Source organism: Pseudomonas putida group bacterium ESBL64 (genome assembly GCF_045277175.1).
Classification (GTDB): domain Bacteria; phylum Pseudomonadota; class Gammaproteobacteria; order Pseudomonadales; family Pseudomonadaceae; genus Aquipseudomonas; species Aquipseudomonas alloputida.
In genome coordinates this window covers 2,938,584-3,168,687 of sequence record NZ_CP145799.1, presented here as the reverse complement: position 1 = coordinate 3,168,687, position 230,104 = coordinate 2,938,584, and the positions used below count along the sequence as shown (strand labels likewise).

Genomic DNA, 230,104 nt, shown 5'->3' with positions numbered 1-230,104 from the left:
GGTGACTTTTTGTATGGCGGGGTATCGGAGTGAACGAAGTTGAGCCTGGGCTAATTGCGATTCTGATTCTTGCACCCATGATGCTGGCGATGGTCGTACAGTGTTTCATCGCACATAAATACACTGAGTACTACGAGTCGTTGCTAACGCGCTGTAGCTTCGTGACCGGCAATAAAATCACGTTTCAACATGCAGGCCTTCTGGGCAAGGTTATGCGTACGGGTTTGATCTCCATGGTGCTGGCTATGCCGAGCCTCTTCGTGCGCAGGGGGTTGATTGACTTCGATGAAGTCAAACGTTTCCCCTCAAGCATGAGACGACTGCTGGTGAGTCTGTTGGTCATTCACATCCTGCTGGCCACCGCGCTGATTATTTTCACTTACGCGTAGCCTGGCCGCTCCTGCATGGGGCGCGGTCAGGCCTGTCGGTTTTGCACGAGCCGTGTAGCCCTCAGCGCTGATAAGCCTTGCCAAAATGCCGTTCCAGGCGCGCCTGCAGCAGCTCCAGCAGTATCGACAGCACCCAGTAGATCACGGCGGCGGTGGTCAGCATTTCCAGGTAGCGATAGCTCGAACGCCCATACGACTGCGCCAGAAACATCACCTCCCAAACCCCCATCACGGAAATCAGCGACGAGTCCTTGAGCATCGAAATGAACTGGTTGGCGGTGGGCGGAATGATCACCCGCATGGCTTGGGGCAGGATGATGTGGCAGAAGATCTGCGGCGTGCGCATGCCCAGCGCCAATGCTGCTTCACGTTGCCCACGGGCCACGCCGAGGATGCCGGCGCGGAAGATCTCGCTCAGGTAGGCCCCGTAATTCAGCGACAAGGCAATGATGCCGGCGCTGATGGCGCCGGGTACCAGGCCCACCTGCGGCAGCCCCAGGTAGATCAGCAGAATCTGGATCAGCAGCGGTGTGCCACGGAAGAACGAGGTGTAGAAGCTGGCCACACCCACCAGCACCGCGCTGTTGGATAACCGCGCCAGCGCGGCGGCAAAGCCGAGCAGCACGGATACCACCATCGAGCACAGGCACAGGAACAGGGTCAGTGCGGCGCCTTGCAGAAAACCATTGGGCCCCAGCTTGAAACCGGCCAGGTTGGGAAACTTCTCCAGAATGATGGCGAACTTCAGGTCAAAGCTGAGGAAGAAGGCGACAAACAGCCCGAACAGCGCCAGCCAGGTCAGCAGTAACCGGGTGCGAAAGCCGAACAGGCCGGCGCCCGCAGGCTTTGCCACGGGCTTGGGGGAGGGGGGGAAGGTGCTCATTTGCTGATGTCGGCGCCAATCCATTTCTGCGACAGCTTGGCCAGGGTGCCATCAGCCTTCAGCTCGGCGAACACCTGGCGTACCTTGGCGTCCCACTCAGGGTCGCCTTTTTCGATGGCCACCGCGTTGGGCTCTTCATACAGCGGCGCGCCGGCCAGCTTGAAGCGCTTGTCTTGCTGCAGGCGCGGCTGCGCGGTCACCAGGTTGGTAATGATGGCGTCCAGGCGCACGCCAGTGCCCAGGCCCAAGTCCTGGAAGGCGACGTTTTCAGTGTCGTAGGGCGCAGCCTGCACGAAGTCGAACGGGTAATCGATCTTCTGGTCTTCCTTGCCTTCAATGACCAGGTTCTTGTTCAGGTAGCTTTCGTAGCTCGATGCACTGATCGAACCCACCTTGCGGCCTTCCAGGTCTTTGGCGCCATGGATGCGCTCATCCGAGGCATTGACCACGATCACGGCGGGCGATGCGTAGTACTCCACGGGGAAGTCGAACACTTCGGCGCGCGCCTTGCTCGGGGTCATCGAGCAAATGCAGATGTCGTAGCGCCCGCTCCAGCGGCCAGCGGCAATCACGTCCCAGGACGGTGTTTCCAGGCGCAGTTTGACGCCGAGTTTGTCGGCCACTGCCTTGGCCACGTCCACATCGTAACCGTCGAGCTGGTTGTGGTCATTGAGGAAGGAAAACGGCGGGTAGCTTTCCATCAGCACGTTGACCATTTCCTTGCGCGATTCAACCCGCTCCAACGTGGCGCCAGCAAAGGCTTGGGTGGCAGTTGCGAGCAGTACAAGGCCCGCACCCAGCAGAGAAGAAAATCGCATGTACATACCTGATATGTTGGGCAAATGGGTGATAGGGTATTTAATAGTTATAACCCTAATCCCCATAATGAATTTTATTCATAAGAACCTTCAGAGAAGTTATATGGCAGAGCGAACGATGGTAATTCTGGACGGTGGCATGGGCCGAGAGCTGCAGCGCAGCGGTGCACCGTTTCGCCAGCCCGAGTGGTCGGCGCTGGCGCTGAGCGAGGCGCCGGAGGCGGTCGTGGGCGTGCATGCAGCCTTCATCGATGCGGGTGCGCAGGTCATCACCAGCAACAGCTATGCAGTAGTGCCGTTCCACATCGGTGAAGAACGCTTTGCCGCCGAAGGGCGACAGCTGGCCCATATCGCCGGCCAGCTTGCGCGGCACGCGGCAGATAGCGGCGCGCACCCGGTCAGGGTGGCCGGTTCGCTGCCGCCGCTGTTCGGGTCCTACCGCCCCGACCTGTTCCAGCCCGAGCGTGTGGCAGAGGTGCTGACCCCGTTGCTCCAGGGCCTGGCCCCGCATGTTGACCTGTGGTTGGCCGAAACCCAGAGTTCCGTGGCCGAAGTGCGGGCCATTCATAGCCATTTGCCGGCAGACGGCAGGCCGTTCTGGGTGTCCTTCACCCTGCAGGACGAGGACGTCGACGACGTTCCGCGCCTGCGTTCCGGTGAACCGGTGGCCGACGCCATCGAAGCCGCAGTCAGCCTGGGGGTGGCTGCGGTGTTGTTCAACTGCAGCCAGCCGGAAGTGATCGGCGCCGCCATTGATGTCGCGCGCTCCGTCATCGAGCGGCACAACGCCGAGATTGCCATTGGTGCCTATGCCAACGCCTTCCCGCCGCAGCCTAAAGAAGCCACTGCCAACGATGGCCTGGACGAACTGCGCGAAGACCTCGATCCGCCGGGTTACCTGGCATGGGCCAAGGACTGGCGTGCGCGCGGTGCCAGCATGGTCGGCGGTTGCTGTGGCATCGGCCCGGAGCATATCGCCGAGCTGAAGCGCAACCTGGCCTAAGCGCCCACGTGGCCGGGCGGCTTTTGCAGCGCCCGGCCCGCAGCCATTAAAAAAAACGCCAGTCAGACCCGGATTCCATCGTTTTTCAGGCCCCCGCCATCTCCCTATAGTCCGCTCAAGGCCGATGCTGCATCGGTGTACACAACTCAGCTGGGCGGGAAGCGGATATGAACAACAACGAAAAAATCGAGGGCAATGCTGCGGCCGGTGTGGGGACGCGGGTCGTGTGGAGCGGGGAGCAGGTACAGCACCCGTACAACGCCACGCAGACCCCGATCGTGGTCAGCGCCGCTTATGGCTATAACGATATCGATGCCTGGTACGACGTGGCGCAGGGCAAGCAGCCGGGCTTCATCTACAGCCGCATGAGCAACCCCACGGTCGCCACGCTGGAAGCAAAACTGGCCGAGCTGGAGCAAGCCGAGTCGGCAGTCGCGTTCAGCAGCGGCATGGCGGCCATCAGTGCCGTGCTGCACACCTTCCTGTCTAACGGCAAGCGCGTGGTGTCGACCCGCGACAGCTATGGCGGCACCAACAAGATCTTCGAAGAGTTCCTGCCGCGCATGGGCGTGCAAGTGTGCCTGTGCGATACCTTGGACACTGAAGCGCTGGAGCGCGAGATTGCCGCCGGTTGCGACCTGCTTTACCTGGAAACCCCCACCAACCCGACGCTGAAGGTGCTGGACATTCGTCGGCTGAGCGCCGCTGCGCACAAGGTGGGGGCGCTGGTGGTGGCCGACAACACCTTTGCCACGCCACTGAACCAGAACCCGCTGGCGCTGGGCGTGGATGTGGTGGTGCACAGCGCAACCAAGTTTCTGTCCGGGCATGGTGACGTGCTGGGTGGGGTGGTGTGCGGCGCGGAGGTGCTGATGGCCCAGGTGCGGCACTACCGGGAAATCAACGGTGCGGCGCTGGACCCGTTCTCGGCCTACCTGATCATCCGCGGTATCAAGACCCTGGCAGTGCGCCTGCGCCAGCAGCAAGCCAGTGCCATGGCGTTGGCCCTTTACCTGAGCACTGAGCCGTTGGTTGAAGCGGTGAACTACCCAGGTTTGCCGGCGCATGCCGGGCATGCCATTGCCAAGGCGCAAATGCGCGGGTTTGGCGCCATTGTCAGCTTCGTGCTGAAAGGCGGCATGCCGACCGTGGCCCGTTTGCTGCCGCGGCTGAAGTATGCCCACCGGGCCGGCAACCTTGGCGCGGTAGAAACCATCTATGGCCCGGCGCGCACCACCAGCCATGTCGAGAACACTTTGGAAGAGCGCCTGGCGCTGGGCATTTCCGAAGGGCTGGTGCGCATTTCAGTGGGCATTGAGGAAACCGATGACCTGCTGGCGGACCTGGCACAGGCCTGTGCATCGGTGCGTGAGGAACTGGCCGTCGCAAAGGAATTGCACGCTGACGCAGACGCCTGCCAGCGCCCGGTGCAGGCCTGAGGCTGGCGCGTAGCACTCACCCGTGCGGTGGGTGCCACTTCATGAAGTCGAACAAAAACAATATGCAAGGCAACTCGATTCGCTCTGCCAAGACGAGGTCGTTGCTACGTCCTTGCCCGCCAACTTTCATGAGTAACCCACAATGTCCGTGCAGACAACCACAACTAGAAATGCCTCGGCGCATACCTTCAAGCAGGATATGCAAACCCGCCACATCGTCATGCTGGCGCTGGGCGGAGTGATAGGCACCGGCCTGTTTCTCACGTCGGGCTACACCGTTAACCAGGCCGGCCCGTTGGGCGCGGTCATCGCCTACATACTTGGCGCAATCATGGTGTACCTGGTCATGATGTGCCTGGGCGAGCTGGCGGTACACATGCCGGAAGTCGGCTCGTTCAGCAGTTACGCCACGCGTTACCTCGGCCCGGGCACCGGTTACATGGTGGCCTGGATGTACTGGCTGACCTGGACGGTGGCCATCGGCTCCGAATTCACCGCCGCGGGCATCCTGATGGTGCGCTGGTTCCCCGACACGCCGGTATGGATGTGGAGTGCGCTGTTCGGCGCCGCGGTGTTCATCAGCAATATCATTTCGGTGCGATCGTTCGCCGAAACCGAATTCTGGTTGTCACTGGTCAAGGTGTTGGCCGTCATCGCCTTTCTGGTGGTGGGCGGCGGGGCCATTCTGGGTGGCTTCGAGATCCAGCAGGCGCACAGTGCAGGGCTGGGCAATTTCACCCGTGAAGGGTTGTTCCCCACCGGTTTCTGGTCAATTGCCATGACCCTGCTGGCAGTGGCCTTCGCGTTCTCGGGTACCGAGCTGATCGGCATCGCTGCCGGCGAAACCAAAGACCCGGAAAAGAACGTCCCCAAGGCCATTCGCACCACCGTCCTGCGCCTGGCGCTGTTCTTCATCGGCACCATCTTTGTACTGGCCACCTTGCTGCCGCGTGAACAGGCCGGGGTTATTGAAAGCCCGTTTGTGATGGTCTTTGCGATGATTGGTATCCCGTATGCGGCCGATATCATGAACTTCGTCATCATCACCGCGCTGCTGTCTGCCGCCAACTCCGGCCTCTACGCCGCTTCGCGCATGCTCTGGACCCTTAGCGACCAAGGCAACATGCCCCGCCGTTACGCCACGCTGTCGCGCCGCGGCACCCCCTTCAATGCAATCGTGCTGAGCATGGCTGGCGGCATGGCTTCGCTGTTGAGCAGTGTGTTCGCCCCCGACACCATCTACCTGGCGCTGGTGTCGATTTCAGGGTTGGCCGTGGTGGTGGTGTGGATCAGCATCGCGGCCAGCCAGATCGCATTCCGCCGTCATTACATCGCCAGCGGCGGCAAGCTCGAGGACCTCAAGTTCCGGGTGCGTGGCTACCCGTTCGTACCACTGGGGGCCATTTTCTGCTGCGTACTGGCCTGCGTCGGCATTGCCTTCGACCCTGCTCAGCGTGTTGCCTTGTACTTCGGCTTGCCCTTCATTGCCTGGTGCTACCTGGCCTATTGGCTGACGTGCAAGTACCGCAGCCGCCGTACGGCCCCGCTGGAAATCGTCGCCCCAGGTTCCGAGGCCGCCTGAGCAGGTGATACTAGGCCACCGGAACCTAGCCACGAGAAGCCGCCGATGACTCAGAAAACCTTGCCCCCCCTGAACTGGCTGAGAGCCTTCGAAGTGTCGGCGCGTTACTTGAACTTCACCCATGCGGCAGAAGAGCTGCACCTTACCCAAGGGGCCGTGAGCCAACAGATTCGTCACCTGGAAAGCCAATTGGGTGTGGCGCTGTTCAAGCGCCTGCCGCGCGGGCTGGGGCTGACCGAAGAAGGGCAGTCCTACCTGCCGGTGGTGCAGGACGCCATCAGCCGCCTTGCGGTCGGCACCAATGAAATCTTCGGGCAACGCCAACGTCGGCCCCTGAAAGTTCGGGGCAGCCTGTCGTTCCTGCACTTCTGGCTGGCCCCGCGGCTGGCCGACTTTCGGCGTTCGCACCCGCAGGTGGACATCCGCTACATCAGCAACCTGTGGGTCAAGGAGCTGGATGCCGAAGATGATCTGGAAATCCGCTGGGGCAGCGGGCAGTGGGCCGGGGTAGAGGCGCAGCGCCTGACCCGCGACATGCTGGTGCCGGTGTGCGCACCCGCGCTGCTGGCCGGTTGCCCGCTGCGCGACCCGCGCGACCTGGCCCGTGTGCCGTTGCTGCATGTGCTGGGTTACGAGGAGGGGTGGGGCTACTGGCTGGAGCGGGTCGGCGCCGATCAGGTCGACTCTTCCAGTGGCCTGCAGTTCGACACGCTGGTGTCGACCCTGCGCATGGCGGAGCTGGGGCTCGGGGTGGCGCTGGCACGCTCGTCGCTGGTCGAGGACCTGCTGCAGGAGGGGCGGCTGGTCGCTCCCTTTGCCCAGCGTATCGAGGCAAGCGAGTCGTTTTTCCTGGTACGCGGCCTGGGTGAAGCGTTGTCCCCCGATGCCCAGGCGTTCAGCCATTGGCTGGTGGCCATGGCGCATCGTTAATTTACGTAGCTATCTGGAGCACCGATGCAGTACACATCCACGCGCGGCAACGAGACACGGGTCGATTTCCGCACGGCATTGCTTTCCGGCCTGGCCGACGATGGCGGGCTTTATGTGCCCACCTCGGTGCCGGTGTTCAGCCCACAGGAAATTGCCAGCTGGTCGTGGTTGCCCTTCGACGAACTGGCCTGGCGGGTGATGGCACCGTTTGTCGGCGATACCCTCGACGAGCCTACCCTCAGGGCGCTGGTCAGCGACAGCTATCGCGGGTTCCGCCACCGCGGCATTGCGCCGTTGCAGCAGCTTGGCCATAACGAATGGATCCTGCAGCTTTTCCATGGGCCTACCCGGTCCTCCAAGGACTTTGCCGCGCAGTTGCAGGCGCGTTTTGTCCGGCACTTTCTGGGGGCGGAGTGCGAGCGGGTCATGCTGGTCGGTGCCAGCAACGGCGATACCGCAGTAGCGGCTATCGAAGCGTTGCGGCATTGCCCGGCAGCAGGCTTGCTGGCGCTATACCCCAGCGCAGGCACGCCCGCCGACCGCGCGGCAGTGATGCGCAGCGCCGCGTCCGACAGCGTAAGCTGTGTGGCCGTGGATGGCAGCTTTGACGATTGCCAGTCGCTGGTGTCGGCGCTGCTGCATGACTGGCCATGCCCTGGGCTGATTCCGGTCAGCTTCAACTCCACCAACTGGGTCGGTGTGCTGGCGCAGATCGTGTTCTATTTCCATGCGGCGCTGCAGCTCGGTGGCGGGATACGCCCGGTCGGGTTCAGCATCCCCACGGCCAGTTTTGCCGAGATCTACGCGGGGTTCATTGCCCAGAAAATGGGCCTGCCGATCAACCAGATCATCGTCTCCACCAACCGCAACGATGCCCTGCACCGGTTCATCCACTGCAACCGCTACAGCCGTGGCTCCACCAGCCAGACCTTGTCACCGGTCATGGACTTTTCGCTGTTCTCCAACCTGGAGCGCTTCGTCTGGGAACTGTATGACCGCGATGGCGGGGCAACCCGGGCACTGATGGAGCACTTCGAGGCGTGTGGCGAGCTGAGCATCGGCAACCGCCAGTGGTTGCATGCGCGCATGCTGTTCGACTCCTATGCCGTGGACGACGTGCTGATTCGCGAAGAAATTGTCACGCTGTTCCACGAAACGGGCAGCGCAGTAGACCCTCATGCCGCGACAGGGGTATTCGCCGGGCGCCTGCACCGGCGCAACATCGGTGCGCCCATCGTCACGCTGGGGCAATTTGCCCCCGAAAAGTCTGCCGGGCTGCTGGCGGAGCTGGGGGCCTGGCACGGAGAGGTGCCCGCCGGTGCGGTCGCCACAGCGGGCGATGGGCCGCTGTTGGCACCTGACGACCTGGCCGGTGTTCATGCCTTGTTGGCCCGGTTGCAGGCTGGGCGATGAAGCGCATCCTCGACCCCCTGGACGAGCGCATTCTCGCCGAGCTCACCGCCAATGCGCGTATTGCCCACGCCGAGTTGGGGTTGAAGGTGAACCTGTCGCGCAATGCGGTACGCCAGCGCATCGAGCGCCTGGAGCGCGACGGCGCCATTCAGGGTTATACCCTGCGCATCGGTGAGGGCAGACGGCCGGCGTCGTTGATCAACGCGGTGATCTTCGTCTACCGCTATGACCGCATGCGCGGTGAGGCGGTACTCGATGCGCTGCGGCAGATCCCCGAGGTGATCCAGTGTGAAGTGCTCAGCGGCGAGTTCGACCTGATGTTGCGCGTCGAGGCCTCCAGCCCGGAGCGGGTGCACCATGTGTGGAAGGAAATCGCTGCCATGCCCGGGGTGGAGAACACGGTGACTTCGTTCGTCCTGGCCGCGGTGGTCTGAACCGCGTCTTTGCATTGGCTAGCACAACGCCGCCTGGGTTCGCGCCCAGGCGGCGTTGTGCGTTTTGCCCTGGCGCAGGTGCGCGCTTTGCACTGGCCAGATTGGCCAATAAATACAGCGGATTGCCATATTCAACTGGCAGTGCACGGCTCTTACGCTAGTCCTCATCGACCCACTGCCTGGACAGGACAGCAAACCATGACCGAATACAAAATTGCACTCGTTGGCTTTGGTGGCGTTAACCGCGCGCTTGCCCAACTGATCGCCGAACGCAATGCGCGCTGGCAGCACGAGTTGGGCTTTGGCCTGAAAATCGTTGGTGTCACCGACTTGTTCCTGGGGTCGGTGATCGACCGCGACGGCCTGGATGCCGCCATGCTGGCCGCGCTGCCGGCCCAGAAGGGCGCGCTGGCGCAAATCCCTCAAGGTTCGGCCGAGGCGTTCAATGAGGCGGTGATCAAGCAATCAGGCGCCGACATCATCGCCGAGGCCACATTCACCAACCCCAAGGACGGTGAGCCGGCGGCAACCTTCTGCCGCTGGGCGCTGGAGGCGGGCAAGCACGTGGTCACCACCAACAAGGGGCCGATTGCCTTGCATGCCCAGGCGCTCAAGGCCTTGGCCAAGGCCAACAATGTGTCGTTCGAATACGAAGGCGCCGTCATGAGCGGCACACCGGTGCTGCGCATGGCGCGCCAGACCCTGGCGGGCGCGGGCCTGGTAGGTTTCGAGGGCATTCTCAACGGTACCTCTAACTATGTGCTCACGCGCATGGAGGAAGGGCTTGGCTTCGACGAGGCGGTGGCCCAGGCACAAGCGCTGGGCTTTGCCGAGGCTGACCCGACCGCCGATGTGGAAGGTCATGACGTACGCCTGAAGGTGGTGATCCTCGCCAATGAGTTGCTCGGCGCCTGTCTGCAGGTGGGTGATGTGGCCTGCAGCGGTATCAGTGCCATCGACAGCGCAGCTATCGAGCGGGCACAGGCGGCGGGCGAGCGCTGGAAGCTGATCGGCAGCGCCCGCCGTGAAGCTGATGGCTCGGTGCGTGCCAGCGTCGAAGCGAAGCTGTTGCCTGGCCATCACCCTTTGGCGGGTATTTCGGGCGCCACCAATGCGCTGGCGTTCGACACCGAGTTGCTGGGGGCTGTAACCGTGTCCGGCCCGGGGGCGGGGCGCATTGAAACGGCTTTTGCCCTGCTGTCGGACATTGTCGCCATTCACACCGCCGGCCATTCGGCCTGAGGAGCAACGTTCATGAGCCTGACTTCCGTATCGCGGGCGCTTGTTCAGCAACCCGCCTTGATCGATGTGTACAACCCCTTCGATGGCAGCCTGGTTGGCAGCGTCGACAACCTCGGCGCAGAAGCGGTGCCTGCCTTGCTCGCCCGTGCCCATCAGGGGGTGCGTGAAAGTGCGGCGCTGCCCCGGCACCGCCGGGCCGCTATTCTGGAACACGCCGCTCAGCTCATTGAACGGGATGCGGCAGACTTTGCCGGCCTGATCGTCGATGAAGCGGGCAAGACCCTGCGCCAGGCCGAAAAAGAGGTCAAACGCTGCATCAACACGCTCAAGCTGTCTGCCGAAGAGGCGCGGCGCAACGCCGGTGAGGTGGTGCCTTTCGATGCCTATGAAGGCTCCGAATCGCGTCAGGGCTGGTTCACCCGCGAGCCGTTGGGGTTGATCCTGGCCATTACCCCGTACAACGACCCGCTCAACCTGGTGGCGCACAAGCTGGGGCCAGCACTTGCAGGGGGCAATGCGGTCATTCTGAAACCCTCGGAACTGGCCCCTCTTTCTGCCCTGAAACTGGTGCAGTACCTGGTTGATGCGGGGTTGCCGGAAGCCGTCGTCACCGTAGCCACAGGGGGCGCCGAACTGGGCAAGGCGCTGGTGGCTGTGCGTGAGGTGCGCATGGTTTCCTTTACGGGCGGTTTCGCGACGGGCGAACAGATTGCGCACGGGGCTGGCTTGAAAAAACTTGCCATGGACCTTGGCGGCAACGCCCCGGTGCTGGTGCTCAAGGACTGCGACCTTGAAGCCACGGTCGAGTCGTGTGTGTCGGGCGCGTTCTGGGCCGCCGGGCAGAACTGCATCGGCACCCAGCGCATTCTCGTGGATGCCTCGATCTACGAGGCGTTTCGTGCACGCTTTGTGGCATTGACCCAGGCGATGGTCTGGGGCGATCCGGGCCGGCGCGAAACCGATATGGGGCCGATGATCACCGAAGCGGCTGCACGGCAGATCGAAGCACGCGTCAACCAGGCGCTTGAGGGCGGTGCCCGCCTGCTCTGCGGCCACCAGCGTCAGGGGGCGGTCTATGCGCCGACAGTGCTCGAAAGCGTTGACCCCGTCAGCCGGCTGTGGCTCGAGGAGGTTTTTGCACCGGTGGTGATGCTGGCGCCCTTCGAGACTGTCGAGCAGGCGATAGCGCTGGCCAATGCCCCGGAGTACAGCTTGCATGCCGGTGTGTTCACCCGTGACCTGTCGCTGGCGTTGAGCCTGGCCCGGCGTATCGAGGCCGGCGGTGTAATGATCAACGACTCTTCCGACTACCGCTTCGATGCCATGCCATTTGGTGGTGCCAAGTATGGGAGTCTTGGGCGTGAGGGGGTGCGGTTCGCCTACGAGGACATGACCCAACCCAAAGTCGTCTGCTTCAACCAGATGGGTTGAGGGGGAGGGCACCTCGATGATCACTCGCTACGGATCAAGCGCGCGGATGTCACTGGCGGTCAGTTACAGGGGCCTGTTTGAAACGGCAGGCATCGTGGCGGATGACCTGCAACAGGATGTGCAGGGGCAGTTGCGTCAGGCGCTGAGCGTGATCGACGGCCTGATGGTGCAAGCCAACGTCGGCAAGGCGCAGCTGACGCGGGTTCAGATGTGGCTGGCCGACTACCGCCACTTCGACCTGGTCAACGAAGTGTACGACGCCTGGTTGCAAGGCTGTGCAAAACCGGTGCGGGCCTGCGTGGGCGCCGCCCTGGGGAATGGCTACCTGGTAGAGGTGCAGGTGTTCGCTGTGTGCACTGGGTGCCCGGATTCACTGTGACCGCTAGGCTGAAAGCGCAGACCAGTTGCTTGATATGGGCAGGCCTCGGCCTGATCGCAAAAACATCCCAGCCATGACCAAACCGGGCAGCGTTGCTTATCGCAATTGCCCGGCGTCATTCATCCACGCTACCATTGTGAATAATTCCTATTAGCATAATGGCCTGCCCCATGAATGCCTCTCCCAGTGCTCCAGCCCCTGGTTTCGACCTGGAGGAACTCTACCGTTCCCACCATGGCTGGATTCGCCAGTGGCTCCAGCGCAAGCTCGGCAATGCCCATGATGCGGCGGAACTGGCCCAGGATGTATTTGTGCGGCTGTTGTCCAAACCCCGTGTGTTCAATGACCACGAGCATGCCCGTGCGTACCTGGGACGTATGTCGCGCAATGCGTGTGTGGACTTCTGGCGACGGCGGCGGGTGGAGCAGGCTTATCTGGAAGTGCTGGCCGCCCAGCCCGAGCAACTTGCGCCTTCGCTGGAACATCAGGCCGTTATCCTCGAAACCCTCGAGCAACTGCAGGCAATGTTCGAGCGTATGCCCCAGCGCGTGGCCGAGGCATTTTCCATGGCGCAGTTGCAGGGCATGAAGCAACGCGAGATCGCCGAGCAGTTGGGCGTGAGCGAGCGCAGTGTGAACAGTTACCTGGCTCAGGCTATGTACCAATGCCTGCTGCTGGAAGCCGAACTGGATGGCTCGCTGGCATGAGCAGGGCGCCACTCGACCATGGCGTACTGCAAGCGGCTGCCGGTTGGTTCGCGCGGCTGCACGCGGCGCAGAATGACGCTGCGATCCAGGCGCAGTGGCATGCCTGGCTGAACGAGGATGCGCGGCATCGCCTGGCCTGGTCGTACGTAGAGAACATCAATCAGCGCTTTGGCGGCCTCAGCGGCCAGGCAGAGCAGGCTCGGCAAGTGTTCGACAGCGTGCGCCGTGACCGGCATTCGCGCAGGGCCGTGCTCGGTAGCCTCTGTGTGGCGGGTGTGGCAGGTGTGTTGGGTTGGGGCGGATGGCAGCGCGGTTGGGTCGACTCGCCACGTGCCTGGTTCGCCACTTACCGCACCGGCCTGGGTGAGGTGCGGCCGGTCACCCTGGCCGATGGCAGCCAGCTGTGGCTGAACGGCGGGACGGCGCTGGATGTGCAGTTCGATGAGGGCTCAAGGCAATTGCGCCTGTATCGCGGAGAAATCCTGATCGAGTCCGGCAAGGACCCACGTCCACTTTCCGTGGTGACGAGGGCTGGGCGGGTGCAACCGCTCGGCACGCGCTTCAGTGTCCGGGACCAGGGGTTGCAGACCACCTTGAGCGTATTTGCCGGCGCCGTGCAGGCAACTTGCTCCGGCAGCGGCAGACAAACCACGTTGCAAGCCGGGCAAATGATGGTGTTCGACGCGCAGCAAGTCGGCGCCCCATCAACTGCACAACGCTTGCGCGAGGATTGGAGCCGCGGTGTGTTGGTGGCGGAGGACATGCCGCTGGTTCAGATGATCGACATTCTGCGCGATTACCGCCATGGCCACTTGGGCATCGACCCGGCGATTGGCAGCCTGCGTGCGGTCGGTACCTTCCCGTTGCTCGATACCGACCGTGCGTTGGCCATGCTCGAGCGTGCGTTGCCCATCCGGGTTGTGCGTACCTTGCCTTGGTGGGTCTCCATCGAGGCGGTCTGAAGTTTTTTCAAAATTCTTTTTCCGGTTTTGCGACGCTCATTCGCTTGGTGGGATGACGCTACTTCATCCTCTTTGCGAAAGGATTCTTCCATGCTGCTTCGCGACTCTGCTTCCGCGCACCGTCATCCGTTGGCCCTGGCCATTTTCCTAGCCCTTGGCGGCCACGTTGCCGTCGCCGAGGCCGACAGCAGTGCTGCAGCCCAACGCGTGGTATTCGACATTCCAGCCGGGCCATTGGCGCGCCAACTGAACCTGTTGGCCAGCCAGGCCGGGCTGTTGATCGGCGGTGATGCGGCGCTGACGGCCAACAAGCAGAGCCAGGCGGTGCACGCCTTGAGCGTAGAGGTGGCGCTTGCGCAGATGCTGGCCGGCACCGGTGTGGCGGCCGTGCGCACGGGTGAGCGGGAGTTCCAGCTGGTGAGCCAGGCCGAAGATGCGGCAGGCGCGGTGACCTTGGGCGCCACCACCATCTCGGGCCAGGGCCTGGGTGCTGTGACGGAGGCTACAGGGGCTTATGCGACGGGCCGTTCGTCCACTGCCACCAAGCTGCCGATGAGCCTGCGTGAAACGCCCCAGTCGGTCACGGTGGTCACCCGTCAGCGCATGGACGACCAGAATATGAAGAACCTTGACGACGTAATGCGTAACGCCACCGGCGTCACCATCATCAAGAACGGCAGCGAGCGCTCGCTGTACCAGGCTCGCGGGCAGACGGTCGACAACCTGCAGATTGATGGCGTGCCGACCAACATTGGCAACCCGTACTCGATGGATACCATTTCCAAGCCCAACACCGACATCTACGACCGCGTGGAAGTGGTGCGGGGCGCCACCGGCCTGATGGAAGGCGCGGGTAATCCGTCGGCCTCCATCAACCTGGTCCGCAAGCGGCCCACGGCCGAGCGCCAGGCGTTGATCGAAACATCGGTCGGCTCCTGGGACGACTACAAGACCATGGTCGACCTGTCTGCGCCGCTGAACGAAGCAGGCACCCTGCGCGGCCGCTCGGTCATTACGTACAACAATGCCAACAGCTACCTGGACACTGCCCAGAAAGAGAACCAACTGTTCTATGGCATCATCGAGGCCGACCTGGCTGAGTCAACCCTGGCCACCTTCGGGTTTACCTACCAGAAGGAGCGCAACTCCGGTTATGACTGGTCGGGCCTCCCCAGCAAGGAGAGCGGCGCGTTCTACCCGGTTTCGCGCTCTACCTCGCTGACCGGCGACTGGAACCACCTGGACAAGCGCAATACCACCGTGTTCGCCGACATCCAGCATACCTTTGCCAACGGCTGGAAGGGCGTGGTGGCCGTGAACCAGATGTGGGCCAAGTCGGACTTTCTCGGTAACTACACCTACCCGGGTGGCGGCCCCGACCTGTTCACCCTCAACCCGCGCCACTTTCACTTCGATGACACCCAGACCAGCATCGATGGCTATTTCACCGGCCCGTTCCAGCTGCTGGGCCGCCAGCATGAGCTGATCGTGGGTGGCAACTGGAACAAGGACGATTTCGACTATCACGGGGGGCGCGATGCCACCTACCGCTACATCGTCGACATGAACAACCTGGCAGCGTTCGATCCGCCCAAGCCGACAGCCCTCAACGTCAACCAGTGGCAATACAACCGCACTCAGGAGCAAAAGGGCGTGTACGTGGCCAGCCGGTTCAGCCTTACCGACAGCACCATGTTCATTCTGGGCAGTCGCCTGAGCTGGTACAGCCACGATTCGCTGGACGACACCAATGGCGTGCGTGAGCCCACAGACCATAAGCATTTTTCCAAGAGTGGCGAAGTCACACCTTATGCGGGCCTTGTGCAGGACCTGAACGAGAACTGGTCGGCATACGCCAGCTACACCGAAATCTTCAAGCCGCAGAGCGCGCAAGATGCGGAGGGCACCACGCTCCAGCCGATGACCGGCAGCAACTACGAAATCGGTTTGAAGGGTGAGTTTCTGGACAAGCGCTTGCAAACCGCCATCGCGCTGTTCCAGGCCGACCAGTCCGGCCGGGCCGAGCGGGTGACCTGTGCGCAGACTTGGGCTTGCTATCGTGCCTCCGACAAGGTGCGCAACAAAGGTATCGAGCTGGAGCTGACCGGTGAGGTGCTGGCGAACTGGAATGTATCGGCGGGGTACACCTACACCCAGTCCAAGTACATCGGTGGCGAGCAGAAAGGTGAAGACTTCAACGGCGCCTCGCCGCGCCACCTGTTCAAGGTTGCGACCGACTACCGCCTGCCAGGCGCGCTCAACCAGCTGCGTGTGGGTGGCAGCTTCTATGCGCAGAGCAAGATGACCCAGACCGAGGTTGGCGAAGACTACAAGATCCAGCAGGACGCATACCACCTGACGAACCTGCATGCGATCTACGAGATCAACAAGCGTCTTGAAGTGCAGTACAACCTGGACAACGTGTTTGACAAAAAGTACTACCAGACCTTGGGTAACCCCAATTACTGGAACTTCTATGGCGAGCCGCGCAACTTCAACGTGGCGTTGCGGGCCAGGTTCTAGGGGCTGTATTAAGCCTTGAGACGAAGGTCTGGCTGTTTTCAACGCAGCATCACCGAACCTCAAGGCTTTTCATACAGAGCCTGACCGGCTGTCGCGATACCGGGCCCCTACAACTTATGCATGTACTGATCGATCAGCGTACGAGGCGTGGAACTGCCCGTACATAGATCAGTTCACTCACCAGCTCTACCAAGGTTTGTGTGATCACCGCAGCTGCCGCCAACCCGCGCATCTCTTCTGGCAACGCCAGCGCCAGCGGCAGCACCACCAGCGAGTTGCGCGTGGCTGCGCTGAAGGTCACCGAGCGTGCCTCGCTGGCCGGCAGGCGCAGCAGGCGCGCACAGATGAAGCCGAGCACCGGCGCCAGCAGCATGAAGCCGATGTATACCGGAACCACCGGCAGCAAACGGTCGAAATCACGCAGTACCACGGCAATCTGCGAAGCGATCACCACCATCAGCACCAAGGCCATCGCCGGCACCGGCAACCACGCCCAGGCGTCGTTCCAGGTCGCGACTGCGCGCGAGCGCCGGGCACCGGCGCTGGTGAGCACCGCGAGGGCCATCGGCAACACGATCAACAGCGCGAAGGCTTCCACGAACGGGGTGATGGAAATTGCCACCTGGCTGCTGCCACCCAGCATCAGGGCCAGGTACACCGGCAGCAGCACCAGTTGCGCCAGCAATAACAGGGGGGTTGCGGCCAGTGTCAGGCGTGAGTCGCCTTTGCCAATGTGGGTGAACACCACCACGTAGTCGATGCAGGGCGTGAGCAGCACCAGCAAGGCCCCGACGAGGATCGCCGGGTGTTCCACCAGCCCGCGGGTGATGGCCCAGACAAGCAGCGGAACGAGCATGAAATTGGCCAGTAGCAGGGCCGTGATGAAGCGGCGGTTACCCAGGCCCTGGCGCAGGTCGAGGAAGGGTATTTGCAGGAACATCGCGTACATCAACACGGCGATGGCGGGGGTGATCAGGGCTTCCAGATGCCGTGCGCTGTGGCTGGCCATCAAGCCGAAGGCAACGGCTGCGAGCACGGCAGCGAAGTAGATCGGGATCTGGTGGGTCTCGAGTTGTTCTCTGGTCAACGTGTGGCCTGTGCGGTGGTGAACTGGGAACGCGGTCTTTGTGGGAGCGGCCTTGCGTCGCGATAGGGCCGCAAAGCGGCCCCTGCAATCTATGCATGATGCCGCGATCCTGGGGCCGCTGCGCGACCCTATCGCGACGCAAGGCCGCTCCCACAGGGATCGCGCCAGCTTTTACAAATTGAGCAAGACAGTTGCTCCTCCAAAGAGCAGCAGTGCGTGTGAAACAAACGAAATCAAACGAAAAAGCCCGGCACTGGGCCGGGCTTTTTCACTTCAGGCTAGCGCCAATCAGTTGCCGTAAACCGGCAGCTTCTTGCAGATGGCCTTGACCTTCTCACGGACAGCGTCGATCACCGCTTCGTTGTTCAGGTCGGCCAGGATGTCGCAGATCCAGCCGGCCAGTTCCTTGCACTCGGCTTCCTTGAAACCACGGGTGGTCACGGCTGGGGTGCCGAAACGCAGGCCCGAGGTGACGAACGGCGAACGCGGGTCGTTCGGTACCGAGTTCTTGTTGACGGTGATGAAAGCTTTGCCCAGTGCGGCGTCAGCATCCTTACCGGAGATTTCCTGCTTGATCAGCGACAGCAGGAACAGGTGGTTCTGGGTGCCACCGGAAACCACGTCGAAACCGCGCTCGATGAACACGCTGGCCATGGCCTGGGCGTTCTTCACGACCTGCTGCTGGTAAGCCTTGAACTCTGGCTGCAGGGCTTCCTTGAAGCAGATGGCCTTGGCCGCGATGACGTGCTCCAGCGGGCCGCCCTGGGCGCCCGGGAAGACGGCGGAGTTCAGCTTCTTCTCGATGTCGGCGTTGGCACGGGCCAGGATCAGGCCGCCGCGCGGGCCGCGCAGGGTCTTGTGGGTGGTGGTGGTGACCACGTCGGCGAACGGAACAGGGTTCGGGTACACACCAGCGGCAACCAGGCCGGCAACGTGGGCCATGTCGACGAACAGGTAGGCACCGACCTTGTCGGCGATGGCGCGGAAGCGGGCGAAGTCCAGAACCTGCGAGTAGGCCGAGAAGCCGGCAACGATCATCTTGGGCTTGTGCTCGACAGCCAGGCGCTCGACTTCGTCGTAGTCGATCAGGCCATTGCCGTCGATGCCGTACTGGATGGCGTTGTACAGCTTGCCCGAGGAGCTTACCGAAGCACCGTGGGTCAGGTGGCCACCGTGGGCCAGGCTCATGCCCAGGATGGTGTCACCGGCAGACAGCAGGGCCAGGTAGACGGCAGCGTTGGCCTGGGAGCCAGCGTGCGGCTGTACGTTGGCGTAGTCGGCGCCGAACAGCTCCTTGGCACGGTCGATGGCCAGTTGCTCGACGACGTCGACGTACTCGCAACCGCCGTAGTAGCGCTTGCCTGGGTAGCCTTCGGCGTACTTGTTGGTCAGGACCGAGCCCTGGGCTTCCATGACTGCCGGGCTGGTGTAGTTTTCCGAAGCGATCAGCTCGATATGCTCTTCCTGGCGCAGAGCTTCTTGCTGCATGGCTTCGAAGAGCTCGGCGTCGTACTTGGCAATGGTCAAATCACGGCTGAACATGGCGGTCCTCAAGGATCGGGGTAATTTGGGTGTGCATTCTAACCGATTGATTCGCGGCTGGCATATGAAGTGGCGTCAAGTCGCAGACCAATGGGCTTCATCTTGCATCCCGCGCCGTTTCTGGGCTGGGCGGGGGCAGGAGTTGACCTGGAAGTCCGCTTTTTATGCAGGATTGTGTCGCGACACCGTACGTGTAGGAGCGGGTTTACCCGCGAAGAAGCCGGCGCGGTACATGGCAGCGGCTTCGCCGGTGTTCGCGGGTAAACCCGGTCCTACCGGGACCTTGTGAACAGGCAGCGTGCGGGTCAATGGAACATGAACAAGGTCTCGTTGGAGAATTGCGCCTCGAACTGATGCGCCGGCATCGGCCGCCCGAACAGATAGCCCTGCACCTCGTCGCAACCATGCTCGCGCAGAAACTCCAGCTGTTCGTGGGTTTCCACGCCCTCGGCGATGACTGCCAGGTTGAGGCTGTGGGCCATGGCGATGATCGCCCGGGCAATCTGCGCGTCCTGCTCGCCTTCGGGCAGGCCGTCGACGAAGGTACGGTCGATCTTCAGGACGTCGATGGGGAACTGCTTGAGGTAGTTGAGCGACGAGTAGCCGGTGCCGAAGTCGTCTACCGCAATGCTCAGGCCGAGGTTCTTCAGGCTGGCAAGAATCTGCAGCGCCTCGTTCACCTCACGCATCAGGATACTTTCGGTCAACTCCAGTTCCAGGCACGCCGGCGGCAGGCCGCTTTCTTCCAGGATGTTGGCAATCCGCGTGCCCAGTTGGCCGTCTGAGAACTGCCGCGCCGAAATATTCACCGACACTTTCGGCACTCGCACCTTGGCCTTGTGCCAGGCCTTGAGCTGGCGGCTGGCCTCGCGCAGCACCCAGTCGCCCACGTCCACCACCAGGCCCAGTTCTTCGATCACCGGGATGAAGTCACCCGGCGGCACCAGGCCACGGGTTGGGTGACGCCAGCGCAGCAGCGCCTCGGCGCCGGTCAGGCGCTTGCCGTCGCCGCTGAACTGCGGCTGGTAATAGAGGATGAATTCGTTCTGCTCCATGGCATGGCGCAGGTCGCTTTCCAGCTCCAGGCGCTCCAGGGCGCTGGCGTTCATTTCGGCCTGGTAGAACTGGAAGTTGTTCTTGCCGCGCTCCTTGGCGTGGTACATGGCGGTGTCGGCGTTCTTCATCAACTGGCTCAGCTCACTGCCATCCTGCGGGCTGAGGGCGATGCCGATGCTGGCGGTGACGAAGAACTCGCGGTTTTCCAGCACGAACGGCCGCACCAGGCTGCCGAGGATGTTCTCGGCCACGTGGATGGCGCGGTTCAGGGCCATTTCGCGGGTGGGGCGCGGTTGCAGCAGCAGGGTGAACTCGTCGCCGCCCATGCGTGCCACCGTGTCGTCGTCATCCACGCAGGCCAGCAGGCGCAGGGCCATGTCCTTGAGCATGCGGTCGCCGGCCGCATGGCCGAGGGAGTCGTTGATCGGTTTGAAGCGGTCGAGGTCGAGGAACATCAGCACCACCCAGGCCTTCTGCCGCTCGGCCTGTTGCAGGGCATTGTACAAACGGTCCTGGAACAGTGTGCGGTTGGGCAGGTGGGTAAGGGCGTCGTAGTAGGCCAGGCGGTGGATGCGCTGTTCGCTGGCCTTGCGTTCGCTGATGTCGGTGAAGAAGCACACGTAGCTGGCCAGGTCGCCTTCGTCGTCCAGTACCGCGGTGATGCCGACCCAGGCCGGGTAATGGTCGCCGTCACGGCGCTTGAGCCACACTTCACCTTCCCAGCTGCCGCGCTGGTGCAGTTGCTTGACCACATAGCGCAGGTGGCCTTCCTGCTGTTCGTCGACAGTGAGCATGCCCGGCAATTGGTCGAGCACTTCACTGACGGCGTAACCGCTGACGCGGCTGAACGCCTCGTTGGCCTGAACGATATAGCCGGCCGGGTCGGTGATGAGGATCGCCGACGTGGAATGTTCGAATACGGTCGCGGCCATGCGCAGGTCTTTTTCGGCACGACGTTGCTGGCTGATGTCGCGGCCCACCCCGAGTACGCCTTCGAAGCGCTGGTCATCGTCCCACACCAGCACCAGGCGCAGCTCGATCGGGATCTTGCGGCCATCGGCACGCAGGCAGTCGAACAGGAACAGCTGGGTGGGTAACTGGCTGCACAGTTGCGCCATCTGCGCCGGATCGCCCATGGCCTTGCTGACACGCTCCATCAGGCTGTAGATGCCAGTGAGCTGGGCCGGGTTGGCGACGATCGACTGCCAGCCGTTGGCGAAGATCCAGTCGGCCTGGTAGCCCAGCACGCTCTGTACCGAGGGGCTGACATAATTGAGCTTGAGCTGGTTGTCGGTGGAAAAGATCACGTCGCTGATGCTTTCGGCGAGCATGCGGTAGCGTTGCTCGCTGTCACGTAGCGACTGGCTGGCCTCGATCTGAACGGTCACATCCTTGCCCACACCGATGATGCGCGTCACCAGGCCTTCGGCGTTGCGGGTCAGCACCTGCTCGCGGATGTCGTAGCAGCGCCAGCTTCCGTCGCGGTGGCGGAAGCGCAGCTGGCAGTGCAGCGGTTGGTCATGGCCGCTGTCGCGCTGCTGGCGACGCAGTGCCTGGTAGTGTGCGGCGTCCTCGGGGTGCAGCAGCAGCTCCCAGAAGCGGTCGCCCATCTGTGCCAGCTCGGTGCGGTCGTAGCCCAGGGTCTGGCCGAGGTGGCGGTTGCTGAAGATCATCCGCTGGCTCGGCACATCCTGCACATACAACTGGTCGGGTACGGTGCGTACCACGTCCGACCAGAAGCTTTCGCGTTCCAGTAGCGACAGCTCCACCTGTTTGCGGCTGGTGATATCGCTAATGCTGAGGATCACCGCCTGATAATCACGGCGCTGCAGCGGCAGGCGCGCCATCAGCCACAGGTGCAGCTCGGCGCCCTGCGGTGTCGGCAGACGCACTTCCAGCTCCAGCAACGGGCGTTGTTCGATCAGTGCGTCGATCAGTTGCATGCCGACGCTGTCTCGGCTGTCGCCAGTGCCATCGATCAGCCGCTGCCAGGCACCTTCGTGGCAGTCGATGTTCAGCAGCTGGCGCGCCACTTGGTTGACCTCGGTGATCTTCAGCTCCAGCAGCAGCGAGCGGCGCAGGTTCGGGTCCAGCGCCAGGCTGTGCTTGAGGGCGGCCCGGTTACGCAGGTGGTAGCGATCGAGCTGGCCGGGCAGGCTGGACAGGTCGAGCACGCACAGGGCAACGCCGGTGCCTTCAAAAATTTCCTGATAACGCCGGCGGTCTTCCTGCAGCGCCCGCTGGCGGCGACGCATGTTGATCAGCGCCAGCACCGGCAGCAGGGCGCAGAACAGCACCAGCAGGCACTTGCCTAACAGCGCCGGCAATAATTTTTGCTGGGCCAGTTTGGCGTCGAACAGACCGCGTAGCTGCCAGGTGCTGTTTTCGATAAAGGCCAGCATCACGCTTTGCAGCGGCTCGTCGCTGGTGTCGGCTGCGGCATGGCGCTGCAGCACCTCGCCGCTGCGGCTGTTTTCCAGCAGCCACTGCGGGTGGCCACTGCCCTCGAGGTGGAGGGTGAGCTCGCGGTAATAGTCCGGTGACAGGCGCAGTAGCCAGTAGCCGCTACCCTGTGAGGCATCCTGGCGCAGCAACAGGTACAGGATGTGGTTGTCGGCCGAATTGGTGAAGAAGTACGGGCGTCCCTGGCTCAGCACGAGCAACTCGTCAAGCGACTGGCGGTCGGGGCTGCCGGCCAGGCTGTCGGCGCGTAGCTGCCCGGTGTTGTTCAGCCAGGCCATGCTCTGCAGGGCGGGGAGGCGCTCGCGCAGGGTACCGAGCAGGCTGGGCAGGGCGGCAGGTGTTGGTGCATCAAGGTAGGGTTGCACCACGTTTACGGCCTGTTGCGCCTTGAGCGCCATGTTCAGGCTCAGGTGGTCGGCCAGTTCCGCGGAGGCGTCCAGGCTCTGTTTGCGCAATTCGGCCTGGGTATGATTGAACTGGGCGAACAGCTGCCACAGCAGCAGGCCCAGCAGGATCAGGGCCAGCAGCGCCAGCGCACCCTTGATCGACCCGCGCAGGATAGTTGCGGGTGCTTGTGGGGCGGAACGCAATGACGACGGATGAGTAAGGTTGGTCAAGCGTTGATCCTGCGATTGGGCTGGCGATGGCAGGGAATGATCGTGCACGGAGCGTGCCGGCGCCGGGCTTGCGCACCGCGGTGGCGCACTATAAAGCCGGACACCCGAAACCGGCTAGCATGCCTCGGATTATGGCGAAGTGCCAGCCATGTTGACCGGTGGTGGCTGCCCGGTGGTTCGGCAAGCCCCTGTAACCTGTGCGAGAATAGCGCCCGCTATACATGACAACGCATCGGAGATGTTCGCTTTTGGTTACTCACTTTTCCTCCAATGGCCTCGATTCCGCCTGCGGGCGCAGCAGTCAGACCCTTGTCAGTACTGCCGTGACCGAGGACGTATCCTGCAAGTCTTGCCAGCGTTCGCTGGGCAAACCCGAGGCGGCCGCTGCCGCCAAAAGCAAGGCCCCATCGCTGGCTGAACTGCGCAAGACCGCCAAGGTGGCAGCAGAGCCGGCTGTTGCCGTGGCGGCGGCCAAGCCGGCAGCCAAGGTGGTCAGCACTGCGCCTGCACCTGGCAAACCGGCCAAGGCGGCCGAGCAGCACCCTGCCCGCAGCGGCGGCTTCAGCGTGAAGTCCGCCTGGGCCGCACGCCTGGCCGAGCAGGGCGACCGTTGCCGCTTGCCGCGGGGCAAGGCCAAGCAGCGTCACGTCTGAGCCTCTTCGGCTGCTGTGCCGGCCCTTTCGCGGGCTCGCCCGCTCCCACAGGAATCGTGGATTCTTCAGACTCTGTGGTGACTCTGTGGGAGCGGGCATGCCCGCGAAGAGGCCGGCACAGGCAATGAATTCATCCCAGGGACCGCACTGATCACACCCCACCATCGGCCCCTCCTATGCAACGCCGCGCGTTGGCGTAGAATGGTCGACTTTGTTCAATGACACCCCCAATACACATCTCCCTGGCCATGCTGCCGGGGCGATCGGCGATGTCTTTACCTATCTGATTAGAGGGCTTGGTTTTGGCTCAATACGTCTACACCATGCATCGGCTGAGCAAGGTCGTGCCGCCGAAGCGGGAAATTCTCAAGAACATTTCCCTGTCGTTCTTCCCAGGCGCCAAGATTGGCGTACTTGGCCTGAACGGCGCCGGTAAATCGACCCTGCTGCGGATCATGGCGGGCGTCGACAAGGAATTCGACGGCGAAGCCCGTCCGATGCCCGACATCAACGTGGGTTACCTGCCACAGGAACCGCAACTGGACCCAACCAAGACCGTGCGTGAAGTGGTCGAGGAAGCGGTCAGCGTAATCAAGGACGCCCAGGCCCGCCTGGACGAGGTCTACGCGGCCTACGCCGAGCCGGATGCCGACTTCGACAAGCTGGCCGCCGAGCAGGCCAAGCTGGAAGCCATCCTGCAGGCCGCTGATGGCCACAACCTGGAGCGCCAGCTGGACGTCGCTGCCGACGCCCTGCGCCTGCCCGCCTGGGATGCGCGCATCGAACACCTGTCCGGTGGTGAGAAGCGCCGTGTGGCCCTGTGCCGCCTGCTGCTGTCGGCCCCCGACATGCTGCTGCTCGACGAACCCACCAACCACCTGGACGCCGACTCGGTGGCCTGGTTGGAGCGCTTCCTGCACGACTTCCCGGGCACCGTGGTAGCCATTACCCACGACCGTTACTTCCTCGACAACGTCGCCGGATGGATCCTGGAGCTGGACCGCGGCGCCGGCATCCCGTACGAAGGCAACTACTCGGGCTGGCTGGAAGCCAAGTCGGAGCGTCTGGCGCAGGAATCCAAGCAGCAGAGCGCCCACGAGAAGGCCATGAAAGAGGAACTGGAGTGGGTGCGCAAAGGCGCCAAAGCGCGCCAGTCCAAATCCAAGGCCCGTCTGCAGCGCTTTGAAGAAATGCAGTCGCAGGAATTCCAGAAGCGCAGCGAAACCAACGAAATCTACATCCCGGCCGGCCCGCGCCTGGGTGACAAGGTTATCGAGTTCAAGAACGTCACCAAGGGCTACGGTGACCGTGTGCTGATCGACAACCTGTCGTTCGCCATGCCCAAAGGCGCCATCGTTGGCGTGATCGGTGGTAACGGTGCCGGTAAGTCGACCCTGTTCCGCATGTTGATGGGCAAGGAGCAACCGGACTCGGGCAGCATCGAGATCGGTGAAACCGTGCAGTTGGCCTGTGTTGACCAGAGCCGCGAGGACCTGGACGGCGCCAAGACCGTGTTCCAGCAGATCTCCGACGGTTCCGACCAGATCCGCATCGGCAACTACGAGATCCCTTCGCGTACCTACGTTGGCCGCTTCAACTTCAAAGGTGGCGATCAGCAAAAGTTCGTCAAGGACCTGTCCGGTGGTGAGCGTGGCCGCCTGCACCTGGCCCTGACCCTGAAGGAAGGCGGTAACGTTCTGCTGCTCGACGAACCGTCCAACGACCTCGACGTCGAAACCTTGCGTTCGCTGGAAGAAGCCCTGCTGGACTTCCCGGGCGCCGCGATCGTGATTTCCCACGACCGTTGGTTCCTGGACCGTGTGGCTACTCACATCCTGGCGTACGAAGACGACTCGAATGTGGTGTTCTTCGAAGGTAACTACACCGAGTACGAAGCCGACCGCAAGAAGCGTCTGGGTGATGCTGCAGCCCAGCCGCACCGTGTACGGCACAAGAAACTGGCTCAGTAAGCCGGTTTTCTGATGCACAAGAATGGGGCCCCAAGTGGCCCCATTTTTGTGCCTGGCGGACCGCTATAAAGGGCGAGGCGAAGGTGTATTTTGTATACACTTACATAAAACGCACCAAATAATTTCAAAAAAACGACATTTCGCCCTATTCCGGTGCGATTGCTTCTTGGTACATTTCTGAAAAAAACCAATAAGTCCAATCCTCTTGGTGAGATGTCTACCATGATCGAATCTGTCGACAATTTCCTTGCACGCCTAAAGCAGCGTGACCCAGGCCAGCCGGAATTCCACCAGGCGGTGGAAGAGGTGCTGCGCACCCTGTGGCCATTCCTTGAAGCCAACCCCCACTACCTGCAGTCCGGCATCCTCGAGCGCATGGTCGAGCCCGAGCGCGCCGTACTGTTCCGCGTCTCCTGGGTCGACGACCAGGGCAAGGTGCAGGTCAACCGCGGTTACCGCATTCAGATGAGCAGTGCCATTGGCCCGTACAAGGGCGGGCTGCGCTTCCACCCGTCGGTGAACCTCAGCGTGCTGAAGTTCCTGGCGTTCGAACAGGTGTTCAAGAACTCGCTGACCTCGCTGCCCATGGGCGGCGGCAAGGGCGGCTCGGACTTTGACCCGAAAGGCAAGAGCGACGCCGAAGTGATGCGCTTCTGCCAGGCGTTCATGAGCGAGCTGTATCGCCACATCGGCGCTGACTGCGACGTACCGGCTGGTGACATCGGCGTGGGTGCCCGCGAAATCGGCTTCATGTTCGGCCAGTACAAGCGCCTGGCCAACCAGTTCACCTCGGTGTTGACCGGTAAGGGCATGACCTATGGCGGCAGCCTGATCCGCCCGGAAGCCACCGGCTATGGCTGCGTTTACTTCGCCGAAGAAATGCTCAAGCGTCAGGACAAGCGTATCGACGGCCGCCGCGTGGCGGTGTCTGGTTCGGGCAACGTCGCCCAGTATGCTGCGCGTAAGGTCATGGACCTGGGCGGCAAGGTGATCTCGCTGTCTGACTCTGAAGGTACCTTGTATGCAGAAGCCGGCCTGACCGACGCCCAGTGGGACGCCTTGATGGAGCTGAAAAACGTCAAGCGTGGACGTATCAGCGAGCTGGCCGGGCAATTCGGCCTGGAGTTCCGCAAGGGCCAGACCCCGTGGAGCCTGCCGTGCGACATCGCCCTGCCATGCGCCACGCAGAACGAGCTGGGCGCCGAAGATGCCCGCACCTTGCTGCGTAACGGCTGTATCTGTGTGGCCGAAGGCGCCAACATGCCGACTACCCTCGAGGCTGTGGATATCTTCCTGGACGCCGGCATTCTGTACGCCCCGGGCAAGGCCTCCAATGCGGGCGGCGTAGCCGTGTCGGGCCTGGAAATGTCGCAGAACGCCATGCGCCTGCTGTGGACGGCCGGTGAAGTGGACAGCAAGCTGCACAACATCATGCAGTCGATTCACCATGCATGCGTGCACTACGGTGAAGAGGCTGATGGCCGTATCAACTACGTCAAGGGGGCGAACATCGCGGGCTTCGTGAAAGTGGCCGATGCGATGCTGGCTCAGGGCGTGGTCTGATCTGAGACCGTAGGGGGCCGCTTTGCGGCCCATCGCGACGCAAGGCCGCTCCCACAAGCTGGTGGGCTGCCACCCAAGAAGTTGGAAACCAATCCACCCCTTGGGGGCAGTCAAGGCCCTGTGGGAGCGGCCTTGCGTCGCGATGGGCTGCAAAGCAGCCCCCAGGGCCCTCAACCCTCGCCCAGAATCTCAACCACCTCTATCACCTGTTCCCCCACCGGCCGCCGCCAGACCACCTCATCCCCCGGCCCAGCCCCGAGCAAAGCCCGCCCTAGTGGCGAACCCCAGTTGATCAACCCGTGCCCGGCATCCGCCTCATCCTCGCCTACCAGCCGCACCACCTGCTCCTGGTCATGCGCGTCGACAAACCGCACCCGGCTACCAATCTGGACCTTGCTATGCGAAGTCGCCGCGGGTACCACCTGGGCGCTTTGCACCCGCGCGCTGAAGTAGCGCAGATCCCGCTCGGTATCGGCCAGCCGTTGTTTGTCACCCCGTTCGCCCTGCGCCTGCAGTTCGCTGCGCAAGGCATTCAGCTCGGCCACCCGCGTTTGCAGCTGGCGCAGGCCGCTGGCCGTCACATAGTTGGGCTGTTCGCTGATGCGCCGCTCGACCGGCTGGTCGGCCTGGTCGGCGGCTTGGTCTTCGTTGACGAATGCTCGGCTCATGTAGGGCCTCCTTGTGCATGAGACCATCATGGCAGGCCGCCGGATTAAAGGAATGTCCGTTTGCGACTCAATTGTGGCGATAGGCCTTGGCAGCGCCGCGGTCCTTTTCCTGCTCCCACTCGCGGTCGCGCTGGTCCCAGAAGCGCTCGTGGTATTGGCGCTGTTCTTCGCTGTTCTGCATGGCGTGACACTGGCGGAAGCCATCGTCCCAGCCGGTTTCGTACTGACGCTCGTGCAGGTAGCGCGGTACGTTTTTGCGAAAGTTGCCCACCATCAGCCCGGCCGCCTGGCGGCCACTGCTGCAGCCGTCCTGGAAGCCATCCGCATAGGCGGGCGGGTAACCGTGGTTGACCATCTGCTCGTGGGTGGTTTCGCAACCTGACAGCAACACCGCAATGCACACGCCGAACCAGTACCGCGACATAGCCACAAAGCCCTCCAGTTGATGATGGGAAGTCTAGGTGGCGGTTTGTCGGGTAGGTGTCAAAACAGTGTCAAAGAGTCGGATGGCTCCCACAATTCACGTCAGTAGTGATACCACTTCAGCTCGAGCATCACCTCGTTCTGTGCCGTGGCCAGGTGGCTGAACTCACGCGAGGCGCTCAACCGAAGACCAAGGTTCTGGCTGATTTCCCACTGCTGGTTCAGGCTTACACTGCGTCGCACTTCGCCGTTGGTGAAGTAATCGCCCTTGGCCTCCAGCGTCATATTGCCCAGTCCGTTGCGCCACAGCAGCCCGCCATTGAAGCCAGCCGCCGGGGCAATGAACTGAGCGAAGTCGTTGTGATGCTCGACCCGCACCGTGCCCAAGGCAAACCCCAGCAAACCGTCGGCCAGCTGCCAGGTGCCGCCAGCACCACCATTCACATGGCTCACCAGCACTTCGTCATCATGCTTGCCCGGCACCCGCTCCAGCCCCCCAGCCACTTGCCATGACCAAGGCTTGAGCAGCTCGTTACGGGGTGTCAGTGAACGGATGGTGGCCAGGTCCAGGCGCTGCACCTGCCAATCGTTGCCTTCGTACTGGCGCAGCTTCAATTGCAGGATTTCGATCTGCGCGCCCAGCGGGAAGCCATAGGCGTTGTCATTCAGGTCGTGGTAGGCCATGCGCAAGCCATATTCGGCGTAGCCGCGGTCTTCACGGGTGCCCACGCCCAGTTGCCAGGTGCGCGAGTCATGGCCATCTTCGGGCAGGCCGGGGCGCTCGATCTGCAGGGGCGGCGGCGGGTTGCTGTTGATCGCCCGCAGCAACTCGAAGCTGCGTTTGGCCTGCCCTGGGTCGCGTTCCTGGCCATTGGCCCGATACCGCTCAAGGCGATACGCGGCATCTTGCACCAACGCTTGGCGTTCGCGAGGCAGGGCCTGGAATTCTGGGCTTTGCAATTGCGTAGTGTCGGCGCTTACAGCCAGCACCTGGCGCTTTTCGCCGTGGTCGAGTGGCTCGGCCCTGGCCAGCAATTCACGTTCGCGAGAGGGGCGGTAGGTTTCGCTGGCGACCAGGCCGGACTGCTTCACGGCTTTCACCGTGTCGGTGGGAATGGCGGTCAGCGGGAACTGAGACGTCAGGTCCAGGCTCGGCCGGGCCACTTGCAGCAGCTCCAGCAGGCGATACGAGCAGTTTTCGTCAAAGAAGAAGTAGTCGAACTGGATCTGCTTCAGCTCCCACACATGCTCGACCATACGTCCGGTTTCTTCGGGGGTCAGGTCCAGCTGGTATTCCCACAGGTCGCGGTTTTCCAGGCTGCGGTATTCGGACAGTTTTTCCTGGTAGGGCATCAGCGCGAACAGCCCCGGGTAGCCACCCATCAGGCCTTTCCAGGCGTACAGGATGCTGTTGTCGCTGCCTTCGATATAGGCACCGAAGTTGATGGCGTAGCTCAGCAGCGTGGTGTCGTCGCTGCGGGTGTTGGACTGGTCGATGCGCAGCAGGGTGTGCCCGAACATCGACGACGGGCTGTTCAGGTAGGCTGCCGGGAAGATCAACGCGGCGCTGTGCGGGTCGATCGACTGGTACCAGGTCTTGAATTCCTGGCAGTCCGGTTGTGGCAAGTCTTGCAGGTCGAGCTGTTCGCGCAGCCAGCGGGTGCGCGCGGGGAATACGCACTGGGCGTGCTTGTCACCGAGACTGGCCGGGGCATACAGCGCATCGACCGTAGCCTTGAGTTCCTGGTCCGGATGGTGCGCGCCATCTTCGGCGAGGAAGAACGCATCATCATCCACATAGCTGCGCCAGCCGCCGAGCTTGGCGGTTTCGTAATGTCCAATGGCGAGCCAGTAAGGGGTATTGGCCAATTGCTGGAGACGGCCTGGATCCAGCAGGGGGGCGGCATGAACAGGGGCGCAGGCACACAGCGCCAGGGCAGCGAGGCGTTTGAGCATATCGGGCAACTACTTCTTGACGATGCCGAAAAAGGCGAAACCCGCCCCGGTTGGGGCGGGAGCAGCTGTGCTTAGGCCTCGGTAGCGTATTTGGCCAGACGGGGGTCGCTCTTCAGAACGGCCAGGGTGTTGCTGTGGACAGTTTCGGCAGTGACGTCGGCGCTGCTGAAGATCTGGTTGAAGTGCTGGTGGGTGACCGAGTTGAAGTAGCTGCGGTCCTCCGGTGCTACGCCGAGAACGACGGCATAGGTGGTCAGTGCTTCGCCCTGGCCCATGGCCATGTCTTCGGAAAGCTCGTTCATCATGCCGTTCATGGCGAACCAGGACTTGCCGCCGTAGGTCAGCGAAGCCTTGGTCGAGCAGCCGTTGGTGCCGGAGGTCATGCCGAAGGTGGCGTTACCGGAGGTGCCGTTGGTGGTAGAAGCCAGGAAGTGTGCCGGCGTGCCGCGCTGGCCTTCGAACAGCATGTTGCCCCAGCCGCAGTTCGGGCCGCCAGGCGCTTCGGCCATGGCGTTCAGCGAGACCACGGTGAACAGAGTACCCAGAAGAATCCGTTTCATAGCATTTGTTCTCTTTGTCTTAACCAAGGGTCAGGGTTTCTGGCAACTCGGTTGCCAGGTCGGGAAAGCGTTTCACCCACCCGCGCAGCTTGGAGTTTAGGCACGATCTAAAGGTTGCGTTGTTGATTGCGAAAAATTTGCTGTCACAAGACTGCACCGGCTGCGACATAAAGTCCTGTGGAGCCTTGCAAGGCGCGCGCGGGCAGCGCCAGAATGCTGCGTATCTGCCCGCCGAAGTAAGGAAACCCAATGCCCGATCCTGTCGCTGCGCGCCTGCGTCTTGCGCCTGAAGCCCTGACCCGGCGTTTCTCCCCCGAGCAGTTTGCTTTTACCCATACCGACGATCTGGAGCCGTTTCGCGGAGTTCTGGGCCAGGAACGTGCTGTCGAGGCCCTGCAGTTTGGCGTGGCCATGCCGCGTCCTGGTTACAATGTGTATGTGATGGGCGAGCCCGGCACCGGGCGCTTCTCGTTCGTCAAGCGCTACCTCAAGGCCGAGGGCAAGCGCCAGCAGACCCCGGCCGACTGGGTCTACGTCAACCACTTCGACGACACCCGTGAACCACGCGCACTGGAGCTGCCGTCCGGAAGCGCCGCCGAGTTCATCAGCGACATGGGCGGATTGATCGACAACCTGCTGTCGACGTTCCCGGCGGTGTTCGAACACCCGTCCTACCAGCAGAAGAAGGGCGCCATCGACCGCGCTTTCAACCAGCGTTATGACCGCGCTCTGGATGTGATCGAGCGCGCGTCGCTGGAAAAGGACGTGGCCTTGTACCGCGATGCCAGCAACGTCGCCTTCACGCCGATGGCTGATGGCAAGGCGCTGGATGAAGCTGAATTTGCCCAATTGCCGGAGGAGGTGCGCGAGCAGTTCCACGAGGACATTGCCCTGCTTGAGGAGCGCCTCAACGAAGAGCTGGCCAGCCTGCCGCAATGGAAGCGCGAATCGAACAACCAGCTGCGCCAGCTCAACGAAGAAACCATCACCCTGGCGCTGCAGCCGTTGCTGGCGCCGCTGTCGGAAAAGTACGCCGAAAACGCGGCGGTTTGCGCCTACCTGCAATCGGTGCAGTTGAACCTGTTGCGTACGCTGGTCGAGCAACTGGTCGATGACAGCAAGTCCGACGCCGTGGCCCGCAAGCTGCTCGAAGAGCAGTACGCGCCCAGCCTGGTGGTGGGCCATCACGCTGACGGTGGTGCGCCGGTGGTGTTCGAGCCGCACCCGACCTACGACAATTTGTTTGGCCGTATCGAATACAGCACCGACCAAGGTGCGCTGTATACCTCCTATCGCCAACTGCGCCCAGGCGCGCTGCACCGGGCCAACGGCGGCTTCCTGATTCTGGAAGCCGAGAAAATGCTGGGCGAGCCGTTCGTATGGGACGCGCTCAAGCGTGCGCTGCAGTCGCGCAAACTGAAGATGGAGTCGCCGATCGGTGAGCTGGGCCGTGTTGCCACTGTCAGCCTGCAGCCGCAGGTGATTCCGCTGAACGTCAAGCTGGTGATCATCGGCTCGCGCCAGCTGTATTACGCGCTGCAGGACCACGACCCGGACTTCCAGGAGATGTTCCGCGTGCTGGTGGACTTCGATGAAGACATGCCGATGGTCGACGAAAACCTGGAGCAGTTCGCCCAGCTGTTGCGCACCCGCACCAACGAAGAGGGCATGGCGCCGCTGACCAGTGACGCGGTGGCGCGTCTGGCCACCTACAGTGCGCGTCTGGCTGAAAACCAGTCACGCCTGTCGGCGCGTATCGGCGACCTGTTCCAGCTGGTCAGCGAGGCTGATTTCATTCGCCAGCTGGCCAGTGACGAAATGACCGACGCAGGCCACATCGAGCGTGCGCTCAAGGCCAAGGCCACCCGTACCGGCCGTGTGTCGCAACGGGTGCTGGACGACATGCTCGCCGGCATCATCCTGATCGACACAGAAGGCGCGGCCATCGGCAAGTGCAACGGCCTGACCGTGCTGGAAGTGGGTGACTCGGCGTTCGGCATGCCCGCGCGTATTTCGGCCACCGTCTACCCCGGCGGCAGCGGTATTGTCGATATCGAGCGTGAGGTCAACCTTGGCCAGCCGATCCACTCCAAAGGGGTGATGATCCTCACCGGTTACCTGGGCAGCCGCTATGCCCAAGAGTTCCCGCTGGCGATCTCCGCGAGCATCGCCCTGGAGCAGTCCTACGGCTACGTGGACGGCGACAGCGCCTCGCTGGGCGAAGCCTGCACGCTGATCTCGGCCTTGTCGCGCACGCCGCTCAAGCAGTGCTTCGCCATCACAGGTTCCATCAACCAGTTCGGTGAAGTGCAGGCGGTGGGTGGGGTGAACGAGAAGATCGAGGGCTTTTTCCGCCTCTGCGAGGCGCGTGGCCTGACCGGCGAGCAGGGGGTGATCATTCCGCGTGCCAACGTCGCCACCCTGATGCTTGACGAGCGCGTGTTGCAGGCGGTGGAGAACGGCATGTTCCACGTCTACGCGGTCAGCCAGGCTGATGAGGCGCTGAGCCTGCTGGTGGGCGAGGAGGCCGGGGTACTCGACGACAAGGGGCTGTTCACCGAGGGCAGCGTCAACGCTCGGGTGGTGGAGCGCCTGCGTGAAATTGCCGAGATGATCAGCGAGGAAGACATCGAGAAGGCAGAAAAGGAACGCCTGGAAGAGGTGATTGCCCAGGCCAAACCGGCCTGAGTCAATAAACTGGCGCTGGCGGCGATGTGCTACCGTTCAGCGCCAGTTTTCCATCTTTCTGTACTGTTCCTCTATGCTGGAACTTAAGGACGGTACAGCGTTCAGGATGGAAACAGCCTGAGGGTTTCGGGCTGAACAAGGCTCATTGGAGGGGACGCGGCCATGCGCAACCTCAGCCTCACACGCCAGTGCCTGGGCCTGGTGACCCGTATCGAATGCAGCATCCGCCCGCTGGCCGGTGACAACGGCATGTGGACGTTGCTGTTCGCCGCCGGCATGGCCGGTGAACAACCCTCCGCGATCAAGGCGCAGGGCCCGTTTCATGGGCCACTGGTGGCCGAATCGGTGCTCAATGCCATTGTCGACAGCCTGACCCTGCATGGGTACCAGGTGGCCGAGGACCCGCAGATCTGGTGTTTGCATTTGCAGGCGCAGTTGCGGCGGATCAATGGTGAGCGGTGTCGCAACCTGGGGGATTACCAGTTTCATCCTGAGACCTGAAAAATGCCGGGGCCGCTTTGCGGCCCATCGCGACACAAGGCCGCTCCCACAGGTACAGCATCGCCTTGCTTTGGGAGTGTGGCCTTGTGTCGCGATCAGGCTGCGGAGCAGCCCCCGGGCTTTTGCTGTAACAGGTGGCTGGCTATACTCGCCGTCGTTTTTCAGTCACCTGACGAGTCTCAAAACCCTCCATGGAACGTATCCTCGAAAATGCGATGTACGCCTCGCGCTGGCTGCTCGCCCCGATCTACTTCGGCCTGTCCCTCGGCCTGCTGGCCCTGGCGCTGAAATTCTTCCAGGAAGTGGTCCACGTCCTGCCCAACGTCTTTGCCCTCAGCGAAGCCGACCTGATCCTGGTGATCCTGTCGCTGATCGACATGTCGCTGGTCGGTGGCCTGCTGGTGATGGTGATGATTTCCGGTTACGAAAACTTCGTCTCGCAGCTGGACATTGATGAAAGCAAGGAAAAGCTCAACTGGCTGGGCAAGATGGACTCCTCGTCGCTGAAGATGAAGGTTGCCGCGTCGATCGTGGCGATTTCGTCCATTCACCTGCTGCGGGTGTTCATGGATGCGCAGAACATCTCCACCGATTACCTGATGTGGTACGTGATCATCCACATGACCTTCGTGGTCTCGGCGTTCTGCATGGGCTACCTGGACAAGCTGACCAAGCACTGAGTCCGCTTGCTGCTTACACCGCTCGGCCGTTGCCAAACGGACGGGCGGTGTCGTTTCTGGCTTGTGCTTTTAGCCGGTCTGTACAAAAAATGAGCTCTCATGCGTGGTTCCTATTGCGAGGTGCTCTCATGAACCTGCATCAGCTCAATACCGAGGCCAGGGCTGGCCATGTCGAAGAACTGAACCTGATCGCCATCGAGGGCGGTGACTACCTGCTCGAGGCCCGGGTCAAAGGCCATGCTCACCCCCTGTCCGATACCCGCGGTGAACGCTTGCGCGTGCACTCGGTGGAGGATGCGCGCAAGTTGCTGCTAACCATCCCCATGGTCTCGATGAACCTGGTGCACTGGTCGGTGCAGGACGAAATGTGCGGCATGGGTACGCACCCGGAAGAAGACCTGAAGGTGCCGATTTCCCAGCGTTCGGCCTGGTAGCTGCTCGCAGCGCCCCAGTGTGCTAGGCTGCTCGCCCTTTTTATCAAGGGCGCGGCTGCATTGCGCCCTGCAGTGGAGCACGACAATGTCCGAACTCAACCTGTCTACCGACGAAACGCGCGTCAGCTACGGTATCGGCCGTCAGCTGGGCGGCCAGCTGCGCGACAACCCGCCACCAGGCGTTAGCCTGGAAGCCATCCTGGCCGGCCTGACCGACGCCTTCAACGGTGCCGACAGCCGCGTCAGCGAAGCCGACCTGTCGGCCAGCTTCAAGGTCATCCGTGAGGTGATGCAAGCCGAAGCTGCAGCCAAGGCCGAAGCCGCCGCTGCTGCTGGCAAGGAGTTCCTGGTCGAGAACGCCAAGCGTGAAGGCATTACCACGCTGGCTTCGGGCCTGCAGTTCGAAGTGCTGACCGCTGGCGAAGGCGCCAAGCCGACCCGCGAAGACAACGTGCGTACGCACTACCACGGCACCCTGATCGACGGCACCGTGTTCGACAGCTCCTACGAGCGTGGCCAGCCGGCTGAATTCCCGGTCGGCGGCGTGATCGCTGGCTGGACCGAAGCCCTGCAGCTGATGAACGCTGGCAGCAAATGGCGCCTGTACGTGCCAAGCGAGCTGGCTTACGGCGCCCAAGGCGTTGGCAGCATCCCGCCGCACAGCGTACTGGTGTTCGACGTCGAGCTGCTCGACGTTCTGTAATGCCCTAGAGGCCGGCCCTGCCGGCCTCAATTCCAGTCTGTCCCCTCAGGGCGCAATGCCCGCGCATAGCAAAACAGAAACAGATTCCGTACCAGTTCCTTGAGCACCCCCGGCTCACTCGAATTCAGCCCGCTCATGTCCAGGTCACCCTGGTCACGCAGTTCGTCGAGGGCTTCTTCTTCAAGCACCGCGCACACTTCGCCGGTTTCCCGATGAAGAATGCGCAGGTAGGGGTGAGGGCGTTCCAGCCAGGCGTCGATCAGATAAGTCATGGCAATTCTCCTTGGACAGCAATTCCAATGAGAATAATTCTTATTACGTAAATGGCAAGCGCCAATTGCCGGATTTTTGTGTAATCAGACTTTGCGGACGAACTCGGACTTCAGTTTCATGGCACCGATGCCGTCGATTTTGCAGTCGATGTCGTGGTCGCCGTCGCACAGGCGGATGTTCTTGACCTTGGTGCCAACCTTGACCACCAGGGACGAACCCTTGACCTTGAGGTCCTTGATCACGGTGACGGTGTCACCGTCTTGCAGGATGTTGCCGACCGAATCCTTTTTCACCACCTCGTCACTGGCCGCCTCGGCATCGCCGCCGGCCGACCACTCGTGGGCGCATTCAGGGCAGATCAGCTGAGTGCCATCCTCATAGGTGTATTCGGAGTTGCATTTTGGGCAGGGTGGCAGAGTGCTCACTTCGGTTCCTCAAACAAACAGACGGGCGGTTAAAAGCCCACATTGTAAAAGGTAATTTCCCGGAAGTGATTATGTCCGGACAAAAAGCATCGCGGGCAAGCCGGCTCCCACAAATGGTGTAGGAGCGGGCTTGCCCGCGAATGAAGGCGACTCGGTCTGTCAGTGCGTACGCGCGACCGCAAACTCGCTCAGTTCAACCAGCGCATCCCGGTATTCACTGGCAGGCAGCACTTCGAGGCAGGCGATGGCACGCTTCACGTAATCGCGCGCCAGCTCGGCGGTGTACTGCAGCGCGCCCGACTCTTCGACCGCGACGCGAATCTGTTCCAGATCTTCCAGGCCACCCTTCTGGATCGCCTGGCGTACCAGCGCCGCCTGCTCGGCAGTGCCTTCGCGCATGGTGTAGATCAGTGGCAGGGTCGGTTTGCCCTCGGCCAGGTCGTCACCGACGTTCTTGCCCAGGGTCTGCGAGTCACCCTTGTAGTCCAGCAGGTCGTCGACCAGTTGGAAGGCCACGCCCAGATGGTCGCCAAAGGTACGCAGGGCTTCGCGCTGCTCGTCGGTGGCCTGGGCCAGTGCCGCAGCACTGTGGGTAGACGCTTCGAACAGCATCGCCGTCTTGCCGCGAATGACCTCCATGTAGACGTCCTCGGTGGTGCTGGCGTCGCGTACGCGCGACAGTTGCAGCACTTCACCTTCGGCAATCACCCGGGTGGCCTTGGACAGAATCTGCATGACCGGCATCGAGCCCAGTTCGACCATCATTTCGAACGAGCGCGAATAAAGGAAGTCGCCCACCAGCACGCTCGGCGCGTTGCCCCACAGGGCATTGGCAGTAGAGCGGCCACGGCGCATGCCGGACATGTCGACCACGTCGTCGTGCAGCAGGGTGGCGGTGTGCAGGAACTCGATGGTGGCGGCCAGCAGGCGCAGGTCGTCGCCTTCGCGGCCCAGGGCCTTGCCACACAGCAGTACCAGCAGGGGACGCAGGCGCTTGCCACCGGCGGACGTGATATAGTCGCCGATCTTCGATACCAGCGGCACGCGCGAGGTCAGCTGCTTCTTGATGATCTCGTCGACGGCGCTGAAATCATCAGCCACCGCGCGGTAGAAGGTTTGGGGTTGCATCGGCTGCTCCAGTGAGGTTGCGCGGCATGCTAGGTCGCAGGTCCCGGTGTGTCAAGGCGCGGTGCCCGCAGGCCGGGGGCGGCACTTGCAAGCAAAACCGCGGTTGCGTACAATCGCGCACCCTAACTTCCTGGGCAGCACCTGCCTTACGCAATTGCGCCGGGCCGTTCCAGCCCTGTGCAGCCATGCCAGCCAATACTCATCATATAAAGCGCTGGGTGAGCAGGATTATCGGAGAAATACCATGTCTTACGCAGTAATCGTTACCGGCGGCAAGCAGTACAAAGTCGCTGAAGGTGAATTCCTCAAGATCGAAAAACTGGAAGTCGCCACTGGCGAATCCGTGACCTTCGATCGCGTTCTGCTGGTCGCCAACGGTGAAGAAGTCACCATCGGTGCTCCAGTTGTTGCTGGCGCTAAAGTAGTGGCCGAAGTCGTTTCGCAAGGCCGCCACGACAAGGTTCGCATCATCAAGTTCCGTCGTCGTAAGCACCACATGAAGCGTATGGGCCACCGCCAGTGGTTCACCGAGATCAAAATCACCGGCATCCAGGCTTAATCCCCTAGATCCCCTGAATTTATTTGGAGAATTGAACCATGGCTCACAAGAAGGCTGGTGGTAGTACTCGTAACGGTCGCGACTCAGAATCTAAACGCCTTGGCGTGAAGATGTATGGCGGCCAGGTTATCAAGCCAGGCAACATCATCGTCCGTCAGCGCGGTACCGAATTCCACGCTGGCTACGGCGTTGGCATGGGCAAGGACCACACCTTGTTCGCCAAGATCGAAGGCGTGATCAAGTTCGAGAAGAAAGGCGAGTTCATGCGCCGTTACGTGAGCATCGTCGCCGCTTAATCGCGACGTCGCTCCAGAAGCCCCGTCATGCGACGGGGCTTTTTCGTTTGTGGTGAGCCTCTTGCAAAGCTGTTTGTCTGGGTTGCCGGCGTTGGTTTCTACGGTCGTACGGGGCCGCCGCGCTCATTTTTGCAAGAGCCTCATGTTTTTGAGTCATTCAGCTCGTCTACCGACGAGAGGCGGTTTTAATGAAGTTTGTTGACGAAGTATCCATTCGGGTCAAGGCCGGTGACGGTGGCAACGGTTGCATGAGCTTCCGTCGCGAGAAGTTCATCGAGAACGGCGGCCCTAACGGCGGTGACGGCGGTGACGGTGGCTCGGTGTACATGATTGCCGACGAAAACCTGAACACCCTGGTCGACTACCGCTACACCCGTCACCATGAAGCCCAGCGTGGCTCCAACGGCGGTAGCACCGACTGCACCGGCAAGAAGGGTGAAGACCTGTTCCTGCGCGTGCCGGTCGGCACCACCGTGATCGATGCTTCCACACAGGAAGTGATCGGTGACCTGGTTACCCCCGGCCAGAAGCTGATGGTCGCGCAAGGTGGCTGGCACGGGCTGGGCAACACCCGTTTCAAGTCGAGCACCAACCGTGCACCGCGCCAGACCACCCCAGGCAAACCGGGTGAGCAGCGTGACCTGAAGATGGAAATGAAGGTGTTGGCCGACGTCGGCCTGCTGGGCTTGCCGAACGCTGGCAAGAGTACCTTCATCCGTTCGGTCTCGGCCGCCAAGCCGAAAGTCGCCGACTACCCGTTCACTACCCTGGTGCCAAACCTGGGCGTGGTCAGCGTCGACCGCTGGAAGAGCTTCGTCATCGCCGACATCCCCGGCCTGATCGAAGGCGCCTCTGAAGGTGCCGGTCTGGGTATCCGCTTCCTCAAGCATCTGGCGCGTACGCGCGTGCTGCTGCACCTGGTGGACATCGCGCCGCTGGACGAAAGCAGCCCGGCCGATGCCGCCGAAGTCATCGTCAACGAGCTGACCCGCTTCAGCCCGTCGCTGGCCGAGCGTGAGCGCTGGCTGGTGCTGAACAAGGCCGATATGGTCATGGACGACGAGCGCGACGAGCGTGTGCAGGAAGTGATCGATCGTCTGGAGTGGGAAGGCCCGGTCTACGTGATCTCGGCTATTTCCAAGCAGGGCACCGACAAGCTCAGCCACGACCTGATGCGCTACCTCGAAGACCGCGCCGACCGCCTGGCCAACGACCCGGCCTACGCCGAAGAGCTGGCCGACCTCGATCAGCGCATTGAAGACGAAGCCCGTGCCCAGCTGCAGGCCCTGGACGACGCCCGTACCCTGCGCCGTACCGGCGTCAAGAGCGTGCACGACATTGGCGACGATGACGGTTGGGACGATGATTTCGAGGACGACGAAGACGGTCCGGAAATCATTTACGTGCGCGACTGATCGGTTGCAGTACACTAAACGCCGCTCTCTGGAGCGGCGTTTTTGTATCCACGGTATCTACAGATTCGACATAGGTTGGAAGAAGATGCGAAGCAAGGTGACGGGCGCCAAGCGCTGGGTCGTTAAGATTGGCAGTGCTCTGCTGACCGCCGATGGCAAGGGCCTCGACCGCGGTGCAATGGCCGTTTGGGTCGAGCAGATGGTCGCGCTGCGTGAGGCAGGCGTGGAGTTGGTACTGGTCTCCTCCGGGGCCGTGGCTGCCGGCATGAGCCAGCTGGGCTGGACCAAGCGACCGAGTGCGATGAACGAGCTGCAGGCGGCTGCCTCGCTCGGCCAGATGCGCCTGGTGCAGGCCTGGGAGTCGAGCTTCGGGGAGCACGGGAAGCACACCGCGCAGATCCTGCTGACCCATGACGACCTGTCCGACCGCAAGCGTTACCTGAATGCCCGCAGCACCCTGCGCACCTTGGTCGATCTGGGCGTGGTGCCGGTGATCAACGAAAACGACACCGTGGTCACCGACGAGATCCGCTTCGGCGACAACGACACCCTGGCGGCGCTGGTGGCCAACCTGGTCGAGGCCGACCTGCTGGTGATCCTCACCGACCGCGATGGTATGTTCGATGCCGACCCGCGCAACAACCCCGAAGCGCAGTTGATCTACGAAGCCCGTGCCGACGACCCCTCGCTGGATGCCGTGGCCGGTGGTACCGGTGGTGCCCTGGGCCGTGGCGGCATGCAGACCAAGCTGCGTGCGGCGCGCCTGGCTGCCCGTTCCGGTGCCCACACCATCATTATCGGTGGCCGCATCGAGCGCGTGCTGGACCGCCTGAAGGCGGGTGAGCGCCTGGGCACCTTGCTGTCCCCTGAGCGCGGCATGCTCGCTGCGCGCAAGCAGTGGTTGGCCGGTCACCTGCAAACCCGTGGCACCCTGGTGCTGGATGCCGGTGCCGTGCAAGCGCTGCGTCAGGCCAACAAGAGCTTGCTGCCGGTTGGCGTGAAGACAGTGCAGGGTAGCTTCCGTCGTGGCGAGATGGTGGTGTGCGTCGGCCCGGACGGTGTTGAAGTGGCTCGCGGCCTGGCCAACTACAGCGCCCTGGAGGCGCAGAAGATCATTGGTCAGTCGTCCGAAGCCATCGAGTCGATCCTTGGCTACAGTGCCGAGCCGGAACTTGTACACCGCGACAACCTGGTGCTGGTATGAGCCTGCTGAAGAACGTAATCGCTGTGGCAGCGTGCGTGCTGCCGATGTTGGCTGGCGCCGAAGAGATCGGCCAGGTGTCCACCGTATTCAAGTTCGTCGGGCCGAACGACCGCATTGTGGTCGAGGCGTTCGATGACCCTAAGGTCGAGGGCGTGACGTGCTACCTGTCACGTGCCAAGACTGGCGGAGTGAAAGGGGGCTTGGGGCTGGCCGAGGACCGTGCGGAGGCATCGATTGCCTGTCGTCAGGTCGGGCCGATCAACTTCAAGGGTGAGCTCAAGGATGGCGAGGAAGTGTTCAAGGAACGCACCTCGCTGGTGTTCAAGACCATGCAGGTGGTGCGTTTTCTCGACAAGAAGCGCAACACGCTGGTGTACCTGGTGTACAGCGACCGCATGATCGAAGGCAGCCCGCAGAATGCGGTGACTGCCATTCCGATCCTGCCTTGGGCTCATTGATAGCCCGCTCCTACATACGCTCGGTGGTTGGACACAGGCCGTCGTACGCATCGGTGGTTGGGCGCAGGCCGGCGTAGGAGCGGGTTCACCCGCGAAAGGGCCGCAACGCGGCCCCGGCTATCTCAGGCCAGCTCCTCGGCCTGATCCTCACGCACAACCGCCTTCACTTCATCCAGCCGGCTGATGAACTTCCAGTCCGCCTCGTCGATGTAGATGCCGTTCGGCCCGCTGCCACCTTCCAGGTCGATCGCAACGTGCGCCGAGACCTGTGGTTTCACACTCGCCAGGATCGGTACGAAGCCCAGTTGCTGGCTGGTTTCCAGCAGTGCCGCCTGGTTGCGTTCGTCGATGTCTGCCGCTTCGTCCAGGTAGTACGGCAGGCGAATGCGCCCAGCCAGGTCACGGTCCATCAGGTGCAGCAACAGGTACATGTTGGTCAGCGCCTTGATGGTCATGGTGGTGCCGTTGGACGCCGCACCGTCGATGTCGGCGTGGATGATCGGCTGGCCATTGACCTTGGTGATCTCGAACGCCAGCTCGAACAGGTCCTTCAGGCCCAGTTGGTTGTGGTTGGCCGCCACCAGCCGTGCCAGGTACTCCTTGGCCTCTTCGTTCTTGTTGTCCTGGTCTGCGCTTTGGGTCAGGTCGAAGACCGACAGGGTTTCGCCTTCTTCGTACTGGCCGGCACTGTGGATAATCTGGTCGATGTGCTTGAGCGCTTCCTTGTTCGGCGCCAGTACCACGCGGAAGCTTTCCAGGTTGGACACCTGGCGCTTGTTGATCTCGCGGTTGAACAGGGCCAGCTGGTGCTCAAGGCTGTCGTAGTCGCTGCGGATGTTGCGCAGGGTTCGGGCGATGTCGGTGACCGCAGCGCGGCGTGCCTTGGCCAAGGTCAGGGCTTCGTCGGTACGGTGCGCGTAGGCGTTCACCAGCAGTTGCAGGCGGCGTTCCATGTCGTCTTCGCTGTCGAACTTGGCCACGCCTTTGAGGCGCACCTGGGCGTACAGCGCCTCGATCTGGTTGTCCACCCGCTGCAGGCCTTGCCAGCTGTCTTGGTAGTCATTGAGCAGCGGCAGCAGGTTGTCCATCGAGTCGTCGATGGCTTCCATGTATGGCGTGCCGTAGGGCAGGTCGGCCGGCAGCAGCTGGCGACGGCGCAGGGCGTCTTCCAGGGTGCGCTGCTTGGACTCGAGGTCGCCGAGCTGACGACCGACCAGTTGCAACTTGGCTGACAGCTGCTGGACGCGCTCGGTGAAGGCGTCGCTGGAGCGCTTGAGTTCGTCCTGGGCCGCTTCCAGCTGCGAGAGCTGTTCCAGCTTCTCGGGCTCTTCGGCGGTGAGGGTTTGGCTACGGCGGAAGTCTTCCAGCGCCTTCTGCGCGTCCAGCACTTCCTGGTACAGGGTTTCGGTCTGCGCTTTGGACGCGGAGCGGTCGGCGGCCACGGCCTGCTGGGTCTTGAGCTGCTTGAGTTCTTTTTCCAGGCGCTCTTTCTGGTCGCGCAGGGCGGCGCGGTCGGCCAGGGCCTGCAGGGCCGGTGGGTCGATGTGGGTCAGGTCGATGGCCAGGCCCGGGGCCTCGAAGCGCTCGCCCTTGAAGCCGTCCAGCACCGCTTCCAGCGATTTTACCCACAGGTCGCTGTCGTCCAGCTCGATGCCGCGGTCGCCCAGCGGCAGGCTGAACAGCGCACCGTTGAACAGGCGCATCAGGCGGTCGACGTCCTGCTGCGAGAACTCCTCGCGCAGGCGGGCATAGCTGTTGTTGTCAGCGTGATCCAGCTGCTGCTTGACCTGCTTCAGGCGTTTTTCCAGGTCGCGTACGCGCTCGTCGAGGTCTTCGGCACTGAACTGCCGTGACTGGGCCAGCGCGCCGGCCAGCTCGTCGTGGGCATCTTTGGCTGCCAGCAGTTGCTGCTCCAGTACCTTGACGTCATCGACCAGCGCAAAGCGGTGCTTGAGCACCGACAGCTCGCCTAGCCAGCGCTGGATACCGGTAATTTCACGCTCCAGGCGCATCAGCTCCTGGGTGCCGCCGCGCTGGTCGTTCTGCAGGCGGTCCTGCTCGCCACGGTAGTGCTCGGACTGGATGACCAGCTCTTCCTTGCGCGCCATGGCGTATTCCTGCCAGGTGCCCAGCAGGGTGTCGAGCACAGGCGAAATGCGGTGCAGCTTGCCACGCAGGATGTCGCGCTGGGCCACGCCACCGGCCAGGGCCTCGACCAACGGGCCGGCAGCCACCAGGGCGTTGTAGTCCTGCTCCATGCGGCGTACGTCGCGGAAGGCTTCCTCGCACGCAGCGATGTAGTCGACGCTGCCCGAGCGCAGGCTGTGCTCGAAGGCGTCGAGGAACAGCTGCTTGAGCTTGGCGGCGGTGATCTCACGCATGTGCAGCAGGTTGATGAACAGCGCGCGGAAGGTTTTCAGGCTTTGCTCGCTGGTGGAGCGCAGCGGGATCATGGTCAGGTCCAGCGGCACCGAAGTGTGTCCGCCCACCAGCAGCCGGCGCAGTTCGTCCGGCTTCAGTTCGTAAGCCTTGATCCCCAGGCGTTCAAGGTTGGTGAACAGCTCTTTCTGACGCAGGCAGGTGTCGTTCTTCTGATAGTGGGCCAGGTCCAGTTCGCCCTTGTAGGCGAAGAACTGGTGGCCGAAACCGCCACCCGGGCCGCGCCCGACCACACCGATCACGTGCGGGCCGTGGGGCAGGCTCAGTTCGCAAAGAATGTACGACGTGTCGCTGGCGAAGTAGAAGCGGCGCGATTGCTCAAGGCTGTACTTGCCGAAACTCATGTCCGACATACGTGCCAGGATCGGGAACTGCAGGGCATTGATCGAAGCCGATTTACCCAGGTTGTTGGCGCCGTATACCGACAGCGGGTGCTCCAGCGGGAACAGGCCAAGGCTGTAGCCGGCGGTGTTGAGCAATGCGAAGCGGCGGATGCCGTAGCGTTCCTGGCTCATGCGTCAATCTCCTGTTGCTCTTCGCGGATGGCCCGGGCCAGGGCGTCCTCTTCGCTTTCCTCGCCCTGGAAAGGCGTGAGGTCGAGCGGGTCGTCGGTACGGTTGAGTTCTTCGGCGCTTTCTTCCTCGACCAGTACCGGGGTCGGCAGCGGCAGGGCGCTGTGCAGGGTGGCGGCCAGGTCGCGGTCCTGCTGCACCGAAAGGCACACATCGAGGAAGCGATGCATGGGCGGCAGGAAGCGGTAGATGCCGCCTTCCTCATGGGCGAAGCCGAGTTGGGTCATGCGGCGCAGGATTTTTTCTTCCAGCTCGTCCACGGTCTGCACTTCGGCCTGCAGGAACAGGTCGCGGTACTTGTCCAGCAGCGAGGGCAGTTCGTCGCGACCGATGCTGCCGCCATCGAGCACGGCCATCGGGTCGCGGCCCTGGTCAGCAAGGTGCTCGACCAGGATGAAGGTGAACAGCGACAGGCGCTGCGCGGTCTTGTTGACCTGCGCGGCGGTCATGTCGGGCACGAAGTAATAGAAGCCACGGGTATCGCACACCAGCTCGAAGCCCAGGGCCTTGAACAGGGTGCGGTACTGGTCCTGGAAGTTCGACAGCTGGGCGTACAGCTCAGGGTCGCGCCGGCTGACGTGGAAGCCTTTGAACAGCTCGCGGAAGATCGGCGCGAGCTGGGACAGTTCGGAAAGATCAAGATGCATGGGCTGGGCTCGCGTTGGGTTCGGTAGGCGCGCTAGGGGCGTCTTCGCGGCTGGAGGTCAGGGCGAACGAATGCAGGCTGACCAAATGTTCCTGAGTGGTGTATTCGCGGCGGTCGAGGCGTTCGCGCTTGAAGCGCTTTTCCCGCGACAGGCGCGAGAACCAGTACAGCAGCTCGTCGGTGGCGCCTTCGGGCTCCTGCTCCAGCAGCCAGACCATCAAGTCGGGCAGTGGCAGGGCCTGTTCGCAGCGTTCGGCCATTTCCTTGACCGTGCGCGGGGCACGGGGCAGGGCGCCGGACTGGGTCTTGTGGGCTTTGGGGAAGCGCGCCGGTTTGGGCTCGAAGCGGGCCAGTGCGTAAACGTAGGCCTCGACCTGGCTGGCACTGCCAAGGAAGGTGCTTTGCGGGCGGGTGAACATCGGCATGGCCGCCTGCGGCACGGCATCGATGCCCTTGCGCCGGATCACCGACAGGGCCAGTGCAGCGCCGCGGGTCACGGCGTTGTGGCGGCGGGCTTCTTCGCGCAGCGGCAGCAGCAGTTCGCGGGCGTGGCGCAGGGTCAACTGGGCGCTGGTCTGCATTTCCAGAATGCGCGCGTGGGTGCGCAGCAGCATGTCGTCGTCGACCAGGTGGCCCAGGCGCGCCTGTTCGCCCAGCAGTTTCAGCAGCACGGTCTCGACCTTGCGTACACCCTGCTCGAAGGCGCCGTCGGCGTTGACCAGCTGGATCATCGGCTCGACGTATTCGTCCCAGGTGGCCAGCACTTCGGCATAACGCTGGCGCAGCGGAATCTGGCGGTTGCTGGTCTTGGCCCGTTCGGCCACGGCCACCAGTGCCTGTTCGTCGTTGTCGAGCTTTTTCAGCACATCGCGCACGCGCATGTCGAGCAGGCGGAGCTGGCGTGCCAGGTCGTCGCTGTCGCGGTTGTCGAAGGCATCCTGGATGTGCCCGGCCAGGCGCTCCAGGTGGCGCAAGTAGGCTTCGATCTCCAGGCACAGGCCCAGCCGGTGTTCGCGGCGCAGGTAGGCGAGGAAGTCGTGGATCTGCGCGTTGAGCTCGAAACGGTTCGGGCTCTTGGCCACCGGGACCAGGATATCCAGGCGGATCCACACGTCGAGTAGCTGGGTGATGTCCTGCGGGGTGCTTTCGAGCTGCTGGCGGGCCACATGCTGGCGCAGTTCGACCAGGCTCAGGGTGCCCTGGTCGAAACGCTCGCACAGCGGCTCGATCAGGGCCCAGTGTTCGGCTAGGGCGCGCAGGACGCGCTTGGGTTCGATCATTGGCTTCGACTCGTTGCCAAGAAAAAGGGGGCGATTGTACTGCATTCGCGGGGGTGGTTTTTACCCCTTGGTCTGTAATGAGAGATAACCTTTAGGTTTGTGGGTGTATGTCGTTGTTCTAGTGGTACTCGTGAGATCGAGCGCCGCCCGCGCGGCGCATCGCGACGCAAGGCCGCTCCCACATTTGTTTCGGGCCAATCAATCCTGATTCATTGGCGCACGGTCCCTTGCTTGTCCCCCTTCGATATCGCGTCGTGCACCCAGGGGTACGCGCGCCAATGGCACAGGCATGACTGGCCAGAAACAAATGTGGGAGCGGCCTTGCGTCGCGATGCACCGCACGGGCGGCGCTCGGTCTGATAGGCGCTGCAAAAACCACGGCGTACACGTTAGAATGCCCAATTGACTTCCCCCCCCTCGGATATCCGCCCCTTGCTGACCGAACCCCGTCGCCGCGCCTACCTTTCCGCCATGCAAGTGGTGCACTGGCTGCCGCGCGCCGAGCTGCCGTTCGCCGCACCGTCGCGGCCCGAGCTGCTGCTGCCGGTTGTGCCAGTCGAGGACATCGATTTCGAGGTCAGGCCGGCATCGGTAACCAACGAAGCGCCTGTCACCCCCCAGGCCCGCTCCGGCGAGCGGCCGAAAATCGAGATCCCACGCCCGGGCAGTGTGGCAAAACCCGCCGTCAAGCCTGCCGAGGCACAAGAGCAGCCCGCTGCTCCGCGCCCGGCACCGGTGCCGCCACCGCGCTTCTCGCTGCAGTTGTTGCGCGCCGGCAGTTGCCTGCTGCTGGTTGAACTGGCCACCGGTCAGCCCTTCCAGAGCCGCGATCCGTCCTATCTGCTGCTCAAGGACATGCTGCGCGCCGCCGGCCTGCCCGACGCCCCGCAGATCATCGGCGAGCCGGTACGCTGGCCACTGTTGGTGCGCGGCAACATGGACCAGGGGCCAGAGGCTGCGCGCGATTTCGTCCAGGGCTTCGTTCAGGCGCGCCTGGAAGACGCCCCGTGTACCTGTCTGTGGCTGGTCGGCCTGCCGGCACTGCGTTTTGCCGCCAATGTCGACGCCGACGCCTATTACCAAACCCTGACGCTCGACAGCCTGGGCGACGCCTGGGCATTGCCGGGCCTTGAACTGTTGATGGACGAGCCGCAGCGCAAGGCGGACGTCTGGAAAGCCATGCGCCAGCTGATGGCGCGCTGGAAGAGCGTTGAATGAGTGACTCGATCAGCTTCCGCCCGATGACCGAGGCGGATCTGGATGCCGTACTTAAGATCGAATATGCCGCATTCAGTCACCCCTGGACCCGTGGAATCTTTCAGGATGCGCTCAAGTCGTACGAAGTCTGGCTGATGTTCGATGGCCAGCAGCAAGTGGGCCATGGTGTGATCAATGTGATCATCGATGAAGCGCACCTGCTCAACATCACCGTAAAACCGGAAAACCAAGGCTGCGGCCTGGGCCTGCGCCTGCTCGAACACCTGATGGCCCGGGCCTATCAGCTCAATGGCCGCGAATGCTTCCTGGAGGTACGCGCCAGCAACCAGTCGGCCTATCGTTTATACGAACGTTACGGGTTCAACGAAATTGGCCGCCGCCGCGACTATTATCCGGTCGCCGGCGGCCGTGAAGACGCCCTGGTGATGGCCTGTACCCTGTTTGAAGACTGACTTTCCAGCGGCTTACCCCGTCACGCAGGCACCCCTCTGCTTCGGCCACCCGCTGACGCTGCAGTAACGGTTGCACGTTGAACTAGTATGAGTTCCGGTGGGAGTGCAGGCTTTGTTCTCAGCAGGGACGGATAAAGAATGAGAAAACTGCTTTTGGCAGCGGGCCTGTGTTTAGCGAGCGTTGCCCACGCTGACGAGCGCGACGTGTGGATGTTCGCCCAGTGGGCGGGTGATCATCAAACCCGCCCTTTCCGCGAAATGCTGGTAGATGCCCGGCTTTACGGTGTAGTGCCAATTCACCAGTTGCTGCGCTCGGCTTCGGACTGGAAACTGTGCCACGCATCGCCTTTCGCTGTACCGCCCCCCGGCAATTGGGCGGCTGTACGCTCGACCCTCGCGTTGATCAGGGCACTCGACGATCAAGGCATCCTGCGCCAGTTCGAGGTGGTTTCGGCTTACCGTGAGCCGCGCCTGAACGCCTGTGCGGGCGGGGCAGCCAACAGTGCGCATACCCGCGCGTTCGCCGTCGATATACTGCTGCCGGCCTGGGCCGACCCCAATCCGCTGTGCCGTTTCTGGCAGCAGCACGGCCAAGCCTGGAACATGGGCCTGGGCCGCTACCCATCAGGCCGCATTCATGTGGATACCGCCGGCTATCGCACCTGGGGCGGCGATGGCAGTGCGGGGTCGTCGTTCTGCGTCAAACCCAAATGAACCAGGCAACCCCGGCATTCGTCCATTAGCCACTCTGCGAAGCGCTGGCACTTGCTGCTGTCGGCCAGAGGCTGTGGGCTAAGCAGGTGGTAGGCCGAGCCATCGCGCACAAAACCGTACGGCGCCTGCAACTGCCCGCTGTCGAGTTCGTCGCACACCATCAGGGCTGAGGCCATGGCCAGGCCCAGGCCGGCGTTGGCGGCCTGGATCGACAGGTAGAAATGCTCGTAGTCGCTGCGTTCGCAGTGCCGCGCCTGTTGGCCGCTCAGGCGCAGCCAGGTGGGCCAGGCAGCAGGGCGTGTGGTGCTGTGCAGCAGCCGTTGGCCATCGAGTCTGGCGCTGGCGGCGGGGTGGCACACCGGGCCGATCCATTCATCGCAGACCTTCTGGTTGAACAGCTGGTTATTCCAGTGGAAGTCGTCACGGCGGATGGCCATGTCGACCCCACTGCGGGCGAAGTCCAGCGGCCCGCCGGCAGCCACCAGGTGTAACTGCAGGTCGGGATGGGTGGCATGGAAGCGCGGCAGGCGCGGGATCAGCCAGCGCATGGCGATGGTCGGTTCGCAGGACAGCACAAGCACATTGTCGCGGACCTGGTGCTGCAAACGCTGCACGGCGCCTTCCAGCTGCTCGAAGATCGCCTGGGTGGTGCCATGCAGGGCGCGCCCGGCAGAGGTGAGGAAAATGGCCCTGTTGCGCCGTTCGAACAGTTCCACGCCAAGGCTTTCTTCCAGCAGGCGTATTTGGCGGCTGACCGCGCCGTGAGTGACGTGCAAGTGCTCGGCGGCGCGCACGAAGCTCTCGGTCTGGGCGGCAATGTCGAAGTAGCGGAAGGCGTTGAGTGGCGGCAGTTTCATGATTTCCCTGTTCAGCTGTGCCGGCCTCTTTGCGGGTAAACCCGCTGCTACATGGCCACATAGTTCCCTGTAGGAGCGGGTTTAGCCGCGAAGAGGCCAAGGCGGGCTGTACGTATCTGTGAGCAAAACTATCAGATTCATCTCAGCATAAATCGATTTTTCCGCATCTGTAAGCGCTCGATAATCGGCGGTCTGTGCATTTCCATCGCCTATCGAGAGCCATCAGCATGACCGAACTCATCGCCGTCGCCCTGTTTACCCTGCTCGCCGTCATCAGCCCTGGCGCCGATTTCGCCATGGTCACCCGCAGCAGTTATGCGCAGGGCCGCAAGGCCGGGCTGGCGGCCGCCATAGGTATCGCACTGGGGGTGCAGGTGCATGTGTTGTACACAGTGTTGGGCATTGCCGTAATCATCAGCCAGAGCCCGGCGCTGTTCCTCGTCATGAAAGTGCTGGGTGCGGGCTACCTGATCTACCTCGGGTACAAGTCATTGACCAACACCCGACGCATCAGCCTGGACGGGGTTGGCCAGTCTGCTGCCAGCGTACTGCAAGCGCTGCGCACCGGCTTTTTGACCAACGCCCTCAACCCCAAGACCATGTTGTTTGTCATCAGTGCCTTCACCCAGGTGGTACAGCCTGGCAGCCCGCTGACGCTGAACTTCGCCTACGGTGCGTTCATGTCCGTTGCCCATTGGCTATGGTTCAGCCTGGTGGCGGTATTTTTTTCCAGCACGGCATTGCGCAAGGCGATGATCGAACGGCAAGTGCTGGTGGACCGGGCCATTGGTCTGGCATTGATCGGGCTTGGCCTGGCTGTGGCGGTGACCGGAATACGTTGAGGCGACGATAGCAGCGCCGAACTCTGTGATTCGGCGCCCGGCTGCTACTGGATGGGTTAGCGCGGGCACCAGCAACTTTTTCGCAGGCAAAGAAAAAGGGCTTACCTTGCGGTAAGCCCTTCGTCTTGTTTGGTGGCTACACAGGGACTTGAACCCCGGACCCCAGCATTATGAATGCTATGCTCTAACCAACTGAGCTATGTAGCCGATGGCGCGCATTATTCTCTTGAACGCCCCCTCTGTCAACACTCATTTCAAAAAAAATTTGCACGCTTTCAAAAACTTAGCGGCCAGCCCCGGTTTTAGCGCACCACAAGCCAGTGCCCGAGCACACCCAGCAACTGCAGCTGCTGGGCTGCAGCCAGGGATTGCAGGCTTTGGCCAGGCCGGTCGAGGTTGAAATCGCCGCTCACACGGCGATGAGCCACGTGTTCATCCATCATCCACAGACGCTGCCCTTGGTAACCGGCAAGGCGCTCCAGCACCTGCCGCAATGGCATGTCTGTGGCTTTAAGGCGGCCGTTGCGCCAACTGTCAGCGGTTTTCAGATCAGCCTTCCGCACCGGATCGATGCGTGTGTCATCGAAGGTTACCCGCTCACCTGCCGAGACCATTCGCTGCTCACCCCCCTGGGTGACCATGGCCTTGCCACTGAATACCACGAGTTCGTCACGCCCTGCATGGCGGGCTATCTGCAAGCGAGTGCCGTATACCTGGATGCGTGCGTTGCCCACTTCCACGTCCATGGCCCGCCCGTCGAGCACGACTTCCATATGCACCTGGCCCTGCACCAGGTGCAGTTGGCGGGTGCGGCCGCGCAGGTCGACGTTCATCGCGCTGGCGCTGTCCAGGTTCAATGTTGTGCCATCCGCCAAGCGTATGCTGCGGCGCTCTCCCACATCGGTGTGCAGCTCGCTGGCCAGACGCTGTATCAGCGGCCAGTACAGGTAAGCAGCAGCGCCTAACCCTAGCAAGAACACAAGCGCCAACCCTTTACCCAGGTGACTGCGACGGACAGTGACATGCCGTGGGCGAGGGCGGGCAGGTGCGGGTTGCAGCTGTTGCCAGAACGTCTCCAGCTCGGCGTAGGCGTGGGCGTTCTCTTGTACCTGGCACCAGGCTGCAAATGCCTGGCGCTGGGTTTCGTCGCAACCGGGCTGGCGCAGCAACGAAAACCACGCCAGCGCTTCCTGTTGTGGGTCGGGCTGCAGCTGCTTGGCGGACATCGGGCTCATGGGGGCGGTCTGCTCACGATAGGGGCCGTTTGGCCTAACGATGACAGGGGTCATTGGCAGAGGATGCTAATTATATTGAGAACCATTTTCAAGTGCGTGGCGACAGGGGGATAAAAAAGGTAGCTATGTATCTATTTGATTCCTGATAATCGGATCCCAAACCAGAGGACGGAGATTCAGGCAAATGGCCACCAGTAGTGCCTCCACCGCATCCACCCCGGCAGCGGCAAGCCAAGCCTCGCCGATGGTGATGCGCATCATCGGTTTCTGCGCCTTGGCGCATTTGATCAACGACCTGATCCAGTCGGTGCTGCCGGCGATCTACCCGATGCTCAAGGCCAACTACGACCTGAGCTTCGCCCAGATCGGCATGATCACGCTCACGTTCCAGATCACCGCCTCGCTGTTGCAGCCTTGGGTCGGCTTCTTCACCGACCGCCGGCCCACGCCAAATCTGTTGCCGCTAGGCACCCTGTGCACGTTGGTGGGGATCGTGATGCTGGCCTTCGTTGGCAGTTTCCCGATGATCCTGCTGGCGTCGGCGCTGGTGGGCATTGGCTCGTCGACCTTCCACCCGGAAACCTCGCGTATTGCACGGCTGGCCTCGGGCGGGCGCTTCGGCCTGGCCCAGTCGACCTTCCAGGTCGGTGGCAACACCGGCTCCGCTCTGGGCCCGCTGCTGGCAGCGGCCATCGTCATTCCGTTCGGCCAGACCCATGTGGCCTGGTTCGGCCTGGCCGGGCTGTTCTTCCTCGGCGTTACCCTGATGCTGCGCGGCTGGTACAAGGAGCACCTCAATCAGGCCAAGGCGCGCAAGACGGTTCAGGCCACCCACGGCATTTCGCGCAATCGGGTAATTGCGGCGCTGATCGTGCTGGGCTTGCTGGTGTTCTCCAAGTACTTCTACATGGCCAGCTTCACCAGCTACTTCACCTTTTACCTGATCGAGAAGTTCGGTGTGTCGGTGGCCAGCTCGCAGCTGCATCTGTTCCTGTTCCTCGGCGCGGTGGCGGCGGGCACCTTCTTCGGCGGGCCGATCGGTGACCGTATCGGGCGCAAGGCTGTGATCTGGTTTTCGATACTGGGCGTGGCGCCGTTCACGCTGGCGCTGCCGTATGCCGACTTGTTCTGGACCACGGTGCTGAGCGTGGTGATCGGCTTTATCCTGGCTTCGGCGTTTTCCGCGATCGTGGTGTATGCGCAGGAGCTGGTGCCGGGCAGCGTGGGCATGATTGCCGGGATCTTCTTTGGCCTGATGTTCGGTTTTGGCGGCATTGGTGCTGCGCTGTTGGGGCACGTAGCGGACCTGCGTGGTATCGAATACGTGTATGGGTTGTGCTCGTTCCTGCCATTGTTCGGGTTGTTGGCGGTGTTTCTGCCAAGTACAGGTAAACGCTGAACGCGCCGGGGGCCTGGCAGAGGCCCCTGGGCAATTGACGAGCCCCCCGGAGGTGGCTAGAGTGCCGCCTCTTTTTTCAATCACCTGCGTAGTAGCCAAAGCAATGCGCCGTACCCAGTCCCTCCCACACGCCCGCCAGCCTGCCTTCCAGGCACTGCGTCGTGCATGGCCGAGTGACACGGTGCTCAAGCGCCGCCGCAGCGTGCTGTTTGCCTTCACCTTCTCACCACACCTCGCCTGAACGGATCTGCGCTTTAGCGTCGCTCGCCGTCTCGGCGTGCGCGCCTGTTTCTGCACGTCTTTTCGGTTTGCCAGGAGTGGTACATGAACATGCGTTTATTGGCGGGCTTGTTGTTCGCCGTTTCTGTCGTGGGTTTCAGTTTGGGGGCCAGCTTGCCGCTGGTGTCGTTGCGCCTGCATGAAGCGGGGGCGAGCACACTGGAAATCGGCATCATCTCGGCCATCCCTGCCGCCGGCATGATGCTCTCGGCTTTTCTGGTCGACGTCTGCTGCCGCCATCTCACCCGGCGCACTATCTATCTGCTGTGTTTCAGCCTGTGCACGGTCAGCATCGCCTTGCTCGAGTCCGCGTTCGGCTCGTTGTGGCTGCTGGCGTTGCTGCGCCTGGGCCTGGGGCTTGGCATGGGGATCGCCATCATCCTCGGCGAGTCGTGGGTCAACGAACTGTGCCCCGAACATAACCGCGGCAAGATCATGGCCTTGTACGCTACCAGCTTTACGGGCTTTCAGGTGCTGGGCCCGGCCATGCTGGCAGTGTTGGGCGCCGATAGCCCGTGGATCACGGGTGTCGTCACGGCCTGTTATGGGCTGGCGTTGCTGTGCATTGTGCTGACGGTGCCCAACGACCATGTCGAGCACGAAGAGGGCGAAAAAAGCTTCGGCCTGGCCGGGTTCTTCCGGGTGGCACCGGCGTTGTGCATGGCGGTGCTGTTCTTCTCGTTCTTCGATGCCGTGGTGCTGTCGTTGCTGCCGGTGTACGCCACCAGCCATGGCTTTGCCGTTGGCGTGGCGGCGTTGATGGTGACGGTGGTGTTTGCCGGCGACATGCTGTTCCAGCTGCCGCTGGGCTGGCTGGCCGATCGGGTTGAGCGCACAGGGCTGCACCTGGCGTGCGGGCTGGTGGCGATGGTGATCGGCATCGGTTTGCCTTGGCTGCTGAATCTGACCTGGCTGCTGTGGCCGCTGCTGGTGGTGCTGGGCGCGGTGGCGGGGGGCATCTATACCTTGGCGCTGGTGCTGATCGGGCAGCGCTTCAAGGGCCAGGACCTGGTCACTGCCAACGCCAGTGTGGGCTTGCTCTGGGGCGTAGGCAGCCTGGTCGGGCCGCTGGTCAGTGGGGCGGCCATGAATGTCGCGCCCCACGGTTTGCCCATGGCGCTGGCCCTGATGGCCGGGCTGTTCGTGTGCTTTGCCAGGCAGTCATACCGGCGCCGTGGGCGGATGCGGGCTGTGGCGCAGTGATATCCCTTTACGCCGCGCCGATGTTGACCCAATAGCGCGTCCTGTACTCGACCCGCACGGGCAGGCTGCGGGTGAGCAGTTGCAGGATTTGCCCGGTGTCAGCCAACTGATAGGTGCCGGAAACCTTCAAGCCCGCCACTTCTGGAGCGCAGCGCAACAGGCCCGGTCGGTAGCGGCCGAGTTCGCTGACAAACTCGGCAAGCGGCATCTGCTGCACGCTGAGCACACCTTCGGTCCAACCCCAGGGATCGTTGTGCAGTGTTCTGGCCTGAATGCTGCCGTTGGCGCTGACTTGCAAAGTTTCACCGGGCAGCACCTGCCTCGCTGAGGCCGAGGCAGGGAACAGCGTGACTTCACCACGCCGCACCGACAGCAGCAGGCCCTGGCTGTTTTCGCGCAGCAACAGCTGGCCATCGAAAGTGGTCAGCGGGCCGACAGGGGTGGCGACGTGGAATGGGCGGTTGTCGTTGGGGTTGCTGTCCAGGCTGACCTCGCCATGGATCAGTTTCAGCTGGCGTTGTTCCGCACTGTAGTGCAAGTCGATGGCACTGGCAGTGTTGAGCTGGATGCGGCTGCCGTCACTGCCTTGCCATTGGCGCCGTTCACCGGTGGCGGTGCTGGTGTCGGCCAGCAGTTGTGGCAGGCCTAGCGGTTCGCGCGCGGCCCAGCCCAGGCTGCCGCCCACGGCCAACAGCCCCAGTAACTTCAGGTGGTCCCTGCGGCTGGCTTTGGGGTGCTGGCTAGCGTCCAGTGTGCGCCGGCTCAAGTCCTTGGGCAGCCCGGCCAGTTCATCGCCCAGATGACTGACCCGCTGCCAGGCCAGGCGGTTGTGTGGGTGGCTGGCCAGCCAGTGTTGAAACTGCTGCTCGGTGCGCGGGCTGGGGGTGTCGAAACGCAGCTTTACCAGCCAGTCGATGGCCTGATCGACCTGCGCCTGTGCGGGCGTACCATCAGGCATCGGCATAGCGCAACCGGTAGCAGACGCCCAGGGCCTTGGCCAGATCGCGCTCGACGGTGGCCCTGGACACCTCCAGACGTTGGGCAACCTGCACGATGCTCAAACCGTCTAGCTGGGCCAGCAGGAACGCTTGGCGGACGCGCGGTTTCAACTGGTGCAAGGCGCGGTCGAGGCGTTCCAGGCTATCGAGGATGACAAGCTTATCCTCTTCGCTGGGCACTTCTGCTTCGGGCAGGTGAGCCAGGCTCTCCTGGTAGGCCCGCTCCAGCGCGCGGCGGCGGAACTGGTCGATCATCAAGCCACGGGCGATGCTGCTGAGGTAGGCGCGCGGTTCTTTGAGCGGCGACACGTGGCGGGCGCGCAACAACCGCACGAAGGTATCCTGGGCCAGGTCTGCGGCATGTTCACTGCAACCGACCCGGCTGCGTAACCAGCCACGCAACCAGGCATGGTGAGACTGGTAGAGCAGAGCGACCTCGGTGGGCTTGAGCGTGTCGTTGATCTGCATCGTAGAGAAGGCCCAGTCCAGTGATGTGTGCGATTGTGAATAGTTCTCAATTCTATGCGGGGAAGATGGCGCGGAGCAATGGAATGCCAAAGATTAGCTGCGCAAGAACCGGCGTTTGCCCGATGAACGGCTGCGCTAAGCTGGACCTGCAATCGACTTGATGGAGGTGCCATGATGCTGGCCGACCTTTCGCCTGAGGCCTATCACGAGGCCACGCAACACCTGGCGGCACTTGACCCGGACTGGTCGCGGCATATCGCAGCGATCGGGCCCTGCCTGCACCAGGCTACGCCGGGACGTGAGCCTTACGAGGCATTGGTGCGGGCGATTGCCTACCAGCAACTGCACGCCCGCGCCGCCGAGGCGATCCTGGGGCGTTTGCTGGCGCTGTTCCCGGCAGATGATTTTCCGCAGCCAGAGCAGTTGTTGGCGGTAACCCCGGAAACCCTGCGTGCCTGCGGCTTTTCGGCGAGCAAGCTGGTGACGGTCCAGGGCATTGCTCAAGCCACCCTGGAGGGCTTGGTACCGACGCGGGAGCAGGCGTTAACCATGGCTGACGAGGCGTTGATCGAACGCCTGGTGGCGTTGCGTGGGGTAGGGCGGTGGACGGTGGAGATGCTGCTGATCTATAGCCTGGGGCGTTCTGACATTCTGCCGGTGGACGATTTTGGCGTGCGCGAGGGGTATCGGCGGCTCAAAGGGCTGGAGACGGCGCCGACACCGGCGCAAATGCGTTCGCTGGGCGGCGCTTGGCGGCCGTTTCGTACCGTGGCGGCCTGGTACCTGTGGCGGGCCTGAGGTTTTTGCATCGCCCGTACAGGCAACAACATATCCGGGAAACAAAGATGAACCTCTACACCACCCCTGATCAACGCTGGCAAGCCGTAGAGAGCCGCGACGCTGCCGCCACGGGCCACTTTGTCTACGCCGTACGTACCACTGGCGTCTACTGCCACCCCGGCTGCAAATCACGCCAGGCCAAGCGCATGAACGTCGAGTTCTACGACACTGCCGCGGCTGCCGAGGCTGCCGGCTACCGTGCTTGCAAACGCTGTATCAGCAAGGCCAGCGCCACCCGCCACAGCCAGCTGGTTACCCACGCCTGCCGCTTGATCGAAACCAGCGACCCCGCGCCAAGCCTCGACCAACTCAGTGCACAGCTGGCCGTCAGCCCCTTCCACCTGCATCGGCTGTTCAAGGCCGAAACTGGGGTCACCCCCAAGGCCTACGCCACAGCCTTCCGGGCCCGGCGCCTGCGTGCGCATCTGGAAGACGGCCAGCACTCTGTCACCGATGCTATTTACAACGCCGGCTACAACTCCAACAGCCGCTTCTACGAAAGCGCCGACCAGCGCCTGGGCATGCGCCCCCGGCAATACCGCGCCGGCGGTGCCGGGGCAAGCATTCACTTCGCCCTTGGGCAGTGCTCGCTGGGTGCAATATTGGTCGCCCAGAGCGACAAGGGTATCTGCGCGATTCTGCTGGGCGACGACCCCGAGGGCTTGTTGCACGAGCTGCAGGATCAGTTCCCCAAGGCCCACCTGATTGGCGGCGACAGCGCCTACGAACAGAGGGTGGCCGAAGTGATCGGTTTCGTCGAAGCGCCCGCCTTGGGCCTGGCCCTGCCGCTGGATGTACAAGGCACCGCGTTTCAGGAGCGGGTGTGGCAGGCGCTGCGTGAGGTGCCGGCCGGCAGCCGGGTCAGCTACACCGACATCGCCGAGCGCATTGGCGCCCCCAAGGCCGTGCGGGCGGTAGCCATGGCCTGCGCGGCCAACCGTATTGCCGTGGCCATCCCTTGCCACCGCGTAGTGCGCCGGGATGGCGACATCAGCGGTTACCGCTGGGGCGTGGAGCGCAAACAGCAATTGCTGAAGCGAGAAACGGCACTCTCCTGACGGCCCGAAGCCGCGTAGAATCCCCCGCCAAATCGAATTGCAAAGAGGAATATTCGATGAGGCGTGTCAGCCTTGCCCGTTATTGCCCAGGTCTGATTGCCCTGCTGGCCCTGATGCTGTTGCTTGTCAGCCCGGCCTGGTCGGCCCCGGCCACGCCATTGTCCAACTTGGCGGCTGCCGAAGCGCCCGCACTGGACGAAAACGCCAGCCTCGAACAGCTGAGTGATCGCTTGGACCTGATCCGCCAAGGCGTCACCAGCGAGGCCAACGACGACGTGCTGTCGCAACTGCGACTGGGCGCGATGCAGGTTCAGCGTCAAGCTGATGCACTGAGTACACAGCGCACTGCCGATGTGGGAAAACTCGACGACCAGCTGAAGGTCATCGGCCCGGCCCAGCCGGACGAGGCTGCTACCCTGACACAGCAGCGCAAAGCGCTGGAGGCCGAGAAAAAGGCGCTGGTAGCCCAGCAGGATCAGGCCACCAAGCTGACCCAGTCGGCCCGTGACCTGTCCACGCAAATCGTCAACCTGCGCCGCAGCCAGTTCAACTCGCAAATCACCAGCCGTGCAGCCTCGCCGCTGAGCCCAGCCTTCTGGCAGAGCATCATCCGCCCCACCCAGGACGACGTGGCGCGCCTGCGTGACCTGCGCAGCGAGGCGGCCGATGCCATCAGCAGCGCCTTCAGCGCCGAAAACCGCTGGCTGTTCGTTGCCAGCCTGGTGGCGGCGATTCTGGTGTGGACGTTGGTGCGGCGCGTGCTTGAACGCTTGCTGGCCAGTGCCATGGTTCACTGGCTGCCGGAGGGCCGCCTGCGCCGCAGCGCCTTGGCTCTGGGCGTTAGCCTGGCAACCCTGGGCACCATCGCCGGCTCGGTGTCGTTGCTGCGCTGGGGGCTGGAAAGCAATGCACGCTTGGGTTCGGATATCGCCAGCCTGACCAATCACATTCTCACCCTGGTGGTGTTCAGTGCCTTCATCACAGGCCTGGGCCGCGCCATGCTGATGCTGCAGCGTCCGTCCTGGCGGTTGCCGGCGATCCACGACGAAGTCGCCAGTGCGCTGGGCTGGTTCCCGAAGGTGCTGGCATTGGCACTGATGGTCATGATGACCATGGAGCGCATGAACAGCGTGATCGGCGCCAGCCTGGCCCTGACGGTGGCCGTCAACGGGCTGACCGCGCTGGTGGTGGCGCTCACCTTTGCAGGCGCGCTGCTGTGTTACCGCCGCACCCTGCGCAAGCATGGCCTGGAGCGCCCGACGGGCCTGGCCGGGCTGATCCCGTTCGTGATGGTCATCTGGCTGACGTTGATCCTGCTGGCACTGCTCACCGGCTACCTGACACTCGCCTATTTCCTCACCGCCAAGCTGTTGTGGGTCAGCCTGGTGATCACCTGTGCCTACTTGCTGACCACCTTCTTCGGCGACCTGTGCGAAACCCTGCTGTCACCCCGCCAGCCCGGTGGCCTGGCACTGGCGTCGACCCTGGGCCTGGCGCCTCGCCACCAGGCCCAGGCCAGTACCATACTGGCCGGCATTGGCCGCACGGTCGTGCTGTTCCTGGCACTGTTGCTGGTGTTGATGCCGTCGGGCACCAGCCCTAGCGAATTGCTGTTGAGTCTGGGCGACTGGGATGGGACCGGCGGCAAGCTGCTCGGTAACCTGAACATCGTGCCGCAGGACATCCTGCTGGCCTTGGCGATCTTCCTCGGCGGCCTGTTCGCCATCCGTGTGGTCAAGCGCTGGCTGAGCGACCGCCTGCTGCCGGAAACCGAGATGGACGCCGGCATGCGGGCCTCGCTGGTAACCCTGGTGGGTTACCTGGGTTTCCTGTTCCTGGCCATGCTGGTGATGTCGACCTTGCGTATCAACCTCACCAGCCTGACCTGGGTGGTCAGTGCCCTGTCGGTCGGTATCGGTTTCGGTTTGCAGCAGATCGTGCAGAACTTCATTTCCGGCCTGATCCTGCTGACCGAGCGCCCGGTGAAGGTCGGCGACTGGGTCAGCCTGGCGGGTGTCGAGGGGGATATCCGCCGCATCAATGTCCGCGCCACCGAGATCCAGATGTCTGACCGTTCCACGGTGATCGTGCCCAACTCGCAGTTCATCTCGCAGAACGTGCGCAACGTGACCATGGGCAACGCGCTGGGCGTGGTCAGCATTACCCTGACACTGCCGCTGGAGACCGATGCCAACCGTGTGCGTGAGCTGCTGCTGGCGGCTTACCATGAGCATGAGGCGATTCTGGATGCGCCAGCTACCTCGGTGTCGTTCAAGGACCTGACGGCCAGCGGTATGGTGATCGGTGTGAGTGGCTATGTGGCTGGGCCGCGGCAGGTATCGGGCACCCGCAGCGACCTGCTGTTCACCATTCTTGGCCGGTTGCGTGATGAAGGCATTCCACTGTCTTCGCCGCAGAGCATGGTGCTGGTGCAGGAAGGTACGCGGCCGGCTGACGAGTCGGTGTAGGCATCGGGGGGCAAGGCCCCCCAACTCAATGCTGTTTGGCCTGCCTGATACGCAGCAGTATCACCAGCAGCACCAGCAGGACTGGCGGCGCCATGGCCATCAAGCCATCGCGCGCCGTCAGTCCCAACCCCAGTACATTCAGCCCGCCATACAAAAGCTTGAACAGATTCAGCAGGTAATAGGTGATGGCGATGATCGACAGCCCCTCCACCGCTCGCTGGATTTTCACCTGGGCATCTGCCCGGGCATTGAGGCTGCGCAAGATCTCGGCGTTCTGCTCCTCCATCTCAACTTGCACCCGCGCCTGCAGCAAGTCGCCCAGGTTGGCCACGTTCTTCGCCAACTGCTCCAGCCGTTGCTCGGTGGCTGCGCAGTAGCGCACGGTCGGCTTGAACCGGCGCTCGATGAATACCCCAAGGCGCTGGCAGTCACCCACATGGCTTTCCCGCAACTCCCCCAGGCGTTCGAACACCAGCTGTGCGTAGGCCTGGGTGGCGCCAAAGCGGTGACGGGTTTTTACCGTGCGGCTTACAACCTGACGTGACAGGTGGGCAATGGCTTCCAAGAGCCCCTTGGAATCATGGCCATCCACCCCGGCACTGCGCTCGGAGAGGCAGACCAGGGTCTTGTCGAAGGCATCCAGTTCCTGGCTCAGTTGCTTGGCCGTGCTCAGGGTCAGCGAAGCCATCATGCGGTACGTCTCGATTTCCAGCAGGCGGCGGATCATGCGGCCCTGGCGGTAGGCATTGAGGCGCCTGTTGATGAACAGGAAGCGGTTGGTGCCATCCTCGGTCAGGCGGAAGTCGCTCCACACCACCGCATCGCCACCACCCACGCACGAGCCGCACGGGTCTTTGAAACCGTAATCGGCCAGGTTCAGGTCCTGTTCGTGACGTACCAGCACCTGCACTGCATTGATCACCTGCGCCACCTGCGGCGCAATCGCCTCGGCCAGCACCGGCGGCAAGGTTTGCCATGTGGTATCGGCTGTGGTGCATGGCACAACCAGCGTCAACGTGAAGAACTCGGTGTGCCGCTCCCATTTGAACGGGTGGCCATCCATGTCAGTGATGCCTTGTGCGGCACCGGTGTCCGAAACATCAGGGCAGCAGCGTTGTAGCAATGCTGTACAGGCAGCATCGCCGCCGAGCAAGGCCAGGTGGAAGACATGCGCCGGGCCGTCGAAATAGAGTGACGGACGGGCGTGCAGTTCATTGTGCAAGGCGGTGCGTTGAGGGTGCATGGGTGGTCCGGCCTGGTGTTGTGATTATGGGGGTACCAGGAAGTGGGACTTTGCGGGCACTGGAGAAAGTCACGCGGGGGGAATGTTTGTATGGCCTGTACCGGCCTCTTCGCGGGTGAACTGCTCGTGGGCGCTCAACAGTTGAAAAGCCTTCGCGGTCGCCTGTAGGCGCGGGTTCACCCGCGAAAGGGCCGGCCCTGCTGGCCAATTTCCACCCGCCGCTCACCGTCGCAGCCGCCACCGTATTCGCGGGTAAACCCGCTCCTACACACAGCACAGGCCGTTGTAGGAGCGGGTTCACCCGCGAACACCGGCAAAGCCGGTGCCATCCACCGCGTTGGTTTCTTCGCGGGCATGCCCGCTCCCACAAGATGACCACAGGCCTGAGGTGTTGTGGATTACCTGTGCGGGCTTACCCGCGAGGAGGCCGGAAAACCACAGATTTCGCCTTGCCCCACGGTTTGATGATTAATCACCTCGATTTCAAAGCCTTTCCAGGCATTGCCGCCGTTGAAGCTGCAGGTTGCTGCCTGTCGACTGACACCGGTGAGAAGCTTCAAGGCGGCCCCTTGCGATATCAGCCCAGACAGCGGGTTACATGCTTGACCGACTGATAGGCTGACAACCCCCAAGGCCCCAGCTCACGCCCGATCCCGCTGCCCTTGGTGCCCCCCCAGGACGTTTCGACGAACACCGCCTGCACCGAGTTGATCCACACATGGCCAACCTCCAGCGCATCGGCCACGCGCTCGGCGCGTTCCAGGTCGGCGGAGCACACCGTGGCGACCAGCCCGAAGCGGCTGTCATTGGCTTCGGCAATGGCCTGTTCCTCGGTGGCAAAGCGCCGTGCGCAGAGCACCGGGCCAAAGATTTCCTCGGTCCACAGGCGGCTGTCTTTCGGCACATCGGTATACAGCGTCGGGCTGACGAACCAGCCTTCACGGTCCAGTGCATGGCCGCCAGCCAGGCACTGCAAACCTTCTTCCCGCGCCGTGGCAAAGTAGCTGGCCACCTTCAGCCATTGCGCCTGGCTGGTCAGCGGGCCCATGTCGACCTCTTCGGTCAAAGGATTACCCACCCGCAGGTTTTCCAGTGCCGCCTGCAAGCGCGGCAGCAGTGCATCGGCAATGCCGTCCTGCACCAGCAGCCGCGATGTGGCCGAACACATCTGGCCGGCGTTCCAGCTGATGCCGGCAACAATCCATTCCACCGCCTGGTCGACATCGCAATCATCGAACACCACGATGGCCGACTTGCCGCCCAGTTCCAGCGTCACCGGCCGGCACTGCGCCGACGCGCTGCGCATCACCTGGCTGCCGACGCTGTTGCTACCCGTGAAGGACAACTTGTCCAGGCCGTTGTGGTTGCTCAGTGCGGCGCCGGTCTCGGCCTTGCCGTTGACGATGTTCAGCACCCCGGCGGGCAGGCCCAGAGCGTCGGCGATCTGGCCGTAGGCCTGCTCGATCAGCGGGGTGACCTCTGAAGGCTTGAGCACCACGGTGCAACCGGCGGCCAAGGCCGGAGCAAGTTTCCAGGCGCTGGTCACCAACGGGAAGTTCCACGGCACGATCAGGCCGACCACGCCCACCGGTTCAAGGCGGGTGCGGGCGGTGAAACCCGGCGCAGCCAGCGGCACAGCGCGGTTTTTCGATGGCAGTTGCTCGGCCAGCTCGGCGTAATAGCCAAAGGTGGCGATGGCGTCATCCAGGTCAATTTCCGCTTCGTGACGCGGTTTGCCGTTATTGCGCATCTGCAGGGTGACAAGCGCTTCACGGCGCTGCCCGAGCTGTTCGGCAAAACCACGCAGGAAGGCGGCACGTTCACTGGCGCAGGTGCTTTTCCAGGCGGGCAGGGCGCTGCGGGCAGCGGCGACGGCCTGGTCGACCTGGCTCACGCTGGCGGCCATCAGCTCGGCGAACGGTTGCCCCAGCGCAGGGTCGTTGACACTGATGCAGTCGCTGCCTTGGCCTTCGACCCAATGGCCGGCGATATAGTGGGAAGTGGTCATGGTCGGTTTCCAGTCAGGCCATTTCGGCAGTGGTCACAGGCGTATGCGCGGTGCTTTTGCAACGCACCCATCGCGGGCCCAGGGGGCCATACACGCCAGCAGGTTCAGGGAACAGGTTGAGCAACAGCAGGTACAGCACGCCAGCCAGCCCCAGCGTGACCGGCAGGCTCAGGTCGATACCGCCCGCCAGGTCACCCAGTGGGCCGACGAACTGCCCCGGCAGGTTGACGAAGCACAGGCCAACCGCCGCGCTGGGGATCCACGCCCCCATGCCGCGCCAGTTCCAACCGTGCAGGAACCAGTAGTGGCCACCACGCTGGCCGCGGGTGAATACCTGCAGGTCGTCGGCGTGGTAGAAGCCGCGGCGGGTAATCAGGCCAAGGATCATGATCACCATCCACGGGCTGGTGCAGGTAATGATCAGCACGGCAAAGGTCGATACGCTCTGCACGAGGTTGAAGGTGAAGCGGCCAATGAAGATGAAGCCGATCGCCAGCACGCCGATCAGCAGGGTGGCGCCGGCTCGGCTGAGCAAGCGTGGGAACACGCTGGACATGTCCAGGCCGGTGCCATACAGCGCGGTGGTGCCGGTGGACATGCCGCCGATCACCGCAATCAGGCACACCGGCAGGAAGAACCAGCTTGGCGCTACCGCCAGCAGGCCGCCCACATAATTGTTGGCGGCGATGTAGTCCGGCGCCTGGGTGGCGACCAGGGTGGCCGTACACAGGCCGAACAGGAACGGAATCAGCGTCGCCCCCTGTGCCGCGATCACTGCCAGCATGATGCGTGCCTTGGGGGTTTCGCGTGGAATGTAGCGCGACCAGTCACCCAGGAAGGCGCCAAACGACACCGGGTTGCTCATGGCCAGGATCGCCGCGCCGACGAACGCAGCCCAGAAGCCTGCCTGGCCAAGGTTGACGCTGCCTGCGTAGCCGGCATCGAAGGGCTCGGCAAAGGCGACGATGCCCAGCAGGAACAGCAGGCTCGAGGCCCAAACGGCAATCTTGTTGACCCACAGCATGAAGCGGAAGCCAAAGATGCAGACCACCAGGACCAGCACCGCGAACACACCGTAGGCCAGCCCCAGGGTCAGGTCGGTCTCTGGCAGACCGGCCAGGCGCTTGGCACCACCGACCAATGCATCGCCCGAGCTCCACACCGAGAGGGAGAAAAACGCCACCGCCGTGAGCAGCGACAGGAACGAGCCGACGATACGCCCGTGTACGCCAAAGTGCGCGCCCGATGAAACGGCGTTGTTGGTGCCGTTAAGCGCGCCGAACAGCCCCATCGGTGCAAGGATCAGCGCGCCGATGCCAACGCCAAGCAGAATCGCCCACACACCCGCCTGGAATGACAACCCGAAAAGCACCGGGAAGCTGCCCAATACGGCGGTAGCGAAGGTATTGGCACCGCCGAAGATCAGGCGGAACAGGTCCAGCGGGGAGGCGTCGCGTTGATCGGCGGGGATCTGTTCGACGCCGTTGGTCTCGATACCGGTCGAGTGGCTCATGGTGGTGCTCCAGCGCGGTTGTTGTAGCCAGCGCAGTGCGCGGGCCTTTTTGTGGGTGCGATGGCAGGGCGGCAGCGCCGCGTAAAGGGTGATCAGGCCGGTGTTACGACCGACAGGTGCTCGTGGCAGGCCAGCCACTGGTCACCATGGCGGCGGAAGACAATGGTCTCGCGCTCGCTCAACGGGTGCTCTTCACCGCCGATGCGGATACGCGTGGCCACATCGTGCATGAAAACAGCCACGTCGCCTTGCAGGCTTACATGGGCGTTGCCCGATTCGCAGGCAAGCACGGTAAAGCCCTCGGCCTGCCACTGGGCCCACAGCTCTTCATAGGCGCGACGCGACAGCAGCGGATACGGCAAGGTGTGAAACAGAAAGGTGGCGTCTTCGCTGAAGCAGGCGAAATAGCGGGCGGTGTCGTTGCTGGCGAACGCCGCGACGAGGTCGGCGGCAGCTTGCCGCACTTGGAGTGTCTGGTCCACGGGAGTGGCCTCACGGTTTTTTGTGATTGTGGTGAAGCGATTCTGGTGGCGGTGGGCGAGGGGAAAAATCGCTGGCGGCAAATAATCAGTTCAGGAATTTGTGAAGTGATGGGGCACATGGCAGTACAGGCAAGCCGACTGACGGTCTCTCCCACCCTCCATCCTTGCCTACGCTGATACTCCCAACCCGCTGAAGCAAGGAGATCCACTGTGACCTTCCAATACAAGCGTCTGGACAAGAACAACGCAGCCGTACTGCTGGTCGACCACCAGACCGGCTTGCTCTCGCTGGTAAGGGACATCGACCCCGACCGCTTCAAGAACAACGTCTTGGCCCTGTCTGACCTGGCCAAATACTTCAAGCTGCCGACCATCCTCACCACCAGCTTCGAGACGGGGCCCAACGGCCCGCTGGTGCCGGAGCTGAAAGAGCAGTTCCCTGATGCCCCCTACATTGCACGCCCGGGCAACATCAACGCCTGGGACAACGAAGATTTCGTCAAAGCGGTAAAAGCCACCGGCAAGAAACAGCTGCTGATTGCTGGCGTGGTCACTGAAGTATGCGTGGCTTTCCCGGCCCTGTCGGCGTTGGAGGAGGGCTTCGAGGTATTCGTCGTCACCGACGCCTCTGGCACGTTCAACGAACTGACCCGTGATTCGGCCTGGCGACGCATGGAGGCTGCCGGGGCGCAGCTGATGACCTGGTTCGGCGTGGCCTGCGAACTGCACCGTGACTGGCGCAACGACATCGAAGGGCTGGGTACCCTGTTCTCCAACCATATCCCGGACTACCGCAACCTGATGACCAGTTACAACAAGCTGGCCAAATAGTGCCTCCCGGGGGCTGCACGACAGCCCCCACATCAATCTGCAAGCGAAGCGGCAAACTGGCATTAATCGACCATACTCACTCTTCATTCGCCTTCAGGAGCGTGTCATGTCGAAGCCGTCCAGGAAGCCCCCCAAAAAACAGCCAGAAAAGCTGGGCGGCAAGGCCTACGAAAAAGCGCTCAAGAACCTGCATGTAGAGTTGGTGAAGCTACAGGAGTGGGTGGTCGCCAAGGGCCTGAAGGTATGCATTGTCTTCGAAGGCCGCGATGGCGCCGGCAAGGGCGGCACCATCAAGGCCATTACCGAGCGTGTCAGCCCGCGGGTGTTTCGTGTAGTGGCGCTGCCCGCACCGACCGAGCGGGAAAAGACCCAGATGTACGTGCAGCGTTACCTGGGCCATCTGCCTGCGGCGGGTGAAGTGGTGATCTTCGATCGCAGCTGGTACAACCGTGCGGGCGTTGAGCGGGTAATGGGCTTTTGCTCTGGCGAGCAAGTGGACAAGTTTCTGACCGGAGTACCCGGGTTCGAAAGGGTCATGGTCGATTCAGGGATCATCCTCATCAAGTACTGGCTTGAAGTCAGCGCCGATGAGCAGACCCGGCGCCTGCAGGATCGCATCAACGACGGCCGCAAGCTGTGGAAGTTGTCGCCGATGGACCTCAAGTCGTATAGCCGCTGGGATGAATACACCCAAGCGCGTGACGAAATGTTCCAGGCGTCGGATACCGCTTGGGCGCCGTGGTTCATGGCCAACTCCAACGACAAACGTCGCGCCCGGCTGAATATCATCAGCCATCTGCTCAGCCGTATTCCCTACAAGGATATAACCCGCGACCAGCACGTGAAGCTGCCCAAACGCGGCAAGATCGGCAAGTACAAGGCGGTCGCCTACCCGTTCAAGTTCGTCGAAGAACGTTTCTGAACCCCTCCCTGCAGGGAGCTGCGAAGGTACGAGCTCATGCCACATGACGGCAGCCTGTTGCAGGCGACGGTGGTATTCCTTTTGGCTGTGGTGCTTCTGGTACCGCTGGCGCAGCGTCTGAAAATGGGCGCAGTACCGGGATACCTCTTGGCGGGTATCTTGATTGGTCCGTCGGTGTTTGGCCTGCTCGGCAACCCGGACAACGTGGCGCGGCTGTCGGAAATGGGCGTGGTCATGCTGTTGTTCGTGATTGGCCTGGAGTTGTCCCCAAGGCGCCTGTGGACCATGCGCCGGGCGCTATTTGGCGTCGGCAGTTTGCAAGTGGGGCTGACCGCCGTGCTGCTTGGGCTACTGGCATTCTGGCTGTTCGACCAATCGAAACCCGCCGCCATCGTGCTGGGGCTGGGCCTGGCGCTGTCGTCCACCGCTTTTGGCTTGCAGGTACTGGCCGAGCGCAAGGACCTGGGCAAACCTCATGGCCGCCTGGCCGTGGCCATCCTGCTGTTCCAGGACATTGCCGCCATTCCCTTGATTGCCGTGGTGCCGCTGCTCGGTGGCGATGTCAGCACTGCTGACGAAGGTGCCTGGCCTTTGTTGGCTGTAGCTGTCGGCATTGGAGTGCTGATTGTTTTTGGCCGTTATCTGCTGACCCCGATATTCAAGTGGACGGTGGGTTCGGGCCTGCCTGAGCTGTCGACCGCCACGGCCTTGCTGGTCGTGCTGGGCACCGCTTGGTTGATGGAGCATGTGGGTGTGTCGATGGCGCTGGGGGCGTTTCTGGCCGGTGTGCTGATGGCCGAGTCGCCGTTCCGCCATGAACTGGAAACCCAGATCGAGCCGATCAAAGGCCTGCTGCTTGGATTGTTCTTCGTTGGCGTAGGTATGAGTGCCGACCTGCGCCTGCTGTTCGGCATGCCGCTGATGGTGCTGGGCCTCACCGTGCTGCTGGTGGTGATCAAGCTGCCCTTGCTGTATGGCCTGGGGCATACGGTCGGTGGGCTCAACCAGGCCCAGGCGTTATGCTTGGGCGTGGTGCTGGCTTCGGGCGGCGAGTTTGCCTTCGTGGTGTTCAAGCTGGCGCTGGAGCACCAGGTACTCACCCAGCAGGTACACGACCTGCTGGTGCTGGCCATCACCTTGTCGATGGCGGTGGTGCCCTTGGTCATGATGGCCCTGGCGCGGCAGCTGCGCGATGACAGCCCTGTACAGGCATCCCCTGAAACGGGCCAGTGAATTGCGCCTTGCTGGCGCATTGGGTATCGGGAGGTGAATCATGCAGTCGAGTTTCAAGCTGGACAGCGCCCTTTCGCGGGGCTTGCTCGATGTGCTCATCAAGGCCGGTCTGGTAGCAGCCTTGGTGATCTTCGCTTTCCAGGTGTTTCAGCCGTTCCTGGAGTTGATGATGTGGGCGGTGATCCTGGCGGTTACGTTGTACCCGTTGCATTGCCGTATCCAGCGCCGCACCGGGCTCAAGCAAGGCTATGTGGCGACGCTGGTGGTGCTACTGGTTCTGGTGCTGCTGCTGGTACCTATCTACCTGGTGATGATGTCCATTGGCGAATCGGTGGACAGCCTGGTGACGCTACTCAAGAGCGGCGCCTGGAGCGTGCCGGTCCCGCCTGATTCCGTGGCGACCTGGCCACTGATCGGGCCGAAGGTGCATGCGCTGTGGTTGGCGGCCTCCGAAAACATGGCCAGTGTGCTGAATCAGTGGATGCCCCAGATCAAGGGGGCCGGGCTAACGGTGCTGGGCGCTGCGGCCAGCGCCGGTGGGGCTTTCCTTCTGTTCATCGGTGCAATCATCATTTCCGGGGTCATCATGGCCTTCGGTGAACGCGGTGAAATCGCTGCCCAGCGCATCGCCATGCGGGTTTCAGGCGCAGAGCGCGGGAAACCCCTGGCCACGCTGTGTACGGCTACCATTCGCGCGGTGGCACAAGGGGTGATTGGCATTGCCTTCATCCAGATGCTGCTGATCGGTGTTGGTTTTATCGTCAAAGGGGTTCCCGGTGCCGGGATGCTGGCCATCGTCATCCTCATGCTGGGCATTGCACAGGCCCCGGCGACGCTGGTGACCTTGCCGGTGATCATTTATGTGTTCAACGCCGAAGGCTTCACGGTGGCGACCATCATTTTTGCCGTCTACACCTTTGTCGCCGGCCTTGCCGACAACGTGCTCAAGCCGCTGCTGCTGGGGCGCGGGGTCGATGTACCAATGCCGGTGGTACTGATCGGCGCATTGGGCGGGATGGTGGTCAAAGGCATCATCGGCTTGTTCATCGGCCCGGTAATCCTTGGCGTGGCCTACGTGTTGTTCTGGCAATGGGTTGCGCTGCAGGTGCCGGAGCAACCGGCGCCACCTGCCGCCTGAACCATGCCCAACCGCTGCTGTGGCCTGGGGCTGCTGATGGTGCTGGCCGGTTGCACCCAAGTCGGCCCGGATTATGAAAAGCCCCAAACGCCGTGGTTGGGCAGCTGGAGCACGCCAATGCTGGAGCAGGCCGGGCGCAGCGCGGCGGCGCCCGACCTGCGCCAGTGGTGGGCAGTGTTTGCCGACCCAACGCTGGACGCGCTGATAGCCGAGGCCGACGCCAACAACACCAACCTGCGCGTGGCTGGCCTGCGTATCGCTGAAGCCCGTGCCCAGTTGGCCATCGTGCAGACCGGGCGTTATCCGCAGCTGCAGCAACTGAGTGCGCAAAGCCTGTACCTGAAGCAGGATCAGTCTGGTACGCCTTCGGCCCGTGATTCGGTGTTCTGGCAATCCAGCGTGGGCTTCGACATCGGCTGGGAAATCGATTTCTGGGGCCGCTTCAGTCGCGCCATCGAAAGTGCCGACGCCGTCTACTTTGCCTCCCAGGCCAATTACGCCGACGCCATGGTGCTGCTGCGTGCGCAGGTGGCCGACACTTACTTTGCTCTGCGTACCGCCGAAGCTCGGCTGGCTATCGCCCAAGAGAACGCCAAGCGCCAGGCGCGTAGCCTGGAGATCACCGAGCGGCTGTTCCGCCACGGCGAAAATGACGAACTCGACTGGCAGCAGGCGCGCACTCAATACCTGGCGACCCAGGCCACCATCCCCGAGTTCGAGAACCAGCTCAACGCCCTGCGCAACGTGCTGTGTTCGCTGCTCGGCCGCCCGCCTGGGCCGCTGCCGCAGCTGGCGGCCGGCCATGGCCAACTGCCCTTGCCAGATCGGGCAGTGTTGCAGGATGTACCGGCCAGCCTGCTGCAGCGCCGCCCGGACATCCGTGCCGCCGAGCAGGCAGTGGCGGCGCAGTCGGCGCTGGTCGGGGTGGCCGAGGCCGATCTTTATCCACAGCTGAGCTTGCTTGGCAGTATCGGCTGGACCTTTCTATCGGCCAATCATCTGCCCAACACCTTCGACCTGGCGGCTGGCCCAAGCCTGATCTGGAACCCGTTCGACTATGGCCGGCGCAAGAACACCGTACGCGTGGAAGATGCCCACTTGCAGCAACTGATCGAGTTGTACCAGCAGGGCGTGCGCGAAGCCGCCCGTGAGGCCGACGATGCTGCCAGCGGGCTGGTGCGCTCGCTGCAGAGTGCAACCATTCGCGACCAGGCCTCTCAGGCTGCGCAGCGCTCGCTGAATCTGGCCAGCTCGCAATACCGCGAAGGCTTCGCTGATTTTCAACGGGTGCTCGATGCTCAGCAACTGCTGTTGCAGCAACAGGACGGTTACCTGGTCAGCCGTGGCAACGCGGTCAGCAGCCTGGTGACGTTGTACAAGGCCCTGGGTGGTGGTTGGGACGCCAGCCGCGCGCCGATCGACCCGGCGACCCGCCAGCAAATGCAGCAACGCACCGACTGGGGCGAGTTGCTCGACGAGCCAGCCCCCACCGCGCATGCACAAGGTGAAACCGAATGAGCGACGCCACGCCCACGCCGCCCCCGTCAGCCCCGGATCGCGGCATGCGCTGGGTGCTGCTGCTGATTGCCGTCAGCCTGCTCTGGTACTTGCTGGCTGACCGCTATACGCCGTACACCCAGCAAGCTCGCCTGCAGGCTTACGTGGTCCCGGTGGCCGCCGAAGTGGCCGGGCAGATCAAGCGTGTGGCCGTAGGCAACAACCAGGAGGTGCGCCAGGGCGATGTGCTGTTCGAACTCGATCAGGAGCAGTACCGCATTGCCTTGGCCCGTGCCGAAGCCGACCTCGATACCGTGCGCCGGCAGATCGGCGCCAGTACCGCCGGCATCGATTCGGCGCAGGCAGCGCTGGTGGCCGCCCAGGCCAACGAACGTAAGGCGCGGCAGGACGCCGAGCGCCTCAAACGGCTGATTGACGAGGACCCCGGTACGGTGTCGGTGCGCCGCCTGGAAGGCGCCCAGGCCACCCGCGACCAGGCCATCAGCCAAGTGGCGGCAGCCCGCGCAGAGGTAGAGCGCGCCCGTGAGCAGCAGGGCGGGGCACAGGAAGACAACGCCCAGCTGCGCAGTGCTGCGGCCAATGTGGAAAAGGCCCGCCTGGACCTTGCCCGTACCGTCGTGCGTGCCGACGCGAACGGGTTGATCACCGACCTGCGCACAGACGTTGGCCACTATGTCGGGGCAGGCAGCCCGATGATGACCCTGATCAGTATCCATGATGTGTGGATAAGTGCCGACATGACCGAGAACAACCTCGGTCGCTTGCGCCCTGAAACCCCGGTGCTGGTGGTGCTCGATGCGCTGCCGGGCACCGTGTTGAAAGGGCGTATACGCAGCATTGGCTATGGCGTGAGCGTGGGCCAGAGCACGCCGCCGGGTACGCTGCCGACCGTGCAGAATAGCCGCGAGTGGCTGCGTTCGGCGCAGCGCTTTCCGGTGATTGTCCAGCTGGAGCGCGACCAGCTTCAGGACAAGACTGTGCTGCGGGTCGGTGGTCAGGCCGAGGTCATGGCCCTGCCTAGCGAAGGCAACCCACTGAACCTGCTGGGCCGGCTGTTCATGTGGCTGATGAGCTGGCTGTCGTATGCCTATTGAATTGCGCCGCTTGCGGGCGCTGCGCCTGGCCTGGGGTGTGGCGCTGTGCCTGGCGGTGAGCTTTGGTATCGGCTTGCCGGTGCCGATCCTGGCGCCGGTGTTTGCGGTGCTGTTACTGGCCATGCGCAGTCAGCCATTGCCGCTGCGTGCGGCACCGGCCCTGGCGTTACTGGTGCTGCTCGCTTGCGGCAGCGGGTTGCTGCTGATTCCGCTGTTGCGCCATGCTCCGTTGGCCGGGGTGTTACTGGTCGGGGTGGGTGTTTTCCTGACCTTGCGCTATGCACTGAAGGGCGGCAACGGCCTGCTGGCCAACCTGCTGGTGGTCGGCCTGACCATGATCGCCGCTGCCGGCACCAGTGACTTCACCCTGGCATTGTCGGTGGTCGAAGCGCTGGCCAAAGGCATGCTGCTGGCAGTGCTGGGCACGTCAGTGGCGCACAGGTTGTTCCCCGAACCTGCCAATGCGCCAGCACCGCCGGTGCCGCCGCTGCTGGGCAGCGAGCATGTCAGCTGGGTGGCGCTGCGTGCCACGTTGATCGTGATGCCGGCCTTTCTGCTGGCATTGATCGCTCCTGACCAGTACATGCCGTTGATCATGAAGGCCGTGAGCGTGGGGCAACAAGCAGGCGAAACCCGCGCGCGGCACGCCAGCCGGGAGCTGATCGGTTCAACCTTGCTTGCCGGGGTGTTGGCGATAGCGCTGTGGGTAGCGCTGAGCCTGTTCGTTCACCTGTGGATGTTCTTTTTGTGGGTACTGCTGTTCGCCCTCTGGCAGGCTCGGCGCCTGTACCAGGCGGTGCCGAGCCGGCAGAGCCCGGCGTACTGGGTCAGTTGCCTGACGACCATGTTGATCTTGCTGGGGCAGTCGGTGCAGGACAGTGCAGGTGGGCAGGATGTGTACAAGGCATTTGCAGTGCGTATGGCGCTGTTTCTGGCGGTGTCGGTGTATGCCAGCGCCATGTTGATCTGGATTGACCGGCTTCGGAGTCGGCGCGGGCTTCTTCGCAGTTAAGCCCGCTCCCCCAGGCCATTCAGGGCTGCCAATCAACCCCACTCTCTTCCAGATAGGCATCCACCGCTGCGCCCACCGTCGGATGAAAAGCCTTCTCCCCCATATGCTCGAACAACTCGAATTGCCGCATCTTGTCCTTCACCGGGTCCTTCATTTCGGCGAACTGCAACTCCACCCCCCGCGCCTCCAATGCCCGGTCCAGCTCGGCCAGCATGTCCGCCGAAGTGATATCGATACTGGTCACAGGCTCAGCGGCAATTACCACCCGCTGCACCGGCGTTGGCGACGCGTCTACCGCCGCCATCACTGTGTTCTGGAACTGCTCGGCGTTGGCAAAGAACAACGGCGCGTCCCAGCGCAGCAGCACCAGCCCTGGAATACGCCGGGCCTGTGGATAACGCTGCATGTCATGGTAACCGCGCAGCCCATCCGCCCGGCCAAGCACCGCGTGGTGCGGCCGCCAGCCGTCCCACAGGAACTCGATCACCGACACCACCACGGCAATGCAGATACCGGGAATGGCGCCGAACACTGCCACGCCGACAAAGCAGGTGAACGACAGCCAGAACTCCCACTGCTGCATGCGGAAGATACGTTTGAGGTCGGCAAACTCGAACAGCCCCAGTGCAGCGGCAATCACCACCGCAGCCAAAGCGCTGTTGGGCAGGTGCTGCATCAGATTGGGCGCTACCAGCAGCAACAGGGTTACCGCCAGGGCGCCGATGATGCCGGTGAGCTGGGTCTGCGAGCCGGCAGCTTCGGCCACTGGTGTGCGCGATGAACTGCTGCTGATCGGGATGCCCTGGAACAGCCCCGAGGCCAGGTTGGCCACGCCCAGGCCGAACATTTCCTGGTTGGGGTTCACCCGCATCTTGAGGCGCGCGGCATAGGAGCGTGACAGCACACTGGTGTCGGCGAACGACACCAGCGCCACTGCAACCCCGCCCAGTAGCACCTCGACCAGGTCAATGTCGCTGACCCAGGGGAAGACGAAGCCGGGCAGGCCCTGGGGCAATTGCCCGAGTACCTTGACGCCCATCTGATCGAGGTTGAACACGCTCACTGCCAGCGTCGCCAGTACCACGGCGATCAGGATGCCCGGCAGGCGCTTGAACGGTTTGAGCAGCAGAATCAGCGCCAGGCTACCGGCACCCACGACAAAGCTTGGCCAGTGCCCTTGGCCGGCGTATAGCGCCTGGCCCAAGGACCAAAGGTCGCGCAAGGGCCCTTCGCTGTCGACTTTGATGCCGAACAGCTTGGGCAACTGGCTGATCAATACGGTCAGGGCGATGCCGTTCATGTACCCATAGCGGATGGGCTTGGACAGCAACTCGGTGATAAAGCCCAGGCGCAGCAGCCCGGCAATCACACAGAACGCCCCGGCGACCAAGGCCATCATGCTGGCGATGGCGATCGCCCGCTGCGGGTCGCTGGCCGCGTATTGCACCACCACCGCCAGGATAGGCGCGGCCAGCGCCGAGTCCGGGCCCAGCACCAGGATACGGCTGGGACCGAACAGGGCATAGGCCAGCAGAGGGATGATGGTGGCGTACAGGCCATAGATGCCGGGGACGCCGGAAGCCTCGGCGTAGGCGATGCCCACAGGCACCAGCATGGTGGTGAGTACCAGGCCGGCGGCGATGTCCTTGGGTAGCCAGGCTGCCTTGTAGTGGAGCAGGGTGACCAGGCCGGGTAACCAGCGTTGCCAGTCGAAACGAGTGGGGTGGGGCATGGTGTCGGCTCTGGGCGAGAAGGGCGCTGAACCTCAGCTTAGATGCTGGGATCGAGTGCCGCTTTGCGGCCCGTTGTCATCAAAGAATCGATCAATGCCCTGCTGGCCCCCGACAGCTGGCGATGTGGCGGATAGATGACCGAGAAGGGCCGTCGGGCCCCCTCGTAATCCTCCAGCAAGCGCACCAACCGGCCCCGCTGCAGGCGTTCTGCGACTATGAACTCGTAGGTCTGGCAGATCCCGACACCTTGCTCGGCCAGTGAGATGCACCCCAGCACATCGTCCGCCACCACCGGATTTCCCTGCGGAACGAAGAGCAGTTCCTCCTCTCCTTGACGGAACTGCCAAACGCCTGGCCTGCCATTGCTGGGCATGATGAAAGGCAGGCAGTTGTGTCCGGCCAGTTCCGCCAGTGATTGCGGCCTGCCGGCACGCGCGAGGTAAGCTGGCGCGGCCACCAGGCATAGTCGAGCCTCCTCTAGCCGACGCGCCACCAGGCTACTGTCCGGCAGGTCGCCAAGGCGAATAGCCAGGTCATACCCTTCGGCCACCAGGTCGACATTACGATTGGTGATGTTCAACTCGACCTGCACTTTCGGATAGCGCAGGGCGAAGGCTGCCAGCATGGCCGGCAACCGGTGATGCCCATAAGTGGTCGGTGCGCTCAGGCGCACACGGCCCTGTACTTCGCCATGGCCGCTCAGGGCTTGCTCTGCGCTGGCGATCTGCTGGAACGCAGCGCGCGCCTGCTCGACGTATTCCAGGCCACTGTCGGTGAGGCTCAAGCGACGCGTGGTGCGGCGTAGTAACTGCACCCCCAGGTGCAACTCAAGCCGCGAAATGGCCCGACTAACCACCGACGGGGTGGTCGCCAAGGCCACCGCTGCCGCACTGAGCGAGCCACGTTCGACCACTTCCAGCAGCGCCTCGACATCCCCCAGGTGACCAAACCGTCGCGCCATTTTGTTCTCCAAAGCAAAAATGCTTTTCTACAGGCCCAATTTATCGCTTGTCTGATCGCCAATAAAGTCTCGGTCAGTGCACGGCATCCCGCCTGTGCCTGAATGGAGGGAATGCTATGCGCACTTACCAACGACTGGCCCTGGCTGCTGTCATAGGCAGCGCGAGTCTGGGCGCTCATGCGGCGAACGTCCTTGTGGTACTGTCTGACGAGAGCCACCTGGAGCTTCGCGACGGCAAGGCATTTGCAACCGGTTTCTACCTCAACGAACTGCTGGAACCGACCAAAACGCTGCTGGACGCAGGCCATCAAGTTACCTTCGCTACTCCCCTCGGTCGCGCGCCGACGTTGGACCGCAGCTCGGCCGCGGCCCAGTACTTCGGCAACGATCCGAAGCAACTGGAGCAATATCAGGCGCTGCTGGATCAGCTGCAGCTTACTTCTGCGAAGCATTCGCCAGTGATCAGCCTGTCCCGCGTGGAGCAGATTGGTTATGGCAACTTCGATGCAGTCTATGTGCCTGGCGGCCACGCCCCGATGCAAGACCTGCTCGCCGACCCGGCGCTGGGGCGTCTGCTTCGCGCTTTCCACGCCGAGGGTAAAACCACCGCGCTGGTTTGCCACGGTCCCATTGCTCTGCTCTCGGCGCTGGAACGGCCGCAGAAGCTGATCCAGGCACTGGAGAGCGGGAACCGGACAGCAACGCCCGAAGACTGGATTTATGCCGGCTATCGCATGACAGTCATCAGCAATCAGGAAGAAGAACAGGCCAAGGGCCTGCTCGGCGGAGGGCAGATGAAGTTCTATCCGCAGACCGCCCTGGAGCGCGCCGGCGGGCAGTATCAGAGCAACCCATCGCCGTGGGCGCCTAATGTTGTCATCGACCGCGAATTGATCACTGGGCAGAACCCGGCGTCAGCGGCCCAGGTGGGCCAAGCCATATTGCATCGTCTGCAGAAACACTAACGGTAGAGACATACCATGACGCAACGTACTTTTCTTGTTACAGGAGCCAGCAAAGGCATCGGCCGGGCAATCTCCGAGCAACTGGTGGAGGAGGGCCATCAAGTCGTTGGTATCGCCCGCCAGGCTGCGGATGCCAGCTTCCCCGGCGAACTGATCGCCACCGACTTGAGCGACTCAGAGCGTTTGATTGCGACACTGGCCGACTTGACCAACCGCTATGCATTCGACGGCCTGGTAAACAATGTGGGCCTGGTCCGTCCCCAGCCACTGGGCGAAATTGACCTGGCAAGCTTCGATGAAGTAATGCGGGTTAACTTGCACCCCGCGCTGCAGGCGACCCAAGCGCTGCTGCCAGGGATGCGCGAGCGCTGCTGGGGCCGCGTGGTGAATATCTCCAGCCTGACCGTGCTCGGCATTCGCCAGCGCACTTCTTACGCCGCTGCAAAGGCAGCGCTGGTCAGTTTCACTCGCAGTTGGGCGCTGGAACTGGCCCAGACAGGAATCACGGTTAATGCAGTTGCTCCAGGGCCGATCGAGACCGAACTGTTCCGCAGTGGTAACCCGGTAGGCAGTGCTGGCGAAGCCGCCTATATCGACGGCGTGCCGATGGGGCGGCTCGGGCAGCCACACGAGGTCGCTTCGGCAGTCACCTTCCTGCTCGGGGATCGCAGTGCTTTCATTACCGGGCAGACAATCTACGTAGATGGTGGCGCCTCTATCGGTCGCAGCGGTCTTTGATGACTGGGGGCAGGCGGCTACCCATGGGAATACGGTAGAACGAATGTTCCCACCCTGCATCCCAGAAAAACAAAACCCCTGAGGTGCAGACCTCAAGGGTTTGTAGTTACAGCAGGCTAACGCTTAGACGTTGAAGCGGAAGTGCATCACGTCGCCGTCTTTGACGATGTAATCCTTGCCTTCCAGACGCCACTTACCGGCTTCCTTGGCACCCGCTTCACCCTTGAACTGGATGAAGTCGTCATAGGCCACCACTTCAGCGCGGATGAAGCCTTTTTCGAAGTCGGTGTGGATAACGCCGGCTGCCTGCGGGGCAGTGGCTCCGACGCGAACGGTCCAGGCGCGTACTTCCTGCACGCCGGCAGTGAAGTAGGTCTGCAGGTTCAGCAGCTCGTAACCGGCGCGGATCACGCGGTTCAGGCCAGGCTCTTCCAGGCCCAGGGCCTCGAGGAACATGTCCTTCTCTTCACCGTCTTCCAGCTCGGCGATTTCCGCTTCGATCTTGTTGCACACCGGCACCACGACCGCGCCTTCTTCCTCGGCAATGGCCTTGACCACGTCCAGGTGCGGGTTGTTGTCGAAGCCGTCTTCGGCCACGTTGGCGATGTACATCACCGGTTTGCTGGTCAGCAAGTGGAAGCCACGGATGACGGCCTTTTCGTCGTCAGCCATGTGCTTCATCAGGCTGCGCGCAGGCTTGCCTTCGGTAAAGTGCGGGATCAGCTTTTCCAGAATGGCCTTTTGCGCCAAGGCATCCTTGTCGCCGCCCTTGGCGTTGCGGGCTACCTTCTGCAGTTGCTTTTCGCAGCTGTCGAGGTCGGCGAAGATCAGTTCGAGGTCGATGATCTCGATGTCACGCTTGGGGTCGACGCTGTTGGAAACGTGGATCACGTTCTCGTCTTCGAAGCAGCGCACCACGTGGGCAATGGCGTCGGTCTCGCGGATGTTGGCGAGGAACTTGTTGCCCAGGCCTTCGCCTTTCGAGGCACCGGCAACCAGGCCGGCGATGTCGACGAATTCCATGGTGGTCGGCAGGATGCGGTTTGGCTTGACGATTTCAGCCAGCGCAGCCAGGCGAGCGTCGGGCATAGGCACGATGCCGCTGTTCGGCTCGATGGTGCAGAAAGGGAAATTCTCCGCCGCGATGCCAGACTTGGTCAGGGCGTTGAACAGGGTGGACTTGCCGACGTTGGGCAGGCCGACGATGCCGCAATTGAAACCCATGGGTATTCCCCTCTCTAAAGGAAATCAGGCCTTCTGGCTGTGCAGCTCGCGCATCGCCTTGGCGAAATCGCCGGCAAGCACGTCCGGCAGCACGCCGAGGGCAAAATCGATGCTGGCGTCGAGCTTCTCCTGCTCGGCGCGCGGCGCGCGGCCCAGGACGAAGTTGGATACCAGTTTGGCGTCACCCGGGTGGCCGATGCCAAGCCGCAGGCGGTGGAAGTCGTTCTGGTTACCGAGCTGCGCGATGATGTCGCGCAGGCCGTTGTGCCCACCATGGCCGCCGCCGCGCTTGAGCTTGGCAACGCCCGGGGGCAGATCGAGTTCGTCGTGTGCCACCAGTATCGCTTCCGGCTTGATGCGGAAGAAATTGGCCAAGGCCGCTACGGACTGGCCGCTGCGGTTCATGTAGGTGGTGGGGATCAACAAACGAACGTCGTTGCCCTGATGGCTGAATTTAGCCGTCAGGCCGAAATACTTTTTGTCAGCGGTCAGCGAAACACGCTGGGCGCTGGCAAGGCGTTCAACGAAAAGAGCCCCTGCGTTATGCCGGGTCTGTTCGTATTCGGGGCCGGGGTTACCCAGGCCAACGATCAACTGGATGGCGGTCACGTCAGGGGCTCTTCCTTGGAGTTGGTGGGTTACAGTGCGCGCGGCACTGTAACCCGATCAACGCCGGCGTGCGAGTGGATTACTCGGCAGCGCCTTCTGCTTCTGGAGCAACGCGTGGAGCGTGAACGTTGGCAACAGCTTTGTCATCACCGTGGGCCAGAGCGACGAACTCTACGCCTTTCGGAGCTTTCAGGTCCGACAGGTGGATGATGGTGCCGATTTCGGCGTTGCCCAGGTCAACTTCGATGAACTCAGGCAGGTCTTTGGCTTCGCAGGAAACTTCGATCTCGGACTCAACGTGGGAGATCTCGCCGCCTTTCTTGACCGGGGCTTCTTCGTTGATGAAGTGAACCGGAACCTTGGCGGTCAGCTTCTGGCCAGCAACGACGCGAACGAAGTCAGCGTGCATGATGAACTGCTTGGCTGGGTGGCGCTGCATGGCCTTGATGATGACGTTCTGCTTAACACCGTCAACGTTCAGTTCGATAACGTGGCTGAAGGCAGCTTCGTTTTCGAACAGCTTGGTGATTTCCTTGGCCAGGATGGTCAGGGATTGAGCTTCTTTATCACCACCGTAGACAACGGCTGGGATGCTCAGCGAGTGACGCAGGCGGCGGCTCGCACCTTTCCCCAGGTCAGTACGCGCTTGGGCGTTCAGAATAAAATCAGTCATTTTGTTTCTCCAAAATAGCCCCCCGAGGGCGTTTGCGACCAGCGCCAACGGGGATGGCAAAAAAGCCCCGCCCCAACACAGGTTGGGGCGGGGCGCTTCACATCAACACGTGTCCCGCTTAGCGGAACATCGCGCTGATCGATTCTTCGTTGCTGATGCGGCGTACCGCTTCAGCGACAACCGGTGCGATATCCAGCTGGCGGATACGATCACAGGCTTGAGCAGCGGCGGACAGCGGAACGGTGTTGGTCACCACCAGCTCGTCCAGTACCGACTTCTCGATGTTCTCGATGGCGCGGCCCGACAGGACAGGGTGCGTGCAATAGGCGTAAACCTTGGCAGCGCCGTGCTCTTTCAGGGCTTTGGCCGCGTGGCACAGGGTGCCGGCGGTGTCGACCATGTCGTCTACCAGGATGCAGGTGCGCCCTTCGACGTCGCCGATGATGTGCATAACCTCGGAGTGGTTAGCCTTTTCGCGGCGTTTGTCGATGATACCCAGATCGACGCCCAGGGACTTGGCGACAGCGCGTGCGCGCACGACACCACCGATGTCCGGGGAGACGATCATCAGGTTCTCGAAACGCTGGTCTTCGATGTCGTCAACCAGTACGGGCGAGCCGTAGATGTTGTCGACGGGGATATCGAAGAAGCCTTGGATCTGGTCAGCGTGCAGGTCGACGGTGAGTACACGGTCGATACCTACGACAGTGAGCATGTCAGCAACGACTTTGGCGCTGATGGCTACACGTGCCGAACGCGGACGGCGGTCCTGGCGGGCATATCCGAAGTAGGGAATCACGGCGGTGATTCGGGATGCTGAGGAGCGGCGGAAGGCGTCGGCCATCACTACCAGTTCCATCAGGTTATCGTTGGTCGGGGCACAGGTCGGCTGAATAATGAAAACGTCTTTACCGCGAACATTTTCATTGATCTCAGTACTGATCTCGCCGTCGGAGAATTTACCGACAGAGACGTCACCGAGAGGGATATGCAGCTGACGTACGACACGCCGAGCCAGATCGGGGTTAGCGTTCCCCGTAAAGACCATCATCTTGGACACGCGCAGTACCTGAAGGCTGAGGGTATACCTGGATGAGTATAAGGAAAATGGCAGGGGCGGCTGGATTCGAACCAACGCATGGCAGGATCAAAACCTGCTGCCTTACCGCTTGGCGACGCCCCTGTATCTGTTGCTGCGAACGCTCATGCGCTCGACTTCTTGACCAGACTTTGCAGCTTGCGATGCAACATCGAAATATTGCTTCCTTTCGCCACAAACCCTGTTTGGGTCGCTGAAAGAAGGGCCAGAACTTTATCAGCTTCGGCTTTGCTTGGGAAGGCCCCAAACACACAACTTCCAGTGCCGGTTAGTCGAGCCTCAGTGAATTTTCCCAGTGAATTCAACGCATTGCGAACTTCTGGGTAATTCTGCTCTACCACCGGTTGGCAGTCATTTCGACTGTTTCCCTCGGGAACGGGGCGCATCTTAAGGGGGAGAGAATCACGTGTCAACTGTGGATGTGAAAAAATTTCTACTGTGCTGACAGACACTTGCGGCACCAGCACGACATACCAGGGTTCGATCGGATCGACCGGGGTCAGTTGTTCGCCTACGCCCTGCGCGAATGCTGCGTGGCCGCGTACGAACACCGGCACATCGGCGCCCAGGCTAAGCCCCAGTGCGGCCAGGCGGTCTTCGTCCCAGTCCAGTTGCCACAGGTGGGCCAGGGCCAGCAAGGTGGTCGCGGCGTCTGAGCTGCCACCGCCGATACCTCCGCCCATGGGCAGTACCTTGGTCAGCCAGATGTCGGCGCCAAGCGTGGTGCCCGATTGTGCTTGCAGCATGCGCGCGGCCCGTACGATCAGGTTGCTGTCGTGGGGGACGGCCTCGATCTCGGTGTGCAAGCGGATCACGCCATCGTCACGCAGGGCAAAACTCAGTTCGTCGCCATGGTCTAGAAACTGAAACACCGTTTCCAGTTCGTGGTAACCGTCTGCGCGGCGGCCGATGATGTGCAGCCACAGGTTGAGCTTGGCCGGGGCGGGCAGGGTGAGCTTTTGCATGCGATCAATGCCCCAGCTGGCGCGGCTGCCAGTCCTTGACCACCAGGGTCACGTCCAGGTCTTTGCCGTGCAGCTTCAGGCGCTCGGGCAACCAGTAGCCGTTCTGTTCGGTGTAGCTCAGGTACTGCACCTGCCAGCCATCCTGGTCGAGGCTGGCCAGGCGGCTGTCGCCATCCAGGGTCAGCTTGCTCTTGCTGTCGGGGGCGGGCAGGCCGCGCACCCACCAGACCAGGTGCGAAACCGGCAGTTGCCAGCCCAGTTGCTCTTCCAGCAGCGCTTCTGGGCTGGTGGCTTCGTAGCGGCCCTGGTTGGCCACTTCCAGCACCACGCCACCCGGGCGGCCGGTAAGGCGTGCGGCGCCACGGCCCAGCGGGCCGGCCAGGCGAATGTCGTAATAGTCCTGACGTTGCAGCCAGAACAGCGTGCCGCTGCCGGAATCGCGCGGGGCACGGATACCGACCTTGCCGTTGATCTGCCAGCCATCGAGGCTGCTCAGCTGCGCTTTGTGGGCGCGCCACTGCTGCGGGTCGCCGTGGCCCTGCAGGGCCTCGCGGCTACCGAAGCCGGCACAGCCGGCCAGCAGGGCGATCATGGTAAAGGTGATGCAATGGCGCAGGAACATGGCGTTAAAGAGTCTCGGATCCGGTCAGGCGCAAAAGGGTCTTGCGCAGGATGGGGCTGTCGGCCTGGGCCTCGAAGCCCTTGGCCCATACATGGCGAGCTTCGCGGCGCTTGCCGTTGGCCCACAGTACTTCGCCCAGGTGGGCGGCCACTTCGTGGTCGGGGAAGTTGGCAAAGGCCTGGCGCAGGTAGGTTTCAGCGACGTCGAGGTTGCCCAGGCGATAGTTGACCCAACCCAGGCTGTCGAGCACTGCCGGGTCATCGGGGGTCAATTGGTGGGCCTTGTCGATCAGTGCCTTGGCTTCGGCATAGCGGGTGGTGCGGTCGGCCAGGGTGTAGCCCAGGGCGTTCAGGGCCATGGCGTTTTCTGGCTCGCGGGCGATGATGGCGCGCAGGTCTTTTTCCATCTGCGTCAAATCGTTGCGCTTCTCGGCCAGCATGGCGCGGGTGTAAAGCAGGTTGAGGTCGTCCGGGTAGCGCTGGATGGCTTGCTGCAGCACCTGATTGGCCTGGGCGTCCTTGTTGTTGTTGCTGTAGCTTTCCGATTCGATCAGGAATAGCTGGATGGCGTAGTCTGGCTGGGCTTCGCGTGCTTCGGCCAGCAGGCGCGAGGCATCGCTGCCGCGACCGTTGGCGATCAGGATGTCGGCCTGACGTAGCTGTGCCGGCAGGTAGTCTGGGCCTGGGCCGACCAGGGCGTATTCATCCAGAGCGCCAGCAGGGTCGTGGCGCTCCTCGTGGATGCGGCCCAGGTTCAGGTGCGCGGCGTCAACGTAGCTGTCGCGCTCGATCAGCTCCTGCAAGTAGCCTTCGGCTTCATCCCAGTCTTTGTTCTCCAGGCACACCAGCGCCAGCGAGTAGCGCAATTCGTCATCATCGGGGTATTGCTGGACCAGGCTGATGAACTCGCCTTTGGCATCGGCGATACGGTCCTGTTCGACCAGGGTGCGAGCGTAGGTGAGGCGCAGGCGTTTGTCGTCCGGGTTGTCGCGAATCGCCCCGCGCAGCAGTGGCAGGGCCTCTGGACCACGGTCCAGGGCCTGTAGCAGACGGGCGCGCAGCAGGATCGGGGCGACTTCGCCGTTTTGTGCCGGGTGCGACTCAAGCAGTTCCAGGGCTTCTTCGGTCTTGCCGTCCTGGTTCAGCAGCAGGGCCTTGCCGAATATCAGCTGGCCGTTGTCGGGGTATTTCACCAGCAGGCGTTCGAAACTTTGCAGCAGGCCGTCGCGGGTGCTCTGGTCGGTTTCGGCTGCGGACAGGGCGAGGAAGTCGAAGTGGGTGTCGCCCTGGCCCTGCAGTACCTTTTCCATGTAGGCCATGGACTCGTCATAGCGGCCGGCGCGGGCCAGCTGAATGGCGGCGGCGCGCTGGGCGTCGAGGTTCTGCGGGTCGTTGCGCGCCCAGACCAGTGCATTCTCCAGTGACGGCTCGTCGGCGCCGAGGTACTCGGCAATGCGGTAGGCGCGCTCGGAAACTGCTGGGTCCTGGGTTTTTGCCGCCTGATCGGTGTAGTTGGCCAGGGCGATGTCGAAACGGTTGCGCTGGCCGGCCAGCTCTGCCACCAACAGGCTATAGAGTGTGTCCTGCTTGAACGAACCATACACCACGGGCTTTTCCGCCTCTGCCTTGCCAGCTTCGGCGACGGGAGGCTCGGCCTTTTGCGGGGCCAGGCTCTGGCAGCCCTGGAGCAGGGCGAAGGCAAGCAGCAATGCGTATGGTTTGTTCATAGAAAGGCTTATTAGGAGGACTCACCGGCGGTCGGAGCATGATGACACAAGCGCGTAGGCAAACCCACCTGCGAAGGTATGAAGCTACGCTTAGCCTATGCAGACCGCACTGCGCGCGCAGGGTTCGCCCCAGGCTGGCCACGATGCCCAGCGTTCGTGCTGTTGTTCTGCTTCTGCTTCTGCTTCTGCTTCTAAGCGCGCGATAGTTCAGGCGACGCAGATTGCGACTTCAGGAGGCCGAGCGCAGGGCTTGCGGAGGGAGGTGACGGGCATGGATGCCCGTCAAGCGCTGGGCCCCAGGATGGGGCCTGCAGCGCGGTCCTCCCGGGAGCAAGCCCGGAGCGAGGGGACCCCGGAGCGGAGCGTAGGGGCCGGATGATGGGAGCCGACGGTTTTGGTTACTTTGGCCACGACCAAAGTAACCCGCCGGAAGGGCGGAAAGGTGAATAGGCGCCTACATCGTGAATGAATGTCTACTTGATGTGAAAGCGCACAACCCAAAGGCCCAAAAGCCCAAAAGCTCAAAAGCCCAAAAGCCCAAAAGCTCAAAAGCCCAAAAGCCCAAAAGCCCAAAAGCCCAAAAGCCCAAAAGCTTAAGCGCTGGTTCTGATCGGGCGTACAGTCCGTTTGCGATGGCGACGCCGACTCACCTTTCCGCCCTTACGGCGGGTCCCTTTTTGTCGTGGCAAAAAGGGACCAAAAACCGTCGGCTCCCATCATCCGGCCCCTACGCTGCGCTCCGGGGTCCCCTCGCTCCGGCCTTGCTCCCGGGAGCACGCGCTGCAGGCCCCATCCATGGGGCCTCAGCGCTTGACGGGCATCCATGCCCGTCATCTCCCTCCGCAATGCCTCCACTCGGCCTCCTGAAGTCGCAATCTGCGTTGCCTGGACTACCGCGCACTTAGAAGCAAAATCAAAAGCGAGAAGCGAATTCGGTGATCGGCCGGGCATCGCCGATGCATTCGGTGACGTTTTGCCCGGTCATCTGGATAAGGATATCGCCGGCATGGCTGCCCTCGGCCTGGTGTACCTGGAAGAACGTCGTTGCTCTTGCTCTTGCTCTTGCTCTTGCTCTTGCTCTTGCTTTGGCTTTTGCTTCTAAGCGCGCGGTAGTCCAGGCGACGCAGATTGCGACTTCAGGAGGCCGAGCGCAGGGCTTGCGGAGGGAGGTGACGGGCATGGATGCCCGTCAAGCGCTGGGCCCCAGGATGGGGCCTGCAGCGCGGTCCTCCCGGGAGCAAGCCCGGAGCGAGGGGACCCCGGAGCGGAGCGTAGGGGCCGGATGATGGGAGCCGACGGCTTTGGTTACTTTGGCCACGACCAAAGTAACCCGCCGGAAGGGCGGAAAGGTGACTACGCGCCACCTTCGCGAATGAATACCTATTTAATGTGGATGCTCACATCCAAGAAGCAAGAAGCAAGAAGCAAGAAGCAAGAAGCAAGGAGCGAACTCGTCTGTTTTGACTCGGCGAACCGTCCATTTGCGATGGCGACGCTGACTCACCTTTTCGCCGGTATGGCTCACCCACATGGGTTACAAATCAGTTCACGCACATAGGTAACAGCCTTTAACTGGCAAGGACTGCGTTCGGCCTCCTGAAGTCGCGAAGATCAGAAGCAGATCAAAAGCGGGAGTGAAACCTGAAATCAACGTTGATGCTGGCCCGCGAGCGGCGATAGCCGCAGGACTATCAGCACAATAGCGAACGGTGGTTGTCCTGAAACCTGCGAAAGAGGACAATTATCGGCTTCCCGTCACAACCAGCGACCTTGCATGGCCTTTCTTGCACTTGGTATCAACCATAAGACTGCCTCGGTAGACGTACGCGAGCGCGTGGCGTTTACCCCAGAGCAGCTGGTAGACGCCCTGCAGCAGCTCTGCAGACTGACGTCCAGCCGCGAGGCGGCGATCCTGTCGACCTGCAACCGCAGTGAGCTCTATATAGAGCAGGACCACCTGTCCGCCGACGCCGTGCTGCAGTGGCTGGCCGACTATCACCGCCTCAGCCTCGACGAGCTGCGCGCCAGCGCCTACGTGCATGAAGAGCACGAAGCCGTGAAGCACATGATGCGCGTGGCCTCGGGCCTGGACTCGCTGGTTCTCGGCGAGCCTCAGATTCTGGGCCAGATGAAGTCCGCCTACGCCGTGGCCCGCGAAGCCGGTACTGTCGGGCCGTTGCTTGGGCGCCTGTTCCAGGCCACCTTCAGCGCCGCCAAGCAGGTGCGTACCGATACGGCCATCGGTGAAAACCCGGTTTCGGTTGCGTTCGCCGCGGTCAGCCTGGCCAAGCAGATTTTCGCCGACCTGGGCCGCAGCCAGGCCCTGCTGATCGGTGCCGGCGAAACCATCACCCTGGTCGCCCGCCACCTGCACGAGCAGGGCGTACGCCGTATCGTGGTGGCCAACCGCACCCTGGAGCGCGCCAGCATCCTGGCCGAGCAGTTCGGTGCGCATGCCGTGCTGCTGGCAGACATCCCCCAGGAACTGGCCAACAGTGACATCGTGATCAGTTCCACCGCCAGCCAGTTGCCGATCCTGGGCAAGGGCGCGGTCGAGAGCGCACTGAAACAGCGCCGACACAAGCCGATCTTCATGGTCGACATCGCTGTACCTCGCGATATCGAAACCGAAGTAGGCGAGCTGGACGATGTCTACCTGTACACCGTCGACGACCTGCACGATGTAGTGGCAGAAAACCTCAAGAGCCGCCAGGGGGCGGCTCAGGCGGCCGAAGAGCTGGTATCCGTGGGCGCCGAAGACTTCATGCTGCGCCTGCGCGAACTGGCGGCAGTGGACGTGCTCAGGGCCTATCGCCAGCAAAGTGAGCGCCTTCGCGACGAAGAACTGCAAAAGGCCCTGCGCCTGCTGGCCAATGGCGGCAACCCCGAAGACGTGCTGGCCCAGCTGGCCCGGGGCCTGACCAACAAACTCCTGCATGCGCCCAGCGTGCAGCTGAAAAAGCTCTCGGCCGAGGGCCGCCTCGATGCGCTGGCCATGGCCCAGGAACTCTTTGCCCTCAATGAGGGCTCCACGGACAAATCCCCGCAATGAAAGCGTCGCTGCTGAACAAACTGGAAATCCTCCAGGACCGTTTCGAAGAACTCACCGCCCTGCTCGGTGACGCCGAGGTTATTTCCGACCAGACGCGTTTTCGCGCCTACTCCCGCGAGTATGCCGAGGTAGAGCCGGTCTACGCTGCTTATAAAGAGTGGCGCAAAGTCCAGGACGACCTCGAAGGTGCCCAGGCGCTGCTCAAGGACAGTGACCCGGACCTGCGTGAAATGGCCGTGGAAGAGGTGCGTGAAGCCAAGGAGCAACTGCTGACGCTGGAGGCGCAGCTGCAGCGCATGCTGCTGCCCAAAGACCCCAACGACGGTCGCAACGTGTTTCTGGAAATCCGCGCCGGTACGGGTGGCGACGAGGCAGCCATCTTCTCTGGTGACCTGTTCCGCATGTATTCGCGCTACGCCGAAAAGCGCGGCTGGCGCCTGGAAATCTTGTCCGAGAACGAAGGCGAGCACGGCGGCTACAAGGAAATCATTGCCCGCGTCGAGGGCGAGAATGTCTACGGCAAGCTCAAGTTCGAGTCCGGTGCACACCGGGTTCAGCGTGTGCCCGAGACCGAGTCCCAAGGCCGTGTCCACACTTCCGCGTGCACGGTGGCGGTGCTCCCCGAGCCGGACGAGCAAGCCGCCATCGAAATCAACCCGGCCGACTTGCGCGTGGATACCTACCGTGCCTCCGGTGCCGGCGGCCAGCACGTCAACAAGACCGATTCGGCGATCCGTATCACCCACTTGCCCACCGGTATCGTGGTCGAATGCCAGGAGGAGCGCTCGCAGCACAAGAACCGTGCTCGCGCCATGTCCTGGCTGTCGGCCAAGCTGAACGATATGCAGACCAGTGCCGCGCAGAACGCCATTGCCAGTGAGCGCAAGCTGCTGGTGGGGTCCGGTGACCGCTCCGAGCGCATCCGCACCTACAATTATCCACAGGGGCGGGTGACCGATCACCGCATCAACCTGACCTTGTATTCGTTGGACGACATCCTCAGCGGTGGCGTAGACGCGGTGATCGAACCGCTGCTGGCCGAATACCAGGCCGATCAACTGGCCGCCTTGGGGGACTGATGACTGTCATCGCCAGCCTGTTGCGCAACGCGCAGTTGCCTGAATCGCCCACTGAGCGCCTGGATGCCGAACTGCTGCTGGCTGCGGCCATCGGTAAATCGCGCAGCTACTTGCATACCTGGCCCGAGCGTATCGTCAGCAGCGAAGATGCCGAGACCTATGCCGGCTACCTGCAGCGCCGCCGTGGCGGCGAGCCAGTGGCCTATATCCTTGGGCTGCAGGGCTTCTGGAAGATCGACCTGGAGGTTGCGCCGCATACCCTGATCCCGCGGCCGGATACCGAACTGCTGGTCGAGACGGCGCTTGAACTGCAACCCGCTTCGCCAGCCAAGGTTCTCGACCTGGGTACGGGTACGGGGGCCATCGCTCTGGCGCTGGCCAGCGAACGCCCGGCCTGGCAGGTGACAGCGGTTGACCGGGTGGAGGAGGCTGCTGCCCTCGCCGAGCGCAACCGCCAGCGGTTAGGCCTGGCCAACGCTCGGGTAAGGCTAAGCCACTGGTTCGACAGCCTGGCCGGGGAGCGTTTTGACCTCATTGTCAGCAACCCGCCCTACATCGCCGCTGAAGACCCGCACCTGGTGGCCGGCGACGTGCGCTTCGAACCCAGCAGTGCCCTGGTGGCCGGTGCCGATGGCCTGGACGACCTTCGCGTGATCGCCGCCCAAGCCCCCGCGCACTTGTTGCCAGGTGGTTGGCTACTGCTGGAACATGGCTACGATCAGGCGGCAGCGGTACGTGCTCTGCTGGCTGAACATGGCTTTATCGAGGTGGCCAGCCGCACGGACCTGGGCGGCCATGAACGCATTACCCTGGGGCGACTGCCATGCTGAGTGATCAGGAACTGCTGCGTTACAGCCGCCAGGTGCTGCTGGCCCAGATCGACATCGATGGCCAACTGCGGCTCAAGCAGAGCAAAGCGCTGATCATCGGGCTGGGTGGCCTGGGCTCGCCAGTCGCCCTGTACCTGGCCGCCGCTGGCGTGGGTGAGCTGCACCTGGCCGACTTCGACACCGTCGACCTGACCAACCTGCAACGCCAGGTCATCCACGACAGTGCCAGCGTCGGCATGAGCAAGGTCGACTCGGCCTTGCAGCGCTTGCAGGCAATCAACCCGGAAGTCAGCCTGGTTGCTCACCGCCAGGCATTGGACGAGGACTCGCTGGTGGCTGCGGTGGCGGCGGTCGACCTGGTGCTGGACTGCTCCGACAATTTCTCTACCCGCGAGGCGGTCAACGCTGCCTGTGTCGCCGCCGGCAAGCCGCTGGTCAGCGGAGCGGCAATCCGTCTGGAAGGCCAACTGTCGGTGTTCGACCCGCGGCGCGACTACAGCCCGTGCTACCACTGCCTGTACGGGCATGGTAGCGAAGCCGAACTGACTTGCAGCGAAGCTGGCGTCATTGGCCCGCTGGTGGGGCTGGTGGGTAGCCTGCAGGCGCTGGAGGCGATGAAGCTGCTGGCGGGGTTCGGTGAGCCGTTAGTCGGCCGCTTGCTGTTGATCGATGCCCTCGGCACCCGTATCCGCGAGCTTCGTGTCAAGCGCGACCCGGCTTGCACGGTCTGTGGTAAGCGCGATGGCTGAGCGCTCGGCGCCGATCGGCGTCATGGACTCGGGGGTTGGCGGTTTGTCGGTGCTGGCCGAGATCCAGCGCCTGCTGCCCAACGAAACGTTGCTGTATGTGGGCGATTGCGGGCATATACCCTACGGTGAGAAGTCGCCGGACTATATCCGCGAGCGCTGCCGGCACATTGCCGGGTTCTTCCATGAACAAGGCGCAAAGGCCATGGTGTTGGCCTGCAACACTGCCACGGTGGCGGCAGTGGCCGACCTGCGTGAGTTGTATCCGACCTGGCCGTTGGTGGGCATGGAACCGGCCGTCAAGCCTGCAGCGGCAGCCACTCGCTCGGGCGTGGTCGGTGTGCTGGCCACCACCGGTACCCTGCAGAGTGCCAAGTTCGCAGCCTTGCTCGACCGCTTCGCCAACAACGTACAGGTTATTACCCAGCCTTGCCCGGGGCTGGTCGAGCTGATCGAAGCCGGTGACCTTGTAAGCCCAGCGGTGCGCCAGCTGCTGCAAGGTTATGTGCAGCCGCTACTGGCTGCAGGTTGCGATACGCTGATCCTCGGCTGCACCCATTACCCTTTCCTTCGCCCATTGCTGGCCGGCATGGTCCCGGATGACGTGGCCATCATCGACACCGGCGCGGCCGTGGCGCGTCAGTTGCAACGGCTGCTGGGTGCCAATGATCTATTGGCCGAAGGCCCGGCCGGCGCTGCACGCTTCTGGACAAGCGCTGACCCAGAAGCCTTAAGAAAAATCCTACCTGTGCTGTGGCATAAGTCCGACGATGTGCAAAGCTTTGCGTTGTGAAAAAAACGTGAAAAAAGGCTGAACTATCGTTCCACTTCTGCTTTCTACCGCTTTGCCTGAGATGAGGCGGACACTAACAACAGCATCAGAAAGAAGGATGTTTCTTATGAGGAAACTGCTCGGCTTGGCAGCGACTGCTGCCTTTGTTTTGGGGCAAGCGATGTCGGCACAAGCTGCCGATGTTTCGTTCTCGGTGGGGCAGACTGGCGATTCGACAATGGTCTACCGGCTAGGGCTGCAATCGAATTGGGACGCGAGTTGGTGGCAGACCAGCGTTGGTCGGCTGACCGGCTATTGGGATGGGGCCTACACCTACTGGGATGGCGACGAGACCGCGAGCAATCACAGCCTGTCCTTCGCGCCGGTGTTCGTCTATGAGTTTGCCGGGGAGTCGGTGAAGCCTTACATCGAAGCCGGGATAGGGGTAGCGGCGTTCTCCAGCACCGAGCTGGAAAGCAACGAGCTGGGTTCGGCTTTCCAGTTTGAGGACCGCATCGGCTTTGGTTTGCGCTTTGCCGGCGGGCATGAGATTGGGGTGCGGGCGATTCACTATTCCAACGCGGGCATCAAAGAGCCCAATGATGGTGTAGAAAGCTACAGCCTGCATTACAGAATGGCGCTCTGAGTTCACCTGCATTCGTCACTTCGCGGGCAATTCCCGCTCCTGCCGGCATACCACAGCACTCAAGGTCTGGGTAATCTGCAGGAGCGAGCTTGCCCGCGAAGACGGTAATGCTGATTTCAGGTGTTAACGCGCCAGCGGCCACAGGCTACTGAGGTCCAGCGTCTCCAGGATCAGTTCGGGTTCTCTCTGAGGCCAACGCCGCAGCAACTCCTCTGCGGCACTGCCGGGCGTCCACTCCTCCGGTATCGCCTGTGCCGACGTTAGCGTAACCTTCAACGATTGTGGCCCTACAATGGTCAGTGCTACCCCTTGGTCCTCAAGGGCCTTGCGTTGCTCACGCATCCATTGCGGCAAATTGTTCCAGCCCGCAGTCACCTGTGTCGGTGCAAACAGCTGCAACGCCGAATAGCGGTTGAAAAGCGCCATCACCTGCGGCGACTGACCCTTTTCCAGCAACGGCAGCGCTTTGCTCAGGCAATGCTCTGCGGCCAGCTGGTTGGTAGTGACGATCGCTTCGATCAGCTCACTGTCACTGGCATTGTCTGGCAGGTAATCGGTGGTGCCGGTGTTGAGGATCAGCCCGTCCAGCGAACACCAGGCATGGCAAATTTGTTGGCACGCATGGCTGACGTGTTGTTCTTCATGCAACTGCCACGGCAACCGCATCAATTGGCTGCCGTAGCGTGTCCCCAAAGCATCCAGTGCGTCGCTATTCTTGCCACTCGCGGCAACGCGATGTCCTTCATCGAGCATCCGCTCCACCAAAGCCAAGCCAAGTCCGTTGCTTGCGCCCGTAACCCAGAAACTGCGTGAGTTAATCAAGACGTTATCCCCTAATTCTGCCGGCGTGGCAGCCCTTTGAACGCTTCCAGGGCCCGCTGGCGACTGCTGCTGAGATCCACGATTGGACTTAGGTAAGAAGTATTACCGAAAAGGTCCGTCGATTTAATGGGCTGATGGATGGCTTTTTCATCGAGCTCCTCTAGTTCCGGTACCCAGTGGCGAATGAACTGCCCCTGTGGATCGAAGCGTTGCGACTGTGAAACCGGGTTGAAGATACGGAAATAGGGCACCGCATCGGTGCCGGTGGACGCACTCCACTGCCAACCCCCGTTGTTGGCGGCCAGGTCGCCGTCTATCAGGTGGCGCATGAAGTGTCGCTCGCCCTTGCGCCAGTCAATCAGCAGGTTCTTGCTGAGGAACATGGCCACGATCATGCGCAAGCGGTTGTGCATCCACCCGGTGTGCAGCAATTGGCGCATGGCGGCATCAATGATCGGGAAGCCGGTGCGGCCCTGCTTCCAGGCCTCCAGGTCTGCCGGGGCGTCACGCCAGGGCAGGGCTTCGGTCTGGGCGCGGAAGGCGCGGTGGCGCGAGACCTGTGGATAACCGCTCAGGATGTGCTTGTAGAACTCGCGCCAGAGTAGCTCGTTTATCCAGGTCTGCACGCCCGTGCTGCCACTGTCGAACTCGCCCCGGTTGCCGGCCAGTGCACCGTGCAAGCATTGGCGGGGCGAAATCACGCCGGCGGCCAGGTAGGGGGAAAGCTGGCTGGTACCGGGCTTGGCAGGCAAGTCGCGCAAGTGGTGGTAGTCGTCGATGGTTTCGTCGAGGAAGCATGACAGGCGGGATTGTGCCTCAGCTTCACCGGCTGGCCAGTGGTCGCGCAGTGCGTGCGTGGTTGTTCCGAAGCCCTCGACATGTTGCGGGATCGGGTCGCTGCCGATGTTCAGCGGGGCCTGGCGCTTCACCCGCCGTGCCAGGGCCGGCAGGCTGCGGTGCAGATGCTCCAGGCAGGTTTTCTTGAACTGGCTGAACACCTGGAAGTAATCGCCACTGCGAGTCAGTAGAGTGCCTGGACGGAAGAACAGCTGGTCGAGGTAGCTGTGCGCCTGGATGGCCGACTTTTCCAACAGTGCGCGGGTGGCATCATCCCGGCGCTGCTCATTGATGCCGTACTCCTCGTTCCAGTGCACGCTTTGCACCTGATGTTGGCGGCAGACATCGAGCACCGCCTGTGGCGCCTGGTCCCAGGTTTCGATTGTGCGGATCAGCAGGGGGATGTTCAGCTTTTCCAGTGATTGGCGCAGGTCATGCAGGTTACGCAGCCAGAAGTCGACTTTGCAGTCGGCATCGTCATGGGCTTGCCATTGTCCGGGGCTGACCAGCCACAGGGCGATGGTCGGGCCGCGTTCGGTGGAGGCGCTGAGTGCAGTGTTGTCATCGATACGCAGGTCGCTGCGCAGCCAGGTCAGGTGCATGGGAGATTGATCTCTACAGGCTGTCGATCATGGGCTTGAAGCACGCGCAATGCCGCCTGCGGGGTGTCGAACAGGAAAAGGTCGGGCAGCTCAAAAGCCTTCAAGCGGGCTTCATGCAGCGCCAGCGTGGCACCACCCAACAGCTTGGGGATCGGCAAGCCTTGCAGGGTGCGCAGCAACGCCTTGTCGTCGATGCGTGGGCCCAAATGCAGGAGTAAGGCGCGTGGTTTGAGCGCGTTGACGGCGCTTAGCAATTGCGGGCCTGCAACGGGCTGCTCGAGCACCTCGACCGGGAAGCCATTGCTGGTGAGCAGCCAGGCGCACAACCATAAGTCTGGGCTGAAGGTGCGTTCGCTGTCTTCGGCCAGCAACACGGCAGGCCCTTGCAGCAGCTGGTTGTCGTGGTACACGCGGGCACCGAGCTTGCTGCGCAGCCAGCTGTGGAAAAACACCTGCTCCAGCCGAGCGTTGAAGTAGTTGCGCCAGCGCTGGTCGAGCATGTCGAGGAGCGGCAGCAGCAGTTGTTCGCACAGGGTGACTGCCGGGTACAGCGCCATGGCCTGGTTAAGTTGCTGGTCGAGGGCGCGCTGTGAAAGGCCGGCGATGGCTTCGATCAGCTGGAATTGCCTGGCTTGCCAGTCCCCCTTCGGTGGGGTGCTGGCGGGTTTGTCGAGCAACTCGCGGACTTGGCCGACCGACGCGCCACGCTGCAGCCAGGCCAGAACGGCTTCGACGCGTTCGACCTGCTCAAGTGGGTACAGGCGATGCCCCTTGGCGGTGCGCTGTGGCTTGAGCAACCCATACCGGCGCTCCCAGGCGCGCAGGGTGACCGGGTTTACGCCGGTGCGACGGGCAAGTTCGCCGATGGGCAGCAAGTCCTCAGACCGCATTGCGCAAACCCAGGCTCTCGGGGTGCGGCTGCAGGTAGGCTTGTTGCTGCAGGTAGGGGTCTGGGTGCTTGCGCAAATGGTGTTTGAGCAAGGTCAGTGGCACTACCAGTGGTACCACGCCTTGTTGGTATTGGCCGATGACTGCCTGCAACTCGGCCTTGTCCTGCTGCGTCAGGGCATCCTTGAAGTAACCGCTCAGGTGCTGCAGCACGTTACTGTGGGTGCCGCGGCTCGCGCAGCGGCGCAGGGCTTGCATCAGCTGGCTGAAATAGCGCGGGCCGATGCTCTGTGGTTCATCAGCCTTGCTCATGCTGCCAAGCAGGCGGCCGAGGGTGCGATAGGCCTGGGGGTTATTGGCCATCAGCAAATACTTGTAGCGCGAATGAAAGCGTACCAGCGCGCCACGGTTCAGGCCCTCGGCCAGCAGGTGCTGCCAGTCGGCGTAGGCGTAAACGCGGCTTATGAAGTTCTCGCGCAGCACGGGGTCATGCAGGCGGCCTTCTTCCTCTACTGGCAGGTCCGGGCGCAATGCACAGAAAGCCTGGGCATAGACGCCGCGGCCACCATGCACGGCCGGGTGGCCGTTGTCCTGATAAACCTTTACCCGTTCCAGGCCGCATGAAGGTGACTTCTGCATGAAGATGTAGCCGCAGATGTCGTCAAGCTCGTTGGCCATCTGCTCGCCATAGGTGCGCAGCGGGTCGGTCAGGTCCTTGCCGGGGTCGCGGGTGCCGACCACTTCGGGTTGCTCGGGGTTGCCGACCAGGCGAATCGGGTCGCGCGGGACACCCAGGCCGATTGCCACTTCCGGACACACGGGTAGCCAGTCGAAGTGCTGTTCCAGCTGTTTACGGCACAGGTCGGAGGCCTTGTGGCCGCCGTTGTAGCGCACGCTGTGCCCGGTCAGGCAGGCGCTGATGGCGATACGCGGCTTGCTGTGGGCGGAAGGGTCGTGCATGGCTGCCTCCGAAAATAAACCTGTACGTGACTCGAAACTTGTACAGGTTTATTTCAGCACAGCGCTGAAGTTATGCAAACTAGTATTTTTGTATAGTTCGGCATCACTCAAGGTGTTCGAGCAAGCGCCGCGCCGCTTCCTGGCCACTGAGCCATGCGCCCTCGACGCGGCCGGACAGGCACCAGTCCCCACAGGCGTACAAGCCCTGGTCGGCATCGGCCAGTGCGCCCCACTCATGGTTGCTACTGGGGCGGGCATAGAGCCAGCGGTGGGCCAGGGCGAAGGTGGGCGGCGGTACCACGCAGCCGACCAGTTCGGCGAATTCACCCCACAACTGTTCGATCACTTCTTCCTTGGGCAGGTCGATGTGTTGCCGGCTCCAGTCTGAGGTCGCGTGCAGTACCCAGGTGTCCAGGTGCTCGTCGCGGCCGGGCTTGCTGCGATTGCGGGCCAGCCAGTCCAGCGGGTTGTCCTGCACGAAGCAGCCTTGCATTGGCGTATCCAGCGGTGCCTGGAAGGCGAGGGCGACGGCCCAGGTAGGTTCCATTTGCACGCCAGCGGCAACGGCAGCCAGCTTCGGTGTGGCGGCCAGAAGTGGCGTGGCCTGCGGTGCCGGGACGGCGATGACCACACGGCTGTAGGGGCCGTGGCTGCAACCTTCGGTATCTTGCAGGTGCCAGTACTGCTTGCCGCGAAACACTTCCGCTATGCGGCAGCCGAAGTTGACGGTGACGTCCTTGAGCAAGCCGCGGGTAATGGCGCTCATGCGTGGCACGCCTACCCAGCGCGTCTGCTCGTCAGGGGAGGGGGTGAGTTCGCCGTCACGGTAGTTATACAGTTGAGGCTTCCATTGTTCGGCCCAGCCGGCGGCCACCCATTGCTGCACCTGATCGACAAAGCGTCGGTCACGGGCAGTGAAGTACTGTGCGCCCAGGTCGAGCGCGCCGGCTTCGCTGCGCTTGCTGGCCATGCGCCCGCCACTGCCGTGGCCTTTGTCGAACAAGTGCACGGATTGCCCGGCCTTTTGCAAAGCCTGGGCGGCTGACAAACCGGCGATGCCGGCCCCGATGATGGCGATAGGTATTGTCATGATGGCCTCTTCAAACCTTGCTGTGAGCAGACTACGCTGTCAGGCAAACCTGTACAATGCAAAAATTCTGTATAAGGTTATTCCGTGTTGGCGGGCAGGTTGGCCTATGTTTATCCGAGAGCGTCGGGTCAAAAAAGTGCCTTGCTGTTAAAAATAGACCACCGATGCATTCTGCGAGGACACAGCCATGCATATATTGCTGACAGGTGGCACCGGTTTGATTGGCAAGCATCTGTGCCAGTACTGGCTGGGCCAAGGGCATCGGCTTACGGTTTGGAGCAGGCGTCCTGAACAGGTGGCAAAAATCTGTGGTAGCGGGGTGCGTGGTATCGCGCGCCTGGAGCAGCTGGAGGCCGACGATCATCTTGATGCGGTGGTCAACCTTGCTGGTGCGCCGATTGCCGACAGGCCCTGGACGGCCGCCCGGCGCAACGTGCTGTGGGCCAGCCGTGTCACCCTTACCGAGCAATTGCTGGCGTGGTTGGGCACCCGTGAGCAGCGCCCGGAGGTGTTGATCTCCGGCTCTGCGGTAGGTTGGTACGGAGACGGTGGCGAACGCGAACTGACCGAGGCTTCACCCCCGGTGCGTGAAGATTTCGCCAGCCAGTTGTGCATTGCCTGGGAAGAGACCGCCCAGCGTTCACAAGCCCAGGGGATACGCGTGGTACTGGTCCGTACTGGCCTGGTGCTGGCCAGCGATGGCGGCTTTTTGTCGCGCCTGCGCATGCCCTTCAAACTGGGGCTGGGCGGGCCTTTGGGCGACGGGCGGCAGTGGATGCCCTGGGTTCATATAGACGACCAGGTCGGCCTGATTGATTTTCTCTTGCAGCGCAAGGATGCCAGCGGTCCTTATAATGCCTGCGCGCCGGAGCCTGTACGCAACCGTGAGTTTGCCAGGCGACTGGGCCGAGCCCTGCATCGGCCGGCGCTGTTGCCAGTGCCGGCACTGCTGCTCAAGGCCGGGCTTGGCGAGATGTCCACCTTGCTGCTGGGAGGCCAGCGGGCGCGCCCGGTACGCTTGCTGGAAGCAGGCTTCACCTTCCGTTTCAACGATCTGCAATCGGCGCTGGACAACCTGTCCAGTGGCCTCTGACATAGGACGCTGCATGACCGATCACGCCCTGCTGCTGGTCAACCTGGGTTCCCCGGCCTCCACCTCGGTGGCCGATGTGCGCCGTTACCTCAACCAGTTCCTCATGGACCCGTACGTGGTCGACCTGCCGTGGCCGGTGCGGCGCTTGCTGGTGTCGCTGATCCTGATCAAGCGCCCAGAGCAGTCGGCACACGCCTACGCTTCGATCTGGTGGGAGGAGGGCTCGCCTCTGGTTGTGCTGACCCGTCGCCTGCAGGCAGCGATGGCCGAGCACTGGCCCCATGGCCCAGTGGAAATTGCCATGCGCTACGGCCAGCCAGCGTTGCCTGATGTGTTGGCGCGGCTGGCCGCCCAAGGTGTGCGCAAGGTGACTTTGGCACCGCTTTATCCACAGTTCGCCGACAGCACGGTGACCACTGTGATCGAGCAGGCAAAACAGACGGTCAGCGAGCACCAGTTACCGTTGCAGATGCGCGTGCTGCAGCCGTTCTACGAGCACCCGGCGTACATCGAGGCACTGGCTGCCAGTGCCCGGCCGTACCTTGAGACGGGTTACGACCACCTGCTGTTGAGCTTCCATGGTTTGCCGGAACGGCACCTGAAAAAGCTGTTTCCGAAAGGGGTCAAGCACGACCTGCGTGCTGCTGATTGCTGCCACGGTGCAACCGCCGAAGTACGTTCGGTTTGCTATCGCGGGCAATGCCTGGCCACGGCCAAAGCCTTTGCGCAGAAAATGGGCATACCTGATGGCAAGTGGTCGGTATCGTTCCAGTCGCGGCTGGGCCGGGACAAGTGGATCGAACCCTACACCGAGACGCGGTTGGATGAACTGGCCAAGGCCGGTGTGAAGAAGCTGCTGGTGATGTGCCCGGCATTTGTGGCGGATTGCATCGAGACGCTGGAAGAGATAGGCATGCGTGGCAGCGAGCAGTTTGTCGAGGCGGGTGGCCGGGAGCTGGTGCTGGTGCCGTGCCTGAATGATCACCCGGAGTGGGTGAGGGTGTTGGCTGATATGAGTGAAAAGGCCTGAATCGAAGGGGCCGCCTTGCGGCCCCTACCGACCGTTTATACATCCAGCTTCTTGTGCTTCCAGCTGTCATTGCCCGGCAGAATCAGGTTCAGCGCAATAGCCACAATGGCGCACAGGGCAATACCCTTCAGGCCCCAGTCATCCGGGCCGTCACCGCTGCCGATCAGCACGCCGCCGATACCGAACACCAGTGTCACCGAGACGATCACCAGGTTGCGTGCTTCGCCCAGGTCAATCTTGTGGCGGATCATGGTGTTCATGCCCACCGCTGCAATCGAGCCGAACAGCAGGCACAGAATGCCGCCCATCACCGGCACCGGGATGCTCTGCAGCAGCGCGCCGAACTTGCCGATGAACGCCAGGGTAATGGCGAAGACCGCCGCCCAGGTCATGATCTTCGGGTTGTAGTTCTTGGTCAGCATCACCGCGCCGGTCACTTCGGCATAGGTGGTGTTGGGCGGGCCGCCGAACAGGCCGGCTGCAGTAGTCGCCAGGCCGTCGCCCAGCAACGTCCGGTGCAGGCCAGGCTTCTTCAGGTAGTCACGGCCGGTCACGCTGCCCACTGCAATCACCCCGCCGATATGCTCGATCGCCGGCGCCAGCGCAACCGGGACGATGAACAGAATGGCCTGCCAGTTGAACGCAGGGGCGGTGAAATTGGGGATTTCCAGCCACGGTGCGGCAGCGATCCTGGCGGTGTCGACCACGCCAAAGGCGAACGACAGGGCAAAGCCCACCAGCACGCCGGAGATGATGGGCACCAGGCGGAAAATGCCCTTGCCGAATACGGCAACGATCAAGGTTGTCAGCAGCGCTGGCATCGAGATCAGCATGGCCGTCTTGTATGGCATCAGCGCTGTACCGTCCCCACCTTTGCCCATCGCCATGTTGGCGGCGATCGGTGCCATGGCCAGGCCGATGGAGATGATCACCGGGCCGATCACCACCGGCGGTAGCATGCGGTCGATGAAACCGGTGCCTTTGATTTTTACCATCAGGCCCATGAAGGTGTACACGAAGCCAGCAGCCATTACGCCGCCCATGGTCTCGGCCAGGCCGAACTGGCCTTTGGCGAGGATGATCGGCGTGATGAAGGCAAAGCTCGAGGCCAGGAACACCGGTACCTGACGTCCGGTGACCAGCTGGAATAGCAGGGTGCCGATGCCGGCGGTGAACAGCGCGACGTTCGGGTCGAGGCCGGTGATCAGGGGCATCAGCACCAGCGCGCCGAATGCCACGAAGAGCATCTGCGCGCCCGAAACGACCTGGCGCCAGAGCGGGTCGTTGAAGCCGTCCTGCATGGTCAGGCGTCCTTTTGCTTGGTGCCGAAGATCTTGTCACCGGCATCACCCAGGCCTGGCACGATGTAGCCGTGCTCGTTCAGGCGCTGGTCGATCGAGGCGGTGTAGATCTTCACGTCCGGGTGGGCTTTTTCCACCACCTCGATGCCTTCTGGCGCGGCGACCAGCACCATGGCGCGAATCTCTTTGCAGCCGGCCTTTTTCAGCAGGTCGATGGTGGCAACCATCGAGCCGCCGGTGGCCAGCATCGGGTCGATGATCAGGGCCAGGCGCTGGTTGATGTCCGGCGCGAGCTTTTCCAGGTAGGTGTGGGCTTCGAGGGTTTCTTCGTTTCGGGCAACGCCGACGGCGCTGACCTTGGCACCCGGGATCAGGCTGAGCACGCCGTCGAGCATGCCGATGCCGGCGCGCAGGATCGGTACTACGGTGATCTTCTTGCCGGCGATTTTTTCAACCGAGACCTTGCCACACCAGCCGTCGATCTCGTAGGTTTCGAGGGGCAGGTCCTGGGTGGCTTCATACGTCAGGAGCGCGCCGACTTCCTGGGCGAGTTCGCGAAAATTCTTGGTGCTGATATCGGCACGGCGCATCAGGCCAAGCTTGTGGCGGATCAGCGGATGGCGGATCTCACGAGTGGGCATAGGGGAGGGCTCCGAAAGGCGGGCAAAAAAACCGCGCTAGATTAATCTATTCAGCCTGTGCTGTCGTCTGGTCATTCTGGACGTTAGTCCATAAATGCTTGATCTGTGACGAGCGGATGCGTACCTTTGCCCGCTTTTCCAAAATGCCCCCCGGAGAGCGCCATGTCCGCCGATCTCGAGCATATCCGTCAAGTCATGCGTGAAGCTGACTGCCTGTACACCGAAGCCGAAGTCGAAGCGGCCATCGCCAAAGTCGGCGAGCAGATCTGCAAGGACCTGCACGACAAGAACCCGGTTGTGTTCTGCGTGATGAACGGCGGCCTGATCTTCTCCGGCAAACTGCTGACCCACCTGCAGTTCCCACTGGAAGCCTCCTACCTGCACGCTACCCGCTACCGCAACCAGACCAGCGGCGGCGAGCTTTTCTGGAAGGCCAAGCCGGAAGTGTCGTTCATCGACCGTGACGTGTTGATCGTTGACGATATCCTCGACGAAGGCCACACCCTCAGCGCCATCATCGAGTTTTGCAAGCATGCCGGCGCCCGCTCGGTGTACACCGCTGTGCTGATAGACAAGGATCACGACCGCAAGGCAAGCCCTGACCTCAAGGCCAACTATGTGGGCCTGCCTTGTGTCGATCGCTATATCTTCGGTTACGGCATGGACTACAAAGGGTACTGGCGCAACGCTAACGGCATCTTCGCCGTAAAGGGGCTGTAACCGTGCGCCAGCCTGCGTTCATCGACCAATCGCTGTTCGCCGGGCTGGCCGAAAAGGCCGCTGCCAACCCGCGCGGGCGGCAGCACCATAACTTTCACGCTATGGAAGAGCCCTGCCACCGCATGGCGGTCGGGCTGCAACCGAGCACCTACATTCCGCCGCATCGCCATGTGAGCGCCGACAAGGCTGAAACCTTGATAGCGCTCAAGGGGTGCTTTGGCCTGCTGATCTTCGATGAGCAAGGCGCGGTGACTGACAAGCGGGTGCTGCAGGCCGGTGGCGACTGTCTGGGTGTAGATCTGGCGCCTGGTACCTACCATGGCTTGGTGGTGCTGGAGCCCGACAGCATCCTGTTCGAGTGCAAGGCTGGGCCATACCGACCAGTGGGCGAGGGCGAGCACGCACACTGGGCGCCGCGCGAGGGTGAAGCCGGCGTGGCCGACTACCAGGCCTGGATGCGCGCGCAGTTCGATTGATATCGGCTGTACACGGCATGCTAGAGTGCTCCTTCATACAAGGAGCCTCACATGCGTGCGATTCTTCCCCTCCTGCTGGCGGTCAGCCTGCCGCTCGCTGCCGCACCGCTGCACAGTCAGTTCCTGCCACCTGATGACCAGTCCCTGCGCCAGGAAGCGCCGACCAGCCAGCAATTGCTGCAAGTGACTGACTATTCGGTGGTCGTAGGGGCCCAGCGCCAGTCCGATCAGCAGCCGATTCCGATCACATCGTCGTTGCAGGTGCGATTGAAGGGCAAGCCGCTGAGCAAGGGCGCGACCATTGCCCAGGTGCTGCTGACGTTCGATGGTGAAGCGGCCAAAAGCCTGAAAAAGCCTGTGTATGACGCTAAAACCCGCACCTTGAGCCTGAATTACCCAGTCAGCAACTACCGGGTGGTCATGGACCTGCTGCGTAACGAAACCCTGTACGTGCAGTTTCTGACTTACGGCAACGGCCATATCTGGGCCGACCTGCACACCGGGACGGTACGTACGCGTTGAGGCGCGAAGCCTGCGGGGGGTAAACTGCCGGCCTTCGAAATTCCGTGATGGTCCAGTTGGAGTCGGCAATGCGTAAAGACAAGAAACAGGTAATCGGTGACGAAATCAGCGACGACTACATCAAGTCGTTCCTTCAGTTCGAGCCGGCCGATGGTGTGACTTCGCCGTCGCTGCACAAGCTGGTCAAGGCTTACCGTGGCCTGCGCGTGGACGACTTTGAGCGCTTTGTAGGCTTCTTCGTCGAAGCTGGCCTGGACCTGGATGGCAAGGACGAGCACGGCAAGACCTTCGTCGAGCAAATTGCCGACCAGCGCAATGCCCCTGAGTACATCGAGATCATCGATAAAGCCCGCGGCTGATCTGTAGCCAGTGCCGGCCTCTTCGCGGGCGCGCCCGCTCCCACAGGAGTCGCGCCGCACCTGCGGGCATTACCGAACCTGTGGGAGCGGGCATGCCCGCGAAGAGGCCGGTACAGGCTGATCAAGCGCCAGGCACAAAAAAAACGCCCCGAGGGGCGTTTTTGCGTTTCAGGCCGGCTTAGGCGTAATGCTTGGCCGCCGGGCTGCTTTCTGCCAGGTCCAGGGCCGCGTCGTTATCGGCACTGATCTTGTGGTACAGCGCAGCATCGGTTGCCAGGGTCTTCTCGCGAGCCGGGAAGATTTCCTTGAGCTTGGCAGCCCAGGCACCCTTGGCCTGCTCGGGGAAGCAGCGCTCGATCAGTTCCAGCATGATCGATACGGTTACCGAAGCACCCGGCGATGCGCCGAGCAGTGCAGCCAGGCTGCCGTCCTGGGCCGAGACCAGCTCGGTACCGAACTGCAGCACGCCGCCTTTTTTCGGGTCTTTCTTGATGATCTGCACGCGCTGACCCGCCACTTCCAGGCGCCAGTCTTCGGCCTTGGCCTGCGGATAGAAACGACGCAGGGCTTCCAGACGCTGCTCCATCGACTGCATCACTTCGCTGACCAGGTACTTGGTCAGGTCCATGTTGTCGCGGGCCACGGCCAGCATCGGGCCAATGTTGCCCATGCGCACCGACAGCGGCAGGTCCATCAGCGAGCCGTGCTTGAGGAACTTGGTAGTGAAGCCGGCATACGGGCCGAACAGCAGCGAAGTCTTGCCGTCCACGACGCGTGTGTCCAGGTGCGGTACCGACATCGGCGGGGCGCCGACAGCGGCCTGGCTGTAGACCTTGGCCTGGTGCTGCTTGACGATTTCCGGGTTGTCGCAACGCAGCCACTGGCCGCTGACAGGGAAGCCGCCGAAACCTTTGCTTTCCGGGATGCCGGACAACTGCAGCAGCGGCAGGGCCGCGCCACCGGCGCCGAGGAAGACGAAGCGGGCGTCGACTTCACGGCTGCCGCCGCTGTTGACGTCCTTGATGCTCACGGTCCAGCCGCTGCCGTTACGGCGCAGGCCGACAACCTTCTTGCTGTACTTGACCTGCGCGTCCGGCGAGTCGCCCAGCAGCTTGAGCAGCTTGTTGGTCAGTGCGCCGAAGTTGACGTCGGTGCCTTTGGCCACGCGGGTAGCGGCGATGTGCTGGTCGGCCGGGCGGCCAGGCATCATCAGCGGCATCCAGTCGTTCATCACGGCCTTGTCTTCGGTGTATTCCATCTCGGCGAAGGCGTGGTGCTGCTTGAGCAGCTCGAAGCGCTTCTTGAGGAAGGAAACACCCTTGTCACCCTCGACATAGCTCAGGTGCGGGACAGGGTTGATGAAGGCACGCGCCGAGCCGAAGTTGCCCTTCTTGCTCAGGTAGGCCCAGAACTGGCGCGAAACCTCGAACTGGGTGTTGATGTGCACGGCCTTCTTGATGTCGATGCTGCCATCGGCGGCCTGCGGCGTATAGTTCAGCTCGCACAGGCCGGCGTGGCCGGTGCCTGCGTTGTTCCAGGGGTTGGAGCTTTCCGCGGCCCCGGAGTCCATCGCCTCGACGACCTCAAGCTTCAGGGTCGGGTCAAGCTCCTTGAGCAGTACGGCCAGGGTGGCACTCATGATGCCCGCGCCTACCAGTACCACATCAACCGATTCGTTCTGCGCCATTTAACGCGTCTCCACAATCTACAGCTACCTAATTGACAGCATAGGACCTGGGTTTGCCAGGGTCGCCATGTCCGACTTTTCGCAGTTCTTGCAACTTCCGCGGACACCGCCAATCAGTCTTCGGGTTCGTGTATTGAACGCCGTTTGCCACAGGTGCGGCAATTCGACTTATGGTCAAGGTGTCGTGCGTGCGTTATGGGAACGGTTCAGACACTCATACGGGATGAGCGCATCTGCCGCCTGTTCAGGGCTGTTCGGGACACATCTGCCGCTTTTGCACATGCCAGACTGTTCATTTGCTCGCCACACTCTTGTGAAGTTGTGAAAACCGTTTTTTCACGCTCTTTTGGAGACGTGAACCTCAAAAGGGGACTGCGCGATGGCAACCCGCAGGTTCATGCAGTGTGAAGGGCCGGAAAAAGCAGGCACGACAGCCGATGCAAGACCTGAGTGGAAGGCTCTCTGTGGGCGAGGCGGTGAAGTTGCCGGGGTCAATCGGCGAATGCGGGGCCCGATCAGGAGACGTCCTTATAATCGGGGGGAGATTATAGCGATGTCGCGGGCAGAAATGTCGCCATTCGTGGTTTTTATTGCAGCGTTTGTCAGGCAGCGAGGAGGCGTTGGTGCCAACGGCGCTTTGCACGGGCGCAAACCCGGGCTTCGGCGGGCAGTTCGCGCCCCAGCCAGGCCAGCTGAATTTCGCTGATCTGCACCCAGTCGATGCCCCGTGGTGCCTGGCTGCATTGCTTGAAGGCCAGGCATTTGCCATCAGCGTCAAGGCGGGCATAAGCGTTGTGACGCGGCCGTTTGAAGAGCTGAGTCCAGAGCGAGGTCATGGCGGCGAGTCCTTTGCGTTAGGGCTTGGCGCAAGGATAAGGGTGTGGCGATGAAACGATTGTGACAAGCGGATCGGGCCGATGACTGGTCTGTGCCTGGCTAGGTATACTGTGGGCCTTTGCCGCATTTTCTGGAGAAACGCGCATGTTGCAACGTCTGTTGTTCGGTTTGATCGCCGTGGCCAGCCTTAGCCTGGTCGGTTGTGCCCACAGCCCGCAACAACTCAACCCGCAACCCACGCTCAAGGCCCAGCTGGCCCCGGTCGGCCATGGCCAGCCGGTGGTGGTCCGGGTAGTTGATGGCCGGCCTTCGCCGTCCCTGGGTACCCGCGGTGGCATGTACCCCGAGACCAGCACCATCAGTGTCAGCGGTAATGACGTGGTGCCCAAGCTGCAGGCTCAGGCTGAAGCTGCTGTGCGCCTGCTCGGCTTCACCCCGACCCCGAACGCCTACAATGCGCCGCAGCTGACCGTCACCCTGGCCGAGCTGAAGTACCAGTCGCCGAAAGACAACCTTTACGTGACCGAGGCCACCATCGGCGCCACCTTCCGCGCTGATGTGACCAATGGCGGCCGCCGTTACAGCGGCCGTTATGGCGCTTCGCTGGACCAGCGTTTCGGCATGGCGCCAAATCAGGACACCAACACCCAGCTGGTGGGCGATGTGCTGAGCGATGCCCTGACCCGCCTGTTCAAGGACCCGAGCATCGGGCAGGTGCTGGGTCAGTAAGCTTCAGGTTGTGCAAGAAAACCCGCTGCCTGAGTGACAGGCAGCGGGTTTTTTGTTGTCTGGATGGCACAGATTTACGCCGCTTCTATGTGGAAATCCAGCAAGCTGAACCCTGTGCCTGCATCCACTTCGGGCAAGTCCTCATGCACATGTCCGCCAAGCGCACAGTAGACCAGCCACTGGCGGTCCTGCACATTGATGGCAAAACCATCGATCAGCGCCTGTTGTTCATCGCTCTGGGCAACGAGGTAGAGGCGGTCCTGGTTTTCGGCGTGCAACATGAAAAAGCTCCGGGTCATCAAAAGGTCGACAGGGTCGCCTGTATTGATGACGAGCGGATGACAGATGAAATTTAACGACAGTTTGTCGCCAAGGCCGGGCGCCACGGTGCGACTTGGGTAGAATGCTGGCCTTTGCCACTGCTCACACCGAGGTTGCGTGATGTCCTTGCAAGTGCTCTGGGGGTTCCTGGCCGCCCATCCCACCAAGCTGATCAACCTGCTGGCGCTGCTGCTGACCTGCCCGGGCGGTTTGCTGCTGCACAGTGCGCGGCGGCGCGAGGCCGAAACCCGCGCGTACATGGCAGTAGACGAGGGGGTAGTGGACGCCTTCGAGCTTCGTGTGCCGAAATACTTCTACATCCTGGGCTTTTCGTGCCTGGCGATGGCGCTGCTGCTGTCCTGGTTCAGCACCTGGATCTAAGAACCATCGGGGCCGCGTTGCGGCCCAATCGCGACACAAGGCCGCTCCCACAAGGGTGGACGCAATTCCCTGTGGGAGCGGCCTTGTGTCGCGATTGGGCTGCAACGCAGCCCCCGGGATCGATCAGGCGACCGGTGTCTGCTGCCTGACCTGATACTGGTTGCGCACCGGCGTCGCATACTGCAACACCAGGTACGGCCGCTGCTCTTGCGGGCAGGCATCCAGACGCCGTTGCCATTCTTCCTTGGCCTTGGCCAGCTCATCCGCCGGGAACACTTTCTCGGCGCTTGGCACCTGCAGGGCTTCGTCCTTGCCTTCCCACATCGCATACGCCAGGTAATGCACCGGGAACAGTCGGTAGCCCCCCAGAATCTGCCGGTCGATCTCTGCCGCCAGCTGTTTTGTGTCTTCGTGGTACTCGGTGACCGGCGGCGCGAAGTTGATGTGGACTCGGCCCTTGTAGCCGGTAATGCCTTTGGCAATGCTGTTGTCATCTTCGCCCGGCGCCTTCTTGTAGGTGCCGGTTGTGGCGCGGATGTACAGCTCGCGGGCCTTGGCCTGGTCGCACGGGTCGTATTCGTAGCTGATCGACACCGGGGTCAGGTTCAGGCTCTGGATAACCGCACCGAACGGCTCGTCCTTGCGGCTCATGTGGAACATCTTGAGGATCGCCGAGTCGGTACGGTCGTCACCGTCCTTGGCCCGACCTTCGGCCTGGGCAATCCAGATCGAGGTGGCATCGTTGCGGATCGAGTGGTTGATGTAGGCCGATAGCAGTTGGTAGGCAGCCAGTTTTTCGCGCCGCCCGCTGATCGAACGGTGCACGATGAAGCTCTTGTTCAGGCGCATCATGTCGCTGACAAAGGGCTTTTGCAGCAGGTTGTCGCCAATGGCGATGCGCGGCGTGGGCAGGCCGGCGTGGTACACGGCATAGTTGACGAAGGCCGGGTCCATGACGATATCACGGTGGTTGGCCAGGAACAGGTAGGCGGTGCCGGCCTTGAGCTGTTCCACACCCGAATAGGTGACGCCGTCGGTGGCGCGATCGATGGTCTGGTCGACGTAGTACTCGACTTTGTCCTGCAGGGTCGAGACACAGGTAACGCCGGCGAATTCCTTGCGCAGGCGGCGTGCGATCAAGGGCTTGAGCAACCAGCCGAGAGCACCGGCCGCACGCGGAAAGCGGAAGTGAGTGAGGATATCGAGGAATGCCGGGTCGCTGAGCAGGCGTGCCAGAACGGCAGGGACCTCAGCGTCGTCGTACGGTCGGATGGCATCGAATTCGCCCATCATGCTCTCTTGTTGGAAACGGCTAGGGTAATAAGGTAGGGACGGGCTCCGAAAAACGGCTCGGACGCACACAGACCCTGTAAACAGACCGGCAATTATACGCATAAGTCACTGCGGAGGCCGCGATGCTGGAAACCGACTTCTATGATTGCCCTTATTGTGGCGAACGTGTGGAAACTACCGTCGATCTGTCTGCGGGCGACCAGGTTTATACCGAGGATTGTCAGGTGTGCTGCCAGCCTGTGGTGTGCATTCTGCAGGTGCATGGTGACGAATGGATGCTTGAAGTCCGCCGCGAGGACGACGCCTGATGCAGCGCATCTACGAACCGGAAAGCCTGCTCGAGGCGCAAATGCTGGCAGGTATGCTTGCCAGCGAGGGGATCGATGTACACGTGGTCGGCCGTGACCTGCTCGGTGCCGCCGGCGAGCTGCCCTTGCAGGGCCTGCTGGGGCTTATCGTGGCTGATGAGCAGGCCGAATGCGCACGGCAGCTGATCGATGCGTACAATGATGCCCAGCCACTGGTTGGCGACGAACCGGAGCATGTCCCCGGTACCTTGATCTGCTAGGTTCTGAATTCGCCCATGTGTGGACGTTATGCGCTGTTTCGCTGGCCCCAGGCCCTTGCCAGTCTGCCGGGTTTTCCCGTCGGCCAGCCGGCCCAATGGAATATATCGCCAGGGGCGTCGGTGCTGATCCAGCGCCAGCTTGATGGCCAGCAGCAACTGGCCAAGGCGCGCTGGGGGTTGACCCCGGCCTGGCTCACCGACCTGTCCCGTACCCCCGCCCATGCCCGGGCAGAAACGCTGGCCGAGCAACCGATGTTTCGCGATGCATTTTGCCAGCGTCGCTGCCTGATGCCGGCCAACGGCTTTTACGAATGGCGTGGCAACGTGCGCAAACGCCCGTTCTGGTTGACCCCGGGGGAGGGCGCGTCGCTGTATTTTGCGGCGGTGTGGGAGGCCTACCCGGTGCAGGACCAGGTATGGCTGAGTTGCGCGGTGGTGACCCAGGCGGCCATGAACCAGCGTCGGCCGCTGATACTGGACGAGGCCGGGCAGGCGGCCTGGCTCGACCCGGACACGCCGGTTACCCGCTTGCACGAGCTGCTGGCCAGCCCACCTGCGACGTTGCGTGAGCGGGCCCTGGCCAACTTCGTCAATGACCCGAAGCTGGATGCGCCGGAGTGTCTTACCCCGGCTTGATGGGGGGCTGTGCCGGCCCTTTCGCGGGCAAGCCCGCTCCTACCCACGGTTGTGTTACCCCTGTAGGAGCGGGCTTGCCCGCGAAGAGGCCGTTACAGGCGACGAAAATCTTCCCTGCGGCTATGGCAGCCACTGGCGACTCGGCCTAGGATACGCCGCATGTGGATAGGGAGTGTTTTCATGCGTAAGTCTTTTGTCGTCAGCCTACTGAGTGCTGGCATCCTGCTGGCCGGCTGCCAGGCGGTGAATACCACCAGCGGCGGTGCTGTTGGCGTCGAGCGCCAGCAGTACATGTTCAGCATGCTCTCGACCGATGAGGTCAACCAGATGTACGCGCAGTCGTATCAGCAGACCCTGGGTGAAGCATCGAGCAAGGGTGTGCTCGACAAGTCCAGCGCCGATGCCAAGCGTGTGCAGGCCATTGCCAACCGCCTGATCGCCCAGGCGCCCAAATTCCGCCCGGATGCCGCGCAGTGGGACTGGCAAGTCAACGTGATCAAGAGTGACGAACTGAACGCCAACTGCGGCCCGGGCGGCAAGATCATCGTCTACACCGGGCTGATCGATCAGCTCAAGCTCACCGATGCGGAAATTGCCGCAGTGGTGGGGCACGAGATTGCCCACGCCTTGCGCGAGCATAGCCGCGAGGCCATGTCCAAGGCATACGGTGTGGAAATGGCTCGCCAGGGTGCCGGTGCCATCTTCGGCCTCGGCCAGAGCAGCATGGCCATGGCCGACACGGTGGTGAACTACGCCATGACCTTGCCCAACAGCCGGGCCAACGAAAACGAGGCCGACCTGATTGGCCTGGAGCTTTCGGCCCGTGCCGGCTACGACCCGAATGCAGCGATTACCTTGTGGAACAAGATGAGCAAGGCTTCCGAAGGTGCACCGCCTGAGTTCATGAGTACTCACCCGGCGTCCGCGAGCCGCATTGCTTCGCTGCAGGCGGCGATTCCGAAGGTGATGCCGCTGTATCAGGCTGCCGCCAAGCAGTAAATGCCTGAATCCTGGGGCTGCATGGCAGCCCCCGGTTTTCCCTTTATCCAATCCAGCCACTGGCCTTCATTGCCGAATAGACGGCCACGATCGCCAGTACGAAGAACGCCGTTGCCGCCAGGCGGCGAATCAGCGTCAACGGCAGTTTGTCAGCCGCGAAGTTACCCGCCAGTACCACCGGCACGTTGGCAATCAGCATACCCAGGGTAGTGCCGATAATGACCATGATCAGGTGCGGATACTGCGCAGCCAGCATCACGGTGGCGACCTGGGTCTTGTCACCGATTTCGGCCAGGAAGAACGCAATCAGTGTCGTCAGGAACGGCCCGAAACGGCGAGCCGGGTTCTCGTCGTCATCCATCTTGTCCGGTACCAGGGTCCACAGTGCGGTGGCGGTAAAGCTCGCGGCCAGGATCCAGTGCAGTGCCGAATCGCTGAAGAAGCTGCCGACCCAAGCCCCCACGGCACCGGCTGCGGCATGGTTGGCCAAGGTGGCGGCGATGATGCCGGCGATGATCGGCCAGGGTTTGCGGAAGCGGGCAGCGAGAATGAGTGCGAGCAGTTGCGTCTTGTCGCCGATCTCGGCCAGGGCAACGATAGCGGTGGGGACCAACAGTGATTCCAGCATCAGGATTCCTACGGGGGCGGGTCGACACGGCTATGACACGTACAGCCTCCCCGCCCCGGGTAAGGTGTGCGTGTCATAGGTCTTGTCAAACCCTCGATCCGTCTATGCGGATCTCGCCATGCAGGCGTGCATGGTGGGTCGCACGCGCCATGGTCTGTGGACCAAGTATGTTGACGCGTACCGGGCGAGCTGGGTGCTCGCGGGAGACTACTCCCCTAGGACGGTGCGGATTCTGCCTAGACAAAACGCTTTCGGCAAGCGCTGTTTTTTATCCGCGAGTTGCCTGGTAGATGCGGAAACCGTCGGCCTCGTCACGTACCTGGCAGTTGCCCAATGCCCCTTCGATCAGTGGCTGGTAGCGCAGGAAACTGTTGGCCACCAAGCGCATTTCGCCACCTTTTCGCAGATGAACGGCGGATTTTTTCAGCAAGTTTTCCGAAGCCTGATAGTTGGTATGAACGCCGGTGTGGAATGGCGGGTTGCTCAGGATAAGGCTCAGTTCGGTAGGGGCGGCGTCGATGCCATCGCCACTGATCACTTCGCCTTCCAGGCCGTTGGCAGCCAGCGTCAGGCGGCTGGCGGCCACGGCGAAGGCATCCACGTCCAGCAAGGTCACCCGGCTTTGTGGGTAACGGCGTTTGAGCGTGGCCCCCAGTACCCCGGCACCGCAGCCAAAGTCCAGCATGTGACCACCGGGCAGGCCGTCAAGATGCTTCAGTAGCAGGGCGGTACCTCGGTCGAGTCGGCCATGGCTGAATACCCCTGGCAGGCTGACCACCTGCAGCGGGCCGTCTTCCAGGTCCAGCTCGAAGCGCTCGGCCAGGCTTTCCAGCGGTTTTGCCTGCGGCGCCTGGTCGATGGTCACTTGCCACAGCTGGCAGTGTCGGGCGCTGTCGAGTTTGCGTGGCTTGCCAAAGGCCTGCAGCTGCTTGGCCGCGCCCTCGATGCCTCCGCGCTTCTCGCCGACCAGGTACAGCTCGCGGCCAGCCAGGCGCGATGCCAGGGCGTTGAGCAGATAGGCGGCCAGCTCGCGGGATTTGGGCAGGAACAGCACGGCGCTGTCGAATGCTGCTTCAGGGGCCTCGACGCCGTAGTGGCTGCGGCCTGCGAAGCGGCTTTCGAGCATGGCCTGATCGCCGGCATGCCAGGTCCAGGCCTGGGCCTGAGGCAACTGGCCGAGCAGGTCGTCGGCGGGGGCGCCGGCGATCAGCAGCGGCCCCTGAAACAGCTCTGCCTGACGGAGCAACACTTCACTGCGCGGGTCCATGGACGACGTCTCCTGGAAAAAGTGGCGCAGTGTAGCAGAGGCGGGCGCCTGGCTCAGCTGACCACGCGGCGTGGCTGCCCGGCGAAGAAGGCCTGGGCGTTCTCGCTGAGCTGGCCGACGATGCGCTGGCGCGACTCCACGGCACCCCAGGCGCTGTGCGGGGTGATGATCAGGCGCGGGATGCCGGGCTCCAGCAGCGGGTTACCGTTGACCGGCGGTTCCACGCTCAGCACGTCGGTGGCCACGCCGCCCAAGTGACCACCGCGCAGGGCATCGGCCAACGCCTGTTCGTCGATCAGGCCGCCACGGGCGGTGTTGACCACCAGCGCGTTGGGCTTGAGCAGGGCCAGTTCGCGGGCGCCGAGCATATGCCGGGTGTGCTCGTTCAGCGGGCAGTGCAGGGTCAGGGCATCGACTTGCGGCAGCAACTCGTCCAGCGGCAGCCGGTCGGCGCGCTCCGGGCGGCCAGGGATCTGCCCGCTCAGCACACGCATACCGAAGGCTTCGGCCAGCCTCGCCACTGCGCCGCCCAGTTCACCGTGGCCGAGCAGGCCGAGGGTTTTGCCCTCCAGTTCGACGATAGGAAAGTCCAGCAGGCAGAACTGGCTGGCCTTGGCCCACTGGCCATCGGCCACCGCCTGGTTGTAGTCGCACAGCCGAGTGGCCAGGGCCAACAGCAGGGCCAGGGTATGCTGGGCGACAGACGGCGTGCCGTAGCCCTGGCAGTTACACACGGTGATGCCCTGGGCGCGGGCGGCGGCCAGGTCGACATTGTTGGTGCCGGTGGCGGCCACCAGGATCAGCTTTAGTTGCGGGTTGGCGGCCAGGGTAGCGGCGTCGAGCATGACTTTGTTGCTGACCACTGCCACGGCGCCCTGCAAGCGTTCCGCGACCTGGTCCGGGCGGGTGGCGGCGAACAGTTCGAACTGGTCGAACTGCTGCTTCAGGGGCGAAAGGTCGAGGTCGCCAAGGTCCAGGGACTGGTGATCGAGAAACACGGCGCGACGCGGGCTGGGCATGAAGATCTCCGGTGGCAGGGGGGATAAGGGTGTTGTGGCCATTTGCGGGCATGCCCGCACCCACAAGGTCACCACAACCCTTGCAGGAGCGGGCTTGCCGGCGAAGAGGCCCTCGGCTTCAGCACCAACCTGAAGCCGCCGCCGCAGTGTCTAGCTCAACCTTGCTGCCCGTCAACGCCCGCCACTCATACCTCTGCCACGCAAATCATTCCTTCGGCTGATTTGGCCGTCACATTGGCGAACTACAGTAAACCCAGACTTGTCCGGCCCGCTTTTCAGAAAAGGGATCCCCATGTTGCAGACACGCATCATCAAGCCCGCCGAGGGCGCCTATGCCTATCCATTGCTGATCAAGCGCCTGCTGATGTCCGGCAGTCGCTATGAAAAGACCCGCGAAATCGTCTACCGCGACCAGATGCGGCTGACGTATCCACAGCTCAACGAGCGCATTGCCCGCCTGGCCAATGTGCTGACCGAGGCCGGGGTCAAGGCCGGTGACACCGTGGCGGTGATGGACTGGGACAGCCATCGCTACCTGGAATGCATGTTCGCCATCCCGATGATCGGCGCTGTGGTGCACACCATCAACGTGCGCCTGTCGCCCGAGCAGATCCTCTACACCATGAACCATGCCGAAGACCGCGTGGTGCTGGTCAACAGCGACTTCGTCGGCCTGTACCAGGCTATCGCCGGGCAGCTGACCACTGTCGACAAGACCTTGCTGCTAACCGATGGCCCGGACAAGACTGCCGAACTGCCCGACCTGATCGGCGAGTATGAGCAGCTGCTGGCTGCCGCCAGCCCGCGCTACGACTTCCCGGATTTCGACGAAAACTCGGTGGCCACTACCTTCTACACCACTGGCACCACCGGTAACCCCAAGGGCGTTTATTTCAGTCACCGCCAGCTGGTGCTACACACCCTGGCCGAGGCCTCGGTCACCGGCAGTATCGACAGCGTGCGCCTGCTGGGCAGCAACGACGTGTACATGCCCATCACCCCGATGTTTCACGTGCATGCCTGGGGCATCCCCTACGCTGCCACCATGCTCGGCATGAAGCAGGTGTACCCGGGGCGCTACGAGCCGGACATGCTGGTCAAGCTTTGGCGTGAAGAGAAGGTCACCTTCTCCCACTGCGTACCGACCATCCTGCAGATGCTGCTCAACTGCCCGAACGCCCAGGGGCAGGACTTCGGCGGCTGGAAGATCATCATCGGCGGCAGCTCGCTCAACCGTTCGCTGTACCAGGCCGCCCTGGCGCGTGGCATCCAGCTGACCGCCGCGTATGGCATGTCGGAAACCTGCCCGCTGATCTCCGCAGCACACCTGAACGATGAACTGCAGGCCGGCAGCGAGGATGAGCGCGTCACTTACCGTATCAAGGCCGGTGTGCCGGTGCCGTTGGTCGAAGCGGCCATCGTCGACGGCGAAGGCAACTTCCTGCCCGCTGATGGTGAAACCCAGGGCGAGCTGGTACTGCGTGCGCCGTGGCTGACCATGGGCTACTTCAAGGAACCGGAGAAGAGCGAGGAGCTGTGGCAGGGCGGCTGGCTGCACACCGGTGACGTCGCCACCCTCGACGGCATGGGCTACATCGACATCCGCGACCGCATCAAGGATGTGATCAAGACCGGTGGCGAGTGGGTTTCCTCGCTCGACCTGGAAGACCTGATCAGCCGCCACCCGGCCGTGCGCGAAGTGGCGGTGGTGGGGGTGGCCGACCCGCAGTGGGGTGAGCGTCCGTTTGCCCTGCTGGTGGTACGTGACGGTCACGATATCGACGCCAAGGCGCTGAAGGAACACCTCAAGCCATTCGTCGAGCAAGGTCATATCAACAAGTGGGCGATTCCAAGCCAGATCGCCCTTGTTACTGAAATTCCCAAGACCAGTGTCGGCAAGCTCGACAAGAAACGCATCCGCCAGGACATCGTCCAGTGGCAGGCCAGCAACAGCGCGTTCCTTTCCACGTTGTAACTGTTGTGCGGGTCGCGCACGTCAGAGCGTGACCCGCACGCTAGAGAGCCCGCCGCCTTGCCAAACGACAGAAATGCGCCATCCTTGAGCACTACCAGCCCGCAACCGGAGCAAAACTGCAGCGAGTTGGTGGCATGGAGCGCAAATCACACTTTAGAGGGATCAAGCGCCTGTGCCTGCTGGCTATAGTCGGGGCCAGGGGATTTTCAGGAATGGGGGAGGGCGACATGCGCAAGCTGTGTCGCCGCGGGTGCAAGCCTGCAAACCGGTCGCTCGGGCCGTTCTTGAAAGGACTCACTGCCATAACAAAAAAGTACATGGAGTAGCGTCGATGAAATCTGCAAACCTGTTCTGGCGCCGGGCCAAGCTGCCCTTGGCCGTCAGCCTTGCTTCCACGCTCGCAAGTCCTGCTTTCGCTGTCAGTTTCAACATTGGTGAAATCGAAGGCCAGTTCGACTCGTCGCTCTCCATCGGCGCCAGCTGGTCGACGGCCAACCCCAACAAGAACCTGATAGGGGTGAACAACGGCGGCAAGGGCCTGTCACAGACATCCGACGATGGCCACCTGAACTTCAAGAAGGGCGAAACCTTCTCCAAGATCTTCAAGGGCATTCATGACCTGGAGCTCAAGTACGGCGACACCGGTGTGTTCGTGCGCGGCAAGTACTGGTACGACTTCGAACTGAAGGACGAAAACCGCGAGTTCAAGGACATCAGCGACTCCAACCGCAAGGAAGGCGCCAAGTCGTCCGGCGCCGAGCTGCTCGACGCCTTTGTCTACCACAACTACTCCATCGGCGATCAGCCTGGCTCGGTGCGGTTTGGCAAGCAGGTAGTGAGCTGGGGTGAAAGTACCTTCATCGGCGGCGGCATCAACTCGATCAACCCCATCGACGTGTCGGCGTTCCGCCGCCCCGGGGCCGAGATCAAGGAAGGCCTGATTCCCGTCAACATGTTCTACATCTCGCAGAGCCTGACCGACAACCTGTCGGCCGAGGCCTTCTACCAGATCGAATGGGACCAGACGGTCGTCGACAACTGCGGCACCTTCTTCTCCCAGCCGGACATCATTGCCGATGGTTGCAGTGACAATCTGCGGGTGTTGAACAGTAGCAGGGCGTTGTCGCCCCAGGCGCTTGCCGGTTTGTCGGCATTTGGTGTGGACGTGAACAGCGAGGGTGTGAAAGTACCGCGTGGCGCCGACCGCGATGCGCGTGACAGCGGCCAGTTCGGCGTCGCGTTCCGCTACATGTTCGAGCCGCTGGATACCGAGTTCGGTGCCTACTTCATGAACTACCATAGCCGGGCACCGATCTTCAGTGCTACCGGGGCGCCGCAGGCGCTGTTCAACCTGGTGAACAACCCACTCGCGTCACCTGCGGTACGAGCGCTGGCGCCGTTGATCATTGCAGGCAACTCCCAGTACTTCGTCGAGTATCCGGAAGACATCCGTCTGTACGGGCTGAGCTTCTCCACCACATTGCCTACTGGCACGGCCTGGAGCGGCGAACTTAGCTACCGCCCTAACGCTCCAGTGCAACTCAACTCCACAGATATTCTGTTTGCCGGTGTAAGGCCGATCGATAGAGCGCCCTACAACAATGCCTCGGTGCTGACTGGCACTCCAGGACAAGACCTGCACGGCTACCGGCGCAAGGAGGTCACCCAGTTCCAGACTACCTTCACACACTTCTTCGACCAGGTCATGGGTGCCAGCCGCCTTACCGTGGTCGGCGAAGTCGGCGTTACCCATGTGGGTGGGCTGGAAAGCAACAGCAAGGCGCGCTACGGGCGTGACCCGGTCTATGGCCCGGGCCCATTGCCAAACGGCACCTGCGCCACTCTCAACGGTGCCACCATCGTCGGTTCGGGGCTTGGCTCCTCAACCGCGAACCTTGATCGCAACTGCGAAAACGACGGCTTTACCACCTCGACCTCCTGGGGCTACCGCGCCCGTGCCATCTGGGACTACAACGACGTATTCGCCGGGGTCAACCTCAAACCAAGCGTGGCCTGGTCCCATGATGTCTCCGGCTACTCGCCCGGCCCTGGCGGCAACTTCGAGGAAGGCCGCAAGGCAGTCAGCCTGGGCCTGGACGCCGAGTACCAGAACACCTACACGGCGAGCCTGTCGTACACCAACTTCTTTGACGGCAAGTACACCACCGTGGATGACCGCGACTTCGTCGCCCTCAGCTTCGGCGTGAACTTCTAAGCATACAGATCCAGGACGACACGACATGAACAAGACCAGAAGTCTGCTGCAAGCCGGTGTGCTGGGCCTGTCCCTGCTGGCGACCAGCGTCATGGCAGCCGTATCCGCCGACGAGGCGGCCAAGCTGGGCAGCACCCTGACCCCGATGGGTGCCGAGAAGGCCGGCAACGCCGACGGCTCCATCGGCCCGTGGGAGCCGCTGTCGAAGACCGCAGGCAGTGTTGACGGCAAGGGCTTCCTGTCCGACCCGTACGGCAGTGAAAAGCCGCTGTTCACCATCACTGCGCAAAACGCCGAGCAGTACAAGGACAAGCTTTCGCCGGGCCAGCTGGCCATGCTCAAGCGCTACCCGGACACCTTCAAGATCCCAGTATTCAAAACCCATCGCGGCTCCACGGTACCTGCGGACGTGTTCGCCGCCATCAAGAAAAACGCCACCCAGACCACGCTGACGGAAGGCGGCAACGGTTTGAACAACTTCAACACGGCGGTGCCGTTCCCGATCCCGAAAAGCGGCCTGGAAGTGATCTGGAACCATATCACCCGTTACCGAGGGGGCAGTGTCAGCCGCTTGGTGATCCAGGCCACGCCACAGCAGAACGGCTCTTTCAGCCCGGTTTACTTCTCCGACCAGTTCGTCTTCCGCGACAAGATGAAGGATTACGACCCGAACAACCCAGGCAACATCCTGTTCTACTTCAAGCAGGAAGTGACCGCGCCAGCGCGCCTGGCCGGGACCGTGCTGCTGGTGCACGAAACCCTCGACCAGGTGAAGGAGCCGCGCAAGGCGTGGATCTACAACGCCGGCCAGCGTCGCGTTCGCCAGGCGCCGCAAGTGTCGTATGACGGCCCGGGTACCGCCGCCGACGGCCTGCGTACCTCGGACAACCTGGACATGTTCAACGGTGCGCCAGACCGCTACGACTGGAAGCTGGAAGGCAAGAAGGAGCTGTACATCGCATCGAACGCCTTCAAACTGGATGATCCGAAGCTCAAGTATGCCGACATCATCAAGGCTGGGCACATCAACCAGGACCTGGCCCGTTACGAGTTGCGCCGCGTCTGGCACGTAGTCGCAACCCTCAAGCCAGGCCAGCGGCACATCTACGCCAAGCGTGATTTCTACATCGATGAGGACACCTGGCAGGCCGCAGTGATCGACCAGTACGACGGCCGTGGCCAACTGTGGCGCGTGTCCGAGGCCCATGCTCAGCCTTATTACAACGTGGAAGTGCCTTGGTACACCCTGGAAACCATCTACGACCTGCAGTCCGGTCGTTACCTGGCCCTGGGCATGAAGAACGAAGAGAAGCGCGCTTACGACTTTGGCTTCAGTGCCAGCAAGGCCGATTTCCAGCCTGCAGCGCTGCGTCAGTCGGGTATTCGCTAAGCTGAAATCACTGAACGCCGTGTGATCCCCAGAACGCCCCGGCTCGCCGGGGCGTTTCTATTTCCTGAACCGGCCTCTTCGCGGGCGAACCCGCTCCTACAGGCTCCGCGCAGCCCTGTAGAAGCGGGTTCACCCACGAAGTGGCCGGACAACGCAATAAGCCGCCTGAATACCTCCCCAAACCCCCGCCCCAGCCCCTGTCCATCAGCCATGTTGCTTTTTGTCGCAGTCTTTTCCATGCCAATTGCGTCCATCATCTTCAAATGCGCAGCGTTAACGGCTAGTCTCGCAAACATCCATACCGCCGTTGTCTTCCAACCAGAACGAGCCGGCCATGACAGATCTGTCCCGTACGCATGGATTCGCGAGTCAGGCCCTTGGCCTGCGGGACGGGCGTTTCTTCCGGCCGCCGCTGCCGGATGGCCATGTGCAGCGCCTGCGTTTGTGCCAGCGGCTGGAAGCCGGTTTGGGCGGGCGGCTGCTGCTGGTCAATGCCCCGGCAGGTTTCGGCAAAAGCTCCCTGGCCATCGAGTTTTGCGAAACACTGCCCGAGCACTGGCGTAGCCTGTGGCTTGGCCTGAGCCAGCGGGACGCCGACCCTGGCCGCTTCCTTGAGCGCTTGCTTGAAGGCCTGCAGCAATACTGCCCGGCACTGGGCGGCCAGGCCATGGGCCTGCTGAAAATGCGCCAGCGCCATCAGCCGTTTGCCTTTGAAGAGTGGCTCGACGGCCTGCTCGATGAGCTGGCGCTGTACCTGCAAGCTGATACGCCGCTGCTGCTGGTACTGGACGACTATCACCTGGCCCAAGGGCCGGTGCTTGACCGTTGCCTGCAGTTCTTCCTCAATCATCTGCCACCCGGCCTGGTGTTGCTGGTGACCAGCCGCCAGCGGCCAGACTGGCACCTGGCGCGGCTGCGCCTGTCCCGGCAGTTGGTCGAGCTTAACGAACAGGACCTGCGCCTCACTGCGGATGAGTCGTTGGCAGTGATCGGTCGCCAGCCTACCGGCCTGCGCGGCCAGGCACTGGACAACCTGATCCAGCGCAGCGACGGCTGGGTCGCCGGGCTGCGTTTCTGGCAGCTGGCGGCCAGCGACAGCGCCGACGAGCAAGCCTTGCCCCAGGCGCTGCATGGTGGCGAGGGACTGATCCGCGACTACCTGCTTGAAGAAGTCATCGATAGGCTACCTGCAGACGTGCAGGCTTTCTTGTACGAAACCGCCTGCCAGGAGCGTTTCTGCGCTCCGCTTTGCGATGCGATGCGTGGCCGCCACGACAGTGCCGCCGTCCTGAGCTTCCTGCAGGCGCATCAGGTGTTCCTTGTGCCGCTGGACGAGCATGGGCACTGGTTCCGCTATCACCATTTGTTCTCCGACCTGCTGCGTAGCCGACAGGCGAGCGAATCGCAGGTCGCTCTGCATTTGCGGGCCTGCCGCTGGTTTGAAGCTCAGGACCTGCTGGACGAGGCGGTGGAGCAGGCTTTGCGTGCCGGCCACCTCGATGTTGCCGCCGACCTGGTGCAAAGTCTGTCCGAGGAGCAACTGCTGGCCGAGCAGAACGTCGGCATGTTGCTGCGTTGGAAGATGGACCTGCCCGACAGTCTGTTGATCAGCACGCCGCGGCTGATCGTGCTGTACAGCTGGGCGTTGGGCCTGGCTTGCCAGCTGGATGCTGCCGAGGAACTGGCCGGTTACCTCAGTCGCTTTCTGCCCGCGCCTTCGGCGACCGCGCAAAAGTCGATGCTGGCCCAATGGCTGGCACTCAGTGGGGTCATTGCCCGTGGCCGTGGCGACCGCGAGCGCACCCTGGCCTATTGCGGCGAAGCGCTGCAGAGCCTGCCGAGCAAGCGCTACGGCCAACGCCTGGTGTGTTTGTCGACGCTGTCCAACCTGGCCATTGCCGATGGCGACTTCTGGCGGGCCCGAGGCTGGAACCGCGAGGCCCTGGAGCTGGCCCAGCGGGTCGGTAACCCCTTGTTCGAGGCGCTGGCGCATTACGACCGGGCGCGGGTGCTGCATGCCCGTGGCGAGGTGCTGCGCGCGCTGGACGAAGTGCGCCAGGGCCTGCAACGTCTGCAAGGGCTTTCGGCGCAGCGGCTGTATGCCGTGCGTGCGCGGTTGACGCTTTACGAAGGTTACCTGCTGGTCTCGCGTCTGCAGCCGGCTCAGGGCCGCGCGCGTTTGCGCGCCGGGCTGGGTGAGGCGCGAGCGTGCCGGGACATCAGTGTGCTCATCGGTCATTGCGTGATTGCCACGCTCGATGGCCGGGAAGGTCACTTTGCCGAGGCCTTTGCCGAACTGGCTGAGGCCGAGCGCTTGATGCACATCTGGGATGTGCCCCCGGTCTACTACCTGGCCATGATTACCCTGGTCAAATGCGAACTGTGGCTGGCCCAGGGGCGTACCGACCTGGCGGAGTCCTGGCTGCAGCGCCTGGGCCAGACCTATGGCGGCGAGCAGCCGGCGGCGGCACCGGAATTCCATCCGCTGCTGCCGTTGCACATTGCGTTGCAGCAGGCATCGCTCGATCGCATCCAGTTGCGTAGCGACGATGCCGTGCAACGCCTGGCATGCCTGGTAAAGCGCGGCCAGGCCAGTGGCGGCATGATGCTCGCCGTCAGCGCCCTGTGCCAATGGCTCTCCCTGCTGTTGGACGAAGGCAAGGAAGGGCAGGCCGCGCAGTTGCTGCCAAGTTTGCTGGAAGCGGCGCATGGCGGTGTGATGCAGCCAATGCAGCCACTGCTGGAAAAACACCCGCAATGGCTTCATGAACAACTGCAGGCAGGTGCCGCTTGCCCGGTTCAGGCGGAACTGCTCAAGCACCTGCCGCCACTGCCAATTGCCAGTACGGGCAACGGCGAAGCGCTGAGTGGCCGCGAAATGGCTGTGCTCGAACTGATTGCCCAAGGCTGTTCCAATCAGCAGATCAGCGAGCAGCTGTTCATTTCCCTGCACACGGTGAAGACCCACGCCAGCCACATCAACAGCAAGTTGGGCGTGGAGCGGCGCACCCAGGCGGTGGCCAAGGCCAAATCCCTGGGGTTGCTGGCGTGATACTGGCCCTGCAGGTCATTGCTCGTTAAAGTGATGGCCTGAAGCCATAGTTTTTGGCCGACAATGCTCTACCCTCATCTTTCCCGACCAGCTGCCGATACAGCGATCGGTGGCATCGCCTCGCGCGATTTTTCAATCATTCCAAGGCAGGTCGTGTTGATGCTGCAGTACGGGCAAAAGAGCTTTCTGATCGTCGACGACTTTACCGACTTTCGTACGTCGACCCGTTCCATGTTGCGCGAGTTGGGCGTGCGCGACGTGGACACCGCTGACAGCGGCGAGCAGGCGCTGCGCATGTGCGCGCAGAAGCGCTATGACTTCATCCTGCAGGACTTCCATCTGGGCGATGGCAAGAAGAACGGGCAGCAGGTGCTTGAAGACCTGATCATCGACAAGCACATCAGCCATGAGTGCGTGTTCATCATGGTCACTGCCGAGAGCAGTCAGGCGATTGTCCTTAGCGCCATCGAGCACGAGCCCGATGCCTACCTGACCAAACCGTTCAACCGGGTTGGCCTGGCCCAGCGCGTCGAGAAACTGTTCCAGCGCAAGACGTTGCTAAAACCGATCCTGCAGGCGCTGGACCGCAACCGTCCGGCCGAAGTACTGGCGGCCTGCGCCGAGCTGTGCAAGAAGGATCCGCGCCTGGCGCCCTTGTGCTTGCGCTACCGGGCCGATGCCCTGCGCAACCTCAACCGTTTCGAGGAACTGGAAAAATTCCTCAAGGCCATCCTGGCCAGCCGTCCGCAGCCGTGGGTATATGCCGCGTTGGGCGCACTGATGCACAAGCGTGGTCAGAATGCCCAGGCCCAGGGTGTATACGAGCAGGCGCTCAAGGCGTTCCCGATCATGCCAGGCCTTTACGATGGCATGGCCGAGGTGCTGGTGGCGCAGGGTGATACCCGGCGCGCGCAGAACTTGCTTGAAGAAGCCGTGCGCCTGTCGCCTTTGTCGGTGCGTCGGCAGTCGACGCTGGGCAAGCTGGCGCTGGAGAACGAAGACTTCGAGAGCGCATCGAAGGCGTTCCGCCATGCGGTGAACCAGGGGCAGAGTTCGCGCTACAAGGATGCCGAAAACAACCTTGGCCTGGTGCAGGCGCTGATGAGCAAGAATGCAGGCTTCGGCCTGGACGCCCGCACCCGGGTCGAGATCAACACCACGCTCAGCGAAGTGGCCAAGGAAAACCCCGAGGACCAAGGCCTGCAGGTACGTGCGCGGATGATGAAGGCTGCCAGCCTGCAGCAGGCCGGCGACCCGGAAACGGCCGGCAAGCTGACAGGACAGGCGATTCAGCGCCTGGACAAGATGAACCAGTTCTTCTCTGTCGATTCGGCCCTGACTGTCGCTGCGCAACTGCAGGCGATGGGGCAGGAAGCCGCCGCCATCGGCGTGCTGAAGAACTGCGTGGAAAGTTATGGCGATGACCCCAAGGTCATGGAGAAAGTGGGCAAGCTGACGGATGACCCCAGCGTGCTCAACGCCATTACCGAAGCGGTCACCCTCAATCGGCAGGGTGTGCGCAGTTACCAGGGAGGGCAGCTTGGCGAGGCGTTGCAACTGTTCCGAAAGGCATTGGGTTTACAGCCGAAGAACATCAGCATCGCCCTCAATACCGCCCAGGCGCTGCTGCGCATCGGCGGTGACAACCCTCAGCCTGCGATCATGCAGGAGTGCCGCGACGCCTTGACCAGCGTGGCCGGTATCCCTGCCAGCGACAATCGCTATGACCGTTACCGCAAACTGCACATCCGAGTGTTCGGCGCATGAATCAAGACAATCAGGGGCTGGATTTTTCCACGGTGATCGCCTCCACCGTGCACGACCTCAAAAGTTCGTTGTCGGCGCTGATCCAGTCCCACAGCCAGTGGGTGGAACGCTTGCCCGAGGAACTGCGCGGCGGTGCCGAACAGGGGATCATGGAGCATGAATTTCGTCACCTCAACGGCATGCTGGTGCAGTTGCTGGGCTTGTACAAACTGGGTGTGAACCAGTTGCCGGTATGCCCGGACTACCATGAGCTGGATGATTTCATCGAAGCCCAGCTGGCGGCGCACGAGGAAGTACTCAAGCACAACGACATTCTCGCCACCTGGCGTATCGACACCGACAACCCGCTGGGTTTCTTCGACCGCGAACTGGTGGCCTCGGTAATCGCCAACGTCATCACCAACGCCACCCGCTTTGCCGGGCACGCCTTGCTGATCACCATCGAAGAGGCCGACAACCAGTTGGCCATTTGCGTCAACGATGACGGCCCGGGTTATCCAAAGCACATGCTCGAGCGCCAGGAGGATTACATCCAGGGCATCGACTCGACCAGCGGCAGTACCGGCCTTGGGTTGTATTTTGCGGCGCGGATCGCAGCGTTGCATGAAAGCGGCGGGGTGCGCGGGCGGATCGAGATCTCCAACGGCGGGGCGCTTGGGGGCGGGTTGTTCAGGTTGTTTTTGCCTTGAGGTATTGGGTGCCTGGGCGATCGAGCGCCGCCCGCGCGGCGCATCGCGAGCAAGCTCGCTCCTACATTTGTTTCGGGTCAGTATTGCCTGCACCCTCGCGCGCGACCGCCTTGTTTGTTCCACGCAATATCGAGGTGGGCACCAAGGTGGCGCGCACCTCCGCCTCAGGAATAACTGGCCCGAAACAAATGTAGGAGCGAGCTTGCTCGCGATGCGCCGCGCGGGCGGCGCTCGAGCTCACAGGCGCCACTTCGCTCAAGACATGAACCTCGTGCACCCACCCCATTTTCCTGTCAGGCTCCCAGCAGAACCCAGCTTCACCTGCGAGAACACCATGACCCAAGCCCCGCCTGCTCTCATCCGCGAAACCTTCCCCGTCGGCCCCTTGCAGTGCAACTGCACGCTGATCGGCGACCCCCTGACCAAGAAAGCCATGGTCGTCGACCCGGGTGGTGATGTGGACAAGATCCTTGCCCGCCTGCAGGTCCACGGCCTGACGCTGGTGAGCATCATCCACACCCATGCGCACTTCGACCACTTCCTCGCGTCAGGCAAGCTCAAGGAGCTGACGGGTGCCACGCTGCACCTGCACAAGGACGACCAGATGCTGTGGGACAACCTTGAGATGCAGTGCCAGATGTTCGGCGTACCTTACACCCCGGTACCGGCACCGGACCGCTGGCTGGGCGATGACGAAGAACTGGCCTGCGGCTGCGGTGTGGCGTTGCACACGCCAGGCCATACCCCGGGCTCGATGAGCTTTTGGTTCGCCGACGCCAAGTTGTTGATTGCCGGTGACACCCTGTTCCGCCGGGGGATTGGCCGCACCGATTTGTGGGGTGGCGACCAGCGGGCAATCGTGCGTTCCATCAAGGAGCGGCTGTACCGGCTGGACGAAGAGGCCATCGTGGTGACCGGCCACGGGCCCGACACCCGTTTGGGCGACGAGATGCGGGAAAACCCATTCGTGCGTGCCTGATGGCACATGAAGGCACTTTCATGGAATTTTTCGTTGCCGATGCGTTCCAAGGCTGGCATAGAACCCTTTGGGATCTGCCGCATTTATGAATTTCAGTAGGAGCTTGTCCATGTTCACCATGCGTCGTCTGATTATCGTCGCAACCGCCGCTGCACTGATGACCGGCTGTGCCGGCCAGAACCCCTACGACAACCAGGGTCAGGCGCAGGGCTCCACAGGGATGAGCAAGACCGCCAAGTACGGCGGCCTGGGGGCGCTGGCCGGTGCCATCGCCGGCGCTGCCATCGACCACAACAACCGTGGCAAGGGTGCACTGATCGGTGCTGCCGCTGTGGGTGCCGCTGCAGCCGGTTATGGCTATTACGCCGACAAGCAGGAAGCCGAGCTGCGCGCGCAAATGGCCAACACAGGTGTGGAAGTGCAGCGTCAGGGTGACCAGATCAAGCTGATCATGCCGGGCAACATCACCTTCGCCACCGACTCGGCCAACATCGCCCCAAGCTTCTACTCGCCGCTGAACAACCTGGCTGGCTCGTTCAAGCAATTCAACCAGAACACCATCGAAGTGGTTGGCTTCACCGACAGCACGGGCAGCCGCCAGCACAACATGGACCTGTCCCAGCGCCGTGCGCAGGCGGTCAGTACCTACCTGACTTCGCAGGGTGTGGATGCCTCGCGTATCTCTGTCCGTGGCATGGGCCCGGACCAGCCGATCGCCAGCAATGCTGACGCCAATGGTCGTGCGCAGAACCGCCGTGTGGAAGTGAACCTGAAGCCGATTCCGGGTCAGCAGTATGAGCAGCAAGGTCAGGTTCAGCAGTATCCCTGATTGACCTTCAGGGCTGCTTTGCGGCTCTGTGGGAGCGGGCAATCCCGCTCCCACAAAGCTTGCAAAGAAGCCTCTGCTTTTAGCGCGCCACGCTGGCCTGAATCGCCGTCAGGGCAATGGTATGCACGATATCGTCAACCTGCGCCCCACGCGGCAAGTCGTTCACCGGTTTGCGCAAACCCTGCAGCATCGGCCCCAGGCTGACCCCGTCGGCACTGCGCTGCACCGCCTTGTGGGTCGTATTGCCGGTATTCAGGTCGGGGAACACGAACACCGTGGCGCGCCCGGCCACCGGGCTCGCCGGCGCCAGCTCTCGTGCGATCGCCGGGTTGGCCGCTGCGTCATACTGCAACGGCCCATCGATCAGTAGCTCCTGGGCCGCGTCCTGTGCCAGGCGTGTCGCTTCGCGCACTTTCTCGACTTCTTCATCGCTGGCCGAATCGCTTGAATAACTGATCATCGCCACCCGTGGCGCGATGCCGAAGGCCTGCGCCGATTCGGCACTCTGCTGGGCAATCTCCGCCAGCTCGGCAGCGCTTGGGTGCGGGTTCATCACGCAGTCGCCGTACACCAGTACCTGCTCGGGGAACAGCATGAAGAACACCGACGAGACCAGGCTCGAGCCGGGTGCGGTCTTGATCAGCTGCAGGGCCGGGCGGATGGTGTTGGCCGTGGAGTGCACCAGGCCCGAGACCAGGCCGTCTACTTCGTCCAGGGCCAGCATCATGGTGCCGATCACCACCGGGTCTTCCAGCTGCTGCTCGGCCATCGGTGCGTTGAGGTTCTTGCTTTTGCGCAGCTCGACCATGGGTTCCACGTAGCGCCCGCGAATCAGTTCGGGGTCGAGAATCTCCAGCCCCGGCGGCAACGTGATGCCCTGGGCGCGGGCCACGGCGTCGACGTCTTCGGGTTTGGCCAGCAGCACGCAGCGGGCGATACCGCGGGCCTGGCAGATGGCTGCAGCCTGTACCAGCAGTGGCTCGGCGCCTTCTGGCAGGACGATGCGCTTGTTGGCCTGCTGCGCACGCTGAATCAGCTGGTAGCGGAACACTGCCGGCGACAGGCGCAGTTCGCGTGGCGTGCCGCAGCGTTGGTGCAGCCAGGCCGCGTCGAGGTGGCTGGCGACGAAGTCGGTGATGAACTCGGCACGCTCGCGGTCGTCCACCGGGATTTCGCGGTTCAGCGAGTTGAGCTGGTTGGCGGTGTCGTACGAGCCGGTGCTGACCGAAAGGATCGGCAGGCCGGCCTGCAGGGCACCGCGGCACAGGCCGAGGATGCGCACGTCAGGCTTGCTGTCGCTGGTCAGCAGCAAGCCGGCCAGGGGGACGCCATTGATCGCTGCCAGGCTGACAGCGAGGATGATGTCGTCGCGGTCGCCCGGGGTTACCACCAGGGTACCCGAGGTCAGTAGCGGGACCGTGTTGGCCACCGTGCGTGCACAGATGATGATCTTGCTCATCCGCCGCTGCTCGTAATCGCCGGCATTGAGCACCTGGGCGCCGAGCAGCTCGGCCACATCGCGTGTCCGCGGCGCGTTCAGCTCGGGCTGGTAGGGGATGCAGCCAAGCAGGCGGAAGTCATTGCCACGCAGCAATGGCGAGTGCTCGCGCAGGCGGGTGGCGAAGTCCGCCATGCTCTCGTCGGTACGCACCTTGTTGAGGATAACCCCGAGCACTTTCGGGTCGCGTGGGCCGCCAAACAGTTGGGCCTGCAGTTCGACCCGCCCAGACAGCTCGCTGAGCACTTCGTTTTCCGGGGCCGATACCAGGATTACCTCGGCATCCAGGCTCTTGGCCAGGTGCAGGTTGACCCGCGCTGCGTAGCTGGCGTGGCGCGTGGGCACCATTCCCTCGACCACAACCACGTCATTGCCGACGCAGGCTTGCTGGTAGAGGCGGATGATTTCTTCAAGCAGCTCGTCCAGCTGGCCATCGCCGAGCATGCGCTCGACGTGGGCCAGGCTCAGTGGGACCGGTGGCTTGATGCCGTGGGTGCGGGCGACCAGTTCGGTGGAGCGCTCGGGGCCAGTGTCACCCGGGTGGGGCTGGGCGATAGGCTTGAAGAAGCCGACCTTCAGGCCGGCACGCTCCAAGGTGCGCACCAGGCCCAGGCTGATCGAAGTCAGGCCGACACCGAAGTCGGTCGGCGCAATGAAAAATGTCTGCATGCGTGCTTCTCGAAATAAGCGGTGCAAGAAATTAACGGTCAAGGGTAGCGCTATCGGCCCCTTGTGCGCACCAGCCGCAAGCGAAAGGTTGGCCGATGTGTTGCGCACGTTGTGCCGGGTCGAGCACCCAAGGGCGTGCCTGCCACGGCGGCTGGTGGCGCAGGTGCTGGGTATGGCCGCACGAAAGTTCCACCACCCAGTGGCCTTCTTCGTCCTGATGAAAGCCGTTGATCCGACTGATGGGCCGTTGCTCGTCTGCACCACGTTCGCAATCGGACGATGGCAAGGTTACACTTGTCCGCTCTACATTCTTTTGCAAAAGGTCTTGCCCCATGCTGATCGCCGCCAACAAGGCTGTCTCCATCGACTATACCCTGACCAACGACGCCGGGGAGACCATCGACAGCTCCGCCGGTGGCGCGCCGCTGGTTTACCTGCACGGTGCCGGCAACATCATCCCGGGCCTGGAAAAAGCCCTGGAAGGCAAGCAGGCTGGTGACGAGCTGAACGTTTCCATTGAACCTGAAGAGGCCTACGGCGAGTACCTGGCCGAACTGGTCAGCACCCTGAACCGTAGCCTGTTCGAAGGTGTCGACGAGCTGGAAGTGGGCATGCAGTTCCACGCTTCGGCGCCGGACGGCCAGATGCAGATCGTCACCATCCGCGACATCGACGGCGACGACGTCACCGTTGATGGCAACCACCCACTGGCCGGTCAGCGCCTGACCTTCCAGGTCAAGGTTGTGAACGTGCGTGACGCCAGCGACGAAGAAATCGCTCACCGTCACATCCACGGTGAAGGTGGCCATCACCACTGATTTTCTGCGCTAAGCTCAGAAAGTCGCCAGGCGCTCGGGCAAGCCGATTTGCCTTCCTACGGGAGGTGAACGGTTTGGACGAGCGCCTTTTTAGTGGGCGAAATTCGCCTGCACGGCAACCGGGAACCTGAGAGGGGATTTCATCATGAGTGCATTTCACGACCTGAAACTGGAAGCGCTGAACGGCGGAGAGCTGCCCCTCGCACCCTTCAAGGGCCAAGTGGTGCTGGTGGTCAACGTCGCCTCCAAATGTGGCCTGACGCCACAATACAAGGCCCTGGAAAACCTCTACCAGATCTACAAGGACAAGGGCTTCAATGTGCTTGGCCTGCCGTGCAACCAGTTTGCCGGGCAGGAGCCGGGTAGCGAAAAGGAAATCCAGGACTTCTGCAGCCTCAACTACGGGGTCAGCTTCCCGCTGGGGGGCAAGCTGGAGGTCAACGGGCCGCAGCGCCATTCGTTGTACCGCCTGCTGGCAGGCGAGGGGGCCGAGTTCCCCGGTGACATTACCTGGAATTTCGAGAAGTTTCTGGTAGGCAAGGATGGCCGGGTGCTGGCGCGTTTCTCACCCCGCACGGCGCCGGATGACCCAGCAGTGGTGCAGGCCATTGAAAAAGCACTGGTCTGAATAGTGCCGGGCGCGATCATTGTGGCACCTGCGAAGCCGAGCGCCGCCTGCGCGGCGCTCGCTTTCACAGGCGCTGCACATACTGCGTCGAACGCCCAGCTGCAGCACTGACATTGCGACAAGCGCTATCCAGATACCCCTCGAACTGCTCGACAATCGCCGGCCAACCTTGGCGGCTGGCATGCTGTCGCGCATTCAGGCGCACCCTGCGCAACGTCTCCACTTCTTCCAGCAACCAGCACGCTGCATCGACAAACGCTGCCTGGTCCCCCGGCATCGCCAGCGCGCCACTGTGGCCATGGCGAATATGCTGCGCGGCGGCCGCCTCGTCATAAGCAACTACCGCCAACCCTGAGGCCATGGCTTCGAGCACCACATTGCCGAAGGTCTCGGTCAGGCTCGGGAACAGGAACAGGTCGCCGCTGGCATAGTGCTCGGCCAGTCGTTCACCGCGCTGGGCGCCGCAAAACACGGCGTCCGGTATCTCTTGTTCAAGCCTGGCGCGCTGAGGCCCGTCGCCGACCATGATCAGGCGCAGGCGCTTCTGTGGATGCGTGTTGCGTAGTGCCTCGAAGCACGGCCGTAGCAAGCCAAGGTTCTTTTCCGCCGCCAGCCGCCCGACATGCAGTACGGCGATGTCCTCCGCGCCTAGCCCCCAGCTTTCGCGCAGGGCCTGGCTGCGCCGGGCTGGATTGAACAGGCAGGCATCGACCCCTCGGGCCAGCAGCTCCAGGCGTTCGAAGCCGCGACGCTCCAGCTCCAGGCGCTGGCTGGCACTCGGCACCAAGGTGATTGCCGTGCGCCGATGGAACCAGCGCAAGTAGTGAGTGAGCAGGCGCGCCAGCAGGCCAAGGCCGTACTGGCCGGAATACTGCGGGAAGTTGGTGTGAAAGCCACTGACCACTGCCACCCCCAGGCGTCGGGCCGCGCGTAGGGCGCTGAGCCCCAGCGGCCCCTCGGTGGCGATGTACAGTACATCCGGGCGCTGCCGGCGCCAGCGGCGCAACAGCTTGTGCATCGACACCTCGCCCCACTGCAAACCCGGGTAGCCAGGCAGCGCCCAGCCACGGCACAGCATCAGGTGCGGGTCGTTGTGCGCGTGCCCTTCGCCTGCCTGGCGTGGGCGCACCACCTCGACCTCATGGCCGCGTTGGCGCAACCCTTCACTGAGGCGGCCAAGGGTGTTGGCCACGCCATTGATCTCGGGTGGGAAGGTTTCGCTGACCAGGGTAATGCGTAGGGCGGGTGTATTCATGACAAAAAGTTTCCGCCTGCCGGGTTGCGCTAATGTGACCGCCTTGTGACGTAAAGATGACGCCTGACCGCCGGCACGTTTGCCTTTATGAATATTTCCTCGCACAGCACTCAAGAAGGTGTAGCCGGCAGCCGATGAAGATGCATTCGACTACGTGATGCGCTCCAGGAGAGCGGTGATGTTCAACAACAAGCTCAAGCAAGAAATCCGGCAACTGCGCGAAGACCTGATGTCCATCGAACAGGTCAAGAGTAGTCTCGACAGCGAGATGCTGGTGCTGCAGCTCGATCCTCAGGGACGGATCGAGATGGTCAACGGCAACTTCGAGAGCGAGATGCTCTACCGTGCCGAACAATTGCTTGGACGCAATATCGAGGACATCGTCCCCGCCCACGTAAAGTCGCTGGACTTCTACCAGCGCATGAAAAGTGCGATCAGCCGTGGCGAACACCTGAACGGTGCGTTCCGTCTTCTGCGGGGCAATGGTCAGGAAGCCTGGCTGCGCTCGATCCTGCAGCCGGTGAAGAACAGCGAGGGGCGCATCAAGTACTTCACCCTGCATTCCAGCGACCTGACCCGAACCATTGAGACCTCACGCGAGCACGAAAGCCTGATCAAGGCGTTGATGCGCTCTACTGCGGTGATCGAGTTCGACCTCGACGGCATCATTCTCACTGCCAACGATCGTTTCCTGGCCACCGTCGGCTATCGCCTGGAGCAGATTCGCGGTAAGCACCACCGTATGTTCTGCGAACCGCAGGAGGTCAACTCGGCTGGCTACCAAGCGTTCTGGGACCGGCTGCGCCGTGGCGAATATGTTGCCGAGCGCTTCAAGCGCATTGATGCCCATGGCCGGGTGATCTGGCTGGAGGCCTCGTACAACCCGATCTTCGATGCCCACGATGTGCTGTACAAGGTGGTCAAGTTCGCCACCGTGATCACCGATCAGGTCAACCAGGAGCTGGCAGTGGCCGAGGCGGCAGATGTCGCCTACAACACCTCGCTGGGTACCGATGTCAGTGCTCGCAAGGCCACCGAAGTGGTCACCCAGACTGTCACCGTGATGCGTGGACTGGAGGCTTCGATGCAAGAGGCGGCCGACGGCATCCAGGCGCTGGATACCCAGTCGCGGGTGATCGGTTCGATCATCAAGACCATCAGCGACATTGCCGGGCAGACCAACCTGTTGGCCCTTAACGCGGCCATCGAAGCCGCCCGTGCCGGTGAGCAAGGGCGGGGCTTTGCCGTCGTTGCCGACGAAGTGCGCCAACTGGCCTCTCGCACCAGCACCGCCACCGAAGAAATCGCCCGGGTGGTACAGCAGAACGAACAACTGGCGCAGGCGGCAGTGTCGATCATCGACACCAGCAAGCGCCAGGCCGAACAGGGGCTGGCGCTGGCGGATGAGACGGGCAGCGTGATTGTCGAGATCCAGGACGGGGCGAAGCGGGTAGTGGACGTAGTGGGGCAGTTTTCCAGCCGGCTGAGTCTTTGATATGGCTTGGGGTTTGTAATGGCCATGGGATCGAGCTTCGCCTGCGCGGCGCTCGATCTCAAGAACGATAAAAATTTCCAGCCTTACCCACAGCAACAACTGAACAGCTGAACTTCGCCGAGCATGCCGGAAACGAAGTCGCATTTTCCTACAACTGACTCAGAAACCTCCGATCCGAATCCATGATGGGATTTCCCCCTGCACACGTTGTCAGGGAGACACCTCATGTACCTGGATTACCTCGTGCCCTCCTGGCACGAGATCGAGTCACGTGTCATCGCCATGGTGGGCTACCCAAGCGGTGGCCAGTTCCGCACCAGCCTCAATGAAGAGGTCGCCTCACTGGGCCTCAACCTGCGCCGGATCGAAGCTGTCCGCACAGCCTTCTACCACGCCGAATGGCAGGCGGCGCACCTGCTACGCCAGCGCTTCGCCGACCTCGACATCAACAGCATCGTCGACGAACTGCTGAGGGTCGTGCAGCAGATGGCGATGATCGTCGTCGGCAGCACCGTTACCGGTGGCCTGCTTGGCGCAGGGGTCGGCGCATTCGCCGGCGGCGCCGGAACCATACCGTTCGCTGGCGCAGGCGCGGCCATGGGCCTCAAGGTCAGCGGCTGGATCCTCGGTGCGCTGGGGCTGGCCTCCATCGCCGAGTTCTTCATCGACGGCTTGCCGCGTATCGGCGAGTACTACGTCGATGGCATCCGCTTCGCCTGGGAAGGCACCTGCGGCAATGAAGGCACCGGCCCGTTCTGCCGGGACGACCCTTATGCGATATCTCGGGCCACGCATCAGATTGCCCAAGGCCATGTGGAAGTCGTGGTGCTGTTGTTGGGGGCGATCGTGTCATACCTCACCCGCGGACGCGGCGATGCCCGAGTGCTGGCCCAGGAGATGGCGGCCAGCCGCAAAGGCGCGCGGCTGGGGCAATGGATGCTCAAGCATGAGGAAGGGTTGAAGAAACGGCCGGATCTGCAAGTGCCGGAGCGGCGCAAGGGGGCGATGGGTGATCCGCAGCCAGTTCAGCCGAATCGGCAGGCAGAAAAAGACAAGGAGCCGTCAACAGGTAAGCCCGGTAGCATGTCTTTGCATACGGTGGCATGTTTCAAGGCGGATAAATTGCCAGCATCGAAGCATGGCGAGTTTGAACGGCAGCTGAAGGGACAGCAGGATGGGTTGAATCGGCTAACGGTTGAAGAGTTTCTCGAAAATATCGCTAATCCGGCGAAGCGAGATCCGCGCATTGCAAAAATAGCGAGAAAGGAACTTTATGATAAGTTACAGGAGAGAATTCAGAGGGATCTGATGAAAACTATGAATGCCATTGAAGCTAGAAAGCTCTCGGTGAAGCAGGCAAAGGAAACCCTGTCATCTCTCGCAGCTTTGCATAATCCTGACTTGATCGCCGGTGGACGGGATACTATTTCTGATTTTGGCGACAGGCAAGTTAACTCGAGCATAGGCCCGCAATGGAAAAGCAGAGTTGAGGGCTTGAAAGCTGCTGCCGAGAAAGCTTCAAAATCGGGCGTGGGATCAGGCTTGTTGAACGTAAAACTGCATAAATGCTAGTCGCTTGAGGGTTTCGCCGTGGATGAGGTTTTTTCCCTGTTTGTAGAGCAAGTTGGTGAGCCGTTTTTTCGACAGGAGGTTCCTCCCTCAAGTCTGGATCGATACAGAGGGATCTTGCCGAACAAATTGTTAGCGTATTGGAGTGAGCACGGTTGGTGCGGGTATGGTGACGGGATATTTTGGACTGTCAATCCCCAGGAATATGAAGGGGTAACTGCCTCGCTTATCGAAGGCACAATATTGGAGAAGCGGGATAGATACCACCTGATCGCTCGCGGCGCATTTGGTGACCTGTATCTCTTTGGAGAGCAAACGGGTTTCTCAGTAAAGATTTTGGCTCATATTTCACGATACAGGGGCAGTGAATATGAGTTGACAGCGGCGGATATGGACAGGGAAGTGCAAGGTTTCTTCCTTGGCAAAGAGAAGGCGTCTGTTGACTTTGATGGTATGTTCGAGCCCGCAAAGAAGAAATTGGGCATGCTAAAGCATGATGAAATGTATGGGTTCGTTCCAGCCTTGGCGTTCGGCGGGTCAAGCGACCTTGCTAACCTCGAGAAGGTTAAGGCAGTGGAACATCTAATACTGCTTTCTCAGATTGCCACCCTCGAACCCTACAGTTTCTCCGACTTCTAAAAAGCAATCCGCAAAGAGGGGCTGCCCTGCAGCCCCTCGCTCCTTCAGCTCCGCTCCCGCACCCAGAACAGCGTAGCCCCGGCCACCGCCGCCGGCATCATCAGAACGTTCACCACAGGAATCATCAGCGCCAGGTAGGTGATGCCGCCAAAGCCCAGGCTCTGCCAGCGCTTCTGCCGCAGCCAGGCGAGCATGTCCTGCCAGCTCATCTTGTTGTTGTCTGCCGGGTAGTCGATGTACTGGATGGCCATCATCCACACGCCGAAGATCAGCCACAGCGGCGCAGCCACCACGTTGACCACCGGGATCAGCGACAGGACGAACAGGCCGATGGCGCGTGGCAGGAAGTAGCCCAGCTTGCGCATTTCGCGGCTGAAGGTGCGCGGTACCATGGCTGCCAGCTCGCCCCAGCTGAAGGCAGGGAAGGTGTCTTCGCCACGCACTACCACCTCGACCTTTTCCGCCAGAAAGCCGTTGAACGGCGCGGCAATGATATTGGCCACCAGGGTGAAGGTGAAGAACACCATCAGCACCAGCAAGGCAACGAACAGCGGCCAGAGGATGTAGCTGAGGAAGCTCAGCCAGTCAGGCAGCGTGGGCATCAGGGCATCGAGCCACAGGCCGAACTGGTGGCCGGCGAAGTAGATCAGGCCACCGAACAGCAACAGGTTGACTGCCAGTGGCAGCAGCACGAACAGCCGCAGGTTCGGGCTCAGCACCAGTTTCAGGCCTTCGCGCAGGTATTGGGGGCCAGAGAGGACAGGGGCTTGCATCTAGATACTCCGCAGAGAAGGAAAACGCGCTGACCTTACCGAGTTTGCCGCGCCGACGAAAGGCACGCCGTGGGCGGGAAACGGGATGTAACAAAAGCGCCCGGGGCTTGTTTATCGATGAAATCGCAGCATAGGCGATGCCTATGAGGTGGATTGTCTAAGGATATTTCCTTAATCTTTGCGACCTCGCTACAGTGCGCTCAACTTTTCGCTTTGCGGGCCTGCGCGTTTTAGCCTTCCCCAAGTGCTGCGTGGGTCCTTTTTAATTTCTTGGCTGGCGCAGCCGGTACACTGATGCCGGCCCTGCGGCCCGCTCGACAGGAGTTCGACATGTCTGAAGTACGTCATTCGCGCGTCATCATTCTCGGTTCCGGCCCTGCCGGTTACAGCGCTGCGGTGTATGCCGCCCGTGCCAACCTCAAGCCGCTGCTGATCACCGGCATGCAGGCGGGTGGCCAGCTGACCACCACCACCGAAGTCGACAACTGGCCGGGCGACCCCCACGGCCTGACCGGCCCGGCTCTGATGCAGCGTATGCAAGAGCACGCCGAGCGTTTTGAAACCGAGATCGTCTTCGACCACATCAACGCTGTCGACCTGGCCAACAAGCCGTTCACCCTGCAGGGTGACAGCGGCAAGTACACCTGTGATGCACTGATCATCGCCACTGGCGCCAGCGCTCGCTACCTGGGCCTGCCGTCGGAAGAAACCTTCATGGGCAAGGGTGTTTCGGCCTGTGCCACCTGTGACGGTTTCTTCTACCGCAACAAGCCGGTCGCCGTGGTCGGTGGTGGTAACACTGCCGTGGAAGAGGCACTGTACCTGGCCAACATCGCCAGCAAAGTGACCCTGGTACACCGTCGCGAAACCTTCCGCGCCGAGAAGATCCTGGTCGACAAGCTGAACGCCCGTGTGGCCGAAGGCAAGATCGAGCTCAAGCTCAACGCCACCCTGGACGAAGTGCTGGGTGACAACATGGGTGTAACCGGTGCGCGCCTGAAGAACAACGACGGCAGCAGCGACGAAATCAAGGTCGACGGCGTGTTCATCGCCATTGGCCACACCCCGAACACTTCGCTGTTCGAAGGCCAGCTGACCCTGAAAGACGGCTACCTGGTAGTCAACGGCGGCCGCGAAGGCAACGCCACCGCTACCAACGTCGAGGGTGTGTTTGCCGCTGGCGACGTGGCTGACCACGTTTACCGCCAAGCCATCACGTCGGCCGGTGCGGGTTGCATGGCAGCGCTGGATGTCGAGCGCTACCTGGACGGTTTGGCCAACGCCTCGTCCTGATCTGAGAAAAGGGGTGCAAAGCGCCCCCAATAAAAAACCGGCCAAGCGCCGGTTTTTTATTGTCTGCAATCAGCTCACAGGCTCAGTCGCATCGACAGGTCCACCGCTTTCACATCCTTGGTCATGGCGCCAATCGAGATGTAGTCCACCCCCGTCTCGGCAATCACCCGCAGGGTCGTTTCGTTGACCCCACCGCTGGCTTCAAGTTTGGCTTTGCCAGCGGTAATGCGCACGGCTTCGCGCATTTCGTCCAGGCTCAGCTCGTCGAGCATGATGATGTCCGCGCCAGCGGCCAGCGCCTGGCGCAGTTCGTCCAGGCTTTCGACCTCGATTTCCACCGGCTTGCCCGGCGCAATGCGGTGTGCTGCGGCCACCGCCTCGGCTACGCCGCCGCTGGCGGCGATGTGGTTTTCCTTGATCAGGAAGGCGTCGTACAGGCCTATTCGGTGGTTGTCGCACCCACCGCAGGTCACTGCGTATTTTTGCGCCAGGCGAAGCCCCGGCAGGGTTTTGCGGGTGTCCAGCAGGCGCACCTGAGTGCCTGCAACCAAGTCGGCGAGGAAGCGCGCACGGGTGGCGACCCCCGACAGCATCTGCAGGAAGTTCAGTGCGCTGCGCTCCCCACTGAGCAGCGAACGGGCCGGGCCTTCCAGGTGGAACAACGGCTGATTGGCAGTGGCCTGCTCACCGTCGGCCACCTGCCAGTGCACAGCAACGCGCGGGTCGAGCTGGCGGAATACGGCATCGACCCAAGCGGTACCGGCGACCACGCAGTTTTCACGGGTGATGATGGTCGCTTTGGCCAGGCGCTCGGCCGGGATCAGTTGCGCGGTGATATCGCCACTGCCGATGTCCTCCAACAGCGCGCGGCGCACGTTGGCTTCAATTTCAGCGGTCAGGTCGGCAAGGCGTAGGTTCGGCATGGTCGGCTCCACAAGCTAGGTGCCCGCGATTATAGGGCAGGGGGCCGGTGTGTACAGCCGCCTTGGCGCTGACCTTTGGTCGGGCGTTGTGAGTAATCGGAGCCGATCAGGGTCATTAGCCAGCCAGCGAAACGGCGCTGGTAGCTATACGGTTTTTTACCGATAATGGCGACTGGTATTTGGCGCCATGGCTTTGACGATTTTCAGCCCTTTCGGGCAAGACACCCTGCAAGGAGTCCAGGATGCAAAAAGAAGGCAAGGTGGTGCCCTTGGCGGCAGCCATCGACCGAGGGGGGCGCACGCCTCATCCTTGCCTTCCGGTCGTGTTGCTGCAGGTGCGCGACAAGGCCGCGTTGCAGTTGCGTCAGGGCCTGCAGGACTTGTTCGACAATGCCGATGACATGCTCTTCGAAATGGCCGACAAGGCCTCGGACCGCGGTGACCAGAACCTGTACTTCGAGGCCATGCGTGACCTGCGCCTGAAGCGCAAGAGCATCGAGCGTGGTTTTCTGGATACGTTCCATGATGCTTTCCTCCGAGCCGGCCAGGTCGACTTGCTGGCAAACCTGGTCGAGCCGGGCAACCCGCGCAGCAAGGCTCAAATGGAGCGGGCCGCCGCCATCGAGGGCATGGTGGCGCGGGTGCTGTCACGCGATGGCATTGCCCTGCAGCAACTGGGTCTGCGCCTGCAGGCATTGCTCGACCGCCCCCTGTACGAGCAGCACAACCCATTGGGGCCAGCCGCGCTGTGTCGTTACTTCCTCGAGGCCGGGCGTAATCTGGGCGTTGGCCTGCGGGTCAAGCTGGTGCTGCTGAAGCTGTTCGAGCGTTATGTGCTGCGTGATGCCGATGTGATCTATGGCGAAGCCAACCAGTTGCTGGCCGCTGCCGGCGTACTGCCCGAGCTGCAACCGGCGCCGCGCCGGCGTGCCGAAGACCGGCGCATGCGTGCGCGACCCGGGCCGGCGAACCTTGGCCAGGAGGAGGGGGCGGACGCCGCAGGGCAGGCGTTGTTTGCCTCGTTGCAGGCACTGCTGGCGCCGGTGCGCGGGCAGTTCGCTCCGCGCTTGCACGCGGTGGCTGCCGCCCAGCCGATCAGTACCGCCGACCTGCTCCGGCTACTGTCGCATTTGCAGCGCTATGTGCCCGCCACGTACGAGGCCGATGACTTCGAGCTCGGCCAACAACTTGAGCAACTGCTGTTGCGGGTGAGTGTGCGCAGCGGCACGCGCCGGCGCCTTCACGTGGCTGATGAAGACATGATCAACCTGGTTGGCCTGCTGTTCGCGTTCATCCACAACGATGACAACCTGCCGGCCAGCCTGCGGGCGCTGATTGCGCGCCTTCATATTCCCCTGCTCAAGGTGGCATTACTGGACAAGGGGCTGTTCAGCCGGAGTAGCCACCCGGCGCGCCGTTTGCTCAACGAAATCGCCGGCGCCGCGATTGGCTGGGAGTGCGGCAGCGAAGGCCAGCGTGACAGCTTGCACGTGCGGGTAGAGCGTATCGTCCAGCGTTTGCTCAATGATTTTGCCGACGATGCCAGCCTGTTCGCCGAGTTGCTCGACGACTTCCTGGCATTCAATCAGGACGAACGGCGACGTAACGAGTTGCTGGAGCAACGCACTCGCGACGCCGAAGAAGGCCGTGCCCGGGCAATGCAGGCCAGGCAGCAGGTGCAGCACGTGCTCAACCAGCGCCTGCGTGGCCGGGTACTGCCGCAGGTGGTGGTGCAAATGCTGGTGCAGGCCTGGAGCCAGGTACTGCTGCTGGCTTGGCTGAAACAGGGCGAGGCCTCACAGGCCTGGCACGACGCAGTGCAGACGATGGACATGCTGCTGGCCAGCATCACGCCGCCACATGAGCCACAAGCCTTGCTGCAGCAAGTGCCAGGCCTGCTCAAGGCGCTGCGCGATGGCCTGGCCAGCGTAGCCCTGGACGCGGTGGCGACCCGCGAGTTCTTCCTGCAACTGGAACAGTTGCACTTACGCGCCTGCGCAGGTAATGAGGCGCTGCCGAGCGGGGAGGGCCAATCCTTGGGCGATGTGCGGGTGGCCCAAGAGATTGTGCTGGCGATTGCCGAAGAGCCCGCCTGCGTGCCCCTGCACGCTGCCGACGGGCAGGCTGCAGCGCTGCGCCAGGCGCAACGCCTGCGCATCGGCACCTGGGTCGAGGTGCTCGACGAGGATGAACCACTGCGCTGCAAGCTGGTCGCGCGCATTGACAGCAGTGACAGGCTGGTGTTTGCCAACCGCACCGGCATGAAAGTGCGCGAGTGGAGCAGCGCCAGCCTGGCCCAGGCACTGCAGCGGCACGAAGTGCGCGTACTGGATGATCGCCTGTTGTTCGAACGGGCGCTGGAGGCGGTACTTGAGAGCTTGCGGCAAGGGCAGGCGCAATAGGCAGTCGCATTACAATCATTCACATGCACACGGCGTTGGCCGCAGGGCATACTGTGGGCATGTTCACGGCGTTTTTCAGGATCTGCCCATGCAATTGGACCGTGCCACTGGCTGGTTCCACGGAATCGGAATCACCCACTGCCCCTCGCCGAACTTCAATGCGCGCCCCGAAGGCGAATCGATTTCCCTGCTGGTGATCCACAACATCAGCCTGCCCCCGGCCTGTTTCGGCACGGGCAAGGTGCAGCAATTCTTCCAGAACCGCCTGGCCCCTGATGAACACCCGTATTTTGCCAGCATCAACCACTTGACTGTGTCGGCGCACCTGTTCGTCGAGCGTGACGGCGCGGTGACGCAGTTCGTGTCGTTGCATGACCGTGCCTGGCATGCGGGTGTGTCGAGCTTTGACGGGCGCGAAGGCTGTAACGACTTTTCCATCGGCATCGAGCTGGAAGGCACCGACGACCTGCCCTATACCGATGCCCAGTATGCGGTGCTGGAGCAACTCACCCGGCACATCCGCAGTGCCTGGCCGGCCATCGACCTGAACCGCATTCAGGGCCACAGCGACATTGCCCCGCAGCGCAAGACCGACCCCGGCCCGGCCTTCGACTGGCCGCGCTACCGCCAGGCGCTGCAGCACAACGAGGACAAGGCATGAGTTTTCTGGTGTTGGTGCTGGCGCTGTGGGTCGAGAAGTTTTCGGCGCTGCGCCATAAGGTGCAGCGTGACGGGTTCTTTCTTGGTGAACTGGTGCGCCTGGAGCGCAGTGGCAAGGTGCACCCGTGGTGGACGTTGGCCATCCTGGTGTTGGCGCCGGTAGCGCTGCTGGTGTTGCTGCTGCATGTGCTGGAGCCGGTGGCGTATGGTTTGCTGGCGTTGCCGGTGCACCTGCTGGTGCTGATCTACAGCCTGGGCCGCGGCGATGCCAAGGCATCGTTGGGGGCGTTTCGTGATGCCTGGCGGCGGGGGGACGATCAGGCGGCGCTGCACGTAGCCGAGCGTGACCTGGGCCTGGTGGCCGATGAACCCCACAGCCTGCTGGTACGGGTGCAGGGTAACTTGCTGTGGCAGGTGTACCAGGGCTTTTTTGCGGTGATCTTCTGGTATTTCGTACTGGGCCCTGGCGCTGCGCTGGCTTATCGATTGTTGGCGCTGTGTAGTGAGCACAGCAAGCAGCCGGCTTTGAAGGCGCGTGCCGAGCAGTTGCGGCACATCATGGACTGGTTGCCGGTGCGAGCGCTGGCGTTGAGCTTTGCCCTGGTGGGCAACTTCCTCGCGGTGACACGGGTGATGCTGCACGAGGTGCTCAACTGGCACATCAGCGCCGGGCACCTGGTGGCTCGGGTGGGGCGGATTGCCGATGACATTCCCGAAGAAGAGGACAGCCAGCGCGGTTTGGGGCGGCTGGACAGCCTGTGGGAATTGCTGTTGCGCTGTGCAGTGCTGTGGTATGCCGGGTTCGCGCTGTGGACCGTGCTGGTCTGATTCGGGGCCAATCGCATCCCACGCGAATCCCGGTCACCCGAGTTTCACCAGCCGAACAACGTGCAAGCATTGCGGGTGCTGGCCTGTGCCAGCACCTCGACATCCAGCCCCATCACGTGCGCCAGCGCCGTGGCAATTTCCGGCAGATGCTCCGGGCTGTTGCGTACCCCCGGGTACATCGCCGGTGCCATGTCCGGTGCATCAGTCTCCAGCACCACACTGTCCAGTGGCAGCCGCGCCAGAGTCTTGCGCAGCCGCAGCGCCTGCGGCCAGGTACCCGCACCGCCTAACCCCAGCAGGAAGCCCAGCTTGATGTACTCGCGGGCCTCTTCGTAGCTGCCGGCAAACGCATGAATCACCCCCGCCCGCGCTGGCTTGTAGCGCTTGAGTGTGGCAATCACCTGGGCATGGCTGCGGCGCACGTGCAGCAGGGCCGGTAGTTCGAAGTCGCAAGCCATCTGCAGTTGCGCTTCGAACAGCGCCTGCTGGCGGGTCTTGTCAAGGTCTGCGAGGTAATAGTCCAGGCCAAACTCACCTACGGCACATAGCCGCGGGTTGTCGCGCAGGCGCTCCAGCCACTCGCGCAACTGCACCAGGTGCTCAGGGCGATGCTGGTCGAGGTAGACCGGGTGCAGGCCAAGCGCGGCGAACAGGCGCGGCTCGGCGCAGGCCAGCTCCCACACGCGCTGGAAATTCGCCTGGTACACCCCCAGCACCACCATCCGCTCCAGCCCACGGGCCGCCGCGTTGGCCAGCAGGCGCGGACGGTCGGCGTCGAAGTCGGGGAAGTCCAGGTGGGTGTGGGTGTCGATCAGGCGCATGTTCAGGCCGCTGAGATGCGTTGCTTGAAGGTGCGGCCAACGGCGTGCACGCCGGGTTCATAGCGTTTTTCCTCGATGGCGGCCAGTGCCAGTTCAAGCGCAGTGGCGGCAATCTGGCCATGCTGCTGGGCCATGGCATTGACCGGCAGCGGCAGGAAGTCGAGCAACTGGTTGTCGCCAAAGGTACCCAGCTGCAGTTGGCGCGAGTCGACCGGGCGCGCCTGGAGGGTGTCGAACACGCCCTGCAACAGCACGTACGAAGTGGTCACCAGAGCATCCGGCAGGCCCCCCAGGTCGTCGATCAGTTGCTGCATCAGGCGTTGGCCGCACTCACGGCTGAACGCTTCGCCCTGATAGCGGCGCACTTCGCCGGTATAGCCTTGCAGGGCTTCGTCGAATCCGCCGGCACGCGCCTGGCTAACCGACAGCTCGGGGCGCGCGCCTATCAGGGCGATGCTGCGTGGGGCCGAGCTGAGCAGGCTGGCGGCCAGCTGGCGGCTGGCATCGCGGTCGTCGCTGATCACCGAGCAGAAGTGTGCGGGGTCCAGGCGGCGGTCGATGGCAATCACCGGCAGGCCTTTGTCCTGCAGCTCGCGGTAGCTGTCATCTTCTGGCGGCAGGCAACTGGCAACGAACAGCGCATCGCATCGGCGCGCACGGAACAGTTGCTGCAGTTGGCGCTCGCTGTCTGGCTGGTCATCGCTGCTGGCGATCAGCAGCTGGTAGCCGCGGGCGCGTGCGCCTTGCTCCAGTTGCTTGGCAATGCGGGCGTAGCTGGGGTTCTCCAGATCCGGGAGAATGAAGCCCAGGGTGCGGGTATGCCGGCTGCGCAGCCCAGCAGCCTGCGGGTTGGGGGTGAAGCCGTGGGCTTCGACCACCGCGCGTACCCGCTCGACAGTACTGTTACTGATGCGCTGCTGTTCAGCCTTGCCATTGATGACGTAGCTGGCAGTGGTCACGGACACACCGGCCAGACGGGCGATATCGCTGAGTTTCACCGAATTTTCCTTGTTATTACCGGGGCTGGCTGTAAGGCCGGACCGGGTAGTTTGACCCGGTACAGGCATCACGCGCAGACGACCATTGTCGCAATTGTCCGACAGGATGGGGCTTTTTACTGGGCAGATTATCGAGTAACGTGGCCGTCTGGTCAGATTAAACGTTTCAGCTGCCGAATTTTCTGCCTCGGCTGCCACCTGCGCAAGGCTGCTGAACTGGCCCTTTATGTGAATTTCACAACAATACTCCAGTACCCGAACGGGAACTGCAAAAGGAGAAGGTCATGCTCGAGCTCGCCAATGAGCAGATAGCCATGGGCCAGAAGGCCGCCGACAAGGCCGAGGCATTGCGCCTTCTGGCGGATCGGCTGGTTGCGGACGGCCTGGTCGCCGACGGTTACCTGCAAGGGCTGCAGGCCCGGGAGGCACAAGGCTCCACGTTCCTTGGCCAGGGCATCGCCATTCCCCATGGTACGCCGCAAACACGTGACCTGGTGTATGCCACCGGCGTACGCCTGCTGCAGTTCCCCGAGGGAGTAGACTGGGGTGACGGGCAAATGGTCTACCTGGCCATTGGTATTGCCGCCCGCTCCGACGAACACCTGCGCCTGCTGCAGCTGTTGACCCGGGCGCTGGGCGAGACCGACCTGGCCGAAGCCTTGCGCCGTGCCAGCTCTGCCGAAGCGCTGCTCAAGCTGCTGCAGGGCGCGCCCCAGGCGCTGGCGCTGGATGCGCAGCTGGTCGGCCTGAACGTGCCGGCAGAAGACTTCGACGAACTGGCCTGGCGCGGTGCCCGCCTGCTGCAACGTGCCGACTGTGTCGACAGTGGCTTTGCCGCCGTGCTGCAGCAGGCCGAGCCGCTGCCGCTGGGTGAGGGCCTGTGGTGGCTGCACAGCGAGCGCCAGGTTCGTCAGCCGGGCCTCGCCTTCATCACCCCGCAGCAGCCGCTGCGTTACCGCGACCAGCCGCTCAACGGTCTGTTCTGCCTGGCCAGCCTTGGCGCCGCTCACGAGGCCCTGCTCGAGCGTCTGTGCGAAGTGTTGATCGAAGGCCGCGGGCAGATGCTCTACCAGGCCACCAGCAGCCGTGCGGTACTGGAAGTGTTGGGCGGTGAAGCGCCGGCGGACTGGCCTGGCGCACGTGTCGTGCTGGCCAATCCACATGGCTTGCATGCGCGCCCGGCCAAGGTGCTTGCACAACTGGCCAAAGGCTTTGAAGGGGAAATCCGTGTGCGCCTGGTCGATAGCGCGCAGCCAGCCGTATCGGTGAAGAGCCTGAGCAAGCTGCTCAGCCTCGGCGCACGCCGTGGTCAGGCACTGGAACTGGTCGCCGAACCGAGCATCGCTGCCGATGCCTTGCCGGTGCTGCTGGCGGCTATCGAGCAAGGCTTGGGTGAAGAGGTAGAACCGCTACCGCAGAGCGTCGCGCCCATTGCCGATGACGTACCCGAAGTACTGCAAGCGCCAGCGGCCGGCAGCCGTATCCAGGGTGTGGGCGCCGCCCCCGGCATTGCCAGCGGCCCGGCGCATGTCTGTGTCGAGCGTGAGTTCGACTATCCCTTGCGGGGGGAATCGTGCGCCCTGGAGCGGCAGAAACTGCGCGAAGCCTTGGCTACCGTCAACGGCGAACTGCAGGCTTTGGTCCTGCGCAGCGACAAGGCCATTGGCGAAATTTTCGTCACCCACCAGGAAATGCTTGCCGACCCGGCCCTGACCGATGATGTCGAACAGCGCCTGGCCCAGGGCGAAAGCGCTGCGGCCGCGTGGATGGCCGTGATCGAAGCTGCGGCCCGTCAGCAAGAGGCGTTGCACGATGCGCTGCTCGCCGAGCGCGCCGCCGACCTGCGCGATATTGGCCGCCGCGTGCTGGCGCAGTTGTGTGGTGTGCAGGCGCAGGTTGAACCCGAGCAGCCCTATGTGCTGGTGATGACCGAAGTCGGTCCATCCGATGTCGCCCGCCTGGACCCCAACCGGGTTGCCGGCATTGTCACCGCCCAGGGCGGCGCCACGGCCCACAGTGCCATCGTCGCCCGGGCGTTGGGCATACCAGCAGTGGTCGGCGCGGGTGCATCGATACTGCTGTTGGAGAGTGGTACGCCGCTGCTGCTCGATGGCCAGCGTGGTGTGGTCAGCGTCGCACCGCCAGCGGATGAACTGCAGCGGGCGCTGGCCGAGCGTGACCTGCGCGAGCAACGCCTGCAGGCCGCCTGGGCCAACCGCTTCGAGCCGGCTATCACCCGTGATGGGCATGCCGTCGAGGTGTTTGCCAACATCGGCGATAGCAACGGCATCGCCAAGGTGGTGGAGCAGGGCGCCGAAGGTGTCGGCCTGCTGCGCACCGAACTGATTTTCATGGCCCACCCTCAAGCGCCGGATGTGGCTACTCAGGAAGCCGAGTACCGTCGCGTGCTCGATGGCCTCGATGGGCGCCCGCTGGTGGTGCGCACCCTGGATGTTGGCGGCGATAAACCGTTGCCTTACTGGCCGATCGCTGCCGAGGAAAATCCCTTCCTCGGCGTGCGCGGCGTGCGCTTGACCCTGCAGCGCCCGCAAGTGATGGAAGACCAGTTGCGCGCGTTGTTGCGGGCTGCCGACCAGCGCCCGTTGCGTATCATGTTCCCCATGGTTGGCCAGGTGCACGAATGGCGTGAGGCTCGGGCCATGGTAGAGCGCCTGCGTGCAGAAATCCCGGTAGCCGACCTGCAACTGGGCATTATGGTCGAGGTGCCTTCAGCGGCCCTGCTGGCAGCGCAATTGGCGCGCGAGGTGGACTTCTTCAGCATCGGCACCAACGACCTGACTCAATACACCTTGGCCATCGACCGTGGCCACCCCAGCCTCTCGGCACAGGCCGATGGCCTGCACCCGGCGGTATTGAGCCTGATCGACATGACCGTGCGCGCCGCCCATGCCCACGGCAAGTGGGTGGGCGTGTGTGGCGAGCTGGCAGCCGACCCGCAGGCGGTGGCCGTGCTGCTGGGGCTGGACGTGGACGAACTCAGCGTCTCCGCGCGCAGCATCGCCGAAGTCAAGGCACTGGTTCGCCAGGCCGATCATCAGACAGCCCGCGCCCTGGCGCGCGAGGCCCTGCAACAGGACAGCGCCGCAGCAGTTCGCGCGCTGGTGGAGCGTTACTGAATGGCCAAGATCCTCACTCTTACCCTGAACCCTGCGCTGGATATCACCATCGGCCTGGACACTCTGCGCCCAGGGCAGGTCAACCGTAGCCAGGCGCAGCACAGTCACGCCGCAGGCAAGGGGCTTAACGTTGCCCAGGTACTGGCCGACCTGGGGCACAGCGTAACCGTGGGCGGTTTCCTCGGGCGCGATAATCTGCAGCCCTTCGAGGCGCTGATCGACGGCCGCGGTTTTACCGACTGCTTTGTCCGTGTGCCGGGCGAAACCCGCCGCAATATCAAGCTGGTCGAGGCCGATGGCCGCGTGACCGACATCAACGGGCAGGGCCCGGAGGTCGACGAGGCGGCACGCAGTGCCTTGCTGGACAGGCTGGAACAGATTGCCCCCGGTCACGATGCCGTGGTGGTGGCCGGTAGCCTGCCGCGTGGAATCAGTGCCGACTGGTTCCGCCAGTTGCTCGAACGGTTGAAGGCCCAAGGCCTCAAGGTAGTCCTGGACAGCAGTGGTGAAGCCCTGCGTGTCGGCTTGCAAAGCGCGCCCTGGTTGGTCAAGCCCAATACCGAAGAACTGGGCGAAGTGCTGGGCCTGGCTGTGGATAACCTGGCGCAACAGCGCGCCGCCGCCAAGCGCCTGCTGGACAGTGGCGTTGAACACGTGGTGGTGTCTGCGGGCGAGCAGGGCGTCACTTGGTTCAGTCGCGATCTGGCCCTGCAGGCCCGCCCACCCAAGGTGCGGGTGGCCAGCACGGTGGGGGCGGGGGATTCGCTGGTGGCCGGCATGGTCCACGGCCTGCTGCTGGCCGAGGCGCCTGCACAGACGTTGACCCGGGCCACTGCCATCGCCGCCCAGGCCGTTACCCAGGTTGGCTTCGGCATCCATGACCGCGAGCACCTGGCGCAGTTGGAAGCGGCCGTGCAACTGACAGAACAACAAGAGGGTTGCCGATGAACATTGCCATAGTCACCGCCTGCCCCAACGGCCAGGTATCGAGTGTACTGAGCGCACGCTTGCTGTCCGCCGCTGCCCAGCGGCGCGGCTGGAGCACCAGCGTCGAAGTGCAGAATACTGAACACCCCGAGCGGCAACTGAGCGCTGCACAGATCGCCGAGGCTGACTGGGTGCTTGTGGTCAGCACCGGGCCGGTGGACCTGGCCCGCTTCGTCGGCAAGCGCCTGTACCAAAGCACGCCGTCCCAGGCGCTGGCTGATCGCGAAGGCTTTCTCGACGAAGCGGCGGCCAACGCCGAACTGCTGGCCGCGGTGACAGGCACCCCCGCCGCAGTTGGCAGTGCTGGCGCCCGCATCGTTGCCGTCACGGCATGCCCGACCGGCGTAGCCCATACCTTCATGGCCGCTGAAGCCTTGCAGCAAGCCGCACAACAACTGGGCTACCAGCTTACCGTCGAGACCCAGGGCTCGGTCGGTGCGCGCAACCCCTTGTCCGCTGACGCCATCGCAGCGGCCGACGTGGTGCTGCTGGCCGCCGACATTGAAGTACCCACTGCACGTTTCGCCGGTAAACGTATTTACCGTTGTGGTACCGGCATTGCCCTCAAGCAGGCCCGCGCTACCCTGGACAAAGCCTTGGCGCAGGCCACGGTGGAAAACGCTGCCGACGCTGCAGCGGCGACCACGCCGGCCAAGGGCGAGAAAACCGGCGTGTACAAGCACTTGCTGACCGGTGTGTCGTTCATGCTGCCGATGGTGGTGGCCGGCGGTCTGCTGATTGCCCTGTCGTTCGTGTTCGGTATCGAGGCCTACAAAGAGGCGGGCACCTTGCCGGCGGCGTTGATGCAGATTGGCGGTGAAGCCGCCTTCAAACTGATGGTTCCGCTACTGGCAGGCTATATCGCCTGGTCCATCGCCGACCGCCCCGGGCTGGCCCCGGGCATGATTGGCGGCCTGTTGGCCAGCACCTTGGGGGCCGGCTTTATCGGTGGCATCGTCGCCGGTTTCCTCGCCGGTTACAGCGCCAAGGCCATTGCCCGATGGGCGCGCTTGCCCAGCAGCCTGGAGGCGCTCAAGCCGATCCTTATCATTCCATTGCTGGCCAGTCTGTTCACCGGGCTGGTGATGATCTATGTGGTCGGCCAGCCGGTAGCGGCGATGCTCGAAGGCCTGACGCACTTCCTCGACAGCATGGGCACCACCAATGCCATCCTGCTGGGGCTGTTGCTGGGCGGCATGATGTGCGTCGACCTTGGCGGGCCGATCAACAAGGCCGCCTATGCGTTCTCGGTGGGGCTGCTGGCCTCGTCGAGCTACGCGCCAATGGCGGCGACCATGGCCGCCGGCATGGTGCCGCCGATTGGCTTGGGTATTGCCACCTTCCTGGCCAGGCGCAAGTTCGCCCAGAGCGAGCGCGAGGCGGGCAAGGCGGCGCTGGCGCTGGGGCTGTGCTTCATCTCCGAGGGGGCGATTCCGTTTGCCGCCAAGGACCCTTTACGGGTGATTCCGGCCAGTATCGCCGGTGGTGCGTTGACCGGGGCATTGTCGATGTATTTTGGCTGCAAGCTGATGGCGCCGCATGGCGGCTTGTTCGTGTTGTTGATCCCCAACGCGATCAACCATGCGTTGCTGTATTTGCTGGCGATTGTGGCGGGTAGCCTGGTGACAGCGGTGGTGTATGCGGTTATCAAGAAGAGCGAGGGTGTGGAGTTGGCCGTGGCGCCTGCTAAAAGTGTATGAGCAGACCTCGTTCTGTGGGAGCGGCCTTGTGTCGCGAAAGGGCCGCAAAGCGGCCCCGGCAATCTAAGTTGCGAAGCTGAAAATCTGGGGCTGCTTCGCAGCCCTTTCGCGACACAAGGCCGCTCCCACAAGGACTGCGCCAGGCTTTAGATGTGTACGGCGACCTTCAGGGCTTCCAGCGCCGGCTAGGCCTTGATGCCCAGCGCTGCACCCAGCTCCATTACCCAGGGTTGATGGGCGGTTTTGCGGTGATGAGGTTTCTCGATACCGCGCTGGGCTGAGGCTGAACACCGGCCTGTGGGAGCGGCCTTGTGTGGCGAAAGGGCCGCAAAGCGGCCCCGGCAATCTAAGTTGCGAAGCTGAAAATCTGGGGCTGCTTCGCAGCCCTTTCGCGACACAAGGCCGCTTGTGTCTTGATGGGGGATTAGAATCTGGAGTGAGAGCGGTGAATGGCAAGCTGAATGCCGTAGGTGCCTTGAGCACGTGTGGGAGCACAAGCTGCCATTCACCGTTCCACTTTGGCGAGAGCCCGAACAGTTGGATGCGGCTCTGATCTCGAATCACAAGCGTGGGCCAAGCCAAAGTCCTCTCACTGTGTTGAGTTTAGGAGGTTTTGGTGATGGCTTCCTTCTTGGGTATCGATGTTTCCAGTCTCTCCCTTGATGCTGCGGTGCGGCCACAGGGCATCAAAATGCATTTAAGCAATGATCCCACAGGCTTTGAGGCGCTACTGGAGAGCCTTCGCAAGCTCAGTATCAAGCGCGTCCTGTTAGAGGCGACGGGTGGCTACGAGCGAGATGTCATGCGTTTTCTACAGGACGCTGGCTACAAGGTCATACGCGTTAATCCCAGGCGAGCCAGGTCATTCGCTGACTCTCTAGGCATCAAGGCCAAGACTGACGCCATCGACGCCGAGGTTCTGGCGCACTATGCCGAAGTCATTCCAGATCAACCCTCCCTGCGAATCAGCCCCGAACGAGCGCTTCTGCGAGAGTTGCTTCAGCAACGTGATCGGTTGGTTCAACAGCGAGATGACGACCTGCGGCGCCTGAAGCAGGTGCAATCGACTGCAGTTGCTAACTACCTGAATGCCAACCTGAAACACTTCAAAGCGCAGATCAAACTGGTTGAGCGTGAGATCGAACAGCAAACCGCGATGCTGAACGACGAACGGGTTACCCAACTGATTAAAGTGAAAGGCATTGGGATGGTGACAGCGGGCAAGCTAGTAGCGCTGCTGCCGGAGCTGGGTCGGGTTGAATCCAGAGAAATTGCCTCCCTGGTCGGAGTGGCGCCCTTCAACCACGACAGCGGGAAATTCATGGGCAAGCGCTCTATCTCTGGCGGACGATTTGCGGTCAGGCGATCGCTGTACATGGCATGCCTTGTGGCGATGAGATACAACCCAGCACTCAAGGCTCGTTATCAGTCACTGCGGGAGCGCGGAAAACTTCCCAAAGTCGCTATCGTGGCCTGCATGAGAACGTTCATCGTGCGGTTAAATGCCATGCTCAGAACGGGTACATCATGGCTCGATCTAGTGCTACCGCAGCCTGAAAGTACAACGTAAATCCAGAACGCAGCGTGAGCCGCGTGGAAGCGGGCTTGCCCGCGAAGCCAACACCGTGGTGGATGGCACGGGCTTCGCCCGTGTTCGCGGGCAAGCCCGCTCCCACAGGGAAGGCGCCAGCTTTTAGAAATTGAGCAAGACAGTTGCTCCCACAAGGACTGCGCCAGGCTTTAGATGTGTACGGCGACCTTCAGGGCTTCCAGCGCCGGCTAGGCCTTGATGCCCAGCGCTGCACCCAGCTCCATTACCCAGGGTTGATGGGCGGTTTTGCGGTGATGAGGTTTCTCGATACCGCGCTGGGCTGAGGCTGAACACCGGCCTGTGGGAGCGGCCTTGTGTCGCGAAAGGGCCGCGAAGCGGCCCCGGCATTATTTGCATCGACGCTGAAATCCCGGGGCTGCTGTGCAGCCCTTTCGCGACGCAAGGCCGCTCCCACACGGATCGCGCCAGCTTTCAGAAATTGAGCAAGACAGTTGCTCCCACAGAGCCCGTGTTGGCCTTTCAACGGCGATGCTTCTGCCGCAACGGCACCAGTAGATCACCCAGCCCGTTGTGATCGATCTCATGCATCAACGCCAGCAACCCGCCCAGTTCCCCTGCCGGGAAGCCCTTGCGCGCAAACCACGCCAGGTAGTCCCCGGGCAGGTCGGCAATGATCCTGCCCTGGTACTTGCCGAACGGCATGCTGCGGGTCACCAGTAGTTCGAGGGTTTCCGGCTTCATCTTCGCGCACCTGGCTGTGGAAAGGCGCCGACCATACTGCAATCTGCACGAAGCCCCAAGCGGCAATCATGCAGAACGCCGTAAACAGTAGTCTCCCATCAAGCTATAAGTTATTGAATAATAAGGGGTTTGCGTTTTTTAAAAGCGTGGCACGAACACTGCAGTTCTCTAGAGGACTATCACCTGCCAAGGAGTTCGACCATGAGCAACCCCAACAAAGACGTGATCGACGTACTCAACGACCTGATCGAGTACAGCAAGGATGGCGAGAAAGGTTTCAAGGCCTCGGCCGATGATGTAAAGAACCCCGAACTGAAAGCGTTCTTCGTCCAGCGTGCGGGCGAGTGCGCCAACGCTGCCAGTGAATTGCAGGGCGAAGTGCGCCGCCTGGGCGGTGATCCGGAAACCTCTACCAGCATCAGTGGCGACCTGCACCGCGGCTGGGTCAACCTCAAGTCGATGGTCACCGGCAAGGACGAAGAAGCCGTGCTGAACGAGGTGGAGCGTGGCGAGGACCACGCCCTCAAGGCCTACAAGGAAGCCCGCGAAAAGCTGGTGAAACTGGGCCGCACTGCCAGCGACATGACCTACAGCCTGGTGGAAAAGCAGCTGCAAGGCGTGCAGCGCAACCATGACCAGGTCAAGGCCCTGCGCAACGCTGCCCGCGCCCGCTCCTAATCGAGCGGGCCCTCTACCCGATTTCGGCCATTGGCCTTGGCGCGGTAGAGCGCTTCGTCCGCAGCACCCAGCACCCTGCCAAGGTCGTGCTGGGTGCCGGACAGACCGATACCGATGCTCACGGTCACTGCGTGGGCGTCATCCGCAAACGGTGCCAGCGCCTCGACGCTGGCGCGGATGCGTTCAGCCAGTAGCTGGGCCCCGGCCAGATCGGTTTCCGGCAGCACTACCTGAAACTCCTCCCCACCATAGCGCGCAGCCAGGTCTGCCGGGCGACGAATGCAGGCTTCGATGGCCTTCGCCACTTCGCGCAAGGCATGGTCGCCACCGGCATGGCCATGGCGCTGGTTGAATGCCTTGAAGTGGTCCACGTCCACCATCAGTATCGCCAACGGCTTACGGCTGCGTTGTGCGCGGGCCCATTCCTGGCGCAGCACATGGTCCAGCCTGCGGCGGTTAGCCAGGCCAGTCAGGCTATCGGTGGAAGCGAGCATCGCCAGGTTTTCTTCGGCTTCGTGGCGGCGGCGCAGTTCGCGGCCAAGCAGCAACGTCAGCCACAGAATGCCCACGCACAGACCGCCGGTGGCGACGCTGACCAGAATGGCGGTGCGGCGCCAGGACTGAAACACCTCGTCGGCCGAATGCACCACCAGTACGATCAGGGGCAATTGCGCGACCCGGGCGAAGGTGAATATGCGCGGCTTGCCGCTGCTGTGGGAGCGGGCGGTGAAGCTACCGCTCTGTTCACTGAGGATGCGCTTGAAATTGGGCCGTTCGGTGTAGTAAGTGCCAATCAGCGGGTCTTGCGCGGGGGAGGGCTGGCGGACGAGCAACTGCCCGTCGGTATTGAACAGGTTGATGCTGCTGTCGTGGCCAATGTCCAGGCGCTGGAACAACTTATTGAAGTACGACAGGCGCAGCGCACCCGCTGCCAACCCGGCGAACTCGCCATTGGGGCCCGAGATGCGTCGGCTGAAACTGATACACCAGTCCAGGTCGCCAAGCTTGGCCTTGAACGGGGGGCCCACCAGCAAGCCGAGGTTGGCATTGTGCTGGTGGGCCTTGAACACCCCGGTGTCGCCGAAGTTGGCCTTGCGTGGCACGTTGCTGGTGGAGTCGCCGACGACATTGCCTTGCTTGTCCAGCCACAGCACGTCACCGCGCTTGCGGTCGACAAAGGCTTCATTGAACAGCAGGCGCTGGCGTATCGGGCCGGGGACTTCCGGCAGTTCCTTGCGCCCGACGGCCCAGATCAGGCCTTGCAGTGATTGGTCGTAGAGTTCGACGTTGCGCAGAATGTCGCTTTCGATCAGCTGGACGATGTTGTTCGACGAGCGCACCGCCGACTGCTCGACACTCTCGCGCTCGCGGGCAAGCAGGTAGCTGACGATGGCCACGATGGCGAGCACGGCAAGGCAACTGCCCAGATTGAGGATCAGCTCGGGGTGCGACCTGTAGATTGCGAAACGCGGGGATTGGGTGGGCATGCTCGCTACTGCGTGGGCAGGGCCATTCGCGGCGGCGGTATTCTAGGGAAGCAGGGATTGTCGGACAAGATTTGTCCGACGGAAGCACGGTGTACTGTTCTTTTCGAGTTGCCGTGTGCCCCTGTAGGAGCGGATTTACCCGCGAAAACCGGCGAAGCCTTCTTCGCGGGTGAACCCGCTCCTACACTGGCAGCAAAAGATCAGAACACGTTCAGTGGGTAGTCGACGATGACCCGCACTTCATCGTTGTCGCTGTTGCTGTCGATCGACGCATAACCCTGGCTGCCGCGGTGGGTGGCATAACGCACCAGCACCGACAGGTCCTTGAGGTCACCTTCCTGGAACACGTATTTCACGTCCAGGTCGCGTTCCCAGTGCATGGCGTTCTTGCCATCTTCACGGTAGTAGTCGTAGTGAGTGGTGTCCTGAGTGGCCTTGGTCAGGTCAGCCTCGCCGCGCGAGTAGGACAGCGAGGTAGACAAACCAGGCACGCCGACACCGGCGAAGTCATAGCCGTACTGCAGTTTCCACGAACGCTCGTTCGGCGCGTTGAAGTCCGAGTACATGCGCGAGTTGTCCAGGTACACGCTGTCGCCCAGGTTGATGTAGTCGAATGGCGTGTTGCCGTTCACTCGCTGGTAGGCGGCGGTGACGCTGTGGAAGCCAGCGTTGACGGTGAAGTGCACGCTGTAGGTGTTGTTGTCGATCTTGCCTAGCAGGGCCTGGCCGGTGTCCTGGGTGTGATAGAAGTGCACGCCCGGGTTCAGGCTGACCAGGTCATTGACCACATAGGTGTAGTCGAAGTCCGCGTAGTACTGGTTCCAGATGTCCTTCAGCTCGGCGGCGTACAGGTTGGCGGTGATGTGCTCGGTACCGCTCCACGACGCGCCGGCCCAGTTCAGGTGCTTGCTCTTGTCGTGCTCGTCCAGTGACCCGTAGTAGGTGTCGATGCGGCGGTGGCCGCTCTGGTTGTACGGGTGGGTGAAGCTGACCTGGCCGCCTTCGAGCAACAGGCCATCAATGCTGGTGTTGGTCAGGCTTACACCGCGGAAAGTTTGCGGCAGCATGCGCGTTTCACCGCCGGCGATCACCGGGTTGGTGAGGAACAGGTCACCGGCTTTCAGTTCGGTGTCGAAGGCCTTGAGCTTGACCGCAGCACCGGCAGTGGAGAACGAATGCGGGGCAGCGCCCAGTTCGCCGTCGTCCTTGATGTGTTCGGGCAGGATGCTGGTGCCGGCATGGCCGCCACCGCCGTCGAGCTTCAGGCCCAGCATGGCATGAGCATCCAGGCCAAAGCCGACCACACCTGGGGTGTAGCCCGACTCGAAACGCGCTACCGCGCCCTGGCCCCACTCGCGGGTGTCGCGCACGCCGGCGTTGTGGTTGTCGCGGTTGAAGTAGGCATTACGAAAATGCAGGTTGAAGGACGAACCTTCGATGAAGCCATCAGCCTTGTCTTCATCTGCCTGGGCGGCGAAAGGGATCGTTGCAGTCAACGCAATGAAAAGCGGGGTAAAACGAAACGCGGAAGGCACCGGTACTAGCTCCTTTGGTCTGACGGTGGGGCAGTTTTTATATTTGAATGTGCGTCTTTTTTATAGGTACACGTTACAGCCGGGCTGAGTGTTAAAGCACATAAAAAAAGCCGCTGATCGGCAGCGGCTTTAAAAGGCTAACATATCGGCACCGGAGGTGCCCATGGCGTAGCCAAGGGAAAGAAGGAACAGCGACAGCGTTTGATCAGCTGTCGGCATTGGCATCGACGTTCACTTTGGAAGCTGTCTGTTTCGCGTCTTTTGCGGTATCTGCCTTGTTTGCGGCAACAGCCTCACGGGCCTCTTGATGGACCGCCGCGAACGCTGCATTACGGGTAACGAAAGCCGGGGATTCTTCGGCCATGGCCAGGGGCGACAACAACAGGGAAGACAGGACGAAGACGCTGGCAATACCCATACTGTTGGACATTTGAAACTACCTTCTTGCGGTGCAAGTGCTAATGAGGACAGGGGTAAAGTTAGTCCTTTCAGTGCACTCGAAACAGAGCGAAGTGCGATAAGCACTGTTGCGCAAAAGGTAACGATCCTTGCGAAAATCAATAGGACTTTCGGCGAAAGTCCCGTGCTAGAGCACCTGCACAGGGTGCCGCCTTGGGCAAAATGGTCAGGCTAGAAACCGATAAAGGCGTAATAAACCGGGGTTTGATGGGTTGTGCGCAAACCCAGTGCCTGCAAGCTTGCCGTCAGCGCTTCATCCTGCACATGCAAGGTCCACTGTGCCCCTTCATTCCCCTGTACCTGTGCCAGTGCCGCAGCAAAGGCCCCCATATCCGGCAAGTAGGCGGTAAACCCATTCCCCTTGAGCGCACTGGTCGTCATGCCCAATGCCTGGCACACCGCTACCTTGGCGGCAATGTCATCGCGGTCGGCCTGGCGCGAAGCCTGTACCAGTGCCTGCAGTTCCACATCGACCAGTTGCGCGCCATGAATCAGCTCCGGCCCCTGTTGCCAAGCCTCAGGCGGGCAGTCTTTGCTGTCTGGCCGCAGCGGGATATGCGGGTTGATTTCTACCGGATAGATGCGACACACCAGCGGGCGCTGCTCATAGATGGTGCAGAGGTCGTTGGCGTCGAGGTTACGGCAACGTCCGGGGTTGAATGCAGCAAAGGTCACCGAGACGCGTGCCTCGCCCTCGCCACAATGCACTGGATGGGAGCGTCGCAGCACATGGTCACGCTGCTCCAGCGGCATGCCGGGGCCGTCCACGACGAAGGCCTCGATCAGTACCACCACCTGGCCGGCATCGTCCGCCCAGCGACGCGCTTCGGCCAGCGTCAGTGGCACATGGTGGCCGGTGCAGCATTTGCCGCAGCCGGTACAGCCGAAACGTAAGCGGTCGGTCACTTGGCCTCCGGGCTCCATTCACTGACGAAAGCACGCTGGTGCTGGCGGTCGTACAGGCACAGTTCGGTGCCGGTGCGCTGCTGCATGTGCTTCTGTGGGTAGACGCCTTCGATCAGCAGGGCACTCATGCCGACCTGGTCATCAAACTCGGCGGGCTTGCCGCGGGCATGGGCGTCCTTGAACTGGCTGGCGGTCAGGCAAGCCTTGAGCATCTGCTGGCGTTGATCGTTCCAGGCCTGGCTACTGGAGGCCTGGGCAATACCGCTGAAGAGGGCGCAGCTGATCAAGATAGAGCTGAGAAGCTTCATACGCGATTCCGGCAATTTTCTTGCGAGGGGCGCGAATTATGCCCGAGTCACCCCCGGCGGCAAGCCGGGGAGTTTGTCGCTGAATATATCAGTGCTCGGCGAACACCACGGTACGCGCAGCCACCACCAGACAATCGGTCAGCTCTGGCGAGGAGAACTTGGTAAGGATGGCATTGGCCCCGGCCTGGGTCGCCTTTTCACTGCTCATGGCACTGTCCAGCGAGGTGTGCAGCAGCACGTACAGGTGCTGGAAGTCGGGGGTTTCACGCAGCGTGCGGGTGAAGGCGTAGCCGTCCATTTCGCTCATTTCGATGTCGGAGACGATGATGTTGATCTCCTGCGCGGTGCCTTGCAGCTCCAGCAGCACGTTGATGGCGTCTTTGGCGCTGCGCGCGGTGTGGCATTCGATACCGAGGTTGCGCAGGGTGTGCACTGACTGCTGCAGGGCCACCTGGCTGTCGTCCACCACCAGGATGTTGGCGGCGGCCAGCAGGCTGGCGTCTTCTTCGTTCAAGGTGCCGTGCGCTGGTTCGGCGACGGGCGGGGCGATGGCGTGTATGACTTTTTCGATGTCCAGCACCTGCACCAGGGTGTTGTCCACGCGCGTCACACCGGTGATGAACGAGCGGGTGCCCGAGGCGTAGGGCGGCGGTTTGATGTCGGTGCTCAGGCAATGCACGATGCGGCTGACTGCCTGTACATGCAGGCCTTGGCGCGAGCGGCTGATCTCTGTAACGATCAGGCAGCCACCCTGCGGGTCGACCAGTGGCTGTTCGCCAATGGCGCGAGACAAGTCGATGACCGACAGCGAGTGGCCCCGCAGGGTTGCCACACCTTTTACGTGGGGGTGTGACTCGGGCAGCTTGGTCAGCGGCGGGCAGGGGATGATCTCGCTGACCTTGAGCAGGTTGATTGCCATCAGCTTGCCGCTGCGCAGGGTGAACAGCAGCAGGGATAGCGAATCCGCGCGGGCATTTTGCGTGGCCATGGTGACCTTCGGTGGGGAGCAGGGGATATCCGGTTATCGGCCTGTTTTGGTCGGGCTTTAGGCAATTTGCACAGAACTCAGGAGTGCTTGGGCCCCTTGTGGAAGCGGGTATGCCCGCGAAACGTGCGTCGCGGTGCATGGCACCGGCTTCGCCGGTGTTCGCAGGCATGCCCGCGCGCACAGGGATGTGTGTAAATAACTGGATCAGCGTTCGCGCAGGGCCTCCTTGGCCCGGTTCAGCGGCTTGATCAGGTAATCGAGGATGGTTTTCTCGCCCGTTCGGATATCCACCGTGGCAATCATCCCTGGCACGATCGCAAAACGCTTGCCGGCCTTGTTTTGCAAGCTGTCCTGTTCGGTGCGGATGAACACGCGGTAGTAGTAGATTTCCGGTTTGACCTCGTCCTGCAGGGTGTCCGGCGAAATGCCCACCACCTTGCCGTCCAGCCCGCCGTACACCGAGTAGTCATAGGCACTGATCTTGACCTTGGCCGCCTGGTCGGGGTGAATGAAGGCGATGTCCCGTGGCGCGATGCGGGTTTCGATCAGCAGGCGTTCGTCCATCGGCACGATCTTCATCACCTGGCCACCGGGCTGCACCACGCCACCCAGGGTGTTGACCTCGATGTCCTTCACGATGCCGCGCACCGGCGAGCGCAGGGTCAGGCGGGTGAGCGAGTCGCTGCGCCCACGGATCACTTCCGACAGGGCGTCCGCTTCGGCGCTGGCCTTGGCCAGTTCTTCCCGGGCGCGCACCAGATAGTCTGAGCGCGCCTCGTTGGCTTTGAGTTCCAGCTCGGAACGCTGGCGGTTCAGGCGGATCACTTCAACTCGGCTGGAGGCCCCCATCTTTGCCAGGTTCTCGGTGATTTTCAGCTCGCTGCGCACCAGCTGCAACGAGTCCTGAATGCCCGCCAGGGTCTGTTCCAGGCCGCGACGGCGGGTCTGGTACAACGCGGTTTCGGCATCGATCAGGTCGGGAGAGTCGCGCAGGCTCGCCGGGAAGGTCAGGGGCTTGCCGGTCACCTCTGCCTGCAAGCGAGCCTGGCTGGCTTTGGCAGCCCGGTACTTGGCCTCGCTTTCACCCACGCTGGAAGCCGTCTTGGTCGGATCGAGCTGGGCCAGCACTTGGCCGCGCTCGACCAGGTCGCCTTCGGCCACGCTCATCTGCGCGACGATACCGCCCTCGAACGACTGAATGACCTGCTCTCGCGAACTTGGGATGACCTTGCCTGTGCCGGTGGACACCTCGGTCACCTCGAACCAGGCCGCCCAGGCCAGGAACGCCGCCAGCATCAGCGCGCAGAGGGTGATGATGCGGCCGGCGCGGAACACCGCCTGGTCGTCCTGCCCGTCCAGGTAGGAAGCCGGGAGTTCATGGTTGCTCATGCCTGGGCTCCCTGCAGTTTGGCCAGCGCGGCATCGCGCGCGTCATCGATGACGATGCGCCCGGCGTCCAGCACCAGGATGCGGTCGACCCGCTGCAGAACACTCAGTCGATGGGTTGCGATCACAAGTGTACGGCCCTGACAGAAGCGCTCCAGGTTATCCAGCAGCTTGCGCTCGGTCATGTCGTCCAGCGACGCGGTCGGCTCGTCCAGCAGCAGTACTTGCGGCTGGCGTACCAGCAGGCGCGACAGCACCAGGGCTTGGCGCTGGCCGCCAGACAAGCCCAGGCCTCCTTCGAGGATCAAGTGGTCCATGCCCTTGGGCAGGCGGCGGACGAAGTCCAGTGCGCCAGTGGCGGCCAGCGCGGCCACCAGTTCCTGGTCGCTGGCCTGGCCGGCACCGAGGGTGAGGTTTTCCCGCAGGGTGCCGTGGAACAGCCTCGCGTACTGCGGCAGCAGGCCGACGTCACGGCGCAGGTCAGCAGGGTCGAGGTGGGCCATGGCGATGCCGTCCAGGCTGATCTCGCCCTGTACCAGGTCCATGGCCCCACCCAGCGCCTGCAGCAAGGTTGATTTGCCGGCGCCGTTGCGGCCCAGCACGGCAATGCGCTCGCCCGGCTGGATGTCCAGCCGGCCAATGTTCAGCACTGGCGGGTAGTCTTCGCTGTAGCGGAAGTTGGCCTGGCGCAGGCGGTACTCGCCGTGAATGGCTGGCAGGTGCACGCGGGCTTCGCCTTCGGGGTGGTCGACTGGCGACTGCATCAGCTTGTCCAGGCCTTGCAGCGCGACCTTGGCCTGCTGCCAGCGGGTCAGCACATGGGTCAGCTGGGCGAGCGGTGCCATCATCCGCGACGAAAGCATGGATGCCGCCACCAGGCTACCCGTGGTGAGGTCGCCGGCGATGACCATGGGTGCGCCGATCACGATGACCACGGCAAACACGGCACCCTGCACGTTCTGCGTCCAGGTCACCAGGCCGTTGGTGAGGGTGCGCAGGCGCAGGTTGGTGTGCGCGCAGGCCGCGTTGTACTGGTTCCACTGCCGTTCGAAGCGAGCCTCCGCCTGCAGTGCCTTGATCTCGTCCAGGCCTTGGATACTTTCCACCAGCATGGCGTTGCGCAGCGCCGACTCACGCATCGAGGCATTGGCCAACCGTGCCAGGCGCCGTTGTGCAAGCAACCCGGGCAACACCATGGCCAGCAGCGCGACCAGCGGGATGAACACCAGTACGCCGCCGATCAGCCAGAACACGAACAGGAACAGCAGGAAGAACGGCAGGTCGGCCAGCACCGTGGCGGTGCTGGACGTGATCAGGTCGCGGATCGACTCCAGCTCGCGCAACTGCGAGATGAACGAGCCGGTGGACTTCGGCCGCACCGAGTTGCGCAGGCGCAGGGCATGGCCGTAGACCAGGTCGCTCACCCGCAGGTCGGCGCGCTTGCCGAGCAGGTCGGTCACCTTTAGCCGCAGCAGGCGCATGCTGAAGTCGAACACCAGTGCCAACACCACACCGCCAAACAGGACGTAGAGGGTGGGCAGGGATTCAGCCGGTATCACTCGGTCGTACACCTGCATCGAGAACAGCACGCCGGCCAGCGCCAGCACGTTGGCCACCAGTGACGCGACCATCACCTGCCCATAAGGGCGCAGGTCACGCAGTACGATGCGGGCGAACCAGTGGCGGTCGTAAGGCGCGGTGTAGTCGTCGGTGCGCACATCGCGCAGTGGCCGGGCCGGGCGCAGCAGGGCCACGCGGTTGATACGGCCTTTCAGGGTGTCGCGGGGCAGACGCGAAGTCAGGCCCTGGTCACCGGCGAACACCACTGCCAGGTCGTCCTCTTCGGTCACCGACTCGACCACCGCCAGTTGCCCATCGTCCAGCTCCAGCACCAGCGGCGTGCGCCATTGCCGCAGGCCCTTGGCATCGAAGTGCACGAAGCGCAATGCCAGCCCCGCCTGACGTGCCATGTGGCGGAGGATTTCATTCAACGGGCGGGCATCCTCCGCAGCGGCCAGGCGAATACGCTGGGGTGATACGTCCAGGCGGTAGTGGTGTGCCACCTGCAACATCACCTCAAGCCAGGGGCCAAGGTCTGGCCGGTGGGCGGCGGCCTGCTCCGGCGCGGGCGCCTGGTTGGGCAGGGTCACATCGATCGAATCACTCATGGCTGGATCTCCACACCTTGCAGGTTGCGCCCCTCAAGGCCAAAGGCCGTGCGCAGGGCGCCGGTGTTGTACAGGCAGTCGACATCCAGGCGCAGCAGATCGGAGCGGGTGCCGGCAAGTTCGAAGCGTGACTGGTAGATCTCCTGCTCGGCGTTGAGCAGGTCGAGCAGTGGCCGTGTGCCCAGGTCCAGGTACTGACGCCCGTAGAGCATGCGTGCCTCCTGGATGCTGACCTGGCGTGCTTCCAGCGAGGTTAGCCGGCGGCCCAGCCCGGAGGTTTGCGCCATGGCCTCGGCCAGGCCTCGACGCGCTTGCAGGCGTGCGGCGTCTTCGGCGGAGTCGGCGGCGGTCAGCGCGTGGCCGGCGGCGCGGGTACGGGCGCTGATGGAGCCCCCTTGGTAGATGGGGACTTCGACGTTCAGGTAGATGCCCGCCTGGGTGCGGTCCAGCCGTGCGTTATCGCGGTTGTAGTCGTCGTCCAGGTAATGATTGACCTGCGGTTGCAACGACAGGGTAGGGTAGGCCTCCGCCTTGGCCTGGGCCAGCTCTGCCTGGCCCTGTGCGCGCTGGGCCAGGGCCATCAGCACGGCGGGCAGGCGGTCATCACCCTGTGCAGGGCGCTTGCAGGCCTGGTTCAGCTCGGCGGGTGAGCCTTCGGCCAGTGCCGGTGGGGTAACGCGGCCCATCAGTGCCGCCAGGGTCGAGCGCCAGCGCTCGTACTGCGACTGGTACTCTTCCAGGGTGGCACGGGCGCTTTCCACGCGGGACTCGGCCTGCACCACGTCGGAACGGGTACTGGCGCCCATGTCGCTGCGCTGGCGCGCCATGCCGGCAATGTCGCCCACGCCGCGAATCTGGTCGCGGGCAATCGTCATCAGTTGCTCGTAGCGGCGGGTTTCGATCCAGGCATAGGCTGTGTCGCGGGCCAGGTCGTCGACCACCAGCAGGATATTGGCCTGGGCGCGGGCGGCGGCAGCCTGGGCCGCGTTGACGGCGCTGTCGACCTTGCCGAAGTCATAGAGCATTTGCTTGAGCGACAGGTTCAGGGCCTGGCTATTGCGGTCGCCGCCATAGCCGGTGTCATAACCGGTGCGCAGGCCACCGGAAATCTGTGGGTAATAGCCCGCACGGGCGACGTTGATGCCTTCGCCCTGCTTGTAAAGGTTGCCGATGGCCTCAGCGATGCTCGGGTGCCATTGCGCTGCCTGCAGCACCGCGTCGGTAAGGCTCAGCCGTTCGCCACTGGCGACCGGGGCCATGCCGATGGGGGGGCGGGCGGGCACCGCTTCGGGCGCATCGCGTAGCAGCGACGGCCCGATCTGGCGCAGGTGGGGGTCTATATCATCGGCTGCCTGGGCAACCGGGTGCAAGTTCAGGGCCAGGAGCCCGAAGGCTCCCAGCAACAGCGGTGACAGCGGACTGCTTCGCTTCACATAGTTCCCTTACTGCTGGTCGTCCATGCCGCCGGGTATTCACCCGACGGGTTTACAGCGGCCTCAAACCACATGGATACCGTTCTGTACCCACAGGTGATGGCTTGGATCCTCCTGGGCCGTGTACTGGTTATAGTCGATGCCGTCGGCAGTTTGGTTCCCGACCAGCGTCCAGTTGTCCGTCATGTGAACCGAGTCTTTGTCGTCCCCCTTGATGATCAGTGTGTCGGTACCGGTTTCGGTGATGGCCACCACATCCGCCAGGTTGAGGGTGAGCGCCACCGAACTGGTGTCGTTGAGGTCGAGGATTTCGATGTCGTGTACGCGCCCGGCCAGGTTGCCCAGGTCAATGCTGGCATCACCGCCGCCCCACAGCAGGGTGTCGGTTCCCGAGCCACCGTCGACGCTGGCGAAGTTCTGGTCGACCACCACCAGTGTGTCGTCACCCGCACCACCCTGCAGGGTGATGTGGCCACCCTGGCTGCCATCGAGGTGGTCGTTGCCGTCAGTGCCGGCGATCACATCGGTGGCCGCTGCCAGGCTGGCGAGTGCCGCGGATTCGTTGCCAGTATCGGCCAGCAGCGATGTGGTGGCGGTGAGGCCGGCGGCGCTGTCCACGTTGATGGTGAGGGTTGCGGTGTCGGTAGTGCCGTTCGGGTGGCTTAGCTCGTAGGTGAAGGTGTCGTGCTGGCCTACCACCGCCGAGGTGAGCCCTGCGTTGAGGGTGTAGGTGTAGCTGCCGTCGGCATGCACCAGCAACGTGCCGTAGGTGCCGGCCACGCTTACCCCGTTGTAGCCCGGGATGGTGTAGGTGTTGGCCGCTGTCAGCACGCTCAGCACAGTCAAGGCCGAACCGACGTTGTCGTCAGCCAGCAGGTTGCCGGTGGCGGCTGTCGCGCCACTGACCACGAACTCGGTCAGGTACGTTGTGGTGGTGTTCAGGCTGGTGGTGATGGAGCTGAGCAAGCCGATGCCGCCGGCGGTGACACGTACGTGGTAGGTACCGGCGCCCTGGTTCTCGAAGGTATACCCGGCGCCGCCGCCCAGTATGCTGACCAGCGAACCACCTGGCACCGACTGCACCAGCACGTACTGGCCGGTGGCCGGGTTGAGCTTGAGCAGCTCGATGGTGGTGCCGTTGAGCAGGCTCAACAGGTTGGTGGAGTTGACCACCACCTGCAGGTCGGCCGTGGTATTGGCGGCAACCGTGGTGGTGTAGGTGGCCTGGCGGGTACCGATCACTGGCAGGTTCAGCGAGCCCAGCGTACTGCTGCTGGTGTCCACGCGGTTGTCCAGGGTGACCTGGCTGGTACCTACGTCGTTGACTGCGTCGACCACCGTGGCCGGTGCACCGTAGTTGGTGTCGCTCCAGACCTCCGTGGCTTGCGGGCTGTCGATGCGCACGTACAGGTTGGCGGCATCGGACAGGCCGTTAGGGTGCACCAGTTGGTAGCTGAACACGTCCACTTTGCCGACACTGTTCGGGCTGCCGTTCGGCGTGTAGGTGTAGCTGCCGTCCGCACGGATCACCAGGGTGCCGTACTGGCCCTGAACCGTCGTGGCGGTCCCGGCCGAGACGTAGCTGCCGTTTTTGAGCACTTGCAGCACGGCGGCGCTGTCCGGGCCACGAGCATCCACTGCGCCATCGGTACCCACGTCGGTAATGACGTTGCCAGAGGTGGCAATGCCGGTGCCGGTGAATTGGGTCAGGCTGGTGGAGACGATGTCCAGCGTGGTGCTCACTTCGGTGATCAGGCCGATGCCGCCACTGCCCACGGTCAGTCGGTAATCACCGGCTTGCAGCACGCCGATGTCCACCTGCAAGCCGATTGGCAACACGATCAGGTCGAGCAGGCCCTGAGTGTTACCGGTGGCGATGGTCACCCAGGTGCCGCTGGCGTCTTTCACCTGCAGGGTGAAGCTGGTGTTGTTGAGCAATGCCAGCACGCTGTTGGTGGTCAGTGTGAGGGTAGGGTCAGCCGTGGTGCCTGCTGCCACCGTCCAGGTGTAGGTCTTGGAGAACCCCGACAGTAGCGTGGTGAAGCTGTCGGTGTAGGTCTTCGTGGCGCTGACCGCTGCCAGGTTGACCGTGGCCGTGGCCAGGTTGTCGCTGGCGATGACCGGCGCGTTGGCATCCACATCCGGTGCAGTGACGTTGACGTTGCCCGACACGTTGCCGCGCGGGTCGCTGAGGGTCACCGAAAGGATCTGGCCGTTGTCCTGAGGCGGGCTCAGGGTCACGGTGAAGGTGCCGTCCGCCTGCACCGTCGCGGTCTGCAGCACGGTACCGCCGGCGCTGCGTACGGTGACGGTGGCACCCACTTCGCCAGTACCGGTGAGGGTACTGCCGTCGGCACTGAACAGCAGGTTGCCGGCAGCCGCAGGCGGGGTCAGGTCCGGTGCGGTCAGTGCAGTGCCTGTGGACACGTTACCGGCGCTGTCGGTGAGGGTGACGCTGAGCGCCTGGTTGTCGATCTGCGCCGCAGTCAGGCTGACCACGAACAGGCCGTTGCTGCCCACCGTTGCGGTACCCAGTACGGTACCGGCGCTGTTGCGCACGGTGACCGTGCTGCCGACCTGGCCAGCACCACTGACCGAGGTGCCGTTGGCGTTGATGGTGGCCAGCGGGGCGGCTGGCGGGGTGGTGTCCGGCGCAGTCAGGCTGGTGCTGGCGGACAGGTTGCCGGCAGCATCGGCCTGGCGTACCACCAGCAGTTGCCCGTCGTTCTGTGGCGAGGTCAAGGTAATGCTGAAGGTGCCGTTGGCTTGTACCACACCGGTACCCACCTGGCCGTTCGGGCCTTGGACGGTAATGGTAGCGCCCGCCTCACCGCTACCGGTAAGCACGGTACCGGTGCCGTTGATGGCGACGTTGGTGGGGGCAGCAGGTGGCTGCAGGTCTGCGGCGGTGTAGCTTGTGCTGCCGGACACATTGCCTGCAGTGTCAGCCTGGCTCACGCCCAGTACCTGGCCGTTGAGCTGCGCGGCGTTCAGGTTGACGGTGAACACGCCACCGCCATTCACCACCGCCGTGCCGAGCACGTTGTTGCCGGCATCACGCACTGTCACCGTGGCACCGGCTTCACCCGTGCCGGTCAGCACCAGGCCATTGACAGACAGGCTGGTGACCACCGGGTTGGTCGGTGGCGTGATGTCGGCCGCTTGCAGGAAGGTCGGCTGCGATTCGCCGCCTATCAGCGCCACCGCTGTCACCGAAATGTGTTCGCCATTGAGCTGGGCTGCGTCCAGCGTCAGGGTGAAGGAGCCGTTCAGGCTTGCGACCCCTGTACCGATCAGGTTGCCTGCAGCGTCGTACACGCGAATGCCCACACCGCTGGGTGCACTGCCTGTCAGGGTCAGGCCGTCGCTGCCCAAGGTCACGTCGGTGGGCGGCACGGGTGGTGCGATCAAGGGTGTGAGGTAGGTCGCGACCGCAGACGTATTGATGCCGTCGGACTGTGTCACTTCCAGGGTTGCGAGCGAGCCCGCCGCCGGCACCAGCGTTATCTGGAAGTTGCCAGCGGCATCCACCACGCCGGTACCGATCACGTCTCCGTCGAGGCTGACGGTAACCGTGGCATTGGCTTCGCCCTTGCCGGTCAGCACGTTGAAGGTGTTGTTGATCGCCAGGTTGGTCACCAGGTCGGGTGGCGAGGTGTCGTTGGTCTGGTAAGGGACAGCCACCGAAGCGTTGCCAGCATCATCCGTGGACACCACCGTCAGCAACTGGCCGTTGTTCTGTGCCGGGCTGATCGGCACAGTGAACTGGCCGTTCTCACCCACTTCCACCGTGCCCACGATGTTGTTGTTCGGGCCGCGCACCGTGATGGTGCTGCCGGCTTCGGCCGTACCCGTCATCGACGTACCGGCTGCGTTGAGCAGCAGGTCGGTCGGCTGCACCGGTGGCGTCAGGTCTGGCGCAGTCACTGCCAGCGGTACCGACGGGTTGCCAGTGGCGTCCTGGGCGATGATGGTCAGCGTTTCGCCGTTGATTTGCGGGCGGTTCAGGTCAAGGACGAAGGTGCCGTCCGGCTCCACCGTTACCTGGCCCAGCAGGTCGCCGTTGTTGTTGACCACCGTGACGCGGGTGCCGGCTTCGGCAGTACCGATCACCTGGGTACCGCTGTCGTTGATGATGGCGACCACGGCGGCCGGTGGTGTGGTGTCCACCGCCGTGACCGAACTGATTGGCGAGATGTTGCCAGCTGCATCGGTCAGGGTGACCTGCAGCACCTGGCCATCGAGCTGCGCTGCATCCAGCTCGACGATGAAGGTCCCGTCGGCGCCCACTGTGCCGGTACCCACCTGCGTGATACCGACGTACACGCGCACGGTGGCGCCCACTTCGCCGACACCGCCCAGCTCGTCACCTGCCGCATTGAGCCGCAGCTCGGTTGCTGCCGCTGGCGGCGTGAGGTCCGGCGCTTGCACGTTGACCGGCAGGCTGACGTTGCCGGGGGGATCGGCCTGCAGTACCGACAGTGTCTGGTTGTTGATTTGTGCGGGTGACAGTTCGACGCTGAAGCTGCCATCAGCCAATACGATACCCGTGCCCAGTACGGTACCGGCCGCGTTACTGACGATTACCGTGGCGCCGGCCTCGCCCAGGCCGCTGACCACACTGCCGTCGGCGTTGATCACCACTTGGGTGAGCGGGTCGGGCGGGGTGAAGTCGGGGGTTTGCAGGGTTGCCACTGCCGACACGTTGCCGGCCGCATCGGCCTGGGTGAAGCTGAGCAGCTCGGCGTTGCCCAGTGCCGGGCTCAGCGTGATGGTGAAGTGGCCACTGGCATCGACGGTGGCGCTGCCAATTTCCTCGCCTGCCGGGTTGGTCACGGTCACCCGCGCGCCCACTTCGCCGCGGCCGGTGAGGGTGACACCATCACCGGAAACGGCCAGTTCGCCGGGTGCCGTTGGCGGTGTGGTATCGGGTGCGGTGATGGCGCTGGCGGCAGACTGGTTGCCGGCCGCATCGGTCAGTACCACCTGCACCTGTTGGCCGTTGGCCTGAGGCGATGCGAGGCTGACCTGGAAAGTCCCGTCGGCGCGCACCGTGGCGCTGCCCAGCACCGAACCATCGGCGGCGAGCACACGCACGGCGGCACCCGCTTCGCCGGTACCGTTCAACAAGCTGCCACCCCCGGCGAAAGCCAGGTTGCCGGCAGCATCCGGCGCGACGCGGTCAGGGGCTGTCAGGTTGACGCTGTTGGACTCGTTGCCGGCCACATCGGACTGGCTGGCGCTGAGCTGTTCGCCGTTAATCTGCGCGCTGTTCAGGTTGACGTTGAAGTTGCCATTGGCATCGACCACGGCAGTGCCCAGGTCGATACCGCCTTCGCCAATCACGGTAACGGTGGCACCTGCTTCACCGCGGCCACTGAGTACCAGGCCGTCGCTGGACAACGCCAGGTTGGTCAGTGGTTGCGGTGCCGTGGTGTCGGGTGCCAGCAGGGTAGCGGGTAGCGATACGCTGCCATCGGGGCCCGTTGCGCTGACCTGCAGCACTTCGCCATTGGCCTGCGCACTGCCGAGATTGACAGTGAACGTGCCGTCGTTGGCGACCGGGCTGCTGCCCAGCAATACGCCGTTGGGGCCGTACACCTTGATTGTGCTGCCCGCCTCGGCGGTGCCGGTCACTGACAGGCCGTCGGCGGCCAGTATCAGGTTGTCCGGTGTGGCCGGTGCCAGCGCACCCGGCGCCGTCACGCTCTGTGCAGGGGAGACGTTCTGTGCGGCATCGGCCTGAACCACGCTCAGGCTTTCACCTGTGATCGCTGCCGGCGACAGGGATACGCTGAAGTGACCGTCGGCGGCCACTGTAGCGTTGCCCAGCACGGTACCGTCCGGCGCCCGTACGGTCACGGTTGCGCCTGCTTCGCCATCGCCTGTCAGGGTGGCGCCATTGGCGGAGACAGCCAGGTTGGTCACGGCGGCCGGCGGCGTGGTGTCGGCTGCAGTGTAAGGTGCGGCCGGCGACACGTTGCCGGCTGCGTCGGTGGCGGTCACCTGCAGCATCTGGCCATTGGTCTGGGCACTGTTCAAGGTGACCTGGAAGGTGCCGTTGCTGCCGGCTACCGCTGTGCCCAGCACGTTGCCGCTGGCATCGCGCACGGTCACGGTGCTGCCGGCTTCGGCGTTACCGGTCAGTTGCAGCCCGGTACCGGACAGCGCGAGTGCTGTCGGTGCCGCAGGCGGGGTGAAGTCCGGCGCGGTGACCGCCACGGCGGTGGAGGTGTTGTTGCCCGCGTCGGTCTGCGTAACGCTCAGGTGCTGGGCGTTGAGCTGGGCGCTGTTCAGGGTGAGGGTAAAGCTGCCATTGGCCGCTACCAGGCCGGTGCCGATGATGGTCCCGTCCTGGCCGTGAACGGTGACCGTGGCACCGGCTTCGCCCAGGCCGGTCAGGGTCAGGCCGTTGTTGTTCAGCACCACGTTGGTCAGCGGCGCGGGTGGGGTCAGGTCCGGGGTTGTCACATTGATTGCCGGCGAGGTGTTGCTGGCGGCATCCACTTGCGTCACGCCGATGACCTGGCCGTTGGTTTGCGGCGTGTCGAATGTCACCGTGAAGCGACCGTCAGCGCCCACCGTGGCGGAGCCGAGCAAGGCACCGGCGGCGTTGCGTACCTGTACCGTGGCGCCCGCTTCACCGCTGCCGGAAAGCTGCCGGCCGTCTTGGCTCAACACCGGGTTACTGATGGCCGCTGGCGGCGTGTGGTCTGGCGTGGCCAGGCTGGCCGGGCCGGACACGTTGCCCGCGGCATCACTGAGGGTGACCTGTAGCGGGCTACCGGTCACCTGCGCGCTGGGCAGGGTGATCTGGAACTGGCCGCTCTGGTTGACGGTGCCAGTGGCCAGGATGGCGCCGCTGGCGTCGCGCACGGTGACGCTGGCACCGGCTTCGCCCTGGCCGCTGAGCACGGTGGCTGCGCTGTTGAGGCTGAGGTTGCTGGCCGCCAGCGGTGCCTGCAGGTCAGGCGCTTGCAGGGTGGCCGCGAGCGAAACGTTACCTGCAGCATCAGCCTGGGTGACGATCAGGTTTTGCCCATTGGCCACGGCCGGCGAGAAGCTGACGCTGAACAGGCCATTGCTGTCGACGGTTGCAGTCCCCAGCAAGGTGCCCTGTACGTCTGTCACGCGCACGGTTGCGCCCACCTCGCCTTGGCCGGTCAGCGTACTGCCGGTGGCGTTGAGGTTTACCTGTGTCGGCGCGTCCGGTGCCGTGGTGTCATTGGCCACGATAATGGCCGGCACCGAAGGCTGGCCATCGACGGTAGCCTTGGCACTGACCTGCAAGATCTGGGCGTTGAGCTGGGCGTTCTGGAGGAACACACGGAAGGTGCCGTCGCTGCCGACCGTGGCGCTGCCCAGCGTGGTGCCCCCGGAGGTCACGGTAATCAGCGAGCCGACCGTACCCTGGCCGGTCAGCAGGAAACCGTCGGCGCTGATGGCAAGGGCTGAAGGCGTGGCCACTTCGGTACCGGTCGGGCCAGCCAGTGGTATTTCAGGCGATTCGTTACCGGCAGGGTCGATCACCACCACATCGACTGTTTCACCTGATGCCAGCGGTGGGGCGACCGGGATCACGAAGGTGCCGTCCGGCCCTGCAGTTACAGTGCCGCGCACGGTGTCATCCGGGTTGCGGACTTCCACTGTGCTGCCAGGCTCGGCTGTGCCGCCGACCGTGCTGCCGTCCGGGCTTACGGTAAGCCCGGTCGCCGGTTCCGGGTTGGTCGTGTCCGGCGCGGTGACAGAGACCGGCGCCGAGTCGTTGCCGGCTGCGTCGGTCACTACCACGGTTACGGTCTGGCCGTTGTTCTGCGGTGTATCCAGCGGCACGCTGAAACTGCCATCCGGGTTGACCGCAACAGTGATCACATTGCCGGCCCCATCGCTCACGGTCACCGAACTGGCGCCAGGTGCGTTACCGGTCACAGCCGTGCCATCGCTGCTGACTGCAACGTCGGTGGGCAGTGCCGGTGGCGTGATGTCAGGCGCAAGGATCTGGCTGGGCTGCGAAATGTTGCCGGCCGCATCGGTCAGCGTCACATCCAGGGCTTGGCCGTCCAACTGGGCGGGCGATAGTGGGACCGTGAAGCTGCCGCCTGCGGGCACGACGACGGTGCCTACCAACGTGCCGTCGGCAAGCTTCACTTCCACCGTGGCGCCAGCTTCACCGGTACCCTGGATGGCACTGCCGCCCGGGGTGATCGTGAGGCCGGCAGGCGCAGCTGGCGCGGTACTGTCGTCAGCGGTGAAAGTGGCCGACGGCGAGGCATTGCCGCCGCCATCGATCAGCACCACCGACAGCACTTCACCGTTGGTCTGGGCCGGGGAGAGTGCCACTTCGAACGTACCGTCTGCATTCACCGGGATGGTGCCTAGCAGGTTGCCTGCGGCATCACGTACTTCTACGGTGCTGCCTGCCTCGCCCTGCCCGCTGAGCAGTGTGCCGGTAGGATCAAGGCCCAGCCCTTGCGCCGGCAGCGGTGCCTCGAAGTCAGGTGCGGTCACGGTGCCAGCGGGCGAGCCGTTGCCGCTGTTGTCCGCCTGAGTGACAGACAGCGTCTGGCCATTGAGCTGTGGCGGGTCGATGGCCACCTGGAAGGAGCCATCGGGCTGGACCGTTGCGGTGCCCAGTACTGTGCCGCCAGTGCCGGTCACGGTCACCTGCGCACCCGGCTCGCCGCTGCCGGTCAGGCTGCTGCCGTCGCCAGCCAGGACCAGACCGGTGGGGCTATCGGGTGCCTGGGTATCCGGTGCCGACACGTCGACTGCCGCCGACAGGTTGCCGGCCGCGTCGCGTTGCTCCACGGTCAGTGCCTGGCCGTTGGTTTGCGGCGTGTCGAGGGTGATTTCGAAAGCGCCACCCGCGCCAACCACCGTGCTGCCCAGCACGCTGCCATCCGGCCCGCGCACGGTCACGGTGGCGCCCGGTTCGCCGTTGCCGGTGATCGTGGTACCGGTGCCGTCGATGGCCGGGTTGGTGACCACTTGCGGCGGGGTAGAGTCGGGGGCGGTGAAGTCCACCGGCCCTGCGCTATTGCCCAGGTTGTCGGTCGCTTCGACGGTCAGGCTTTCGCCATTGCGCTGTGGCGCGTTGAGGGTGACGTCGAAACGGCCGTCGCCGCCCACGGTGGCAGTGCCCAGCACATTGCCGTCGGCGTCACGCACGGTGACGATGGAGCCGCTTTGACCCTGGCCGGTAAGGTGAATGCCAGCAGTATCGATGGCCAGCCCGGAGGGTTGCAGCGGGCCGTCGGTATCGGGCGCGACGATGTTGGCGGTCGAGGTGTTGCCAGCGGGGTCGCGCAGGACCACGTCCAGTTCCTGGCCGTCGGTCTGCGCTGGGTTCAGGACCACGCTGATCACACCGTCGGCACCGACCTGGGCGTTGCCCAGCACAGTGCCGTCGGCGCTGATGACCTGCACGGTGGTGCCCGGTTCGCCGCGACCGGTGAGCAGGCCGCCATCGGCACTCAGTTGCAGTTCACTGGCTTCATTGGGCGGGGTGATATCGGGCGCGGTGATCTGGGTCGGCAGTGAACTGTTGCCAGCTTCGTCAACCGCGACGATATCCAGTGCTTCCCCGTTGGCCTGTGCCGGGGTCAGGCCGATGGTGAAGCTGCCATCCGGGCCGGCCTGGGTGCTGCCCAGGACATTGCCCTGCGCGTCACGCACTTGCACCTGCGTATCTGCCGGTGCGGTACCGGAAACACTGGAGCCGTCACCGGCCACCACCACGCCGCTCGGGCTTTCGGGCAGCGGTGTATCGGCAACGGTCACGCTGACCCCTGCCGAGGTATTGCCAGCGGCATCGGTCTGCACCAGCACGAGGTTCTCACCTGCGGCCAGCGGTGCCTCCAGGTCAATCACGAAGGTGCCATTTGGCGCCACGGTGCCAGTACCGATGACTGCGCCTTGGGCATTACGCACTTCGACTGTGGCACCAGGCTCACCACGGCCAGACACGGCCAGGCTGCCATCGCCTGCCAGCACGTCAGTGACGATCGCCGGTGCGGTAATGTCCGGGGCCACGTAACTCAGCGGCACCGAGGTATTGCCTGCCGCATCGGTCACGGTGATGGACAAGGTTTCGCCATTGGCCTGGGGCGGGTTGAGGGTCAGGCTGAAGCTGCCATCCGGCTCGGCAATGACGCTACCGATCAGGTTGCCCGAGGCATCTTTGACCTCAATCCGTGCGCCTCCTTCTGCAGTACCGACCAGGCTGTCACCATTACTCAGCACCAGGTCGGTGGGTTGCAGCGGTGCTACCTGGTCGGGCGCCGTCAGCGGGCTAGGTGTAGAGACGTTGCCGGCGGCATCGGTCAGGGTCACTTGCAGGGACGAGCCATCCACCACCGGGGTTGGCAGTTGCACATTGAAGCTGCCATCGGGCTGAACGGTGCCGCTCACCAGCACCTGCCCCTGATCGTTGCGCACTTCCACGGTGGCGCCCGCTTCGCCGCGCCCGGAGACTGTGCGGCCATCGTTACTGATGGCCAGCTCGGTAGCGGGCTCCGGCGGTGTGGTGTCGCCGCCGTTGTCCACGATCGGTGCGGTGACGCTGCCGGCCGTGGAGGCGTTGCCTGCGACATCGGTGGCCGTCACCTGCAACTGCTCGCCTGCCACTTGTGGCGGGGTGAGGCCGATGCTGAAGGCACCGCTGGCCCCCACCACGACACTGCCCAGTACAGTGATGCCATCGGCGGCCAGCACACGGACGGTGCTGCCTGCTTCGGCGCGGCCGCTGACAACGGTACCGTCGCCACTGATTGCCAGATCGCTTGGCGCCACAGGCGCGGTGATGTCTGGTGCGGCGACCTGCACCGGCAACGAGGAGGTGCCGTTGTTGTCGATCGCCACCACGTCCAGTAATTCGCCATTGGCCTGGGCCGGTGTGAGCACCACGGTGAAGGTGCCCTCGGCACCCACCACGATGCTACCGACCAGCGTGCCGTTGGCATCATGCACTTCCACGCGGCTACCAGCAGGAGCAGAACCGCTGATGCTGCTGCCATCGGCGGCGACGACCAGTTCGCTCGGGCTGGTCGGGGTGACCACCAGTGGCACGTCGTAGGTCAGCGCTTCAGAGGCGTTGCCGCTCGGGTCGGTCTGTACCAGGCTCAGGCGTTCACCCGGCAGCGCAGCCGGATCGAGGTCGATCAGGAAAGTACCGTTCGCGGTCACTGTGCCGGTACCGATCAGCGTGCCATTGACATCGCGCACCTCGACGGTAGCACCGGCTTCGCCGCGACCGCCCAAGGTCAGGCCGTCGGCGCCGACGACAATGTTGCTGACTACGGCAGGCACGGTGATGTCCGGGGCCTCGAACTGCAGGGGTGAAGAGACATTGCCGGCGGCATCGATCAGACGGATGTCGAGGATTTCGCCATTGGCCTGGGCCGGCGACAGGGTGATGCTGAAACTGCCGGTTTCAGTGACCAGGCCAGTGCCGAGCAAGTTGCCCAAGGCATCGCGTACCTGCACGGTCGCGCCTGGCTCGCCGTTGCCGCTCAGGGTCACGCCGTCGGCCAAGGCCACGCCGCTCGGTTGGGCCGGGGCCTGCAAGTCCGGGGTAACCACCGACGCCGGGGCAGAAGCATTGCCGCTGGCATCGGTCAGCACCACTTGCAGGTTGCTGCCATCTTTCACCGGTGGGTCAAGGGTGATCTGGAAGGTGCCGTCCGGGTTGACCGAGCCGTTGGCCAGTACATTGCCCTGGGCATCGCGCACCTGCACGCTGGCCCCGGCTTCGCCGCGGCCATTGAGCTGGGCGCCGGCCAGGCCGACTACCAAGTTGGTTGCGGCATCCGGTGGTGTGGTGTCGCCACCGTCGATGTCCGGCGCGGTGATGTCGCCGGCCGTGGAGGTGTTGCCGGCGGCGTCGGTGGCGGTGACTTGTAGTACCTCTCCACTCACCTGCGGCGGGTCGAGGGTGATGCTGAAACTGCCAGTGGCGTCGACCACCACACTACCCAGCACGGTGGTGCCATCGGCGGCCAGCACACGCACGGTGCTGCCCACTTCGGCGCGGCCGGTGACCTCGCTGCCGTTGGCACTGATCGCCAGCTCGCTCGGGGTGACCGGCGGGGTGATGTCTGGCGCAGCGATTTGCACCGGCAGGGACGAAGCGCCGGTGCCATCGATGGCCACCACGTCCAGCAGTTCGCCGTTGGCCTGGGCCGGGTTGAGGATGACGGTGAAGGTGCCACCGGCACCTACCACCACACTGCCGACCAGTGTGCCGTTGGCATCGTGTACTTCCACACGGCTGCCCGTCGGGGCTGTACCAGTGATGCTGGCGCCGTTCGCAGCCACCACCAGGTCGCTTGGGCTGGCTGGGGTCGTGGTTGCCGGGACTTCATATTGCAGGGCTTCAGAGGCGTTGCCGCTCGCATCGGTCTGCACCAGGCTCAATTGCTCGCCCGGTTGCGCGGCTGGGGTGAGGTCGACCAAGAAGGTTCCGTTGGCGCCGACTGTGGCGGTGCCTATGACAGAGCCGTTGGCATCACGTACCTGTACGGTAGCACCGGCCTCGCCACGGCCACTGAGCACCAGGCCATCGGCGCCCACCACGACGTTGCTGACGGCAGCTGGCGGCGTGACGTCCGGTGCAGTGAACGCCAGCGGCGTTGAACTGTTGCCGGCGGCGTCTACCACGCGAATGTCCAGGGCCTCACCATTGGCCTGGGCGGGGAACAGCGTGACGCTGAAGGTGCCGTCTTCGTTGACCAAGCCAGTGCCGATCAGGCTGCCGGTGGCATTGCGCACCTGTACGGTGGCACCGGGCTCGCCGCGGCCGGTAAAGGTCACGCCATCAACCAAGGCCAGCTCGGTTGGCTGCGCTGGGGCCAGCAGGTCTGGCGCGGCGACCGAACCGGGTTGCGAGACATTGCCGGCAGTGTCGGTCAGGGTCACTTGCAGGGTACTGCCATCGGTGATGGCCGGGTTCAAGGTGATGGCGAAGGTACCATCGGGATTGACTGTGCCCGTGGCAACCACGGTGCCTGCGTCATCGCGCACCTGAACGCTGGTACCGGCTTCGCCACGACCGCTGAGTTGGCTGCCGGCAGCACTGATCACCAGGTTGGTCGGGGTCTGCGGTGGCGTTGTGTCGCCGCCATCGATGTCCGGCGCGGTAAGGTTACTGGCGGTGGAGGCGTTGCCTGCCGCATCGGTGGCCGTCACTTGCAGCACTTCGCCGTCTACCTGTGGCGGGTCGAGGGTGATGCTGAAGCTACCGGTAGCGCCAACTACCACGCTACCCAGCACAGTGGTGCCGTCGGCGGCCAGCACGCGTACGGTGCTGCCCGGTTCGGCACGGCCGGTGACCACGCTGCCGTCGGCATTGATCACCAGTTCGGTCGGTGCGGCAGGGGCGGTGATATCCGGTGCGGTGATTTGGGCGGGCAGCGAGGAAACGCCGCTGTCATCAATGGCGACCACGTCCAGCAGTTCGCCGTTGGCCTGGGCCGGGTCGAGGGTAACGGTGAAGCTGCCGTCGGGGCCCGCCACCACACTGCCAATCAGCGTGCCGTTGGCGTCATGCACTTCCACACGGGTGCCAGCCGGCGCGGTACCGGTGAGGGTGGTGCCATCAGCATCGATGGCCAGATTGCTCGGGCTGTCGGGCGCGGTGGTCAATGGTACGTCGTACTCGGTAGCCACCGAAGCGTTGCCGCTTGGGTCGGTCTGCACCAGGCTCAACAGCTCGCCCGGCTGTGCGGCTGGGGCGAGGTCGATCAGGAAGGTGCCGTTGGCACCCACCACACCCGTGCCGATCACGGTGCCATTGGCATCGCGCACTTCCACAGTGGCACCTGGCTCGCCGCGACCGCTCAGGGCCAGGCCGTCAGCACCAACCGTAATATTGGTTACTGCCTCAGGTGGGGTGATGTCCGGCGCATCGAATTGCAGTGGCGCCGAGGCGTTGCCGGCGGCATCCACCAGACGCACATCGAGCGCTTCACCGTTGGCCTGGGCAGGCGACAAGGTGAGGCTGAACAGGCCGTCGGCACCGACGACGCCGGTGCCAATTAGGTTGCCGGCAGCATCGCGCACTTGCACGGTAGCGCCGGGCTCGCCGCGACCGGTGAAGGTGACGCCATCGGCCAAGGCCAGGTCAGTCGGTTGTGCAGGCGGCAGCAAGTCAGCCGAGGTGACCGAGCCCGGTTGGGATACGTTGCCGGCGGAGTCGGTGAGGGTGACTTGTAAGGTGCTGCCATCGTTCACGGCAGGGTCCAGGGCGATGACGAAGGTGCCATCTGCAGCGACGGTGCCAGTCGCGAGGATGTTGCCGGCCGCGTCACGTACCTGCACGGTGGAGCCGGCTTCGCCTCGACCGCTGAGCTGGCTGCCGGCAAGGCCGATCACCAGATTGGTCGGTGCTTCAGGCGGGGTGGTATCGCCGCCATCGATGTCCGGTGCGGTGACCGAGCTGGTAACGGAAGTGTTGCCAGCGGCATCGGTCGCCGTGGCCTGCAGCACTTCGCCGTCAACTTGTGGCGGATTGAGGTTGAGGCTGAACACGCCGGTCGGGCCGACCACGGCAGTGCCCAGTTCGGTGCCGTCGGCAGCCACGATGCGCACGGTGCTGCCCGGTTCGGCGCGGCCGGTGATAACGCTGCCGTCCGCGCTGACCGCCAGTTCGGTTGGGGCGGCAGGGGCGGTGATGTCGGGCGCGGTGATTTGTGCGGGCAGCGAGGAAACGCCGCCGTCATCAATGGCCACCACGTCCAGCAGTTCGCCGTTGGCCTGTGGCGGGTCGAGGGTGACGGTGAAGCTGCCGTCGGGGCCCGCCACCACACTGCCAATCAGCGTGCCGTTGGCGTCATGCACTTCCACACGGGTGCCGGCAGGTGCGGTACCGCTGATGCTGCTGCCGTCTTCGGCGAATACCAGGTCGCTGGGGCTGGCAGGCGCAGTGGTGACCGGGACTTCGAATTGCAGTGCCGAGGAAGCGTTGCCGCTTGGGTCGGTCTGCACCAGGCTCAACTGCTCGCCCGGCTGCGCGGCTGGGGCGAGGTCGATCAGGAAGGTGCCGTTGGCACCGACCACACCCGTGCCGATCACGGTGCCATTGGCATCGCGCACTTCGACAGTGGCACCCGGCTCGCCGCGACCGCTCAGGGCCAGGCCGTCAGCACCAACTGTAATATTGGTTACTGCGTCAGGCGGTGTGATGTCCGGCGCATCGAATTGCAGTGGCGCCGAGGCGTTGCCGGCGGCATCCACCAGACGCACATCGAGCGCTTCACCATTGGCCTGGGCAGGCGACAAGGTGAGGCTGAACAGGCCGTCGGCACCGACGACGCCGGTGCCAATTAGGTTGCCGGCAGCATCGCGCACTTGCACGGTAGCGCCGGGCTCGCCGCGACCGGTGAAGGTGACGCCATCGGCCAAGGCCAGGTCAGTCGGTTGTGCAGGCGGCAGCAAGTCAGCCGAGGTGACCGAGCCCGGTTGGGATACGTTGCCAGCGGCGTCGGTGAGGGTGACTTGCAGCGTACTGCCATCGGTGATGGCCGGGTTCAAGGTGATCGCGAAGGTACCATCCGGATTGACCGTGCCCGTGGCAACTACGGTGCCTGCGTCATCGCGTACCTGAACGCTGGTACCGGCTTCGCCACGACCGCTGAGTTGGCTGCCGGCAGCGCTGATCACCAGATTGGTCGGTGCTTCAGGCGGGGTGATATCGCCGCCGTCGATGTCCGGCGCGGTAAGGTTACTGGCGGTGGAGGCGTTGCCTGCCGCGTCGGTGGCCGTCACCTGCAGCACTTCACCGTCTATCTGTGGCGGGTCGAGGGTGATGCTGAAGCTGCCGGTAGCGCCAACTACCACGCTACCCAGCACAGTGGTGCCGTCGGCGGCCAGCACGCGTACGGTGCTGCCCGGTTCGGCACGGCCGGTGACCACGCTGCCGTTGGCATTGATCACCAGTTCGGTCGGTGCGGCAGGGGCGGTGATATCCGGCGCGGTGATCTGTGCGGGCAGCGAGGAAACGCCGCCGTCATCAATGGCCACCACGTCCAGCAGTTCGCCGTTGGCCTGGGCCGGGTCGAGGGTAACGGTGAAGCTGCCGTCGGGGCCCGCCACCACACTGCCAATCAACGTGCCGTTGGCATCATTCACTTCCACACGGCTGCCGGCCGGCGCGGTACCGGTGAGGGTGGTGCCATCAGCATTGATGGCCAGATTGCTCGGGCTGTCGGGCGCGGTGGTCAGTGGTACATCGTACTCGGTAGCCACCGAAGCATTACCGCTTGGGTCGGTCTGCACCAGGCTCAACTGCTCGCCCGGCTGCGCGGCTGGGGCGAGGTCGATCAGGAAGGTGCCGTTGGCACCGACCACACCCGTGCCGATCACGGTGCCATTGGCATCGCGCACTTCGACAGTGGCACCCGGTTCGCCGCGACCGCTCAGTGCCAGGCCGTCAGCACCAACTGTAATATTGGTTACTGCGTCAGGCGGTGTGATGTCCGGCGCATCGAATTGCAGTGGCGCCGAGGCGTTGCCGGCGGCATCCACCAGACGCACATCGAGCGCTTCACCATTGGCCTGGGCAGGCGACAGGGCAATGCTGAACAGGCCGTCGGCCCCGACGACACCGGTGCCAATCAGGTTGCCGGCTGCATCGCGTACCTGGACGGTAGCACCGGGCTCACCTCGACCGGTGAAGGTGACACCATCGGTCAGGGCCAGGTCAGTCGGTTGTGCTGGCGGCAGCAAGTCGGCCGAAGTGACCGAGCCCGGCTGGGATACGTTGCCGGCGGCGTCGGTGAGGGTGACTTGCAAGGTGCTGCCGTCGTTCACGGCAGGGTCCAGGGTGACGGTGAAGGTGCCATCTGCAGCGACGGTGCCAGTCGCGAGGATGTTGCCGGCCGCGTCACGTACCTGCACGGTGGAGCCGACTTCGCCTCGACCGCTGAGCTGGCTGCCGGCAAGGCCGATCACCAGATTGGTCGGTGCTTCAGGCGGGGTGGTATCGCCGCCATCGATGTCCGGTGCGGTGACCGAGCTGGTAACGGAAGTGTTGCCAGCGGCATCGGTCGCCGTGGCCTGCAGCACTTCGCCGTCAACTTGTGGCGGATTGAGGTTGAGGCTGAACACGCCGGTCGGGCCGACCAAGGCAGTGCCCAGTTCGCTACCGTCGGCAGCCACGATGCGCACGGTGCTGCCCGGTTCGGCACGGCCGGTGACAACGCTGCCGTCCGCGCTCACGGCCAGTTCGGTCGGTGCGGCAGGGGCGGTGATGTCGGGCGCGTTGATTTGTGCGGGCAGCGAGGAAACGCCGCCGTCATCGATGGCGACCACGTCCAGCAGTTCGCCGTTGGCTTGTGCGGGATTCAGTTCGATGCTGAAGCTGCCATCGGCGTTGGCAATGGCACTGCCAATCAGCGTGCCGTTGGCGTCATGCACCTCCACACGGGTGCCGGCCGGCGCGGTACCGGTGAGGGTGGTGCCATCAGCATCGATGGCCAGATTGCTCGGGCTGTCGGGCGCGGTGGTCAATGGTACGTCGTACTCGGTAGCCACCGAAGCATTACCGCTTGGGTCGGTCTGCACCAGGCTCAACTGCTCGCCTGGCTGTGCGGCCGGATTCAGGTCGATCAGGAAGGTGCCGTTGGCACCCACCACACCCGTGCCGATCACGGTGCCATTGGCATCGCGCACTTCGACAGTGGCACCCGGTTCGCCGCGACCGCTCAGTGCCGTGCCACCTGGGCCGACCAGGATGTCGGTGACCGCCTCGGGCGGTGTGATATCCGGGGCTGTGAACTCCAGCGGTATCGAACTGTTGCCGGCGGCATCCACCTGGCGGATGTCCAGGGCTTCGCCGTTGGCCAGGGCAGGCGACAGGGCAATGCTGAACAGGCCGTCGGCCCCGACGACACCGGTGCCAATCAGGTTGCCGGCTGCATCGCGTACCTGGACGGTAGCACCGGGCTCACCTCGACCGGTGAAGGTGACACCATCGGTCAGGGCCAGGTCAGTCGGTTGTGCTGGCGGCAGCAAGTCGGCCGAAGTGACCGAGCCCGGCTGGGATACGTTGCCGGCGGCGTCGGTGAGGGTGACTTGCAAGGTGCTGCCGTCGTTCACGGCAGGGTCCAGGGTGACGGTGAAGGTGCCATCTGCAGCGACGGTGCCAGTCGCGAGGATGTTGCCGGCCGCGTCACGTACCTGCACGGTGGAGCCGGCTTCGCCTCGACCGCTGAGCTGGCTGCCGGCAAGGCCGATCACCAGATTGGTCGGTGCTTCAGGCGGGGTGGTATCGCCGCCATCGATGTCCGGCGCGGTGACCGAGCTGGCAACGGAAGTGTTGCCAGCGGCATCGGTCGCGGTGGCCTGTAGCACTTCGCCGTCAACTTGTGGCGGATTGAGGTTGAGGCTGAACACGCCGGTCGGGCCGACCAAGGCAGTGCCCAGTTCGCTACCGTCGGCAGCCACGATGCGCACGGTGCTGCCCGGTTCGGCACGGCCGGTGACAACGCTGCCGTCCGCGCTCACGGCCAGTTCGGTCGGTGCGGCAGGGGCGGTGATGTCGGGCGCGGTGATCTGTGCGGGCAGCGAGGAAACGCCGCCGTCATCGATGGCGACCACGTCCAGCAGTTCGCCGTTGGCTTGTGCGGGATTCAGCTCGATGCTGAAGCTGCCATCGGCGTTGGCAATGGCACTGCCAATCAGGGTGCCGTTGGCATCATGCACTTCCACACGGGTGCCGGCAGGTGCGGTACCGCTGATGCTGCTGCCGTCTTCGGCGAACACCAGGTTGCTGGGGCTGGCAGGCGCAGTGGTGACCGGGACTTCGAATTGCAGTGCCGAGGAAGCGTTGCCGCTTGGGTCGGTCTGTACCAGGCTCAATTGTTCGCCCGGCTGAGCGGCCGGACTCAGGTCGATCAGGAAGGTGCCGTTGGCACCGACCACACCCGTGCCGATCACGGTGCCACTGGCATCACGCACTTCCACAGTAGCACCGGGTTCGCCGCGACCGCTCAGGGCCAGGCCGTCAGCACCAACTGTAATATTGGTTACTGCCTCAGGTGGGGTGATGTCCGGCGCATCGAATTGCAGCGGCGCAGAGGCGTTGCCGTCAGCATCCACCAAGCGTACGTCGAGGGCTTCGCCGTTGGCCTGGGCAGGTGACAGGGTGAGGCTGAACAGGCCATCGGCACCGACGACACCGGTGCCAATCAGGTTGCCGGCAGCATCGCGCACTTGCACGGTAGCACCGGGCTCGCCGCGACCGGTGAAGGTGACGCCATCGGCCAAGGCCAGGTCAGTCGGTTGCGCGGGCGGCAGCAAGTCGGCCGAGGTGACCGAGCCCGGTTGGGATACGTTGCCGGCAGCGTCGGTGAGGGTGACTTGCAAGGTGCTGCCGTCGTTCACGGCAGGGGCCAGGGTGACGGTGAAGGTGCCATCTGCAGCGACAGTGCCGGTCGCGAGGATGTTGCCTGCCGCGTCACGTACCTGCACGGTGGAGCCGGCTTCGCCTCGACCGCTGAGCTGGCTACCGGCAAGACCGATTACCAAGTCAGTCGGGGCTGCGGGTGGCGTGGTATCGATCCCGTCGATATCCGGTGCGGTGACTGCGCTGCTTGGCGATGTGTTGCCAGCGGCATCGGTCGCGGTGGCCTGCAGCACTTCGCCGTCAACTTGTGGCGAATTGAGGTTGAGGCTGAACACGCCGGTCGGGCCGACCACGGCAGTGCCCAGTTCGCTACCGTCGGCAGCCAGGACACGCACGGTGCTACCCGGTTCGGCACGGCCGGTGATCACGCTGCCGTCCGCGCTCACGGCCAGTTCGGTCGGTGCGGCAGGGGCGGTGATGTCGGGCGCGGTGATCTGTGCGGGCAGCGAGGAAACGCCGCCGTCATCAATGGCGACCACGTCCAGCAGTTCGCCGTTGGCTTGTGCGGGATTCAGTTCGATGCTGAAGCTGCCATCGGCGTTGGCAATGGCACTGCCAATCAGCGTGCCGTTGGCGTCATGCACTTCCACACGGGTGCCGGCAGGTGCGGTACCGGTGAGGGTGGTGCCATCAGCATTGATGGCCAGATTGCTCGGGCTGTCGGGCGCGGTGGTCAATGGTACGTCGTACTCGGTAGCCACCGAAGCGTTGCCGCTTGGGTCGGTCTGCACCAGGCTCAACTGCTCGCCTGGCTGAGCGGCCGGATTCAGGTCGATCAGGAAGGTGCCGTTGGCACCGACCACACCTGTGCCGATCACAGTGCCATTGGCATCACGCACTTCCACTGTGGCACCTGGTTCGCCGCGACCGCTCAGGGCCAGGCCGTCAGCACCAACTGTAATATTGGTTACTGCCTCAGGTGGGGTGATGTCCGGCGCATCGAATTGCAGCGGCGCAGAGGCGTTGCCGTCAGCATCCACCAAGCGTACGTCGAGGGCTTCGCCGTTGGCCTGGGCAGGTGACAGGGTGAGGCTGAACAGGCCATCGGCACCGACGACACCGGTGCCAATCAGGTTGCCGGCAGCATCGCGCACTTGCACGGTAGCACCGGGCTCGCCGCGACCGGTGAAGGTGACGCCATCGGCCAAGGCCAGGTCAGTCGGTTGCGCGGGCGGCAGCAAGTCGGCCGAGGTGACCGAGCCCGGTTGGGATACGTTGCCGGCAGCGTCGGTGAGGGTGACTTGCAAGGTGCTGCCGTCGTTCACGGCAGGGTCCAGGGCGATGACGAAGGTGCCATCTGCAGCGACGGTGCCAGTCGCGAGGATGTTGCCTGCCGCGTCACGTACCTGCACGGTAGAGCCGGCTTCGCCTCGACCGCTGAGCTGGCTACCGGCAAGACCGATTACCAAGTCAGTCGGGGCTGCGGGTGGCGTGGTATCGATCCCGTCGATATCCGGTGCGGTGACTGCGCTGCTTGGCGATGTGTTGCCAGCGGCATCGGTCGCGGTGGCCTGCAGCACTTCGCCGTCAACTTGTGGCGGGTTGAGGTTGAGGCTGAACACGCCGGTCGGGCCGACCACGGCAGTGCCCAGTTCGGTGCCATCGGCAGCCACGATGCGCACGGTGCTGCCCGGCTCGGCGCGGCCGGTGATAACGCTGCCGTCCGCGCTCACGGCCAGTTCGGTCGGTGCGGCAGGGGCGGTGACATCCGGTGCGGTGATCTGTGCGGGCAGCGAGGAAACGCCGCCGTCATCGATGGCGACCACGTCCAGCAGTTCGCCGTTGGCTTGTGCGGGATTCAGTTCGATGCTGAAGCTGCCATCGGCGTTGGCAATGGCACTGCCAATCAGCGTGCCGTTGGCGTCATGCACTTCCACACGGGTGCCGGCAGGTGCGGTACCGGTGAGGGTGGTGCCATCAGCATTGATGGCCAGATTGCTCGGGCTGTCGGGCGCGGTGGTCAATGGTACGTCGTACTCGGTAGCCACCGAAGCGTTGCCGCTTGGGTCGGTCTGCACCAGGCTCAACTGCTCGCCTGGCTGAGCGGCCGGATTCAGGTCGATCAGGAAGGTGCCGTTGGCACCGACCACACCTGTGCCGATCACAGTGCCATTGGCATCACGCACTTCCACTGTGGCACCTGGTTCGCCGCGACCGCTCAGGGCCAGGCCGTCAGCACCAACTGTAATATTGGTTACTGCCTCAGGTGGGGTGATGTCCGGCGCATCGAATTGCAGCGGCGCAGAGGCGTTGCCGTCAGCATCCACCAAGCGTACGTCGAGGGCTTCGCCGTTGGCCTGGGCAGGTGACAGGGTGAGGCTGAACAGGCCATCGGCACCGACGACACCGGTGCCAATCAGGTTGCCGGCAGCATCGCGCACTTGCACGGTAGCACCGGGCTCGCCGCGACCGGTGAAGGTGACGCCATCGGCCAAGGCCAGGTCAGTCGGTTGCGCGGGCGGCAGCAAGTCGGCCGAGGTGACCGAGCCCGGTTGGGATACGTTGCCGGCAGCGTCGGTGAGGGTGACTTGCAAGGTGCTGCCGTCGTTCACGGCAGGGTCCAGGGCGATGACGAAGGTGCCATCTGCAGCGACGGTGCCAGTCGCGAGGATGTTGCCTGCCGCGTCACGTACCTGCACGGTAGAGCCGGCTTCGCCTCGACCGCTGAGCTGGCTACCGGCAAGACCGATTACCAAGTCAGTCGGGGCTGCGGGTGGCGTGGTATCGATCCCGTCGATATCCGGTGCGGTGACTGCGCTGCTTGGCGATGTGTTGCCAGCGGCATCGGTCGCGGTGGCCTGCAGCACTTCGCCGTCAACTTGTGGCGGGTTGAGGTTGAGGCTGAACACGCCGGTCGGGCCGACCACGGCAGTGCCCAGTTCGGTGCCATCGGCAGCCACGATGCGCACGGTGCTGCCCGGCTCGGCGCGGCCGGTGATAACGCTGCCGTCCGCGCTCACGGCCAGTTCGGTCGGTGCGGCAGGGGCGGTGACATCCGGTGCGGTGATCTGTGCGGGCAGCGAGGAAACGCCGCCGTCATCGATGGCGACCACGTCCAGCAGTTCGCCGTTGGCTTGTGCGGGATTCAGTTCAATGCTGAAGCTGCCATCGGCGTTGGCAATGGCACTGCCAATCAGCGTGCCGTTGGCGTCATGCACTTCCACACGGGTGCCGGCAGGTGCGGTACCGGTGAGGGTGGTGCCATCAGCATTGATGGCCAGATTGCTCGGGCTGTCGGGCGCGGTGGTCAATGGTACGTCGTACTCGGTAGCCACCGAAGCGTTGCCGCTTGGGTCGGTCTGCACCAGGCTCAACTGCTCGCCTGGCTGTGCGGCCGGATTCAGGTCGATCAGGAAGGTGCCGTTGGCACCGACCACACCTGTGCCGATCACAGTGCCATTGGCATCACGCACTTCCACAGTGGCACCTGGTTCGCCGCGACCGCTCAGGGCCGTGCCACCTGGGCCGACCAGAATGTCGGTGACCGCCTCGGGCGGTGTGATATCCGGGGCTGTGAACTCCAGCGGTATCGAACTGTTGTCGGCGGCATCCACCAGACGCACGTCGAGTGCTTCACCATTTGTCTGGGCAGGCGACAGGGTGAGGCTGAACAGGCCGTCGGCACCGACGACGCCGGTGCCAATCACGTTGCCGGCAGCATCGCGCACCTGCACGGTAGCACCAGGCTCACCGCGTCCGGTGAAAGTGACGCCATCGGCCAAGGCCAGGTCAGTCGGTTGTTCAGGGGCTGTGGTGTCTGGGTTGTCGACGTCCGGCGCCGTGATGCTAGCAACTGGCGAGATATTGCCAGCCGCGTCTGCGGCGCTGATCTCCAGGGCCTGGCCGTCGATTTGTGGCGGTTGCAGAGTGATGCTGAACTGGCCGTCCGCACCGGCCACCGCAGTGCCCAGCAATACGCCACCTGCGCCTCGCACGGAAACCGTCGAGCCGGGCTCGGCACGACCGGTGAGGGTGTTACCTTGCTCATTGATAGCCAGGTCGGTCGGCGCCAGTGGTGCAGTTGCGTCCGGCGCAGTGACAGTGCCAGGCGCCGAGACATTGCCGGCGGCGTCGGTCAGGGTGACATCAAGGTTTTCGCTGTTGATCTGCGGCGCATTCAGCGTCACGTTGAAACTGCCGTCGGCACCCACTGTGCCGCTGCCGATCAGGTTGCCGGCGGCGTCGCGGATGTTCACCGTGGTGCCTGCTTCGCCACGGCCGGTCAGACGCAAGCCATCCGGCGAAACCAGCAGGTCGATCGGCGTGGCCGGTGCGCTGGTGTCGGGGTCGGAACCGCCGCTGCTGCTGCTGCTGCTGCTGCTGCCGCCGTTGTTCGCTGCCGCCGCTGCGCCGCCCACGCCGAGCAGGCTGAGCCCGGCTATCGCCCACGTTGGCATGGCGCTACCGGCGGTGCCAATACCCGCGACCAGTTCGTCCAACGAGGCCACGTCTTCAAAAGTGAAGCCGGTGAACGCTGCTGCATCGTACTGGGCATGCCACAGGGTGCCATCGTCGCCGACGAAGACCATATCGCTGCCGACCCCGGCCTGGTCTACGGCGAAGAAGTTACCGATGGTGACCTTTTCGCCTGACTTCAGGGTGATGATCAGGTCCTGCCCGCGCTGGGTGACCGTGGCCACTTTGTCTGGAGAAACCGGTACCTGCACGACGCTTGGTGCTTTGAGATTGATATTGCCCCAGGCGCTCTGAGTGGCGACTTCGGATTGCTTATCGGCGACGACGATGTTGTCCATGGATGCTCCCTGCTGATATCCGGATCCCCCGGCCCGAGTGTTCGGGCCACAACCGACGTAACAGAGCCCTTTCAGGGGTCTTACGCACAGCCTCGACCAGGCAGTCGACAAACGGGTGGTTAGGGAGATATAGCAGCCGGTGGGGAAGCAACCAGATGGCTTTCTGGGTTAATCCTTTGGTAGAAAAGCCTCAGCGAAGCCCTAGCCTGCGGGCCAAACGGCTCAGGTTTGCGCGGTCCAGACCGAGTTCGCGGGCCGCTGCTGCCCAGTTGTCCTGATGCCGCTGCAGGCAGGCTTCGATCACCTGTCGCTGGTAAATATCGACGGCTTCACGCAAGCCGCCTTCAGGCGTGGTGACCACTTGCAGCGGTGCAGCAGGGGAGGGCAGCGTGCCTGGCGTGGTTGCCGACACACGCAGGTCCAGGTCGATGGCTTCGAGGGTGAGGATACGTGGCCGATCAGGGTGCTGGCCCAGCGCCTTGAGTGCCGAGCGGCCGATCAGGTGTTCCAGTTCGCGCACGTTGCCTGGCCAGTCGTAGGCGATCAACGCGGCTTGGGCCTCATGGCTCAGGCGCAGGCTGTTCAGGCCCAGCCGTGAACGGTTCTGTTCGAGGAAGTAGCCCGCCAATAGCAGCACGTCTCGCCCACGTTCGCGCAAAGGTGGCACGTGCAGCGGGTAAACGCTGAGGCGGTGATAGAAGTCGGCGCGAAAGTTGCCCGTACGCACCTCGGCAGCGAGGTCGCGGTTGGTAGCGGCGATCAGGCGCACGTCCACCCGGTGCTCGCGGTCCGAACCCAGGCGCTGCAACTGGCCGCTTTGCAGCACGCGTAGCAGTTTCGCCTGCACCGTCAGCGGCAGTTCACCCACTTCGTCGAGGAACAGCGTGCCGCCGTTGGCCAGTTCGAACTTGCCGCGGCGCTCGCCATGCGCGCCGGTGAAGGCGCCGCGCACATGACCGAACAGTTCGCTTTCCACCAAGGTGTCGGGCAGGGCGGCGCAGTTGAGGCTGACCAGCGGCTTGTCGGCGCGGTTACTGGCCTGGTGCAGGGCCTGGGCCACCAGCTCCTTGCCAACCCCGGTTTCGCCGGTGATCAGCACGGTCAGGTCGCTGCTGCCGACCAGACGAATTTCCTCCACCAGGCGTTTGTGCGCGGGGCTCTGGCCAATCAGCTCTCTATCCTGGCCGCTGGCCTGACGGTAGAGCTCGGCGCGATGGTGTTCGTCTTCGGCGCGCAGGGCCAGGTGCTCGATACGCTCGGCCACGGTAACGGTGGCGGCAGCCAGGCTGGCAAAGGCCTGCAGGGCATCCAGCTCCAGGCTCTGGAACTGCCCGGGGGTGAGGGCGTCGAGGGTGACCAGGCCCCATGGGCGCTCATCGACCATCAACGGGCAGCCCATGCAGTCGTGCACTTCAAGGTCGGCATCGGGGGCATTGACCAAACCATCGTAGGGGTCGGGCAGTTCGGAATCGCTGGCGAAACGGGTGGGTTCCGGGCGGCTGAGCAGTATCTGGAAACGCGGGTGCTCGCTGACCCGAAAGCGCCGGCCGAGGGTGTCGGGGCTAAGGCCATCCACTGCCAGCGGCACCAGCCATTCACCATCCAGTCGCAGCAGTGCTGCAGCATCGCACGGCAGCAGGCCACGCATGGCTTGCAACAGGCGGCGGTAGCGTTCCTGGTCGGGCAAATCGCGGGACAGGTCGCTGACCAGGGGCAGGAGGGTGGTGAGCAGTGGCTGTGTAGTCATATGGACTCCTATGGGTCGATATGACTATACGCAGAGGTGGGTCGTTTTGACATGACCTGCATCAAACCCCTGATTTTGCTGGCGATAAAAGTTGGCACGATTGCTGTAATGGCAGGGGCAGTCATTTGAAGCCACAGGCTCAGGAGTTGTTGCAATGCTCAATGCCGAACAACGTGCAATCATCAAGGCCACTGTACCTCTGCTGGAAAGCGGCGGCGAAGCGCTGACCACCCACTTCTACAAGATGATGCTCAGCGAATACCCCGAGGTACGGCCGCTGTTCAACCAGGCCCACCAGGCCAGTGGCGATCAGCCGCGTGCGCTGGCTAACGGCGTGTTGATGTATGCCCGCCATATCGACCAGCTGGAGCAACTGGGCGGCCTGGTCGGGCAGATCATCAACAAGCATGTTGCCCTGCAGATTCTGCCGGAGCACTACCCGATTGTCGGAAGCTGCCTGCTGCGCGCCATCGAGGAAGTGCTGGGCAAGGACATTGCCACCCCTGCGGTGATCGACGCGTGGGGCGCGGCCTATGGCCAGCTGGCCGACATTCTGATTGGCGCTGAAGAAAACCTCTATAAAGAGAAGGAAGAGGCCGAGGGTGGCTGGCGCGGTACCCGTGAATTCCGCCTGGTACGCCGCGAGCAGGAAAGCAGCGAGATCGTTTCGTTCTACTTCGCCCCGGTGGATGGCATGCCGGTGCTCAAGGCAGAACCTGGCCAGTACATCGGTCTGAAACTTGACATTGACGGTGCCGAGCAGCGCCGCAACTATTCCCTGTCGGCGCTGTGCGACGGCAAGGAATACCGCATTAGCGTCAAGCGCGAGGCGGGCGGCAAGGTCTCCAACTACCTGCACGATGAGCTGGTGGTGGGCGATACCCTGAAACTGTTCCCGCCTGCGGGTGACTTCACCCTGGCAGCCAGCGACAAGCCGCTGGTGCTGATCAGCGGAGGGGTGGGCATTACCCCGACCCTGGCGATGCTGCAGGCAGCGCTGCAAACCCGGCGCGAGGTGCATTTCATCCACTGTGCGCGTAATGGCGCGGTGCATGCCTTCCGGGACTGGATCGATGGCCTGGCGGCGCGCCATCCACAGCTCAAGCGCTTCTACTGCTATGCCGAGCCGGAAGGTGGCGCTGCGGCCGACGCCGTGGGTTTGCTCAGTGAAGACCTGCTTGCCGAGTGGCTGCCGCAGGAGCGTGACGTGGACGCCTACTTCCTTGGGCCCAAGGGCTTCATGGCGGCGGTCAAACGCCAGCTGAAGGGCCTGGGGGTGCCGGAGCAGCAGAGCCGCTACGAGTTCTTCGGGCCGGCGGCAGCGCTGGAGTGATATAGCGCCTGTGCCGGCCTCTTCGCGGGCACGCCCGCTCCCACAGGTATTGCACCGGTCTTGAATGTGGTGCCGTCTCTGTAGGAGCGGTTTTACCCGCGAAGGGGCCGGTACAGGCTTATAAAGTACTCGTCCCCCCGCTGCAGCACACCGTTCTGCCTATATATAAAGGAAAGATGAAACCGGGCGCTGCGCTTTCATCCTTAATCATCCTTTAATCACGGTATCCTTCACTCCCGGGTGTCGAGGGGCTTGCCCCTGCGCGGCACCTGGGCAGCCGTTTTTTTGCCGCCCGGCGTTGAACCGACGTCGTTGCGGCCGGTCTCAGTCACACTGGATAGCCCTGCGCAGTGCTTCCGCGACGCTCCCTCGGCATGCTCACAGGCCATGCCCAGCGTGTAGACTTGCGCCCAGGCAGGCGGACCACGCTGCCACTATCCATCGAAGGAACCGGCAATGAACGAACAAACATCGCGCCTGAATCGGGAACGGCGCTTTCTGGTGCTGTTGGGGCTGATCTGCCTTTCACTGATCGGCGGCGCCCTCTACATGCAGGTGGTGCTAGGCGAGGCACCTTGCCCGTTGTGCATCCTGCAGCGTTATGCGTTGCTGTTCATTGCCGTGTTTGCCTTCATCGCTGCGGCGATGCCTGGGCGCCGCAGCCTGACCTTCTTCGAGGCATTGGTGGTGCTCAGTGCAATTGGCGGAATCGTTGCGGCTGGCAACCATGTGTATATACTCGCCAACCCCATGGTCAGTTGCGGTATCGATACCCTGCAGCCGATCGTGGATGACCTGCCACTGGCAAAGCTGTGGCCACTGGCGTTTCAGGTCGACGGCTTCTGCAGCACGCCGTATCCGCCGATCCTCGGCCTGTCGCTGGCGCAATGGGCACTTGTGGCGTTCGTGCTGACCGCCGTCCTCGTCCCGCTCGGTATCTACCGCAATCGACGCCAGGCTTAGACAAAAGTCCCGAATTGCATGAGGTCTTTTGCACCGCATGAGAAGAGGGAAAAGTTGCGCACCGCTTGATCCAGATCAACCCACAGGCCTTGCAGAATGCGGCTTTGAGGCCTAGCAAGCGGGGTGCGACAAACTGTCGCGAAGTTGAATTATTGAGCAGCATTGTTACGGATTCTGTAAAAGACTGTTGCTCAATAAGTCATAGTCAAGGGTTGGCGACCTATCTACAATCGCCCCCAATTTCCGTTCGGCACTGCTTGCGAGTCGCAGGATTGAAGGAAGCCCCAGCGCTCCTTTTTGCTGACTTCGTCAAGTTTCGCCCAACGGCGATACCGGGCGGACACCCCTCCGCGTTTTCCCGCACCAAATGGACTTGGTCTGAAGTACAGGCCTGTTGCCTACGAAACCATAAGCACCGCTAACCCGCTTGAAGCCAAGGTCCTGCAGTCGGACCCCAGGCAGGAGCGAGTACGGGCGCGAAATGCCTCACTTGGCAGGACGAAGTGTTGGCTACCAAAACACAAATTGCATTGAAGCAAGCTGATCTAGAGGTCGTGAGATGAGTAAAAAGCGTTACCCCAGACTGTTTGGCATATTGCCCTTTTTAGGCATGCTTTTACTCAGTGGGTGCAACTGGACCCTGCTCGACCCGAAGGGCCAGGTCGGCATTGAGCAAAAGAACCTGATCCTGATCGCTACCGGCCTGATGCTGCTGGTGGTAATCCCTGTGATCATCATGACCCTGGCGTTCGCCTGGAAGTACCGTGCTTCCAACAAGGCAGCCACTTACACCCCTGACTGGTCGCACTCGACCAAGATCGAGGCCGCGGTATGGATCATCCCGATCCTGATCATCATCGCCCTGGGTTACGTCACCTACCACTCCACCCACAAGCTGGACCCTTATCGTCCGCTGGATTCGGACGTTAAGCCGATTCAGATCGACGTGGTCGCGCTGGACTGGAAGTGGCTGTTCATCTACCCGGAGCAGGGCATTGCCACGGTCAACAAGATCGTCTTCCCGGCTAACACTCCGGTCAACTTCCGCGTCACTTCCGACGCCGTGATGAACTCGTTCTTCATCCCGGGCCTGGGCGGCCAGATCTACGCCATGGCCGGCATGACCACCAAGCTGCACCTGATCGCCAACGAAAATGGCGAGTTCGACGGTATCAGCGCCAACTACAGCGGTGCTGGCTTCACCGGCATGAAATTCAAGGCTACTGCCACCTCTCAGGAAGACTTCGACAAGTGGGTCGCTGAGGTCAAGCAGTCGCCGAAGAAGCTGGACAAGGCCGAATACGACGCCTTGGCCAAACCAAGCGAAAACAACCCGGTCGCGCTGTATAGCGAGGCTTCGCCTGAGCAGTTCCAGCTGATCGTCGACAAGTACGAAGGCATGAACCGCGGTCGTAGCCACGAAGAAGCAGGCAGCAAAGATCTGGCCACAACCAAGGGTGTGGAATCGAGTATGCAACCAGCTGCCGGTGCAGAGGAGTAAGAGATGTTCGGTAAATTAAGCCTGGAGGCGATACCCTATCACGAGCCGATAGTCATGGTGACGCTTGCCATGATCGCGCTCGGCGGTATCGCTGTCGTCGGTCTTATCACCTATTTCCGCAAGTGGACCTACTTGTGGAGCGAGTGGCTGACTACTGTCGACCACAAAAAGATCGGCGTGATGTACATCATCGTCGCGATGGTCATGCTGCTGCGTGGCTTTGCCGACGCCATCATGATGCGTACCCAGCTGGCTGCCGCAACCGGCGGCTCCGAAGGCTATCTGCCGCCTGAACACTATGACCAGATCTTCACCGCTCACGGTGTGATCATGATCATCTTCATGGCGATGCCGTTCTTCACCGGCCTGATGAACCTGGCGGTTCCTCTGCAGATCGGTGCACGTGACGTTGCCTTCCCGTTCCTGAACTCCCTGAGCTTCTACCTGCTGCTGGCAGGCGTGCTGCTGGTCAACATCTCGCTGGGCGTTGGTGAATTCGCCAAGACCGGCTGGGTTGCCTATCCGCCGCTCGCGGGCATTCAGTACAGCCCTGGGGTGGGTGTCGACTACTACATCTGGGCGCTACAGCTATCCGGATTGGGTACGACGCTTACCGGCGTGAACTTCCTCGTCACCGTGATGAAGATGCGCGCACCTGGCATGAAACTGATGGACATGCCGATCTTCACCTGGACCTGCACCTGGGCCAACGTACTGATCGTCGCTTCGTTCCCGATCCTGACTGCTGCACTCGCTCTGCTGACTGTTGACCGTTATCTGGACTTCCACATCTTCACCAACGAGCTTGGTGGGAACCCGATGATGTACGTCAACCTGTTCTGGGCGTGGGGTCACCCTGAGGTTTACATCCTGATCCTGCCGGCCTTCGGCGTGTTCTCGGAAGTCACTTCGACGTTCTCTGGCAAACGCCTGTTCGGCCACCACTCGATGATTTACGCATCGGGCGCGATCGCCATCCTCGGCTTTGCTGTATGGCTGCACCACTTCTTCACCATGGGTGCCGGCGCCAGCGTCAACACCTTCTTCGGCCTGGCGACGATGCTGATCTCCATTCCGACCGGTGTGAAGCTGTTCAACTGGCTGTTCACCATGTACCAAGGCCGTGTGCGCTTCACCGCACCGATGCTCTGGACCCTGGGCTTCATGGTCACCTTCTCCATCGGTGGCATGACCGGCGTACTGCTGGCCGTTCCGGGTGCTGACTTCGTCCTGCACAACAGCCTGTTCGTAATTGCGCACTTCCACAACGTGATCATCGGTGGCGCGGTATTCGGCTACATCGCCGGTTTCGCCTTCTGGTTCCCGAAAGCCTTCGGCTTCACCCTGAACGAGAAGTGGGGCAAAGCTGCCTTCTGGTTCTGGCTGTCGGGCTTCTACGTTGCGTTCATGCCGCTGTACGCCCTGGGCTTCATGGGCATGACCCGTCGTCTGAACCACTCCGACAACCCACTGTGGGAACCCTACCTGTACGTAGCCGTTGTCGGCGCCGTGCTGATCCTGTTCGGTATCGCTTGCCAGCTGATCCAGATCTTCGTTTCGGTCCGCGACCGCAACCAGAACCTGGACGTGACCGGCGACCCATGGGGCGGCCGTACCCTGGAATGGTCGACTTCTTCGCCACCTCCGTTCTACAACTTCGCTCACATGCCTGAGAAAGTTGGCCTGGACTGCTGGCACGAAGCCAAGGAAGCGGGCGTTGCGTACAAGGCCCCGGCCAAGTACGAAGCCATCCACATGCCGAGCAACACTGCTACCGGTCTGTTCATGGGCCTGTTCCTGACCGTCTTCGGCTTCGCCTTCATCTGGCACATCTGGTGGCTGGTGGGCGCGAGCCTGGTTGCAACCATCGCTGTCTTCGTTCGCCACGCTGCACGTGACGACCAGGGCTACATGGTTCCGGCCGAAGAAGTGGCGCGCATCGAAGGCGAGCGTATGAAAGCGCTGGCCAAAGCAGGTGCTCTGCCTGCCGGCGCACGTGTCGAATCGTTTGAGCGGGTGTAATCAATGTCCAGTCAAGTAATGCACGGCGGCGCTGCTCATGGTCACGACCATGGGCATGACGACCACCACCACGACTCGGGCCAGATGACCGTACTGGGCTTCTGGCTGTACCTGATGACCGACTGCATCCTGTTTGCGTCGCTCTTCGCCACCTACGCGGTGCTGTCCGGCAGTTTTGCCGGCGGCCCGTCGGGTCACGACATCTTCCAGCTCGATTTCGTAGCTGTTGAAACGCTGTTCCTGCTGCTGTCCTCGATCACCTTCGGCTTCGCCATGCTGAAGATGTTCGATGGCAAGAAAGCGGGCGTACTGGGCTGGTTGGCTGTGACCTTCCTGTTCGGTGCAGGCTTCATCGCGATGGAAATCTATGAGTTCCATCACCTGATCAGCGAGGGCTTCGGCCCGCAGCGCAGTGGCTTCCTGTCGGGCTTCTTCGCCCTGGTAGGTACCCACGGTCTGCACGTGACTGCTGGTCTGATCTGGATGGCAATCATGATGTACCAGATCAACAAGCACGGCATCACGCCGACCGCCAAGACCCGCATGAGCTGCCTGAGCCTGTTCTGGCACTTCCTGGACGTGGTCTGGATCTGCGTATTCACCGTCGTTTACCTGCTGGGGGTTCTGTAATGGCTAACGCACACGACACTCATCACGAAGGTAATCACGGCAGCGTCAAGTCGTACATGATCGGTTTTGTACTGTCGATCATCCTGACTGCGATCCCGTTCGGCCTGGCCATGACTGCCAGCCTGCCGAAGAACCTGACCGTTCTGATCATTGTTGCCATGGCCGTGATCCAGGTAGTTGTTCACCTGGTTTACTTCCTGCACATGGACCGCTCGAAAGAGCAACGCAACAACGTTTCGACGTTCCTGTTCACCACCCTGGTGATCGCTCTGCTTGTCGGCCTGTCGCTGTGGATCATGTTCAGCATCCACTTCGAAATGTTGGCCAAGTGAGGTAAGACTGCATGTCCGTTAAGCACTTTATCCAAATCACCAAACCGGGGATCATTTTCGGTAACGTGCTTTCCGTGGCAGGCGGTTTCTTCCTTGCCTCGAAGGGCCATGTGGATTTCGCCCTGTTCCTGGCGGTGGTGATCGGTACTTCGCTGGTGGTTGCGTCCGGATGCGTGTTCAACAACTGCATCGACCGTGACATCGACCACAAGATGGAGCGCACCAAGAACCGTGTCATGGTTCAGGGCGGCATGTCGCTGCCCCTCGCGCTGATCTACGCCACCCTGCTCGGGGTGGCGGGTTTCAGCCTGCTGTATGTCCAGGCCAACCCGCTGTCTGCGTTCTGCGCACTGATTGGCTTTGTTGTCTATGTCGGTTTCTACAGCCTGTGGCTGAAGCGTAAATCGGTGCACGGCACCTTGGTCGGCAGCCTGTCCGGTGCCATGCCTCCGGTGATCGGCTACTGCGCCGTGAGCAACAGCTTCGACCTGGCTGCGGTAACCCTGCTGGTGATGTTCAGCCTTTGGCAAATGCCGCACAGCTTTGCCATCGCGATCTTCCGCTTCAAGGATTACAGCGCTGCCAACATTCCGGTCCTGCCGGTGGCACGTGGCATCCTGGCGGCGAAGAAGCAGATCGTGCTGTACGTGCTGGCCTTTGTGCTCGCCACCTTGATGCTTACCCTCGGCGGTTACGCCGGCCTCGGCTACCTGGCTGTGGCAGCTGCCATGGGCCTGTACTGGCTGTACATGGCCTGGGGTGGTTACAAGGCCGAGGACGACAGCAAGTGGGCCCGCAAGGTGTTCGGCTTCTCCATCCTTACCGTCACTGCCCTGAGCGTGATGATGGGTGTGGACAGCCAGACCGCTGCGGATGTGCTGATGACCTACGCACGCTGAAACTGCTGCCTGTTTCACGAAAACCCCGGCCACTGTGCCGGGGTTTTTTTTGGGTATTTTTCCTGTGCCGGCCTCTTCGCGGGTAAACCCGCTCCTGCAAGGTTCCTGTAGGAGCGGGTTTACCCGCGAAGAGGCCGGCACAGGAAAATATAAATCTCTAATTTTCAAACAATAGATCTGAAAAGTTCTAACAAAACAGGAAATTATCCTTTACAAGGATCCTGTTTCGGCACTATCTTCTGATTCAGGCCGCCACATCGGCCAGCGTCGCTCGGACGGTTCCGGGCGCTTACGTCCTCAGAGGAAGCCATGGCCAACCCAGGTTCGCCGCGCCGCTTTGCGCGCATCGATCGTCTCCCCCCTTACGTCTTCAACATCACTGCCGAGCTCAAGATGGCCGCCCGCCGCCGTGGCGAGGACATCATCGACCTGAGCATGGGCAACCCCGATGGCGCCACCCCGCCGCACATCGTCGAGAAGCTGGTACAGGTCGCCCAACGTGAAGACACCCACGGCTACTCCACCTCGCGCGGCATCCCGCGCCTGCGCCGGGCCATCTCCAACTGGTACAAGGACCGCTACGAGGTCGACATCGACCCGGAAAGCGAAGCCATCGTTACCATCGGCTCGAAAGAGGGCCTGGCCCACCTGATGCTGGCCACCCTCGACCAGGGCGATACGGTGCTGGTGCCCAACCCCAGCTACCCGATCCACATCTACGGCGCAGTGATCGCCGGTGCCCAGGTGCGTTCGGTGCCGCTGGTGCCGGGCGTGGACTTCTTCAACGAGCTTGAGCGGGCCATTCGCGAGTCCATCCCCAAGCCGAAGATGATGATCCTGGGCTTCCCGTCCAACCCGACCGCGCAGTGCGTGGAGCTGGACTTCTTCGAGCGCGTGGTGGCCCTGGCCAAGCAGTACAACGTACTGGTGGTGCATGACCTGGCCTATGCCGATATCGTCTACGACGGCTGGAAAGCCCCGTCGATCATGCAGGTGCCGGGTGCCAAAGACATTGCGGTGGAATTCTTCACCCTGTCCAAGAGCTACAACATGGCCGGCTGGCGCATCGGCTTCATGGTCGGCAACCCCGAGCTGGTCAACGCCCTTGCGCGGATCAAGAGCTACCACGACTATGGCACCTTCACCCCGCTACAGGTCGCAGCCATTGCCGCGCTGGAAGGCGACCAACAGTGCGTGCGCGACATTGCCGAGCAGTATCGCCAGCGTCGCAACCTGCTGGTCAAAGGGCTGCACGAACTGGGCTGGATGGTCGAGAACCCCAAGGCGTCGATGTACGTGTGGGCGAAGATCCCGCCGGAGTATGCGCACCTGGGTTCGCTAGAGTTCTCCAAGAAGCTGCTGGCCGAGGCCAAGGTCTGCGTGTCGCCGGGGATCGGCTTTGGTGACTATGGGGACGACCATGTTCGCTTTGCGTTGATCGAGAACCAGGACCGTATTCGCCAAGCCATCCGCGGGATCCGGCAAATGTTCCGGGCTGATGGGTTGGCTCGCAAGTAAGCCCATTGGGGCTGCGAAGCAGCCCCAACTGCCTCTTGGGTGAGCTTTCCGCCTGCCTTCTGGTTACCCGTACGCCTACCGTCAGCACTCATTTCTCACCAAAGAGATCTCCCCATGAGTGTCTTCACCGCCTACTTCTGCGGCACTGGCTCGCACCGTTTCGACGACGCCAATCCCAACTTCTGGAATGGCGAGCTGGTCTCGACCCTGGCCAGTAATGACCAGAGCCGGGAATTCGCCCACTGGATCGCCGTCGACGGCCCAGGCAGCGGCAACCTTCAGGATGACAACCTGTTCGTCGAACCCGGCGGCTATTTCAACTGGACCGGCCAGCTGTTTGGCCGCGGCTGGGAGGAGAACGTCAACCATGTGCTGCAGGTCATCAAAGGCGAAAGCAGCTGGCGGCGTACCAAACTCAGTGAGCAAGAATACGAGCGGCTGAAAGCTGCCGGCGTGCCCATTCCGGACGTGTCTTCCTCCGCCTCATGGTTCTGGCGAACCTACGACTATGGCGATCGCCACCCGACCCCGCAGGAACTGCAGGAGCGCATCATCAGCATGTTCCGCAAACCGCGCCTGCCAACCCAGGTCAACCTGGTGGGCTGGAGCAGGGGAGGGATCAGCTGCCACATGCTGGCCAATGCCATGGCGCAAGACCCTGTATTGCGGGGCATACCGGTGAACATATTTGCCATCGACCCGGTGCCTGGCGTTGGTAACGTGCAAGTCGAACGCGTAACGTTGGCGGATAACGTCAAAGAGTACGTAGGCTTCTACTCAAGGGATGAGCGCTCCAAAGGTTTTGCCTGCGTGATCCCTTCGGTCGCCAAAGGGACACGGGTATGCGTTTATCCGATGCCGGGTCGCCATGCCACGCTGGTGGGCAACGCCTCGGCTGATGGCGCAGGCGATGGCAAGGTGCTGGCCGAACCTGGGCTGATCGTTCGCCACTTTGCCGAGGTTTGCCTGACCCGCTGGGGCGTGCGCCTGGACAAACGTCTGGCCTTGAGCAGCAGCCAGTTGATGAAGTATCACCAGGTCATGGCGGCTGCCGACAGGCAGCATCAGGCCATGCGCAGTAAGTCCTACACGGTAGTCACCGAGGGCGATAAGAATGATCGTCTGGTGCATTGTGGGGAGGTGCATACGCAGTTCAGCAAGGTACAGGGAGGTAACTACAAGCCGAGCGCAGGCCTGGGTTTACAACGCTGGGACGCTGAAACCTACCAGCCCATCTGCTAGCTGAAAGGGGGCGGCCGGTGAATGCACTGGTCGCCCTTGTTCAGTGGCCGGATCAGCGGCAACTTTTTTTGCATTCCCCCTCTATCCAGCGGCCCCTGGTTGGATTAAAAATGGCGCCGCGGGCCAGCCCCGATAACAACCACCTTCCCTCCGTGACATCATGTCTGAATATAACCCTTGCCTTGACTGCGGCGCCTGCTGCGGGTACTTCCGTGTGTCCTTCTTCTGGGGCGAATGCCAGTCTGCCGGGGGCGTAGTGCCGGACGACCTGGTGGTACAGATCAACCCCACGCGCGTTGCCATGATCGGCACCGATGCCAAGCCCTGCCGCTGTGTCAGCCTTCAGGGCGAGATCGGTAAAGAGGTGGCTTGTACGATTTACGCCAACCGTTCCAGCCCGTGCCGCGAGTTTGATGCGTCGTGGGAGGGTGGGGTGCATAACCCGAGCTGTGATGATGCGCGGGCAGCGTATGGCCTGCCACCCTTGACTCCGCCAGAGGCCAACGAGCCGCATTGGCCGGATGATGGGGCTGAGGTGGCCTGAAGTATCAATCAGCCTGACGCGGTCGATGTGGAGCCTTGCGTCGCGAAAGGGCCGCACAGCGGCCCCAGGCATCAGCGGCACCGCGAGAATTGCCAGGGCTGCTTTGCAGCCCCTTCGCGACGCAAGGCCGCTCCCACAGATAGCGTGCAAGGCTCCTGACCTGTGGTGAACCTGCCGGCGACGGCTGCAAAGCTGCCCGAGATGCCTGAACCCTGCACTTGACGTTAAACTGTCATCTCCCCAGCAATGGACAGGAGATCCGGCGTGACCCCTCCCCGCAGTTTCCCCAGTGACCTCTGCCTCGACAGCCCACGGCTGCAACTGCGCCCCATGCGCCATGCCGATGCCGCGCAGTGGCTGGCGATCATGGCCGACCCCGAGGTCATGCGCTATTGGCACCATGCACCCTGGCAAGACCTGGCCGAGGCCGAAAGCGCCCTGGCCGCCGACCGCGAAGCCTATGCCAATGGCGACCAACTCAAGCTCGGCATGTACCGCCGCGACAACGGCGAACTGATCGGCATGGTCCAGCTGTTCAACATCGACGACATTTCCCGCCGTGGCGAAATCGGCTACTGCCTGGCCAGCGCCGTGCAGGGCAGGGGCTACATGGACGAAGCGCTGACCTGCTTCATCGACTACCTCGCCCACACCCTGCACATGCGACGCCTGGAAGGTGAAATCGACCCGCGCAACCAGGGCTCGGCACGCACCCTGGAGCGGCAAGGTTTTGTGCTGGAAGGCACCTTGCGGGCGCGCTGGTGCGTGGCGGGTGAGCTGTCCGACTCGGGTATTTACGGCCTGCTGCTTGAGCCGCCAGTAGCCTGATCTCATAACACCCGAGCGTGAATTTGGAAGCGGGGCAGGGCCTGGGTTAAGGTCGTAGGCTGTCCCGTTTCTCTCAGGAATCCCCTTTGCCCGCTTTCTACCTGAGTATCAGCCTGCTGCTGTATTTGCTCGCCCTGTTCTTCGATGGCGCGCTGATGAGCGGCGAGCGTCATATGCCGGCCCTGCAGATGCTGCTGTACGGGCCATGGGGCATGCCGTTCGGCTTGTACCAATGGTTTGCCAATCCGCTGCTGGCACTGGCCATCCTGGCTCATCGGCGGTTTCGCTGGCTGGCCTTGCTGGCCGGGCTTGGTGCGGCGTATCTGGCTGCCAGCAGTTTTGGCATCGACCGCTTGCCGGATAACCGCAGCTATGAGTTTCATGACCTTACCGGTTTTGGTGCTGGCTTCTACCTGTGGCTGGTAGCGATGGTGGTGTTTTGCCTGGGGCAAGCCTGGTTTTGCTGGAAGGCGCGAAGGGCTGACGACATGCCAGGCTGGAACTGGCTTGATGTCGCCTTGATTGCCGCCCTGGGGGTAACGTTGTATGCAGCGACGCAAATGCCCTCGCTGCGCTTCGAGCCAGGCAAGGTGCTGATGCCTCCGGAGCAGCCGCAGACGCTTTGATACCCACAAGGAGGGTTAGCATGATCAAGCATTACCTGGCAGGCCTGGCACTGGCCTGCGTGCTACCGGTAGCGATGGCGGACGATTACACGGCGGCCTACGGGCAGTGCATGGACACGGCCTCCAGCACCGTGGCCATGAACGCGTGTATCGGGGCCGAAACGCAAGTGCAGGACCAGCGCTTGAACCGGGTGTACAAGCAGCTGATGGGCAAGCTGGATGCCGGGCAACAGAAGAGCCTGCGGGATGTGCAGCGCAAGTGGCTGGCCTACCGTGATGGCAATTGCCAGTTCCATGTACAGGCCAGTGGTGGAACCCTGGCGCAGCTGGAAGGTGGCAGCTGCATGATGGACATGACCCGCGAACGCGCTGCGGAGCTGGAGCGGGTGCTTAGCCCTGGGCAGTAGCGCCTGTTCAGGCATGATTGGCCCACATTTGCAGGCGCGGGTTCAGCCGCGAACACCGGCTTTGCCGGTGTCATGCTCCGCGTTGGCTTCTTCGCGGGTGAACCCGCTCCTACAGGCCACTGCAGGGTGCTGGTTCTATTTACGCGGTTGGCGCAGCGCCCGGGCCTTGAGGTACTCGCGCACCTCCACGGCATCCCCGGCAAACTCGATGCGCTCGGCCTTGGCTGCGCGCTGGTAGGCATACATCGGGTCGTAGTACTCGTTCAGCAAGCCTTCGATCCAGCCCCGGTGCAGGTCTACTGCGCCGCTGCGCTGCTGCTCTTGCAGGGCTTCGCGCAGCATCTCGGACAAGCGCTGATGGCGCTCTCCACCCAAACGCTTGTAGATGTTGGCCATGCTCTGCAGCATACGTTCGGCAAACAGCCGGGGACCGTCTTCTTCGCCATGCACGGCCTTGAACTCGGCGCTCAGGTTGACCACGTAGTCGCGCAGGATGCGCTCCACGCGGTTGGTGAAGCTGTCTTCAAGCCACACCAGCGGGTAATGCTGCATGCCTTGGTACAACTCCAGCGGCACCGTGCAGCTGCCAACAATGCGGCCTTCATCTTCCAGCACAAACTGCCCGATACCGCGGGCGCGCTTTTTCAGCACGTCGATTGCCAGCTGGTTTTCAAAGTCGATCTGCGCCGGTTGCGCCGTGGCGCGCTTGCCGAAACTGGAGCCGCGATGGTTGGCGTGGCCTTCAAGGTCCAGCACGTTGTCCAACTGGTGCAGCACATCGGTCTTGCCGGTACCGGTCAGTCCACCGACCAGTACGAAATCACATTGCTCCACCGCTTGCTGGGTAGTCTCCAGCAGGAAGGTACGCATGGCCTTGTAGCCGCCTTTGACACGCGGGTACTGAATACCCGCCTCATCGCGCAGCCAGCCCTGCACGATCTGCGAACGCAGGCCGCCACGGAAGCAGTACAGGTAACCGTCAGGGTGCGCCTTGGCAAACGCTGCCCAGGCCTCCAGGCGGGCTTGCTTGGTGGTGCCACTGACCAGCTGGTGGCCCAGGGCGATGGCGGCGGCCTGGCCCTGCTGCTTGTAGCAGGTGCCGACCTTCTGCCGCTCCTGGTCGTTCATCAGCGGCAGGTTTACTACGCCAGGGAAGGCGCCTTTGGCGAATTCGACGGGGGCGCGCATGTCCATCATCGGCACGTCGTCGAGGAACAGCTGACGGAAGTCGGTGCAGTCGGGGCGCATCAGATCACCTCGACCGCATGGCTCTGTCGCTCGACCAGCTTGCCGATCGGAGACAGTTTCAGGCCCAGGCCGGCAGCCACGGCGAGGAACTCGGCTTCACCCTCCGGGGCAACAGCAACCAGCAAGCCACCGCTGGTCTGCGGATCGCACAGCAGGTGCTTCTGGTCGTCGCTGAGGGCGCCGATCTTGTGCCCGTAGCTGTCGTAGTTGCGCAGGGTTCCACCGGGGATGCAGCCTTCGGCCAGGTAGTGGTCGACACTAGGTAGGCGTGGCACGGCGGCGTAGTTCAGGTGCGCGGTGAGGCCGCTGCCTTCGGCCAGCTCGACCAGGTGGCCGAGCAGGCCGAAGCCGGTGACGTCGGTCATGGCCTTGACCCCGTCCAGCTTGCCGAAGCGGCTGCCGGGCGTGTTGAGGGTGCACATCCAGTCACGGGCCAGGCCTTGGTCTTGCACGCGCAGCTTGGCCTTCTTTTCGGCGGTGGTGAGGATGCCGATGCCCAGGGGCTTGGTCAGGTACAGCTGGCAGCCCGCGCTGGCAGTGTCGTTGCGTTTGAGGTGGCGTTTATTGACCACGCCGGTGACGGCCAGGCCAAAGATCGGCTCAGGCGCGTCGATCGAGTGGCCGCCGGCCAGCGGGATACCCGCTTCGGCACACACTGCGCGGCCGCCGCGGATGACTTCGCGGGCGACTTCCGGCGGTAGCACGTTGACCGGCCAGCCAAGGATGGCAATGGCCATCAGCGGGTCGCCGCCCATGGCATAGATGTCGCTGATGGCGTTGGTGGCGGCAATGCGGCCGAAGTCGTAAGGGTCATCGACGATCGGCATGAAGAAGTCGGTGGTCGAAACCACGCCGCGCTCGTCGTCCAGCGCGTACACTGCTGCATCGTCGCGCGAGGCATTGCCGACCCACAGTTTCGGGTCCAGGGCCTGGGTGCCGCTTTCGGCGAGGATCACGTCCAGCACCTTGGGGGAGATCTTGCAGCCACAGCCGGCGCCATGGCTGTACTGGGTCAGGCGAATCGGCTCGCTCATATGCACCTCTGCAGGTCAAATTGTTGCGCGATTGTAGCAAAGCTGGCCTTTAGGCCCTTGCCTCTTATAATTCCCGGTGTCGGCAAATGTGTCGGCACTTCCCCGCTATTGAACCGGAGAACACCCATGCTCAACCGCCCCCTGGCGCTTGCCGCCGGCCTCGTGCTGTCTTGCTGTGCCGCTGTCGTTCAGGCCGCCGAAACCCTGCGTGTCAGCGCCATCCCCGACGAAGCGCCGACCGAGCTGCAGCGCAAGTTCAAGCCTTTGGGTGAATACCTGGCCAAGCAACTGGGCATGGAGGTGAAGTTCGTACCCGTGGCCGACTACCCGGCGGTGGTGGAGTCGCTGGCCGCAGACCGTCTCGACCTGGCCTGGCTGGGGGGCTTCACGTTCGTTCAGGTGCACCTGAAGGACCCGACCGCCACGCCACTGGTACAGCGTGAGCAGGACGCACAGTTCACGTCCAAGTTCATCACCGCCAACCCCGACGTGAAAAGCCTGACCGACCTGAAGGGCAAGTCGTTTGCCTTCGGTTCCATTTCGTCCACCTCGGGCAGCCTGATGCCGCGTTACTTCATGCTCAAGCAGGACAATATCAAGCCTGAGGAGTACTTCAGCCGCGTGGCCTATTCTGGCGCCCATGATGCCACCGTGGCCTGGGTGCAGGCTGGCAAGGTCGATGGTGGCGTGCTGAACGCCAGCGTGTGGCAAAAGCTGGTGGATGCCGGCAAGGTCGACACCACCAAGGTGAAGGTGTTCGCCACCACCCCGACCTACTTCGACTACAACTGGACCGTGCGCGGCAACATGGACCCGGCGTTGAAACAGAAAATCAAGAAAGCCTTCCTGGACCTTGACCCGAGCAACCCGGAGCACAAGGCGATCCTGGACCTGCAGGCCGCCAGCCGCTTCATCGAGACCAAGCCTGAGAACTACAAGGGCACCGAACAAGCTGCACGCGAGGCCGGCCTGCTCAAGTGACAGCTTCGAATGCGGCAATCCATCTTCACGGTGCCAGCCTGCGTCATGGCCAGGTACGCGCGCTTGACGCGGTGAGCCTGCGGATCGCGCAGGGCGAGCGTGTCGCCATCATCGGGCCGTCGGGGGCGGGCAAGTCCAGCTTGCTGCACCTGATGGCCACGGCCGTTCAGCCCAGCAGTGGGCGCCTGGAGTTGCTTGGCGAGCAGCCTTGGGCGCTGTCGGCAAGGGCACGCCAGCGACTGCGCGCGCAGGTTGGCCTGGTGCATCAGGCGCCGCCTTTGCCACCGCGTCAGCGGGTAGTGACCGCAGTGCTGGCGGGTCGCCTGGGGCAGTGGGGTACGCTGCGCGGCTTGCTCAACCTGCTGTACCCCAGCGATGTACCGGGGGCGCGCCAGGCCTTGGCCGAACTGGGCCTGGCCGACAAGCTGTTCGTGCAGTGTGGGCAGTTGTCCGGTGGCCAGTTGCAGCGGGTGGGCATTGCTCGGGCGTTGTACCAGCGCCCGCAGGTGCTGCTGACCGACGAACCGGTGTCGGCCATGGACCCGGTGTTGGCCGACCACAGCCTGGCCTTGCTCAATCGCCATGCCCAAGCGACTGGCGTGACGTTGGTGGCGAGCCTGCACGCCGTAGAGCTCGCGCTGGCGCATTTTCCGCGGGTGATTGGCATTCGGGAAGGGCAGGTTGTGTTCGACTGCCCGGCCGAAGCGGTCACCGAGCATCTGCTGGACGCGCTGTATGCCAACGAACAACTGGCTCCGCCGCCAACCCAAGGGCCGATCCTGACCGTGCAGATTCCGCGATGCTAAAGGCTGACGCCCGCGACCCGGCGCTGCTGCCACGGTTGCTGCTGGCCCTGTTGGCGGTAGCAGTACTGTGGCCGGCTATCCAGACAAGCGAACTGAACCCCGGGGTGCTGTTGCAGGCGGACAACCGTCAGCAGATTGCCAGCTTTACCAGCGCCTTCTGGCCGCCGGCACATGATGCCGATTTTCTTGCACTGCTGTATGAAGCCACCTTGCAGACCCTGGCCGTGGCGACTGCCGGCATGGCGCTGGCGTTGTTGTTGGCGATCCCGGCTGGCTTGCTGGCCAGCCGTGCCTTGTCCTTGCGTGCTGCTTCACGCGGCGGGCGGGCCGGGTTGTGGTCGCGACTGTTGCGCCTGCCGGTGCGTGGGCTGCTGATTTTCCTGCGTAGCGTGCCGGAGATCGTCTGGGCGTTGCTGTTCGTGCGCGCCGTGGGGCTGGGGCCGACGGCGGGCGTACTGGCTATCGCCATCACCTACAGTGGCATGCTCGGCAAGGTTTATGCCGAAATCTTCGAGTCGGTCGACCAGCGCCCGGCGCATGCCTTGTTGCAGGCGGGCAGTGGCCGGCTGGCGGCGTTTTTCTACGGCATCCTGCCCAATGCTGCCTCCGAAGTGGTGTCGTACACCGTGTACCGCTGGGAGTGCGCGGTGCGGGCTTCGGTGGTGATGGGCTTTGTCGGTGCTGGCGGGCTGGGCCAGCAGATCGACCTGTCGATGCGCATGTTTGCGGGTGCGCAAGTAGCGAGCATGCTGTTGACGTTCTTGCTGCTGGTGATCCTGGCCGACCTGCTCAGCCGCCTGCTGCGCTGGAGGCTGGCATGAACCGGGTGATCAACTTGGTGCTATTGGGTGCCATCGTGTCAGCGGTGGTGGCCTCGTTCGCATACCTGGAGCTGGACCTGCACGCACTGGTCGGCAATGGCGGGCTGGGGCAGATGGGCGAGTACGCCGGGCGCTTCCTGCAGCCGGATCTGTCTGCCGGGCACCTCAGGGCGGTGTGGCGCGGGGCGCTGGAAACCCTGGCCATGTCTGGCATGGGCACCTTGTTGGCGATGGTATTGGGGATGTTGCTGGCACTGCCGGCGGCGGGCCGCTTCGGTTGGCCGTTGCAAGGGGCCGCGCGTTTGCTGCTCAATGCCTTGCGTGCCATTCCTGAACTGGTGTGGGCTGCGCTGACTGTGCTGGCGGCTGGGCTGGGGCCGAATGCCGGTACCCTGGCTTTGGCGTTGCACACCGCGGGCGTGCTGGGGCGGTTGTTTGCCGAGGCGCTTGAGAACGCCCCGCCCGAGCCGGCGGCGGCGATCCGTTTGCAGGGGGGCAGCCAGGTGGCGGCGTTCTGCTTTGGTACCCTGCCCAACCTGTGGCCGCAGTTGCTGGCTTACAGCTTGTACCGCTGGGAGAACAACATCCGCATGGCCAGCGTGCTCGGGTTTGTCGGGGCGGGCGGGTTGGGGCAGATGCTGTACACCACCTTGAGCCTGTTCCAGGAGGCCCAGGCCAGCACGGTGATCATCGGTATGCTGGTGTTGGTGTTGCTGGTGGATGTGTCGAGTGATGTGTTGCGTCAGCGCTATGTGCGGGCCTGACGGAAAGCCCGGGCTGCAAAGCAGCCCCGACATCTCTCAGGCGTCTACAGCCTCGGCACACTGCGCCTCCCGCTGCATCGACTCCAGGTTACGCTCGATCGTCTCGCATATGGTATCCATCTGGATCTGATGCTCGCTGAACCTGAACGGGCTCTGCAAGTCCGTGCCGATCCGCTCGATGGCCAGCAACATGAACCCTACCACCGTCGACGCCAGCGGCGTGAACCAGCCCAACGACTCCACCAGCCCCACCGGCACGATCAGGCAGAACAGGGTGATGAACAGCCGTGGGAAATACACATAGGGGTAGGGCAGTGGCGTATTGGCAATCCGCTCCATGCCGCCCTGGGCGTTAGACAGGTCTACCAGCGTCGACTCCAGCCGCGCCAGGCGAATGCTGTCCAGTCGCCCGGCCTGGTATTCCCGCGCCAGCAAGGCTGCCGAGCCGCCGAGAATGTCATTGGCGAAATTGTTCGAGCGGTTGCGCCGTTCGAACTCACCTGGCGGGATGAAGGCCATCAGCTCCTCCGGGCAGGGCTCACCTTTCAGGTGCGCCGCCAGGCAGTTCACATAGGCGATATGCCGGCGCAGCAGGGTGGCCTTGACCGGGTTCAGGCCGTCATCCGGGTCATCGATCAGCGTCAGCGTCTGCCGGGCGAAGCTGCGCGAACTGTTCACCAGCGCGCCCCACAGGGTGCGAGCCTCCCACCAGCGGTTGTAGGCGCTGCTGTTGCGAAAACTTACCAGCACCACCAAGGCTGAGCCCAGCAGGGTCAGCGGGATCAGTGGCAGGGTGAACTTGCTGTTCAAGAACAGCATGAAATCGATGGTGACCAGCACATCCCAGATCAGCAGCCAGAACAGCGACCAACCGATATAGCCGATGGTCTTCACCACCAGGCGGTACTTGCGGGCGATGACGTCTTTCACGCGGGGGTACCTCGAAACGCGGGGGATGCAGGATGGGACGCCGAGGCTCGTCGAAGGTTCGAGGGTTGAATGTTGCAAGGGATTTTGTAGCTGAAACGAAGGGAAAACTCCGACCAGCCTATCAGATGTGCCTGAATTCCTGATTCAGCTCAAAAACGACAGAGTGGGTCGCTTCAATCCTTGAATGGGTGTATCCATAAGGATACGATTGGATGACCACTTGATGTTTCTCGTTGAACAGACGGAAAGCTTTGCCGCTTGGTTATCGAGCTTGAGAGATTTGAGGGCCAGGCTGGCGATAGGTCGTAGGCTGGAGCGAGCAGCGGCGGGCAATCTTGGTGACTTCAAGTGGCTTGGAGGCGGTATTGGTGAGCTTCGCATCGACGTAACTGCCGGTTATCGCGTCTATTTCACGCAAAAGGGGCAGAGGTTGGTTTTACTGCTGGTCGGCGGCGACAAGTCCACCCAAGCCGCCGACATCCTCAAAGCCAGAAAGCTGCTGAAGGAGATGAAATGAGCGAAAAATTGATCCCGTTTGATATGGCAGCCTTGTTGAGCAGCGATGAGGCAATCAGTGAATACCTTAGCCAGGTGCTATCAAATGGCGATACCGAGGAAATCATTCGAGCACTTGGCCATATCGCTCGTGCACGGGGCATGACACATATTGCTACGGAGAGTGGGCTGGGTAGAGAAAGCCTGTACAAGGCGCTGAGCCCTGGCGCGAAGCCTCGTTTTGACACTGTATTGAGGGTCATTCGTGCTCTGGGGGTGGACCTTCTCGTTCAGCCACATGCAATGACCCGCTGATCCAGCTCGGTTAAGTCAGTATTTGCTTCATCTGCACCAACGCTACCCGCGTGCCGTTCCACGCCTGCCGCTCCTCGATGCCGAACGGCATGAAACCCAGTTGTGGATAAAGCAGCAAGCCTGCGGTGTTGTGATTGAAGCATGACACCCAGACCTCCCGGGCGCTGTACTGCTGGCGGGCGAGGTCGATCATTGCCGTTACCAGATAACGCGCTACACCAAGGCCGCGGGCGCTGGGGGCCACCACTACGTTGCCCAGGGCACATAGGCCGCCATGTTCGGCTTTGTAGAAATTGGCGAAGGCCAGGACAGCGCCGTTATCTTCCACTACCGTGGAGCCGCTGCGTTGGGCTATGGCGTCGCTCAGCTGGTTGGGGGTGAGGGGGTAGGTGGCTTTGGGGAACATGTAGAACAGTTCGTCCGGGCTCTGCGGGAAGCTGCAGATAACGGGGATGTCTTCAGGCCGGATGGGACGATGGGTCAGGTGCATGGCAGGTCCTTCTCGCGTTGGCTGGCAGGGCCTCTTCGCGGGTAAACCCGCGAAGAGGCCATCAGCCTCACATCATAGGCCGCTTTCCATCCAACACCGCACCCCGATTCACGGCTTGGCGGCCACCGCCACGTAGCCTTTGACCGCAGCCGGCGCCCTCGGCTTGGCCTTGTGCGCCAGCAGGTACTGATAGCGTCGCCATTCCTTGTCGATTTCGCTGAACGACATGAACACGCTGATACGGTCCTTGCCGACCAGGTCCGGGCGCTTGCCCGCATCGATCTCGTTGGTGGGAATGATGGCCACGTTGATGCCCACCACCTTGCCGTCATCGGCAAACACCGGCCCACCCGACATGCCTTTGGTGATCGGGCCGTCATGCACCGAGTAGAAAACACTGCCAGGCGTACCTTCAAGCCGTACCAGTGACGGCAGGGCATGGCCCTTGCCCTGCATCGGCATCATGAAACTGTTGAAACCCACCGCCGTCACGGCTTCCCCTGGCACGTACTGGCGCCAGTGCGGCACGCTGCTGGCTTTGTGCTTGAAGAACACTACGTCACCGAGGCCCTCGTGGACCACGTTGCGCAGGAAGGGGGTGTGTTTGGCGGTCACAGCGTAATCCTCGTTCCACTGGATGGCGCTGGCCATCAGCAACATCGGCAGAGGGGCACCAGAAGTGACCACGAAAGCCTGACTGTAGACGGGATCTGAAACGTACGACGTTGGCACTCCATTGCACCCACTGAGCAGCATCATTGCCGCCATGCAGGGCGCGATTGTTTTCATGTGTCACACAGGGCGTGGAAAAATGGGAACGCAACTATGGCTAAGTGCCATTACGCTAGCAATACTTTCGGCATATATCCGACGAATGACAGCTTAAGTGTTAGTCATGACGGCGGCCAATAGAATGCAGGTATGGCTACAGGTCCCAGAGCCATTAGGGCGGCGTCAAAGTGAAGGGATTTTTTTCGGGCGAATCTGAGGGGTGTGAACTGCATTGAGCTGCATTGGGCGACCACACTGACAAGCTACCTTTTTCAGGGCGACCTGTTCATAGTTGCCAGTCGACTTACCCTGAAAGGAATCAGAACATTGTTTAAGCTAAATCCCCTTGTGCCGGAGCTGATTGTTTCTGATCTACCTCGCAGCCTGGCATTTTACTGCGGCGTACTCGGCTTCAAGATTGAATACGACCGGCCAGAAGAGCATTTTGCCTTTCTGTCTTTTGGTGGCAGCCAGCTGATGCTGGAGCAGGACTGGCAGAGTGAGTCACCCTGGCGGGTCGGCCCGCTGGAGCCGCCGTATGGTCGAGGCATCAACCTGTCGATCAAATGCGCTGATGCACTGGCCTTGGTCGCGTCGCTGGGGGTTGCGGGGCATAGCATCAGAAAGCCGATTGAAGAGTGTTGGTACCGCCAGGGCGGCATGCTGGTCGGCCAGCGCAATTTCCTGGTGCAGGATCCGGACGGCTACTTGCTTCGGTTTGCTGAAGATCTCGGCGTGAAGAGCGCCTGAGCCACGGGCGGACACACGAAAAATTGACCCCAGGTTGCGCTCGATGGTCTCGCAACGGGTTTCCATCTGGATCTGGTGCTCACTGAACCTGAACAGGCTCTGCTAATCCGTGCCGATCCGCTCCATGCCACCCTATGCATTGGACAGATCTACCACCGTCGGATCCTGACGCCTTTGTCCACACTGAATATGTGGCAATGAAGTGTTGCCACATAACGCTATGCGCCCACACAGTTACTGAATCCGCAGTGCTTATTGCCCCCGCGCACTTTCGGAACTAAGCCAGCATCTTCGCCCGAACTAACTTCCCTCTTTCGAGTGTTGAGTGTCGCCATATCAACTATTTATGTCACTTGCGCGATAGTTTCAAAATGGCTGAACTAAGTATTTGCCCACAGCGCTTTTTCCCGAAGCGGGTCATCAACAAAATAGCCGCCCTTCAATTTTAAACATCAGCCTGACGCGGTGGCCGAAGGTTGACCGCAGCGGCTGGCGGCCGGGTAGGTGGCTCGCCGCCTGAGCCCACACCGATTACCAGGAAAGGAAAGTGTCATGGGAATGACGAGGCGTAAATTTTTGATCGGCGGCGGCGTCGTGGCTATTGCAGGTGGCGCAGGCATTCTGACCCCCTTGCTGACCCGCGAAGGCAGGTTGATCCCCGGCAAACCGCGGTTTGGCTTTGTAGAAGGTAGCGAAGGTGCGCTTCCCAAACAGGCAGACGTCGTCGTTGTTGGCGCTGGTATTCTGGGGCTCATGACCGCAATCAATCTTGTCGAGCGTGGCCTCTCGGTAGTCGTCGTTGAAAAAGGTGATATTGCCGGCGAGCAGTCATGCAGGTTCTATGGTCAGGTCATGACCTACAAGATGCCTGATGCGACGTTCCAGTTGCACCATCTTGCCAAACAACGGTGGCGCGAGATGAATGCCAAAGTGGGTGCAGATACCAGCTATCGCACACAGGGCCGGGTCGAAGTTCCTTTCGATGAAGAAGACCTGGAAAACGTCAGAAAGTGGATCGATGTCAAAAGCCGGGAAGTAGCAGCGGACAACCCCTTCAAGACTCGGATCATTCAGGGGAATGAACTCGAACAGCGGCTGCGCGGTGCATCCTCGAGCTGGAAAATTGCAGGTTTCGAGGAAGACTCCGGTAGCCTGGACGCTGAGCGCGCATCGTTTGTCATGGCGGAGTACGCCAAGAAAATGGGTGTGCGCATCTACACCCACTGCGCCGCAAGGGGCCTGGAAACCCAGGCGGGCGTCATCTCCGATGTGGTGACCGAGAAGGGCGCCATCAGGACTTCTCGCGTGGTCGTGGCAGGCGGCGCCTGGTCCAGGCTGTTCATGCAGAACCTGGGCGTCGATGTGCCTACCTTGCCGGCCTACCAGTCCCAGCAAATCATCAGCGCGGCACCCCGTGCACCGGGGGGCAACGTTGCATTGCCAGGGAATATCTACTTCCGCGAGCAGGCCGACGGTACATACGCCACCTCGCCGCGCGTCGTCGTTGCCCCGGTGGTCAAAGAATCGTTCATGTATGGTTATAAATACCTGCCATTGCTGGCCATCCCCGACTTCCCGGTGCACATCTCACTCAACAAGCAACTGATCGATTCGTTCACTCAGCCCACCCAGTGGAGGCTGGACGAGGTATCGCCCTTCGAGAAAAACAGGCTGATGACGGCGGCCCCGGATATTCCAGAGCTGGATGCATCTCTGGAAAAGCTCAAAGTCGAGTTCCCTGCCTTCAAAGATGCGAAGTTGATCGATCAGTGGAGCGGTGCCATGGCCATCGCCCCGGATGAGAACCCGATCATTTCGCAGGTCAACGAGTACCCAGGCCTGGTCATCAACACCGCGACCGGTTGGGGTATGACGGAAAGCCCGGTGTCGTCCGAGCTGACGGCAGACCTGCTGCTTGGAAAGGCGCCGGTGCTGGACCCGAAACCCTTCAGTTTGTATCGATTCTAAGTACGCATACCGCAATGGAATGACCCGTACACGCATAAACGGTGCGTGTACATTCTTGTGTAACCATCAGGAGAGAAATATGAAATGCGCTTTCAAGACCGTTGCTGCATTGGCGTTGGGAATAGCCGGTGTTGGCAGCGTTCATGCACAAGATATCGTGCGCCATGGCGCAGGTAGTTTCCCTATCTCGTCGGCTGTAGAGATTCCTGCCGGGAAGTCAGTCGTCTATCTGAGCGGTTCCGTCCCGTCGGTGATCCATCCCGATGCGCCCAAGGATTCGCTGGAAGCCTACGGTGATACCAAGGCACAAACCATCAATGTGCTTGAAAGCATCCAGCAGCAGCTGAAAACACTGGGTCTTGGCCTGACTGACGTGGTGAAGATGCAGGTATTCCTGGTGGGTGGGCCGGAGAACGGCGGCAAGATGGATTTCGAAGGTTTCATGGCTGGCTACACCCAGTTCTTTGGGCCAGCCGCCAAGCAGCCGGTGCTACCTGCGCGCTCGGCGTTCCAGATTGCAGGCCTGGCGCACCCTGCCTGGCGGGTTGAGATCGAAGTGACAGCGGTTCGTCCCTGAGAGGGCCTTGGCCCAGCCCGACAAAATCGTCGGGCACAAAAAAACCGACCGTAAGGTCGGTTTTTTCCGGATTTGGTGCCCCGAGGGAGACTCGAACTCCCACTCCTTTCGAAAACGGATTTTGAATCCGCCGCGTCTACCAATTCCGCCATCAGGGCGTGGCGCGCAGTATAAAGAGGTGCCGCTGGTCGGTCAATCGGCTTTCATGGTCAATTTTCACACATTGGGCTAAACTTCCCGGCCCTGCCGAACCGAACATCATCATGCGCGTCGCCGATTTTTCCTTCGAACTCCCTGATTCCCTGATCGCCCGCCACCCGTTGGCCGAGCGCCATGGCAGCCGTCTGCTGGTGCTCGATGGGCCTACCGGCGCGCTGGCGCACCGGCAATTCCCCGACTTGCTCGACTATCTGCGCCCCGGCGACTTGATGGTGTTCAACAACACCCGAGTGATCCCGGCGCGGTTGTTCGGCCAGAAAGCCTCCGGCGGCAAGCTGGAGGTACTGGTCGAACGCGTGCTCGACAGCCACCGGGTGCTGGCCCATGTGCGCGCCAGCAAGGCGCCCAAGGTTGGCGCGGTCATCCTCATCGATGGCGGTGGCGAGGCCGAAATGGTCGCGCGCCATGACACGCTGTTCGAACTTCGCTTCACCGAAGAGGTGCTGCCGTTGCTCGACCGTGTCGGCCACATGCCGCTGCCGCCCTATATCGACCGCCCGGACGAGGGCGCCGACCGTGAGCGCTACCAGACCGTGTACGCCCAGCGCGCCGGCGCGGTTGCCGCGCCTACCGCAGGCCTGCACTTCGACGAGGCGCTGCTGGAAAAGATCGCCGACAAGGGCGTCGAGCGCGCCTTCGTCACCCTGCATGTGGGCGCCGGCACCTTCCAGCCGGTGCGGGTCGACAAGATCGAAGACCACCACATGCATAAAGAGTGGCTCGAAGTGGGCCAGGATGTGGTCGATGCCATCGAGGCCTGCCGGGCCCGTGGTGGTCGGGTGATCGCGGTTGGCACCACCAGTGTGCGTTCGCTGGAAAGCGCCGCGCGTGATGGCGTGCTCAAGGCCTTCAGTGGCGACACCGACATCTTCATCTACCCGGGCCGGCCGTTCCATGTGGTCGATGCCCTGGTCACCAACTTCCATCTGCCGGAGTCCACGCTGCTGATGCTGGTCTCGGCTTTCGCCGGCTACCCCGAGACCATGGCTGCCTACGCAGCGGCGGTCGAGCATGGGTACCGCTTCTTCAGTTACGGTGATGCCATGTTCATCACCCGCAATCCGGCGCCACGCGGGCCCGAGGATCAAGCATGAGTCGCACCTGTCGAATGTCCTTCGAACTGCTGGCCACCGACGGCAAGGCCCGTCGGGGTCGCATCACCTTCCCACGTGGCACCGTGGAAACCCCGGCATTCATGCCAGTGGGGACCTATGGCACGGTCAAGGGCATGCTGCCACGCGACATCGAGGCCATCGGCGCCGAGATGATCCTCGGCAACACCTTCCACCTGTGGCTGCGTCCGGGCACCGAGGTGATCAAGAAGCACAACGGCCTGCACGATTTCATGCAGTGGAAAGGCCCGATCCTCACCGACTCCGGTGGTTTCCAGGTATTCAGCCTGGGTGCCATGCGCAAGATCAAGGAAGAGGGCGTGACCTTCGCTTCGCCGGTCGATGGTTCCAAGGTGTTCATGGGCCCGGAAGAGTCGATGCAGGTTCAGCGTGACCTGGGGTCGGACGTGGTAATGATCTTCGACGAGTGCACCCCGTACCCGGCCGAGCACGATGTGGCACGCACTTCCATGGAGCTGTCGCTGCGCTGGGCCCAGCGCTCGAAGAACGCCCATGCCGACAACACCGCAGCGCTGTTCGGCATTGTTCAGGGTGGCATGTACCAGGACCTGCGCATGCGCTCGCTGGAAGGCCTGGAAAACATCGGTTTCGACGGCCTGGCCATTGGCGGCCTGTCGGTGGGCGAGCCCAAGCACGAAATGATCAAGGTGCTGGATTACCTGCCGGACCAGATGCCTGCTGACAAACCTCGTTACCTTATGGGGGTAGGCAAACCGGAAGATCTCGTTGAGGGTGTGCGCCGCGGCGTCGACATGTTCGACTGCGTGATGCCGACGCGTAACGCGCGCAACGGTCATCTGTTCGTTGATACAGGGGTGATCAAGATCCGCAATGCGTTCCATCGTCACGATGAATCGCCGCTGGATCCGACCTGTGACTGCTATACCTGCACCAACTTCTCGCGCGCCTATCTCCATCATCTGGACAAATGCGGCGAAATGCTGAGCAGCATGCTGAATACCATCCACAACTTGCGCCATTATCAGCGCTTGATGGCCGGTTTACGCGAGGCTATTCAACAGGGTAAATTGGCCGCCTTTGTCGACGCCTTCTACGCCAAGCGCGGGCTTCCTGTACCGCCCTTGGACTGACTGTCCGCATCCATTATTAGAAAATTACATTAGGAGTGCCCAATGAGCTTCTTCATCCCCGCCGCATACGCGGACGCTGCAGCACCTGCCGCTGGCCCAGCCGGTACCGGCTTCGAGTGGATTTTCCTGGTCGGTTTCCTGGTCATCTTCTACCTGATGATCTGGCGCCCGCAGGCCAAGCGCGCGAAAGAGCAGAAGAACCTGCTGAGCAACTTGCAGAAAGGTGACGAAGTTGTCACCAACGGCGGCATCGCCGGCAAGATCGTCAAGGTTTCCGATGACTTCGTGGTGCTGGAAGTGTCCGACACTGTCGAGCTGAAGTTCCAGAAGGGTGCCATTGCTGCGACCCTGCCAAAAGGTACGCTCAAGGCTATCTGAGTTACCGGTTTTATTTTCCAGTCGGGGCGCGCAACGCGCCCCGCGTCTTGAACGGGCGGCGTGATGCTGAACAAATATCCTCTGTGGAAATATGCACTGATCGTGCTGGTACTGGTGGTCGGTTTCATTTATTCCGCTCCCAACCTCTACCCGGATGACCCGGCGGTACAGATCAGCGGTGCCAGCTCGGCGCTGCAGGTGAATCAGGCCGACCTTGATCGCGTCAGCAAGGCGCTGGTCGATGCCAAGATCGCTGTCAAGGGCGCAAGCCTGGGTGAAAAGGGCAGCGGGCTGATCCGCCTGACCAATCAGGAAGACCAGCTGCCAGCCAAGGATGTAGTGCGCAAGGCACTGGGCGATGATTACGTCGTGGCCCTGAACCTGGCCCAGACTACCCCGCAATGGCTGCGCAACCTGGGCGCAAGCCCGATGAAACTGGGCCTGGACCTGTCTGGTGGTGTGCACTTCCTGCTGGAAGTGGACATGGACAAGGCCATGACTGCCCGCATGAAAGTCTACGAAGGCGAGGTCAAGACCTTGCTGCGCAAAGAGCGCGTCCGCTACCGCAGCCTGCCTCAGCAGGATGGCGGCATCATGCTGGGCTTCGCTGACGATGCCACCCGCGAACAGGCACGTGCCCTGATCCGCAAGAATTTCAATGATTTCGACCTGACCACCACCGATCGCAACGAGCTTGCGGTGCTGCGTCTGGCGCTGACCCAGGCGAAAGTCGCCGAGATCCGCGAATACTCGATCAAGCAGAACCTCACCACCGTGCGCAACCGCGTGAACGAGCTGGGTGTGGCAGAGCCTCTGGTACAGCGCCAGGGCGCCAACCGTATCGTGGTCGAGCTGCCAGGCGTGCAGGACACTGCCGAAGCCAAGCGTATCCTTGGTAAAACGGCCAACCTGGAGTTCCGCTTCGGTGCCGAACCGGGTGCATCCAAGGCCACTACCGAGGTGTTCGAGTTCCGTGAGGGCGGCCGCTCCGCCGCAGTCGAGCGGGGCCTGATCATCACGGGTGACCAGGTTACCGACGCCCAGGCCAGCTTCGACGAGCATGGCCGCCCGCAGGTGAACATTCGCCTGGATGGCCACGGTGGCGAGCTGATGAGCCGTGCTACCCGTAGCAACGTCGGCCGTAGCATGGCGGTGATCTTCATCGAGCAGAAGCCGGTTACCCGCTACGTCAAGCAAGCCGTCGGCGGCGTCGAGAAGGACGTTGCCGTGCAAAGCTTCGTCGAAGAGAAAAAAATCATCAGCCTGGCGACCATCCAGTCGCCGCTTGGTAGCCAGTTCCGCATCACCGGCTTGAATGGCCAGGGCGAATCGTCCGAGCTGGCCCTGCTGCTGCGTGCCGGTGGTCTGGCTGCACCGATGTACTTCGCTGAAGAACGTACCATTGGCCCAAGCCTGGGTGCTGACAACATCACCAAGGGTATCGATGCCTCGCTGTGGGGCATGCTGTTCGTCTCGCTGTTCATCATCGCCATCTACCGCGCCTTCGGTGTGCTGGCCACCATCGCCCTGGCGGGCAACATGGTGCTGCTGCTGGCGTTGATGTCGCTGCTGGGGGCGACCCTGACCCTGCCGGGTATTGCCGGCATCGTGTTGACCATGGGTATGGCGGTGGACGCCAACGTGCTGATCTTCTCGCGTATTCGCGAAGAGATCGCGGCTGGCATGTCGGTGCAGCGCGCTATCCACGAAGGCTTCAATCGCGCCTACTCGGCAATCGTCGACGCCAACCTGACCACCCTGTTGGTCGGCGGCATCCTGTTTGCCATGGGTACCGGCCCGGTCAAAGGCTTTGCGGTCACCATGTCCCTCGGGATTTTCACCTCGATGTTCACCGCCGTCATGGTGACCCGTGCATTGGTCAACCTGACCTGTGGCGGGCGTGACATCAAGAAGCTGTGGGTTTGAGGGAGCTGCGATGAAAACCATCAATTTCATGGGCGTGCGCAATGTCGCGTTCGCCGTCACCGTGCTCCTCACCGTGTTGGCGCTGTTCAGCTGGTGGCAAAAGGGCCTGAACTTCGGGCTGGACTTCACCGGGGGTACGCTGATCGAGCTGACCTACGAGCGTCCTGCCGACCTCAAGGCGGTGCGTGCCGAGCTGGTCAACTCCGGCTTCCACGAGGCGGTGGTGCAGAGCTTCGGCGCCACCACCGACCTGCTGGTGCGCATGCCGGGCGATGACCCGCAGTTGGGCAACAAGGTAGCTGCCGCGCTGCAGAAGGCAGGCGGTGACAACCCGGCCACGGTCAAGCGTGTCGAGTTCGTCGGCCCGCAGGTCGGTGAAGAGCTGCGCGACCAGGGCGGCATGGGCATGCTCCTGGCCCTGGGTGGTATCCTCATCTACCTGGCCTTCCGCTTCCAGTGGAAGTTCGCCGTGGGCGCGATCATCTCGCTGATCCACGACGTGGTGGTAACGCTGGGTATCCTGTCGTTCTTCCAGATCACCTTCGACCTGACGGTGCTGGCGGCGGTCCTGGCGATCATCGGTTACTCGCTGAACGACACCATTGTTGTGTTCGACCGGGTACGCGAGAACTTCCGCGTCATGCGCAAGGCCTCGCTGATCGAGAACATCAACATTTCCACCACCCAGACCCTGCTGCGTACCGTCGCCACTTCGGTTTCGACCTTGCTGGCCATTGCTGCGCTGCTGTTCTTCGGGGGTGACAACCTGTTCGGTTTCTCGCTCGCCCTGTTCATTGGTGTCATGGCCGGTACCTACTCGTCGATCTATATCGCCAACGTGGTGCTGATCTGGCTGAACCTGAACAGCGAAGACCTGATCCCGCCGACCAAGGCCGAGGGTGTGGATGATCGTCCGTAAGGGCTAGTCCATCACCGCCTGGCGGTGTAAAAGGCGCGAGTATTGAACTCGCGCCTTTTTTTTTGCTCCAAGGCTGGGAGAAGCGCGGGTTGATACCCGCTGGTACGATCAGGAGGTCCACGTGAACAAATCAATGCTGGTGGGTGCGGTACTGGGTGCTGTCGGTGTGACTGCCGGAGGTGCTGTCGCGACCTACAGCTTGGTCAACAAGGGGCCTGAGTATGCCCAGGTCACCGACGTGCAGCCGATCAAGCAACAGGTGAAAACCCCGCGCGAAGTGTGCAAGGACGTTACCGTTACGCGCCAGGCGCCGGTCAAGGACCAGCATCAGATCGCCGGCACCGTCGTGGGTGCGCTGGCCGGTGGCTTGCTGGGTAACCAGATCGGTGGTGGCACCGGCAAGAAGATTGCCACGGTGGCCGGTGCGGTCGGTGGTGGTTATGCCGGTAACAAGGTGCAGGAAGGCATGCAGGAGCGTGATACCTACACAACCACGCAAACTCGCTGCAACACGGTCAACGACATCAGCGAGAAGGTGGTGGGCTACAACGTGACCTATTCCATCGGTGATCAGGTAGGCAAGGTGAAGATGGATCGCGAGCCGGGATCGACCATTCCGCTGGACAAGAATGGCAAGTTGATCCTGAGCGAAGCGGGTCAGTAATTTGCGTGGCCTGTGCCGGCCTCTTCGCGGGTAAACCCGCTCCTACATGGAACGCATTGTCCCTGTAGGAGCGGGTTTACCCGCGAAGAGGCCGGCACAGGCCGCGCAAAACCACCAAGCACAAAAAAAGCACCTCGAGAGGTGCTTTTTGTTTGCCAGCAATCTGCGCTTAGCGCTTCATGCTTTCTGGCAGGTGCGGTTGGATGGCAGTCAGTACTGCCTTGAAGCACTTGATGTTGCCTGCAACGATGTGACCTTTGTCGAGGAAGTCGTGGCCACCGTTGAAGTCGCTCACCAAGCCACCGGCTTCCTGGATCAGCAGTACGCCAGCTGCCATGTCCCATTCGGACAGGCCCGACTCCCAGAAGGCGTCGAAGCGGCCAGCAGCCACGTAGGCCAGGTCCAGGCTGGCGGAGCCGGCGCGGCGGATGCCGGCGGTCTGGCCGGTCAAGGCGCGGAACATGCCCAGGTAGTTGTCCATGTCCGCCATCTGGCCGTCACGGAACGGGAAGCCGGTGCCCAGCAGGGCGCCTTCCAGGCTTGTGCGCGAGCTGACGCGCAGGCGGCGGCCATTGAGTTGGGCGCCACGGCCACGGCTGGCGGTGAATTCTTCCTGGCGAACCGGGTCGACGATCACGGCGTGCTCAAGGCGGCCGCGGTATTTGCAGGCGATGCTGACGGCGAAGTGCGGGATGCCGCGCAGGAAGTTGGTGGTGCCGTCCAGCGGGTCGATGATCCACAGGTAATCTTTGCCTTCTTCGCCGCTACCCGCGTGCAGGCCGGTTTCCTCGCCCTGGATGGAGTGGTTCGGGTAGGCCTTGCGCAGGGCGTTGACGATGCTCTGCTCGGCGGCGCGATCGACTTCGGAAACGTAGTCCTTGGCCTCTTTCTCATCGACCTTGATGCTATCCAGGCGTTCGATGGAGCGGAAAATCAGTTCACTGGCGCTGCGAGCGGCGCGCAGGGCGATATTCAGCATAGGCTGCATGGGCGGGTCACCTGGAGATGTTAAAGAAGAAAGCCGATCATTCTAGCAGAAAACTTTGGCGGCAGAAGTGTCACATTTGCTTTCATGGCGTTACGTCTGTCGGTTCTGTAAGATCGAAGGCCCTGATTCCTGCATCTGTGAGCACAACACCTTGCTGCAAAATATTCGTGTTGTTCTGGTCAATACCAGCCACCCCGGCAACATCGGCGGCGCTGCGCGTGCCATGAAAAACATGGGCTTGTCGCGTCTGGTGCTGGTGCAGCCGAAAGAATTCCCCGCCGTGGATGCCAGTGCCCGTGCTTCGGGCGCCGACGATGTGCTGGATAACGCCCAGGTGGTCGACAGCCTCGAACAGGCGCTGGTCGGCTGCAACCTGGTGATGGGCACCAGCGCCCGCGAGCGCAGCATTCCCTGGCCGTTGATCGGCCCGCGTGAATGCGGTGCCAAGGCGGTGGAGCATGCCAAAGGCGGCGAGGAAATCGCCCTGGTGTTCGGGCGCGAGCACGCCGGCCTGACCAACGAAGAACTGCAGCGATGTCACTTCCACGTGCACATTCCCTCCAACCCCGACTTCAGCTCGCTGAACCTGGCGGCTGCCGTGCAGGTGCTCTCCTACGAGGTGCGCATGGCCTGGCTGGCTGCCGGTGAAGCACCGGGCAAAGTCGAGAAGGTTGACGCCGCTGAACTGGCGACCATGGATGAAATGGAGCTGTTCTACGACCACCTGGAGAAAACCCTGGTGGGCATCGGCTTCCTCGACCCCGAAAAGCCCAAGCACCTGATGCCGCGCCTGCGCCGGCTGTATGGGCGGGTGGCGGTCGAGCGTTCGGAAATGAGCATTTTGCGCGGCATCCTCACCGAGACCCAGAAGGTGGTCCGGGGCGAGCCGCATAAACGGAAGGACTGACAGATGTTCGAGCGTCTGCGTGAAGATATTCAAAGCGTATTCCACCGTGACCCGGCTGCACGCAATGCCTTCGAGGTGCTCACTTGCTACCCCGGCATGCATGCCATCTGGCTGCACCGCCTGGGCAATGCGCTGTGGAGGCGTGATTTCAAATGGTTGGCCCGGCTGGTGTCGAACTTCGGTCGCTGGCTGACCGGTATCGAAATCCACCCTGGCGCCACCATTGGTCGGCGCTTTTTCATCGACCACGGTATGGGTATCGTCATTGGCGAAACCGCCGAGATCGGTGATGACGTCACCCTGTACCAGGGAGTGACGCTCGGTGGCACCAGCTGGAACAAGGGCAAGCGCCACCCCACCTTGGAAAACGGCGTGGTGGTAGGGGCGGGTGCCAAGGTGTTGGGGCCTTTCACGGTCGGCGCCGGGGCCAAGATCGGTTCCAATGCGGTGGTCACCAAGGCGGTGCCGGCCGGGGCTACGGCGGTAGGCATTCCGGGGCGGATCATCGTCAAGAGCGAGGACACCGAAGTCGAAGCCAAACGTAAGGCAATGGCCGAGAAGATCGGCTTTGACGCCTATGGTGTCAGTGGCGACATGCCCGATCCGGTGGCGCGGGCCATCGGCCAGATGCTCGATCATCTGCAGGCCGTCGACGAACGGTTGGAGGGTATGTGTGGCGCGCTGACCAAGATGGGCAGTGACTATTGCGCCAAGGAACTGCCGGCCTTGCCGGAGGACGACTTCACCGAGGTTACCCAGGTGGCCCAGCGCGACACTCAGCCGCATTGATCGCGCCGCACTGAAGTCATGGTGGCATGTGGGGCGTGTGCTCGCGCCCCTCGTCTGCTACAATCGCGCCCGCCTCCCTGATGCAAACCCGACTAAAGCAGTAGGTCTAATAGTTGACTTAAATGCTCGGGAATCGCATACTCGCACACATCCTGAAACTCCCGTGGTACCCAATAGCCATGCGACTGACTACCAAAGGCCGATACGCCGTGACCGCCATGCTCGACCTGGCGTTGCACGCGAAGCATGGGCCGGTGTCTTTGGCCGATATTTCCGAGCGCCAGGGCATTTCCCTCTCTTATCTGGAGCAGCTGTTCGCCAAGCTGCGTCGCAGCAGCCTGGTTTCCAGTGTGCGCGGTCCAGGCGGCGGCTACCAGCTGTCGCGGGGCATGGAAACCATCCAGGTGGCCCAGGTCATCGACGCGGTCAACGAATCGGTCGATGCCACCCGTTGCCAGGGGCTCGGGGACTGCCATGCCGGTGATACCTGCCTGACCCACCACCTGTGGTGCGACCTCAGCCAGCAGATCCATGAATTCCTCAGCGGCATAAGCCTGGCCGACCTCGTCAAGCGCCGTGATGTGCAGGAAGTCGCCCAGCGCCAGGACCTGCGCCGTGTCGCAGGACGAACCGCCCAGCTGGACAAGATTGAGACGTCTGCCGTCGATTGATCCCCTGGGACGACGAGCGACGCCACCGCCTGATAGGAGAGACAAATGAAGTTGCCGATCTACCTTGATTACTCTGCGACCACTCCGGTCGACCCACGCGTGGCCCAGAAGATGGCCGACTGCCTGCTGGTCGACGGGAACTTCGGTAACCCGGCCTCGCGCTCCCACGTCTTTGGCTGGAAAGCCGAGGAAGCGGTGGAGAACGGTCGCCGCCAGGTTGCCGAGCTGATCAACGCCGATCCGCGCGAAATCGTCTGGACCAGCGGTGCCACCGAGTCCGACAACCTCGCGCTCAAAGGTGTCGCGCACTTCTATCAGACCAAGGGCAAGCACATCATTACCTCCAAGATCGAGCACAAGGCGGTCCTGGATACCGCTCGCCAGCTGGAGCGCGAAGGTTTTGAAGTCACTTACCTGGAGCCAGGCGAAGACGGCATCGTTACCCCGGCCATGGTAGAAGCGGTGCTGCGCGACGACACCATCCTGGTCTCGCTGATGCATGTGAACAACGAAGTCGGCTCGATCAACGACATTGCTGCCATCGGTGAACTGACCCGTTCGCGCGGCGTATTGTTCCATGTCGACGCCGCCCAGTCGGCAGGCAAGGTCGAAATCGACCTGCAAAAGCTGAAAGTCGACCTGATGTCGTTCTCGGCGCACAAGGTCTATGGCCCGAAAGGCATCGGCGCGCTGTACGTCAGCCGCAAGCCACGTGTACGTCTTGAAGCCATCATTCACGGCGGCGGTCATGAGCGCGGCATGCGTTCGGGCACCCTGCCGACCCACCAGATCGTCGGCATGGGCGAAGCCTTCGCCATTGCCAAACAGGAAATGGTTGCAGAAAACGCACGCATCAAGGCCCTGAGCGACCGCTTCTTCAAGCAGGTCTCAAACCTTGAAGAGCTGTACGTCAATGGCAGCCAGACAGCACGTGTACCGCACAACCTTAACCTGAGCTTCAACTACGTCGAAGGCGAATCGCTGCTGATGTCGCTGAAAGACATCGCCGTATCGTCCGGTTCGGCCTGTACCTCCGCGTCGCTCGAGCCGTCCTACGTACTGCGTGCTCTGGGCCGCAACGACGAGCTGGCGCACAGCTCGATCCGCTTCTCCTTCGGCCGTTTCACCACCGAAGAAGAAGTCGACTACGCCGCGCAGAAAGTCTGCGAGGCCGTCAACAAACTGCGTGAGCTGTCGCCGCTGTGGGATATGTACAAAGACGGCGTTGACATCTCCAAGATCGAGTGGGCCGCCCACTAAGCAGTCGCCGGCAAGAGCGGCTCCCTGATGAGGAAGGAATTGCACCATGGCATACAGTGAAAAGGTCATCGACCACTACGAAAACCCGCGCAACGTCGGCAAGATGAATGCCGAAGACCCGGATGTCGGCACCGGCATGGTCGGCGCCCCGGCCTGCGGTGACGTGATGCGCCTGCAGATCAAGGTAAACGAGCAGGGCGTTATCGAAGACGCCAAGTTCAAGACCTACGGCTGCGGTTCGGCCATCGCGTCCAGTTCCCTCGCCACCGAGTGGATGAAGGGCAAGACCCTGGACGAGGCCGAAACCATCAAGAATACCCAACTGGCCGAAGAGCTGGCGTTGCCGCCGGTCAAGATTCACTGCTCGGTACTCGCCGAAGATGCCATCAAGGCAGCCGTACGCGACTACAAGCAGAAGAAAGGCTTGATCTAAGTCGCCTGTTGCAAGGTAAGGAGTTCTGATGGCTATCAGCATGACAGAAGCCGCCGCCAACCACATTCGCCGCTCCCTCGACGGGCGCGGCAAAGGTGAGGGCATTCGCCTGGGCGTGCGCACCACCGGTTGCTCGGGTCTGGCCTACGTGCTGGAATTCGTCGACGAACTGGCGGACGAAGACCAGGTGTTCGAAAACCATGGCGTCAAGGTGATCATCGATCCCAAGAGCCTGGTCTACCTCGATGGCACCGAACTGGATTTCGTCAAGGAAGGGTTGAACGAGGGCTTCAAGTTCAACAACCCCAACGTGCGCGGTGAGTGTGGCTGCGGCGAAAGCTTCAACGTTTGAGGCTGGCTGTGGGTACTCCTTGTCATTACGCATTGTTTGACCTCCAGCCAAGCTTCCGTCTGGATCTCGACAAGCTGGCCACTCGCTATCGCGAGCTGGCCCGCGAAGTCCATCCTGACCGCTTTGCCGACGCCTCCGAGCGCGAGCAGCGTATAGCGCTGGAAAAATCCGCGGCCCTCAACGACGCTTACCAGACGCTGCGCAGTGCGCCGCGTCGCGCGCGCTACCTGCTGGCCATCAGCGGCCACGAAGTGCCCCAGGAAGTCACGGTCCACGATCCTGACTTCCTGCTGCAGCAGATGCAGTGGCGTGAAGAGCTCGAGGAGTTGCAGGACGAAGCCGACCTTGATGGTGTCGGCGTGTTCAAGAAGCGCCTCAAGGCTGCCCAGGACACGCTGAACGAGGACTTTGCGGCCTGCTGGGATGCCCCAGGCGAGCGCGACAAGGCCGAGCGCCTGATGCGCCGCATGCAGTTCCTCGACAAGCTCGCCCAAGAAGTGCGCCAACTGGAAGAGCGCCTCGACGATTAACCCGGTGTTGCCCGTGATGACACCTAAGGTATTCAGATAAGCATGGCCCTACTGCAGATTGCCGAACCCGGTCAAAGCCCTCAGCCTCACCAGCGTCGCCTGGCGGTGGGGATCGACCTGGGTACCACCAACTCTCTGGTCGCTGCACTGCGTAGCGGCCGCAGCGAGCCCCTGCCCGACGCGCAGGGCAACGTCATTCTGCCGTCCGCGGTGCGCTACCTCGACGGGCGTATCGAAGTGGGGCAGGCTGCGCGTGACGCCGCCTCCAGCGACCCGCTGAACACTGTGCTGTCGGTCAAGCGCCTGATGGGGCGCGGCCTGGCCGACGTCAAGCAACTGGGCGAGCAATTGCCGTACCGCTTCGTTGGCGGTGAGTCGCACATGCCGTTCATCGACACCGTGCTGGGGCCGAAAAGCCCGGTGGAAGTGTCTGCCGACATCCTGAAGGTGTTGCGCGAACGTGCCGAAGCTACCTTGGGTGGCGAGCTGGTAGGCGCGGTGATCACCGTGCCGGCCTATTTCGATGACGCCCAGCGTCAGGCTACCAAAGATGCTGCGCGTCTGGCCGGCCTGAACGTGCTGCGCCTGCTCAACGAACCGACTGCGGCCGCCGTAGCCTACGGCCTGGACCAGAACGCCGAAGGCGTGGTGGCCATCTATGATCTGGGCGGCGGTACTTTCGATATTTCCATCCTGCGCCTGACCGCTGGCGTATTCGAAGTGCTGGCCACCGGGGGTGATACCGCCCTTGGGGGGGATGACTTCGACCACACTATTGCCGGCTGGATCATCGAACAGGCGGGTTTGTCGTCTGACCTCGACCCGGCTACCCAGCGCGCGCTGCTGCAAACCGCTTGCGCCGCCAAGGAGGCCCTGACCGACGCTGACGTGGTCAACGTCAGCCACGGTGCCTGGCACGGTGAGCTGACCCGCAGCGCCTTCGAAGCCATGATCGAACCATTGGTTGCCCGCAGCCTGAAGGCTTGCCGCCGTGCGGTGCGCGACAGTGGTGTTGAGCTGGAAGAGGTCAGCGCCGTAGTCATGGTCGGTGGTTCTACCCGCGTGCCGCGTGTGCGTGAGGCCGTCGGTGCACTGTTCGGGCGCACCCCGCTGACCTCGATCGACCCAGACCAGGTGGTGGCCATCGGTGCCGCCATCCAGGCTGACACCTTGGCCGGCAACCGCCGCGAAGGTGGCGAGCTGCTGCTGCTCGATGTCATCCCGCTGTCGCTTGGTCTTGAGACCATGGGCGGGCTGATGGAGAAAGTGATCCCGCGTAACACCACCATTCCGGTGGCGCGTGCTCAGGAATTCACCACGTACAAAGACGGCCAGTCGGCCATGATGATCCACGTCCTGCAGGGCGAGCGCGAGCTGATCAGTGACTGCCGTTCGCTGGCCCGCTTCGAGCTGCGCGGCATTCCGGCCATGGTTGCCGGTGCTGCGAAAATCCGCGTCACCTTCCAGGTGGATGCCGATGGCCTGCTCAGCGTCGCTGCCCGCGAGCTGGGTTCGGGCGTTGAAGCCAGCATTCAGGTCAAGCCGTCCTACGGCCTGACCGACGGCGAAATCGCCCGCATGCTCAAGGACTCCTTCGAAAACGCCGGTTCCGACAAGCACGCCCGCCAGTTGCGTGAGCATCAGGTAGATGGCGAGCGGCTGCTCGAGGCGGTACAGGGCGCCCTGGACGCCGACGGCGAGCGCCTGCTCAGCAGTGACGAGCGCGACGCCATCGAATTCCAGATGCAAGAACTACGTGATTTGCTGACCGGCACCGATGGCGCAGCCATCGAGCAACAGACCAAGCGTCTGTCGCAGGTGACCGATGCATTTGCCGCCCGTCGCCTTGATTCGACGGTCAAAGCCGCACTGGCCGGGCGCAACCTGAATGAGATCGAGGAGTAATCGATGCCGCTGGTGACATTCCTGCCGCATGAGAAGTTCTGCCCCGAGGGGCTGACCGTGGAGGTCAAGCCCGGGACCAACATCCTGGAGCTGGCCCACGACCATCACATCGAGATGGAAAGTGCCTGCGGCGGCGTCAAGGCCTGTACCACTTGCCACTGCATCGTGCGCAAGGGCTTCGATTCGCTCGAAGAGGCTGACGAGCTGGAAGAGGACATGCTGGACAAAGCCTGGGGCCTGGAAGCGCAATCGCGCCTTGGTTGTCAGGTTTTCGTCGCTGACGAAGACCTGACCATCGAGATCCCCAAGTATTCGCTCAACCATGCTGCCGAAGCACCGCACTGAGGGCCTGTACATGAGTCTGAAATGGGTTGATGTACTTGAGATCGCAATCCAGCTTGCAGAAAGCAAGCCTGAGGTCGATCCTCGTTATGTGAATTTCGTGGACCTGCACCGCTGGGTGCTGGCATTGCCAGAGTTCAGCGACGATCCGTCACGCGGCGGTGAGAAAGTGCTCGAGGCAATCCAGGCCGCCTGGATCGACGAAGCCGACTAAGCGTCACTTGCAGGTTAGGCAATCCCCCGGAACCCGCGTATAATTCGCGGGTTTAATTTTTCGTAACACTCATATTCTGGAGTTTTCCATGGCTGTTCAACGTACTTTCTCCATCATCAAGCCTGACGCAGTTGCCAAAAACGTCATCGGCAAGATCACCACTCGCTTCGAAGAAGCCGGCCTGAAAATCGTTGCCTCGAAAATGAAGCAACTGTCCAAAGCCGAAGCCGAAGGCTTCTACGCTGAGCACAGCGAGCGCGGCTTCTTCGGTGACCTGGTTGCCTTCATGACTTCCGGTCCGGTCGTTGTCCAGGTTCTGGAAGGCGAGAACGCCATTGCCAAGAACCGTGAGCTGATGGGTGCTACCAACCCTAAAGAAGCTGCTGCCGGCACCATCCGCGCTGACTTCGCCGAGTCGATCGACGCCAACGCCGTTCACGGTTCGGACTCCGAAGCTGCTGCTGCTCGCGAAATCGCTTACTTCTTCGCTGCTACCGAGGTAACCACTCGCTAAGCGAAAGCTTACGGGTGAGGGTGAATCCATGACGACATCTACTGGCAAAATCAACCTGTTGGGTCTGACCCAGCCGGAAATGGAACAATTCTTCGACTCTATCGGGGAGAAGCGCTTCCGTGCCGGCCAGGTGATGAAATGGATTCACCATTTTGGCGTGTCCGACTTTGCGGCCATGACCAACGTAGGCAAGGTCTTGCGCGAAAAGCTCGAGGCCGTTGCCGAAATACGCCCACCGGAAGTGGTCAGTGAAGACATTTCCGCCGACGGCACCCGTAAATGGGTGATCCGCGTTGCCTCCGGCAGCTGCGTCGAGACCGTCTATATTCCAACCGACGACCGTGGCACCCTGTGCGTATCGTCGCAAGCCGGCTGTGCCCTGGACTGCAGCTTCTGCTCCACCGGCAAGCAAGGCTTCAACAGCAACCTCACTGCCGCCGAAGTGATCGGCCAGGTGTGGCTTGCCAACAAATCCTTCGGGACCGTTCCTGCCAAAGTCGACCGCGCGATTACCAACGTGGTCATGATGGGCATGGGCGAGCCCTTGCTGAACTTCGACAACGTCATTGCCGCCATGAAAATCATGATGGATGACCTTGGCTATGGCATTTCCAAGCGCCGTGTCACCTTGTCCACCTCGGGCGTGGTGCCGATGATTGACGAACTCGCCAAGCACATCGACGTGTCGCTGGCCCTGTCGCTGCATGCGCCGAACGACGAACTGCGCAACAAGCTGGTACCGATCAACAAGAAGTACCCGCTGAAGATGCTGCTGGAATCGTGCATGGGCTACATGTCCACCTTGGGCGGCAAGCGCGTGCTCACCGTCGAGTACACCCTGCTCAAGGACGTCAACGACCAGCCCGAGCATGCCGCGCAGATGATCGAACTGTTGCGCGATGTACCCTGCAAGATCAACCTGATCCCGTTCAACCCGTTCCCGCATTCGGGCTACGAGCGACCGAGCAACAACGCC

The 230,104-nt window shown here is 62.6% G+C and carries 200 protein-coding genes, 3 tRNA genes, 3 pseudogenes and 1 riboswitch (2 of these 207 only partly in view); of the genes and pseudogenes, 129 read left to right on the top strand and 77 right to left on the bottom strand.

Features of this window, described 5'->3' with window-relative positions; genetic code table 11:
- Both V6093_RS14415 and V6093_RS14410 read left to right on the top strand, forming a co-directional pair.
- Window positions 1-33 carry the final stretch of a hypothetical protein gene (locus V6093_RS14415; protein WP_047605112.1) on the top strand. It extends 945 nt beyond the left edge of the window, so only the last 33 of its 978 coding nucleotides appear in the window; the start codon falls outside the window, past its left edge; it ends in the stop codon at window positions 31-33.
- Window positions 30-389, top strand: coding sequence for a hypothetical protein (locus V6093_RS14410; protein WP_108078093.1), 360 nt, complete (start codon window positions 30-32; stop codon window positions 387-389). Before V6093_RS14415 ends, V6093_RS14410 begins: the two co-directional genes overlap by 4 nt.
- A gap of 61 nt (window positions 390-450) precedes the next feature.
- On the opposite strand, the gene V6093_RS14405 is transcribed toward V6093_RS14410, so the two are convergent.
- Complete coding sequence (locus V6093_RS14405; protein ID WP_003247513.1) at window positions 451-1,272, bottom strand: amino acid ABC transporter permease; 822 nt, start codon at window positions 1,270-1,272, stop codon at window positions 451-453.
- Window positions 1,269-2,090 carry an ABC transporter substrate-binding protein gene (locus tag V6093_RS14400; RefSeq protein ID WP_003247511.1) on the bottom strand — a complete coding sequence of 274 codons (822 nt, stop codon included), beginning with the start codon at window positions 2,088-2,090 and terminating at the stop codon, window positions 1,269-1,271. The genes V6093_RS14405 and V6093_RS14400 overlap by 4 nt, the downstream gene beginning before the upstream one ends.
- A gap of 118 nt (window positions 2,091-2,208) precedes the next feature.
- Between V6093_RS14400 and V6093_RS14395 the strand changes: the two genes are divergently transcribed.
- The 12 genes from V6093_RS14395 (at window position 2,209) to V6093_RS14340 (ending at window position 16,135) form a co-directional block, all read left to right on the top strand.
- Window positions 2,209-3,093, top strand: coding sequence for a homocysteine S-methyltransferase family protein (locus V6093_RS14395; protein ID WP_177342687.1), 885 nt, complete (start codon window positions 2,209-2,211; stop codon window positions 3,091-3,093).
- Between the two features lie 167 nt (window positions 3,094-3,260).
- Complete coding sequence (locus V6093_RS14390) at window positions 3,261-4,532, top strand: cystathionine gamma-synthase family protein (protein WP_047605107.1); 1,272 nt, start codon at window positions 3,261-3,263, stop codon at window positions 4,530-4,532.
- Between the two features lie 142 nt (window positions 4,533-4,674).
- Window positions 4,675-6,114, top strand: a complete 1,440-nt coding sequence (locus V6093_RS14385) for an amino acid permease (protein ID WP_010951918.1) — start codon at window positions 4,675-4,677, stop codon at window positions 6,112-6,114.
- A gap of 45 nt (window positions 6,115-6,159) precedes the next feature.
- Window positions 6,160-7,044, top strand: a complete 885-nt coding sequence (locus V6093_RS14380; RefSeq protein ID WP_014859427.1) for a LysR substrate-binding domain-containing protein — start codon at window positions 6,160-6,162, stop codon at window positions 7,042-7,044.
- Between the two features lie 24 nt (window positions 7,045-7,068).
- Window positions 7,069-8,457 carry a threonine synthase gene (locus tag V6093_RS14375; protein WP_265979545.1) on the top strand — a complete coding sequence of 463 codons (1,389 nt, stop codon included), beginning with the start codon at window positions 7,069-7,071 and terminating at the stop codon, window positions 8,455-8,457.
- A complete protein-coding gene (locus V6093_RS14370) occupies window positions 8,454-8,891 on the top strand; it encodes an Lrp/AsnC family transcriptional regulator (RefSeq protein ID WP_010951921.1) in 438 nt (145 codons plus the stop codon). The genes V6093_RS14375 and V6093_RS14370 overlap by 4 nt, the downstream gene beginning before the upstream one ends.
- A 198-nt stretch (window positions 8,892-9,089) precedes the next feature.
- Entirely contained in the window at window positions 9,090-10,133 is a 1,044-nt protein-coding gene (locus V6093_RS14365; RefSeq protein ID WP_012051145.1) for a homoserine dehydrogenase, read from the top strand.
- Between the two features lie 12 nt (window positions 10,134-10,145).
- Entirely contained in the window at window positions 10,146-11,564 is a 1,419-nt protein-coding gene (locus V6093_RS14360) for an aldehyde dehydrogenase family protein (RefSeq protein WP_108078096.1), read from the top strand.
- A gap of 16 nt (window positions 11,565-11,580) precedes the next feature.
- Window positions 11,581-11,943 (top strand): RidA family protein, encoded by a 363-nt coding sequence (locus V6093_RS14355; RefSeq protein WP_367244428.1) that lies wholly within the window; start codon window positions 11,581-11,583, stop codon window positions 11,941-11,943.
- Between the two features lie 170 nt (window positions 11,944-12,113).
- A complete protein-coding gene (locus V6093_RS14350; protein WP_010951925.1) occupies window positions 12,114-12,650 on the top strand; it encodes a sigma-70 family RNA polymerase sigma factor in 537 nt (178 codons plus the stop codon).
- Window positions 12,647-13,612: a FecR domain-containing protein gene (locus tag V6093_RS14345; RefSeq protein WP_108078097.1), complete on the top strand. Its 966-nt coding sequence runs from the start codon at window positions 12,647-12,649 to the stop codon at window positions 13,610-13,612. Before V6093_RS14350 ends, V6093_RS14345 begins: the two co-directional genes overlap by 4 nt.
- 90 nt (window positions 13,613-13,702) lie before the next feature.
- Window positions 13,703-16,135, top strand: coding sequence for a TonB-dependent siderophore receptor (locus V6093_RS14340; RefSeq protein WP_367244429.1), 2,433 nt, complete (start codon window positions 13,703-13,705; stop codon window positions 16,133-16,135).
- Window positions 16,136-16,268: 133 nt separating this feature from the next.
- On the opposite strand, the gene V6093_RS14335 is transcribed toward V6093_RS14340, so the two are convergent.
- From V6093_RS14335 to V6093_RS14325, 3 genes are all read right to left on the bottom strand, one after another.
- Window positions 16,269-17,222 carry an arsenic resistance protein gene (locus V6093_RS14335; RefSeq protein ID WP_047605098.1) on the bottom strand — a complete coding sequence of 318 codons (954 nt, stop codon included), beginning with the start codon at window positions 17,220-17,222 and terminating at the stop codon, window positions 16,269-16,271.
- Window positions 17,223-17,510: 288 nt separating this feature from the next.
- On the bottom strand, window positions 17,511-18,764 hold the full coding sequence (gene glyA, locus V6093_RS14330; RefSeq protein WP_003247505.1) for a serine hydroxymethyltransferase: 1,254 nt from the start codon (window positions 18,762-18,764) through the stop codon (window positions 17,511-17,513).
- Window positions 18,765-19,069: 305 nt separating this feature from the next.
- Entirely contained in the window at window positions 19,070-22,900 is a 3,831-nt protein-coding gene (locus tag V6093_RS14325) for an EAL domain-containing protein (RefSeq protein ID WP_047605097.1), read from the bottom strand.
- Window positions 22,901-23,148: 248 nt separating this feature from the next.
- On the opposite strand from V6093_RS14325, the gene V6093_RS14320 reads away from it, so the two are divergent.
- From V6093_RS14320 to gdhA, 3 genes are all read left to right on the top strand, one after another.
- The gene (locus V6093_RS14320; RefSeq protein WP_098089767.1) at window positions 23,149-23,553 is read left to right on the top strand and encodes a hypothetical protein; all 405 of its coding nucleotides are present in this window, start codon (window positions 23,149-23,151) and stop codon (window positions 23,551-23,553) included.
- Window positions 23,554-23,855: 302 nt separating this feature from the next.
- On the top strand, window positions 23,856-25,523 hold the full coding sequence (gene ettA, locus V6093_RS14315) for an energy-dependent translational throttle protein EttA (RefSeq protein ID WP_003247499.1): 1,668 nt from the start codon (window positions 23,856-23,858) through the stop codon (window positions 25,521-25,523).
- A 222-nt stretch (window positions 25,524-25,745) separates the two neighbouring features.
- Entirely contained in the window at window positions 25,746-27,086 is a 1,341-nt protein-coding gene (gene gdhA / locus V6093_RS14310) for an NADP-specific glutamate dehydrogenase (RefSeq protein WP_003247498.1), read from the top strand.
- 170 nt (window positions 27,087-27,256) lie between these two features.
- Here gdhA and V6093_RS14305 read toward each other — a convergent pair whose 3' ends face one another.
- From V6093_RS14305 to V6093_RS14290, 4 genes are all read right to left on the bottom strand, one after another.
- A complete protein-coding gene (locus V6093_RS14305; protein WP_047605095.1) occupies window positions 27,257-27,754 on the bottom strand; it encodes a GreA/GreB family elongation factor in 498 nt (165 codons plus the stop codon).
- A gap of 67 nt (window positions 27,755-27,821) precedes the next feature.
- Window positions 27,822-28,178, bottom strand: a complete 357-nt coding sequence (locus tag V6093_RS14300; RefSeq protein WP_004575712.1) for a hypothetical protein — start codon at window positions 28,176-28,178, stop codon at window positions 27,822-27,824.
- A gap of 101 nt (window positions 28,179-28,279) precedes the next feature.
- On the bottom strand, window positions 28,280-30,133 hold the full coding sequence (locus V6093_RS14295; RefSeq protein WP_406669535.1) for a DUF4105 domain-containing protein: 1,854 nt from the start codon (window positions 30,131-30,133) through the stop codon (window positions 28,280-28,282).
- A 71-nt stretch (window positions 30,134-30,204) separates the two neighbouring features.
- Window positions 30,205-30,693: a DUF3015 domain-containing protein gene (locus V6093_RS14290; protein WP_003247492.1), complete on the bottom strand. Its 489-nt coding sequence runs from the start codon at window positions 30,691-30,693 to the stop codon at window positions 30,205-30,207.
- A 249-nt stretch (window positions 30,694-30,942) separates the two neighbouring features.
- Here V6093_RS14290 and V6093_RS14285 point away from each other — a divergent pair, with 249 nt between their 5' ends.
- The 5 genes from V6093_RS14285 (at window position 30,943) to V6093_RS14265 (ending at window position 35,699) form a co-directional block, all read left to right on the top strand.
- On the top strand, window positions 30,943-33,381 hold the full coding sequence (locus V6093_RS14285) for a Lon protease family protein (protein WP_004575710.1): 2,439 nt from the start codon (window positions 30,943-30,945) through the stop codon (window positions 33,379-33,381).
- Between the two features lie 162 nt (window positions 33,382-33,543).
- Window positions 33,544-33,882, top strand: coding sequence for a hypothetical protein (locus V6093_RS14280; protein ID WP_003247487.1), 339 nt, complete (start codon window positions 33,544-33,546; stop codon window positions 33,880-33,882).
- A 191-nt stretch (window positions 33,883-34,073) separates the two neighbouring features.
- Window positions 34,074-34,562 carry a TIGR00645 family protein gene (locus V6093_RS14275; protein WP_003247486.1) on the top strand — a complete coding sequence of 163 codons (489 nt, stop codon included), beginning with the start codon at window positions 34,074-34,076 and terminating at the stop codon, window positions 34,560-34,562.
- 128 nt (window positions 34,563-34,690) lie between these two features.
- Window positions 34,691-34,996, top strand: coding sequence for a DUF6482 family protein (locus tag V6093_RS14270; protein WP_012051153.1), 306 nt, complete (start codon window positions 34,691-34,693; stop codon window positions 34,994-34,996).
- An 85-nt stretch (window positions 34,997-35,081) separates the two neighbouring features.
- The gene (locus tag V6093_RS14265) at window positions 35,082-35,699 is read left to right on the top strand and encodes an FKBP-type peptidyl-prolyl cis-trans isomerase (RefSeq protein ID WP_003247482.1); all 618 of its coding nucleotides are present in this window, start codon (window positions 35,082-35,084) and stop codon (window positions 35,697-35,699) included.
- Between the two features lie 26 nt (window positions 35,700-35,725).
- On the opposite strand, the gene V6093_RS14260 is transcribed toward V6093_RS14265, so the two are convergent.
- The 3 genes from V6093_RS14260 to V6093_RS14250 all read right to left on the bottom strand — a co-directional run bounded on the left by V6093_RS14260 (window position 35,726) and on the right by V6093_RS14250 (window position 37,525).
- Window positions 35,726-35,971: a hypothetical protein gene (locus V6093_RS14260; protein ID WP_003247479.1), complete on the bottom strand. Its 246-nt coding sequence runs from the start codon at window positions 35,969-35,971 to the stop codon at window positions 35,726-35,728.
- A gap of 84 nt (window positions 35,972-36,055) precedes the next feature.
- Window positions 36,056-36,397, bottom strand: a complete 342-nt coding sequence (locus tag V6093_RS14255) for a zinc ribbon domain-containing protein YjdM (RefSeq protein WP_003247477.1) — start codon at window positions 36,395-36,397, stop codon at window positions 36,056-36,058.
- A 159-nt stretch (window positions 36,398-36,556) separates the two neighbouring features.
- The gene (locus V6093_RS14250) at window positions 36,557-37,525 is read right to left on the bottom strand and encodes a polyprenyl synthetase family protein (RefSeq protein ID WP_265979531.1); all 969 of its coding nucleotides are present in this window, start codon (window positions 37,523-37,525) and stop codon (window positions 36,557-36,559) included.
- Window positions 37,526-37,769: 244 nt separating this feature from the next.
- On the opposite strand from V6093_RS14250, the gene rplU reads away from it, so the two are divergent.
- The 5 genes from rplU (at window position 37,770) to V6093_RS14225 (ending at window position 41,457) form a co-directional block, all read left to right on the top strand.
- Window positions 37,770-38,084 (top strand): 50S ribosomal protein L21, encoded by a 315-nt coding sequence (rplU, locus tag V6093_RS14245; protein ID WP_003247466.1) that lies wholly within the window; start codon window positions 37,770-37,772, stop codon window positions 38,082-38,084.
- Window positions 38,085-38,122: 38 nt separating this feature from the next.
- Window positions 38,123-38,380: a 50S ribosomal protein L27 gene (gene rpmA / locus V6093_RS14240; protein WP_003247464.1), complete on the top strand. Its 258-nt coding sequence runs from the start codon at window positions 38,123-38,125 to the stop codon at window positions 38,378-38,380.
- Between the two features lie 188 nt (window positions 38,381-38,568).
- Complete coding sequence (cgtA, locus tag V6093_RS14235) at window positions 38,569-39,795, top strand: Obg family GTPase CgtA (protein WP_003247460.1); 1,227 nt, start codon at window positions 38,569-38,571, stop codon at window positions 39,793-39,795.
- 85 nt (window positions 39,796-39,880) lie between these two features.
- Window positions 39,881-40,999, top strand: coding sequence for a glutamate 5-kinase (proB, locus tag V6093_RS14230; protein WP_003247458.1), 1,119 nt, complete (start codon window positions 39,881-39,883; stop codon window positions 40,997-40,999).
- Window positions 40,996-41,457, top strand: coding sequence for a CreA family protein (locus V6093_RS14225; protein ID WP_047605094.1), 462 nt, complete (start codon window positions 40,996-40,998; stop codon window positions 41,455-41,457). The genes proB and V6093_RS14225 overlap by 4 nt, the downstream gene beginning before the upstream one ends.
- A gap of 122 nt (window positions 41,458-41,579) precedes the next feature.
- Here V6093_RS14225 and mksF read toward each other — a convergent pair whose 3' ends face one another.
- The 3 genes from mksF to mksB are packed head-to-tail and all read right to left on the bottom strand — an operon-like array spanning window position 41,580 to window position 46,394.
- On the bottom strand, window positions 41,580-44,411 hold the full coding sequence (gene mksF, locus V6093_RS14220; RefSeq protein ID WP_014861551.1) for an Mks condensin complex protein MksF: 2,832 nt from the start codon (window positions 44,409-44,411) through the stop codon (window positions 41,580-41,582).
- Window positions 44,408-45,115, bottom strand: coding sequence for an Mks condensin complex protein MksE (mksE, locus tag V6093_RS14215; protein ID WP_003247452.1), 708 nt, complete (start codon window positions 45,113-45,115; stop codon window positions 44,408-44,410). The genes mksF and mksE overlap by 4 nt, the downstream gene beginning before the upstream one ends.
- Window positions 45,105-46,394, bottom strand: coding sequence for an Mks condensin complex protein MksB (gene mksB, locus V6093_RS14210; RefSeq protein ID WP_003247449.1), 1,290 nt, complete (start codon window positions 46,392-46,394; stop codon window positions 45,105-45,107). Before mksB ends, mksE begins: the two co-directional genes overlap by 11 nt.
- A 432-nt stretch (window positions 46,395-46,826) precedes the next feature.
- Here mksB and V6093_RS14205 point away from each other — a divergent pair, with 432 nt between their 5' ends.
- The 3 genes from V6093_RS14205 (at window position 46,827) to V6093_RS14195 (ending at window position 48,778) form a co-directional block, all read left to right on the top strand.
- Window positions 46,827-47,612 (top strand): hypothetical protein, encoded by a 786-nt coding sequence (locus V6093_RS14205; RefSeq protein ID WP_003247448.1) that lies wholly within the window; start codon window positions 46,827-46,829, stop codon window positions 47,610-47,612.
- On the top strand, window positions 47,609-48,064 hold the full coding sequence (gene rimI, locus V6093_RS14200; RefSeq protein WP_003247446.1) for a ribosomal protein S18-alanine N-acetyltransferase: 456 nt from the start codon (window positions 47,609-47,611) through the stop codon (window positions 48,062-48,064). Before V6093_RS14205 ends, rimI begins: the two co-directional genes overlap by 4 nt.
- Window positions 48,065-48,202: 138 nt before the next feature.
- Window positions 48,203-48,778 carry a D-Ala-D-Ala carboxypeptidase family metallohydrolase gene (locus V6093_RS14195; protein ID WP_033725220.1) on the top strand — a complete coding sequence of 192 codons (576 nt, stop codon included), beginning with the start codon at window positions 48,203-48,205 and terminating at the stop codon, window positions 48,776-48,778.
- On the opposite strand, the gene V6093_RS14190 is transcribed toward V6093_RS14195, so the two are convergent.
- The gene (locus tag V6093_RS14190) at window positions 48,718-49,635 is read right to left on the bottom strand and encodes a LysR substrate-binding domain-containing protein (RefSeq protein WP_265979528.1); all 918 of its coding nucleotides are present in this window, start codon (window positions 49,633-49,635) and stop codon (window positions 48,718-48,720) included. The two genes, V6093_RS14195 and V6093_RS14190, sit on opposite strands and share 61 nt — an antisense overlap.
- 227 nt (window positions 49,636-49,862) lie before the next feature.
- Here V6093_RS14190 and V6093_RS14185 point away from each other — a divergent pair, with 227 nt between their 5' ends.
- Complete coding sequence (locus V6093_RS14185) at window positions 49,863-50,477, top strand: LysE family translocator (RefSeq protein ID WP_014861555.1); 615 nt, start codon at window positions 49,863-49,865, stop codon at window positions 50,475-50,477.
- 130 nt (window positions 50,478-50,607) lie between these two features.
- Here the strand turns inward: V6093_RS14185 and V6093_RS14180 are convergent.
- Both V6093_RS14180 and V6093_RS14175 read right to left on the bottom strand, forming a co-directional pair.
- A tRNA-Met gene (locus V6093_RS14180) sits at window positions 50,608-50,684 on the bottom strand.
- 95 nt (window positions 50,685-50,779) lie between these two features.
- On the bottom strand, window positions 50,780-51,703 hold the full coding sequence (locus tag V6093_RS14175; protein ID WP_017148091.1) for a FecR domain-containing protein: 924 nt from the start codon (window positions 51,701-51,703) through the stop codon (window positions 50,780-50,782).
- Between the two features lie 193 nt (window positions 51,704-51,896).
- On the opposite strand from V6093_RS14175, the gene V6093_RS14170 reads away from it, so the two are divergent.
- From V6093_RS14170 to V6093_RS14160, 3 genes are all read left to right on the top strand, one after another.
- On the top strand, window positions 51,897-53,111 hold the full coding sequence (locus V6093_RS14170) for an MFS transporter (protein ID WP_047605090.1): 1,215 nt from the start codon (window positions 51,897-51,899) through the stop codon (window positions 53,109-53,111).
- Window positions 53,112-53,214: 103 nt separating this feature from the next.
- The gene (locus tag V6093_RS14165; RefSeq protein WP_003247435.1) at window positions 53,215-53,352 is read left to right on the top strand and encodes a hypothetical protein; all 138 of its coding nucleotides are present in this window, start codon (window positions 53,215-53,217) and stop codon (window positions 53,350-53,352) included.
- An 83-nt stretch (window positions 53,353-53,435) separates the two neighbouring features.
- The gene (locus V6093_RS14160) at window positions 53,436-54,593 is read left to right on the top strand and encodes an MFS transporter (RefSeq protein WP_047605089.1); all 1,158 of its coding nucleotides are present in this window, start codon (window positions 53,436-53,438) and stop codon (window positions 54,591-54,593) included.
- A gap of 7 nt (window positions 54,594-54,600) precedes the next feature.
- Here V6093_RS14160 and V6093_RS14155 read toward each other — a convergent pair whose 3' ends face one another.
- On the bottom strand, window positions 54,601-55,557 hold the full coding sequence (locus V6093_RS14155; RefSeq protein WP_406669534.1) for a FecR domain-containing protein: 957 nt from the start codon (window positions 55,555-55,557) through the stop codon (window positions 54,601-54,603).
- Window positions 55,544-56,059: a sigma-70 family RNA polymerase sigma factor gene (locus V6093_RS14150; protein ID WP_003247432.1), complete on the bottom strand. Its 516-nt coding sequence runs from the start codon at window positions 56,057-56,059 to the stop codon at window positions 55,544-55,546. The genes V6093_RS14155 and V6093_RS14150 overlap by 14 nt, the downstream gene beginning before the upstream one ends.
- A gap of 171 nt (window positions 56,060-56,230) precedes the next feature.
- Between V6093_RS14150 and V6093_RS14145 the strand changes: the two genes are divergently transcribed.
- The 3 genes from V6093_RS14145 to V6093_RS14135 are packed head-to-tail and all read left to right on the top strand — an operon-like array spanning window position 56,231 to window position 60,425.
- Window positions 56,231-56,857 carry a DNA-3-methyladenine glycosylase gene (locus tag V6093_RS14145; RefSeq protein WP_003247431.1) on the top strand — a complete coding sequence of 209 codons (627 nt, stop codon included), beginning with the start codon at window positions 56,231-56,233 and terminating at the stop codon, window positions 56,855-56,857.
- A 47-nt stretch (window positions 56,858-56,904) separates the two neighbouring features.
- Window positions 56,905-57,957 (top strand): bifunctional DNA-binding transcriptional regulator/O6-methylguanine-DNA methyltransferase Ada, encoded by a 1,053-nt coding sequence (gene ada / locus V6093_RS14140; protein WP_406669533.1) that lies wholly within the window; start codon window positions 56,905-56,907, stop codon window positions 57,955-57,957.
- A 56-nt stretch (window positions 57,958-58,013) separates the two neighbouring features.
- Window positions 58,014-60,425, top strand: a complete 2,412-nt coding sequence (locus tag V6093_RS14135; RefSeq protein WP_003247429.1) for a DUF3772 domain-containing protein — start codon at window positions 58,014-58,016, stop codon at window positions 60,423-60,425.
- A gap of 25 nt (window positions 60,426-60,450) precedes the next feature.
- Here the strand turns inward: V6093_RS14135 and V6093_RS14130 are convergent, their stop codons facing one another.
- The 5 genes from V6093_RS14130 to V6093_RS14110 form a co-directional block, all read right to left on the bottom strand.
- Entirely contained in the window at window positions 60,451-61,668 is a 1,218-nt protein-coding gene (locus V6093_RS14130) for a DUF3422 domain-containing protein (protein WP_047605085.1), read from the bottom strand.
- Between the two features lie 398 nt (window positions 61,669-62,066).
- Complete coding sequence (locus V6093_RS14125; RefSeq protein WP_274083778.1) at window positions 62,067-62,228, bottom strand: hypothetical protein; 162 nt, start codon at window positions 62,226-62,228, stop codon at window positions 62,067-62,069.
- Between the two features lie 17 nt (window positions 62,229-62,245).
- Window positions 62,246-63,676, bottom strand: a complete 1,431-nt coding sequence (locus V6093_RS14120) for an aldehyde dehydrogenase family protein (RefSeq protein WP_014862066.1) — start codon at window positions 63,674-63,676, stop codon at window positions 62,246-62,248.
- 13 nt (window positions 63,677-63,689) lie between these two features.
- Window positions 63,690-65,189 (bottom strand): cytosine permease, encoded by a 1,500-nt coding sequence (locus V6093_RS14115; RefSeq protein ID WP_108078925.1) that lies wholly within the window; start codon window positions 65,187-65,189, stop codon window positions 63,690-63,692.
- 92 nt (window positions 65,190-65,281) lie between these two features.
- A complete protein-coding gene (locus V6093_RS14110) occupies window positions 65,282-65,671 on the bottom strand; it encodes a nuclear transport factor 2 family protein (RefSeq protein WP_004575697.1) in 390 nt (129 codons plus the stop codon).
- Between the two features lie 210 nt (window positions 65,672-65,881).
- Here V6093_RS14110 and ycaC point away from each other — a divergent pair, with 210 nt between their 5' ends.
- The 7 genes from ycaC (at window position 65,882) to V6093_RS14075 (ending at window position 73,419) form a co-directional block, all read left to right on the top strand.
- A complete protein-coding gene (gene ycaC, locus V6093_RS14105; RefSeq protein ID WP_003247424.1) occupies window positions 65,882-66,502 on the top strand; it encodes an isochorismate family cysteine hydrolase YcaC in 621 nt (206 codons plus the stop codon).
- A 106-nt stretch (window positions 66,503-66,608) separates the two neighbouring features.
- A complete protein-coding gene (gene ppk2 / locus V6093_RS14100) occupies window positions 66,609-67,424 on the top strand; it encodes a polyphosphate kinase 2 (protein ID WP_003247423.1) in 816 nt (271 codons plus the stop codon).
- A gap of 36 nt (window positions 67,425-67,460) precedes the next feature.
- Window positions 67,461-68,657 (top strand): monovalent cation:proton antiporter-2 (CPA2) family protein, encoded by a 1,197-nt coding sequence (locus V6093_RS14095; RefSeq protein WP_047605084.1) that lies wholly within the window; start codon window positions 67,461-67,463, stop codon window positions 68,655-68,657.
- A gap of 40 nt (window positions 68,658-68,697) precedes the next feature.
- Complete coding sequence (locus tag V6093_RS14090; protein ID WP_003247421.1) at window positions 68,698-69,795, top strand: AI-2E family transporter; 1,098 nt, start codon at window positions 68,698-68,700, stop codon at window positions 69,793-69,795.
- Between the two features lie 3 nt (window positions 69,796-69,798).
- A complete protein-coding gene (locus V6093_RS14085; protein WP_265979518.1) occupies window positions 69,799-71,313 on the top strand; it encodes an efflux transporter outer membrane subunit in 1,515 nt (504 codons plus the stop codon).
- A complete protein-coding gene (locus tag V6093_RS14080; protein WP_003247419.1) occupies window positions 71,310-72,407 on the top strand; it encodes an HlyD family secretion protein in 1,098 nt (365 codons plus the stop codon). The genes V6093_RS14085 and V6093_RS14080 overlap by 4 nt, the downstream gene beginning before the upstream one ends.
- On the top strand, window positions 72,397-73,419 hold the full coding sequence (locus V6093_RS14075; protein WP_265979516.1) for a DUF2955 domain-containing protein: 1,023 nt from the start codon (window positions 72,397-72,399) through the stop codon (window positions 73,417-73,419). The genes V6093_RS14080 and V6093_RS14075 overlap by 11 nt, the downstream gene beginning before the upstream one ends.
- Window positions 73,420-73,438: 19 nt before the next feature.
- On the opposite strand, the gene V6093_RS14070 is transcribed toward V6093_RS14075, so the two are convergent.
- Window positions 73,439-75,151, bottom strand: coding sequence for a SulP family inorganic anion transporter (locus V6093_RS14070; RefSeq protein WP_265979514.1), 1,713 nt, complete (start codon window positions 75,149-75,151; stop codon window positions 73,439-73,441).
- Between the two features lie 38 nt (window positions 75,152-75,189).
- Window positions 75,190-76,113 (bottom strand): LysR family transcriptional regulator, encoded by a 924-nt coding sequence (locus V6093_RS14065; RefSeq protein ID WP_004575690.1) that lies wholly within the window; start codon window positions 76,111-76,113, stop codon window positions 75,190-75,192.
- A gap of 116 nt (window positions 76,114-76,229) precedes the next feature.
- Between V6093_RS14065 and V6093_RS14060 the strand changes: the two genes are divergently transcribed.
- Both V6093_RS14060 and V6093_RS14055 read left to right on the top strand, forming a co-directional pair.
- Window positions 76,230-77,078, top strand: a complete 849-nt coding sequence (locus tag V6093_RS14060; RefSeq protein ID WP_054888548.1) for a type 1 glutamine amidotransferase domain-containing protein — start codon at window positions 76,230-76,232, stop codon at window positions 77,076-77,078.
- A 15-nt stretch (window positions 77,079-77,093) separates the two neighbouring features.
- Entirely contained in the window at window positions 77,094-77,816 is a 723-nt protein-coding gene (locus V6093_RS14055) for an SDR family oxidoreductase (RefSeq protein WP_004575688.1), read from the top strand.
- 123 nt (window positions 77,817-77,939) lie between these two features.
- Here V6093_RS14055 and ychF read toward each other — a convergent pair whose 3' ends face one another.
- From ychF to V6093_RS14010, 9 genes and pseudogenes are all read right to left on the bottom strand, one after another.
- A complete protein-coding gene (gene ychF, locus V6093_RS14050) occupies window positions 77,940-79,040 on the bottom strand; it encodes a redox-regulated ATPase YchF (RefSeq protein ID WP_003247414.1) in 1,101 nt (366 codons plus the stop codon).
- Window positions 79,041-79,064: 24 nt separating this feature from the next.
- Entirely contained in the window at window positions 79,065-79,649 is a 585-nt protein-coding gene (pth, locus tag V6093_RS14045; protein WP_003247413.1) for an aminoacyl-tRNA hydrolase, read from the bottom strand.
- Between the two features lie 79 nt (window positions 79,650-79,728).
- Window positions 79,729-80,322 (bottom strand): 50S ribosomal protein L25/general stress protein Ctc, encoded by a 594-nt coding sequence (locus tag V6093_RS14040; protein WP_003247411.1) that lies wholly within the window; start codon window positions 80,320-80,322, stop codon window positions 79,729-79,731.
- Window positions 80,323-80,440: 118 nt separating this feature from the next.
- A complete protein-coding gene (locus V6093_RS14035) occupies window positions 80,441-81,382 on the bottom strand; it encodes a ribose-phosphate pyrophosphokinase (protein ID WP_003247410.1) in 942 nt (313 codons plus the stop codon).
- A 48-nt stretch (window positions 81,383-81,430) separates the two neighbouring features.
- Window positions 81,431-81,505 (bottom strand) — tRNA-Gln (locus tag V6093_RS14030).
- Window positions 81,506-81,525: 20 nt separating this feature from the next.
- Window positions 81,526-82,386, bottom strand: a complete 861-nt coding sequence (gene ispE, locus V6093_RS14025; protein ID WP_019750445.1) for a 4-(cytidine 5'-diphospho)-2-C-methyl-D-erythritol kinase — start codon at window positions 82,384-82,386, stop codon at window positions 81,526-81,528.
- Between the two features lie 4 nt (window positions 82,387-82,390).
- Entirely contained in the window at window positions 82,391-83,008 is a 618-nt protein-coding gene (lolB, locus tag V6093_RS14020; RefSeq protein WP_003247402.1) for a lipoprotein insertase outer membrane protein LolB, read from the bottom strand.
- Window positions 83,009-83,012: 4 nt separating this feature from the next.
- The gene (locus tag V6093_RS14015) at window positions 83,013-84,734 is read right to left on the bottom strand and encodes a tetratricopeptide repeat protein (protein WP_003247399.1); all 1,722 of its coding nucleotides are present in this window, start codon (window positions 84,732-84,734) and stop codon (window positions 83,013-83,015) included.
- 931 nt (window positions 84,735-85,665) lie between these two features.
- Window positions 85,666-85,773, bottom strand: a pseudogene (locus tag V6093_RS14010) (3-deoxy-7-phosphoheptulonate synthase); the annotation flags it as partial.
- Between the two features lie 735 nt (window positions 85,774-86,508).
- On the opposite strand from V6093_RS14010, the gene hemA reads away from it, so the two are divergent.
- The 6 genes from hemA (at window position 86,509) to V6093_RS13980 (ending at window position 91,859) form a co-directional block, all read left to right on the top strand.
- Window positions 86,509-87,786 carry a glutamyl-tRNA reductase gene (gene hemA, locus V6093_RS14005; RefSeq protein ID WP_003247394.1) on the top strand — a complete coding sequence of 426 codons (1,278 nt, stop codon included), beginning with the start codon at window positions 86,509-86,511 and terminating at the stop codon, window positions 87,784-87,786.
- Window positions 87,783-88,865, top strand: a complete 1,083-nt coding sequence (prfA, locus tag V6093_RS14000; RefSeq protein ID WP_003247392.1) for a peptide chain release factor 1 — start codon at window positions 87,783-87,785, stop codon at window positions 88,863-88,865. Before hemA ends, prfA begins: the two co-directional genes overlap by 4 nt.
- Window positions 88,865-89,695, top strand: a complete 831-nt coding sequence (prmC, locus tag V6093_RS13995; RefSeq protein ID WP_004575885.1) for a peptide chain release factor N(5)-glutamine methyltransferase — start codon at window positions 88,865-88,867, stop codon at window positions 89,693-89,695. The genes prfA and prmC overlap by 1 nt, the downstream gene beginning before the upstream one ends.
- On the top strand, window positions 89,689-90,444 hold the full coding sequence (locus V6093_RS13990) for a molybdopterin-synthase adenylyltransferase MoeB (protein ID WP_014589669.1): 756 nt from the start codon (window positions 89,689-89,691) through the stop codon (window positions 90,442-90,444). Before prmC ends, V6093_RS13990 begins: the two co-directional genes overlap by 7 nt.
- Window positions 90,437-91,234, top strand: coding sequence for a glutamate racemase (gene murI / locus V6093_RS13985; protein WP_014859518.1), 798 nt, complete (start codon window positions 90,437-90,439; stop codon window positions 91,232-91,234). The genes V6093_RS13990 and murI overlap by 8 nt, the downstream gene beginning before the upstream one ends.
- Before the next feature lie 106 nt (window positions 91,235-91,340).
- On the top strand, window positions 91,341-91,859 hold the full coding sequence (locus V6093_RS13980; RefSeq protein ID WP_014589671.1) for an acyloxyacyl hydrolase: 519 nt from the start codon (window positions 91,341-91,343) through the stop codon (window positions 91,857-91,859).
- Window positions 91,860-91,982: 123 nt separating this feature from the next.
- On the opposite strand, the gene V6093_RS13975 is transcribed toward V6093_RS13980, so the two are convergent.
- The 5 genes from V6093_RS13975 to V6093_RS13955 all read right to left on the bottom strand — a co-directional run bounded on the left by V6093_RS13975 (window position 91,983) and on the right by V6093_RS13955 (window position 97,058).
- Entirely contained in the window at window positions 91,983-92,681 is a 699-nt protein-coding gene (locus V6093_RS13975) for an SDR family oxidoreductase (protein WP_265979509.1), read from the bottom strand.
- A gap of 11 nt (window positions 92,682-92,692) precedes the next feature.
- On the bottom strand, window positions 92,693-94,120 hold the full coding sequence (gene phrB / locus V6093_RS13970; RefSeq protein ID WP_143999562.1) for a deoxyribodipyrimidine photo-lyase: 1,428 nt from the start codon (window positions 94,118-94,120) through the stop codon (window positions 92,693-92,695).
- On the bottom strand, window positions 94,111-95,010 hold the full coding sequence (locus tag V6093_RS13965; protein WP_265979506.1) for a MerR family transcriptional regulator: 900 nt from the start codon (window positions 95,008-95,010) through the stop codon (window positions 94,111-94,113). The genes phrB and V6093_RS13965 overlap by 10 nt, the downstream gene beginning before the upstream one ends.
- Window positions 95,000-95,968, bottom strand: a complete 969-nt coding sequence (locus tag V6093_RS13960; RefSeq protein WP_265979504.1) for a DUF523 and DUF1722 domain-containing protein — start codon at window positions 95,966-95,968, stop codon at window positions 95,000-95,002. The genes V6093_RS13965 and V6093_RS13960 overlap by 11 nt, the downstream gene beginning before the upstream one ends.
- 103 nt (window positions 95,969-96,071) lie before the next feature.
- A complete protein-coding gene (locus V6093_RS13955) occupies window positions 96,072-97,058 on the bottom strand; it encodes an NAD(P)/FAD-dependent oxidoreductase (RefSeq protein WP_108078188.1) in 987 nt (328 codons plus the stop codon).
- Between the two features lie 187 nt (window positions 97,059-97,245).
- On the opposite strand from V6093_RS13955, the gene V6093_RS13950 reads away from it, so the two are divergent.
- Window positions 97,246-98,151: a TIGR01777 family oxidoreductase gene (locus tag V6093_RS13950; protein WP_108078189.1), complete on the top strand. Its 906-nt coding sequence runs from the start codon at window positions 97,246-97,248 to the stop codon at window positions 98,149-98,151.
- A gap of 13 nt (window positions 98,152-98,164) precedes the next feature.
- Window positions 98,165-99,181 (top strand): ferrochelatase, encoded by a 1,017-nt coding sequence (hemH, locus tag V6093_RS13945; protein WP_265979501.1) that lies wholly within the window; start codon window positions 98,165-98,167, stop codon window positions 99,179-99,181.
- Between the two features lie 35 nt (window positions 99,182-99,216).
- Here hemH and V6093_RS13940 read toward each other — a convergent pair whose 3' ends face one another.
- On the bottom strand, window positions 99,217-100,482 hold the full coding sequence (locus tag V6093_RS13940; protein WP_003247369.1) for a uracil-xanthine permease family protein: 1,266 nt from the start codon (window positions 100,480-100,482) through the stop codon (window positions 99,217-99,219).
- Window positions 100,483-100,484: 2 nt separating this feature from the next.
- On the bottom strand, window positions 100,485-101,123 hold the full coding sequence (gene upp, locus V6093_RS13935) for a uracil phosphoribosyltransferase (protein WP_003247366.1): 639 nt from the start codon (window positions 101,121-101,123) through the stop codon (window positions 100,485-100,487).
- A gap of 162 nt (window positions 101,124-101,285) precedes the next feature.
- Between upp and V6093_RS13930 the strand changes: the two genes are divergently transcribed.
- The 4 genes from V6093_RS13930 (at window position 101,286) to V6093_RS13915 (ending at window position 103,200) form a co-directional block, all read left to right on the top strand.
- Window positions 101,286-101,843, top strand: a complete 558-nt coding sequence (locus V6093_RS13930; protein ID WP_003247364.1) for a hypoxanthine-guanine phosphoribosyltransferase — start codon at window positions 101,286-101,288, stop codon at window positions 101,841-101,843.
- Window positions 101,844-101,845: 2 nt separating this feature from the next.
- Window positions 101,846-102,319 carry a WbuC family cupin fold metalloprotein gene (locus V6093_RS13925; protein ID WP_003247362.1) on the top strand — a complete coding sequence of 158 codons (474 nt, stop codon included), beginning with the start codon at window positions 101,846-101,848 and terminating at the stop codon, window positions 102,317-102,319.
- 51 nt (window positions 102,320-102,370) lie between these two features.
- The gene (locus V6093_RS13920) at window positions 102,371-102,841 is read left to right on the top strand and encodes a hypothetical protein (RefSeq protein ID WP_003247361.1); all 471 of its coding nucleotides are present in this window, start codon (window positions 102,371-102,373) and stop codon (window positions 102,839-102,841) included.
- A 68-nt stretch (window positions 102,842-102,909) separates the two neighbouring features.
- Entirely contained in the window at window positions 102,910-103,200 is a 291-nt protein-coding gene (locus V6093_RS13915) for a PA4642 family protein (protein ID WP_003247360.1), read from the top strand.
- A 178-nt stretch (window positions 103,201-103,378) separates the two neighbouring features.
- Here V6093_RS13915 and mqo read toward each other — a convergent pair whose 3' ends face one another.
- A complete protein-coding gene (gene mqo / locus V6093_RS13910) occupies window positions 103,379-104,887 on the bottom strand; it encodes a malate dehydrogenase (quinone) (protein WP_003247357.1) in 1,509 nt (502 codons plus the stop codon).
- Window positions 104,888-105,489: 602 nt separating this feature from the next.
- Complete coding sequence (locus V6093_RS13905; protein ID WP_003247356.1) at window positions 105,490-105,723, bottom strand: hypothetical protein; 234 nt, start codon at window positions 105,721-105,723, stop codon at window positions 105,490-105,492.
- A gap of 145 nt (window positions 105,724-105,868) precedes the next feature.
- Here V6093_RS13905 and V6093_RS13900 point away from each other — a divergent pair, with 145 nt between their 5' ends.
- Window positions 105,869-106,453, top strand: a complete 585-nt coding sequence (locus V6093_RS13900; RefSeq protein WP_003247354.1) for a YajG family lipoprotein — start codon at window positions 105,869-105,871, stop codon at window positions 106,451-106,453.
- Between the two features lie 74 nt (window positions 106,454-106,527).
- Here V6093_RS13900 and V6093_RS13895 read toward each other — a convergent pair whose 3' ends face one another.
- Window positions 106,528-106,734, bottom strand: coding sequence for a hypothetical protein (locus tag V6093_RS13895; protein ID WP_003247353.1), 207 nt, complete (start codon window positions 106,732-106,734; stop codon window positions 106,528-106,530).
- A 160-nt stretch (window positions 106,735-106,894) separates the two neighbouring features.
- Here V6093_RS13895 and V6093_RS13890 point away from each other — a divergent pair, with 160 nt between their 5' ends.
- Window positions 106,895-107,155, top strand: coding sequence for a hypothetical protein (locus V6093_RS13890; RefSeq protein ID WP_003247352.1), 261 nt, complete (start codon window positions 106,895-106,897; stop codon window positions 107,153-107,155).
- Between the two features lie 123 nt (window positions 107,156-107,278).
- Here the strand turns inward: V6093_RS13890 and V6093_RS13885 are convergent, their stop codons facing one another.
- Window positions 107,279-108,448, bottom strand: coding sequence for a 1-acyl-sn-glycerol-3-phosphate acyltransferase (locus tag V6093_RS13885; RefSeq protein WP_003247351.1), 1,170 nt, complete (start codon window positions 108,446-108,448; stop codon window positions 107,279-107,281).
- Between the two features lie 122 nt (window positions 108,449-108,570).
- Here V6093_RS13885 and V6093_RS13880 point away from each other — a divergent pair, with 122 nt between their 5' ends.
- The 4 genes from V6093_RS13880 (at window position 108,571) to V6093_RS13865 (ending at window position 110,651) form a co-directional block, all read left to right on the top strand.
- The gene (locus V6093_RS13880) at window positions 108,571-108,756 is read left to right on the top strand and encodes a CPXCG motif-containing cysteine-rich protein (RefSeq protein ID WP_003247349.1); all 186 of its coding nucleotides are present in this window, start codon (window positions 108,571-108,573) and stop codon (window positions 108,754-108,756) included.
- Window positions 108,756-109,016, top strand: coding sequence for a putative signal transducing protein (locus tag V6093_RS13875; protein ID WP_003247348.1), 261 nt, complete (start codon window positions 108,756-108,758; stop codon window positions 109,014-109,016). The genes V6093_RS13880 and V6093_RS13875 overlap by 1 nt, the downstream gene beginning before the upstream one ends.
- A 15-nt stretch (window positions 109,017-109,031) precedes the next feature.
- Window positions 109,032-109,652 (top strand): SOS response-associated peptidase, encoded by a 621-nt coding sequence (locus V6093_RS13870; protein ID WP_179052917.1) that lies wholly within the window; start codon window positions 109,032-109,034, stop codon window positions 109,650-109,652.
- Between the two features lie 180 nt (window positions 109,653-109,832).
- On the top strand, window positions 109,833-110,651 hold the full coding sequence (locus tag V6093_RS13865; RefSeq protein ID WP_003247344.1) for a M48 family metallopeptidase: 819 nt from the start codon (window positions 109,833-109,835) through the stop codon (window positions 110,649-110,651).
- A gap of 43 nt (window positions 110,652-110,694) precedes the next feature.
- On the opposite strand, the gene V6093_RS13860 is transcribed toward V6093_RS13865, so the two are convergent.
- The 3 genes from V6093_RS13860 to V6093_RS13850 form a co-directional block, all read right to left on the bottom strand.
- Entirely contained in the window at window positions 110,695-111,279 is a 585-nt protein-coding gene (locus tag V6093_RS13860) for a TMEM165/GDT1 family protein (protein WP_003247342.1), read from the bottom strand.
- An 88-nt stretch (window positions 111,280-111,367) separates the two neighbouring features.
- A riboswitch (yybP-ykoY riboswitch) is annotated at window positions 111,368-111,507 on the bottom strand.
- 40 nt (window positions 111,508-111,547) lie between these two features.
- Complete coding sequence (locus tag V6093_RS13855; protein WP_047605066.1) at window positions 111,548-112,546, bottom strand: class I SAM-dependent methyltransferase; 999 nt, start codon at window positions 112,544-112,546, stop codon at window positions 111,548-111,550.
- Between the two features lie 53 nt (window positions 112,547-112,599).
- Entirely contained in the window at window positions 112,600-113,565 is a 966-nt protein-coding gene (locus V6093_RS13850) for a 2-hydroxyacid dehydrogenase (RefSeq protein WP_143999565.1), read from the bottom strand.
- Window positions 113,566-113,857: 292 nt separating this feature from the next.
- On the opposite strand from V6093_RS13850, the gene V6093_RS13845 reads away from it, so the two are divergent.
- The 8 genes from V6093_RS13845 (at window position 113,858) to V6093_RS13810 (ending at window position 126,461) form a co-directional block, all read left to right on the top strand.
- On the top strand, window positions 113,858-115,540 hold the full coding sequence (locus V6093_RS13845) for a fatty acid--CoA ligase (RefSeq protein ID WP_047605064.1): 1,683 nt from the start codon (window positions 113,858-113,860) through the stop codon (window positions 115,538-115,540).
- A gap of 331 nt (window positions 115,541-115,871) precedes the next feature.
- Window positions 115,872-117,755, top strand: a complete 1,884-nt coding sequence (locus tag V6093_RS13840; protein WP_108078193.1) for a DUF1302 domain-containing protein — start codon at window positions 115,872-115,874, stop codon at window positions 117,753-117,755.
- 25 nt (window positions 117,756-117,780) lie between these two features.
- Window positions 117,781-119,145, top strand: a complete 1,365-nt coding sequence (locus V6093_RS13835) for a DUF1329 domain-containing protein (protein WP_003247334.1) — start codon at window positions 117,781-117,783, stop codon at window positions 119,143-119,145.
- A 334-nt stretch (window positions 119,146-119,479) separates the two neighbouring features.
- Window positions 119,480-122,197 (top strand): LuxR C-terminal-related transcriptional regulator, encoded by a 2,718-nt coding sequence (locus V6093_RS13830; RefSeq protein ID WP_014859503.1) that lies wholly within the window; start codon window positions 119,480-119,482, stop codon window positions 122,195-122,197.
- Window positions 122,198-122,356: 159 nt separating this feature from the next.
- Window positions 122,357-123,964 (top strand): tetratricopeptide repeat-containing response regulator, encoded by a 1,608-nt coding sequence (locus tag V6093_RS13825; protein WP_265979492.1) that lies wholly within the window; start codon window positions 122,357-122,359, stop codon window positions 123,962-123,964.
- Entirely contained in the window at window positions 123,961-124,653 is a 693-nt protein-coding gene (locus tag V6093_RS13820) for a sensor histidine kinase KdpD (RefSeq protein WP_010952009.1), read from the top strand. Before V6093_RS13825 ends, V6093_RS13820 begins: the two co-directional genes overlap by 4 nt.
- 334 nt (window positions 124,654-124,987) lie before the next feature.
- On the top strand, window positions 124,988-125,632 hold the full coding sequence (locus tag V6093_RS13815; protein WP_004575872.1) for an MBL fold metallo-hydrolase: 645 nt from the start codon (window positions 124,988-124,990) through the stop codon (window positions 125,630-125,632).
- A 109-nt stretch (window positions 125,633-125,741) separates the two neighbouring features.
- Entirely contained in the window at window positions 125,742-126,461 is a 720-nt protein-coding gene (locus V6093_RS13810) for an OmpA family protein (RefSeq protein WP_003247328.1), read from the top strand.
- 79 nt (window positions 126,462-126,540) lie between these two features.
- Here the strand turns inward: V6093_RS13810 and pta are convergent, their stop codons facing one another.
- Window positions 126,541-128,628 (bottom strand): phosphate acetyltransferase, encoded by a 2,088-nt coding sequence (pta, locus tag V6093_RS13805; RefSeq protein WP_003247327.1) that lies wholly within the window; start codon window positions 128,626-128,628, stop codon window positions 126,541-126,543.
- A gap of 31 nt (window positions 128,629-128,659) precedes the next feature.
- The gene (locus V6093_RS13800; protein ID WP_014755346.1) at window positions 128,660-128,962 is read right to left on the bottom strand and encodes a DUF3565 domain-containing protein; all 303 of its coding nucleotides are present in this window, start codon (window positions 128,960-128,962) and stop codon (window positions 128,660-128,662) included.
- Here V6093_RS13800 and V6093_RS13795 point away from each other — a divergent pair.
- Both V6093_RS13795 and V6093_RS13790 read left to right on the top strand, forming a co-directional pair.
- Complete coding sequence (locus tag V6093_RS13795; RefSeq protein WP_003247325.1) at window positions 128,961-129,446, top strand: peptidylprolyl isomerase; 486 nt, start codon at window positions 128,961-128,963, stop codon at window positions 129,444-129,446. The genes V6093_RS13800 and V6093_RS13795 overlap by 2 nt on opposite strands.
- 145 nt (window positions 129,447-129,591) lie before the next feature.
- The gene (locus V6093_RS13790; RefSeq protein ID WP_003247324.1) at window positions 129,592-130,074 is read left to right on the top strand and encodes a glutathione peroxidase; all 483 of its coding nucleotides are present in this window, start codon (window positions 129,592-129,594) and stop codon (window positions 130,072-130,074) included.
- A gap of 64 nt (window positions 130,075-130,138) precedes the next feature.
- Here V6093_RS13790 and V6093_RS13785 read toward each other — a convergent pair whose 3' ends face one another.
- Window positions 130,139-131,329 carry a glycosyltransferase family 1 protein gene (locus tag V6093_RS13785; RefSeq protein WP_265979488.1) on the bottom strand — a complete coding sequence of 397 codons (1,191 nt, stop codon included), beginning with the start codon at window positions 131,327-131,329 and terminating at the stop codon, window positions 130,139-130,141.
- Between the two features lie 157 nt (window positions 131,330-131,486).
- Between V6093_RS13785 and V6093_RS13780 the strand changes: the two are divergent.
- The 4 genes and pseudogenes from V6093_RS13780 to V6093_RS13765 all read left to right on the top strand — a co-directional run.
- Window positions 131,487-132,230: pseudogene (locus V6093_RS13780) on the top strand (PAS domain-containing protein); the annotation flags it as partial.
- A 162-nt stretch (window positions 132,231-132,392) separates the two neighbouring features.
- Window positions 132,393-132,824, top strand: a complete 432-nt coding sequence (locus V6093_RS13775) for a methyl-accepting chemotaxis protein (RefSeq protein ID WP_370626866.1) — start codon at window positions 132,393-132,395, stop codon at window positions 132,822-132,824.
- A 225-nt stretch (window positions 132,825-133,049) separates the two neighbouring features.
- Complete coding sequence (locus tag V6093_RS13770) at window positions 133,050-134,396, top strand: DUF6861 domain-containing protein (protein WP_003247321.1); 1,347 nt, start codon at window positions 133,050-133,052, stop codon at window positions 134,394-134,396.
- Between the two features lie 18 nt (window positions 134,397-134,414).
- Entirely contained in the window at window positions 134,415-135,032 is a 618-nt protein-coding gene (locus tag V6093_RS13765) for a GAD-like domain-containing protein (RefSeq protein ID WP_003247320.1), read from the top strand.
- Between the two features lie 44 nt (window positions 135,033-135,076).
- Here the strand turns inward: V6093_RS13765 and cysZ are convergent, their stop codons facing one another.
- Window positions 135,077-135,805 carry a sulfate transporter CysZ gene (gene cysZ, locus V6093_RS13760; protein WP_003247319.1) on the bottom strand — a complete coding sequence of 243 codons (729 nt, stop codon included), beginning with the start codon at window positions 135,803-135,805 and terminating at the stop codon, window positions 135,077-135,079.
- Window positions 135,806-136,135: 330 nt separating this feature from the next.
- Between cysZ and trxB the strand changes: the two genes are divergently transcribed.
- Entirely contained in the window at window positions 136,136-137,098 is a 963-nt protein-coding gene (trxB, locus tag V6093_RS13755) for a thioredoxin-disulfide reductase (RefSeq protein WP_004575865.1), read from the top strand.
- A 74-nt stretch (window positions 137,099-137,172) separates the two neighbouring features.
- Here trxB and nadC read toward each other — a convergent pair whose 3' ends face one another.
- Window positions 137,173-138,021 carry a carboxylating nicotinate-nucleotide diphosphorylase gene (gene nadC, locus V6093_RS13750; protein ID WP_004575864.1) on the bottom strand — a complete coding sequence of 283 codons (849 nt, stop codon included), beginning with the start codon at window positions 138,019-138,021 and terminating at the stop codon, window positions 137,173-137,175.
- A gap of 242 nt (window positions 138,022-138,263) precedes the next feature.
- Between nadC and V6093_RS13745 the strand changes: the two genes are divergently transcribed.
- The 3 genes from V6093_RS13745 to ampE all read left to right on the top strand — a co-directional run bounded on the left by V6093_RS13745 (window position 138,264) and on the right by ampE (window position 141,911).
- A complete protein-coding gene (locus V6093_RS13745; protein WP_185279701.1) occupies window positions 138,264-140,423 on the top strand; it encodes a DUF1631 domain-containing protein in 2,160 nt (719 codons plus the stop codon).
- An 88-nt stretch (window positions 140,424-140,511) separates the two neighbouring features.
- Window positions 140,512-141,084 carry a 1,6-anhydro-N-acetylmuramyl-L-alanine amidase AmpD gene (ampD, locus tag V6093_RS13740; RefSeq protein WP_004575862.1) on the top strand — a complete coding sequence of 191 codons (573 nt, stop codon included), beginning with the start codon at window positions 140,512-140,514 and terminating at the stop codon, window positions 141,082-141,084.
- Window positions 141,081-141,911: a regulatory signaling modulator protein AmpE gene (ampE, locus tag V6093_RS13735; protein WP_003247314.1), complete on the top strand. Its 831-nt coding sequence runs from the start codon at window positions 141,081-141,083 to the stop codon at window positions 141,909-141,911. Before ampD ends, ampE begins: the two co-directional genes overlap by 4 nt.
- A 44-nt stretch (window positions 141,912-141,955) precedes the next feature.
- Here the strand turns inward: ampE and V6093_RS13730 are convergent, their stop codons facing one another.
- Both V6093_RS13730 and cra read right to left on the bottom strand, forming a co-directional pair.
- Window positions 141,956-142,732, bottom strand: coding sequence for a TatD family hydrolase (locus V6093_RS13730; protein WP_019750469.1), 777 nt, complete (start codon window positions 142,730-142,732; stop codon window positions 141,956-141,958).
- 2 nt (window positions 142,733-142,734) lie between these two features.
- Window positions 142,735-143,730, bottom strand: a complete 996-nt coding sequence (gene cra / locus V6093_RS13725; RefSeq protein ID WP_003247312.1) for a catabolite repressor/activator — start codon at window positions 143,728-143,730, stop codon at window positions 142,735-142,737.
- Between the two features lie 284 nt (window positions 143,731-144,014).
- Between cra and ptsP the strand changes: the two genes are divergently transcribed.
- From ptsP to V6093_RS13695, 6 genes are all read left to right on the top strand, one after another.
- Window positions 144,015-146,867, top strand: coding sequence for a phosphoenolpyruvate--protein phosphotransferase (gene ptsP, locus V6093_RS13720; protein ID WP_406669532.1), 2,853 nt, complete (start codon window positions 144,015-144,017; stop codon window positions 146,865-146,867).
- Window positions 146,868-147,815 carry a 1-phosphofructokinase gene (pfkB, locus tag V6093_RS13715; protein ID WP_143999571.1) on the top strand — a complete coding sequence of 316 codons (948 nt, stop codon included), beginning with the start codon at window positions 146,868-146,870 and terminating at the stop codon, window positions 147,813-147,815.
- A complete protein-coding gene (locus V6093_RS13710) occupies window positions 147,812-149,554 on the top strand; it encodes a PTS fructose-like transporter subunit IIB (protein ID WP_003247309.1) in 1,743 nt (580 codons plus the stop codon). The genes pfkB and V6093_RS13710 overlap by 4 nt, the downstream gene beginning before the upstream one ends.
- 152 nt (window positions 149,555-149,706) lie before the next feature.
- Window positions 149,707-149,835 carry a hypothetical protein gene (locus V6093_RS13705; protein ID WP_014860789.1) on the top strand — a complete coding sequence of 43 codons (129 nt, stop codon included), beginning with the start codon at window positions 149,707-149,709 and terminating at the stop codon, window positions 149,833-149,835.
- A gap of 338 nt (window positions 149,836-150,173) precedes the next feature.
- Window positions 150,174-151,124 carry an IS110 family transposase gene (locus V6093_RS13700; protein WP_004577666.1) on the top strand — a complete coding sequence of 317 codons (951 nt, stop codon included), beginning with the start codon at window positions 150,174-150,176 and terminating at the stop codon, window positions 151,122-151,124.
- A gap of 143 nt (window positions 151,125-151,267) precedes the next feature.
- Window positions 151,268-151,429, top strand: coding sequence for a hypothetical protein (locus V6093_RS13695; protein WP_341783614.1), 162 nt, complete (start codon window positions 151,268-151,270; stop codon window positions 151,427-151,429).
- 196 nt (window positions 151,430-151,625) lie between these two features.
- Here the strand turns inward: V6093_RS13695 and V6093_RS13690 are convergent, their stop codons facing one another.
- A complete protein-coding gene (locus tag V6093_RS13690; RefSeq protein WP_003247308.1) occupies window positions 151,626-151,847 on the bottom strand; it encodes a DUF3820 family protein in 222 nt (73 codons plus the stop codon).
- 201 nt (window positions 151,848-152,048) lie between these two features.
- Between V6093_RS13690 and V6093_RS13685 the strand changes: the two genes are divergently transcribed.
- Entirely contained in the window at window positions 152,049-152,525 is a 477-nt protein-coding gene (locus tag V6093_RS13685) for a PA2169 family four-helix-bundle protein (protein ID WP_003247307.1), read from the top strand.
- Here V6093_RS13685 and V6093_RS13680 read toward each other — a convergent pair.
- From V6093_RS13680 to norR, 11 genes are all read right to left on the bottom strand, one after another.
- Entirely contained in the window at window positions 152,522-154,012 is a 1,491-nt protein-coding gene (locus V6093_RS13680; RefSeq protein WP_047605353.1) for a sensor domain-containing diguanylate cyclase, read from the bottom strand. The genes V6093_RS13685 and V6093_RS13680 overlap by 4 nt on opposite strands.
- A 200-nt stretch (window positions 154,013-154,212) precedes the next feature.
- On the bottom strand, window positions 154,213-155,547 hold the full coding sequence (locus tag V6093_RS13675) for an OprD family porin (RefSeq protein ID WP_003247305.1): 1,335 nt from the start codon (window positions 155,545-155,547) through the stop codon (window positions 154,213-154,215).
- 205 nt (window positions 155,548-155,752) lie between these two features.
- Window positions 155,753-155,977, bottom strand: a complete 225-nt coding sequence (locus V6093_RS13670) for a hypothetical protein (protein ID WP_003247304.1) — start codon at window positions 155,975-155,977, stop codon at window positions 155,753-155,755.
- 200 nt (window positions 155,978-156,177) lie between these two features.
- Complete coding sequence (locus V6093_RS13665; protein ID WP_019750474.1) at window positions 156,178-156,912, bottom strand: YkgJ family cysteine cluster protein; 735 nt, start codon at window positions 156,910-156,912, stop codon at window positions 156,178-156,180.
- Entirely contained in the window at window positions 156,909-157,220 is a 312-nt protein-coding gene (locus tag V6093_RS13660; protein WP_274083784.1) for a hypothetical protein, read from the bottom strand. Before V6093_RS13660 ends, V6093_RS13665 begins: the two co-directional genes overlap by 4 nt.
- Before the next feature lie 88 nt (window positions 157,221-157,308).
- On the bottom strand, window positions 157,309-158,208 hold the full coding sequence (locus V6093_RS13655) for a chemotaxis protein (RefSeq protein WP_003247301.1): 900 nt from the start codon (window positions 158,206-158,208) through the stop codon (window positions 157,309-157,311).
- A 204-nt stretch (window positions 158,209-158,412) separates the two neighbouring features.
- Window positions 158,413-159,597, bottom strand: a complete 1,185-nt coding sequence (locus V6093_RS13650; protein WP_003247300.1) for an HlyD family type I secretion periplasmic adaptor subunit — start codon at window positions 159,595-159,597, stop codon at window positions 158,413-158,415.
- Entirely contained in the window at window positions 159,594-161,762 is a 2,169-nt protein-coding gene (locus V6093_RS13645; RefSeq protein ID WP_003247299.1) for a type I secretion system permease/ATPase, read from the bottom strand. The genes V6093_RS13650 and V6093_RS13645 overlap by 4 nt, the downstream gene beginning before the upstream one ends.
- Entirely contained in the window at window positions 161,759-163,195 is a 1,437-nt protein-coding gene (locus V6093_RS13640; protein ID WP_047605356.1) for a TolC family outer membrane protein, read from the bottom strand. The genes V6093_RS13645 and V6093_RS13640 overlap by 4 nt, the downstream gene beginning before the upstream one ends.
- A 63-nt stretch (window positions 163,196-163,258) precedes the next feature.
- Window positions 163,259-187,351: a BapA/Bap/LapF family large adhesin gene (locus V6093_RS13635; RefSeq protein ID WP_406669531.1), complete on the bottom strand. Its 24,093-nt coding sequence runs from the start codon at window positions 187,349-187,351 to the stop codon at window positions 163,259-163,261.
- A gap of 190 nt (window positions 187,352-187,541) precedes the next feature.
- A complete protein-coding gene (gene norR, locus V6093_RS13630) occupies window positions 187,542-189,098 on the bottom strand; it encodes a nitric oxide reductase transcriptional regulator NorR (protein ID WP_014861449.1) in 1,557 nt (518 codons plus the stop codon).
- Between the two features lie 154 nt (window positions 189,099-189,252).
- Here norR and hmpA point away from each other — a divergent pair, with 154 nt between their 5' ends.
- From hmpA to V6093_RS13565, 13 genes are all read left to right on the top strand, one after another.
- Complete coding sequence (gene hmpA, locus V6093_RS13625) at window positions 189,253-190,431, top strand: NO-inducible flavohemoprotein (RefSeq protein WP_012051223.1); 1,179 nt, start codon at window positions 189,253-189,255, stop codon at window positions 190,429-190,431.
- A gap of 456 nt (window positions 190,432-190,887) precedes the next feature.
- The gene (locus tag V6093_RS13620; protein WP_003248609.1) at window positions 190,888-191,394 is read left to right on the top strand and encodes a disulfide bond formation protein B; all 507 of its coding nucleotides are present in this window, start codon (window positions 190,888-190,890) and stop codon (window positions 191,392-191,394) included.
- Between the two features lie 559 nt (window positions 191,395-191,953).
- On the top strand, window positions 191,954-192,895 hold the full coding sequence (cyoA, locus tag V6093_RS13615) for a ubiquinol oxidase subunit II (protein ID WP_003248605.1): 942 nt from the start codon (window positions 191,954-191,956) through the stop codon (window positions 192,893-192,895).
- A gap of 3 nt (window positions 192,896-192,898) precedes the next feature.
- Entirely contained in the window at window positions 192,899-194,917 is a 2,019-nt protein-coding gene (gene cyoB / locus V6093_RS13610) for a cytochrome o ubiquinol oxidase subunit I (RefSeq protein WP_003248603.1), read from the top strand.
- A gap of 3 nt (window positions 194,918-194,920) precedes the next feature.
- Window positions 194,921-195,547 (top strand): cytochrome o ubiquinol oxidase subunit III, encoded by a 627-nt coding sequence (gene cyoC, locus V6093_RS13605; RefSeq protein ID WP_012051225.1) that lies wholly within the window; start codon window positions 194,921-194,923, stop codon window positions 195,545-195,547.
- Window positions 195,547-195,879, top strand: coding sequence for a cytochrome o ubiquinol oxidase subunit IV (cyoD, locus tag V6093_RS13600; RefSeq protein WP_003248599.1), 333 nt, complete (start codon window positions 195,547-195,549; stop codon window positions 195,877-195,879). The genes cyoC and cyoD overlap by 1 nt, the downstream gene beginning before the upstream one ends.
- 11 nt (window positions 195,880-195,890) lie before the next feature.
- Window positions 195,891-196,778: a heme o synthase gene (gene cyoE, locus V6093_RS13595; protein WP_003248596.1), complete on the top strand. Its 888-nt coding sequence runs from the start codon at window positions 195,891-195,893 to the stop codon at window positions 196,776-196,778.
- 309 nt (window positions 196,779-197,087) lie between these two features.
- Complete coding sequence (alaC, locus tag V6093_RS13590) at window positions 197,088-198,296, top strand: alanine transaminase (RefSeq protein WP_014861452.1); 1,209 nt, start codon at window positions 197,088-197,090, stop codon at window positions 198,294-198,296.
- Between the two features lie 114 nt (window positions 198,297-198,410).
- Complete coding sequence (locus tag V6093_RS13585) at window positions 198,411-199,538, top strand: hypothetical protein (RefSeq protein WP_406669530.1); 1,128 nt, start codon at window positions 198,411-198,413, stop codon at window positions 199,536-199,538.
- 160 nt (window positions 199,539-199,698) lie between these two features.
- A complete protein-coding gene (locus V6093_RS13580; protein ID WP_003248590.1) occupies window positions 199,699-200,082 on the top strand; it encodes a YkgJ family cysteine cluster protein in 384 nt (127 codons plus the stop codon).
- A gap of 264 nt (window positions 200,083-200,346) precedes the next feature.
- Window positions 200,347-200,910, top strand: a complete 564-nt coding sequence (locus V6093_RS13575) for a GNAT family N-acetyltransferase (protein WP_003248588.1) — start codon at window positions 200,347-200,349, stop codon at window positions 200,908-200,910.
- Window positions 200,911-200,996: 86 nt separating this feature from the next.
- Window positions 200,997-201,536 carry a hypothetical protein gene (locus V6093_RS13570; protein ID WP_047603271.1) on the top strand — a complete coding sequence of 180 codons (540 nt, stop codon included), beginning with the start codon at window positions 200,997-200,999 and terminating at the stop codon, window positions 201,534-201,536.
- Window positions 201,537-201,556: 20 nt separating this feature from the next.
- Window positions 201,557-201,943 carry a lysozyme inhibitor LprI family protein gene (locus tag V6093_RS13565; protein ID WP_047603272.1) on the top strand — a complete coding sequence of 129 codons (387 nt, stop codon included), beginning with the start codon at window positions 201,557-201,559 and terminating at the stop codon, window positions 201,941-201,943.
- Window positions 201,944-202,078: 135 nt separating this feature from the next.
- Here V6093_RS13565 and mnmH read toward each other — a convergent pair whose 3' ends face one another.
- Together mnmH and selD are read right to left on the bottom strand one after the other, a co-directional pair.
- Window positions 202,079-203,191: a tRNA 2-selenouridine(34) synthase MnmH gene (gene mnmH / locus V6093_RS13560; protein ID WP_019750484.1), complete on the bottom strand. Its 1,113-nt coding sequence runs from the start codon at window positions 203,189-203,191 to the stop codon at window positions 202,079-202,081.
- Window positions 203,191-204,225, bottom strand: a complete 1,035-nt coding sequence (gene selD / locus V6093_RS13555) for a selenide, water dikinase SelD (RefSeq protein ID WP_014861458.1) — start codon at window positions 204,223-204,225, stop codon at window positions 203,191-203,193. The genes mnmH and selD overlap by 1 nt, the downstream gene beginning before the upstream one ends.
- 126 nt (window positions 204,226-204,351) lie before the next feature.
- On the opposite strand from selD, the gene V6093_RS13550 reads away from it, so the two are divergent.
- From V6093_RS13550 to phnE, 4 genes are read left to right on the top strand one after another with little or no spacing between them, the layout of a single operon-like run.
- Window positions 204,352-205,206, top strand: coding sequence for a putative selenate ABC transporter substrate-binding protein (locus V6093_RS13550; RefSeq protein WP_047603273.1), 855 nt, complete (start codon window positions 204,352-204,354; stop codon window positions 205,204-205,206).
- Window positions 205,203-206,012, top strand: a complete 810-nt coding sequence (locus V6093_RS13545) for a phosphonate ABC transporter ATP-binding protein (protein WP_003248576.1) — start codon at window positions 205,203-205,205, stop codon at window positions 206,010-206,012. The genes V6093_RS13550 and V6093_RS13545 overlap by 4 nt, the downstream gene beginning before the upstream one ends.
- Window positions 206,006-206,833 (top strand): ABC transporter permease, encoded by an 828-nt coding sequence (locus V6093_RS13540; RefSeq protein ID WP_004576350.1) that lies wholly within the window; start codon window positions 206,006-206,008, stop codon window positions 206,831-206,833. The genes V6093_RS13545 and V6093_RS13540 overlap by 7 nt, the downstream gene beginning before the upstream one ends.
- The gene (gene phnE, locus V6093_RS13535) at window positions 206,830-207,597 is read left to right on the top strand and encodes a phosphonate ABC transporter, permease protein PhnE (RefSeq protein WP_047603276.1); all 768 of its coding nucleotides are present in this window, start codon (window positions 206,830-206,832) and stop codon (window positions 207,595-207,597) included. Before V6093_RS13540 ends, phnE begins: the two co-directional genes overlap by 4 nt.
- Window positions 207,598-207,633: 36 nt before the next feature.
- On the opposite strand, the gene V6093_RS13530 is transcribed toward phnE, so the two are convergent.
- Complete coding sequence (locus V6093_RS13530; RefSeq protein WP_012051235.1) at window positions 207,634-208,527, bottom strand: bestrophin family protein; 894 nt, start codon at window positions 208,525-208,527, stop codon at window positions 207,634-207,636.
- A 223-nt stretch (window positions 208,528-208,750) separates the two neighbouring features.
- On the opposite strand from V6093_RS13530, the gene V6093_RS13525 reads away from it, so the two are divergent.
- Together V6093_RS13525 and V6093_RS13520 are read left to right on the top strand one after the other, a co-directional pair.
- Complete coding sequence (locus tag V6093_RS13525) at window positions 208,751-209,044, top strand: type II toxin-antitoxin system RelE/ParE family toxin (RefSeq protein ID WP_406669823.1); 294 nt, start codon at window positions 208,751-208,753, stop codon at window positions 209,042-209,044.
- Window positions 209,041-209,337 (top strand): addiction module antidote protein, encoded by a 297-nt coding sequence (locus tag V6093_RS13520; protein ID WP_004576347.1) that lies wholly within the window; start codon window positions 209,041-209,043, stop codon window positions 209,335-209,337. Before V6093_RS13525 ends, V6093_RS13520 begins: the two co-directional genes overlap by 4 nt.
- Before the next feature lie 10 nt (window positions 209,338-209,347).
- Here V6093_RS13520 and V6093_RS13515 read toward each other — a convergent pair whose 3' ends face one another.
- The gene (locus V6093_RS13515) at window positions 209,348-209,827 is read right to left on the bottom strand and encodes a GNAT family N-acetyltransferase (RefSeq protein WP_336094140.1); all 480 of its coding nucleotides are present in this window, start codon (window positions 209,825-209,827) and stop codon (window positions 209,348-209,350) included.
- A gap of 108 nt (window positions 209,828-209,935) precedes the next feature.
- Window positions 209,936-210,583: a trypsin-like peptidase domain-containing protein gene (locus V6093_RS13510; protein ID WP_047603279.1), complete on the bottom strand. Its 648-nt coding sequence runs from the start codon at window positions 210,581-210,583 to the stop codon at window positions 209,936-209,938.
- 342 nt (window positions 210,584-210,925) lie between these two features.
- Here V6093_RS13510 and V6093_RS13505 point away from each other — a divergent pair, with 342 nt between their 5' ends.
- A complete protein-coding gene (locus V6093_RS13505) occupies window positions 210,926-211,348 on the top strand; it encodes a VOC family protein (protein ID WP_047603280.1) in 423 nt (140 codons plus the stop codon).
- A gap of 15 nt (window positions 211,349-211,363) precedes the next feature.
- On the opposite strand, the pseudogene V6093_RS13500 reads toward V6093_RS13505, so the two are convergent.
- Window positions 211,364-211,474: pseudogene (locus V6093_RS13500) on the bottom strand (effector protein); the annotation flags it as partial.
- Between the two features lie 426 nt (window positions 211,475-211,900).
- On the opposite strand from V6093_RS13500, the gene V6093_RS13495 reads away from it, so the two are divergent.
- Both V6093_RS13495 and V6093_RS13490 read left to right on the top strand, forming a co-directional pair.
- Complete coding sequence (locus tag V6093_RS13495) at window positions 211,901-213,316, top strand: FAD-binding oxidoreductase (RefSeq protein WP_041166846.1); 1,416 nt, start codon at window positions 211,901-211,903, stop codon at window positions 213,314-213,316.
- A gap of 79 nt (window positions 213,317-213,395) precedes the next feature.
- A complete protein-coding gene (locus V6093_RS13490) occupies window positions 213,396-213,893 on the top strand; it encodes a RidA family protein (protein WP_047603282.1) in 498 nt (165 codons plus the stop codon).
- Window positions 213,894-213,966: 73 nt separating this feature from the next.
- On the opposite strand, the gene V6093_RS13485 is transcribed toward V6093_RS13490, so the two are convergent.
- A tRNA-Leu gene (locus V6093_RS13485) sits at window positions 213,967-214,051 on the bottom strand.
- 105 nt (window positions 214,052-214,156) lie between these two features.
- On the opposite strand from V6093_RS13485, the gene queA reads away from it, so the two are divergent.
- From queA to V6093_RS13455, 6 genes are all read left to right on the top strand, one after another.
- On the top strand, window positions 214,157-215,206 hold the full coding sequence (gene queA, locus V6093_RS13480) for a tRNA preQ1(34) S-adenosylmethionine ribosyltransferase-isomerase QueA (RefSeq protein WP_004576301.1): 1,050 nt from the start codon (window positions 214,157-214,159) through the stop codon (window positions 215,204-215,206).
- A 14-nt stretch (window positions 215,207-215,220) separates the two neighbouring features.
- Window positions 215,221-216,336 (top strand): tRNA guanosine(34) transglycosylase Tgt, encoded by a 1,116-nt coding sequence (gene tgt, locus V6093_RS13475; protein ID WP_003248558.1) that lies wholly within the window; start codon window positions 215,221-215,223, stop codon window positions 216,334-216,336.
- Between the two features lie 42 nt (window positions 216,337-216,378).
- Window positions 216,379-216,714 (top strand): preprotein translocase subunit YajC, encoded by a 336-nt coding sequence (gene yajC, locus V6093_RS13470; RefSeq protein ID WP_003248556.1) that lies wholly within the window; start codon window positions 216,379-216,381, stop codon window positions 216,712-216,714.
- Window positions 216,715-216,777: 63 nt separating this feature from the next.
- A complete protein-coding gene (gene secD, locus V6093_RS13465; protein WP_010952061.1) occupies window positions 216,778-218,640 on the top strand; it encodes a protein translocase subunit SecD in 1,863 nt (620 codons plus the stop codon).
- A 10-nt stretch (window positions 218,641-218,650) separates the two neighbouring features.
- Entirely contained in the window at window positions 218,651-219,559 is a 909-nt protein-coding gene (secF, locus tag V6093_RS13460; protein ID WP_003248552.1) for a protein translocase subunit SecF, read from the top strand.
- Window positions 219,560-219,680: 121 nt separating this feature from the next.
- A complete protein-coding gene (locus V6093_RS13455) occupies window positions 219,681-220,223 on the top strand; it encodes a glycine zipper 2TM domain-containing protein (RefSeq protein WP_003248550.1) in 543 nt (180 codons plus the stop codon).
- Between the two features lie 169 nt (window positions 220,224-220,392).
- On the opposite strand, the gene suhB is transcribed toward V6093_RS13455, so the two are convergent.
- Complete coding sequence (gene suhB, locus V6093_RS13450; protein WP_003248548.1) at window positions 220,393-221,211, bottom strand: inositol-phosphate phosphatase; 819 nt, start codon at window positions 221,209-221,211, stop codon at window positions 220,393-220,395.
- Between the two features lie 151 nt (window positions 221,212-221,362).
- Here suhB and trmJ point away from each other — a divergent pair, with 151 nt between their 5' ends.
- From trmJ to rlmN, 12 genes are all read left to right on the top strand, one after another.
- On the top strand, window positions 221,363-222,118 hold the full coding sequence (gene trmJ, locus V6093_RS13445) for a tRNA (cytosine(32)/uridine(32)-2'-O)-methyltransferase TrmJ (protein WP_029611811.1): 756 nt from the start codon (window positions 221,363-221,365) through the stop codon (window positions 222,116-222,118).
- Window positions 222,119-222,121: 3 nt separating this feature from the next.
- Entirely contained in the window at window positions 222,122-222,907 is a 786-nt protein-coding gene (gene cysE, locus V6093_RS13440; protein ID WP_003248544.1) for a serine O-acetyltransferase, read from the top strand.
- 179 nt (window positions 222,908-223,086) lie between these two features.
- Window positions 223,087-223,578 (top strand): Fe-S cluster assembly transcriptional regulator IscR, encoded by a 492-nt coding sequence (gene iscR, locus V6093_RS13435; RefSeq protein ID WP_003248542.1) that lies wholly within the window; start codon window positions 223,087-223,089, stop codon window positions 223,576-223,578.
- A 45-nt stretch (window positions 223,579-223,623) separates the two neighbouring features.
- Window positions 223,624-224,838 (top strand): IscS subfamily cysteine desulfurase, encoded by a 1,215-nt coding sequence (locus V6093_RS13430; protein WP_003248541.1) that lies wholly within the window; start codon window positions 223,624-223,626, stop codon window positions 224,836-224,838.
- A gap of 46 nt (window positions 224,839-224,884) precedes the next feature.
- Window positions 224,885-225,271 (top strand): Fe-S cluster assembly scaffold IscU, encoded by a 387-nt coding sequence (gene iscU, locus V6093_RS13425; RefSeq protein ID WP_003248539.1) that lies wholly within the window; start codon window positions 224,885-224,887, stop codon window positions 225,269-225,271.
- 28 nt (window positions 225,272-225,299) lie between these two features.
- On the top strand, window positions 225,300-225,623 hold the full coding sequence (gene iscA / locus V6093_RS13420; RefSeq protein WP_003248536.1) for an iron-sulfur cluster assembly protein IscA: 324 nt from the start codon (window positions 225,300-225,302) through the stop codon (window positions 225,621-225,623).
- Window positions 225,624-225,631: 8 nt separating this feature from the next.
- Complete coding sequence (gene hscB, locus V6093_RS13415) at window positions 225,632-226,153, top strand: co-chaperone HscB (protein WP_070096330.1); 522 nt, start codon at window positions 225,632-225,634, stop codon at window positions 226,151-226,153.
- Between the two features lie 42 nt (window positions 226,154-226,195).
- Complete coding sequence (gene hscA, locus V6093_RS13410; protein WP_108078298.1) at window positions 226,196-228,058, top strand: Fe-S protein assembly chaperone HscA; 1,863 nt, start codon at window positions 226,196-226,198, stop codon at window positions 228,056-228,058.
- Window positions 228,059-228,061: 3 nt separating this feature from the next.
- A complete protein-coding gene (fdx, locus tag V6093_RS13405; RefSeq protein ID WP_003248531.1) occupies window positions 228,062-228,403 on the top strand; it encodes an ISC system 2Fe-2S type ferredoxin in 342 nt (113 codons plus the stop codon).
- 10 nt (window positions 228,404-228,413) lie between these two features.
- Window positions 228,414-228,614: a Fe-S cluster assembly protein IscX gene (gene iscX, locus V6093_RS13400; protein ID WP_003248529.1), complete on the top strand. Its 201-nt coding sequence runs from the start codon at window positions 228,414-228,416 to the stop codon at window positions 228,612-228,614.
- A gap of 88 nt (window positions 228,615-228,702) precedes the next feature.
- Window positions 228,703-229,128, top strand: coding sequence for a nucleoside-diphosphate kinase (ndk, locus tag V6093_RS13395; protein WP_003248526.1), 426 nt, complete (start codon window positions 228,703-228,705; stop codon window positions 229,126-229,128).
- 28 nt (window positions 229,129-229,156) lie between these two features.
- Window positions 229,157-230,104, top strand: the 5' portion of a protein-coding gene (gene rlmN / locus V6093_RS13390) for a 23S rRNA (adenine(2503)-C(2))-methyltransferase RlmN (protein WP_003248524.1). It continues 198 nt past the right edge of the window; 948 of the gene's 1,146 nt are visible here — the first part of the coding sequence; its start codon is at window positions 229,157-229,159; the stop codon falls past the right edge of the window.

Excerpts from the sequence above, each read along its gene's own strand:
- proB (WP_003247458.1), top strand. The coding sequence starts at position 39,881 with ATGCGAAGCAAGGTGACGGGCGCCAAGCGCTGGGTCGTTAAGATTGGC.
- phrB (WP_143999562.1), bottom strand. The coding sequence starts at position 94,120 with ATGCACCTGACCTGGCTGCGCAGCGACCTGCGTATCGATGACAACACT.
- mksB (WP_003247449.1), bottom strand. The coding sequence starts at position 46,394 with ATGATCGAACCCAAGCGCGTCCTGCGCGCCCTAGCCGAACACTGGGCC.
- V6093_RS14275 (WP_003247486.1), top strand. The coding sequence starts at position 34,074 with ATGGAACGTATCCTCGAAAATGCGATGTACGCCTCGCGCTGGCTGCTC.
- suhB (WP_003248548.1), bottom strand. The coding sequence starts at position 221,211 with ATGCAGCCTATGCTGAATATCGCCCTGCGCGCCGCTCGCAGCGCCAGT.
- V6093_RS13430 (WP_003248541.1), top strand. The coding sequence starts at position 223,624 with ATGAAGTTGCCGATCTACCTTGATTACTCTGCGACCACTCCGGTCGAC.
- V6093_RS14065 (WP_004575690.1), bottom strand. The coding sequence starts at position 76,113 with ATGGCGCGACGGTTTGGTCACCTGGGGGATGTCGAGGCGCTGCTGGAA.
- V6093_RS13940 (WP_003247369.1), bottom strand. The coding sequence starts at position 100,482 with ATGCAGGACGGCTTCAACGACCCGCTCTGGCGCCAGGTCGTTTCGGGC.
- prfA (WP_003247392.1), top strand. The coding sequence starts at position 87,783 with ATGAAAGCGTCGCTGCTGAACAAACTGGAAATCCTCCAGGACCGTTTC.
- V6093_RS13580 (WP_003248590.1), top strand. The coding sequence starts at position 199,699 with ATGTCTGAATATAACCCTTGCCTTGACTGCGGCGCCTGCTGCGGGTAC.
- cysZ (WP_003247319.1), bottom strand. The coding sequence starts at position 135,805 with ATGCAAGCCCCTGTCCTCTCTGGCCCCCAATACCTGCGCGAAGGCCTG.
- V6093_RS14355 (WP_367244428.1), top strand. The coding sequence starts at position 11,581 with ATGATCACTCGCTACGGATCAAGCGCGCGGATGTCACTGGCGGTCAGT.
- V6093_RS13810 (WP_003247328.1), top strand. The coding sequence starts at position 125,742 with ATGTTCACCATGCGTCGTCTGATTATCGTCGCAACCGCCGCTGCACTG.
- V6093_RS13955 (WP_108078188.1), bottom strand. The coding sequence starts at position 97,058 with ATGACAATACCTATCGCCATCATCGGGGCCGGCATCGCCGGTTTGTCA.
- gdhA (WP_003247498.1), top strand. The coding sequence starts at position 25,746 with ATGATCGAATCTGTCGACAATTTCCTTGCACGCCTAAAGCAGCGTGAC.
- rpmA (WP_003247464.1), top strand. The coding sequence starts at position 38,123 with ATGGCTCACAAGAAGGCTGGTGGTAGTACTCGTAACGGTCGCGACTCA.
- V6093_RS14070 (WP_265979514.1), bottom strand. The coding sequence starts at position 75,151 with ATGCCCCACCCCACTCGTTTCGACTGGCAACGCTGGTTACCCGGCCTG.
- V6093_RS13680 (WP_047605353.1), bottom strand. The coding sequence starts at position 154,012 with ATGCCCACCCAATCCCCGCGTTTCGCAATCTACAGGTCGCACCCCGAG.
- V6093_RS13775 (WP_370626866.1), top strand. The coding sequence starts at position 132,393 with ATGCGTGGACTGGAGGCTTCGATGCAAGAGGCGGCCGACGGCATCCAG.
- V6093_RS13855 (WP_047605066.1), bottom strand. The coding sequence starts at position 112,546 with ATGGACCCGCGCAGTGAAGTGTTGCTCCGTCAGGCAGAGCTGTTTCAG.
- ppk2 (WP_003247423.1), top strand. The coding sequence starts at position 66,609 with ATGTCGAAGCCGTCCAGGAAGCCCCCCAAAAAACAGCCAGAAAAGCTG.
- murI (WP_014859518.1), top strand. The coding sequence starts at position 90,437 with ATGGCTGAGCGCTCGGCGCCGATCGGCGTCATGGACTCGGGGGTTGGC.
- cgtA (WP_003247460.1), top strand. The coding sequence starts at position 38,569 with ATGAAGTTTGTTGACGAAGTATCCATTCGGGTCAAGGCCGGTGACGGT.
- V6093_RS14115 (WP_108078925.1), bottom strand. The coding sequence starts at position 65,189 with ATGAGCCACTCGACCGGTATCGAGACCAACGGCGTCGAACAGATCCCC.
- V6093_RS13950 (WP_108078189.1), top strand. The coding sequence starts at position 97,246 with ATGCATATATTGCTGACAGGTGGCACCGGTTTGATTGGCAAGCATCTG.
- iscU (WP_003248539.1), top strand. The coding sequence starts at position 224,885 with ATGGCATACAGTGAAAAGGTCATCGACCACTACGAAAACCCGCGCAAC.
- V6093_RS13510 (WP_047603279.1), bottom strand. The coding sequence starts at position 210,583 with ATGCTGCTCAGTGGGTGCAATGGAGTGCCAACGTCGTACGTTTCAGAT.
- V6093_RS14055 (WP_004575688.1), top strand. The coding sequence starts at position 77,094 with ATGACGCAACGTACTTTTCTTGTTACAGGAGCCAGCAAAGGCATCGGC.
- V6093_RS13840 (WP_108078193.1), top strand. The coding sequence starts at position 115,872 with ATGAAATCTGCAAACCTGTTCTGGCGCCGGGCCAAGCTGCCCTTGGCC.
- V6093_RS13540 (WP_004576350.1), top strand. The coding sequence starts at position 206,006 with ATGCTAAAGGCTGACGCCCGCGACCCGGCGCTGCTGCCACGGTTGCTG.
- cyoC (WP_012051225.1), top strand. The coding sequence starts at position 194,921 with ATGTCCAGTCAAGTAATGCACGGCGGCGCTGCTCATGGTCACGACCAT.
- V6093_RS14225 (WP_047605094.1), top strand. The coding sequence starts at position 40,996 with ATGAGCCTGCTGAAGAACGTAATCGCTGTGGCAGCGTGCGTGCTGCCG.
- V6093_RS13930 (WP_003247364.1), top strand. The coding sequence starts at position 101,286 with ATGTCCGCCGATCTCGAGCATATCCGTCAAGTCATGCGTGAAGCTGAC.
- V6093_RS14250 (WP_265979531.1), bottom strand. The coding sequence starts at position 37,525 with ATGCAACCCCAAACCTTCTACCGCGCGGTGGCTGATGATTTCAGCGCC.
- ychF (WP_003247414.1), bottom strand. The coding sequence starts at position 79,040 with ATGGGTTTCAATTGCGGCATCGTCGGCCTGCCCAACGTCGGCAAGTCC.
- V6093_RS14170 (WP_047605090.1), top strand. The coding sequence starts at position 51,897 with ATGGCCACCAGTAGTGCCTCCACCGCATCCACCCCGGCAGCGGCAAGC.
- V6093_RS14175 (WP_017148091.1), bottom strand. The coding sequence starts at position 51,703 with ATGTCCGCCAAGCAGCTGCAGCCCGACCCACAACAGGAAGCGCTGGCG.
- V6093_RS13770 (WP_003247321.1), top strand. The coding sequence starts at position 133,050 with ATGTACCTGGATTACCTCGTGCCCTCCTGGCACGAGATCGAGTCACGT.
- V6093_RS14345 (WP_108078097.1), top strand. The coding sequence starts at position 12,647 with ATGAGCAGGGCGCCACTCGACCATGGCGTACTGCAAGCGGCTGCCGGT.
- V6093_RS13700 (WP_004577666.1), top strand. The coding sequence starts at position 150,174 with ATGGCTTCCTTCTTGGGTATCGATGTTTCCAGTCTCTCCCTTGATGCT.
- V6093_RS14370 (WP_010951921.1), top strand. The coding sequence starts at position 8,454 with ATGAAGCGCATCCTCGACCCCCTGGACGAGCGCATTCTCGCCGAGCTC.
- V6093_RS13520 (WP_004576347.1), top strand. The coding sequence starts at position 209,041 with ATGAGCGAAAAATTGATCCCGTTTGATATGGCAGCCTTGTTGAGCAGC.
- V6093_RS13660 (WP_274083784.1), bottom strand. The coding sequence starts at position 157,220 with ATGAAGCTTCTCAGCTCTATCTTGATCAGCTGCGCCCTCTTCAGCGGT.
- secD (WP_010952061.1), top strand. The coding sequence starts at position 216,778 with ATGCTGAACAAATATCCTCTGTGGAAATATGCACTGATCGTGCTGGTA.
- V6093_RS14185 (WP_014861555.1), top strand. The coding sequence starts at position 49,863 with ATGACCGAACTCATCGCCGTCGCCCTGTTTACCCTGCTCGCCGTCATC.
- V6093_RS13905 (WP_003247356.1), bottom strand. The coding sequence starts at position 105,723 with ATGACCTCGCTCTGGACTCAGCTCTTCAAACGGCCGCGTCACAACGCT.
- V6093_RS13690 (WP_003247308.1), bottom strand. The coding sequence starts at position 151,847 with ATGAAGCCGGAAACCCTCGAACTACTGGTGACCCGCAGCATGCCGTTC.
- V6093_RS14295 (WP_406669535.1), bottom strand. The coding sequence starts at position 30,133 with ATGCTCAAACGCCTCGCTGCCCTGGCGCTGTGTGCCTGCGCCCCTGTT.
- V6093_RS14260 (WP_003247479.1), bottom strand. The coding sequence starts at position 35,971 with ATGACTTATCTGATCGACGCCTGGCTGGAACGCCCTCACCCCTACCTG.
- iscR (WP_003248542.1), top strand. The coding sequence starts at position 223,087 with ATGCGACTGACTACCAAAGGCCGATACGCCGTGACCGCCATGCTCGAC.
- V6093_RS14190 (WP_265979528.1), bottom strand. The coding sequence starts at position 49,635 with ATGAAACTGCCGCCACTCAACGCCTTCCGCTACTTCGACATTGCCGCC.
- V6093_RS14300 (WP_004575712.1), bottom strand. The coding sequence starts at position 28,178 with ATGTCGCGGTACTGGTTCGGCGTGTGCATTGCGGTGTTGCTGTCAGGT.
- V6093_RS14160 (WP_047605089.1), top strand. The coding sequence starts at position 53,436 with ATGAACATGCGTTTATTGGCGGGCTTGTTGTTCGCCGTTTCTGTCGTG.
- prmC (WP_004575885.1), top strand. The coding sequence starts at position 88,865 with ATGACTGTCATCGCCAGCCTGTTGCGCAACGCGCAGTTGCCTGAATCG.
- V6093_RS13525 (WP_406669823.1), top strand. The coding sequence starts at position 208,751 with ATGTTTCTCGTTGAACAGACGGAAAGCTTTGCCGCTTGGTTATCGAGC.
- V6093_RS13620 (WP_003248609.1), top strand. The coding sequence starts at position 190,888 with ATGAACGAACAAACATCGCGCCTGAATCGGGAACGGCGCTTTCTGGTG.
- upp (WP_003247366.1), bottom strand. The coding sequence starts at position 101,123 with ATGCCCACTCGTGAGATCCGCCATCCGCTGATCCGCCACAAGCTTGGC.
- V6093_RS14305 (WP_047605095.1), bottom strand. The coding sequence starts at position 27,754 with ATGAGCCGAGCATTCGTCAACGAAGACCAAGCCGCCGACCAGGCCGAC.
- V6093_RS14405 (WP_003247513.1), bottom strand. The coding sequence starts at position 1,272 with ATGAGCACCTTCCCCCCCTCCCCCAAGCCCGTGGCAAAGCCTGCGGGC.
- V6093_RS13870 (WP_179052917.1), top strand. The coding sequence starts at position 109,032 with ATGTGTGGACGTTATGCGCTGTTTCGCTGGCCCCAGGCCCTTGCCAGT.
- V6093_RS13495 (WP_041166846.1), top strand. The coding sequence starts at position 211,901 with ATGGGAATGACGAGGCGTAAATTTTTGATCGGCGGCGGCGTCGTGGCT.
- V6093_RS13785 (WP_265979488.1), bottom strand. The coding sequence starts at position 131,329 with ATGAATACACCCGCCCTACGCATTACCCTGGTCAGCGAAACCTTCCCA.
- V6093_RS14130 (WP_047605085.1), bottom strand. The coding sequence starts at position 61,668 with ATGCACCCTCAACGCACCGCCTTGCACAATGAACTGCACGCCCGTCCG.
- V6093_RS13830 (WP_014859503.1), top strand. The coding sequence starts at position 119,480 with ATGACAGATCTGTCCCGTACGCATGGATTCGCGAGTCAGGCCCTTGGC.
- V6093_RS13820 (WP_010952009.1), top strand. The coding sequence starts at position 123,961 with ATGAATCAAGACAATCAGGGGCTGGATTTTTCCACGGTGATCGCCTCC.
- V6093_RS14395 (WP_177342687.1), top strand. The coding sequence starts at position 2,209 with ATGGTAATTCTGGACGGTGGCATGGGCCGAGAGCTGCAGCGCAGCGGT.
- hscA (WP_108078298.1), top strand. The coding sequence starts at position 226,196 with ATGGCCCTACTGCAGATTGCCGAACCCGGTCAAAGCCCTCAGCCTCAC.
- V6093_RS13790 (WP_003247324.1), top strand. The coding sequence starts at position 129,592 with ATGAGTGCATTTCACGACCTGAAACTGGAAGCGCTGAACGGCGGAGAG.
- ndk (WP_003248526.1), top strand. The coding sequence starts at position 228,703 with ATGGCTGTTCAACGTACTTTCTCCATCATCAAGCCTGACGCAGTTGCC.
- glyA (WP_003247505.1), bottom strand. The coding sequence starts at position 18,764 with ATGTTCAGCCGTGATTTGACCATTGCCAAGTACGACGCCGAGCTCTTC.
- cyoA (WP_003248605.1), top strand. The coding sequence starts at position 191,954 with ATGAGTAAAAAGCGTTACCCCAGACTGTTTGGCATATTGCCCTTTTTA.
- V6093_RS13635 (WP_406669531.1), bottom strand. The coding sequence starts at position 187,351 with ATGGACAACATCGTCGTCGCCGATAAGCAATCCGAAGTCGCCACTCAG.
- ptsP (WP_406669532.1), top strand. The coding sequence starts at position 144,015 with ATGCTCGAGCTCGCCAATGAGCAGATAGCCATGGGCCAGAAGGCCGCC.
- pta (WP_003247327.1), bottom strand. The coding sequence starts at position 128,628 with ATGCAGACATTTTTCATTGCGCCGACCGACTTCGGTGTCGGCCTGACT.
- V6093_RS13490 (WP_047603282.1), top strand. The coding sequence starts at position 213,396 with ATGAAATGCGCTTTCAAGACCGTTGCTGCATTGGCGTTGGGAATAGCC.
- V6093_RS13515 (WP_336094140.1), bottom strand. The coding sequence starts at position 209,827 with ATGCACCTGACCCATCGTCCCATCCGGCCTGAAGACATCCCCGTTATC.
- V6093_RS14340 (WP_367244429.1), top strand. The coding sequence starts at position 13,703 with ATGCTGCTTCGCGACTCTGCTTCCGCGCACCGTCATCCGTTGGCCCTG.
- phnE (WP_047603276.1), top strand. The coding sequence starts at position 206,830 with ATGAACCGGGTGATCAACTTGGTGCTATTGGGTGCCATCGTGTCAGCG.
- V6093_RS14265 (WP_003247482.1), top strand. The coding sequence starts at position 35,082 with ATGTCCGAACTCAACCTGTCTACCGACGAAACGCGCGTCAGCTACGGT.
- V6093_RS13650 (WP_003247300.1), bottom strand. The coding sequence starts at position 159,597 with ATGAGCAACCATGAACTCCCGGCTTCCTACCTGGACGGGCAGGACGAC.
- V6093_RS13880 (WP_003247349.1), top strand. The coding sequence starts at position 108,571 with ATGCTGGAAACCGACTTCTATGATTGCCCTTATTGTGGCGAACGTGTG.
- V6093_RS14290 (WP_003247492.1), bottom strand. The coding sequence starts at position 30,693 with ATGAAACGGATTCTTCTGGGTACTCTGTTCACCGTGGTCTCGCTGAAC.
- V6093_RS14085 (WP_265979518.1), top strand. The coding sequence starts at position 69,799 with ATGCCCAACCGCTGCTGTGGCCTGGGGCTGCTGATGGTGCTGGCCGGT.
- V6093_RS14120 (WP_014862066.1), bottom strand. The coding sequence starts at position 63,676 with ATGACCACTTCCCACTATATCGCCGGCCATTGGGTCGAAGGCCAAGGC.
- V6093_RS14135 (WP_003247429.1), top strand. The coding sequence starts at position 58,014 with ATGAGGCGTGTCAGCCTTGCCCGTTATTGCCCAGGTCTGATTGCCCTG.
- V6093_RS13860 (WP_003247342.1), bottom strand. The coding sequence starts at position 111,279 with ATGCTGGAATCACTGTTGGTCCCCACCGCTATCGTTGCCCTGGCCGAG.
- alaC (WP_014861452.1), top strand. The coding sequence starts at position 197,088 with ATGGCCAACCCAGGTTCGCCGCGCCGCTTTGCGCGCATCGATCGTCTC.
- V6093_RS13670 (WP_003247304.1), bottom strand. The coding sequence starts at position 155,977 with ATGTCCAACAGTATGGGTATTGCCAGCGTCTTCGTCCTGTCTTCCCTG.
- mnmH (WP_019750484.1), bottom strand. The coding sequence starts at position 203,191 with ATGCGCCCCGACTGCACCGACTTCCGTCAGCTGTTCCTCGACGACGTG.
- ampE (WP_003247314.1), top strand. The coding sequence starts at position 141,081 with ATGAGTTTTCTGGTGTTGGTGCTGGCGCTGTGGGTCGAGAAGTTTTCG.
- trxB (WP_004575865.1), top strand. The coding sequence starts at position 136,136 with ATGTCTGAAGTACGTCATTCGCGCGTCATCATTCTCGGTTCCGGCCCT.
- V6093_RS14350 (WP_010951925.1), top strand. The coding sequence starts at position 12,114 with ATGAATGCCTCTCCCAGTGCTCCAGCCCCTGGTTTCGACCTGGAGGAA.
- hemH (WP_265979501.1), top strand. The coding sequence starts at position 98,165 with ATGACCGATCACGCCCTGCTGCTGGTCAACCTGGGTTCCCCGGCCTCC.
- nadC (WP_004575864.1), bottom strand. The coding sequence starts at position 138,021 with ATGCCGAACCTACGCCTTGCCGACCTGACCGCTGAAATTGAAGCCAAC.
- V6093_RS13960 (WP_265979504.1), bottom strand. The coding sequence starts at position 95,968 with ATGCACGACCCTTCCGCCCACAGCAAGCCGCGTATCGCCATCAGCGCC.
- pfkB (WP_143999571.1), top strand. The coding sequence starts at position 146,868 with ATGGCCAAGATCCTCACTCTTACCCTGAACCCTGCGCTGGATATCACC.
- V6093_RS14075 (WP_265979516.1), top strand. The coding sequence starts at position 72,397 with ATGCCTATTGAATTGCGCCGCTTGCGGGCGCTGCGCCTGGCCTGGGGT.
- iscX (WP_003248529.1), top strand. The coding sequence starts at position 228,414 with ATGAGTCTGAAATGGGTTGATGTACTTGAGATCGCAATCCAGCTTGCA.
- V6093_RS14165 (WP_003247435.1), top strand. The coding sequence starts at position 53,215 with ATGCGCCGTACCCAGTCCCTCCCACACGCCCGCCAGCCTGCCTTCCAG.
- cysE (WP_003248544.1), top strand. The coding sequence starts at position 222,122 with ATGTTCGAGCGTCTGCGTGAAGATATTCAAAGCGTATTCCACCGTGAC.
- V6093_RS13730 (WP_019750469.1), bottom strand. The coding sequence starts at position 142,732 with ATGCGCCTGATCGACACCCACACCCACCTGGACTTCCCCGACTTCGAC.
- ada (WP_406669533.1), top strand. The coding sequence starts at position 56,905 with ATGAACCTCTACACCACCCCTGATCAACGCTGGCAAGCCGTAGAGAGC.
- V6093_RS14040 (WP_003247411.1), bottom strand. The coding sequence starts at position 80,322 with ATGACTGATTTTATTCTGAACGCCCAAGCGCGTACTGACCTGGGGAAA.
- yajC (WP_003248556.1), top strand. The coding sequence starts at position 216,379 with ATGAGCTTCTTCATCCCCGCCGCATACGCGGACGCTGCAGCACCTGCC.
- V6093_RS13550 (WP_047603273.1), top strand. The coding sequence starts at position 204,352 with ATGCTCAACCGCCCCCTGGCGCTTGCCGCCGGCCTCGTGCTGTCTTGC.
- V6093_RS14155 (WP_406669534.1), bottom strand. The coding sequence starts at position 55,557 with ATGCCGATGCCTGATGGTACGCCCGCACAGGCGCAGGTCGATCAGGCC.
- ispE (WP_019750445.1), bottom strand. The coding sequence starts at position 82,386 with ATGCAAAAGCTCACCCTGCCCGCCCCGGCCAAGCTCAACCTGTGGCTG.
- V6093_RS13890 (WP_003247352.1), top strand. The coding sequence starts at position 106,895 with ATGTCCTTGCAAGTGCTCTGGGGGTTCCTGGCCGCCCATCCCACCAAG.
- V6093_RS13920 (WP_003247361.1), top strand. The coding sequence starts at position 102,371 with ATGCGTGCGATTCTTCCCCTCCTGCTGGCGGTCAGCCTGCCGCTCGCT.
- V6093_RS14400 (WP_003247511.1), bottom strand. The coding sequence starts at position 2,090 with ATGCGATTTTCTTCTCTGCTGGGTGCGGGCCTTGTACTGCTCGCAACT.
- V6093_RS13965 (WP_265979506.1), bottom strand. The coding sequence starts at position 95,010 with ATGCGGTCTGAGGACTTGCTGCCCATCGGCGAACTTGCCCGTCGCACC.
- selD (WP_014861458.1), bottom strand. The coding sequence starts at position 204,225 with ATGAGCGAGCCGATTCGCCTGACCCAGTACAGCCATGGCGCCGGCTGT.
- V6093_RS13745 (WP_185279701.1), top strand. The coding sequence starts at position 138,264 with ATGCAAAAAGAAGGCAAGGTGGTGCCCTTGGCGGCAGCCATCGACCGA.
- V6093_RS13585 (WP_406669530.1), top strand. The coding sequence starts at position 198,411 with ATGAGTGTCTTCACCGCCTACTTCTGCGGCACTGGCTCGCACCGTTTC.
- V6093_RS13850 (WP_143999565.1), bottom strand. The coding sequence starts at position 113,565 with ATGCCCAGCCCGCGTCGCGCCGTGTTTCTCGATCACCAGTCCCTGGAC.
- V6093_RS13845 (WP_047605064.1), top strand. The coding sequence starts at position 113,858 with ATGTTGCAGACACGCATCATCAAGCCCGCCGAGGGCGCCTATGCCTAT.
- V6093_RS14390 (WP_047605107.1), top strand. The coding sequence starts at position 3,261 with ATGAACAACAACGAAAAAATCGAGGGCAATGCTGCGGCCGGTGTGGGG.
- V6093_RS13900 (WP_003247354.1), top strand. The coding sequence starts at position 105,869 with ATGTTGCAACGTCTGTTGTTCGGTTTGATCGCCGTGGCCAGCCTTAGC.
- tgt (WP_003248558.1), top strand. The coding sequence starts at position 215,221 with ATGTCCTTCGAACTGCTGGCCACCGACGGCAAGGCCCGTCGGGGTCGC.
- cyoB (WP_003248603.1), top strand. The coding sequence starts at position 192,899 with ATGTTCGGTAAATTAAGCCTGGAGGCGATACCCTATCACGAGCCGATA.
- rimI (WP_003247446.1), top strand. The coding sequence starts at position 47,609 with ATGAGTGACTCGATCAGCTTCCGCCCGATGACCGAGGCGGATCTGGAT.
- V6093_RS13655 (WP_003247301.1), bottom strand. The coding sequence starts at position 158,208 with ATGGCCACGCAAAATGCCCGCGCGGATTCGCTATCCCTGCTGCTGTTC.
- V6093_RS14375 (WP_265979545.1), top strand. The coding sequence starts at position 7,069 with ATGCAGTACACATCCACGCGCGGCAACGAGACACGGGTCGATTTCCGC.
- V6093_RS14090 (WP_003247421.1), top strand. The coding sequence starts at position 68,698 with ATGCAGTCGAGTTTCAAGCTGGACAGCGCCCTTTCGCGGGGCTTGCTC.
- V6093_RS14360 (WP_108078096.1), top strand. The coding sequence starts at position 10,146 with ATGAGCCTGACTTCCGTATCGCGGGCGCTTGTTCAGCAACCCGCCTTG.
- V6093_RS14080 (WP_003247419.1), top strand. The coding sequence starts at position 71,310 with ATGAGCGACGCCACGCCCACGCCGCCCCCGTCAGCCCCGGATCGCGGC.
- V6093_RS13915 (WP_003247360.1), top strand. The coding sequence starts at position 102,910 with ATGCGTAAAGACAAGAAACAGGTAATCGGTGACGAAATCAGCGACGAC.
- V6093_RS13875 (WP_003247348.1), top strand. The coding sequence starts at position 108,756 with ATGCAGCGCATCTACGAACCGGAAAGCCTGCTCGAGGCGCAAATGCTG.
- hemA (WP_003247394.1), top strand. The coding sequence starts at position 86,509 with ATGGCCTTTCTTGCACTTGGTATCAACCATAAGACTGCCTCGGTAGAC.
- mksE (WP_003247452.1), bottom strand. The coding sequence starts at position 45,115 with ATGCATCTTGATCTTTCCGAACTGTCCCAGCTCGCGCCGATCTTCCGC.
- fdx (WP_003248531.1), top strand. The coding sequence starts at position 228,062 with ATGCCGCTGGTGACATTCCTGCCGCATGAGAAGTTCTGCCCCGAGGGG.
- V6093_RS13645 (WP_003247299.1), bottom strand. The coding sequence starts at position 161,762 with ATGAGTGATTCGATCGATGTGACCCTGCCCAACCAGGCGCCCGCGCCG.
- V6093_RS14285 (WP_004575710.1), top strand. The coding sequence starts at position 30,943 with ATGCCCGATCCTGTCGCTGCGCGCCTGCGTCTTGCGCCTGAAGCCCTG.
- V6093_RS14145 (WP_003247431.1), top strand. The coding sequence starts at position 56,231 with ATGATGCTGGCCGACCTTTCGCCTGAGGCCTATCACGAGGCCACGCAA.
- lolB (WP_003247402.1), bottom strand. The coding sequence starts at position 83,008 with ATGTTCCTGCGCCATTGCATCACCTTTACCATGATCGCCCTGCTGGCC.
- queA (WP_004576301.1), top strand. The coding sequence starts at position 214,157 with ATGCGCGTCGCCGATTTTTCCTTCGAACTCCCTGATTCCCTGATCGCC.
- V6093_RS13990 (WP_014589669.1), top strand. The coding sequence starts at position 89,689 with ATGCTGAGTGATCAGGAACTGCTGCGTTACAGCCGCCAGGTGCTGCTG.
- V6093_RS14150 (WP_003247432.1), bottom strand. The coding sequence starts at position 56,059 with ATGCAGATCAACGACACGCTCAAGCCCACCGAGGTCGCTCTGCTCTAC.
- V6093_RS13895 (WP_003247353.1), bottom strand. The coding sequence starts at position 106,734 with ATGTTGCACGCCGAAAACCAGGACCGCCTCTACCTCGTTGCCCAGAGC.
- V6093_RS13565 (WP_047603272.1), top strand. The coding sequence starts at position 201,557 with ATGATCAAGCATTACCTGGCAGGCCTGGCACTGGCCTGCGTGCTACCG.
- V6093_RS13825 (WP_265979492.1), top strand. The coding sequence starts at position 122,357 with ATGCTGCAGTACGGGCAAAAGAGCTTTCTGATCGTCGACGACTTTACC.
- V6093_RS13980 (WP_014589671.1), top strand. The coding sequence starts at position 91,341 with ATGAGGAAACTGCTCGGCTTGGCAGCGACTGCTGCCTTTGTTTTGGGG.
- V6093_RS13835 (WP_003247334.1), top strand. The coding sequence starts at position 117,781 with ATGAACAAGACCAGAAGTCTGCTGCAAGCCGGTGTGCTGGGCCTGTCC.
- ampD (WP_004575862.1), top strand. The coding sequence starts at position 140,512 with ATGCAATTGGACCGTGCCACTGGCTGGTTCCACGGAATCGGAATCACC.
- norR (WP_014861449.1), bottom strand. The coding sequence starts at position 189,098 with ATGACTACACAGCCACTGCTCACCACCCTCCTGCCCCTGGTCAGCGAC.
- V6093_RS14385 (WP_010951918.1), top strand. The coding sequence starts at position 4,675 with ATGTCCGTGCAGACAACCACAACTAGAAATGCCTCGGCGCATACCTTC.
- mksF (WP_014861551.1), bottom strand. The coding sequence starts at position 44,411 with ATGAGCCAGGAACGCTACGGCATCCGCCGCTTCGCATTGCTCAACACC.
- V6093_RS14195 (WP_033725220.1), top strand. The coding sequence starts at position 48,203 with ATGAGAAAACTGCTTTTGGCAGCGGGCCTGTGTTTAGCGAGCGTTGCC.
- V6093_RS13795 (WP_003247325.1), top strand. The coding sequence starts at position 128,961 with ATGCTGATCGCCGCCAACAAGGCTGTCTCCATCGACTATACCCTGACC.
- V6093_RS13865 (WP_003247344.1), top strand. The coding sequence starts at position 109,833 with ATGCGTAAGTCTTTTGTCGTCAGCCTACTGAGTGCTGGCATCCTGCTG.
- V6093_RS14380 (WP_014859427.1), top strand. The coding sequence starts at position 6,160 with ATGACTCAGAAAACCTTGCCCCCCCTGAACTGGCTGAGAGCCTTCGAA.
- rplU (WP_003247466.1), top strand. The coding sequence starts at position 37,770 with ATGTCTTACGCAGTAATCGTTACCGGCGGCAAGCAGTACAAAGTCGCT.
- V6093_RS13815 (WP_004575872.1), top strand. The coding sequence starts at position 124,988 with ATGACCCAAGCCCCGCCTGCTCTCATCCGCGAAACCTTCCCCGTCGGC.
- hmpA (WP_012051223.1), top strand. The coding sequence starts at position 189,253 with ATGCTCAATGCCGAACAACGTGCAATCATCAAGGCCACTGTACCTCTG.
- cyoE (WP_003248596.1), top strand. The coding sequence starts at position 195,891 with ATGTCCGTTAAGCACTTTATCCAAATCACCAAACCGGGGATCATTTTC.
- V6093_RS14280 (WP_003247487.1), top strand. The coding sequence starts at position 33,544 with ATGCGCAACCTCAGCCTCACACGCCAGTGCCTGGGCCTGGTGACCCGT.
- V6093_RS14095 (WP_047605084.1), top strand. The coding sequence starts at position 67,461 with ATGCCACATGACGGCAGCCTGTTGCAGGCGACGGTGGTATTCCTTTTG.
- V6093_RS13685 (WP_003247307.1), top strand. The coding sequence starts at position 152,049 with ATGAGCAACCCCAACAAAGACGTGATCGACGTACTCAACGACCTGATC.
- iscA (WP_003248536.1), top strand. The coding sequence starts at position 225,300 with ATGGCTATCAGCATGACAGAAGCCGCCGCCAACCACATTCGCCGCTCC.
- V6093_RS14015 (WP_003247399.1), bottom strand. The coding sequence starts at position 84,734 with ATGAACAAACCATACGCATTGCTGCTTGCCTTCGCCCTGCTCCAGGGC.
- V6093_RS14060 (WP_054888548.1), top strand. The coding sequence starts at position 76,230 with ATGCGCACTTACCAACGACTGGCCCTGGCTGCTGTCATAGGCAGCGCG.
- secF (WP_003248552.1), top strand. The coding sequence starts at position 218,651 with ATGAAAACCATCAATTTCATGGGCGTGCGCAATGTCGCGTTCGCCGTC.
- V6093_RS13885 (WP_003247351.1), bottom strand. The coding sequence starts at position 108,448 with ATGATGGGCGAATTCGATGCCATCCGACCGTACGACGACGCTGAGGTC.
- V6093_RS13710 (WP_003247309.1), top strand. The coding sequence starts at position 147,812 with ATGAACATTGCCATAGTCACCGCCTGCCCCAACGGCCAGGTATCGAGT.
- V6093_RS14365 (WP_012051145.1), top strand. The coding sequence starts at position 9,090 with ATGACCGAATACAAAATTGCACTCGTTGGCTTTGGTGGCGTTAACCGC.
- V6093_RS14270 (WP_012051153.1), top strand. The coding sequence starts at position 34,691 with ATGAACCTGCATCAGCTCAATACCGAGGCCAGGGCTGGCCATGTCGAA.
- mqo (WP_003247357.1), bottom strand. The coding sequence starts at position 104,887 with ATGGCGCAGAACGAATCGGTTGATGTGGTACTGGTAGGCGCGGGCATC.
- cyoD (WP_003248599.1), top strand. The coding sequence starts at position 195,547 with ATGGCTAACGCACACGACACTCATCACGAAGGTAATCACGGCAGCGTC.
- V6093_RS13800 (WP_014755346.1), bottom strand. The coding sequence starts at position 128,962 with ATGGGGCAAGACCTTTTGCAAAAGAATGTAGAGCGGACAAGTGTAACC.